Genomic DNA, 226,383 nt, shown 5'->3' with positions numbered 1-226,383 from the left:
TCTCGCCCTCGCCGGAGGTGATGAACACGGCCTCGATGTGGTTGGCGTACCAGAAGTCGTTCACCGTGCCCGCGTACAGCGTCGTCTCGTGCACCGAGAAGCCGACGCCCTCCTTCGCGAGGATGATGCGCTTGCTTCGCCAGTTCGGGGTCTTGATGTCAGCGTCGGTGTCGGTGATCTCGTCGAGCGTGCGGACCAGCAAGTGAAAGGCTCCTTCTTGTTCTTCGGGGTGGTTACTTGAGGACGGCGGCGACGGACTCGGTGATGATCGCGAGGCCTTCGCTCAGCTCCTCGTCGGTGAGGGTAAGCGGCGGCAGCAGTTTCATCACTTCGCCGTCCGGACCGGAAGTCTCCATCAGCAGGCCGCGTTCGAACGCCGCCTTGCAGACCGCGCCCGCGAGCTCGCCGTTCGCGAATTCGAGACCGCGCGCCAGACCGCGGCCCTTCGCGACGAGGTTCGCCTCCGGGTAGCTCTCCACCAGGTCCTTGAAGGTGCTCGCGATGCGCTCGCCCTTGGCCTTGGTCGACTTCTCCAGCTCGTCGTCGCTCCAGTAGACGCGCAGCGCCTCGGTCGCGGTGACGAACGCCGGGCTGATGCCGCGGAATGTGCCGTTGTGCTCGCCCGGCTCCCAGACGTCCAGCTCCGGCTTGATCAGCGTGAGCGCCATCGGGAGGCCGTAGCCGCCGATCGACTTCGACAGGCACACGATGTCCGGCGAGATGCCGGCGTCCTCGAAGCTGAAGAACGGGCCGGTGCGGCCGCAGCCCATCTGCACGTCGTCGAGGATCAGCAGGATGTTGTGCCGCTTGCACAGGTCGTCGAGGCCCTTGAGCCATTCCAGGCGCGCGGCGTTGATGCCGCCCTCGCCCTGCACGCCCTCCACGATCACCGCGGCGGGCTCGTTCAGGCCGCTGCCGGAGTCTTCGAGCAGCTTCTCGAAGTACATGAAGTCCGGCATCGCGCCGTCGAAGTACTTGTCGTACGGCATCGGCGTGGCGTGCACCAGCGGGATGCCCGCGGCGCCGCGCTTCATCGAGTTGCCGGTGACCGACAGCGCGCCGAGCGTCATGCCGTGGAACGCGTTGGTGAAGTTGATGACCGATTCCTTGCCGGTCACCTTGCGCGCGAGCTTCAGCGCGGCCTCCACGGCGTTCGCGCCGCCGGGGCCGGGGAAGACGATCTTGTAGTCCAGCTCGCGCGGCGCGAGGATCTTCTCCCGGAAGGTCTCCAGGAAGTCCCGCTTCGCGACGGTGTACATGTCGAGCGCGTGCGTGACGCCGTCGCGCTGGATGTAGTCGATCAGCGCCTTTTTCAGGTGCGGGTTGTTGTGCCCGTAGTTCAGCGCGCCGGCGCCGGCGAAGAAGTCGAGGTAGGCCTTGCCGTCCTCGCTGTAGAGCCTGCTGCCCTGCGCCCGGTCGAAGACGACCGGCCACCCCCGGCTGTAACTGCGGACTTCTGATTCGAGCTCTTCGAAGATGCTCATAACGATTTCTTTCGCTCCTACTCGGCGAAATTGACGGGTTATTAGCGGCGCAACGGCCCGATGCGGTAAAGATCCTCGGGTTCGTGCGCCTCCCCCTGCGGAAAATCAGCGACTTCGAACAACCGGCGGTGTTCCAGATCCGCGTTCCAACGCTTCGCGAACGACTCGAAGAGACGGATCGACGCCGCGTTGTCCGGGGTGATCGTGGTTTCCAGGTACCGCACGCCCTCGCCGACCAGACGCGTGTACAGGCTGTCCAGCAACTGCCCGGCCAGGCCTTTTCCGCGTTGCGACGCGTCGACGGCGACCTGCCACACGAGCGCGGCGTCCGGTGCGGACGGCCTTCGGTAAGCGATCACGAATCCGACTGGCTCACCGTCGACGCGGGCGACGACCGAGGTCTCCGCGAAATCCTTGCACCACAACAGGTACGCATACGGCGAGTTGAGATCAAGCTTCTGCGAATCGCGTGCGATTCGCCAGAGAGCGGCACCATCGGCCTTGGTCGGGGATTCGATCAAGTGCTTTCCGGACATACTTTGGAAACGTAACAGAGAATTTTCGCGCCGCCAGCGATCCATGCCACGTCCACCGCCCTCACCAGGGACGACAGGGATACCCCGGTGAGGAGGACCACAAACATGTTTAGCGGGGGAAAGTTCTGGGCATGCGTGCGCCTGGGCCGCACGCCATCGGTATGCGACCTGTGACCCCAGACCATGGGCCTTCCGCGGCGCTACCGCAACTCCAGCGCCGGAAAATCGTGGTCTACCTGGGGTTCAGCGTGGACTGTCCGGACGCGACCGCCGCCGCTTCTTCCGCCCGAGCCCGGACAGCGGCGTCCAGACCGCCGGGAGCAGGAGCAGCGCGGTCACGGCGAGCCACCACAGCGGAGCCTGCCCGCGCCGCCAACCGTCCACAACGGTGCCGAGCCAGCCGAACAACGGCTGTGCGATGGGCGGCAGGAAAGCCGCGAACAGCAACGCGGCTATCACCAGCACACCCAGCACGGTGAGCACCATTCGCCACGTGCGCCTCAAGGTCAGCAGGCTCACCACGAGGAACACAAGTGCGCCGCCCGCCACCGGAAGGCCGAGCCATTGCAGGACGGATCCGCCCTCGCCGCTGAGCACGAACCCGGCGACCGCGGTGATGGCGGCGGCCAGCAGGTTCCATGGCCGGCCCAGCCGCGTCGCGCCTTGCGTGACCCACCACGAACTGCGGCTGCTGAGCTGCGCGAATTTCGCCAGCGGCTGGAGCGTTTTCGGAACCCGGGTGGCCGTGGAAGCGGCATTGAGCCCGGCCGCTCCGGCTTTGACAATCGTTTTGGTGAGCAGGGTACTGCCGAGTTCGCCCTCGAAACGTTCGGCGGAAACCTGACAGGCTTGGAAAGCGCGTTGCGCCGCGTCCTGCTGCCCGGAGTTTTCCGGCTGGGCAGCCGTTTCCCGTTCGAGCGGCCGGGCGGCCATCAGCTTCCGGAAACTCTCCGAAGCCTTTCCGTTGCCCTCCTTCGCATCCGCCTCGGCCTGGCTCGCGAGCACCGGCAGTTCCTCGCGCGCGATGGCCAGCTGCCGCGACTTCGCCAGCACCATCGACGTCACCGGAAGACTCGTCGGCACCTCCTTGCCGAAGTCGACCGGGGACAGATTCGCGTCCAGGCCGAGGAAAGCCAGTTCGTCGCCCAGTTGCGCGAGCAGCCCGGGCAGGTCCGAGGGCATCCCGTTGTCCGCGGGCGAGGGCGGCTCCCAGCCGATCTCGCGGAACGTCGTCCTTACCTGCTCCCGGAATTCCTCGGGGCCGACGATGTCGCGCAGCACCCGCAGGCGTTTCGGGTCGAGCAGGCACTGCATCAGCCAGCCCGCGCCGTCGATCCGGCCCCACATCCAGTCGTTCGCGCGCCAGGACGCCTTGTAGAACGCACCGAAGTTGTTCGCCTGAGTGCCGGTCAGCTTGTCCCGGCCGCGGGGGCGCGCCAGGTCCAGCAGCGTCCGGCTGTCCGCGCTCAGCTGCACCAGGTCGACGCGCTGGTCTACCGCCGGCGCTTCGGCAAGCAGCCCGCGCGTCGCCATGTGCAGCAGCAAAAACCGGGCCAGCACGAACCCGTCCGCGACGTCCGCGTTGTCCAAGCCGAACCAGTCCAGCAGCGCCGTCACCGTGTCGGCGGCATCCGCGGACCACTGATTTTCCTTGCCCGACAACGCTTGCAGCACCGGAGCGGCCGATCGCAGCGCGCCGGTCACCTCCGGCCACGCCTCGCGGACCGCGTCCGATGCCCCGAGATCCGCCCATTCGGCGGCGAGCTGACCGATCCAGTCCGGCATCGAGGTGCCGGACGGCGGCGGCTCGTGCCGGGCCACCCACGCGGACAGCCGCACGTCGCGAGCCGCACTCCGGCGGGCGGCGTGCATCTTCGCGCGGGCCTCGTTGAGCTGGGTCGCCTGATCGAGGTCCGGGCCCATCCGGAAGCCCGCGTTGATCAGCTGGATGCCGGTGGCGACCGCGTCTTCCAGCGTCGAGGTGCGGTAGCGGACCATCTCGCCGACCGTGACCGATTCGCCGGGCAGCGTGCTGGGAATCCCGCGGCGCAGTCCGTCGGCGGCGATGTCCTGCAGCAGCGCCGAATTCCCGGCTGCCCACCCACTGTCCTCATCGGACAGTTCGTAACGCCGGGTGACCGCGCGGACCAGGTCGGCCGCGACGAGCGCGACCCGGCGGTCGAGGTACGCCCGGTGCACCCGGTCGTCCACCAGCTGCCCGCCGCGCAGGCCGAGCGACGCGAGCGCGACCCGGGTGTCCCTGGCGCGCGTGACGGCGGAGTTGTGCCTGCTCAATTCCTCCAGCTCGACGCTGATGGTCTGGCTCATGATCGTGGAAGCGACCTTCGCCAGCGCGGTGCCGAGCATCGGCGGCTCAGCCGGGTCGCAGGTCATCGGCTTGGCTTCGCCGTCGACCGTCGGGACGACGTACAGCAGCAGCCGCCGCACATCCGTCGACGACGAGCGTTCGAAGATCTCCCGCAACGCGGGCCGCAGCGGTTTGTTCACCAGCACGCCGCCGTCGGCGAGCCAATGCGAACGCACCAGCTCCGTGTAGTCGGTCATGTCCGGATGCAGCCGGTCCGCCGCCTCGGGGCCGATCGGCATGCGCGACAGCTCGAACGCGCCGGGGAAGGACGCGCTCGACCGGGCGGCGAGCGCGAGCGGACCGTGCACCTGGTTGTTCCACAATGGACCGTCGAAGCGGAACAGCATCCGATGTTCGGTGTCCCGCACCCGGTTTCCGAGCGCGTCGTCGTACTGCGTGGTCTCGCCGTCGAGCATGGTTCCGGTGAGCAGCACGGTCACGTCCGGCGGCTCGGTGGGCACGACACCGGATCCGGTGATGTCGTGCATCGCCTGGACGAGGCCGCCGAGCAGCACCTTGTCGCCGTTCAGCACCGAACGCGGCCGCGTCTCGCCGGGGTCGCGGATCAGATTCTCCAGCGACCCGGCGGAGAACCAGGTGTCGCGCAAGATCGCGGGCGTCGACCGGTACGCCTCGGCCAATCCGAGACACGCGGCGTTGATGCCGCCCGCGCTCGTCCCGGTGAGCACGTCCAGGCGCACCGAAGCGTGCAAAAGGTCGAGCAGTTTCCGATAGCCGTTACCTTCGCTCGGCGTGCGCGAAGCGTGCAGCAACGCCGACGTCTCGGTAGCGACTCCCCCCATCCACACTGCCAGGCTGGATCCCCCCACCATGGCCATCGCGATCCGGATTTCCTGCGGCCACGGCACCGCCGTCTCACCCATGAGGGTCAGTCTCCCGGCCCGGCCCGCTCCTCCACAAGGGGGGCGGATTCAGGAGGCGAGGTGCTCCAGCACCAGAACCTGCGCCTCGCCGACCGCGAACCCGAGCACCGCGCCGGTCGCGATGAGAATCCATTCGTCCTGCTGGAAAGCCGGGCGCAGCAGCTGCTCGAACTCCTCGGGCGACAATTCCTTCATCTTGCCGACCAGGACGTTCCGGATGTCCATCGCGTCGGTGGCGTAATCCTCGATGTAGCGCATGGTGTCCGGCAGCCGGGTCATGATCTGCTCGGAGATGGCGAGCTTCATGTCCTGGTAGCGGCGGCTGCCGATGGCGAAGACCAGCAACGGTTTCGCGACGTTCGCCGCCCGGCCCAGCTCTCGGTCGAGCTGCCGCTGGATGAGCGCGAGCACGCGGTCGGAAAGCGGGCCCTGCAGCACCGCCTCGATGACGTTGTGCGGCGTGATGATTTCTTTCGCGATCAACTCGCCGTACGCCTCGGCGACCTCCGCGCGCCGCTTGAGGAACAGGCCCTGCCAGGTGACGCCGAAGTATTTCTTGGGCTCCAGCGGGTAGAAAATCATCCGCAGCGCGAGCCAGTCGGTGAACCAGCCGGTGAAGAGACCGAACAGCGGCATGATCGGCGGGAATTTGAACAGCACCCACGCGACCATCTGGATCACGCCGATCAGGCCGCCGAACACCAGCCCGGAACGCGCGATGAACTTGAACTCCTCCGCGCCCGCTTCCTGGAAGATCCGGTTGAGCAGCCGTTTGTCCTTGACGAGGCTGGTGACCACCATGCCCTTGAGGTCGAACACACTGTCCACATCGGACTGGATGAGTTCGAGCACCGCCTTGACCATGTGCGGCGATTCGGCCTGCACGCGCTGGATCACCAGCCGCTGCACGCCGACCGGCAGCGACTCCCACAGGCCCGGCTGGTAGTGCCCGGCCACCTCGCGCACGATGTCCTCGACCGCCGCGAGCAGCGGTTTCTCGATTTCCTTCGCGATCCGGTCCGCGTCGAGCCTGGCGACGACCTCGGCCGGTTTGATCAGCTGCTCGGTCATCGTGTCGCAGGCGATGCTCGCCATCCGCGCGGCCCGTTTGGGCACGATGCCCTGCCAGCCGAAGACCGGCTTGACGCCGATGAACTCGACCGGCTGGAACATCATCCGGATCGCGACCAGCTTCGTGCCGTACCCGATCAGCGCGGCGACGATCGGGATGGAGACATACAGCGGCCAGTGCCGGACGAAATCGTCGAGGAGCCTCGAGACGAACTCGCCCATCGGGGTCAGCCCAGGCTCGGGTCGCAGGCCTGCCAGAACTGCGCGCCGAGCCGCGAGACGTGGATGGTGCGGCGGATGATCTTGATCCGCTTCACCTGCTTCTCCACCTCGCGGACCGACTCGTCGGTCAGCAGGATCTCGTACTGCGTCTCGAGCGAGGGCACCTCCTCGTCCAGTTCGACCAGCCCGAGGCCGATCAGCCGGGTCACGTAGCCGGGCACCTGGTCCGGCAGCGACACCCCGGCCGCCTTGCCGACCGTCGAGGCGTTGCGCAGCACGATCCGGCCGGTGCCGCCGATGGCGCTGCGCTCGGCGACGTCGATCGCGGGGAACGGGGAGCCGTCCGACAGCGCGGAGAGGATGCGCGCCTCGTCGGGCGTGAGCTGGCGGAGAATGATCGCGTACAGGTATTCGCGGGCGCGCTCGCGGCCGAAGCCGATGGAGTGGTTGAGCAGTTCGGCCATCGCCGCGCGCAGCGGTTCGACGTGGTCGCGGGCGGGCACCAGCGTCACGGTCGTTTCGACGGCGCGGCTGCCGACGTCGGCCCGGTTCATCGCGGACGCCGCGGTCAGCGCCGCGTGATAGGGATCGTCGACCTCGTCGAGGCGGCGGCGCAGTTCGCTCAGCAGCCCGCGTTCGACCTGCTTGAGGCCGCGTTCGGCGGTGTCGATCCCGGGGAGTTTGCGGGTCAGGTCGAAGCCGGTGCGCGCCGCCCATCCGGCGAGCTGGCCTGCCCGGCGGGCCAGGTTGGCCACGTCCTCGGCGGTGCCCCGGCCGTTCGGTCGCTGGTAGTCCACGGGCTGCTCCCCTCACTGTTCGCGCTGATGCTACCTGCGAGTAGGCCGAATGGCCCTGTGATGCCTTGCCGGTGGGTGTTGGATGACGCGCATGACCGCGCCGTGGGGACCGCCGATCGACGTGCTGCCGCTGCTCGTGCGAGAGGAACAGGCGCTGATCGGGGTTCTCTCCGACCTCCGGACGCCCGAATGGGCCCTGCCCGCGCTCGGCGAGTGGACGGTGCACGACCTGACCGCGCACATCCTGGGGCTGAAGCTCAGGCGGCTCTCGCGGGATCGGGACGGCCACCTCGGCGAGGGGACGTCCTGGATCTCCGCCTGCCGGCAACTGTCGCCGGAGGTGCTGTTCGCGATGCTCGTGGACAGCACGACGCAGCTGACCGAACTGTGGAAGCACCGCGACCTGGACGAACCAGCCGCGATGCCGACGTGGCTGACGGTCGCTCGCGATTACGCGGAGCAGTGGGTGCTCCAGCAGCAGATCCGGGAGGCGGTGGCAGCTCCGCTGCTCGACGAGCCGGAGTTCCGGACGCCGGTGGTGGACACGTTGCTGCGTTCGCTGCCGCAGACATTGCGGGCGGTGCCCGCGCGGGCCGGACGTCAGGTGGCGTGTTCGGTGGAGGGGGCCGGGCGGTGGACGCTCCGCGCTACCGCGGTGGGCTGGACGATCGACCGCGGTGCGGCGACGTCACGGTCTCCGCTCGCGGCTTTGGCGACCGACGCGGACGCGTTCTGGCGGCTGTGCAGCGGGACGTTGCCCGCAGTGGAAGCGGACGCGCGAGTGCAGGTCAGCGGGGATCCCGCGGTGTGCGAGATCCTGCTGAGCCTGCGGGCTCGCGAGCCCTTCACCGCCGACGCCGCGCCTGCTTCCTGAGCTGCAGGATCCGCGCCCCGCCGATCAGCGCGACCAGCGCCGCGCCCGCGATCGCGGCGAACAGCATCGCCACCGCGAGCGGCATGCTGCCGGACGCGCCGAGGAAGTGGACGGTCGCCGTGTCCAGGTTCTGCAGGATGAACACCAGCAGGAACGCCAGCACGACGATCGCCACGATCACGGCGATCCAGGTGCCGCTGATCCGGGTGGATTTGACCTTGCCGCGGCGGCCCGCGGGTTTCGCGGCGGACGGCCGCGGTCCGGGTTCGGCTCCCGGTGCGGTGCCCGGGGCGGCGTGGTCGAGTGCGCCGGGCACCTCAGTGCCCGGCGCCTCGGGAATTTCCGATTTCGCGGCCTCGTCGGGACCGTCGTTTCGCGCGTGGGACATATCGTGATTGTCCGCCCACTCGCCGTGATGCGCTAATTCAGCGCTTGGCGTCGACCTCGCGCAGCACCCGCAGCGTGTTGCGGCCGGCGAGTTTCGCGCAGTCCTCGTCGCTCCAGCCGCGTTCCATCAGGGCGGCGATGAGCACCGGGTACTTCGACACGTCCTCGAGGCCTTCGGGCAGTTCGCCGACGCCGTCGTAGTCGCCGCCGAGCCCGATGTGGTCGATCCCGGCGACCTCGCGCGCGTGCTCGATGTGCACGACGACGTCCGCGATCGTCGACTTCGGCTTGGGCGGCGCGTCCCAGGTCTTGGCGAACCGGCCGCGCTGGCCGAGGTCGAGGAATTCCTGCCCGGCGGCGGTCATCGCGTCCCGGAGCTGGTTGTCCCACTCGGTGACCGCGGCGGAGATGAAGGCGGGCACGAAGGTGATCATCGCGACGCCGCCGTTGCCGGGCAGCTGGGCGAGGACGTCGTCGGGGATGTTGCGCGGATGGTCGTTGACCGCGCGGCACGACGAGTGGCTGAAGATCACCGGCGCGCTCGACACCTCGAGCGCGGCGCGCATGGTGCTCGGCGCGACGTGGGAAAGGTCGACCAGCATGCCGATCCGGTTCATCTCGCGTACGACCTCGCGGCCGAACTCGGTGAGCCCGTCGTGCTCGGGTTTGTCGGTTCCGGAGTCGGCCCAGGTGGTGTTGAAGTTGTGGGTCAGCGTCATGTAGCGGACGCCGAGCCGGCGCAGAATCCGCAGCACCCCGAGGGATTCGGCGATGCTGTGCCCGCCCTCGGCCCCGAGCAACGACGCGATCCGCCCGTCCGCGAACGCCGCCTCGGCCTCGTCGGCCGTGGTGACCAGCCGCAGCCGTTCGGGGTAGCGCTCGGCGAGCTGGTAAACCACCTCGATCTGTTCCAGCACCGCGGTGACCGCGCTGTCGCCTTTGAACTCGCACGGGACGTACACCGACCAGAATTGCAGGCCCAGCTTGCCTTCGGCGAGTTTGGGGAAGTCGGTGTGCAGCGTCGGCTGCGGCACCGTGAGATCCACGCCGGCCACCGCCTCGACCGGGTTCGGCCCGGCTTTGTCGCGGAGCGCCCATGGCAGGTCGTTGTGTCCGTCGGCGAGGATCGTGGAGGCGAGCAGGTCTTGCGCGCGGGTCAGCTCGGTCATGCCTCGACCCTAGCGAGCCAGGCCTTCGCCGCGCTTATTCCTTCGACGGTCACCTGATGCCCTCCCGGCCAGCGGTGCGTCGCCACGTCCGCATGCCGCTCGCGAAACTGGCGGACGAGTTCGTCGTTGGCGGGCAGCGGAGCCATCGGGTCGTGCTCGCCGTTGGAAAGGAATATGCGAGTTCCGGTGAGATCAAGGCTCGGCAATTCCGGCAATGGAGACATCGACGAGAACAGAATCGCTTCCCGGAGCACGTCCGGCCGGGTGAGCGCTACCGCCGCCGCGATATTCGCCCCATTCGAAAACCCGACCGCCACCGCCCGGCCGAACCCGTACTTTTCCCGGGCGTCGTTGAGGAAATCCGCCAGCTCGTCCGCCCGCGCCCGGACGTCCTCGTGATCGAACACGCCCTCCGACAGCCGCCGAAACCACCGCGCCGCCCCATTTTCCGAAACCGGCCCGGTCGGCGCGAGCGTTGCCGATTCCGGACTCAGTTCGTGCGCCACACTGAGCAAATCGTCTGGACCACCGCCGGTTCCGTGCAGGAGAACAAGCACCGGGAGATCCGGGTCGCCCTCGATGTACCGGTGCATCATCGTCGCTCCTCTGTGGACACCGCTTCCTTCATTGTCCAGGGTAACTTCTCGCGCGCAAGATGTATTCCGGGTAGACTCCGGCAGATGACCCCGGATCCGCAGACGGACGACGACGAGATCGTGACGTGGTGGGGCCTCGTGATCGAGGGCTATCTGGCCACACAGAACGCACTGATGGGGGAAATCGCCGACCGGTTCGGCCTGGCCCCCGCGTCGTTCGACATCCTGCTGCGCCTGGTGCGGTCGCCGGAACACCGCATGCCGATGACCCGCCTGGCCACCGAAGCCGCCCTGTCGAGCGGAGGCTTCACCAAGGTGGCGGACCGCCTGGTCGCCGCGGATTTGATCTGCCGCATCCCGAGCCCGGAAGACCGCCGGGTCACGTTCGCCTCCCTGACCGAGCACGGGTTGGAGGTAGCGCTCAAGGCACGAGCCGCGTGCGCGGAAATCTTGCGCCGGATCGTGCTGACGCCGCTGGGTCCGGATGCGGAGGGGTTGGCGGAGGCGATGCGGACACTTCGTTCGGTGAACGGGTGAGCCGGGTCATGGATAACTGAAGCCCTCGGCCTCCAGCCGACGGCGGAGGACCGTCAAGCAGCGGTGTCGGATTCGGCTCACGCTCGACGGCGAGATGCCCAGTTCGGCGGCCAGCTGGTCGTGCCGCAGCTCCGGGCAGTGCGCCAGCAGGAGCAGCATCCTCCGGTGGCGTTCCGGGAACTTCTCCACCGCTCGCCACAGCGCAGCCGCCAACTCTCCGGCCAAGGTCTTCGCCTCGGGTGACTCCGTCGGTTCGTGCGCGTCCAGGCACGCGTCGTCGACCAGTTGCACCCGCGCGCGATTTTCGGCAGCACGGAGCGCGTGCCGCCGCGCGACGGTCGTCAGCCAACCGGCCAGGCCGTTCGGATCCTGCAAGTCCGGCTGGCGGCTGAGCAATTCCAGCCAGGCCGTTTGGCAAGCGTCGTCCACCTCGGCGCGAAATCCCGGGTTCGCGCCGACGATCCGGTTCATTCTCGTCGACAGACGGCGTACTTCGTCCTCGTTCCGCATTCCTTGCACGGGAACGCTGACGGGCCGGGCGGCTCGGCGGATCCGTTTCAGCAGCGCGGATGCCGGATTGAGTGATCAACTTCGTCCGGATGTATCCAGGGGCGGGCACGCGTCTCGGGCTCACAGAGACACCCGCGGCAGGTCGACAAATCGATGCAAGGCAACGGCGCACATTGCCAGCCACGCCGAGCCAAAACCGCCCATCAAGCCAGTCGCATCAAGCCAGCGACGTCAAGCCCGCGCGACAGCCTCCGCATAAGCGGCCGCCAAGCGTTCCGTTGCTGTCGGTCCGTCGCCGTCCGGCCGAGGGACCCCAAGATGCCTCTCCCGCAACTCAGCCATGAACTCTTCCCACAGCGCCGGACCACCAGCCTCCAGCAGTTCCGCTCGCACGCGCAATTCCGGCGTCGTCGGCCGGTGCCGCAAACCCCAGCTTCCCAGCGCTACCAAAACCGGCACCAGCTGGATCGCCGCTTCGGTCAAGCTGTACGTCGCGCGCTGTCCGCGACCGGCCGAATCTCGGGTGAGCAAACCGGCTTCGGTGAGCGTGCGCAGGCGGTCGGCGAGGATATTCGACGCGATTCCTTCTTCCGACTGCGACTGCAATTGCCGGAAATGCCGCCGGTCGCCGAACATCACGTCGCGCAGGACCAGCAGGCTCCAGCGGTCGCCGACGACCTCGATCGCGGCGTTGATCGGGCACCCCGAGCGCGGGCCGTCCGGCATCGCATACCTCCTCCAAACCACTTGCACTTTACCATCGCCTCCGGCATAGTGCTTGCAAAAGACAAGCAGGGAGTATCGATGCTGGTACGCGTCCAGTGCTTCAACGTTTCCGCCGACGGCTACGGGGCCGGTCCGGATCAAACGCTCGAGCAGCCGTTCGGTCATCCGAACCCGGGACCGCTCTTCGCCTGGGCCGGGGCCACCGCCAGCTGGCCGATGCGCGGCGAACCCGGCGGCACTCGCGGGCTCGACGACTACTTCACCCGGGACATGCACCGCGGTGACGTCGGCGCGGAAATCATGGGACGCAACAAGTTCGGCCCCCACCGCGGCCCGTGGGAGAACCACGACTGGCAGGGCTGGTGGGGCGACGAGCCCCCGTTCCGCACGCCGGTCTTCGTCCTCACCCACCACGAACGCCCGTCGATCACCTTGGGCCAGACCACTTTCCACTTCCTCAATACAACCCCGGAGGAAGCACTCGCGCAGGCGAAGAAAGCCGCCGGCGACAAGGACGTGCGCATCGGCGGCGGCGTTAACACAGTGCGGGAATTCCTCGAAGCCGGTCTCATCGACACGCTGCACATCGCCGTCTCGCCGGTCGAACTCGGTTCCGGGGAACGACTTTGGACCAGCCCGGACGAGCTGACCGACCGCTACCACCTGGAGAAAATCCCCAGCCCCAGCGGAGTCGTGCACCACCTGTTCTGGCGCAAATAGACTCAGCGCAAGCCGGGCATCAGCCGTAACGCGTTGCCGGACAGCACCCCGTCCAGCACCTCCGCGGGCAACCCCAAATCGGCGACCGCGCGGACATTCACGGCGGTTCCCGGCACCCCCGGCCAGTCCGTGCCGAAGATCCATTTCCGGGCCAACCGCACGAGATCGAACCGCGCGTAATACTCCGGCAGTTTCTTCGGCGGCAGCCCGGCGAGGTCGAGCCACACGTTCGGCCTCGCCTGGGCCATGAACGCCGCCACGTCGTACCACCAGCCCCGGCCGCCGTGCGCGAACACGAAGTTCACCGACGGGAAGTCTTCGACCACATCGGACAGCAGCGAAGGATCCCCATAGCTGGCACGGGATCCGGGAAACACCGACAGTCCGGAGTGGAGGATCACCGGCACCCCGCGTTCGGCGCACAAGGCGTAAACCGGGTACAGCTCCTTGTCCGCCGGGGAAAACGCGCCGTGCACCGGGTGAATCTTCAACGCCACCGCACCCAGCGCGAGCTGCCGTTCCACCTCGTCGACCAGCGGATGGTGCAGATGCGGGTTCACGTTGGCCACCAACCGAAACCGCTCGGGGTTGTATGCGACCAACGGGAGATTGTCTTCAATCGCCTGGATACCAGTAGCCCGCGGACTGTATTCGCAAAACAGCAGCACGCGGTCGACGCCCTCCTGCGCCATGAGGTCGTCCATCGCCGCGGGGATCACCGCGCCGTCCGCGTCGTACACCGTGCGCCACGGGTACTCGCCGGCGAAGTCGCGCGCCCAGTCCAGCCACGCGGGTTTGAGCGTGGGCAGCCGCGGGGTGTGCACGTGGGCGTCCACCACGAAATGCTCGTCGATCATGCCGGCCAGTCGATCACAATTGCGGCTGCGGCACGAGCAGCGACTCGCGCACCATTTCGCGGATCACGTTCCGCCGGATCTTCCCGGTCGCGGTCTTCGGCAGTTCGGCCATCTCGACCACTCCGCGCGGCCGCTTGAACGCCGCCAAGCCCTCCCGGCAAAACTCGATCAGCTCCTCAGCATCCACAGTGGACGAGGGGGCGGCGACGACGCAGGCCACCGGTTTGTCCAATCCGTCCTCGTCCGGCGCGGCGACCACCGCTACCTCGGCAACCGCCGGATGTTGCAGCAGTCGTTCCTCCACTTCGGACGGAGAAACCCAAATCCCGCCCGCCTTCAGCATGTCCCCAAACCTGCCTAGACACGTATACGTGCCATCCGAGTTGCGCACGTAGCTGTCCCCGGTCCGCAGCCACGGGCCCTGGAAAACCTGTTTCGTAGTCTCGTATCGCGCCCAATACCCAGTCGCGATGGACGGACCGGACACGAACAGCTCACCCGGCCGTCCCGCTTCCGAAATCACCGCGCCTTGCTCGTCCCGGAGCTCGACGGAGTACCCCGGCACCGCCACCCCGGTGCTGCCCGGTCGCACCGCACCCGGCTGGTTGGACAGGAAAATGTGCAATGCCTCGGTCGACCCGATCCCGTCCAGAATCTCGACCCCGAACCGTTCGCGGAACCGCGTGAACAGCGCCGACGGCAACGGCTCCCCAGCCGAGACCGCGTACCGCACCGAGGAGAACGAGTCGTCCGGCACGTCGCTGGCCAACAGCGCCGCATAGAACGTCGGCACTCCGAAGAACAACGTCGGACGGTCCGCCCGCGCCCGCGCGGCGATGATCCCCGGCGTCGGACGGGCCGGTTCCAGCAGCGTCGTCCCTCCACAAGAGAGCGGGAAGAACGCCGAATTCCCGAGACCGTAAGCAAAGAATAACTTGGGCACCGACAGGAACCGGTCCGAAGAGGACACTCCCAGCACCTGCGCGGCGTAAGTCGAGCACACCGCGCGAATGCTCCCGTGCCGGTGCATCGCGCCCTTCGGCTTACCGGTCGTACCCGACGTGTACAGCCACAGCGCGGGCGAATCCTCCCAGGTCGGCGCGGCCACGACGTCGTCCGTCGGGGTCAGCGGCCACCGGTGCGTCCGCACCCCGGCGGGGAATTCCGCCGGGTCCGCCCGGTCGAGCACGACGTCGGTCACCTCGGGCGCCCCGGTCAGCGCGCCCGCCGCCTGCGCGGAAAACTCCCCGGACACGCACAGCACCCGCGCCCGCGAATCGGCGAGCACCTGGCCCAGTTCCAGCCCGGTGACCATAGTGGACACCGGCACCGCGACCGCGCCGACGAGCATCGCGCCGAGGATCCCGCTCAGCAGTTCGACGTCGTCGACCATGCAGAACATGACCCGCTCTTCCGGACGCACGCCGAGCGCGCGCAGTCCGGACGCGACCCGGTGGGTCTCGGCGGCGAGTTCGCCGTAGCTGAGCGTGCGCCGCGGCGAAACGACCGCGAGCGCGTCCGGACGGCCTTGGCCGAGCAGGTACTCCGCGGCGTTGAAGTTCGCGGGAACCGTCATCGGTGCCCCCTCAGGTGAGGTACACGTACTCGTAGTCGAAAGGTTTGCCGTTGATGCCCTGCCTCGGCGGCGCGACCCAGCTGGCGATCTTCCCGCGCTCGTACACCGGGTGCATGAGCGACCGGACGAACGTCAGGTCCTCGGCCGTCGGCAGCCACTTGTGCCGCGCTGCCTCCCACGTCGCCTCGTCGACGATGCTGCCGTCCGGAGTGACGTGGTGGCCGGAGTTTATGCCCACCTCGCGGTTGAAACCAGGGTGCGGCAACGCGAACCGGAAGTCGATGCCCGCGTCGCCGAGGATCTTGTTCCACCGGTTGACCCCGGTCTGGCAGTCCGCGGTGTACTCGCCGCGCAGGTCGAGATTGAGCAGCAGGATGGCCTGCAATTCCTCGGACGTCCAGGTCCCGTCGTCGCGCGGACGCTCCAGCAGGCGGCTGTCCTCGGTGAGTTTGTGGTCGTCCTTGCGCCGCGTCTCCTGCCAGCGGCCCTTGAGCCCCGCGGTGTAGTAGTTCGCCGCGTTGGTCGACGTTTCACTGCCGAACAGGTCGAGCGACACGGTGTAGTGGAAGTTCAGGTACCGCTGGATCACGTCCAGCGGGATCCCGCCGTGCGACGCGATGTCGTACGTGTCGTGCTCGCGGATGAGCTCGGCGCTGCGCTGCACCACCCGGTCGACGCCGGTGGTGCCCACCATCATGTGGTGCGCCTCCTCCTTGAGCATGAACTCGCAGGTGCGCGACAGCGGGTCGAACGAGCTTTCCTTCAACGTGCCGAGCTGGTATTTCCCATCGCGGTCGGTGAAGTACGTGAACATGTAGAACGCGAGCCAGTCGGCCGTTTCCTCGTTGAACGCGCCGAGGATGCGCGGCGCGTCCGGACTGCCGGAGTTGCGCAGCAGCAGCCCCTCCGCCTCGTCCCGGCCTTCGCGGCCGAAGTACGCGTGCAGCAGGTACACCATCGCCCACAGGTGCCGCCCCTCTTCCACATTCACCTGGAAGAGATTGCGCAGGTCGTACAGCGACGGCGCGGTGAGCCCGAGCAGGCGCTGTTGCTCGACCGACGCCGGTTCGGTGTCGCCCTGGATCACGATCAGCCGCTGCAGGTCGGCCCGGTATTCGCCGGGCACCTGCTGCCACACCGGTTCGCCGGCGTGCTCGCCGAACCCGATCCGCCGGTCCGGTTCCCGTTCGGCGAGGAAGATGCCCCAGCGGTAGTCCGGGACGTTGACGTGATCGAAATGCGCCCAGCCGTCGCGGCCGACGCTCACCGCGGTGCGCAGGTAGACGCCCTCGGTTTCCAGCGTGGGACCCATCTCGCCCCACCAGTTCATGAACTTCGGCTGCCAGCCCTCCAGCGCGCGCTGGAGCCTGCGGTCGTCGGCGAGCTGGACGTTGTTCGGGATTTTGGCGTCGTAGTCGATCTTTTCGGGCATCGGTTCAGACCCGCTTCCTGTCGAAGACCGCCTTCTGCCCGGTGCCGTACCGGCGCAGCGCGCCGTCGGGCCCGGAGGCGTTCGGTCGGGTGAAGATCCAGTTCTGCCAGGCGGTCAGCCGCCCGAAGATCTTGGTTTCGATCGTTTCCGGGCCGACGAACCGGTGGTTCGCCTCCATCCCGGTGAGCGCGTCGGGCGACAGCGAGGCGCGGCCTTCCAGCGCGATCCGGATCTCGTCCTCCCAGTCGAGGTCGTCCGGCGCGTCGGTGACCAGGCCGAGTTCGACGGCTTCGGCGGCGCTCAGCGCACGGTCGCGTTCGCGGGCCAGCCACGTCAGGTGGTCGTCGTCGCCGTAGAACCGCGACTGGAGCCGGGACAGTCCGTTGCCCATCGGGAACACGCCGAAGTTGGCTTCCGACAAGGTGATCGACGCGCGTTCCGGCGAGTCCTCGTCGTCGATCGGCGGCCCGTCCAGCAGGTACTGCCGGTCCGCCGCGAAGGCCAGTTCGAGCAGGCTGCCCGCGAAGCAGCTGCCCGGTTCGATCAACGCGATCAAGGTGCGGCTGGTGACGTCCAGCCGCTTCAGCGTGCGCTTGTAGTAGTGCAGGATTTCGTTGCTCAGCCAGTCTTTCCCGCTGAGCACGACCTCCTCGTGCGCGAGCACCTGCTCCGGGTCGCCTTCGGTGCGCAGCACCCAGGTGCCCAGTTCCGGGTCGTTCGTGCGCAGCCGCAGGATCGCGTCGTCCAGTTCGCGGGTCAGCCGCAACAGCCAGCCGTCGAGTGCCGGTTCCCCGTCCGGGCCGAGCACGGTGAGCGTGACCAGCGAGTTCGGCCGGTCGTACGCGATCCGGACGTGCCGGTACTCGATGCCGTCGTCGGTCACCGACGGCTCCAGCGGGGCCAGTTCGATCCCCTGCTCAGCGGGCAGCCGGTCGGATTCGGCGGCCAGTTCGTGCGCCCGCGACAGCACCTTCTCGCGGAACCCGACGCGCGGCACCAGCTCGTCCACTAGCCGCCAGTCGACCGCGGTCTTGCCCTTGACCCCGTCCGGCCGCGTCGCGAACACGTCCGCGAGATCCCGGCGGACGCGCCGTTTGTCGACCACGCGGGTGAGCCCGCCGGTGCCGGGCAGCACGCCGAGCAGCGGCACCTCGGGCAACGCGACGGTGGACGAGTTGTCGTCGACCAGCAGGATCTTTTCGCAGGCCAGCGCGATCTCGTAGCCGCCGCCGGCGCAGCTGCCGTTCACCGCCGCGACGTAGGTCTGGCCGGAGAACTCGGTGGCGTCCTCGATGCCGTTGCGGGTCTCGTTGGTGAACTTGCAGAAGTTCACCTTCCACTCGTGCGGCGACGCGGCGAGCATCCGGATATTGGCCCCGGCGCAGAACACCTTGTCCTTGGCGCTCGTCACGATCACTGCGCGCACCTGCGGATGTTCGAACCGCAGCCGCTGCGTCGCGTCGTAGAACTCGATGTCGACGCCGAGGTCGTACGAGTTGAGCTTCAGCTCGTATCCGGGCACGAGGCCGCCCTGTTCGTCGACGTCCATCTCCAGCCAGGCGACCTCGCCGTCGACGGTCAGCCGCCAGTGCCGGTAAGTGTCCGGATGCCGCTCGAACGTGACAGGTGTGGTGGTGGTCACGCCCTCGATTGTCTACATGGTTTCAACGAACGTCAATGTTGTGTAGACATTTGCCCGGCAACGCTCACCCGGTTGAGCCGCATGGCTGCCCAGCACACGAATACCCACAACGCGAACGCCGCGAACGTGTCGGTGAAGATCGTCGCGAACCAGAACGCCGGGACCTGCGGCACGCCGACGAGGAAATGCCCCGCGCTCGCCAGCCCGGACAGCGAGTAGACCAGCAGAAACGCCAGCGAACGCCAGTACCGGCCCTGCCGGTAGGCGCGATAGCCGAGCACGCCGAACGCGGTGAAGACCACCCAGCTGATCGCCACCACGATCTGCGTGACGGGCACGCTGATCCCCGGCACCTGCGGGTAGTCCGCCGCGCGCACGACGTTGTGGGTGTAGTGCAGGACCGTGCTGACCAGCGTGAACGCCAGGATCAGCCGCAGCGGGCCGAGCCCCCTTGCGCGCAGAACGTCCATACCGCTCGCCCCCTTGCGATTTGATAGATCGCTCTAGCGGGAGCGTACCCGGACGGCGGCGACCGGCCAAGCCGTGCGCGAAACTGGAGCCATGACCGAGCAGACCATCGAGGCCGACGGCATCACCCTGTGCCACGAATCCTTCGGCGATCCGGACGCGCCGCCGTTGCTGCTGGTGATGGGCCTCGCCGCGCCGATGATCTGGTGGGACGACGAGTTCTGCGCCCAGCTCGCCGAGGCCGGTTTCCACGTGCACCGGTTCGACAACCGCGACGTCGGACGTTCGCAGTGGTGGACCGGCCGGGCCAGCCTGCCGCTCGCGTACTTCCTGCGGTCCGCGCCGTACTCCCTCGGCGACCTGGCCGACGACGCGGGCAAACTGCTCGACGCACTGGGCATCGAGCGCGCGCACGTCGTCGGCACGTCGATGGGCGGGATGATCGCGCAGGAGTTCGCGATCCGGCATCCGCAGCGCGTCCGGACGCTGACCTCGATCATGTCGACCACCGGCGCACGGACCGTCGGCCTGCCCAGCCCGCGGGCCGCGCTCGCGATGCTGGCTCCGGGACCGCGCACGCGCGAGGACTACGTGATGCAACTGGTGCGCACGTCAAAGCTGATCGGCTCGCGCGAGTACCTGTTCGACGAGGAGCATTTCCGCCAGCGCGCGGAACGCACGTACGACCGCGGCCTCAACCCGGCGGGCGTGTTCCGGCAGCTCGCCGCGATCCTGTCCTCCCGCGACCGGACCGCCGATCTGCGCCGGCTTTCCGTGCCGTCCCTGGTGATTCACGGTACGGCCGATCCGCTCGTGCACGTGTCCGGCGGCCGCGCGACGGCCCGCGCGCTGGGTGCGGACCTCGACCTCATCCCGGGGATGGGACACGACCTGCCGCGCGAGGTGTGGCCGCGAGTGATCGCCGGGATCAAACGGCTCGCTACCCGCTGATCGTCACCGAGCCCAGGTTCGAGAAGTGCGCGGCGACGCGGGAGCCGGGGCGCAGTTCGACGGCGTCGGTCATCCCGCCGGTCAGCACGAGCCAGCCCGCCTCCAGCGCCAACCCGCGTGCGGCCAGCGAATTCGCCGCCAGCGCCAACGCCTCGGCCGGGTGCCCCTGCACGGCGGCACCGGTCGCGGTGTCGACGATCTGACCGTCCACTTCGAGCAGCGCGGCCTCCAGTGAAAGGTCCAAAGAGGACGGTGGACGGCCGACCGAGCCGAGCCCGAACAGCGCCGACGAACCGTTGTCCGCGACGACGTCCGGCAACGTGAAACGGTAGTCGCGGTAACGGCTGTCGATGATCTCGATTCCGCCGTACACCTGGGAAACCGCCGCGAGCGCGGTGGCCGCGGTGACGCCAGGACCGGCGAGCCGCTCGCCGAGCACGAACACCAGTTCCGGTTCCGCGCGCGGGTGGATGAGCTGCGGCGTCGGCGCGCCCGCGGGCAGCACCATCGCGTCGGTCAGCCACGCGAGCAGGGGTTCTTCGACGCCCATCCGCTGCTGCTTCGCGCGCGACGTGAGCCCGAGCTTCACCCCGATCAGCGTCTCGCCGCGTTCCTGACGCAGCCGCAGAGCCTCGTCCTGGATCGCGTACGCCGTGGCGAGGTCGAGGTCTGCCCACGTGTCGGTGAGCTGCGCGCCTTCGTCCGTCCGGTTGAGCAAATCCTGCGCGGCGGCAACGATTTCGGCGGTCACTTGTCCTCCTCCGGCGCGAACACCGCGGTCACACTGCCCAGTCCGGCCATGGTCGCCACGACAGTGTCGCCGGGGCGGACGGTCTGCGCGGCGGTCATCGAACCGGGCAGCACGACGTGGCCGGGCTCCAGCGTCACGCCGAGCGGGCCGACTGTGTTGGCCAGCCAGACCAAGGCGTTGATCGGCGAACCCAGCACCGCACCGCCCGCGCCGGTGGCCGCGAGCTGGCCGTTGACGTGCAGCGTGCAGCCGGCGAGCCGCAGGTCGACGTCGCGCAGATTGGTCGGGCTGCTGCCGAGGATGACGCCACCGGACGACGCGTTGTCCGCGACGGTGTCGAAGATCGAGATTTTCCAGTCGCGGACCCGCGAGTCGACGATCTCCAGCGACGGAAGCACGAAGTCGACCGCGCGGACGGCGTCGGCGACGGTCACGCCCGGACCGCGCAGCGGCGCGCCGAGCACGAACGCGATCTCCGGTTCGATGCGCGGCTGCAGGAACCGCGTCGTCGGGATCGGCTGGTGTTCGAGCAGGAACATCGAGCTGGTGAGGTGCCCGAAGTCGGGCTGGTTCACGCCCATCTGGCGCTGCATCGCCGCGGAGGCGAGGCCGACCTTGTGGCCGCGCACCACGTCGCCCGCCGCCACCCACGCGCGGACTTGCTCCTGTTGCACGCGGTAGGCGTCTTCGACGGTCGCGTCGGGGAAGGTCTTCACGAGCGGATCGATCGGCTCGCGTCGCTCGTACGCGCTTGTCAGCAGCGCGACGGCGTCCTGCAGCTCAGCGGGTTCCACGGGTCGGACTCTGCCTGACCGAGCCGCCCGCGCCAACCCGGTCGTTCCATTCACCGGTACGAGCTACTTATCTCGCTCGCTAATCTCTTGCGCGCGAGAGTTTGTCGGCGTACTGTACTTCGTGTTGGCTCCCAGAGAGGACGTGACCCGCGATGGCACCCACCGAGACCGAAGTCGCCCAGCTCGCGCAGACCCGCGACCGGCTGCGGGAGCAGCATTTGCACCCGGCGGAGGAACGTCCGGCGACCGTTGGCCGCGGCATCCACCACACCGCGCTGCTGTCCAGCGACGTCGAGCGGACGATCACCTTCTACCAGGACATTCTCGGCTTCCCGCTCACCGAGCTGATCGAAAACCGCGACTACCCGGGGTCGAGCCACTTCTTCTTCGACGTCGGCAACGGCAACGCGGTCGCGTTCTTCGACCTGCCCGGCCTCGACCTCGGCCCGTACGCGGAGGTGCTCGGCGGCCTGCACCACCTGGCCCTGTCGCTCACCCCGGAAGCGTGGGCGGGCGCGCGCTCCCGGCTCGACGCCGCCGGTGTGAAGTACCAGGAAGAAAGCGGCACGTCGATCTACTTCGCCGACCCGGACGGCGCCCGGATCGAGCTGATCGCGGACGACCTCGGCGAGATGTACGGGTCGAAGATCGGCTGAACCACTGGACGCGGTGCGCCGCCGGGTTCAGAGTGTGGGCCCATGGGCGACTGGGCGGCTTCGCGGCAGAAAGCACGGCTCGACCGGCGGGAAGCGATCGACGAGCTGATCGCGCGGGTCCGCTTCGAGGTGCGGCTGCACCTGGCGGAACCGACCGCGATCAGCCGGTACGACGAGCTCGCCGAGGTTTTCGCCCTCGGCCACGGCGAGTGTGCCGCGCTGCTGGCGCACCGGCGGTTGCTGCCGTGGTGGGAGCGACGGCTGCTCACGCGGTTCGCACGTCGGCTGCACGGCCGCGCGATCGTGGGCAGTGTCGCGGACGTGCCCGTGGGCGAGCCGGTCGCTGGTGCTTTTCGCGCGGAGATCAGCCGTCTCCTTCCGGACGCGGGTGACACCGGTGCCCGCTATGACCTGCAAGGACGCGGTCTGCTGACCGTCTTCCGGCTAGCGCTCGGCGCCCGCGGCGAAGTGTGGCCGGACCGGAACGAAGTCGCGTCCACCGTCGCGCGCAATGTTTTGGCGTGCAGCTCCGCGTTCCTGCGACGGTCGCCGTGGCACGTGCTGTGGCCGGTGTATCGCGTCCGCGGGCTGCGGCTGTGGCGGTTGTGACGCGGCGGAATCGTTCGCTGGGTCGGGATGTTGAGGAGAGTATGAAGCCTGAAGAGATCCTCGCTGGTGCGCGCACGATCGCTGTGGTCGGTTTGAGCCGTGACCCGGGCAAGGCCGCGCACGGCGTACCGGCTTCGCTGCAGGCGCACGGTTTCCGGATCATCCCGGTGCATCCGTCGGCGACTGAACTGCTCGGGGAGAAGGCTTACCGGTCGCTGGAGGAGATTCCGGAGCCGGTGGATCTGGTGGACGTCTTCCGCCCTGCTGAGGAAGCACCGGACATCGCCCGTTCCGCGGTGGCGATCGGGGCTAAGGCGTTGTGGCTGCAGCAGGGGATCGTGTCGGCGGAGGCGCGGAAGATCGCTTCGGAGGCCGGGCTGGAGTATGTCGAGGACCGGTGCACTGCCGTGGTGCGGGCGGTGGCGGGGATTTCACTGAATTAACCGGGTGAACGCTTGGGAACGCCCTGGTTTCGCGATGAAGTCCGCGATTGTTTGTGCGCATTCTTTTGGACTGTGCACTGACGTGTCGCATTCGAGGTCGTAACCGCCGTGCGCGTGCACGATCGGATACTGCCGCTCCGCCAGACCGGCGGGGCGGTCGCCTCGCGCCTGCTCGCGCCGTTTTAGCTCTGGCAGCGGGCAATGCACACCCACGAAGGTAACTTCCTGTTCCCGCAACACTTCCAGACAGTCAGCAAGCCAGTGCGGCCGGAGTACGTGGTCGGCGATCACGCCGTTACCCGCCTCCGCAAGCCCGGCCAGCATACGATGGTAGCCGCGCACTGTCCGTTCGAAAACCGCGTCGAACTCCGGCGTGCCGAATTCGGGGGTCCGCGACCGCGACCGCATGCTGTTGACCGCGTCTCGCGGCAGGTAGAAATAGGGGCCCGGCAGCAAATCCAGCAGTTCCGCCGCGATGCTCGACTTGCCGGAACTGGACGTGCCGTTGAGGAAAATGACGTGTCCGCTCATCCGACGAGCCGGTAGCCCACCCCGCGCACCGTCTCGATCGTCCGCGTCCCGAACGGCGCGTCGATCTTGCGCCGCAAATACCCCACATAAACCTCGACCACGTTCTCGTCCCCCTCGTAATGCGCGTCCCAAACGTGTCCGAGGATCTCGTTTTTCGTCAACGCCGCGCCCTGCCGCCGCAGCAAAAACTCCAGCAACCCGAACTCCCGCGCGGTCAACTCGATCCGCGTCTCTCCTCTGTGGACAGTGCGCGCAGCCGGGTCGAGCTGCAGATCACCAGCGGTCAACACCGCCGGGCGAGCCGGTGCGCCCCGGCGGAGCAACGCCCGGAGCCGAGCCAGCAAAACGACGAACGAGAACGGTTTCGAGAGGTAATCGTCCGCACCGAGGTCGAATGCGTCCGCCTCGTCGTACTCGCCGTCCTTCGCCGTGAGCATCAGCACCGGCGTCCAATTCTCCGCCGCCCGCAAGCGTTTCAGTACTTCATAGCCGGAAAGCTCGGGAAGCATGATGTCGAGCACCACGGCGTCGTAATCGTGCTCCATCGCCGACCAGAGCCCATCCCGGCCGGTGTGCGCCACGTTCACCGTGAACCCCTCGGCGACCAGGCCGCGGCGAAGGGTTTCGGCGAACTCCAGCTCGTCCTCCACGATCAGCAACCGCATGCTCAGTCCTCCTCGATCCGGGGCAGTTCGATGCTCGGCAGTTCGATCACGAAATGCGCGCCCGGGTAACTCGGGTCGGCCACGTCGACGTACCGCGCGCGGCCGCCGTGCCGGGCCGCGATGCCGGCCACGATCGACAGGCCCAGTCCGGTCCCGCCGCGCCGCCGCGAAGCGTCCAGCCGCACGAACCGCTCGAACACTCGCTCCCGGTCGCCCTCGGCGACGCCCGGGCCGTCGTCGCTCACCTCCACGACGACCATCTCATCTTGCACCGAACTCGCAATCCGGATCCGCTCGCGCGCGTGCCCGCATGCGTTGTCGACGAGGTTGCGTACGGCGCGACGCAGCTGCGCCTCACTGCCACGCACCTTCGCCGGTCCGGCGCGCACTTCGATTTCGACAGCCGCTTCGCCGCGTACGCGTTCAGCTTCCGCGCGAACGATGTCGTCCAGATCGACTTCGGTACGCGCGGGCCGGTCGGTGGCGTCGTCGGTGCGCGCGAGCATCAGGAGGTCGTCGACCAGCTCTCGCAGGCGCGCGGTCTCGCGGGTAATCACCGGCACCAATTCGTCGGTGGTCTCGGGGTGCTGGTTTGAAACGTCGAGCGCGGTGCTGATGGTCGACAGCGGCGAGCGCAGCTCGTGACTCGCGTCGGCGACGAAGCGGCGTTGCGCGGCCTGTGCGGACCCAAGCCGCTCAAGCATCTCGTTGAGCGTGACAGCGAGCCGGTGTACCTCGTCGCCGCCAGGCGGCAGCGGTACGCGCAACGCGAGGTCGCGCGTCGAAATCTCAGCGACAGTGCGCCGCATCCGCTCCACTGGGCGCAGCGCGGAGCCGACAGAGCGGTACACCGCGAAGCCAGCGATACCGAGCAGCGGCAGCGAGATCAGCCCTAGCAACAGCGTAAGCCGAGCAGAGGCTTCCGTGACCGGCTCAAGCGACCGTGCGGAGATGACGGTGAACGGTCCGCCCGGTCCGTTGACGCCTTCCGAAACCAAGCGGTAGTCGCTGCCGTCGCCGTCTAAGCCGAGCGGCAGCGTCTCGACGGTCTCCTGCCCCGGAGCCGGACGCGCGGCGGTGATGGCCGGGCGGCCGACGATCGCCGGGTCGCTCGCGATAGGGGTGCTTCGCGGCCCGAGGACCTGCGTCACGGCTTCAGTGTCCCCAGTGCTCGCGACGTCGCTCGGGGACAGGTCTCGCGCGCCCGCGCGCACGAGTTGGACAGCAACCTGCCGAGCGGTACTTCGCGCGCTCTCGGTGACGCTTCGGTCGAGGGACTGTTGCAGCAACAGCACCACGACGACGCACGCGGTCGCGATGGCCAACGCGAGCGCGAGCACGGCAACCCCGGTTGTCCGCATCCGGACACCTGCGGCAGCGAGAAGTCTCACGCACGCAGCGTAACGAGCGCGAAGGGACGTCATCGGGCGCGGCGTGCGGCCAGCCGTTCCGAGCGCAGCGTGTCCACCTCAGTCAGGTCCAACGGCTTCAGCGCATGGCCGAGCACCCACGACAACAGCAGGTCAGCCAGCTCGGGATTGCGCGCCAGCGCCGGGCCGTGGAGATAGGTGCCGAGCACGTGATCGGTGACCGCGCCCTCGGTGCCGTCGCCGTTGCCGGTGCCCCGGACGACCCGGCCCAGCGGTGTGCTGCCCGGGCCGAGCACACTCGCGCCCTGATGGTTCTCGAAGCCGGTCAACGGCGTCTCGAGCAGGTTCGGTTCGACGATCAGCTCAGCCACCGCACGCTGCTCCGCCGGCTCGGTGACGAGGTCGAGCAGCCCCAGCCCAGCGTGCTCGATGCCGTCGACGCCGCGGAAACGCTTGCCGAGAATCTGCAGACCCGCGCACACCCCGAACACCGGGCGTCCCGCGTTCGCCGCGCTGCGCAGCCCCGCCGAGTTGCGCAGGAAGTCCGCGGCCAGCACCTGCGCCATGTCCTCGCCGCCGCCGAGCAGGTAGAGGTCCAAAGTGGACGGTACCTCGGAGTCCAGCGAAACCGGCACCACCTCGGCGTCGTAACCGCGCCACTGCAAGCGTTTGCAGAGCACCTGTGCGTTGCCGGAATCGCCGTAGGTCCCCAGCACCTCGGGGAGCAACAAGCCGATGCCGACGGTCGAATCAGACATCGGGCAACCGGTCCACCAGGTCGCGGAAGGCGGTGTAGTTCGCGACGAGTTCGACCCCGCCCGGCGGCAGCGTGTCGATCGCGCTGACCGGATCCGGGGCCGACCAATGCGGCACCTCGGCGTAGCAAAGCCGCACCGCGAGGTCCGCCGACCGCTCGCCGGCCACGACGACCTGACGACCGCGCAGCCGCTCGAAGTGCACGTCCCAAAGCCACGACAGGTCGCGGCCGTCCGCCTCGTGTGCGTTGACCGCGACGACGACCGGAGTGTCCTCGTCGAGCACGCGCAACGTTTCGGCCCAGCCAGCCGGATTTTTCGCAAGCATGAGCCGAACCGAATGCCGGGTGCGGCGAATCGTGCGGTAGCGGCCACCGATGTCGGTGATTGTGCGCAGTCGCGCCGCAGCAGTGTGCGGCGGCACGCCTACGCAGTGCGCGGCGGCGAGCGCGAGAGCGGCGTTCGCCCGGTTGGCCTCGCCGGGCAGCCGCAGGTCGAGGTCGACTTGCCGCCCGCCGGGCGTGTGGACCAGGTCGCCGTCGAGGGTCCAGGTCGGCTCCGGGCGAGCGAAAGCGCACACCGCGCAACGCCATTCGCGATCGGTGTGCGTGATCGCGCCGCCGCAGCGCGGGCAGGAGACGGAATCGCCCGACCAGCGCCGTCCGGTACCGACCCACACCGGGCGCGCCGCCGCGGCGGCCGCCGACGTGACCAGCACGTCGTCGCAGTTCGCGACCACGACCGTGCGCGACAGACCAGCGAAGGCGGCGCGGAGGTCGCGCTCCATCATCCGGACCTCGCCGACACGGTCGAGCTGGTCACGGCTGAGATTGAGCAGCACGAGCGCCGCGGGCTGCACCTGCTCGGCCACCCACGGAACGTAGGTTTCGTCCACCTCCAGCACCGCGTACGGCGCGTCCGGACTGGCGGCGAGCGCGGCCACCAGACCGTCGGGCATGTTCGCGCCGTCGTCGTTGTGCGCGACTTCGGCGAGGGCTTCGAGCGCGCGGGTCAGCATCAGCGACGTGGTGGTTTTGCCGTTCGTGCCGGTGACGATCACGACCGTGCGGTCGCGGCCGAGCCTGCGCAACGCCTTGGGGTCGAGCCGCAGCGTGACGCGGCCGCCGATCACCCCGCCGCGGCCCAGCCGGGCGGTACGGGAAAACCACGCGGTCAGCCGCCCGGCGGCGACCGACGCCCGGGTGCGCAGACGTGTGGACATCACCCAAACCGTGCGGCACGGGCGCTGTGATTTTCCTGAGAGGGTGACTCCAGTCTCCGTTACCCTTTGTAAGCACTCTTACCGATCGGAGGTTGAACCATTCGGCGCAACCTTGACCTTGCACAATGACAGAGTTCGGTCAAGATCTTCCGTCCATACATCGGAGGTGTTAGCGTCCAACCCCGCTTGATGGCACCACGCACCGGTGACCGGGAACGCAGAGCGACAGGCGGAGGGCGAACGTGGACGCAGCAGCACGCGGGCTGGACCAAAGCGGCACCCTGGAGCGCGGGCTGGCGGTGCTCGAACACGTCGGGCAGCACCAGGAAATTTCCACGAACGCGCTCGCCCGGCAACTGGGTTTGTCCCGCAGCGCCGCCTACCGGATCGTCGGCACGCTGAAGCGGCTGGAGTACCTGGAGGCCGACACCGTCACCGGACGCGTGCGGCTCGGCACCCGGCTGGTCGAACTGGGCGCCCGCGCGATGGCGGCGACCGACCTGCACCGCTGCGCGCCGCGGTATCTCACCGCGCTGGCCGAGCGGTCCGGGGAGACGACGTACCTCGCGGTGCCGGACAACGACGCGATGGTCTACGTCGCGACCGAGCGCAGCGCCAGTGCGGTCACGCTGTCCTGCCGCCTCGGCACTCGACGGCCGCAGCACGCGACGTCGCTGGGCAAGGCCTGGCTGGCCGCGTTGCCGGAGGCCGACCGGGTGGAGCGCGTGCGCCGGATGAAGCTGGACAGCCTCACTCTCAAGACCATCAACGACCCGGTCCGGTTGCTGGACGAACTGGCGCGCACCCGGCGGCGCGGCTGGGCCGTCGACGACCTGGAGAACGAGCCGGACGTCGGCTGCGTCGCGGCGGCCGTACGGGACCACTCGGGCCGTCCGATCGCGGCGATCAGCGTCGCCGGGCCGGCTCCCCGGGTGATGCGCCGGGCGGACGAACTGGGCGCGACGGTCGCCGGGACCGCGGCCGCGTTGTCGATGCGGCTGGGGTACGTCCGAAACCGCTGAGGCCTTCGGTTTTAGCCGTGTGAACCGGCTAGTCGCGGATGCTCGCGGCGGCAGTACGAGTCGTCTCATTCCGTTGGAGCTGAGACGTCGGATGAGCGCCCCGGACGGCCGAGGCATGCCGCTTTCACCGGATCGGGTCGGGCGGCCGGTCTCCGTCTTCGCTACCTGCGGAAACAGGTTATCCACAGGGGTGTCGACTTGTGGACAACCCTGGGGATGGCTGGTGGCGACGGCGGGAATTGTCGGCGTGGTGGTGGACCGTTGCGGGCATGTCGATCACTGCCGCACCGCACGGTGCCCCGCTACCTCGTTCCCGCTTCCAGCTTGCTGCACGACTCGGCCCGCCCCAGCAGCAGCACGCGCTCCCGTTCGTTGCCGGTCATCTTCGCCGCGCGCTCGAACTCGGCGCGCGCTTCCTCCCGACGGCCCAGTTTGGACAGAAAATCGCCGCGCACGCTCGGCAGCAGGTGGTAGTTCTTCAGCGCGGGCTCAGTCAGCAATTTGTCCACCAGCGCGAGCCCGGCTTCCGGCCCCTCGGCCATCGAGACCGCGACGGCCCGGTTCAGCTCGATCACCGGAGACGGCGTGAGCTGCGCAAGGCCCGCGTACAGCGCCGCGATCCGCGCCCAGTCGGTCTCTTCCGGCGCGACCGCGACGGCGTGGCACGCGGCGATCGCGGCCTGCGCGGAATACGGCCCGTACGTGCCGTCCGCCAGTCGCTCGGACCGGGCCAGCGCGGTGAGGCCGCGCTGGATCAGCAGGCGGTCCCAGCGGCTGCGGTCCTGGTCCATCAGCAGCACCGGTTCGCCGTTCGGGCCGGTGCGCGCCGCCGAGCGCGACGCCTGGATCTCCATCAGCGCGACCAGTCCGTGCACTTCCGGTTCGCCGGGCATCAGTCCGGCCAGCACCCGGCCGAGCCGCAACGCGTCCTCGCACAGCGCGGGCCGCATCCAGTCGTCGCCGCGCGTGGCGGAGTAGCCCTCGTTGAAGATCAGGTAGATCACTTCGAGCACGGCCGGGACCCGCGCCACGCGTTCGTCGCCGACCGGCGTTTCGAACGGCACCTTGGCCTCGGCGAGCGTCTTCTTCGCCCGCACGATGCGTTGCGCGACAGTGGATTCCTTCACCAGGAACGCACGGGCGATCTCGTCGGTGCTGAGCCCGCCGAGCATGCGCAGCGTGAGCGCCACCCGCGCCTGGGTGGACAGCACCGGATGGCACGCGGTGAACACCAGCCGCAGCAGGTCGTCCTCGATCTGCTCGTCGTCGAGCACGACGTCGAAGTCCGGCAGCACGCCCTCGCCGAGCTGTTCGGCTTCCCGGCCGATCTCGTCCAGCTTGCGGCCGAGGGTTTCGTTCCGCCGGAACAGGTCGATGGCCCGCCGCTTCGCGATCGTCATCAGCCAGGCGCCCGGGTTGCGCGGCACCCCGGTCTCCGGCCACTGCTCGAGCGCGGCGACGAGCGCGTCCTGCGCCAGCTCCTCGGCGAGGCCCACGTCGCGGGTCATCCGCGCGAGACCGGCGATCACCCTCGCCGACTCGATCCGCCAAACGGCCTCTACCGCACTTCGCGTGTCCACCGGCCCATCAGACCGGCCCGGCCCGCCCGAGGCAACCCTCGGGCGGGCACGGCGTCACAGCTCGCCGGACATCGGGCGGATCTCGACGGTGCCTGCCTGCCGGTCCGGATTGGGCGCCCGCTTCATCAACTCGACGATTTCGGCGAGCGACTCCCCCTCCAGAATCCACACGCCCGCGACGAGTTCCTTGGTCTCGGCGAACGGGCCGTCGACCACGCTCGGCTCCGCCTCGCCGTCGAACCACAGCAGCCGGGCGCCTTCCGCGCTGGGCGTCAGCCCGGCCGCCTGCACGAGGTGACCGGATTCGGCGAGTTCCTCGTTGAACCGGCCCATCTGCTCGAGCAATTCGGCACTGGGCGCGGCTCCCGCTTCGGATTCCTCGCTGGCCTTCACCAGCACCATGAACCGCATCAGTTCTTCGCGGCCTGCTCGCGCAGCTTCTCCTCGGCCTCGCGCAGTTCCGGCGTGAGGTTGTCGCCGAAGTCCTCGGCGTCGAAGATCCGCCGGATCTCGATCTCGTGGTGCGCACCGTCGGTGTTGGGCACCCGCTTGATCCACTCCACGGCTTCCTCGAGCGAACGGACCTGGAGGATCCAGAACCCCGCGATCAGCTCCTTGGTCTCCGCGAACGGGCCGTCGACCACGCTGGGCTCGCTGTCCCCGGAGAACTTCACCCGGGCACCCTCGGAGCTCGGCGCCAGCCCCTCGCCCGCGAGCATCACGCCGGCCTTCACGAGTTCCTCGTTGAACTTGCCCATCTCGGCGAGCAGCTCGGTGCTGGGCATCTGGCCCGCTTCGCTCTCTTCGCTGGCCTTCATGATCACCATGAATCGCATCTTCGGTTCCCCTTCGCTCTCGGCTTGCTTCCACCACTGCGTCGAACGGGCCGCGTCCGGATCGACAAGGTCCGCGAACTTTTTTTCTGACCGCGAAACTAGCAGGTCAGGCGAACCTCGGGGGACAAATCGGGCGTGGGAGAATCGTTGTCCGTGGCAGTACTCCCCGAAGCTCTCCGCGCCGCGCTCGACGACGAGCTGGCCCGGTTCCCCGAATCCCGGCTCGCACAGGCCGTGGACCGGCTCAGCAAGCGTTATCGACAAGGTGACTCGGCGACCTCGCCGATCCTCTCTTCGGAGCTGGATGTCGCCGCGTACGCCGGGTACCGGATGCCGGCGACGTACGCGGCGGTCAGCGCGGTGCTGGGCGAGGTGGCTGCCGCCGCGCCCGGTTTCGTCCCGAAGACGCACGTCGACATCGGCGGCGGCACCGGAGCAGCGGTGTGGGCCGCGGCCGACGTCTGGCCGTCGCTGGAGAAGTGCACTGTCCTGGAGCAGGTGGCGGCCGCGCTGGCGCTGGGACGCAAGCTGGCGGCGAACGCCGACGAGCCGGCCGTCCGCGCCGCGGTCTGGCAGCGCGGGCTGGTCGATTCCGCGTCCGCGGCGCCGGAGGCCGATCTGGTCACGCTCTCGTACGTCCTCGGCGAGCTTCCCGAACGCGGCCGTGTCGACGTCGTCCAATGGCTCGCCGCGAAGGCCGGCACGGTCGTGCTCATCGAGCCCGGCACGCCAGCGGGGTTCGCGCGGATCCGCGAGGCTCGCGAAGTCCTGCGCGAGATGGGCCGCAACGTGGTGGCGCCGTGCCCGCACGATGACGCCTGCCCGATCAAACCGGGCGAGGACTGGTGCCATTTCTCCGCACGGCTTCCCCGAAGCGGGGTGCACCGGCGGATCAAATCCGGCACTCTGGGATTCGAGGACGAGAAGTTCTCGTACGTGGCGGCCACGTCGGCACCGGTCGACCGTCCGTCGGCCCGGATCATCCGGCATCCGCGCAAGCACAAGGGGTTCGTGCAACTCGACCTCTGCACCGCCGACGGGCTCGCGCCCGGCACCGTCGTGTCGAAGCGGCACGGCGTGCGGTACCGCGCCGCTCGCGACGCGGAATGGGGAGACGCCTGGAGCGTGGAATAACCCGGGTTCTCCCGCCGCGGTGTCCGGATGGCTGAGTCGGCTCCGACTGTCTGGTGTCAGCGGATCTGAACCGGAGAGGACACCACATGGACTTCCACGAGCGTTGCGCCGAGATCCTGCGGCAGACGGAACTGCTCGCCGCGGCCGTCGAAGGCGCGGACCGCACGGTGCGGGTCGCGGCGTGCCCGGAGTGGGATCTCGGACAGTTGCTCGATCACGTCAGCACCGGGCACCGGTGGGCGGAAGAGACCGTGCGGACGCGGGCCGACCATTGGCTGCCGGAGGACCGGCTCCAGAACCCGGTCAGCACCCCGAGACCGGCGTCGTGGCTCATGGACGGGGCGAAGGCGCTGGTGGCGACCCTGCGCGAAGCGGGGCCGGACGCGGAGGTGTTCACGCCGGTCCCGAATGGACCGCCGCGAGCGGCGTTCTACGCGCGCCGGTTCATGAACGAGACGCTGATCCACCGTGCCGACGCGACGCTGGCCGCGGGCGGGGAATTCACTGTCGCGCCGGAAGTCGCGCACGATGCGATGGAGGAATGGCTGGAGCTCGGGTCGCTGCCGCAATTGCTGGAGTACGTACCCCAACGCCGCGAGCTGCTCGGCCCGGACCGCACGATCCACCTCGCGCCGACCGACCACGCGGCGTCCTGGACAGTCGACCTCACCGGCGATCAGCTGGCCTGGCATCCGGGTCCGCCGGCGGACGCGGCGGCCACCGCGTCCGCACCGCTGGGCGACCTGCTGCTGATGGTCTACGGCAGGCTGTCGCCGGAGATCGCGCACCGCACCGGCGACACGGAGTACCTGGACCGCTGGCTTTCGCTCGTCGGGTTCGGCTGAGCCGGTCAGTCCCAGCGGATCGGGAGGCTCTTGATCCCGTTCTGGAAGTTCGACCGCAGCCGGCGGGGTTCGCCCGCGAGACGGACCTCGCCGAGCTGATCGAATACCGCCGCGAACAACGCGCGCATCTGCATCCGCGCGAGGTGCGAACCGAGGCAGAAATGCGGGCCGTGGCCGAACGTCAGGTGCTCGCTCGGCGCGCGCGTCACGTCGAACACGTCCGGATCGGGAAAGACTGTCTCGTCGCGGTTGGCCGAGGAGAACCACACCACGACCTTGTCCCCAGCCTTGATGTCCACATCGGACAGTCGAGTGTCCTGGGTCGCGGTGCGGCGGAAGTGCATCACCGGCGTGTGCCAGCGCAGCATCTCTTCGACCGCGCCGGGAAGCAGGCTGCGGTCGTCGAGAAGCTTGCGGTACTGCTCGGGATGCGCGAGCAACGCGGCCATCCCGCCGGGCAGGCCGTTGCGCAGGGTTTCGTTGCCCGCTACGGAAAACAGCCAGAAAAGGTTCTCGAACTCCTCGATCGACACGCGGCCGCCGTCGTCGTCCACGTAATGCATCAGGTTGCTCATCACGTCGTCGCCGGGGTGCTCGCGTTTGTGCTCGCCAAGCGCATGCGCGTAGGCGTAGAGGTCCGGCATTCCGGCGCGGCTGCGCGGATCCGGCATCTGGCCGTCCGGGCCGGGTTCCGGACGCACGGCCAGTGCGGCACGGGCGAGGTCGGTGACGTCGTCGGCGTTGACGGTCGCGCTCACCGCGTATTCGGCGTCCTGGAAGCCGATCACGCGGTTGCTCCAGTCGAACATCAGCCGGCGATCCTGTTCAGGCACGCCGAACACCTCGGCGAGCGTGAGCAACGGCAGATCGGCGGCGATGTCCTTGGCGAAATCGCATTCGCCGCGATCGGCCACCGCCGCGACGAGATCCTGTGCCCAGCCTTCGATCCGCTCCGTGATCCGGCCGACCGCGCGCGGGGTGAACGCCTTCGTGAGCAGCCCGCGCAGCCTGCCGTGCTCGGGCGGGTCCATGTTGAGCATCATCCGGCGCACGTACCGCAGATCCTCCGCGCTGGCCGGGTCGCGGATCTGCGTGCCGCCGAGCTGCGACGAAAACACCGCAGGGGTGCGGAGCACGTGCCGCACGTCGGCGTGGCGGAGCACCGCCCAGAAGTCGCCGATCCGCGTCACCGGCGTTTCCCGGCGCAGACGGGCAAGCAGGTCGTATGGCACGCCCGTGACGTAGGTGTCCGGGTCGGCGATGACAGCACTCGACACGTTCCGACCCTAGCCCCGAGACCGCCGCCTGCGGAAAGATCCGTCCGGTGGAAAAGCTGAAGCTGCGCGTCACCGGACAAGGCGAACCGCCGGTCCTGCTCCTGCACGGGCTCGGCGCCACCGGCGCGGTCTGGGACGGCCTCGCCGGCCTGCTCGACCAGCGGCTGCTCGCACCGGACCTGCCCGGCCACGGCGGCTCGCCGCGACTGCCCGAGTACACGTTCGAAGCGCTCGCGGCCGCGGTCGCCGACGCGCTGGACGAGCCCGGCCCGGTCGCCGTCCTCGGCCATTCGCTCGGCGGGGTCGTCGCGCTGGAGCTGGCGAGCGGCCGCTACGGGCTCGACGTCAGCAGCGTGCTGGCGGTGGGCATCAAGGTGGAGTGGAGCGAAGACGACCTGGCCCGTGCCGCCGCGATGGCAACCCGTCCGCCGCGGCTGTTCACCACCCGAGAGGAGGCCGAAACCGCCTACCTGAAGATCTCCGGGCTGACCGGCCTGGCCCCGGCAGATCCGGACGGCGTCACCGAGACTGCGGACGGCTGGCGGCTGGCCCTGGACTCGCCCGCCTTCGGCGTCGGCCGTCCGGACATGCCGAGGCTGCTGGCGGACGCGCGCTGCCCTGTGGCGCTCGCCACCGGGGAGAACGATCCGATGTGCCGTCCCGAGCAGCTGCGGGCCCTTGTTCCCGAGGCAGTGGTCCTGTCCGGGCTCGGGCACAACGCGCACGTCGAGGACCCGGCCGCGGTGGCGGCGCTGCTCACCCCGCGAAGCGACTGAGCAGGCGCTTAGACTGGCCGGGTGACGACGATCGATCCGACCCGGACCGGGCTAGACCAGCTGCTGAAGCTCGAACCGCTCGAGCTGAACCTGTTCCGCGGCTGGTGCCACCAGGGTTCGCCGCAGCGGGCGTTCGGCGGTCAGGTCGCGGCGCAGGCGCTCACCGCGGCCGGCGCGACCGTGCCCGCGGCGCGGCACGTGCACTCGCTGCACGGCTATTTCATCCGCGGCGGGCGCACCGACATGCCGATCATCTACGAGGTCGAGCGCACTCGTGACGGCGGTTCGTTCACCACGCGCCGGGTCGTCGCGATCCAGAACGGCGAGAGCATTTTCAGCCTGTCCGCGTCGTTCCAGACTGAGGCGGACAGCAGCGCGCACCAGGCGCGGATGCCGGACGTCCCTGCCCCGGACGAGGCGGGCGTCGTCGAGCAGGACCGCTCGCCGATCGTCCTGTCCGCCATCGAGGTCCGCTTCGTCAGCAGCCCGGAAACCGGGCTGCCCGACACCGGCCGCGGGCCGCGTCAGCAGATCTGGGTCCGGGCGAAAGACGCGCTGCCGGACGCCCCGCTGGCGCACGTCTGCGCGCTCACCTACATCTCCGACATCCGCCTGGCAGGCACCGCCCTGCTGCCCCACCGCGACGACCCGGGCGAGCCGCAGCTGACGTCGCTTGACCACGCGGTGTGGTTCCACCGCCCGTTCCGCGCGGACGAATGGCTGCTCTTCGACATGGAAAGCCCCAGCTACGCGAACACCCGAGGCCTGACCCACGGCGAGTTCTTCACCACCGACGGACGGCTCGTGGCCTCAGTGACCCAGGAAGTGCTGCTGCGCAGGCGCTGACTCAGTCCGATGTAGACAGTTCAGCCAAGCCGAACCCGCACCGGCCCGGCAGGCTCAGCTGCAACCTCGGCGACCGGCTCGCGCAGCACCTTCGACAACTGCCACGCTTCGAGGCCGGCGAGAACGGTGTTGGCGACAACAAGCACCAAGTACAACCCGGCCTGCACCGAAAGCCGGAACGGATGCTGGTCGGAAGCCCCGGCCAGCAACGAAATGTGGCACGCGACCACGACCACCATCGACGCCGCGGACAGCCCGCCCAGCACGATGAGCAACACCCGCAGCACCCGCGTGCGCCGCCAGTTCAGGTAGCCGGTCTGGACCAACCCCGGCGTGCTGACCATGACCAGCCCGCAGCCGTACCCGGAAAACCCGCCGACCACGCCGCCGCCCGCGACCAGCGCGGTAGTCAGGTGATACGAAACCGGAACCCGGTAGGCGGCGAGGATCGCGGCCACGCAGACCAGCAGCCCCAACGGCAGGTGCGGCCAGCCGTACCAGGGAAGCCGCCGCTCCATCCGGAGAATCGTCGGCAGATCGATGTCGCGGTACGCCTCGGGGTCGCGCAAAGCCATTCGCACCGTTCCTCTCGTCCCGGAAACCCCCGGTGTGTGCGCGGTGACCGGCGAAGCCTAGGGCAGGCCGCCCGACCGTGCAAAATCCACCCGAACCCGCCGCAGAGCGGGACCAGGTCACCGGCCCTTACTTTCGCACCCGGCCCCCAACCCACCCACCCGACTGGGCAGACCGCGTGACCCACGCCACCCGTCGGCCCGCGCGCATCCTCCCGACCAGCAGGAATTATCCCGGAATCCGCATTCACTTCTTGCGCTTCCTCCAGGGTTGTCCCGGGATGTCCGGTAGAGCGATTTTCTGTCGGTGGTGCAAGTTAGGCTGCAGGCATGAACACCGACGAACCCACCGTCGCCGCCGAAGATCTCGCCCAAGGCCAGTGGTTCTGGCACGAACCCGCTCCCGGCCTGCGTTCCTGGCCGCTGCAGGTGGCCACGGCCGAGATCCTGGAAGACGCAGTCCGCATCATCACCACCGACGAGGTCCGGGAACTGGTCTCGTACGCTCGCGACCGCCGGGTCCGCCTGGCCGTCGCCTCCTGAGCCACAACACCAACAGCATCACCACTGGGGAATCTGGGGGACCGGGCCGGCCGCATCCGCGAGCGGCCCGTCCAATATGGACATCACGTCCGACGCTCCGGCTTTCGGCCGGATCTCACGCTGAATTTCCTGAACTTTTCGGCAGAGCTTGCTGCTGTGCTCACGTCGTGCTGTCCACGGCACGACGTGCTCCGCTCACGCCGCGTATTTGCTGCACGCATATCCGCCGTGCCACATTCGCGGCGATCGCTGCCTGGGCGCTGCACCGCGCCTGCCGCAGCTCAACAACCACGCCGCGATCGGTGCCGCAGCGCGGGAACCCGTTGCCTTGCAAGCAGAACCCACCCGCGTCGCTCGCCGATTATGCGTGAAAAGCAAGCACCACCGCGTTGCCCGGCCAACCGGAAAGCCGCCCGCCGACCTCCGCTCGGCGCGATCAGCGCGGCCAGGGTCAGCGGGAAAGAACTCCTTGCAGCAGGACATCCAGGAGATGCCGAGCGCGGGAATCCCACTCGTCCTCGTCCAGGCGCGTCAGATAGCCAGACAAGATGAACAGGTCCCGGGCGTCGATGTCGGGGCGGATGGATCCTTCGGCTTTTCCGGCGTCGAGCAGGAGGGTGATGGCGTCGCCGAGCGGGCCGTGGCTTTCTTCGGACAGGCCTTTCCACACCGCGGTTTCCAGTGCCGCGAAGACGCCGCGTTTGACTCGTGCGTATTCGGCGATCCGGTCGAACCAGCGGGACAGCGCCTCGACCGGTTCACACGCGGCCAGCAGTTCCGGCGCCAGCGCGACCAGGTCCTCCACTTCCTGCCGGTACACCTCGGCGAGCAGGTCCTCGCGTGTGGGGAAGTGCCGGTAGAGCGTTCCCTGCCCGACTCCGGCCGACTTGGCGACCGCGTTCAGGCGCAACTCTCCCGTGGAGGCGATAGCTTCGCGCGCGATCTCGACGATCCGCTCCCGGTTCTCCCGGGCGTCGGCCCGCTGAGCCGCGCTCATCGCCTGTGACCGGTACCTGTGGAAACGCACATACCGCAACGTTATCGCGGACCCCGCGAGCGCTGCATAATCTGCGGACCAAACGCTCCGTGGGGAAGGCCAGCGCCCCCATCGGTCGATCGCCGAGCGCGCCCAGGGAACACCAGCCATCCGCCCGCCGAAGACCGACGTTGACCCGGGGAACGCCAGCGAGCTCAGCCGCCAATGACTGAGAGCACCTCGGGAACACCAGCGCTCCCAAGGACCGCGAGCAGCACCCGCAAGGAAGCAGCCCCGCCCAGCAACAACGAAGAACCCCCGGCCTAGCCATCCCAGCGCGCCACTCCGAACAGGACACCCGCCCGCCCGAGACGTTGTCCGCCAACCCATTGATAACCCCCACCACCGGGTTGAAACACGCCACGCATAACTCACCGATTCGATTGACAACCCTTCCGACCCCGGCAGAGGCTGGTCACAAGCTGCCAATGCCCGGTGCGGTCCGGTTACCCTGTCAACGAGCCGAAAACCGCACCGAAAGGCCAACCCCGGCACGAAGCGCCAACCGGTCAACGACTTCCTAGTGAGGAAAACGATGTCTCTCGAGCACTCCGCACTGTCCGACGCCAGCCAGGACCGGCGGGTGGCCGCGTTGGAGGAGACTGTCGCGGGGCTGGTTCGGCGGGTCGGGGTGCTTGAGGCCGAGGCGGAGATCCGCCGGGTGCAGGCGCGCTACATGTTCCTCTGCGACACGCCTTGCCCCGAGTTCGGCGTCGGCGGCGACGACGAGCGGATCGATCTCATCATGGAGCTCTACACCGAGGACGCGGTCTGGGAGGGCGTCGGCGAGTACTACGACGGGCAGTTCGGGCGGGCCGAGGGCGCCGCGGCTATCCGGGCGCATTTCCAGCGGTTCTGGGGCGAGAAGAAAGACCCCGAACTTCTCCTGAACGCCCATTATCTCACTTCCGAGCAGATCCATGTGGACGGCGACGAGGCCACGGGACAATGGATCCACATGCAACCGTGGCTGTTCTCCGACGGGAAAGCGCTCCTGCGGTCCAGCCGGTTGAACAACGCGTTCCGGCGGGTAGGCGAGACCTGGCGGATCACCCGCACGCGCACCGAAAACGTCTTCATCGCCCCGCTGCCGGAAGGCTGGGCCAGCGACTATCCCTCGGCCTCGGTGCTGATGAAGCCATGAGCGACGACCCGGTCGTGCACGTGGTGGACGACGACGAGGACCTCCGGCAGTCCCTGGTGTTCCTGCTGGAGAGCGTCGGCGTGCAGGCGTTGACCTATCCGGACGCCCAGACCTTCCTCGACGAATTCGACCCGGCCGAGCCCGCGGTCGTGATCGTCGACGTGCGCATGCCCGCGATCAGCGGTTTTCAGCTGCAGGAAAAGCTCGCGGAAATCGACTGTCCGGCTCCGCTGATCTTCTGTTCCGCGCACGGCGACATTCCGATGTCGGTCCGTGCGCTCACCGCGGGGGCGGTCGATTTCCTCGAGAAGCCCTACCAGGCCCAGCGCATGGTCGAGGTGGTTCAGACCCAGCTCATCGAGGCGCGCCGCCGGTTCGCGGAGCACGCGGAGCGGCAGGCGGTCCGGGCCCGGCTCGACACGCTGACTCAGCGCGAGCGCGAGGTGCTGCGGCTGGTGGTCGACGGGATGCCCAGCCAGGCGATCGCGCACCGGCTGGGCACCAGCGTCAAAACCGTCGACGTGCATCGGGCGCGGATCAAGGCGAAGACGTCAGCGGACAGCCTCGGGACGCTGGTCCGCGACATCCTCACCCATCGCGTCACCGTTTGAGCGCGGTCTCCGCCCAGCAGCCCGTACCCAGCAGCGCGGCCTCGCCGGAAGCACTGCCGATCAGCTGCAATCCCAGCGGCAAACCGGCCTCGTCGCGCAGGCCCGGGACGGCGATGACCGGCACGCCCAGCGCCTGCCACGGGCGGCTGAGCACGGGGTCGCCGGTCGCCTCCAGGCCCGCGGGGGCCGAGCCGAGCGCGGCTGGGGTGAGGACGGCGTCGTAGCCGGCCACGAGCTCGGCCAGCCGGGCAGCGCCGGAAGCGACGACGTCCAGCGCGGCCTCGTACTCCGCGCGCGGCATCTCCGCGCCGGTACGCAGCAGTTGCGCGAGAGGGGCGCTGAGGCGGTCCGCAGCGGCGAGCTCAACAGAGCGTTCCCGCGCGGCTTCGTAGGCCATCACCACGGGGTGTGCGGCAGTCAAGCCAAGCACCAGAGCGGGGTCCGGGAATTCATCGACCACGGCACCGGCAGCTCGCAGCAGAGAGACCGCAGTGCCAAGCGCGGTTTGCATTGCTGGGCTCGCGTCAGTCGGGGACCACACCAGCAATCGCGGTGCCGAAGAAGCAGCGGCCTCCGGCTCCCCCGACAGCGCTGACCAGGCCAAGGCCAGATCGGAAACCGTCGCGGTGAACATCCCGTGGCTGTCCAGGCTCGGGCTCAGACCGGTGACGCCGTCGACCGGGAACCGGCCCCGGGTCATGACCAGCGACGCGACTCCGCAAAACGCGGCCGGTCGCGTAACCGAGCCAGCGGTCTGCGAGCCCAAAGCCAGCGGGACGTGCCCAGCGGCGACGGCAGCGGCGGAACCGCTCGAGGAACCGCCAGGGGTGTGGCCGGGTGCCGCGGGATTATCCGTGGGACCGGGTGCGAAGAAAGCGAACTCCGTGGTGACCGTCTTGCCGATCGGCACCGCTCCGGCCCGACGCCATTCGCTGACGATCGAAGCGTCCACAGTGGCCGGTGGAGCCTCCGCGCGCAGTACGGAGCCGCAGCGGGTCGGAAGTCCGGCCAGGTCGATGATGTCCTTGACGCCCAACGGAACTCCGCCCAGCGGACCTGTCGAAGCAGGCAGGTAAGCCGACGAAACCCAAGCGTCGTAGGAAGCTGCCGCGATCCGCGAACGGGCCTCCGCCATGGCGGCTTCCGGTGTCGTCCGGCCAGCGGTCAGATCGGCGACCAGCGCGCGCAGCGACCACGGGCCGGTCACGGCTGGGTCCAGGCGGCGTCGGCGGTCCAGTAGTCCATGCCGCTCGCGCTGACCGCGTGCCGCCAGTCGGACGTCCGGCGCAGCAGCGGTTCGACGCGGGCGGTGGCCTCGTCGGCGGCGTCCGGGCCGTCGGCCGGGACCTGCCAGTGCACCCAGTCCAGCTCGCGGCCGTGCTCGTCGTGCACGAAGAGGTCGACGTGCCGCCAGCCGTAGCCGTGCGTGTCGTTGTAGCAGGTCAGGGTCATCCGGTCCACGGGTTCTCCTCGATCAGGCGCTGAGTGCGGCAAGCCGGTGGAAGCGGCGCTGGAAGTACACCAAAGCACCGCTGTCCGGCGCGGTCAGCACCTTCTCGATCTCGACGAACAGCACCGAATGCGATCCGTGCTCCTGTTCGCCGACGATCCGGCCGACCAGCGAGGCCGCCGCGCCGCGCAGGACCGGGGCGTCCTCGCTGTCGAGGTCCCAGCAGTCCTGGTCGAAGCGTTCGGAGGTCGGCACCTTGGTCGCGCCGGCGAAGTGCATGGCCAGGTCTTCCTGGCCGGGGCCGAGGACGTTGACGCAGACCTGGCCGTTGCCGACCAGGATCGCGTGCGACCGGCTCGACCGGTTCACGCAGACGAGCACGGTCGGCGGGCTGTCGGTGACCGAGCAGGCCGCGCTCACCGTCATCCCGGCGAGGCCGTGCGGGCCGGCGGTGGTCACGACGTTGACGGCCGCGGAGAGGTTGGCCATCGCGGTGCGGAATTCGCGCTGGGTCCGGGTCAGCTCGGACACGGTGCCTCCTAGGACTGGGGCCGGGACTTCTCTGACCGTACAAAGCCGCACCGGTCCCGGGATATCGAGAACTTCCCCGGCGTAGCTGAAGAATTCCTAACCCGGGCCGGTCGCGGGCAGTGCGAAGCCGAAGCGCGAACCGCCGCCCGCGCGGTGTTCGGCCCAGATCGTCCCGTGCTGGCGGGTGATGATGCGGTGGCTCAGCGCCAGTCCGATGCCGCTGCCGCGCTCCTTCGCGGTGAACGACTCGTCGAACGGGTTGCGCGGGAAGCCGCGGCCGCGGTCGTCCACGGTGACCACGCCGGTGTCGCCGTCGCGGCGCGTGGTGAGCACCAGGCTGCGCCGCTGCGCCGGGCACTGGGCCATTTCCTCGATCGCGTTGAAGCACAGATTCAGCACGACCTGGCCGGTCAGCACGCGTTCGCAGTGCACGGGCACCGCTTCGGCCGACCGGTCGAAGGTCACCTCGATCGCGGCCGGTTCGGCTCGCAACCGCACGAAGTACAGGCATTCCTCGACGATCTCGTTGAGGTCGGCGACCTGCTCCACGTGCTCCAGATGCCCGACGAACGCGCGCACGGACGACACGATCTGGCTCGCCCGCTCGATCTGCCGGACCGCGCTGTCGATGCCGTACACGACCGGCGCGGCATCGAGCGTCCGCGACCGGACACCGGCCAGGAAGTTGCCCGCGGCGGCGAGCGGCTGGCTCAGCTCGTGCGCGATCGCCATCGCCATGTCGCCCATCGCGGTGTAGCGCGCGAGGTAGTTCTCCCGGTGCAGGTCACGCTCGCGCTGAACCTCGCCGCGGATGCGTTCGGACACGTCGTGGAGCAGCAGTAGAAACGCGTCTCCACCAGGCTCGCGAAGCCGTTCGACGCTGCCCTCCAGCCACACGCGACCCTGAATTTCCAGCCGAACTTGAGTGGCTGGCACGGCGCGCTCGCGGACCTCGTCCCAAGTGGCCGGACGGTCGTCGAGACGCAGAGCGGCGTAGTCGGTCAACCGGCCCAGCGGCTCATCCGGCGTCGCGCCGAACAGCGCGACCGCGGAATCCGTGGCGAACCGCAGCTCGCCCGACCCGTCGAGCATCAGCGCGACCGCCGACGTCTGCCGGGCCAGCGCGTCCACCCAGGACGTGGTCAACCGCAGCTCGCGCTCGATTTCCTGCTCGCGTTCGATGTCGCGGAACTGCACCATCACCGCCGGCCCCTGGGCCAGCTCGACCCGTGTGGCCACCGCGTCCGTCGGGATCACCCGGCCGGATTTCGTGCGGTAGTGCCATTCGATCCGGCTGACGCCCTTCTCGACCGCCTCCTGCAGCCACGCCCGCCCGATCACCCGGTCGTATTGCTGCGCGGAGCTGCTCATGTGGTTCGCCTTCAGCGGCCGCAGCTCGGTGACGCTCCATTCGAGCATCTCGCAGGCAGCCGGATTGGCCCACAGGATGTTCTTCGTCGCGCCGTCGTGCACGAGCACGCACGTGCGGCTGGCGTTGAGCATCGCGACGAAATCGTGCGTCGTCAGCTCGGGCGCGCGCGGGTCCGCTTCCATCGGCTCAGGGTAAAGCCCCTGGCTGGCGGCTCGCACTGAAGAAATCCCCTACGCCCGCTCAGGCACTACCAATTCCCGCGCGGCGGCGTCCTTCGTACCGTCGGACCGACCGCACCGGCATTCTGAGGAGCAGCGATGAGCGAAGTCACCATGGAGGAGGTGCTCGCCGAGCTCGCCACGCGCAAGGACGAGTTCCAGCAGCAGCGCTACGTGTCGCGCGACTTCATCGACCGGCTCAAGCAGGTCGGCGTCTACCGGGCCAGCACGCCCGCGAAGTTCGGCGGCAACCCGCTCCCGCCCGCCGAATTCCTCCGCCTGATCGAGCGGATTTCCACAGTGGACGGTTCGACCGGCTGGGTCGCCAGCTTCGGCTCGTCGCTGATCTACCTCGCCGCGCTCCCGCTCGACACCCAGGCCGAGCTGTACAAGAACGGTCCGGACGTCGCGTTCGCCGGCGGGCTCTTCCCGGTCCAGCCCGCCCCGGCGACCGAAACCGGCTTCCGCGTCGACGGCCGGTGGAAGTTCGCCAGCGGCTGCATGGGCGCGGACATCCTCGGCGTCGGCATCCCCGGCGACGAATCGACCGGCGGGAAACCGCGCACCGCGCTGCTGCGGCCCGACCAGGTCGAGATCGTGCAGGAATGGGACGTCGTCGGCATGCGCGGCACCGGTTCGTTCGACCTGGTCGTGCGCGACGTCGAGGTCCCGCGCGAGTGGACGTTCATCCGCGGCGGCGCGCCCACCGTGGACGAGCCGCTCTACCGCTATCCCACAATCGCTTACGCCGCGCAGGTTCTCGCCATCGTCGGCGCGGGCGTCGCACGGGCCGCGCTGGACCACGCCCGTGAGGTCGGCGCTGGCTACACCGGCGTCACTGGTGCGCCGAAGCTCGCCGACCGCGGCTACTACCGCACCGGGTACGCCGACGCCGAGGCCGCGCTGCGGTCCGCCCGCGCCTGGTTCTACGAGGTCAGCCACGAGGTATGGGACACCGTCGTTTCCGGCGACGAGGCCACCGACGAGCAGAACGCCCAGCTGCGGCTTTCGTCCGCGCACCTGGCGAAGACGGCGTCCGAGGTGGTGTCGAAGCTCGTCGAGATTTCCGGCACCGCCCCGATCTACTCAACGCACCCGCTGCGTGGACTTCAGGGCGACGCACTGGTACCCAAGCAGCATGCGTTCCTGGGCCCGGCCATCCACGACGCCGCCGGCGCGGTTCTCATGGGACAGCCGCCGACCAGCCCCGGATTCCGCTGACCAGCCACCACCACGACGAGGAGTCTCCGACTGTGAGCACGCAGCCCCTGCGGGTGCTTTTCTGCATCGGCATCAACCAGAACTTCTTCGACCTGCCCGCCGACGGCATCACCATCGGCGACGTCTGGCAGTCCTTCGTGTCCATGATGGACCAGCTGAAAGCGTTGCCGGGCATCACGTTCATCGGCGACATCGACGACGACGCGCACATGGTCGGCCCGTCTGACGGCTGGCCGTGGACCTGCTACATCCTCGCCGACGCCGACAGCCAGGAAACCGTCAAGGCCGGCTGCAACCTGCTGCGCACCACGGAGGTCGGCAGCAATGGCGTCAAGCTGTGGCGCTTCGCCAAGATCGAAGCCCGGATCGGCCGTCCGCTGACCGTCCGCGAAGACGTCGACCTGCCCGACTGAAATCGGAGACCTCATGACTGAGAACACCGTTGTTCCCGCCGATTTCGCGGAGAGCGACCGCGTAGCCGCCCGGCTTTACACGGACCCGGAAATCTTCGAACGCGAGATGACGCAGATCTTCGAGCGTTCGTGGGTGTGGGTCGCGCACGAAAGCGAATTAGCGCAGCCGGGCAACTTCAAATCCACTTACGTCGGCCGACAGCCGGTCATCGTGACGCGGGACCGCAAGGGCACACTGCACACGATGCTCAACCGCTGCCGCCACCGCGGCGCGAGCCTGTGCGAGAAGCCGAGCGGCAAGGCCAACGGCTTCACCTGCCCGTACCACGCCTGGAGCTACGGCCTCGACGGCAAGCTGCGCGGCATCCCGTACCCGGACGGCTACGAAGGCGTGCTGGAAAAGGGCGAACTGTCGCTGAAGAGACTGCGCACCGAATCCTACGGCGGCATGGTTTTCGCGACCTTCGCCGAGGACGGCGAGTCCCTTGAGGACTTCCTGGGCGACGCGAAACTGTGGATCGACCGGTTCATGAAGCAGGGCGGCGGCTACCCGATCAAGGTGCTGGGCAAGCACCAGTTCAAGTTCCGCGGCAACTGGAAGATCCAGCTGGAAAACACCACCGACGGTTACCACTTCCCGATCGTGCACCGGTCGTGGATGGCTTCGGTGGACGCGGAAACCGCCGACATGATGTCGTTCATGACCGATCCGTCGGCGATCACGCATTCGCTCGGCAACGGCCACAGCGTCATGCAGATGGTGCCGGAGCACTCCGATCTGGACGTCGACGACGGCACCGAGCCGCTGCAGGGCCGGTTCGACCACGTCGTGGCCGAACTGTCGAAGACGCTGGACGAGGCGCAGGTGCGCAAGGTGGTCCGGGCCATGCACGGCACCGGGTTCAACCTCAACCTGTTCCCGAACGTCTCGATGTCCGCGGCGTTTTTCCGCGTGCTGCGGCCGATTTCGGTCAACGAGACGCTGATCGAGCACGTCGCGATCGGTCCCGACGGACCGCCGGAACTGGACGTGGTCAACCGCGAACGGCTGCGCATCCACGAACACTTCCAGGGCCCGTTCGGGTTCGGCACGCCCGACGACGCCGAGGGCTGGGACCGCGTGCAGCGCGGGGCGCACGGCGGCCCGGACCTGCCGATCCTGGTCAACCGCGGGCTCGCGCGGGAAAAGGCGAGCCCCGAAGGCTGGCCGACCTCGCACGTCACCGACGAAACCGGCATGCGCGCCGCGTACGCCCAGTGGAAGGAGATGATGGGCGATGACTGAGACCATCCCCACCACCGACACGCGGGTCGCGCGCGCCGTCGAGCTGGTCAACCGCGAAGCGGAACTGCTGGACCGAACCGAATACCACGAGTGGGAAAAGCTGTTCACCGAAGACGGGATTTACGTCATCCCGATCGACCGGGAAACCGATGATTTCGCCGGTTCGCTGAACATGGTCTACGACGACGCGCGGATGCGGCAGATGCGCGTCGCGCGGATGACCGAGGGCTACGCGCTCGCCGCCGTCGACTCCGCCCGCACCGTGCGCACTGTGTCGCGCTTCGTGCCGGAATCCGTTTCCGACGAAGAAGTCGTGCTGCGTTCGGCCCAGATCCTGGTCGCCTACAAACGCGGCAACCACGACCTGTGGGCGGCTGATCTGGTGCACCGCATCCGGTTCTCGCCGGACGGTCCCGAAGGCGACCGGATCGCGTTGAAGGTCGTCCGGCTGGTCAATAGCGACGAAGCCGTTCCGGCCGCGGGATTCCTGCTGTGAGCGCGCAGACGGAGCCGCACGTCGCCGTAGTCACGGGTGGCGCGAACGGCCTCGGCGAAGCGATCGTGCGGCAACTGCACGCCGAGGGCTACCGCGTCGCGATCGTGGACATCAACGGTGAAGCGGCCGAAAAGCTGGCCGCATCCCTTGGCAACTGCCGCGGCTACGAGGTCGACGTACGGGACCGGGCGGCGCTCGCGCAGCTGAAGGACGACGTCGTCCGCGATTTCGGCAGCGTGCAGGTGCTGGTCAACAACGCGGCCCGCACCCAGGCGGCCCCGCTGATGGAGATCACGCCGGAAGACCTCGACGCGGTCCTCGCGGTCAACTTCACCGGCACGTTCACCGCCTGCCAGATCTTCGGCGCGTACTTCGCCGAGCAGGGTTACGGGCGGATCGTGAACATGGCGTCGCTGGCAGGCCAGAACGGCGGCACCGCGACCGGCGGGCACTACGCGTCGTCCAAGGGCGCGATCATGTCCGCGACGAAGGTGTTCGCGCGCGAACTCGCCTCGCGCGGGGTCACCGTGAACTCGGTGTCCCCCGGGCCGCTGGACAGCCCGATGGTGCATTCGATCGTCGGCGAGGACAACCTCGAGGCCTTCACGAAGAACATCCCCGTCGGACGGCTCGGCGACCCGGCGTTCATCGCACGGATGGTGTCGCTGCTCGCCTCGCCCGGCGCGGCCTCGGTCACCGGGGCCTGCTGGGACGCCAACGGCGGCCTTTACCTGCGCTGAACCGCTTGAAACGGAGAGCCGATGCCGAACACCGTGGTCCGCGTGGCCGAGGTCGTCGAGGAAGCGCCTGGAATCCGGGCGCTCCGCCTCGTGCGCGCCGACGGTCTGCCGTTCGACCCGCATCCCGCCGGTGCGCACGTCGACGTCACCGGTCCGACCGGGATCCTGCGCCAGTATTCGCTGTGCGGGCGGCCGGACGACACGTCCTCGCTGCTGATCGCGGTGAAGCGGGAGCCGGATTCGCGCGGTGGTTCCGAGGCGCTGCACACCGTCGCGGAGAACGACAAGCTCGAGATCGGCGAAACCCGGAACCTGCTCTCGCTGGCTCCGGACGCCGAGCGGCACGTGCTGATCGCGGGCGGCATCGGCATCACTCCGTTGCTGAGCCTGGCTTATCAGCTGCACGCGGACGGTGCGGAATTCGAACTGCACTACTTCGCGCGCAGCCGGGAGTCCGCGGCTTTTGTTTCCCTGCTTGAAGAACAGGCTGAATTCCGGGACCGAGTGCTGCTGTATTTCGGGGTACCGCGCGACGAACAGCCCGCGGTGCTTACCGAAGTTGCCTCCGGTGTCGGTTCCGCTGGGCACGTCTACACCTGCGGCCCGGAAGGGTTCATGGAGCAGGTCACCGGCGTGTTCGCGCCCGTGGTCGGCGAAACGCAGGTGCACGTCGAACATTTCACCGCGGCCGAGGTCGACACGAGCGGCGACCAGCCGTTCACCGTCGAACTCGACACCGGCGAGGTATTCGAGATCCCAGCCGACCGGTCGATCCTGTCGGTGCTGACCGACAACGGGATCGAGGTGTTCAAATCGTGCGAGGAAGGCATCTGCGGTTCGTGCGTTTCCGGGGTGCTGGAAGGCACGCCGGAGCACCGCGACCAGTGTCTTTCGGCCAGCGACAAGGCTTCCGGCGACCAGATGGCGCTGTGCGTGTCGCGGGCGCGCTCCGAAAAACTGGTGATCGAACTGTACTGAGCCGAGCGGCCGGAATCCTCGCGATTCCGGCCGTCTTGTCTATTAATTGATCGATTTTATTTATCAATCCGCCGCAAATCGGACTTTGCCTCCTTCGTCACGCTTTCCCTAAGCTGTGTCCACCGTTTCCCCACCACCGGACACTCCGCGCATTCCGCGCGAGACGACGAAAGGCCTGCTATGGCCAAGCGCGACGAAGCGCACTCTCCCGGCGTGCTGCGGCTCGGATTCGCCGCCGGCGTCGGCACTTCCCTGGAAATGTACGACTTCTCGATCTACGGCACCGCGGCGGCACTGGTGTTCGGGTCGGTGTTCTTCAAAACCGGCAACGCCTGGTTCGGCACCTTCATGAGCCTCGCGACCTTCGCCATCGGTTTCGTGATGGCCCCGCTCGGCGCGGCGCTTTTCGGCTGGATCGGCGACCGGCGAGGCCGCCGCACCGCGCTGTACGCCGCGTTTCTGCTGATGGGTATCGCGACGCTGGGCATGGGCGTTCTCCCGCCGTACGCGGTGATCGGCATCGCCGCACCGCTGCTGCTCGTCGGACTGCGCCTGTTGCACGGCGCCGCCCGCGGCGGGGAAAGCGCCGGCGCGGCTGTATTCGCCGTTGAGCACGCACCCGAAAAACGGCGCGGCCTCTACGGTTCCTTCGTCGCACTGGGCTCACCGATCGGTGTCGTGCTGGCGAACCTGGCGTTCGCGCTGGTTCTCCTGCTGCCCAACGACGACGTCCTGAGCTGGGGCTGGCGTCTCCCGTTCCTCGCCGGCGGCATCGTGCTGGCGATTGGCATCTGGGTCCGCCGTGGCGTTTCGGAAAGCCCGGAATTCGAGAAAATGGCTGCCGCGGAAACGCGTGCGAAAAAGCCGCTCGCCGACGTCCTCCGCTCGAATTGGCGGCGACTGCTGCTGATCGCCGGCGCGAACCTCGGCCTCACCGCCTGCACTTTCGCGCTCGTCACGTTCATGCTGTCTTACGCGACCGCCGCCGCCCCGGAAGGTCTCGGCCTCCCGCGCGCGCCGATCGTCACTATCTCGACGATCACGCTGCTGTGCCACGCCGCCGCGAACGTCGGATCCGCCTGGCTGTCCGACCGGATCGGCCGCAAACCGGTGATGGTGACCGGCGCGGTCCTGTCGATCATCGCCGCTCTCGTGATGTTCCCGATCGCGTCGGCGGGCACCATCAGTTCGGTATTCGTCGCGCTGCTCTTGGGTTTCGCCGCCACCGGAATCCTTTTCGGACCGATGTACACCTGGTTCGCCGAACTGTTCCCGCGCGAGCAGCGCCAGTCCGGCCTCGGCGTGGGCTACCACGTCGGCGCGGTGCTCGGCGGCGGTCTCTCCCCGATGATCGCCAACCGGATCGTCGCGGCGACCGGCGACGCCCTCGCGGTCGGCTACTACCTGGCCGCACTGCTGGTGCTGAGCCTGGTCTGCCTGCTGATCCTCCCGGAAACCGCCCCCGCGCGACGTGCCGCGAAACCGGCTCCCGAATTGGTCGGCTGACCTGAACGCGCCCCAGTCTCGCCGCTTCCGCGAGACTGGGGTCATGCGTGAGATCGACGAAGTCCTAGACGCGGTCGGCCCCCGGTTGCGCACCCTGCGCACGCGGCGCGGCATCACCCTGGCCGACCTGTCAGCGGAGACCGGCATCTCGGAAAGCACCCTGTCCCGTCTGGAAAACGGCCAACGCCGGGCGAACCTGGAACTGCTGCTGCCGCTCTCGCGCGCCTACGACGTGCCCATCGACGACCTGGTGGGCGCGCCCCGCGCCGGCGACCCGCGCGTCCACCTGCGCCCGATCCACCAGCACGGGATGACCTACGTACCGCTGACCCGGCGACCGGGCGGCGTGCACGCGTACAAAATGCTCATCCCCGGCCGCTCCGCCGAACCCGCGCTGAAAACGCACAGCGGTTACGAATGGCTGTACGTCCTCAACGGGCATCTCCGCCTGATCGTGGGCGCGAAGGACCTGACCGTCCCGCCCGGCGAGGCAGCGGAGTTCGACACGACGGAACCCCATTGGCTCGGCTCCGCCGACGGAGGCGCGGTCGAGCTGCTGATCCTCTTCGGACTCCAAGGCGAGCGAGTGCATGTGGAGCCGCGCACGAATTGATACCAGACATCACGTAACACTCGGGGCGATCAGTGCGACCTGGTTGTGCACGTTCGATCACGAAAGGCTCTCATGTCCGCCCCTGATTATCCTCCGCCGCCCGCTCCCTACCCGGCCCCGCCCGCCCAGCCGAAGAACGGGCTCGGCACCGCCGGGTTCGTGCTCGGACTGATCGGCCTGATCTTCTCGTTCGTCCCGGTCGTCGGGCTCGTGGCGTGGCCGCTGGTGATCCTCGGGATCATTTTCTCGGCGCTCGGCTTCGTCCGGACGCGGTCTGGAAAGGCCACGAACAAGGGCCTCTCGATCGCCGGTCTCGTGCTGTCGGTGATCGGCCTGGCGATCTGCATCGTGTGGACCGTGACGGCCGCCAAGGTGGTCAACGAGGTCAACAACGAAGCGAACCGCGTCGTGACGATCCACTACGAGGTCACCGGCACCGCGAAGGAAGCATCGATCACCTACACCACCATCGGCGACGGCAACGCGTCCTCCAACCAGGACCAGCCGCAGACCCTGCCGTGGTCGAAAGACATCACCACGAAGGGCCTGTTCAAGGGCGGCAGCCTGTCGGTGACCACCGGCGCCGAGGGCGGAGAGGTGGCCTGCAAGGTCGTCGTGGACGGCAAGGAAGCCAAGACGGCAAAGGCATCGGGCAACTTCGCGACCGCCACCTGCGACGGCTTCTGATCGGCGCGGAGAAGGGCTCGTCGGGCCCTTCTCCGCACCAGCAGCTATCGACGACGCAACAGGCGAACCACAATCGCCACAGCCACGAGCGCCGCGGCTGGCAAGGCGGCTTTCTTCAGCAGCACCGGCACGACCGCGGCCCCGAGGTCGACGGCTTCCGGTTCGTCCGGGGAGGAACCCGGGTCGGCCAAAGCTTCCGCGAGCCGGGCGGTGAACTGCTGGACGATCCGGTCGCTCACCTCGGCGAGGATCCCGCGGCCGAACTGCGCGGGACGGCCGGTGAGCGCTAGGTCGGTGCGCACCCGCACCAGGGTCCCGGCCGGATCCGCGGCCAGCACGGCCGTGACCGTCGCGGCGGCGGTGCCGGTGCCCCGGCTTTCGCGGCCCTCGAGGTCGAGCACCACGGTCCGGGCGGCTTCGTCGCGGCTGACGGTGCCCGAACCCTGATAGCTCATCTGGACCGCACCGACCTTGACCTTGACCCGTCCGGAGAACGACTCCCCGTCCAGCCGGTCTAGGACCGCGCCGGGCAGGCACGGCGCGACCCGCTCGAGGTCGAGGAACAGTTCCCACGCCGCGTCCGGGGCAGCGGGAACGGTGAAGGAGTGGTCGAGGCGCATCGCGTTCTTTCCGTTTCGTGAGTGCGGGTTCAGACGGACCGCAGCAGGTCGCGGACCCGGCTCGGCGAGAGCGGGCCGCGGCGGACCACCACGCCGTGCGGGCGCAGGGCGTCCTCGATCGCGTTCGCGAGAACCGCTTGCGGCGCGATCGCACCGCCCTCGCCCAGTCCTTTGACGCCGAGGTCGTTCATCGGGCTCGGGGTGTGCAGTTCGTCGAGGTCGAGATCCGGGATCTCGGACGACGTCGGAACGAGGTAGTCCAGGTACGTGGCGGTGCGCGGCTGGCCGTCCGGCCCGTAGATCATCTCCTCGTAGAGCGCGCCCGCGATGCCCTGCGCGATCCCGCCGGTCACCTGGCCCTCGGCGATCAGCGGGTTCACGATGACACCGGCGTCGTGCACGACGACGTACTTCCGGATCTCCACCACGCCGGTGCGCTCGTCGACCTCGACGACGGCCGCGTGCGCCCCGCTGGACACGGCGAATCCCGGCGGGCGGAAGTGCACGGTTTCGGACAGCTCGGCACCGGGGCCGTCGTCGGACAGCGGGGCGCCCGAGACCAGTTCGGCGAGCGTCAGCGACGGTCCGGAGGGGGTCCCCCGCACGGTGAACACGCCGTCTGCCAGGTCGAGATCAGCCGCGTCGACCTCCAGTCTGCGGGCCGCGGCGGCGAGCGCCTTCCCCCGCACGAGCAGTCCGGCACGGTGCGTGGCGTTGCCCGCGTTGACCAGCGCACGGCTGGCGATAGTGCCGACCCCGAACGCCGTAGCGGCGGTGTCGCCGCCGACGACGTCGACCTGCCGCGGCGAGACTCCGAGCGCGTCCGCGGCGATCTGCGCCATGGCCGTGCGGTGCCCCTGACCCTGCGACGGGGTGCCGATCGCCAGCTTCACCCGGCCGCTGGGCGCGAGGTCGATCCGGGCGGTCTCGAACGGGCCGAGGCCGGTGGCCTCGATGTAGAGCGCGACCCCGACGCCGACGCGTTTCCCTTCCACCGCACCCGATTCCTGCCGGGCCCGGATCGCGGGCAGATCGACCCTCGCCACCGCGCGGCGAAGCAGCTCGGGGAAGTCCCCGGAGTCGTAGACCTGCGGCTGGCCGGACCGGTCGACCAGCCCGGTCCGATACGGCATTTCGCCGGGCCGCACCAGGTTCCGCGCGCGCAGCTCAGCGGGTTCGAGTCCGAGCGCGGCGGCGAGCCGGTCCATCGCGCGCTCCATCGCGAACACCGCTTCGGGTCTCCCGGCCCCGCGGTACGGCGTCGAGAACGTCGTGTTCGTGAGCACCCCGGTCAGGTCGATCGCGACGTTCGGCACGCGGTACGGGCCGAGCAGGTGGCACAGCGAGTTGTACGGCACCACAAGGCCGGTCATGTTGTAAGCGCCGAAATTGACCGTGATCCGGTCGCGCACGCCGAGGAGCCGTCCGTCCGCGTCGGCCGCCAGTTCGATGCGATGGATCTGCTCGCGGGCGTGCGACGACGCGACGAGGTTCTCCGTGCGGTCCTCGCGCCAGCGCACCGGCCTGCCGAGGCATCGCGCGGCGTGCGGGACGATCAGCTCTTCGACATACAGGATTCCTTTCTGCCCGAACCCGCCGCCGACGTCGACGGCGAGCACCCGGACGGCTTCGGCGTCGAGCCCGAGCGTGCGCGCGATCGAATCGCGAAGCCGGTGCGGCGTCTGGGTTCCGGACCAGACGGTCAGCTCACCGCGATACGGGTCCACGTGCGCGGCGACGGCACGGGTCTCGATCGGAGAGGCAACGTACCGGTGTGCGTGGAATTCCTCGCTGATCACGGTGTGAGCGTCGCGAAACACGGCGTCCGGTTCGCCGACGCGGGCCGTCACCGCGACCGCGATGTTGTCCTGGAGGTCTTCGTGGATCAACGGCGCCTCTGGTTTCAACGCCTCTTCCGGATCGACTACCACCGGCAGCGATGCGTATCGCACGTCGATCAACTCGAGCGCGTCCTCTGCCAGGTAACGGTTTTCGGCGAAGACGACGGCGACCGGCTGACCTGCGTAAGCGACCTTCTCGCGGGCGAGCAGCGGCATCGGCGTTATCCGCACTGTCGGATCGACGGTCTCCGCGAGACCGGCCGGGATGCGCAATTCTTCGCGGTTGAGCAAGGGGGCGAGGTCCGCCAGGTCTTCTCCGGTCCAGACGGCGGTGACGCCCGGTGCCGCGAGCGCGGCCGACACATCCACGGAAACCAGGCGCGCGTGCGCTTCGGAGCTGCGGAGGAACGCCGCCTCCAACGCGTGCGGCAGGGCGAGATCGTCGACGTATCGGCCTTGCCCGCGCAGCAGCCGGTCGTCCTCGACGCGAGCCATCGGGCGGCCGATCCAGCCGGATTTTCCCGTCATCAGGCGGATTCCTCTCCGAATTGCGCGTCGAGAGCCTGCGCCACGGCACGACGGATGTTGCGGTAGCCGGTGCATCGGCACAGATGCCCGCTGAGCGCGTCGGCGACCTCGGCTTCGGAGGGCCGATGCTCGGCCGACGCGAGCGCGGTCGTGGTCATGAGGAGCCCGGAAGTGCAGTAACCGCACTGCATTCCGTGGCATTCGTGATAGGCGCGCTGCACGGCCGTGAGCGGCGCGTCGCCCGGCGCGAGACTTTCGACAGTCCGGATCTCCGCGCCTTCGCACTGCACGGCGAACGTCAGGCACGCGCGCACTGGTGCTCCGTCGACGAGGACAGTGCACGAGCCGCAGACCCCGTGTTCGCAGCCGGCGTGGGTCCCGGTCAGGCGCAGCCGATCGCGCAAGAAGTCGGACAGCAGCAGCCTGGATTCCACTTGCACGGCAACGGCTTCCCCATTCACGGTCAGGCGGACGGCGTGCCATGCGGACGGTTCGGTCAGCGGCGGGTTGGCAGGTGTGTTCATCGGGTGCGCTCCCAAGCGATGGTGATGGCGCGGGTCAGCAAGTGGGCGGCGGCTTCGCGGCGGTACTCGGCGCTCGCGTGCACATCTCCGGCCGGTTCCAGCTGGCTGTGGACGACACGCGCGGCCGCTGCCAGGTCGTCGGCGTCGAGCGCAGTTCCGGTGAAGGCGGCTTCGGCGGGCAGCAGCCGGACCGGCACCGGTCCCGCACCACAAAACACAACCCGTGCGCCGGCGACAGAATCGGCGGTGCAATCGAGCACGACACCGACACCGATGGTGGCGAAATCACCGTGCCGCCGCGCCAGTTCCTCGAACGCCCAGCCTCGTCCGGGAGGCTGCGCGGGGAAAACGACCTCGGTGAGCAATTCGTCGTCGGCGAGCGCGGTCTGAAACGTGGCGACGAAAAACTCGGCCGCGGGCACCGTGCGGGTCCCGGATGGCCCGGCGAGCACGAACGACGCGTCCAGCGCGATCGCGACGGCCGGGAGTTCCGCGGCCGGATCGTGGTGGGCCAGGCTGCCGCACACCGTCCCGCGCTGACGGATCTGCGGATGCCCGATGCGGTCGATCGCGGCTGCGAGCAACGGCCAGCCGCGCCGGACGACCGGGTCGGCCGCGACCGCCGACTGCCGGGCCGCGGCACCGATCCGCAGCTCCCCTTCGCCGCCGACCGCGCACCGGGCGAGACCGGCGATCCGGGTGATGTCCACCAGCACCTCGGGCCGGGCCAGCCGCATGGACAACATGGGCACGAGCGATTGGCCCCCGGCGAGCACCTTGGCCTCGCGGTCCCCGTCGGCCAGCAGCGCGACGGCCTCCGCGACGGTGGCAGGAGCGGCGTAATCGAAGGGGCTCGGTTTCATGCTGACCCTCTCCGGTCAAGTTCGTTGAGCTCTAAGATAGTTACACCAAAGATTTACTACCGCAAGGATCATCCGCAGATTTCCTTGCCTCAGCCGCCGTGTCAGATCTCTGCAGCCCTCCGCAATATCCGTCCTCACCTGCCATTTAGCGGCCCTGACCGCCACCCGAACACCCTCCCCGTGATCATGAACGACCGTTCAAACTCCACCGATTAAGATGGCCGCATGAGCGCCGACGACGCCCCGCCGCCCCAGGGCGAGACCGCGGGCCGCCGCGGTCGCCCCCAAGATCCGGAGGGCAACCGGCGCGCGGTGCTGGACGCCGCGCGCAGGCTGTTCGCCGCACGCGGCTACGAGGGAACGTCGATCCGAGAGGTCGCGGCCGAAGCCGGGGTGACAGCGGGCTCGGTGATGGCGTACTTCGGCTCGAAGGACGGCTTGTTCCGCGAAATCGTCGGCCGGAGCACGGGCATCACCGTCGACATCGTCGCGGCGGCCGCGGACGGCCCGGCCCGGCTGTCGCACGCGCTGGCCAACGCCTACCTCGAACGCTGGGACCGCACGCCGGCCGAACACCCCTGGGCCGCGCTGATCCGCTCGGCAGTCACCCACGAAGCGAGCGCTGAGCAATTGCGCGCGATCCTCGACGAACAAGTCACCGAACCGCTCGCCGAACTGCTGGCCGACGCGCCGGACGCACGAGAGCGAATCGCGCTTGTCCGCAGCGTGCTGTTCGGCGTGGTCATGGAGCGATACCTGTTCGCACACGAGCCAGCCCACTCGGTGCCGAGCGCGACGTTCGCGCCCTACTTCGCCGAAGCGATGTCCGCGGCCCTGGACAGCGCGCACCCGCCGGCCGCAGACACCGTCGACCGCGTCCCGGACGAATGGCGGACCGAAACCCCCGGACTGGACGTGTCCGCGTTCGCCGTTTTCGGCAGGCTGCACCGGTGTTCAGCGCTGTACCGGGCTTCGGTGAGCCGGATCGCGGAGGAACACGGGATCACCATGGCGGCGTTCGACGTCCTGACCGCACTGCGACGGGCAGGCGCGCCGTATCGCCGCACCGTGGGCGAGATCGCGGAATCGGCGCTCGTGAGTCCGAGCGGCGTGACCCTGCGCGCAGACAAGCTGGAGGAGGCAGGCCTGGTAGTCCGCGAACGAGACGGCAAGGACCGCCGGGTCGTCCACCTCCGCCTGACCGAATCCGGCCGGGCACTGATCGACCGCGTGGCGCGCGAGCATTTCCCGCGGGAGAACGAACTTCTCGGCCAAGTGGGCAGCGCGGAACGGACTGCGTTGTCGAGACTGCTGGGACTCTTGGAAGAATCCCTCTCCTCGGCGGATCCGGCCTGATCCAGGATCTGGTACCGCGAAACAGGCTCGAAACTGGCTCTGGCTGGCACCAGATGGATCTCGCACAGTGGGAGGAAGCAGTAAGCGAACCCACCCCAGCGAGGCAGTCATGTCGGCCCAGATCCTCCCGCTGAACCACCGCGAGCGAGCCACTCTCACCGCCGTCGGCCTCGGCCGCGCCGAAATGACCTGCAGCTGCGAACCCGACCTCTACATCGACGGCGTCCCCTGCTGCGACCAGTTCACCGCCCACCGCCTCGCCCGGTTCGCCTTGGTGGTCCCACTGCGCGCCGGCCGCCGCGGCGAGCGCGTTCCGGCACTCCTCACCGAGGCCGGTCGAGCCGCGATCGATTTGCCTGCCACGGACATCCCGCGATCCGCTGCCTGAACCACTTCGTCGACGCGAATGGGTCTCCGCGAACCTGGGGCCGGGTGAAGGAAACCGGCTCAACCAAGGCGCGATGCCTGATTCCGGTCGTCGGCAAGACTGCCGCACCGGCGGCCATTCCGGCCCGCCCGAGACGGACGGCGCGAATCGCTTCGTCGCGCCCGCTCGGGCTTGCCTCAGCGCGTTAAGATCAACTCGAGCGGCCCGAAGGCTGCTTTCCTGGAGCCGGCAAGGGGGTTCGAACCCCTGACCTTCTGTTTACAAGACAGATGCTCTACCAACTGAGCTATACCGGCACGCACCCGGCGACGGGCGCGCCAAAAGTATATCGGGCCGCTTCCGCCGCAGCCGGACAACCCGCCCTAACTCCCAGGTCAGCACCGGAAATCGGCAAGATCCAACCCCATGCGGCACGATCGGTGGCAGGTGTGTCGGACACCACTGCAACAGCTGGGGCGGTACGGCCGATGGTCCCCGGGAACGAACGAGGAGGTGGGGATCGATCATGAAGATCAACGAGCGTGCCGGCCAGGGGGCTGCGCGCAGACGGTGGCCGATTCTCGAGCCTCCGCACCCGCGCTCCAGCCAGCGGCATCGGCCAAATCTGCTGCGCCGGCGCGCTTGGCACATTCTCGAGGCTCCGACCGCCGAACAGCCCGCGGTCGAGTCCGAGGAGGCGATCGGTCCCAAGCCGCCGGACGACGCGACCGTCAACTTCGTCCTGGATCTCACGCTGCGGATCGGCGAAGTGCAGATGGCCAGCGGCGCCGGGGCTTCCGACGTCACCGCGACCATTCTCGCGCTCACCTCCGCGCTCGGGCTGCCGCACTGCGAGGTCGACGTCATCTTCACGTCGATCACCGTCACCTGTCACCGGGGGACCGACCTCGCGCCGGTGACCGCGTTGCGAGTGGTTCGTTCGCGCAGTCTCGACTACACCCGGCTGACCGAGACCGAGGCGCTCGTGCGCCAGATCGTCCGCGGCAACACCGGGGCGGAGGAAGCGGTCACCGAACTGGACCGGATCACCTCCGCGCCGCACCCGTACGCGCGCTGGACCGCGACCGCCGCCTGGGGCGGGCTGGCCGGGTTCATCACGCTGCTGCTCGGCGGAGGCCTCGACATCGCGCTCGTCGCGATGGTCATCTCCGCCGCGGTCGACCGGATCGGCAGGCTGCTCAACAAGGTCAACCTGCCGTTCTTCTTCCAGCAGGTGGTCGGCGGGCTGTTCGCGACGCTGTCGGCGATGGTCATAGTCAGCAGCAACATCCTGACCACCGACCGGCCGACGCTGGTGGTCGCGGCGGCGGTCACCGTGCTGCTGTCCGGGCTCTCCACGGTTTCCGCGGTGCAGGACGGGATCACCGGCTATTACGTCACCGCGTCCGGCCGCACGATGGAAACCGCGTTGATGAGTGCCGGGCTGATCGCGGGCGTCGTGCTCGCGCTGCGGCTCGCGGTGATGCTCGAACTGCCGCGCACGCCGTTGCCCGACGTCCCGGCCTCGACCGCGCAGCACTTGCCGATCATCGTCGTCGGCGGGGCCGGCGCGGCCGCCTGCTTCGCGCTCGCCTCGTACTCGAAGCTGCGCGCGATGCTCGTCGCCGCCGCGGCGGGCGCGATCGGTGCGCTCGTGTACGGCGCGTTGATCATCGCGACGCTCGACGCGGTGAGCGCTTCGGCGGTCGCGGCGACGCTCGTCGGGTTCTGCGGCGGCGTGATGGCGCGGCGGCTGAAAGTTACTCCGCTCGTGGTCGCCGTGTCCGGGATCACTCCGCTGCTCCCCGGTCTCTCCACCTATCGTGGTCTATACCAATTAGCGGTTTCGCCAGGCGGGAACATCTCGACCCTGATGACCGCGGTCGCCATCGGGCTCGCCCTCGCGGCGGGCGTTGTACTGGGCGAATACCTCGCCCAGCCGGTCCGCACCGGCCTCGGCAGGCTCGAGCGGAAGCTCTCCGGACCCCGGCTCGCCGGGCCGATGGAACCGACCGAACGGCGTTTGGAGTAACCAGTTGGTCACCGGCCGGTCACTTCTCGCGCGCTAGGGTTTCTCTTGGGGCCGCGACCCGCCGAGGACGAGGGAGCAGCTGGAGTGACTGACGCGATTGCCGACCGGAACAGCGGACCGTCCGCGGATTTCGTCGTGGTGGCCAACCGGCTGCCCGTCGATCTCGAACGGACCGCGGACGGGGAACAACGCTGGACCGCCAGCCCGGGCGGACTCGTTTCGGCACTCGAACCGTTCCTTCGCTCCCGCAAGGGCGCGTGGGTCGGCTGGCCGGGCGTGCCGGACGTCGACGTGGACGAGTTCGACGACGACGGGCTCGTCCTGCACCCGGTGTCGCTCAGCTCGGCCGAGGTCCGCGACTACTACGAGGGCTTCTCCAACGCCACGCTCTGGCCGCTGTACCACGACGTCGTCGAACGGCCGGTCTTCGACCGGTCGTGGTGGGACAGCTACGTGAAGGTCAACCGCCGATTCGCCGAGGCCAGCGCCGCCGTCGCCGCGCAGGGGGCGACCGTGTGGATCCAGGACTACCAGCTGCAACTGGTGCCCCGGATGCTCCGCGAACTGCGGCCCGACCTGCGCATCGGCTTCTTCCTGCACATCCCGTTCCCGCCGGTCGAGCTGTTCATGCAGCTCCCGTGGCGCGCGGAGATCGTGCGCGGCCTGATCGGCGCGGACCTGATCGGCTTCCACCGGCCCGGCGGCGCACAGAACTTCCTGTGGCTGGCCCGGCAGCTGGTCGGCCTCGAACCGACCCGCGGCGCGGTCGGCGTCCGGTCCCGGCCGGGCATGGTGCAGGTCGGCGACCGCACGGTGCGCGTCGGCGCGTTCCCGATCTCCATCGACGCGGCGGGCCTCGACTCGCTCGCCCGCAGCAAGGGCGTCGTCGAGCGGACCAAGCAGATCCGCCGCGACCTCGGCAACCCGAAGACGGTGCTGCTCGGCGTCGACCGGCTCGACTACACCAAGGGCATCGACCTGCGGCTGCAGGCCCTGCACGAACTGCTGCACGAGGGCCGTCTCGAACCCGGCGACGTCACGTTCGTGCAGCTGGCCACCCCGAGCCGCGAACGGGTCGAGCACTACCAGCGGATGCGCGGCGAGATCGAGCAGATGGTCGGCCGGATCAACGGCGAGTTCGCCCGCGTCGGCCACCCAGTCGTGCACTATTTGCACCAATCCGTGAACCGCACCGAACTGGCCGCCTTCTTCTCCGCGGCCGACGTCATGGTGGTGACTCCGCTGCGCGACGGGATGAATCTCGTCTGCAAGGAGTACGTCGCGTGCCGCCCCGACCTCGGCGGCGCGCTGGTGCTCAGCGAGTTCGCCGGCGCCGCGGCCGAACTGACCAGCGCTTTCCTCGTCAACCCGCACGATCTGGACGGGGTGAAGAACGCGTTGGAGGCTGCCATTACGCTCGACCCCGCCGAGGGCCGACGCAGGATGCGCGCCATGCGTCGCCAGGTCCTCACCCACGACGTCGACCGGTGGGCGCGTTCGTTCCTCCAGGCGCTGGGTGCCGAACCGGCCGACTGACCCCCTCCCCCGTACCGCGCTGGACCTCCTGAGGAGGAGTGTTGACCGCCGAGGCGTTGCCCGCGGAGCTACGGCGCGCGATCGTGCAGATCGCCCGTACCCCGCGCCTGCTGGTCGCCTGCGACTACGACGGCACGTTGGCCCCCATCACCGCGAACCCGGACGAGGCGCGGCCGCTGCCCGAGTCCGTCGGCGCGTTGAGATCGCTCGCCGGCCTGCACGAAACGACCACCGCCGTGATCTCCGGCCGGGCTCTTCGGGATCTCGCGACGCTGTCGCGGCTGCCGTCCGAGGTCAACCTGGTCGGCAGCCACGGGTCCGAGTTCGACATCGGCTTCATCCACGCGCTCGACGAGGACGCGAAGGCGTTGCACCGGCGGCTCGAACACGAGCTGGAACAGCTGGTGCTCGACGTGCCCGGGGTGTCGCTCGAGGTCAAGCCGGCGAGCATCGCGGTGCACGTGCGCCGCGCCGAGCACAACGCGGGCCGGCGCGTCCTCTCGGCCGTGCACGAAGGCCCGTCGAAGTGGGAAGGCGTCACGACCACCGACGGCAAGGAAGTCGTCGAGCTGGCGGTCGTGAAGACCGACAAGGGCAACGCGCTGGACACCCTGCGCCACCAGGTCGGGGCCACCGCGGCGGTGTTCCTCGGCGACGACGTCACCGACGAGAAGGCGTTCGCCCGGCTGGCCGGTCCGGACCTCGGCATCAAGGTCGGCGACGGCGAATCGCTCGCCGAGTACCACGTGCCCGACACCGTCGACGTCGCGATGGTGCTCGCGTTCCTCCTGGAAGAGCGGCGCAACTGGCTCTACGGCGAGTCCGCGCCGCCGATCGAGCGGCTGTCGCTGCTCGCCAACGAGCGCTCGGTCGCGCTGGTGACGCCGGACGCGAAACTGACCTGGCTGTGCCACCCCGGCCCGGACGCCCCCGCGGTGTTCGCCGACCTGCTCGGCGGTCCCGGCGCCGGGCACTTCTCGATCAAACCGCACCGCAACGGGCTCCCGCTCGGCCAGCGGTACCTGCCGAACACGATGACGGTCGAGACGCGCTGGTCGCGGCTGCTCGTCACGGACTATCTCGAGCCGGAAAGCCCTGGGCACCGCACCGACCTCGTGCGCGTGATCTCCGGCGAGGCGGTGGCTCAGGTCGTGTTCGCGCCGCGGCCGGAATTCGGCGGCGTGCCGGTGCGGCTGGTCGCCGAGGCCGAGGGCCTGCGCGTGCTGGGCACGTCGGAGCCGTTCGTGCTGCGCTCGCCGGGCGTCGAATGGTCGATCGCCTCCGACGGGCTGCAGGACACCGCGACCGCGCTCGTCCAGCCGACGCCGGAGCAGCCGGTGGTGCTCGAATTGCGCTGCGGCACCACGGATCTCGCCGCGCACGAACTGTCCGAAGTGGACCGCCGGGACCGGGCGGGCCGGTACTGGAGCGACTGGGCGGCGAAGCTCAAGCTGCCGACCGTGCAGACCGAACTGGTGCGCCGCTCCGCGCTGACCCTGCGCGGTCTGGTCAACACCGACACTGGCGGCGTGCTGGCCGCCGCGACGTCGTCGCTGCCGGAGGAGATCGGCGGGGTCCGCAACTGGGACTACCGCTACTGCTGGATCCGCGACGCCGCGATGACCGTCCGCGAACTGGTGCACCTCGGTTCGCACGAGGAGGCCGAGGGCTACCTGAAGTGGCTGCACGGCGTGCTCGCCACGCTGGCCGGCCCGGAGCGGCTGCACCCGCTGTACACGCTGGCCGGAAGCGTCATCGGCGCGGAGGCGGTCATCGAATCGCTGCCCGGGTACGCCGGTTCGCGGCCGGTACGCGTCGGCAACCTCGCCAACCACCAGGTGCAGCTCGACGTGTTCGGCCCGGTCGTGGAACTGGTCGCGACGCTGGCGGAGGTGCGCGGCGAACTGCGCGACGAGGACTGGCAGATGGTGCGCGCGATGGCCGAGGCCGTCACGCGGCGCTGGAACGAGCCGGACCACGGGATCTGGGAAGAGCGGCACGTGCCGCGGCACCGGGTGTACTCGCGGGTGATGTGCTGGGTGACCATCGATCGCGCGGTGCGGCTCGGCGACGAGTACGGCCGCGACGTCCCCGGCGCCTGGCCGACGCTGCGCGACCAGATCAAGGCCGACGTGCTCGAGCACGGCTGGAACGAAGAGGTGCAGGCGTTCACGACCGCCTACGACGGCACCGACCTCGACGCGGCGTCCCTGTTCGTGGGCCTCACCGGGCTCATCGACCCGGCGGACGACCGGTTCCAGAAGACCGTGACGGCGATCGAAGCCGAACTGCGCAGCGGTTCCACGGTGTACCGCTACCGGCGCGACGACGGCCTTCCCGGCGGCGAGGGCGGCTTCCACATCTGCGCGGCCTGGCTGATCGAGGCGTACCTGTGCACCGGGCGGCGCAACGAGGCCGAGGAGCTGTTCGCGCAGATCGTCGACGCGGCGGGCCCGACCGGGCTGCTGCCCGAGCAGTTCGACCCGGTCGCGGAGCGCTCGCTCGGCAACCACCCGCAGGCGTACTCGCACATCGGCCTCATCCGGTGCGCGAATCTCCTTGCCGAGAAGGCTTGATCAGGCAAGCCCGTTAGCACGCCTCGGTGACAAGTGCCGTGAAGGCCGCCTTGCCGGAATCGCATTCCGTTAAGGTGGTCTTCACGAGCATTTGCACGTTCGTTCGGGTTGCCGGCGCGGAGGTGATGCGGTGAAGCAGTACTACGGGCAGCAGTCCGCGGAGTACGCCCCGCTGCCGCCGTTGTTCGCCGCCCGGGTGCGCGTCGCGTCCGTGGTCATCGGGGTTTCGCTGGCGATCGGCACGCTGCTCGTTTTCGGCATCACCGCGCTCGTGAACCGTCCGCTGCACGGGCACAGCCTGCCGCGCGGACTGCTCGGTCTCGCCGCGCTGCTGCTGCCGATGCTGTCCGTGCTCGCCATCGCCGCGGTCGTCCTGTCCGCACGCCGCTGCCTGCAAGGCGACTACCTGGTGACCGCCAGGGCCCGGGGCACGCGCGCGACGCTGACCGCCTGTTTCACCGTGCTGTCGATCAGCTGCCTGATCGCGCTCGGGGTGTCCGCGCTGGTGGATCTCTGGGGCAACCACGGCAAGCTCGGCCTGCCCGAACTGCTCGCGACCTTCGCGAATTTCGCCATCGGCCTGATCGGCTACAGCGCGGGACTCTGGTTCGTCCGGCCGTCGGTGAGCACGCTGGAGAAGTTCAGCGACCATCCCATCTGGTGAGGCCGTGAACGCTCGCCCGCGCCGCGGGCAAGAGTGGGTATGCAGGTGACCCACGACGGTCCCGAGCCGGTGTCGACCGGCCCGCAGGACCGCCCCGACCTGGGCGGACCCGATCCCGCCCCGGCCTTCGGGCGGCTGTTCGACGCGCACGCGGCGACCATGCACCGCTACCTCGCGCGCCGCGTCGGCCCGGATGCCGCGCACGATCTCGTCGCCGAGACGTTCCTCGTCGCGCTGCGCCGCCGGGAGTCGTACCAGCCGGAGCTGGGCACCGCGCGCTCGTGGCTGTACGGGATCGCGACGAACCTGCTGCGCCACCACGTCCGCAGCGAAACCCGGGCACTGCGAGCCACCGCGCGGCTCGCGAATTCCGGCGACCGCGGCCACGGCGGACACGACACCAGGGTCGCCGAGCAGGTGGACGCACAGGCCCGCGCGGCACAGCTGGCGGGCGCGCTCGCGAAGCTGAGCGTCGCCGACCGCGACACGCTGCTGCTGGTCTCGTGGGCCGGGCTGGAACCGGTCGAAGTCGCCGAGGCGCTCGGCATTCCGCCGGGCACCGTCCGTTCGAGGCTGCACCGGATCCGCAGATGGCTGCGCACCAACGCAGGCGCGTCGACCCGCGAGGAGGCGAAAGACCAGTGAACGACGACACCGTGCGGCATCTGTGGTCCGATGCCGAACTCGACGAGGCCCTCGCCGCGCTGCACCCGCACGAGACGGCCACCGACCGCGCCGAACTCGACCGGGCCCGCGCGAGCATGATGCGGGCCGCCGCGGCAGTGAGCGAATCGGCCGAACCGGTTGTCCCGCAACGGAAAAAGCGCTCCGGCGCGTGGCGGTGGATCGCCGTGGCCGCGGCGGTCGCACTCGTCACCGGCGGCGTGGTCGTGGTCCGGGAACTCGCCACCGCGCCGACGACGCTGGCGCCCGCCGGCCCGGCCGCCCCGGCGGACCGTCGCGAAGCGGGCGCGCCGTTCACCCACGTCGTGACCAAGTACAGCCGCACCGTGCTGGTGAGCGGGAGCAGTGTGTTCAGGGTCCCGGAACAGGTGGACCTGTGGATCCCGGCCGATCCGTCCGGAGTCTGGAAACGACGCTGGACCCGCGCCGAACCGCCGACGCTGCTCGGCGGGGATCCCCGGGACAGCGCGAAACTGCCCGGACCGTCCCAGGCCGAGGAGTCCGCGCCCGGCGGGCGGTTCACGCGCGACGCCCGCTTCCCCGGAGACGCGGCCGCCAGCACTCAGCTGGGCTGGTCCCAGCCGACCCCGGACTTCGTCGCGGGCCTGCCGACCGACCCGAACCAGCTGACCAACCGCCTCCTGAAGGACCGCATCCCTCCGGAGTTGTCGCCGGCGGGCGACGGGCCGCTGCCGCAGCCGTTGAACTACGGCGCTCCGAAGGACCCCAGCCCCATCACCTATCCGTCGGCGACCGGGATGGTCCTGAACGTCCTCGCTTCCGGGTACGCGTCGCGCGAGCTGCGAGGCGCCTTCGTGAAAGCCATGGACAACCCGGTGCTCGGATTCCAGTTGGTGCAGGACGCTCCGGACTTCGTGCAATACGCGGTGCTCGCCGGCCCGTACCGAGTGCTCGTCTCGCTCAACCGGACCCGGCTACAGCTGACCGACCTCCAGGTGCTCTCCGCGAGCTCCGTCACCAGGTTCGCGCCCGGCACTCTGGTCAGCTCCGCGCAGTTCTCCTCCGAGACCACCGAGCGGGCGGGGGACTGATCATTTCGCGTGGTTCGCCGCGTTGAGCGCGCTCGCCACGTCGGGCACCTCCAGCACCCGGATGCCGTCCGGGAGCTTGCCGGAATCCGGCGGCACCAACGCGTGCGTGAAGCCGAGCCGGGCCGCCTCGGCCAGCCGCCGCCCGACGTTCGGCACCCGCCGGATCTCGCCCGCCAGCCCGACCTCGCCCACCGCGACCAGCCGGGGCGACAGGGCCACGTCGTGCAGCGACGAGGTCAGCGCGAGCACCAGCGCCAGGTCGATGGCGGGCTCGGTGATCTTCATGCCGCCGACCGTCGCGACGTAGACGTCCTTGTCGCCCAGCTTCAGCCGGCCGCGCTTCTCCATCACGGCGAGCACCATGGCGACCCGCGCCGAGTCGAGGCCGCTCACGGCACGCCTCGGCTGCGGCATGCCGCTGCTCGACACCAGCGCCTGCACCTCGCCCAGCAGCGGCCGTTTCCCCTCGACCGCGACCGTGACCGCGGTGCCCGGCACCGCTTCCGCGGTCCGGCTCAGGAACAGACCGGACGGGTCCGGCACCCCGACGATGCCGCCCTCGGTGAGCTCGAAACAGCCGATCTCGTCCGCCGCCCCGAACCGGTTCTTGATGCCGCGCACCATCCGCAGCGTGGAGTGCTTGTCGCCCTCGAACTGCAGCACTACGTCCACCAGGTGCTCCAGCACGCGCGGACCGGCGACCGAACCGTCCTTCGTGACATGTCCCACGAGCAGGACCGGCAGCCCGCGTTCCTTGGCCAGCGCGACGAGCCCGGAGGTGACCGCGCGGACCTGCGTCACCCCGCCCGGCGAGCCCTCGACCTGCGGCGATGCCATGGTCTGGACCGAATCGACGATCAGCACGCCCGGCTTCACCGCGTCGACGTGCCCGAGGATCGCGGACAGGTCGCTCTCCGCCGCGAGGAACATCTCACCGTGCACGTTGCCGGTGCGCTCGGCGCGCAGCCGGACCTGTCCCGCGGATTCCTCGCCGGTGACGTACAGCGAACGCCCCGCCGTGACCGCCCATTGATACGCGACTTCGAGCAGCAGCGTGGATTTGCCGACCCCGGGTTCACCGGCCAGCAGCGCGACCGCGCCGGGCACGAGCCCGCCGCCGAGCACCCGGTCCAGCTCCGGCACGCCGGTGGCCTTCGCCCTGGCCGCCTCGACGTCGACCTCGGCGATCGGCCTCGCGGGCGCGCTCGGCGCCCCGGCGGCCACCCGCGCGATCGCCGGTTTCGCGGAGCCGCGCTCCTCGAGCGTGCCCCACGCCTGGCATTCCGGGCAGCGACCGACCCACTTCGCCGTTTCGTACCCGCATTCCGCGCACCGGTGGACGGTGCTGGTCTTCTTCACCACTCCGCGAGGCTATCGGCGGACACCGACAAAACTCGCGGCGACGCGGTCAGGAACCCGCGTGCGCAGGTGCCGCGACCGGCAGCTCGACCACGATCGGGCCGGCGTTCTGGAAGGTGAAGGTGACCTTGATCGTCGCGCCCGGCCACAGCGGCTGCTTGAGGCCCGGCAGCACGACCTTGCCGGAGCCGAGCTGGCTCGCCGCGCCGCCGCTCTCGCCCGTCTGCGGCGCGTTGGACGCCGAGTTGGGAGCCGAGCTGCTCGGGGCGGAGCTGGGCGCGCCGCTGGCGGGCTGGTTCAGCTCGGAGGCGGGCGTGCTGTTCGCCGACTCCGACTGCGGCGGGGCGCCCTGCTCGACCGCGTCGGCCGGGCCGATCACGAGCGAGTGGCCGGCGACGATCGCCGTGTCCCCGGAGATCTGCGCGGGGCCGGAAGCGCCCTCGGAGGTCACCGAGACGAGCTTGTCGTCCTTCTGGCCCTGGTTGATCACGGTGAGCGTGAGCGGGGCGGGCGAACCGGCCGCGTAGCCGGGGCCCTGCGCCGGGTACTGCACCGCGGCGTTGCGCAGCACGATCGTCTTCACCTGGGCGTAGGTGCCGTTGACGGCGGGCTGCTGGGTGTCGGTCTGAGTGATCTGACCGGCTCCGCAACCGGCGAGCACGAGTGCGGCGCCGAGCGCCGACACGCCTGCGCCGAGCACGCGGCGATTCTGCAGCCTCACGTCAGAGTCCTTCCCTTTCACGGCCTCGTCCTTCCCGAAGACTAGCCGGGCGGTTCTCCGCGCGCGGAACCGGTGTGCGTTCCCGGCCGATCGACTGTCCACAAAGGATCCCACAGCGCCGGTCGGGGCGCTGTCGGCTCACCTGCATGAGCACGGCGAAAACCGGTTTGTCAAGCCCTGCTCAGGCCGCTGACCTGCGACGACGATCCCGGGCCGCTAGGTGGCCGCCGACGGGCCGTGATAGGATGGAGTCAGCGAAAGGGGCAGAGGACACATGGTTTTCAAGGTCGGAGAGACCGTCGTCTACCCGCACCACGGTGCCGCACTCATCGAAGCGATCGAGACCCGCGTGATCAAGGGCGAGGAAAAGAAGTACCTCGTCCTCAAAGTCGCGCAAGGGGATCTTACGGTTCGCGTGCCCGCGGACAACGCCGAGATCGTCGGCGTGCGCGATGTCGTCGGGCAAGAAGGACTGGACAAGGTCTTCGATGTTCTGCGTGCTCCGCACACCGAAGAGCCCACGAACTGGTCTCGTCGGTACAAGGCCAACCTGGAGAAGCTCGCCTCCGGCGATGTGAACAAGGTGGCCGAAGTGGTGCGCGACCTCTGGCGGCGAGAAAAGGACCGCGGACTTTCAGCCGGCGAGAAACGCATGCTGGCGAAAGCACGGCAAATCCTGGTCAGCGAGCTCGCGCTCGCGGAGGGCACCGACGAGGGCAAGGCGGAAACGCTCCTCGACGAGGTGCTAGAGACCGCGACGGTCTGACCCCGGGTCCTCCGGTTCGCCGCCGAGGCAACCGGTTCCCTACGATCACGACCTGATGAACCCACAGGTGCACAGCGTCGCGTTCGTGACTGTCGCGCACCGTCCGGCCGATCCTGAGCTCGCGCTCGCGGCGGTCGGCGGTGCAGCACTACTCACGCACACCGTGCGGGGGCTGCTCGGCACACCGGAAATCGATCTGGTGGTCGCCGCAGCCCCCGAGCGGTGTGCGAAGTCGTTTTCCGAGGCATTGCGCGGCCTCGAATGCCGGGTCGTTCCCGGCTCCTCGCTCCGGCAGGCGTTCGCCGCCGTCGAGCCGCTGCTTTCCTCCGGCGCCGTCGTGCTGGTGCACGACGCGCTGCGGGCGTTCACTCCACAACGGACGGTCCAGCGCGTGCTGGCCGCGGTCCGGGACGGCGCGCCCGTCGCGGTTCCGGTGCTGCCGATGTCCGACACGGTGAAAACCACCGACGAATCCGGAATTGTCACCGCTACCGTCGATCGCGACGGTCTTCGCAGTGCGCAAACCCCGGTTGGTTTTTCCCTTTCCGCTTTCCGTTCCGCACTCGCCGATTCCGCTGACCCCGGTCTCGCCGACACCGCGGGCGCGGCCACCGTCCCCGGCGATCCGGACGCGATGCGCGTCGCGAGCGCCTTCGAACTCACCCTCGCCGAGGCGCTCGTCGCCGGCGGGGACCGGGAGGATCCCCTGTGACCGATCTGCGGGTAGGCAACGGCGTCGACGTCCATCCGGTCGAGCCGGGCCGCGAATGCTGGATGGCCGGTCTGCGGTGGCCGGGCGTCGACGGCTGTGCTGGCCACTCGGACGGCGACGTCGCGGCACATGCGCTGTGCGACGCCCTGCTGTCCGCGGCTGGCCTCGGCGATCTCGGGGCGGTCTTCGGCACCGGCGATCCGCGGATGGACGGCGCGCACGGCATCGACATGCTCGTCGAGGTGCGTGCCCTGCTGCAGGCGGAAGGCTGGCAGGTCTCCAACGCGACCGTGCAGGTCATCGGCAACCACCCGCGGATCGGGAAGCGGCGCGACGAGGCGCAGCAGGTGCTGAGCGACGCCGTCGGCGGACCGGTGAGCGTTTCCGGGACCACGTCGGACGGGCTCGGGCTCACCGGACGCGGCGAGGGCATCGCGGCGGTCGCGACCGCGCTGCTGATCCGCGGCTGAGTTAAATTCGCTCACCCGGAATCGTAATATTCCATTCTTCGCGATACCTGACCAGCGCTAACCACCCGGTCATCGGAAAACGATCTTCGCCGATCTCCGCTAACTTCTGCGCGGGTACCCGCGGCTCATTATAGTTATTCCGCGACGTTTGCGGCGGCAGGGAGCGGGGCCGCCCGGCCAAAGGGGGACGATGCCCGTCGATGCGCATCGATTGTCCGGAGTACGTTCGATCACCGGGAGGCTGGTCGAGGAACTGCTGTCCCGTCCGGGAGGGCAGAGCAGACCGCTGCCGATCGCGGTCGCGCTCGGCGTGCGCGGCGCGGGGAAGTCGGCGCTGCTGGAGGAATTGCGCATCCGGTGCGAGGACATCCCGCACGCGCTCGTCGATTTCGAGCGGCGCGACTGGGAGCAGATCCAGCCGCGGGAACTGCTGGGCCACTTGGCGTTTGATCTCGGTCGGCAGTGGCGGCAATTCGGCCGTATCGCGTTTCCCCGGCTGTGGCTGTGCATGCTCGTGCTCAGCGCTCCGGTCGAACTCGGCGACCGCCGGGCCGCACTGCGCAAACTCCGGGATCTGATCGCGAAAAACCAGCCGCTGGAACGCAATCGCGACGCGATCGTGGACGTCGTGAAGCTCGTCGGCGGCGTCACGTCGGGCAACAGCCTTCCCGGCTGGAACGAGGCGACCGAACTCCTGCTGCGCGGGCTCAGCTGGTACGACCGGCGACGGCTGATGGGCAAGGTCAAAGCCATGCCGACCGGGCACGGCAACCACCAGGACTTCCTGATCGAAATCGCCAAGCACGCGCACGGCGACGACGAGGACCGAGCTGCGGTCGACGCGATCATCTGCGACGCGTTCCTCGCCGACCTGCGCCGCGCCTACTCCGGCATCTCCGGCACCCGCCGGACGATGAATTGCCTGGTATTGCTGGACAACGCGCACACGAAGGGCGGACAGGACTTCCTGCGCGCGCTCGCCGAGGCGCGCAGGCACACGCCGGACGAGGCCGATCCGCTGGTGGTGATCGCGACGAGCCGGACGTGGAATCCGGACTGGAGCGAAAGCTGGTCGATGGTCACCGCGCATCCGGGAAGCGACCGGGAGATCCGGCGCAACCCGGAGCACCGGACCAGCGGGCTCGACTGGCCGGTGCCGCGGCTGCCCGCGCACGTGGAAACCGATTGGATTCCCGGCCAGCCGGACAACCGCTGGTCCCCTTGGTACCTGCTGGAACTCGGCACGCTTTCCAGCGGGGACGTCGTCGATGTCGCCGCCGCGCACGACGTGCACCCGACGTCGCGGCTGCCGCGGTTCCTGTCCCGGCTCACCGACGGACACCCCGGCGCGGTGCGCGAGGTGCTGCAGACGCTCGCCGCGCGCTACGAGCCGGGCAACCCGAACACGTTGCGGGAATCCTTGTACACCAAGGTAACCCTGGACGACGGCAGCGAGTCCACTTTGCTCGCGCAGATGTGCGACTACCTGCTGCAGGACTTTTCCACCGCGAGCCGCCAGGAACTCGTCACCGCGAGCGCCGCGGTCGACGTGGAAATGCTGTTCCACAAGGAAATTCTCGATCTGCGCAATCCGATGGGCGAGGGACCGCTGTTCAAGCAGCTCGCCGATCAGCTGTGGCTGCGCGCGGATCCGGACGACCCGTCGCGCTACGTCCTGCACCCGTGGCTGCGCCGGTTGCTGCTGCGGAAGCTGGCGACGCGCGCCGACGATCACCCGTTGAGCTGGGAAAAGGTGCACACGCGCTGCCGCGATTTCTACGAGAAGAACGGCCGCGTCGCCGCCGCTCGCTACCACGACCTGGCGCTCGAGAACGTCGACGCGGTGGTGACGCACCTGTGCAAACCGCTCAGCGCGCCGCACGCCGAGTTCGACGTGCCGACCGCCGAAGCGTGGCTGGCCGAACTGGACACGATCACCGCCGCGCCCAACCGGCTGGTGGAGAACGCGGATCCCTACACCCAGGTACAGCAGCGCGTCGGCGAGTGGGAAGGCGAACTGGAGACGACCGTGGCGTGGCTGGTCGTTTCGCTGTGGCTGGCGCGCGATCCGCTCGGCGACCCGGGCGGCACCCTCAACGCCACCATCGAGAGCGGATTCCACCATCTGGCCCAAGGCCGGGGACGAGGATCGATGCTGTTGCACGAGCGAGCGGAGCGCTACCGATGACGCAACGGATCAAACCGCCGCGGCCGGCGTGGGCGAAGTGGCTCTGGGGCGGCGGCGCGGTGCTGCTGGTCGTGGTCATCGTCGTCGCCGCGTTCGTCGTCGTCCCGGCGATCAGCGAGGCCAACCGCACGTGCGGCGCCGGCGTCGAGGAACGCGGTGAGAATTCCGAATGCATCGGCACGACTGACGGCGAATTCGTGTTCTCTCCCGACCTCGCCGATGTGGAAAACAGAATTCATCAGGAAAATACCGAAACCGTCGGTTCCGGGAAGCCGTACGTGACCATCGCGGTGCTCCTGCCGATGACGCTCACCGACCACGACATTCTTTCCCGCGAATGGGTGCGCCACCAGCTCGAAGGGGCGTATGTCGCCCAGCACCGGGCCAACAAAACGCAGTCGTGGGGCAGCGTGCCGCTCATCCGGCTGCTGCTGGCCAACCCCGGCAGCCAGCTCAAACAGTGGGAGCCGGTGGTCGACGACCTGATCGGCCGGACCGGAGCCGACCGGATCGTGGGCGTGACCGGCATCGGGCTGAGCCTCGACACCGCGCGCAGCGCCATCCAGAAGCTGTCCGACCACCGCGTCCCGGTCGTCGCCTCGCACCTGGCCGCTGATGAGTTTTCGCAGATCCCGGGCTTCCTGCGGGTGTCCCCGACCAGCTCGACCTACGGCAGTTCGATGGCGGGCTACGTGAAGCCGACCGCACACACCGCGACCGTCGTGCAGGACCAGAACCCCGGCGACCTGTACCCGAAGACGCTGGCCACGGCGTTCACCAAGACGTTCGCCGACGCCACGCACCGGATCGTCGGGCGCACCGAGTCCTACGACTCCAGCCTGCCCGGGATCGAGAACACCTTCCTGCAGATGATGCCGAACATCTGCGGCGACAACCCGGACGTCGTGTACTTCGCCGGCCGCGAGGACCACCTGAAGTCGTTCGTCGCGCAGCTCGCCCAGCGGCCCTGCCTCGAGAAACACCTCACCGTGCTGACCGGCGACCTCGCCCAGGTCGGCCCGCCCGGTCCGGAGATGCGCCGCGGCCTCCAGGCGAACGTCACCGTGCTCGCGCCGGGGCTCGCGCATCCGCAGGCCTGGCGCGACCATCCGGAGTCGTTCAACAAGGCCGCCGTCGCGAGCTTCGAGGAGCCCGGATGCTCCGGCTGCTTCACCGCGGTCTTCCCCCGGGAACGGCTGGACGACGGCATCGCGATCCTGGCGCACGACGCGGTGCTGACCGTGATCTGGGCCATCCGCGGCATCCCGCGGGTGTCTCCGGAGCAGGTCACCGCGCAGGACGTGCTGCAGGCGAGGAACCGGCTGCACGGACAGTCCGCGGTCCCGGGAGCGAGCGGCATGATCTCGTTCGACGACCGCGGCGACCCGGTGAACAAGGCGGTGCCGATCCTGCGCGTCCGGCTCGACGCGACGCCGGAGTTCGTGGAGCTTTACGTCCCGGCGGCGTGAGCCGGGCACCACAAACGGGCGGCGTCGCACCCGGGTCGCCCGATAGGGTTGGTGCGTGGCCATCAACGCGGTGTTGTTCGACTTCTCCGGCACTCTTTTCCGGCTTGAGCAGCAGGACGGCTGGCTCGAGGACGTGCGCGACGACGACGGCGAGGCGCTCGACGTCGAAGCGCAGACCGAGCTGATGCGGCGGATGACCGCGCCGGTCGAGCAGTCCGTCGAACTCGACGAGGAGCACCTGTACGCCTGGCACAACCGCGACCGCGACCCGGAGCTGCACCGGAAGGTGTACCTCGAGGTGCTGCGGCTGTCCGGCGTGCCCCGGCGCGACCAGGCCGAGGCGCTGTACGCCCAGCTCATCGCCCCGGACCAGTGGACGCCCTACCCGGACACCGAGGCCGCGCTCAAGGCGGTCGCGAGCAGCGGGCGCAAGGCGGGCGTGCTGAGCAACATCGCGTTCGACATCCGGCCCGCGTTCGGCCAGCGCGGCTGGGACGCGCACGTCGCCGAATTCACCCTGTCCTTCGAGGTCGGAGCGGTGAAGCCGGAGCCGGAGATCTTCCAGTCGGCGATCGAGCGGCTCGGCGTGCGCGCCGAGGAGACGCTGATGGTCGGCGACAGCGAGGAGGCCGACGGCGGCGCCCGTGCGCTGGGCTGCCGGTTCGCCCTGGTCGACCCGCTGCCCACGGCGCAGCGGCCGGACGCGCTGCTGGGCGTGCTGCGGGAGCACGGCGTGCTCTGACGTCCTGCGACGTCTCCCACAGTGCCCCCGGTACCCTTTACCTCGTGGCTTTGCACCTGTACGACACCGCGACCCGTGCCCCCCGGGAGTTCTCTCCCGTCCGCAGCGGAACGGCGTCGATCTACGTGTGTGGGGCCACCGTGCAGGGAGTACCGCATATCGGGCACGTCCGCGGCATGCTGAACTACGACGTGCTCCGCCGCTGGCTGCTCCACAGTGGACTGGACGTGCTGCTGGTCCGCAACGTCACCGACATCGACGACAAGATCCTCGCCAAGGCCGCCGACGCCGGTCGTCCCTGGTGGGAATGGGCGGCGACGCACGAGCGGGCGTTCGAGAAGGCGTACGAGGATCTCGGCTGCCTCCCGCCGTCGGTCACGCCGCGCGCGACCGGGCACGTCACGCAGATGGTCCAGCTGATGGAGCGGCTGATCGAAGCCGGGCACGCGTACGCCGTCGACGGCGACGTGTACTTCTCGGTGAAGTCGTTCCCGGAGTACGGCACGCTGTCGGGACAGCAGCTCGACGAGGTCCAGCAGGGCGAGACGCCGACCCGCGGCAAGCGTGATTCGCGCGACTTCACGCTGTGGAAGAGCGCGAAGCCGGGCGAGCCGTCGTGGCCGACGCCGTGGGGCGAGGGGCGTCCCGGCTGGCACCTGGAGTGCTCGGCGATGGCGACCAACTACCTCGGCGCCGAGTTCGACATCCACGGCGGCGGCGTCGACCTGGTGTTCCCGCACCACGAGAACGAACGCGCGCAGTCGAACGCGGCGGGCGACGGGTTCGCCCGCTACTGGCTGCACAACGCGTGGGTGACCATGTCCGGCGAGAAGATGTCGAAGTCGCTGGGCAACACGGTCGCGATCCCGGCGATGCTGGAGCGCTACCGCGCGCCCGAACTGCGCTACTACCTGGTGCAGCCGCACTACCGGTCCACCGTCGAGTACTCCGAAGGCGCGGTGACCGAAGCCGCGCAGGGCTACCGGCGGATCGAAGCGTTCCTGCGCCGGGCGGAGTCGGCCGGTTCGGTGGACGTCGGCCCGGTCTCCCCGGAATTCGCCGCGGCGATGGACGACGACCTGGCGACGCCCGCCGCGTTCGCCGTGGTGCACAACACGGTCCGTGACGGTAACGCCGCCCTCGACGGAGGCGACACCACGAAGGCACTCGAATTGGCGGGCACGGTCCGCGGGATGACCGCCGTGCTCGGCATCGACCCGCTGTCGCCGGACTGGGCGGACGGCGGCTCGGACACTCCCGTCCGCGACGCGCTGGACACGCTCGTGGAAGCCCTGCTGGCCGAACGCCAGGAGGCCCGTGCGGCGAAGGACTTCGCCCGCGCGGACGCCGCCCGCGACCGTCTCGTGGCGGCGGGGATCGCGGTGGAAGACACCCCGAACGGTCCGCAATGGACGGTCAGGAACTCCTGACCTCCTCGCGGCAGCAGAGATTGAGGATTCATGGCAGGCAACTCACAGCGCAAAGGTGCCATCCGCAAGACCGGCACCAAGAAGGGCGCCGTCGTCGGTTCGGGCGGCCAGCGGCGCAAGGCGCTCGAGGGCAAGGGCCCGACGCCGAGGGCTGAGGACCGGCCCGGGCACAAGGCGTACCGCGCTGCCAACGCCGCCAACAAGCGCGACCAGGCCCGGCAGAAGAAGGCCGACCGCCCGGAGCTGATCGCCGGCCGCAACCCGGTCGTCGAGGCGCTGCGCGCGGACGTGCCGGGCACGGCGCTGTACGTCGCGCTCAACATCGACATCGACGACCGGGTCAACGAGGCCGTCCGGCTGGCCGGCGACAAGGGCATCTCCATTCTGGAGATCCCGCGCGAGGAGCTGGACCGCAAGACCAACCGGGCCATGCACCAGGGCCTCGGCCTGCAGGTGCCGCCCTTCGAGTACGCGCACCCGGACGACCTCATGGAGGCCGCGCGCGACTCGGGCAACACCCCGCTGTTCGTCGCGCTCGACGGCGTCACCGACCCGCGCAACCTCGGCGCGGTGATCCGGTCCGCCGCGGCGTTCGGCGCGCAGGGTGTGCTGCTGCCGGAACGCCGCAGCGCCGGAATGACCGCGGTCGCGTGGCGCACGAGTGCTGGTACCGCGGCGAAGCTGCCGATCGCGGTCGCCACGAACCTCACTCGCCAGCTGCGTGCGTGGGCTTCGAAGGGTCTGATGATCGTCGGCCTCGACGCCGACGGCACGGTCGACATCGATGCCCTCGAACTGGCCGCGGACCCGCTGGTCGTCGTCCTGGGCTCGGAAGGCCGCGGCCTGTCCCGGCTGGTCCGCGAAACCTGCGACGCGACCGTCTCGATCCCGATGGCGGCCGGCGTGGAATCGCTGAACGCCTCGGTCGCCGCCGGGGTACTGCTGGCCGAGGTCGCCCGCCGTCGCCGGATCGCCGGACGCGTCTGAGGTTTTCGCTGGAATCAACGGGCTGTTATCGTTGATAACATGCCCGAAGACGCGCGCGCCCGCATCATCACGGCCGCACTGGACCTGCTGACCAGCGACGGCCCGGACGCGGTGTCGACCCGTGCCGTGAGCTCGGCGGCAGGCGTCCAGCCTCCGACGATTTATCGACTGTTCGGAGACAAGGACGGCCTGCTCGACGCCATCACCGTCCAGGGCTACGAGGATTACCTTGAGGCGAAAACCGCCGAGCCGCCCGCCGAGGACCCACTGGACGACCTGCGGCGGGGCTGGGATCAGCACCTGGAGTTCGGCCTGGCCAACCCCGCGCTGTACCGGCTGATGACCACCCGGCCCGGCCGTTCGCCCGCGCTGGAGAAGTCCCTGGCGATCCTCGCAACGCGCGTCAGCCGCATCGCTGCAGCCGGACGACTCCGGGTGCCAGAGCCGCTTGCGGCGGCCTTGATCCACGCCGCCGGCTCGGGGGCGACGTTGAGCCTGATCTCGACGCCTGCGGATTCTCGCGACCTCGCGGTCTCGGCCGCGGCCCGGGAAGCGGTGATCGCAGCGATCACCACGGACCGGCCGGTGTTTCGCGCACCTGGCCCGGCTGCCGCGGCTACGGCTTTGCGGGCGGTGTTGCCGCAGGTGTCGGGGTTGAGTGCGGCGGAGAAGGCTCTGATGGGTGAGTGGTTGGACCGGATCACCGACTGAGCCTGGACGCTTCGTTTGCGAGGCTCTCTCGGGCTGCTTCCGCTGGTGGTCGCGCATCTTCACGGCCAGCGCTCTTCCTCTCCGGGGCCCCGGCTGCCGTCGCGCTGCCGTGTCGTGGGTCCATCACCTTCGCGCTCCGCCGCCCCAACCGCCGCTCGCGCACTGCCATCGCGCGCCCATCAACATCCCGCTCCGCCGCCCCCACATCGCACGCTCACCACTCTCGCGACCGCGCACCAATCACCGCCCCGCGCACTGCCCGCGCGCCCACGGCCCCGCGTTACCCCGTCGCACCCCCACCGCTCTCCCGCACCAACCCCACCCCGCCCTGCCCTCTCGCGCACCCACCGCCCTTCCACCCAGCCGCCCCCGGCCTACCGCCCGCCCCATGACACTCCCGCCCCAGCCGCGACGCAGCTCCACCACCCGCCCACTTCCCCGTCGCGAAGGGCGAAATCCCCCCAAATCCGTCACCCTCGGTGATTCGTGCTGTGATCCGTCGGGCATCGCCCCGCGAAGCCACCCGCTCGGGCTAAGGTCTCCTCCGGAACCGAGGGGGTCCGTCACCGATGTCGTTCGTTTCGCCGCTGTTCTTGTGGTACTTCATGCCCGCGGTGCTGATCGCGGTCCTGGTGTGCCCGCGCAGTTGGCGCAACGGCATCGTCGCGGTCGCGAGCCTGCTGTTCTACACGATCGGCGCCGGCCCGTACCTGTTCCTGCTGCTGCTCTGCATGGCCGTGAACTTCCTGGCCGGACCCGCGCTGGAGCCGAGCCCGTGGGACGTCCGCGGCACGCGCCGGAAGCGGATCCTGATCGGCGTCATCACGCTCGACGTCCTCGTGCTCGTCATCTGGAAGTACGCCGGTTTCGCGACGCAGCAGATCGCCGCCGTCGCGCACTGGTTCGGCGGCGACCTGGGCGTCGCGAACATCGTGGTGCCGATCGGCATTTCCTTCTACACCTTCCACCACATCTCGTACGTGGTGGACATCTACCGCGGCGAGCGGCACGCGCTGCGCAACCCGGTGTCGTTCGCCGCGTACATCGCGATGTTCCCGCAGTTGGTGGCGGGTCCCATCGTGCGCTACCGGGAGATCGCCGACCAGCTTCCGCAACGGCGTTCGCACCGGCTGGACGACATCGCCGCGGGCTTCCCGAGGTTCGCGCTGGGCCTGTGCAAGAAGTCGATCATCGCCGACTCGCTCAGCCCGATGGTCGAAGCCTGCTTCTCGACCCCCGCGAACCAGATGACCTTCACGACGGCCTGGCTCGGCGCGATCGGCTACACCCTGCAGCTGTTCTTCGACTTCTCGGGTTACTCGGACATGGCGATCGGCCTCGGCCGCATGCTCGGCTTCCGGCTGCCGGAGAACTTCGCGCGCCCGTACTCGTCGGTGACGATCACGGAGTTCTGGCGCCGCTGGCACATGTCGCTGTCCCGCTGGTTCCGCGACTACGTCTACATCCCGCTGGGCGGCAACCGTTCGGGCGCCGGAAAGACGTACCGGAACCTGTCGATCGTCTTCGTGCTGACCGGTTTCTGGCACGGCGCGCAATGGACGTTCCTGATCTGGGGCTGCTACCACGGCGCACTTCTGGTCATCGAACGCCGCTTCCACCTCGGCGACGCTCCCGCCAGCCCGGTCGCCCGCATCGCCCGCCGAGTGCTGACCCTGATCCTGGTCGTGTTCGGCTGGGTCTTCTTCCGCTCAGCCGATCTGGGCCACGCGCTGTCGATGATCGGCCACATGCTGATCCCGGATTTCGGCGGCCTCGGCGACGTCGTGGAAAGCGCGCTGACGAACCAGCGGCTGGTGATCCTGCTGCTGGCACTGATCGTGTTCATCCTCCCGGCGCATCCGGTGACCGGCCCGCTGCTGGAATCGTCCCGAAGCCGCGGAGCGACCGCACTGCGCATCGGGGTCATGACGGTGGGCCTGGTTTACGCGGCGATCTTGGTGGCTACGGGGACGTTCAGCCCGTTCCTGTACTACCAGTTCTGATCGCGGAGCCGCTTTATTCCGGTTGACGTCCCGGACAGGTGAACGTCAGGCTTCCCGCATGAGGTCGGCAGCCAGCAACGGCGGGGAGCGGTTTCGCGACCAACAGCTGTGGATAGGGGATTTCACCGCTGACGAGGTGCTGGTTCGTTGCCCCCGTTGTGAGCGCTGCGCGAAAGTCGTCGTGGTACCAGGCGCGCCGCCGACTGAGAGGATCCTGTTCGCCCCGAGACGGCTAGTGTGCGGCCGTTGCGGTCACACTCAGGACGCGCGAAACTCCGTTCAGCTCGCGCCGGCTCCGCTGGGGAACGCGCGCGATCCTTTCCTGCAGCACCCGTTGTGGCTGCAAGCCGACTTCGACGGACATGTGCTGTGGGCCTACAACGAACGACACCTGGACTACCTCGAAGCCTATGTCGCCGCTCGGATTCGGGAGCAGCAGTTGCCCGCGGACGGCGGGGGTCTACGCCTCATGACGATGCTCGCCGCGCTTCCGACCTGGCTGAAAGCCGCGAAGAACCGCGAACGGATCCTGCGCCGAATCGGCCGGATGCGCGCGACTCTCCGGCCTTCGGCACCCGACGACCGATCCGTCGAGGGTAAGCTTCGCTCATCGCCCTGACGGAAGGCCCGGACCGATGACTGACCCGACCGAGCCGCCAGACCTGTCGTCCACCCCGAATGTCATCCCGTACGTCGACCCGCACGACGGTCCGCGGCGATTGCTCATGATCGACATTTCCACGCACATCTTCCACGCCGGTGCGTACATCCCGATCGCGGGAATCGACGGCCGCCAGTACGTCGTTTCCTGGGGCACCGTGTCGTTCGAGATTCCCGCTGACCGCAACGTCCACGTCAGCGTGCACCTGCAGAGCAACGGCGGGGCCGGGTACACGCCGTCGCCGTTCGCGTCGATTATTTTGTACCCGAATCCGTTGCCGCAACGCCTGTCGACCCAGTTCGTACGGGCAGGCATGGGAGCGCTCGTACCGCTGCCGTAAGTCGCGCCCGCGCCCTAGCCGGTCATCGCTGGCCGTATCCCTTCAGTTTCTCCACCACGTGCTCGATTTCCGCTGGCGGCAACAGAGCCGGAGTACCGGCGGATCGAGCCGTCAGCCATACCTGGCAAACCCATTCCAGTTGCTGCGCCCGGCTGTACGCACTCCCCAGCGAGTCGCCATAGGTGATCGTGCCGTGGTTGGCCAGTAAGCAGCCTCGGCGGTCAGCCAGGGCTTGCAGCATCGCATCGGCAAGTTCGGTGGTGCCGTAGGTCGCGTACGGCGCTACTCGAGCCGTCGGACCGATTGCCGCGAGCATGTAGTGGATCGGCGGAACTTCGGTGACCAAAGTGGACACTGCGGTGGCGTGCACCGAATGCGTGTGCACGACCGCGTTCACCGGGGCGGATTCCGGGTCGGTGGCGCGGGTGTACACGGCCAGGTGCATCGGGAGTTCGCTCGTCGGCTTCAGCGCACCGTCGGCGATCTTGCCGTCGAGGTCCACCACGGGAATGTCGGCGGGAGTGAGGGCGGCGTAGTCAACGCCGGTCGGGGTTACCGCGACCAGGTCGCCCGCCCGCGCCGACACGTTGCCTGAGGTGCCGACGACCAAGCCGTCCGCAGTCAGGCGGCGGGCGTACTCGCAGACCGCGGCACGCTCGTTCTCCAGGATCATTCACAGCCTCCACAGTCCGCGCGCGGCAGACAGGGAAGCCTGGTAGTCGGCGTAACCGCGCTCGTAGTCAGCCACATTCTCGGGCCGGGCCTCGACCGTTCGCGCGTGCGCGGCCCAGCGATCCCGATCGTACGGCGTTCCGAGCGCGTCCGCGGCGGTGAGCACGGCACCGCGCGCGCCGACGCCGGGATCGCTCGGGATCACGACCGGACGGCCGAGTACATCAGCGAAGATCTGCAGCCATTCGGGCGAACGGACTCCTCCGCCGCAGGCGTAGAGCTGTCCCGACAGCCCGGCGGCGTCGAAGCAATGCCTTGCGGCGTAAGCGATCGACTCGCACAGCGCCCGGACCAGGTCGGCCCGGCCGGTTTCGAGGCTCAGCCCGGAGAACTGTGCGCGTGCTCCGGCGTCGACGAACGGCGCGCGTTCCCCCGATACCGAAAGGAACGGCAATGCGCGCACCCCGCGAGCGCCCGGCTTGCTGTTCGCCAGCAACGGGTCGATTTCCTCGACGCTGATGCCCAGCAACTGGCAAGCCCAATCGATGCCTGCCGTGCCGACCATCGCGGGCATTGCGTGCAGGTACTCGTGCTCGTCCGGCGTGCACAGGAACATGCCCGCGGGTTCCGCTTCGGGATCGAACGTCGGGTCGGAGGTGAGTACCTGACAGGCGAGCGTGGTCCCGGCGGTGAGGATGCCGTCGCCCGGCTTCCGTACGCCAGCACCGATCGCGCTGGCTGGCAGATCGAACGGCCCTGCGGTGACTGGCAATCCGACCGGCAACCCGAGCAGTTCCGCACCGCGCCGGTCGAGCCGGAACACCGACTTCGCCGGAGCTGGTTTCGCGAACAACGACCGGCGATGTCCCAGCCCGCAGGCCTCGATCGCACCGTCGTCGTAGCTGCGGGTGGCCGGGTTCAGGAACGGCAGCGACGCGTCCGAAACGTCGACTGTGATCTCGCCGGTGAGCCGCTGCAACACCGCGTCCACGCAGTATCCGGCCACGGCGGCACGGTCGAGCACCTCGGGTTCATGGGTGTCCAAATAGGACATGATGGCCGCGGTGCAGCCGGGGAACATGCCGGAACCGGTGCGCCGGAAGACTTCCGCGGTCACGCCGTCGGCCTGCCATTTCGCGAGCACCGTGTTCGCCCGGCCGTCGAGCCACGAGATGGCCGGGTGCACCGCGGCGCCTGCTTCGTCGCGGAGCCAGAGCCCGTCGCCCTGTCCGGTCAAGGCCAGCGCGGACACCGGCTCGGGCAGCGCGGCCGCGACCTCGCGCACCACCTTCGCGACCGTGCCGACGACCTGGTCGAGATCCTGCTCGACCCGGCCGCCCGGCAGGTGGTGCACTTCGGACGGCGTGCACGCGCTCGCGATGGAGCTGCCGTCCTCGTCGAACACCACGGCTTTGGTGAGCGACGTCCCGATGTCGACCCCGACAATCACGGCCGCCGCTCCAGTACCTCGGGATTCGCGAGGTTGGCCAGCTGCTCGCCGCGGGCGTACCGGCCGACTTCCGCGGCGACGATCGCTGCCGCTCGCTCGGCGGTCTGCCTGCTCGCGCCGGCGAGATGCGGGGTCGCGATGACGTTGGGCGCGTCGCGCAGCGCCCAGTCCGCCGGCGGCGGTTCGACGTCGTAAACGTCGAGGGCGAGCGCTCCGAGCCGTCCGGAACGCAGGGCGTCGGGCAGCGGCGCGTAGTCGAGCAGGCCACCGCGAGCGGTGTTCACGAGGACCGCGCCCTCCGGCAGGAGAGCGAGTTTGCTCGCGTCGATCAGGTGCCGGGTTTCCTCGGTGAGCCGCGCGTGCAGGCTCACGACTCGGCTCTGCCGGAGCAGTTCGTCAAGCTCGACGAGCTGCGCGCCGTCGGCTGCTACCGCGGCACGGTCGGCATAGGGGTCGGCTACCAGGACGTTCGCCCCGAACGCGACGAGCACCTTCGTGACCCGCGACCCGATCGCGCCGTACCCGACGAGCCCGACCGTGGTGCCGCCCAGCTCGAGTCCGGCCTGGTCGTAGGCGTAGTAGTCGCCGCGCCAGGTGCCGGCGAGCAGTTCGGCCGACGAGGTCGAGATCCGCCGCATCGCGGCTAGGATCATGCCGACCGCGAACTCGGCCGCCGCGCCCGCGTTGCGTCCCGGCGCGTACGTGACGGCGACTCCGGCCTCGGTGGCGGCGACGAGGTCGACGTTCACCGGCCCACCGCGGCACACCGACACGAGCTTGAGCTCCGGCGCGGCGGCGAAGACCTTCTTGGTGAACGGGGCCATCTGCGTGACGACGGCCTCGGCACCGGCGAGTGCCTCGATCACCTGCTCTTCGGTACCGCTCGCTTCCAGCACGTTGCCGACCGGCCCGAACGGCTCGACCGGCCACGGCAGCGTCAGCTCGGCGACCTCGTGGCCGCCGCCGAGTTCCGCGCGGACGGCTCCGGCCAGCAGGCCGGGGCTGACGAAGTGGTCTCCCGCAGCGAGAATGTGCAACTCTGCTCCCTCACTCGCTCTGTGCCGATTGTGCGCCACGACGGACGCCTTGGTCAGTGGGCGTTCTCGTATTCGGTGATGTGCGCGACCTTGGTCGCGCTGGCCGACGCGGGATCGAAGCGGTACCCGACCCATTCGGCCACGATCTTCTTCGCCACCTCAGGGCCGATCGCGCGCGCTCCGAAGGTGATCACCTGGCAGTCGTTCGATTTGATCGACCGCTCGGCGGAGTACGAATCGTGCGCGACCGTCGCCCGCACGCCGGGCACCTTGTTCGCCGAGATCGCCATGCCGATGCCGGTGCCGCACACCAGGACGCCGCGGTCCGCTTCGCCGCGAGCGATGGCTTCCGCCGCGGCCAGTCCCAGCAACGGGTACGCCCGGTCGTCCGCCGCGTCGGGCACGCCGAGGTCGGTCACCTCGGCGACTCGCGCGTCGGCCTGCAGCAGGTCGCGCAGCTGATTCTTCAGTTCGACCCCGGCGTTGTCCGCCGCCACCACGATGCGCATCAGTCCGCGCTCCTTTCCAGCTCCTCGCCGACTGCCGTGACCAGCAGCGAGAACGACACCGCACCCGGGTCCGAATGACCCTCGCTCCGTTGCGCCAGCCGCGCCGCGCGTCCCTTCGCCGGACGCAAGTGCGCGGTCTCCTGCGCGGCTACGACCGCGGCTCCAGCGGCTTTCCGCCAGGCTTGCACTACTTCCGAGCCCGACTGCTCCCGCAGCGTCGCCCGGAACGGCTCGATCGCGTCGAGCATTGTCTTGTCGCCCAGTTCGGCCTTGCCCAGCTCGCAGAACGCGCGCACCGCACCCTCGACCGCGTCGGCGAGCATTGTCGTGGTGATGTCCCCGGCATCGACACCGCGCAGACCGGCACCGGTCTCCGCCAGCAGCACGCCGTACAACGCGCCCGAGGCACCGCCAGCCGCATCGGCGAACGCTGTACCGGCAGCCAGCAGCGCACCGGAAACCGTGTCCGGCTCGCGCCGCGCGGCAGCGACGGCGGCGCGCATCCCGCGGGTCATGCCGAGCCCGTGGTCTCCGTCCGCGGCCACCGCGTCGAGCCTGCCCAGTTCCGCTTCGTTTTCCTCGATGCTGCGCAACGCCGCGGTGAGAACCCGGTCGACCACGCTGGTCCCCGGAGCCTCCTCGGTCAGCAATTCGTCCACTGTGGACTCAAGATCGACCGCGGTCAGCTCGGCACCGCTGGTGCGGTAGCCCGGGGTATCGCACGGCGCGGCGTACAACTCGGCCAATTCGTCGTCCAGCACCAGGATCGACAGCGAAACCCCGGCCATGTCGAGCGAGGTGACGAACTCCCCGACCTCGGAATGCACCGGGCTGAGCCCGGCTTGGGCGAGCCGTTCGTGCACACGGGTGTAGGTGACGAACATTTCCTCGTATTTGGTGCGGCCGAGCCCGTTCACCAGCACGACCACGCGGCCATCCCCTTCCGGCAGCTCCGGCAGGAGACCGTCGACCAATTCGTCGGCCAGTTCAGCCGCGGACAACCGGCCCACCGTGCGCACGCCCGGTTCGCCGTGAATTCCGAGGCCCAGCTCCATTTCCTGGTCCGCGACCGTGAACAGGGGCGCGTCCGCGCCGGGCAGCGTGCAACCGCCGAACGCGACGCCGAAGGTCCGCGTGCGAGCATTCGCCTTCGCCGCGACCTCGTACACCGCGTCGAGGCTGTAGCCGCGTTCCGCCGCCGCCCCGGCGATCTTGAAAACGAGGAAATCGCCCGCCACGCCGCGCCGTCGCTCCGGTTCGGTCGCCGGCCCGCTCGCGATGTCGTCGGTGACCAGGATGGTGCGGCTCGGGATGCCCTCCGCCGCCAGCCTGCGAGCGGCGAGTCCGAAGTGGAGCACGTCGCCTTGGTAGTTGCCGAAACCGAAGAGCACGCCGGCGCCGTTGTCCGCCGCCCGAGCCGTGCGGTAGACCTGCTCGGCACTCGGGCTCGTGAACACGTCGCCGACGACCGCGCCGTCGGCCAGCCCAGGGCCGACGAGACCGGCGAAGGCCGGGTAGTGCCCGCATCCGCCGCCGATCACGACCGCGACCTTCGAGCTCGCCGGGGCCTCGCGGCGGACGACGCCGTAGGCGTCCGGAACCTTCTGGACCGTGCGGCCGTACGCGGTGACGAACCCGTCGAGCCACTGCCGCTTGAACGTGTCCGGGGAACCCAAGGTGGTCATGGTTCAGTCCCTCGCAGCCACCGGCTCGCCGGCCAGGTAGGCCAGGAGCTTCAGTCGGACGTCGTCATTGCTCTCGGCCACCGCGCTGGCCAGCTCCAGCGCGTCCGGCTTCGGCGGGTACGTCGGGTTGGGCAGCGCGATCACGGTGAGCCCGGCCGCGGCCGCCGCCCGGATGCCGTTGCTGGAGTCCTCGACCCCGAGGCATTCGCTGCCCGATTTGCCAAGCCGGGCCGCCGCCTCCAGGTACACGTCCGGATTCGGCTTGCCCCGCGCTACCTCGGCGCTGGACACCGTGGCGGTGAACTCGCCGGTGAGCTGATGCTTTTCGAGCACCGCGTCGATCACCCGGCGGGCCGCCGACGACGCGAGCGCGACCGGGACCCGTTCGCTGACCTCGCGCACCATCGCACCCGCACCGGGAAGCAGCGGCGCTTCGCCCGCGTCGATCGAGGCGATCATGCCGTCGACCACCGCGCGTTCCACCTCGTCCGCCTGGTCCGGCACCCCGCACCGCCGGGCGAGATAGCCGGCCCATTCGGGCGCGCTCATGCCTTGCACCGAGGCCGTGTCCTCCGCCGTCCACTCGACCTGGTGACGAGCTGCGAAAGCGACCCAGTTCTCCTCCCAGAGGTGTTCACTTTCCACCAGGACACCGTCGAGGTCGAACACCACCGCGTCGAGAGTCATCCACCAGATCCCTTCAGAGAGCGAGCCCGCTTCACACGAGCAATGTTAAGTTAACAGCGACGATGAGAAGTTCGCAAGAGTGTTCACACAAGGAGGGCACGAGTGGGTGCACGGCTGCTGCTCGCCAGGCACGGGCAGACCGAATGGCACGCGGAGAACCGCTACGCGGGCACCAGCGAGGTAGCGCTGACCGAGGAGGGGATCCGCCAGGCGGACGCGCTGGCTGCGTACGCCCGCCGGGTGAAACCGGACGCGCTGTTCTGTTCGCCGCAACGACGTGCCCGGCACACGATCGAACCGGCGGCCGAGGCACTCAACCTGGTCCCGGAAATCGTCCCCGACCTGCGGGAGACCTATTTCGGCATCGCCGAGGGCCGCACCCGCGACGAGGTGCGCGAGACCGATCCCGACGCGGTCGAACGCTTCCTCGCCGATCCGATCGCCGGCGCGTTCCCCGACGCCGACGATCCGGCCGCAGCGGCCAGGCGCGGGGCCCGCGCGCTCCGGTCGATTGCCGCCGCGACCAGCGGAACCGCACTGGTCGTCGCGCACAACACGCTGTTGCGGCTCACCCTCTGCGAGCTGCTCGGCATCCCGCTGTCCCGCTACCGCAGCGTGTTTCCGCGCCTGGACAACGCGGCCGTCACCGAACTGGAGGTGAGTGGTGACCGAACTGCCCTGGTGCGCTTCAACCTCCCAGTGGAACCGCGATAATCACGGCATGTCGAGCGAAAAGCCTGCCGCCCATCCCCGCGAGAACCGTCAGCAGAAGCTGACCGAACACGTGTTCCGGCAGGGTTCGGCGACCATCGGCGAGCTCGTCGACCTGCTCGGCGTCAGCATGATGACGGTGCACCGGGACATCGACGAACTGTCCCGGCGCGGCCTGGTCCGCAAGTACCGCGGCGGGGTCTCGGCGATGCCGTCGACGGTGTTCGAGAGCAACGCCGAATACCGGATGAACGCGCACGTCGACGCCAAACGGGTGATCGCGATGCACGCGGTGGAGCAGGTCGAGCCGGGCATGTCGGTGCTGCTCGACGATTCCACCAGCGCGCTCGCGCTGGCCAGGCTCCTGGTCGAAGTGACGCCGCTGACCGTGGCCACGAACTACCTCGCCGCGATCGACGTGCTCAAGAACGTGCACGAACTGCGGCTGATCTGCATCGGCGGCGACTACTCGCCCACCCACGATTCGTTCCTCGGCATGCAGAGCATCGAGTCGATCGAACGGCTCTCGGTGGACATCGCGTTCGTGTCCACCTCGGCGATGAGCACGTCGATGAGCTTCCACCAGGAGCCTGAGATCGTGATGATCAAGCGGGCCATGCTCGCCGCCGCGCGGCACAAGGTGCTGCTGATGGACCACAGCAAGATGAAGCGCACGGCGCTGCACCGGCTCGCGCCGCTGGACGACTACGACCTGCTGATCGTGGACGAGGGAGCCGATCCGCACTACGTCGACGAGATGCGCAGCCGGGTCGAGGTGCAGGTCGCCGAAGACCCTGAGAACTGATCGACTTCATAACACTCTTGCGTGCGAAGTTCACACAGTCCATGATACGTTGGATCTCGACGTCATGGAGGCGTGTATGAACGAGTCGGCAACAGCGGAGTTGCCCAAGTCGGGCTTCGGGCGCTTGCTCACGAAATGGGGGCTGCCCGCACCCCTGTTCCTCGGGTATGTCGGACTGCTCCTGTTCATGATCGGCGACGGAGTGGAATCCGGTTTCATCGCGCCGTACATGGCGGACAACGGCGCGGGCACGGAAATCAAGGCGTCGTACGTGATCACCGTGTACGGCGTCGCGGTGATGCTCGCGTCGTGGCTGTCGGGCGCGCTGTCCGAACTGTGGGGCCCTCGGCGGGTCATGATCATCGGCCTGGTCATCTGGCTGGTGTTCGACGCGCTGTTCCTGACGATCGGCCTCGCCGGCGGGAATTACGCGGCGATGCTGATCTGCTACGGCATCCGCGGATTCGGCTATCCGATGTTCGCGTTCGGGTTCCTGGTGTGGATCACCGCGGTGGCCCCGGTCGCCCGGCTCGGCGCGGCGGTCGGCTGGTTCTACTTCGCCTTCACCGGCGGACTGCCCACGCTCGGCGCGCTCGTCGCCAGCTTCACCAATCCGCTGTTCGGCCACTACGGCACGCTGTGGGTGGCGGTCGTGCTGCTCGGCGTCGGCGGGCTCGTGGCGGTGTTCGGCGTCCGGCAGCGCACGGGGTACCGCAGGCTCGCGCCGCCGGACGTGAAACCGGTGCAGAGCCTGGTTTCCAGCGTCTCGATCGCGTGGAAGAAGCCGCGGGTCGGCGTCGGCATGATCGTGCGGGTCATCAACACCGCGCCCGAGTTCGGCATGCTTGTGTTCTTCCCGACGATCTTCATCTCCCAGATCGGATTCGGGGAAAGCCGGTGGCTGCTGCTCGTTTCGGTGATCTACGGGACGAACATCTTCTTCAACCTGATCTTCGGCGTGCTGAGCGACCGGATCGGCTGGCGCACCACGATTTTCTGGTTCGGCGCGATCGGCTGTGCGATCTCCATCCTGCTGCTGTACTTCGTGCCGGTCGCGATGGGCTCGCAGTACTACTGGCTCGCGCTGATCGTCGGCGCGCTCTACGGTGCGACGCTCGCCGGGTTCGTGCCGATCTCCGCGTTGTTGCCGTCGCTGGCCCCGGAGCACAAGGGCGGCGCAATGGCTCTGCTGAATCTCGGTGCGGGCGCGGCGGCGTTCGTCGGACCGGCGATCGTGTCGCTGTTCCTCGGACCGGCCGGTGCCGCCGGAGTCGTCATCATCTTCGCCGCGCTGTATCTGGTGGCCGCGGTGCTGGTGCGATTCCTGAAGCTGCCTGAGGAAACCGAGAAGGCACTCGCGAGCGACGGCAGCTTGCAAGATGTCGAAGAAAGGGTCAGCACGGCGTGAACGAGCAGGTCTCGGTCGGCATCGACGTCGCCACCGCGGGGGTTCGCGCCTTCGCGGTGCGCGACGGCTCGGTCCTCGCCACCGCATCGGCGTCGCTGCCGGCGCCGGTGCGCGCGGGCGGTGGCCGCAGCGAACAGGATCCGTCGGCGTGGTGGCCCGCGGTCGGTTCGGTGCTGAACGAGGTCACGGCCGCGCTGCCCGGCCGCGGCGCGGAAGTCGCGGCGGTGGCGATCGCGGCGACGTCCGGAACGATCGTCGGAGTCGACGCCGCGGGCGAACCGGTGACGCCCGCGTTGATGTACGACGACCGGCGCGGAGCGGACTACAACGCGAAAGCCGTCGAACTCGGCGCCGGACGGTGGCAGAAACTGGGTTCGAGCGTCTCGCCGACCGCGGCACTCGGCCGGATCGCCTGGCTAGCCGAGCACACCGAGGCGGTCGCCGTCCGGCACACGCCGGAGATGATCGCGGCGAAACTGACCGGACATCCGGTCGCAGCGGATTGGTCGCACGCACTCAAAAGCGGTTACGACCCGTTGGCTGGGGAATGGCCGTCCGAAGTATTCGCCGGTCTGGGCGTGCCGGAGGGGATGCTGCCGCCGGTAGTCGCGCCGACGAGCGTGCTCGGCGAGATCTCGGTGCCGGTCGCCGGGTTGCCTGCCGGATGTCTCGTGGTGGCAGGCATGACAGACGGATGCGCGGGACAACTCGCCGCAGGCGCGGTCGAACCAGGGCGATTTGTGGGAATCCTCGGAACCACCTATGTGCTGAAGGGTGTTACGGAATCGCTCGTGCCGGATCCCACCGGAGTCATGTACAGCCACCGCCATCCAGACGGCTGGTGGCTGCCAGGCGGTGCGTCGAACACTGGCGGCGAGTCCGTTGCGGACAGTCCGCGGCTAGCCGAGTTGGATGCCGCCGCCACTGCGCGCGGTCCGGCCGAGGTTGTGGCTTTCCCGTTGCGGCGCAAGGGAGAACGTTTTCCCTTCGCCCATGGTGACGCCGAGGGTTTCGTTCTCGGCACGCCAGCCGACGACGTCGAGCTGCATCGGGCGCGATTGGAAGGGGTCGCCTTCCTGGAACGACTCGCCCTGGACCATTTGCGGCGTCTGGGCGTCCCGGTCCGTGAACCGCTCCTGGCGGCGGGCGGTGGCAGCAAGAGTCCTTTGTGGACGCAGATCCGGGCCACGGTGAGCGGGCTTGGGTTGCAAGTCGCACCGCAAGCAGAAACAGGCTACGGCGCAGCACTCCTCGCGGCGGTGGGGTGCACGTCGGGTGGGCTGAGTGCGGTGTGCAAGGGAATGCCGGTGGGGTCATTGATTGAGCCTGTGCCGGGTGAGTCGGCGGCGATGTCGGCTTCGTACCAACGGTTTTGCCGCGAACTGCGGGATCGTGGCTGGATTGATGACGAGCTGTTCACGGTGGCGGCGGGGTGATGCTGCTGGGGATTTTGCGCGGCTGACTGGGACTTGGACCCGATCGTGGGCGCTGCCGGTCGGTTGAGACGAGACAGGTCGAGTGTTTGGAAGGCGTGGGCGGGGTTGGAAGGCGCGGGGCCGGTCTGGCAGCCCGGCCAGCAAACTGGCGATTCTCGTCGCCGACGAGCTCGCCCAACCGCCAGCGAGAGCAGCGAGCTCGGAGTCTTGCGCCACCGGCAACTGAACGAGCAATCAGAGCGGCGAAGTCAACAGGTCTGCAGGCCGAGGCCGAGCTAGAACGGCGAAGCCAGCGGATTCGCAGCCGGGGCCGAGCCAACCCGGCCACGCCAGCAGGCCCGCACGTCGAAGCCGAACCAGCCCGGCGAGGTCAGCAGATTCGCACGCCGAAGCCGTGCCAGCCCATCACACCAGCAGACCCGCACGCCGAAGCCGAACCAGCGCGGCCAAGCCAGCAAACTCGCACGCCGAAGCCGAAGCCGACGCCGAGCCAACCCGACCACGCCAGCAAACTCGCACGCCGACGCCGACGCCGACGCCGAACCAACCCGACCACGCCAGCAAACTGGCGGGCCAGAGCCAAGGGCAAGGGCGCGGGCGAGTCAGCCCGGTCGCTCGCGAGCTGGGCTAGTCGATACGGCTGGGCTGGCTCGGACGGTGCGGTCGAGGCGGTTAGCTGCGACCTGCGCGCGGGCGGCCAGGGCGACGGCCGTTGCCATTGCTGCGCGGGGTCGGCGGTTCGGAGGACTTTGCCGCTTGTTGCGGCCCCGCGGTCGACTGGGTGTCTGAGCGCGGGGTCGGCTGGGGCAAAGCCGGTGCGGACGAGCCGGTTGCTGATGGGGCGTCGGTCGCTGACGTGGTTGATGGCTGGGAAGGTGCGTCAGCCGATGAAGATGTCGAGGTCTGCCTCGGAGCGGCAGTTCCTGAGGGAGCATCCGTCGGCGACGAGGCGGAACCTTGCGGAGGAGCGGAAGCGGCGTCCTCTTCCTGCGAGCCGAGGAAGCGCAACGCCTCCTGGACGGCTTCGTTGGTCGCAGCGATCCGGTCCGCGACCTTGGTGCGCAAGTCCAGGGCCAGGGTGCGCGATTCGGTGGCTTCGGTTTGCTTTTGGAGAGCGTCGGCGAGGGCAGTCTCTGCCTGTGCCTTCTTGATGGCGATCTCTTCCGACGCTCGACGGTCGGCCTCGGCTCGGGCTTGGGCGGCGGCTGCTTCGGCAGCGGCGTCGGCTTCGGCGCGGCGTCGGGCGGATTCCTCGTCGGCGGCTTGGCGGGCGGCTTCGGCTGCGGCGTCTGCCTCGGCGCGGGCCTGGGCGGCGGCTTCGTCGGCTTCGGTGCGGATGCGGAGGGCTTCGGCGTCCTTCTCGTCGCGGATGCGGCGGGCTTCGGCGTCGGCGGCTAGGCGGGCGTGCTGGGCTTCCGCATCCGCCTTGGCACGGGCTTCGGCGGCCGCCTCGTCGGCTTGGGTGCGGGCAGTCAGAGCTGCCTGATCGGCTTCGGCGCGGGCTGCTGCGGAAGCCTGGTCTGCCTCGGCACGGGCGCGGTCGGCGGCTTCGGTGCGGGACGCGATTTCGGCGTCGGCCGCAGCCGTTCGGGTGGTGATGTCTTCATTGGCCGCTGCGGTGCGGGTGGCGATATCCGCGTCGGCGGCGGCGGTGCGCGTCGCGATGTCTTCTTCTGCGGCGGCCAGGCGGGTCGCGATCTCTGAATCAGCCGCGGCGGTCCGAGTGGCGATGTCCTCGTTCGCCGCGGCGGTGCGCGTGGAAATGTCCTCATCGGCTGCCGCGGTGCGGGTCGCGATATCCGAATCGGCAGCCGCAGTCCGCGTCGCGATGTCTTCGTTGCCTGCCTTGAGTCGCGCTTCCAAGTCTGCCAGGCGGGTCGCGATCTCCTCGTCCGCTGCGGCCGTCCGGCTCGCGATGTCCGCTTCCGCGGCGGCGATCCGGGATTCCAGATCCGCTTGTCGCGCAGCCAGGTCCTGCTCCGCAGCCGCGACGCGGGCGTCGAGGGCCTCCGAGCGCGCGGCCAAATCGGCGTGGGTCTCCGTTAGCAAACGCTGGCGTTCCGCTTCCGCTTCTTTGGCCGCTTTGTCCGCTGCCCGTTGGGTTTCGTGGGCGTAGCGGTCCGCTTCAGTACGCGTCGAGGACGCGTCCGCTTCCGCGGAGCGGCGCAGGTCGGCGATTTCCTCCTCGGCCAGCTGCACCATCATCCGCACGCGCTCGGAGATCGCACCGGCACCGGCCGGGCTCGAGGTGACTCGGACCAGTGCGGCCTTCGCCTCGGACAGCTCCGACTGGGCTGTCGTCAGGGCCTTCGTGAGCTCGCCAGCGGTGGCCACCGCCTCGTCGCGGCCGTGGGAGGTCGTCTTGAGTTCGCTGGTCAGCTGGGCGATGCGGGCGTCGACCTGGTGCGGGTCGTATCCCTTCCGGGTAATAGCAAAGGCGGGGTGCTGCGGCTTCTCGGGCGCGACCATCGGGCCACCTTAGTGATCCGGGCACCTGCGGCACGTACCGCCAAACGGCTGTATTACGAAGCGCGAAACCCGACGTCACGCATGGCATCCTGTCCCCCGACGTACCGCGCGGGCGAACGGGGCAGACGCATGGACCTTCCAGCCATCGCCGCCGACCTGGCCGCGCACTGGCACGTGTACGCGACCATGCCGTTCATCGCGGCGCTCATCGGGTACCTGACCAAACGCGTCGCGATCGAGATGATGTTCCGGCCGCTCGAGTTCCGCGGCATCCGACCCTTCCTCGGCTGGCAGGGCGTCATCCCGGCCAACTCCCGGCGGATGGCGACCACCGCGGTCGACCTGCTCACCAAGAACCTCCTCGACCCACGCGAGGTCTTTGCCCGGCTCGATCCGGAGGAAATGGTCGCGCAGCTGGAAGAACCGCTGCTGAAGGCGGTCGACGAGGTCACCCGCGAGGTGTTCGAGACCTACCAGCCGCGGTTGTGGGAAATGCTGCCCGCTCGCGCGCAGCAACTGCTGGTGGACCGCGTCCGCGCGCAGGCGCCCGTCGTCGTGAAGCGGCTGATGCGGGAAGTGGCGTCGAATGTGGACGAAGTTCTCGACGTCAACGACATGCTGATCAACGCCATGGTCCGGGACAAATCGCTCACCTGCCGGCTGATCCGCGAGGTCGCCGCGCCCGAGTTCCGGTTCATCGCGCGCAGCGGAATCGGCTTCGGATTCGTCATCGGGCTCGTCCAGCTCATCGCGTGGGCGCTCACGAAACAACCGGTGATCATGCCGATCTTCGGTTTCGTCACGGGCTTCGTCACGGACTGGCTCGCGCTCAAAATGATCTTCTACCCTCGCCAGCCGCGCCGGTTCTTGTTCTTCACCTGGCAGGGCATGTTCCAGAAACGCCGCGCGCAGGTCGCCGCGGACTACGGCGCGTTGATCGCGGAGGAAGTCCTCACCGCGGGGAACGTGCTGGAAGCCGTCCTCACCGGACCGCGTGCGGACAAGCTGTTCGCGCTTGTCACGCGGGAGGTCCAGCGGACCGTCGACGCGCAGGCGGGCCTGGCGAAACCGCTGGTCGCCCTGGCTGTCGGCGGGCGCGAGTATCAGCAGATGAAGCAGGCCGCGGCGGAGAAGGCCATCGCGTATCTGCCGGAGACCGTGAAGCACGTCGAGAGTTATGCGACCGACGCGCTCGACGTCCGCAACACCATCGTCGAGAAGATGCAGCAGCTGACGCCCCTGGAGTTCGAGGGCATTCTCCGGCCGGCGTTCAAACAGGACGAATGGAAACTGATCGCGGTCGGCGCGGTCATCGGCGGCCTCGTCGGCGAACTGCAGGTGCTGCTCTTGCTCCACTAGTGCGCGGGTTACCGTTCCGTAGGCAACACGGAGGGGACGCGCGTGCACACATTCGCCGAGCACTGGCCGGTGTACGTCTCCATGCCGTTCATCGCGGCGCTGATCGGCTACGTCACCAAGCGCGTCGCCATCGAGATGATGTTCCGGCCGCTCGAATTCGTCGGACTGCGGCCCTTCCTCGGCTGGCAGGGCGTGCTGCCCGCGAACGCCGAGCGGATGGCGACGACCGCGACCGAAATGCTCACCACCAACCTCGTCGACCCGAAGGAGATCTTCGCCCGGCTCGACCCGGAGCAGGTCGCGAGGGAGATCGAACAGCCGCTGCTGCGCGTGGTCGAGGACGTCACCCGCGAGGTGATGGAGACCTACCAGCCGCGGCTGTGGGAAATGCTGCCGTCCGGCGCGCAGCAACTGCTGCTGAAACGCGTGCAGGCCGAGGCTCCGCGCGCGATCACGAAGATCATGCGCGAGATTTCCCAGAACATCGAGGACGTGCTCGACCTCAAGCACATGGTCGTCACGAACCTGGTGCGCGACAAGGCTTTGCTGAACCGGCTGATCCGCGACATCTCGCGGCCGGAAATGCGGTTCATCGCGCGTTCCGGCCTCTGGTTCGGGTTCATTCTCGGCTGTGTGCAGCTGCTGGTGTGGTCGCTGACGAAGTCGCCGATCGTGCTGCCGCTGTTCGGGCTCGGGATCGGCTGGCTGACCGACTGGCTCGCGCTCAAAATGATCTTCCTGCCGCGCGAGCCGAAACGGTTCTTCGGCTTCTACAACTGGCAGGGCGTGTTCCAGAAGCGCCGCGACGAGGTGGCCGCCGATTACGGCGACATGATCGCGCGCGAGATCATCACCGTGCCGAATCTGCTGGAAGCCGTGCTGCGCGGGCCGAAATCGGACCGGCTGTTCTCGCTGATCAGCCGCGAGGTGCAGAAGACGATCGACGCGCAGGCCAGCGTCGTGAAGCCGTTCGTCGCGATCGCGGTCGGCACGAAGCGGTTCCAGGAAATGAAGCAGGTCGCCGCCGCGAAGGCCGCCGAGCGGGTGCCGGACACGATCCGGCACGCGGAGACGTACGCGATCAACGCGCTCGACGTCCGCAACACGATCGTGGACCGGATGCGCCGGCTCAGCCCGCTCGAGTTCGAGCAGCTGCTGCGGCCCGCGTTCCGGCAGGATGAATGGAAGCTGATCGCGGTCGGCGCGGTGATCGGCGGGCTCGTCGGCGAACTGCAGGCGTTGCTGCTCCTCGGTTAGCCCGCGCACGCGATACGGTTTCCTTCCGGAACGGGGGAGGGAGACCCGGTGAACGCGGTGCTGGACGACCTCGCACGGCACTGGCCGGTGTACGTCTCGATGCCGTTCGTCGCCGCGCTGATCGGCTACGTCACCAAACGCGTCGCGATCGAGATGATGTTCCGTCCGCTCGAATTCGTCGGCATCCGGCCGTTCCTCGGCTGGCAGGGCGTGGTGCCGAAGCACGGCGGCCGGATGGCCGCGATCGCGACCGACCTGCTCACCGCGAACCTGCTCGACATCGAGGAGGTCTTCGCCCGCGTCGACCCGGTGATCATCACCCGCGAACTCGAGCAGCCGCTGCTGCGGGCGGTCGACGGGATCGCCCGCGACGTGCTCGAACAGCATCATCCGCGGCTGTGGGAGGTCATGCCCACGCTCGCCCAGGAACTGCTGATCAAGCAGGTGCAGGCCAGCACGCCGCAGTTGGTGCGGGAGTTCCTGGACGAGGTCCGCGACAATCTGGACGAGGTCCTCGACGTCCGGCACATGACCGTCGAACGGCTCACCCGCGACCGGGCGCTGCTGGTCCGGCTGATCCGCGAGACGTCCCGGCCGGAGATGACGTTCATCGCGCGCGCCGGGATCGTCTTCGGCTTCGTGCTCGGCCTGGTCCAGGCCCTGGTGTGGGCGTTCACCCGGCAGCCGCTGGTGCTGCCGATCTTCGGCGGTGCGATCGGGCTGTTCACCGACTGGCTGGCGATCAAGATGATCTTCCTGCCGCGCGAGCCGGTGCGGCTGGGCCGGGTCATCCTGCAAGGCAAGTTCCAGCGGCGGCGCGCCGAGGTCGCCCGGCAGTACGGCGAGCTGGTCGCCAACGAGGTGCTGACCGTCCCGAATCTGCTCGATGCCTTGCTGCGCGGCCCGAAGTCGGACCGGCTCGTGGCGATGGTCGAACGCGCTGTCGGGCACGCGGTGGACGCGCAGGTCAGCGCCGCGAAACCGGTGGTCGCGCTCGCCGTCGGGGCGCAGCGGCTGCAGGAGATGAAGCACGCCGCGGCGCAGCGGGCGCTGGCCGAGATGCCGTTGACCGCCCGGTACGCCGAGGGGTACCTGACCGAGGCGATGGACGTGGCGAAGATGGTGGAGCAGCGGATGCTCGCGCTGACGCCGCTGGAGTTCGAGGGCTTGCTGCGGCCGGCGTTCCGGCAGGACGAGTGGAAGCTGATCGCGGTCGGCGGCGTGATCGGGTTCCTCGTCGGCGAGTTGCAAGTCCTCCTCATGCTCGGCTGACTTTTCGGCGGTTGTTCGCGCCGGGCTCACTCGAACTGGCTAACCTCAGTGACGTGTCCGAGCCACCGCAGCTGCCCGCAGTCCACGAGGCCTACCTGCCCCGCGAGCACGCGCTGCATCGCCCGCGGCACGGCAAACGGCAGCTGACCGCGCTGGTCAGCGCCCTGTTGTTCTTCGTGACGCCGACCCTGCTGTGGGTCGTCGGGGTCCGGCCGAGCGAGATCGAAAACCACAAGCTCGCCGGGTTCCCCAGCCTTGGCGAAGGCTTCAAGTTCTTCACCAACCTCCCCAAATGGGCGACCGACCAGCTGTCGTTCCGGGCCGGCGCGATCAACGCGGCGAACGGGATCAGCGAGGGTGTCTTCGGCGAAGCAGCACCGCTCGACCAGGGTTCCGCGTCGAACTCCGGCCCGATCCCGGCCCCGCCGCTGCAGCAGCCGGGCGCGCCGAACACCGGCCCGTCGACGCCGAGCGGACCGGGTTCCAGCCAGGCCGGATACCGCAAGGTCGTGCAGGGCACCGACGGCTGGCTGTACTACGGCTACGACTCCGAAGCGAAGTGCACGCCGACCCAGGACATCGACACCACGATGAAGCGGATCGACGAACTGCGCGCGGCGGTCGAGGCATCGGGCCGGAAGTTCGTGTTCGTGGTGACGCCGGACAAGACGACGATGGTGCCGCAGTTCCTGCCCGCGAGTTACCCGGGCAAGGAATGTTCGCAGGCCGCCTCGCCGAACGACTGGTACAAGATCACCACCGAAGGCCACTCGCTCGACCTGCGCCCGCAACTGGCCGCCGAAGCGGCCAGGGTCGGCCACCCGATCTACGCCCCCAACGACACCCACTGGCGCGACGAAGGCGGCCTCGTCCTCACGCGCGCACTCGCCGACACGATCAAGCCGGGCGCGACGAACAGCTGGCTGAGCGCCCCGGACGGCCAGTACGACGCGGTCGCGGACCTGCCGCTGCTGCTCGGCCAAACCGGCGTCAAGACGAACACCCGCTACAACCTGCGCCCGGACGGCGTCACCGACCGCGCGGGGGAATTCATCGGCAGCATCGACCAGCCGGTGCACCGCTCGGCCCCGCCGATCGTCGGCACGATCGACCAGCCGACCCTGGTTTACGGGGACTCGTTCAGCCTCGCGTCGTCGCGGTATCTGGAGGCGGCGTTCACAAACCTCACGTATTTGGCGTATTCGACGGACAAGACGCCGCAGTCGCAGGCGGTGGACCAGTTCGTGAACTCGCACGTGGTGGTGCTGCAGGCGGTGGAGCGGAATGTGGCTGGCGGGTTGGTGCCGTTCACGGATGAGGGGTTTATTTCCGCGGTGAAGGCGGCGTTGGCGCAGCATCCGATCCGGTAGCGGATTCGGTGATGGCGGCACACCAAGGAGCTCGTCGGAGACGTGGGGCGTAAGCGTTTCTTCAAGTCCGGGTACGGCTACGGCTACGGCTAACCGACCGGAACCGGGGCCGCTTCCACTGGACTAGTCCGCACTCCGCGTCGGCGGTCGCGGACCCACGCGATCACTCGGCACACCAGATAAATCAAGAACGAAATCGAAGTCACGAACGCACTCACCGGCAGCCCCGGGGCGAGCGACAACACGATTCCGCCCAGTGCGGCGACCTCCGCGAACACCACCGACAGCACCGTGGCGCGCAAGGGGCTGGCCGTCACCCGGGCGGCGGCCGCGGCGGGGGTCACCATCAGGGCGACCACCAGGAGCGACCCGACCACCTGCACGCTCAGCGCCGTCGCGACACCGACCAGCAGGGAAAACAGCACCGTCAGCGTCTTGACCGGGACCCCGCGCGCCTCGGCCACCGAGCGGTCGACGCTGGCGAACAGGAGCGGGCGGTAGATCATCGCCAGCACCGCCAGCACCGCCGCGGCGGAGATCACCAAGGCGGTCAGGTTCGTGCTGTCCACGGTGATGATCTGGCCGGTGAGAATGCCGAACTTGTTCGCTGACCGTCCTTTGTAGAACGACAGCAGCAGGACGCCCATGCCCAAGCCGAAGGACAGGATCACGCCGATCACCGAATCGCGGTCGGCGTCGCGGATTCCCAGGATTCCCAGCAACAGTGCGGCGGCGACGGCACCGGCCAGTGCGCCGTATTCCACTCCGACGCCCAGCAACAGGGCACCGGCCGCGCCGGTGAAGGCCAGTTCGGACGTTCCGTGCACCGCGAAGGACATGCGGCGCATCACGATCAGCGGGCCGAGCACCCCGGCCAGCAAGCCGAGCACCGCGGCCGCGATCAGGGCGATGCGGACGCTGTCCAGTTCCGAGATCAGCTCCCACGTCTTGGCGAAGTCGAACATGCCGTCCAAGGCTCAGCCCACTGCTTCCTGCTCGTGGTGATGCGGTTCGTCCTCGCACAGCGCGCTCTGCGCACCGGCGATGTGAATCTGCCCGCCGACGCGCAGCACCTCGATCTTCGTTCCGTACAGATCCGACAGCGTCTCCGAGGTCATCACCTCGTCCGGCTTGCCGATCCGGAACTGGCCGTTCACCAGGTACAGCACGCGGTCGACGAACTGCAGGACCGGGTTGATCTCGTGGGTCACGAACAGCACCGCGGACCCGGCCTCGCGCCGACGCGCGTCGATCAGTTCGCTCACCGCACGCTGGTGTGCCAGGTCGAGCGACAGCAGCGGTTCGTCGCACAGCAGCACCGTCGGGTCACCGACCAATGCCTGTGCCACCCGCAGTCGTTGCTGCTCGCCGCCGGACAAGCGGCCGACCGGCTGTTTCGCGTAGCGCGTGCCGCCGACGGATTCGATTACCGACGCCACGCGGCGTTTCCGGGCGCGCATTCCGGCCAGGCCTGGACCCCAGCGGTGCCCATCGAGTCCCAAGCCGACCAGGTCGACGCCGCGCAGCGTGAGCGAATCGTCGATCGCGCGCTGCTGCGGGATGTAGCCGACCTTGCGGTTCGCCCCTCCCGGACGCCCGCCCGCGATTTCCACCGTGCCCGCCGACAGCGACTGCATCCCTAGCAGCGCCTTGAGGAAGCTGCTCTTGCCGGAACCGTTCGGACCGAGGACGGCCAGGAATTCGCCCGGCTCGACATCGAGGTCCAAACCGGACCAGAGGGTGCGGTCGCCGAAGGCGAGCCCGGCCCCGCGCACGCGGACCGCGGGGCCGGCTTCCGGAAGCTGGACGGACATCAGCTGTTCAGAGCCCCCGACAGCGAGTCCACATCCTTGGTCATCCAGTCAATGTAGCCCGTGACGTTCGCCGGGAGCGTCTCGGATACGTCGACCACCGCGACCCCGGACGCCTTCGCGTCGGCGACCGCCTGCTTGGTCAGCGGGGTGACCGTCTGCACGTTGTTGACCAGCGCCTTCACCTGCTTCTCCTTGATCAGCTTGGTGAACTCGGAGACCGCCGCGGCGGGCACGTCGGTCTCGTTCTCGATCGCGTCGGAGAACGCCTTCGGGGTGGCGTCGGCGATGTTCGCGGTCTTCAGCAGGTAGTGCGCGACCGGTTCGGTGACGACAACCTTCGTGTCCGGGTGCGCGGTGCCCAGCGCGGACGCCTTCTTGATCAAGCCGTCGAGCTGGCCCTTGAAGGTCTTGGCGTTCTCGTCGAACTTCTGCTTCGACGCGGGCTGGATCTCGCCGAGCGCGGCCGCGACCTGGTCGGCGACCTTCGCGACGCCCGGCAGGTCGTACCAGACGTGCTCGTTCTCCTCGCCCGGCTTGGCGATGTCGTAGGCGACCAGTTTCTTCGCCGAGGCCGCCTCGCCGGAGAGCTTGGTGAAGAACTCGTCGTACCCGCCGCCGTTCGCCAGCGTCAGCTGCGCCTTCTTGGCGGCGAGCGCGTCGTCGGCGGTCGATTCGTACGAGTGCGGGTCAGCCGATGGATCGTGAATGATCGACGTGACCTGCACTTTGTCGCCTCCGACGGCGGACGCGACACTGCCCCAGACATCGGTGGAGGCGACGACCTTCACCTGGTCGCCCGTGCCCCCTCCCGCCCCGGAACCGGACGAGGACGACGTGCTGGAGCACGCGCCGAGCGCGAACACAGCCAGAGCCGACGCGGCGGCGAGGACGCTCGTGGTGCGGCGGGAAGTCATCGGGCACTCCTGGGTCGAACTGCTAATGGAAACCGTTGTCAGATTCACTTTACCCCATCCGAACGGCGAGCCTCACTCCACCGGGTGGCCGCACGCGCTCTTGATCACCGAGCGGATCGAGACGCTCACCACAGGGGTGTCGCTTCTGGAAAACGATCTGAACCGTTACGGTTTGCGGATGGGCCGTCCTATTCGCACCCGGAGGCAGGCGACATTGGCGTCGCTCGCGGCGGAACTCGGGGTGTCCAGGACCACCGTGTCCAACGCCTACAACCGCCCGGATCAGCTCTCCCCCGAACTGCGCCGCAGGGTGCTCGAGACCGCGCGCCGGCTCGGCTACCCCGGCCCGGACCCGGTCGCGCGCTCGCTGCGCACCCGCAAGGCGGGCGCGGTCGGGCTGCTGCTGACCGAGAACCTCTCCTACGCCTTCCGCGACCCGGCCGCCGTCGGCGTGCTCGAAGGACTCGCGCTGGCCTGCGAGGACGCGGGCGTCGGCCTGCATCTCGTGCCGGCCAGCCCCGGTCGCGAGGACCTCGCCGCGGTGCACCGCGCGGGCGTGGACGGGTTTGTCGTGTACTCCGTGCCGGACGACGACCCGCATCTCGCGGCCGTCCTGGAACGGCCGGTGCCGACGGTGATCATCGACCAGCCCCGGATCGAGGGCGTGGACCGCGTCGGCCCGGACGACGCGGCCGCCGTCACCCAGCTCGCCGACCATCTGGTGGCGCTCGGCCACCGGCAGATCGGCGTTCTCTGCATGCGGCTCGGCCGCGAGCGCAACGACGATTTCGTGACTTCCGAACGGCAGAGCGGCGCGCATTTCCACGTGCAGCGCACCCGGCTGGAGGCGCTGGCGACGGCGTTTTCCTCGGCGGGCGTCGACTGGGCGACCGTCCCGGTGGTCGAACGCTTCGACCACACGGTGGACGACGGCGCCTCTGCCGCACGTCAGCTCCTGGACGCGTATCCGCAGGTCACCGCACTGGTGTGCACCTCGGACATCCTCGCGCTCGGCGCGCTGGCCGAGGCCGCGCGACGTGGGCTGCGAGTGCCGCTCGACCTCACGGTGACCGGGTTCGACGGCATCGCCGAGGCGGAACGCTCCGGCCTCACGACGGTGCATCAGCCGGTGCTGGAGAAGGGCAAGGTGGCCGGACGGCTGCTGCTCAGCTCCGCCGAGCGCGTCGGGCCGAAGGTGATCACGCTGCCGACCGAACTGCGGGTCGGGAGGACGTCGGCGCCACCGCGGACGGTCGAGGAGCCCTGGTTCGGCGGCTGAGCGGTTCACCCCAGCCTTTGCCGTGATTTCCGGCCCACCGCATTGTGTACGCGGGTCCGGGCCGGTTCCATAGTGGGAACCGCCCGCGCAGGCCGAAAGGTGCCCCATGACCTCCATCGACGTGCTGCTCAAGCGTAATCAGGAGATCGGGAACATCGTTCCCGGCGACCGGTCCTCCCCCAAGCCGTCGCTGCAGGTGTCGATCCTCACCTGCATGGACGCCCGGATCCGGGTGTTCGAGATCTTCGGCCTGCTGCAGGGTGAGGCGCACGTGCTGCGCAACGCGGGCGGGGTGGTCACCGACGACATGATCCGGTCGCTCGCGCTCAGCCAGCGCAAGCTCGGCACCCGCGAGGTGCTGATCGTCCAGCACACCGACTGCGGCCTCTCCACGGTCACCGAGGACGAGTTCAAGGACGAACTGGAGACCGCGACCGGGCTGCGGCCGACCTGGGCGGTCGAGGCGTTCCGCAAGGTCGAGGACAGCGTGCGCACGTCGATGGAGCGCGCCCGGCGCAGCGACTTCCTCCTGCACAACGACAACGTGCGCGGATTCGTCTACGACGTGAAGGCCGGGAGCCTGACCGAGGTCAAGTAAGGGCCGTCGTATTCAATGGCGGGGTGGCAGTAGACACCGATGTTCTGATCGAGTGGTTCGCCGACGTCGGCCGGGACCTGCCCTGGCGGGAGCCGGACTGCTCGGCGTGGGGCGTGCTGGTCAGCGAAATCATGCTGCAGCAGACGCCGGTCTCGCGCGTCCAGCCGATCTGGCTGGAGTGGATGGCTCGCTGGCCGGTTCCCTCGGCGCTGGCCGCGGAGACCACCGGCGAGGTCGTGCGCGCGTGGGGCAAGCTCGGCTACCCGCGTCGCGCGCTTCGGCTGCACGCCGCCGCCACCGTCATTGCCCAGGAGCACGGCGATGTCGTGCCGTCCGATGTAGACACGCTGCTCGCGTTGCCCGGCATCGGCGCGTACACGGCGCGCGCGGTCGCGGCGTTCGCGTACGGCAAGCGCGCACCCGTGGTCGACACCAACGTCCGACGCGTGGTCGCGCGTGCCGTTCATGGCGCGGGCGACGCGGGCCCGGCGTCGAATACTCGCGACATGGCGGACGTCGAGGCGTTGCTGCCCGTCGAGGACGCTCCTGCGGCGAAGCTGTCCGCGGCGTTGATGGAGCTGGGCGCGCTGATCTGCACCGCCCGGTCGCCGAAGTGCGCGGACTGCCCGATTTACGCCGAATGCAAGTGGCAGCACAACGGCCGTCCCGAATACGCCGGTCCCGCCAAGCCGGTGCAGAAGTTCGCCGGCACCGACCGGCAGGTGCGCGGGCTGCTGCTGGACGTTCTGCGCGGTGCCGAGGGGCCGGTCGAGAAGGCTCGGCTGGACCTCGTGTGGCACGAATCGGGCCAGCGCGACCGGTGCCTGGATTCGCTGCTCGTGGACGGTCTGCTGGAGCAAACCCGCGACGGGCTGTTCGCGCTTCCCGGGGAACACTGACGCACTACGACGAAAGTCGGCAAAAAGTTGTCACCCCCGGGGTGCCGGGTTAGCTTTCCCCCGTCGCACTTCCGGGCTGAGGAGTTCCGCATGGGGGAAGCATCGCGTCGTGCCGTCTTGAAGGGCGGCCTCACTGTCACTGCCGTAGGTGCGTTGGGCTTCGCCACGGCGAAATCCGCGGCGGCGGTCACCGCTCCGGTCATCCATTCGACAGCCGAGTGGAACGCCCGGCCCGCGTCGGGCGCGATCGTGGTGGAGAACCACAAGCCGACGTACATCGTGGTGCACCACACCGTCGATCCAGGCAACAACACCGACTACTCGCTGGCGCACGCGCTGCAGATCTCGCGGGACATCCAGAACTTCCACATGGACACCCGCGGCTGGATCGACACCGGCCAGCAGTTCACGAACAGCCGCGGCGGCTTCGTCACCGAGGGGCGGCACCGCAGCCTCGAAATCCTGCGCGGCGGGACGCAGCACGTGCAGGGCGCGAACGTCGCGAACCACAACAGCGAATGCCTCGGCATCGAGAACGAGGGCCTCTACAGCACGGTCGACGTGCCGGTCGCGCTGTGGGATTCGCTCGTGCAGCTGATCGCCTACATCGCGCACCAATACGGCATCACTCCCGAGTTCATCAAGGGCCACCGCGATTTCAACTCGACCGAGTGCTGCGGCCAGGTGCTCTACGACCGGCTCCCGGAGCTGCGCAAAGCGGTCGGCCAGCAGCTCGGCCTGTCTGTCGCGCGCCTTGACGCACCGGAGTGGCCGCTGCTCAAACCGGGTGACACCGGGCCGCGGGTGATGACCGCGCAACGATTCCTGCGCGCCGCCGGGTTCGCCGTGCCCACCGACGGCGTGTTCGGCAAGGCGACCGCGGCCGCCGTGTCCGCGCTGGCCGCTGAGCACGGGCTTTCCCGCGACAGCTGCACCGCGGCTCGCGCCAGCGACGAGTCCGCCTACCTGGGCTCGGACGTCTGGCCGCTGATCGTGCCGGCAGACCGCTCGACCGCCGCGTGGCGCACCGAGCTGGCCCGCTGACCGGGGACGCCTCACGTGTGCCAGCGAGGGCGGCACGCGTGGGGCGTCACAGGCCGGACAGGAACGCCTCCACCGCGCCGCGATAGGTCTCCGGCGCCTCGGCGTGCGGCAGATGCGCCGAACCGGGCACGACCAGGTGCTTCGCGCCCGGTACTCGTGCCGCCACCTCGGCTTGCTGGCCAAGCGGCATCGCGGTGTGCTCGCCCTCGACCAGCAGCAGCGGGCAGCGGATACCGTCCACAATGGACCAATAGTCCCGGCGGCCCCATTCCGCGGCGATCTCGTACAGGTTCTCCAGGTCGGCGATCAGGTGATAGCCGTCGTCGCGTTCCTCGACGCATTCGGTGAAGTAGTCGCCCGCGGCTCCGAAGAACTCGCGCACGTGGGCCAGCGATTCGAACGGCACCGGCCAGCTCTCGAAGTAGCCGCGCCAGGCCTCGACGGTGCGTCCGCGCTGGTCCGGGGCGAAATCCTCGCTGACCACCGCGCGCACCAGCTCCGGGTGCTTCGCCGCGGCGGCCCACGCGTGCAGCCCGCCCATCGAATGCCCGATCAGCACGGACGGACCAACGTCGGCCAGCACGTCCGCGACGTCCTCGGCGAACTGCTCGGTGGTCCACGGACCGGTGTGCGGCGCGCGGCCGTGCCCGCGGGCGTCGAGGGCACGCACGCGGCCGTACCGCTTGAGCCATTGCGCGACCGGCCACCACGTGCGAGCGCGGCCCATCAGCCCGTGCAACAGCAAGATCGACACGCCAGGGCGTTCGTCGCCGCCGAAGTCGATCAGGCCTGGTCGCATTAATCCTCCCGGGTTTTCCCGGCTACCTCATCACAAATCTGCCCCTAGGGTGAAGGAATGCGCAGCCGTCAGCCCGCCGTCCTCGCCCTCTTCGGCGTGCTTGCGCTGTCCGCGTGCAGCCCTGCCGAACCCGCCGCTCCACTGCCGCCGATGCATCCCGCACCCGGCGCGAACAGCGCGGGCGACCCGTATTTCCCCGACGACGGCAACGGCGGGTACGACGCTCTGGACTACCACGTCGACGTCAGCTACGACCCGCCGAGCGGCCGCCTCGACGGCGACACCACGGTCGCCGCGAAAGCCACCCAAGACCTCAGCCGCTTCGACTTCGACCTGCGCGGACTGGACGTCGCCTCGGTAGAGATCGACGGGAAACCGGCGAAGTACAGCCGGGAGAAGAACAAACTCGTCGTGACTCCGGCCGAACCGCTGCGGTCGGGCTCGACGTTCCGGACGCGCGTGCGCTATTCGGGTGTTCCGGCGAAAACCCCGCACGACGGCGGTTCGGAGAACGGCTGGGCCCGCTCCGAGGACGGCGGCGCGTACCTGGTCGGCGAGCCGCATTCGGCGTCGTTCTGGTATCCGGTCAATGAAACCCCGCGCGACAAGGCGACCTTCACGCTGACCGCGCACGTGCCCACCGGCTGGACGGTGCTGTCCAACGGCCGGGAAAAGGGCACCAGCGCCAAGGACGGCAAAACCACCACGACGTGGGCCGATCCGAATCCGGTGGCCAGCTACCTGACCACGATCGCGATCGACAAATTCACCGTCCAGCGGTCCACGCTCCCGGACGGCACGCCGATCGTCTCCGGCTACGCCCCTGGCGCCGAGGCCCGCGAGGCCACCGGCGACCGGCTGCCGGAGGTGATCTCGTTCTTGGAGAGCAAGTTCGGCAAGTACCCGCAGAGCGCGGCCGGCGGGATCTACCTCGACGAGGACATCCATTTTTCCCTGGAAACGCAAACCCGTCCCACTTATGCGAAATGGGCGGAAATCCTGACCCTGGTGCACGAGAACGCGCATCAGTGGTTCGGCGACTCGGTGTCGCTCAACTCGTGGGCGGACATCTGCCTGAACGAGTGCTTCGCGTCGTACGCGCAGTGGATGTGGGGCGAGCGCGAGGGCCAGAACCTGGACGACCGCTACCGCGCGGCCGTCGAGATCACCAAGGGCAGCACGGATTTCTGGGGCCAGAAGCTCGTCGACATGGGGCCGGAGCACCTGTTCGAAGGCGCGTACGACAAGGGCATCCTGGCGGTCCACGCGCTGCGCCGGGAACTGGGCGAGCCGGGATTCGAGAAGGTGCTGCACGAGTGGGTGGGCGAGCACCGCAACAGCAACGCTACGTGGGCGGACTTCGAGAAGCTCGTGTCGAAGGTCGCCGGACGCGACTTGAGCGGGTTTCTCAACGACTGGTTCCACGGGTCGAAACTGCCGTCGGACGCCGATCTCTATCCGGGCGGGTTGCGGCCCTGACTGCCGAGCAACGACCTGGTCAGACTGCTGCGGGAGTCGCGACCGTGCCGACCAGCCCGAGCTGGACGACGTCCGCCGCCTCGTCCGGGCCGACGGCGACCGCCACCGCGCCCAGCTCGTGCTGTTTGGCCGTGACCAGCATGCCGACCAGGTCTTCATGGCCGCGGGCGAGGCCGAACCAGCCGGTGGCTACTTGACCCCGACGCGGGATCGCTCGCCGACGAAGTCGGTGCCATAAACTCGAGCCATGGCAGTGGTCAAGATCAACGCAATCGAGGTCCCCGAAGGCGCCGGCCCGGAGTTGGAGAAGCGGTTCGCCGCGCGGCTGCACTCCGTCGACAACCAGGAGGGCTTCCTCGGCTTCGAGCTGCTTCGCCCGGTCGCGGGCGAGACGCGCTACTTCGTCTACACGAAGTGGGAGACCGAGGAGCACTACCAGGCCTGGGCGGGCGGTCCGGCGCGCGAGGCGCACGCGGGCGAGCGCAAGAACCCGGTGTCGACCGGTGCGAACCTGCTGGAGTTCGAGGTCGTGCAGGCATCGAAGCCGGGTGAATGACGAACTCGCCCGCGCCGCTGAGCTGATCTCGGGTGCCGGCGCGCTGCTCGTGTGCGCCGGCGCCGGGATGGGCGTCGATTCTGGTCTGCCCGATTTCCGTGGCGGGGAAGGGTTTTGGCGGGCTTATCCGCCGTACGCCGGGCTTGGGCTGCGGTTCGAGGAGCTGGCCGACCCGCAGCATTTCGCTTCGGACCCGGAGCTGGCCTGGGGTTTCTACGGGCACCGGCTCGACCTGTACCGGAGGACGGTGCCGCACCGCGGGTTCGGTCTGCTGCTCGAACGCGGGCTCGCGAAGCCTGGCGGCGTCCGGGTCTTCACGTCCAATGTGGACGGACAGTTCCAGGCGGCTGGCTTCCCGCACGTCGCCGAGGCGCACGGGTCGATCCACCATCTGCAGTGCCTGGCCGGATGTTCGCGGGAGATCTGGTCGGCCGCGGACGTCGCGGTCGATCTGGACGAGGCGACCATGCGCGCCCGGCCGCCGTTGCCGTCGTGTCCGCGTTGCGGCAGCCTCGCCCGGCCCAACATCCTGATGTTCGGGGATTTCGACTGGGTTCCGGACCGCAGTCAGGAACAGCTCGACGAACTGGCGGCGTGGCGGCGCGCGCACCGTGACGCGGTGGTGGTCGAAATCGGTGCCGGACAAGCGGTTCCGACCGTGCGCCGGTATTCCGAACTCGCCAGCGCGGCCACGGGTGCGCTGATCCGGATCAATCCGCGCGAACCGCAGATCCGCCACGGGCGCGGGATTTCGATCCCCGCCGGCGCGCTGGAGACGCTGGTCAAGCTCGTTTGAGCTCCAGCAACGGGAACGGGCGGCCGTCCGGATCGGTCTCCTGCCTGCCGACTACCTCGAACCCGTGGTGCAGATAGAAGCCGACCGCCTGCGGGTTCTGCTCGTTCACGTCCAGCGTGAGGCCCGGGAAACGGTCCAACGCCGCCCGCAGCAACGCCGACCCGACCCCGCGACCGCGGAAATCGTCGTGCACGAACAGCATTTCCAGCTTTCCCTCGGCGATCCCGGAGAAACCGGCCGCGATTCCGTCGACCTCCGCCACGGTCAGGTCGACTTCCGGGAAGTAGACCGGGACACGCGTCGCGTAGTACTCGACGTCCGACGGCGCCAGGAAATGGTGCGTCGCCTCGACCGCACTGCGCCAGATTTCCAGCAGCCGCGGGTATTCGGCTTCCCCGCTGCTCGGCCGCAAGGTCGTCATGGCAGCTGCACCTCCGCGTAAACCGCCCGGTGATCGCTTCCGGGCACATCGAACACTTGGTAATCCCGGATCGCGACCCGGCGGTCCACCAGCACGTGATCCAGCGGCACGAGCGGGACCGCCGACGTCGACCAGGTCGGGATCAGGCCGTCGCCGCGCGCCTCCGCCGCGTCGACGTACCCGCGCGACAGCACCGTCCGCAGCGCGGCGTGGTCGAGGGTGGCGTTGAAATCGCCTGCCACGACACGCAGGCCGTGCTCGCCGATGGCGCGCGACAGGTCCCGCATCTGCTGCTCCCACTGGTAATACCCGGAATCCGGCGAACACGGATGCGCCGCCACGATCTCCAACGTCGTTCCGCCGCCGAGATCCGCCGCCGCGCCGGGCTGATTCTGAACCGAATCACCAGTGTAATCCTGCTCGGCAAGCGGATATCGCGAAACGATGCCCGAACCGTCCACACCGGACGCCGGATGGAGCACGCGGTACGGCAGCGTCTGGAAGAGCCCGGCCTTCTCCAGTCCGGACATCGCGGCGGGCGTCATCTCCAGCAGGTTCAGCACGTCGACCCGCTGCTCCCGGACCAGCCGCACGAGCGCCGCGGGATCGGCCTGGCCGAGGTAGAGGTTGGCCGCCAACACGCGCACCGTCTTCCCCTGCGCCGCGGGCTGGTCGTCGGGCATCACCCGCGGCGCGACGAACACCGCCAGCAGCGCGGACAACGCCAGCGCGACGCCGCCGACCCACCAGCGCCGCAGCACCAGCGCGAGCGCGGCGAGCAGCACGCCGTAGATGACGACGTACGGGGTCAGCGCCAACAGCGCGGTCAGGTACCAGCTGCTGCCGTCCCAGCCGATCGTGCGCAGCAAGGCCACTGTGAACAGCGGCAGTCCGACCAGCACGAGCAGGCCCGTGACCAGCCGGGTTCGCGTCCGCGCCTCCATCACCATGATCCAGAGTATGCCGGGCAGGCGCTGACAGGTCCGTGTCAGCGCCGTGTGCGCGGCTTGCCAGCGCCTCCGTCCACTGTGTGCTTGAGCGACACAGGAGGAGGCGTCATGTCGCACGCGATCCAGGCCGAGGGCCTGGTCAAGCATTTCGGGGAGACGAAGGCGCTGGACGGGGTGGACCTCGAGGTCCCGTTCGGCAAGGTGGTCGGGGTGCTCGGGCCGAACGGCGCGGGCAAGACAACCGCGGTCCGCATCCTGGCGACCCTGCTGAGACCCGACGCGGGCCGGGCCACGGTCGGGGGTTACGACGTGGTCCGCGACCCGGTCCGGGTGCGCGGGCTGATCGGGCTCACCGGGCAGTACGCGTCGGTGGACGAGGACCTGAGCGGCACCGAGAACCTGGTGCTGATCGGGAAGCTGCTGAACCTGTCCCGGGCCGACGCGCGGGCGCGGGCGGCCGAACTGCTGGAGCGGTTCGAGCTGACCGACGCGGCCAAGCGGCCGATCCGGACGTACTCCGGCGGCATGCGGCGCAGGCTCGACCTGGCGGCGAGCCTCGTCGGCCGCCCCGCCGTGCTGTATCTGGACGAGCCGACCACCGGACTCGACCCGCACACACGCAACGAGGTGTGGGCGGTGGTCCGCAGCCTCGTCGCCGACGGCGCGACGGTGCTGCTCACCACGCAGTACCTGGAGGAGGCCGACCAGCTGGCCGACCGGATCACCGTGTTCGACCACGGCCACGTGGTCGCCGACGGCCGCGCCGACGAGCTGAAGCGGCGGGTCGGCGGGCAGACGCTGCAGGTGCGGCCGACGTCGCTGAGCGACCTCGACGAGGTCGACCGCATCCTGGCCGAGCTCACCGGAGCCCGCCCGGTCCGCGACGACGCCACCGGACTGCTGACCGCGCCGGTGTCTGACCCGGTGCTGCTGTCCACGCTGGTGCGCCGGCTCGACTCGGCGGGCATCACCTCCGACGAACTGGCGCTGCGGCTGCCCAGCCTCGACGAGGTGTTCCTCGCCCTGACCGGACACGCCGCCGAAGAGCCGAAGCCCGAACGCGAACTCGAAGGGAGCCGGTCGTGACCACCGCGACCGCCGTGGCGGCCCCGCCCCGGCACATCAGCCCGGTCCAGGGCGCGAAGCACGCGTTTTCGCTTGCCTGGCGGGGAATCCTGAAGATCCGCAAGAACCCGGAACAGCTGGCCGACGTCACGCTGATGCCGATCATCTTCCTGCTGATGTTCACCTACCTGTTCGGCAACGCGCTGGGCGGTTCGATCGAGAACTACCTGCAGTCGTTCGTGCCCGGCCTGATCGTGATGAACGTGCTGCAGGCCTCGCTGACGGTCGGCACCCAGCTCAACACCGACATCACCAAGGGCGTCTTCGACCGCTTCCGCTCCATGCCGATCGCCCGCTCGGCGCCATTGGTGGGCGCGGTGCTGGCGGACCTCGTGCGGTACGTGGTGTGCCTGACGGTGCTGCTGACCGTGGCGACCGTGATGGGCTTCCGCGTGCAGACCGGTCCCGGGGAGTTCGTCCTCGCGATCCTGCTGGCGATCGCGTTCGGCCTGTGCTTCTGCTGGGGTTCGGTGTTCGTCGGGATGCTGATGAAATCCCCTGGCGCGGCGCAGGGCGTGATGTTCGTCTTCATCATGCCGCTGACCTTCGGCAGCAACGTGTTCCTCCCGACGGCCACGATGCCGGGCTGGCTCAAGGCATGGGCGGACATCAGCCCGGTGAGCCTGATGTCCGACGTGATGCGCGGCCTGCTCAACGGCGGCGCCGCGTACGGCGGCTCCCTGCTGGGCGCGCTGGCGTGGATGGCCGGTGCGGTCGTGGTGTTCTTCCCGCTCGCGACGTGGGCCTACCGCAAGCGGGTCTGAGGGCGTCCCGCACGGGGGTGTGGACGCTGTGGGTGAGTGTCTGTGTCCGGGTTCCACAGCCGGACACAGACACTCACTTTTTTGTGGCGAGCAGCCGGCGCAGTGCGGTCGGGGTGTGTCCGAGGTGCGCGCGCACCGTTCGGCACAGATGGGCCTGATCCGCGAACCCGAGGTCGGCGGCGAGGGCGGCCAAGCTGGGTTCGCCCGCCTCCAGCCGGTCCAGCGCGCGGGTCACGCGCACGCGATTGCGGTACCGGGTCAGCGACACTCCCAGTTCGCGGGTGAAGGCCCGGCTGAGCCGGTAAGGCGAGACGCCCAGCAGGGCCGCCAGCGGAATCAGGCCGTCCGCCGCGGGATGATCGTCGCCGATCGCGCGGCGGGCTTGAGCTGCTAGCGCACGGTCGCCTGCCCGGCCGCCGTCCGGAGCGACTGTGGCCACGACCTGCCGGACCACCGCGGCTATCAGGCCGAGCAGTCCTTCGGTCGCTGCGTACTCGGTATCGGCGGCGCGGGTGGCGGCGAGCAGCCGACGGTGGGCAAGGTCGAGTGTGCCGTCCACGTACAGCGTTGAACGCTCCAGCAGCGGTGCGTCGCCGGCCAGGGTGCGCCAGAACGCGGGCGTCAGGGTGATCGAGGTGCACTTGTCACCGCCGACGGGATGGGCGAAGTGCTCCTCCTCGCCGGGCATCCCGAGGTATCCGACGGTGTGGTCGAGGTCCGCGCAGACCCCGCGGACCCGGCGGCGGAACCCGCCGCGGCGCACGAGCACGAGCCGCACGTCCTCGCGCGGCCGCTCGGCCGACCAGCCGCGGTGATCGTCCCGGCAGTCCGCCGTGCCGACGGCGAACTCCGGGCGCGTGGCGAGATCGACGAAGGAGAGCACGCCCGGAGGCTACGGCGAGGGTCTGACAATTCCGCAAAAATCTTCAAGACGCGAGCGGCTGGGACCGGGCAGGCTGGCACATCCATTGCCACCGCACGAAAAAGGGAGCAGGAGACATGGCGTCCATCCGCGAAGAAGCAGTGATCGAGTCCAGCGCCGACGACGTGTGGGAGGTGATCGGCGACTTCGCCGCGGGTCCCCGGCGGATGGCGCCGGGGTTCGTGCTGGACAGCCGGGCCGAGGAGGACTGCCGGGTCGTCACCTTCGCCGCCGGCACGGTCGTCCGGGAACGGCGGATCGGCGTTGACCACGACATCCGCCGGATCGTCTACTCAGTCGTCGGCGGCGACGTCCAGCCCGAACACGACAACGCCTCTATGCAGGTACTCGAAGATGGCGAACAGCGGTGCCGGCTGGTGTGGATCCGCGACGTGCTGCCCGACGAACTGGCCGCGCCGATGAGCAAAACGATGTCGGCCGGTCTGGAGGTGATCAAGCGGACTCTCGGTCGCCCAGGCTCACCCGAGTGAAGCCCCCGAGAGGTGGCCGGTCAGCCGCTCCCAGTTCCCGGAGCCAATGGCCGCCTTCTCTTCCTCGCTGAACGGTGCCTTCTCCAAGAACGACCGCGCGACGCCGCCGCTCGTGTCCAGGTAAGGAAATCCGCCCGGCCGGGTGCCGAAGGTGTACGGATAGTCGGTCGAATAGAGCATCCGCTCCGTCCCCACTACTTCCGCCGCCCAGCGCAGGTAGCGTTCGCTGACCGTTCCGCTCCCCGCGATCCAGAAGTTCTGGCGGAAGTAGTCGGCCAGTGGCTGCCGCAGCCCGGCCATTTCCCGCAGGAAGCCGACGTGGTCCAGGTAGAACAAGACCACCTCGCCCCAGTGTCCGGCGATCACCTGCAACTCGGGGTGCCGGTCGAAGACGCCGGAAAAGATCATCCGCAGGTACTGCACGCCCAAGTCGTAGTACCAGCCGAGTCCGGCGGTCGCCAATGCCGCGCCGACGCCGTTGGGCAGGTCCGAGTAATACGCCTCTTGTACCGCCTGCACCGGCACTTGGGGATGGAAGTGCAGCGGGACGCGAAGTCGTGCGGCGGTTCCGTAGAGGTCGTCGAATTCCGGGGCGTCGGCCAGTTTGTCGCCGGTGCGGCCGTAAAGCATCGCGCCGCGGAAACCCAGGCTGACCGCGCGTTCCAACTCCTCAGCGGCGGCTTCGGGCGAGGACGTCGGGAGCGTGGCGAAGGCCTGGAATCGCGTCGGATTGGCGGCGACGATCTCGGCGAGTGCGTCGTTGGCCTCCCGCGCGACGGGCACGGCGTCGGCGGCCGGAAGGTTCTGCACGCCGGGCGTCGACAGGGACAGCACTGCGACGTCGATGCCCTGGTCGTCCATGTCGGAGAGACGTCCCTCGCCGACGTCGTGCAGGCGGCGCGTGACCGGATGGTCGTCGGGATAGCCGTGCGGCTTGAGGCCCGCCTTCGCCCACGCGTCGTGCAGGACAGGCAGGACCACGTGTTCTTCCAGGGCGACGATGCGCATGACAGCTCCTCTGCGTTTCCGGTGATACCCAACAGAGCGTATCACCGGAAACATCAGTGGAAGCAAATTTTAGTTATCGTCGATAACAGGCGAGCGCTCCGCCCGGACCGCCTCGATCGCCTCCGCCCGGTCCAGCTGCGAGGTCTCGGCCACGAGCGCCTCGTATCGCTCCTCGCCCAGCTCCCGGGTTAGGTTCTCGATCAGCTCCCGGACCTCCGGGCTTCCCAGGTCAAACCGGCCGCGCACCACCGCGCTCAGCGCCAGCAGCCGGGCCGACGACTCCAGCCGCCCCTGCTGGTACCGGATCCGCGCCGGCAGTTCGACCATGGCAGCCAGGTCCGGCATGTCGAAGCGCCTCGCCGCCTGCTCGACCACGCCGAACACCGCTGGCTCCGCTTCGTCCGGGCGGCCTTCGGCGAGCAGCAAACCGGCCTCGATGGTGCCGAGCCATTCCGCCTCGAAACCCTCCGGAGTCGGCCAATCCGCACGCGCCGCCTTCATTTCCCGGAACACCTCGCGCGCCTCGGCGACATTGCGCTCACGGATCAGCAATTCGGCACGGCCGAGCAAGACGATCAGGCGCAAGCCGTTGTTGACGCCGGCAGCCGCGTAGCGTTCGGCGGCTTCCATGTCCCGCCACGCGCCTTCCTGATCTCCGGAGCGCGAACGCTCCACCGCCAGCCGCCACCACTGCTGCACGATGTCGTCCCTTGACCGCAGCTCCATCACCAGCCGCAATCCCTCGGTGTACCCGGCGATCGCGCCCTCGTGGTCGCCTGCCTGCGACCGCGCCGCGGCCCGGAACCCGTGCGTCATCCCGAGTCCCCAGCGGTCGCCGACTTCGGCGAAGCCCTGGTGGGCAAGCTCTCGCGCCCGGTCCGCGCTCCCGAGATCGCCGGTGTCACCGAGGACGAAGCTCTCCGCCCAGTGCCCGGCGGCGCGGCTCCAGACGTCGTCCCGCGCGACGGCCCTGCGGATCTCGCGCAGCGCCAGGTCCCGCTCGCCGTTGAGGTACGCCACGATCGGCAACCCCACCCACAGCCACGGATTCCGGTCCGCGGCGCCGGTCCGCACGCATTCCTCGATCAGGTCGGGGACGTCCACCTTCTCTTGCGGCCCGGCCATGACCCGCATCAGCACCTGGATCAACCGCAGGCTCGCCGCCACGTCCGGCGGCAGCTCGCCGCTCAGTTCGAGCACCTCGTCCACGAACAGCGCGCCCCGCTCGTTCTGGCCGACGATGTTGAGATACCAGAACAATCCGAACAGCAGCCGGGCCGCCGCTGCCGCGGAATCGGACTCGATCGCCGCTCGCAGCGCGGCGTTGAAGTTATCGCTTTCGTGCTCGTACACGTCGATCGCCTGGAGCTGGTCCCGTCCGCGCAGCAACGGTTCGTTGCGGTCGGCCAATTCCGCGTAGTAGGCGACCATCGCCTCCCGCATCCGCTCCCGTTCGCCGGATTCGGCGAGCCGCTCGGTCGCGTAGGCGCGCAGGGTTTCCAGCAGGCGGTAGCGCATGCCCACCACGTCCACAATGGACTTCTCCACCAGCGAACCCAGCACGTACACGATGTCTTCCGCGGGCAGTTCCTCGTCCGCGCAGACGTTTTCCACCGCCTCCTCGGAAAAACTCGCCGCGAACACCGCGAGCCTGCGCGCGAGCCGGACCTCCGCGTCGCTCAGCAGGTCCCAGCTCCACTCCACCACCGCGCGCAGCGTGCGCTGGCGCGGCAACGCCGTGCGGCTGCCGGAGGTGAGCAAGCGGAACCGGTCGTCGAGCCGTTCGGCGATCTGTTCGGCGGTCATCGACCGCAACCGCGCGGCGGCAAGTTCGAGCGCCAGCGGCATTCCGTCGAGCCGGCAGCAGATCTGCCGTACCGCGTCCACTGTGGACTCGTCGAGCCGGAACCCCGGCCGTACCGCCATCGCGCGGTCGAGGAACAGCCGGACGGAATCGAGCGTGCCGACGTCCGAGGGCGGCGCGGCCTCGTCCGGCACCGGCAGCGGACCGAGCGGGCACAACGCTTCCCCGGTGATCGCCAGCGGCTCCCGGCTCGTGGCGAGCACCCGCAACGCCGGCAGCCGGCGCAGCAAATTCTCGGCCAGTTCCGCAGCGGTGTCCACGAGGTGTTCGCAGTTGTCCAGCACCAGCAACGCTTCCGCGCCGCCGAGCGTCTCCACCGCGTGCTCGAACGGATCGACCTGCCGGCGCCGCGCGTCGGTCTCCGTCGTCCGGATGTCGCGGACCTCCAACGCGTTGAGCAGCGCGGTCAGCACGTCTTCCGCGTCCCGCACACCGGCCAGCGGCACGAACCACACCAACCCGCGCGAGTGCGCCGGATGCCGCGAAGCCGCCTCCGTCGCGAGCCGGGTCTTGCCTGCGCCGCCTGGGCCGACAAGCGTGACCAGCCGGGATCCTTCGAGCAGCTCGGCCAGCAGCTTCAGCTCGTCGGTGCGGCCGATGAAGCTGGTCAGCCGCTGCGGCAACCGGTCGACCACCGCGGCGACCGGCGTGTACTCGCCGCGCAGCGCACGCAGATGCACTTCCTGCAGTTCCGCCGACGGGTCGACGCCCAGTTCGTCGGCCAGCGTCGTCCGGATCGCGGAATACGCGGCGAGCGCGTCGGCCTGCCGTCCGGCCGCGGAAAGCGCACGGATTCGCAGCCCGGCCAACCGTTCCCGCAGCGGATGCGCTTGCGCGGCGGCGGTGAGTTCCGCGAGCACGTCCGCGTGCCGTCCCAGCCGCAGCTCGGCTTCGAACCAGTCCTCGGAGGTCTCCGTGCGCCGCTCTTCCAGCAGCGTCGCGGGCGCGGCGGCGAACGGCGCGTCCAGCACGTCCGCGAGCGCCGGTCCGCGCCACAACGCGAGCGCGGCGGCGAGCGATTCGGCGGCGGTGCCGTCCCGGCCAGCGGCAAGTTCCCGGCGCCCCTCGGCGGACAACTGCTCGAACCGGTGAAGATCCACCGCTTCCGGCGGCACCGCGAGCCGATAACCGCCGTTGACCGACTCCAGCTCCGCCCCCGCGGGCCGCAGCACTCGACGCAGCCGCGAGACCAGCGACTGGAGCGCATTGGCCGCGTCCGCCGGGGGGTCCGCGCCCCACAGACCGTCGATCAGCGCCTCGGCGGGAACCGCGCGGCCGGCGTCAAGCGCGAGCCGGGAAAGGAGCATGCGAAGGCGGGCTCCGCCGATGTCGATCGGCGTGCCGTCCTCCCCCTCCGCTCGCAGCGGGCCCAGCAGCGCGACGCGCATGAGGTCCACCTTTCCAGACAACGCCCTCGCCGTGTCGGGGCCCGACGTAAGTGTGGACTTTCGGGACAAACTGCGGCCAAAGCGGTTACTGCCCGGCTTCCCGGCGCTACGTTGCGGAGGATTCACCCGCAGACACAGGAGCGCCCATGAGAGCACTGCACCGCTGGCATCGCCCGGCAGTGACCGTCGCAGCCACCCTCACCGCTTTGACGCTCGGCACTGGGATCGCGTCGGCCGGACCGGCTGGCTGGGACAAGCCCACGCCCGGTTCGGACGGCGCGGGGGACAGCTACTACCCGCAAGACGGCAACGGCGGGTACGAGGTCTCCGACTACGACCTCAGGGTCAACTACGCTCCCGACACCCACCAGCTCGCCGGTGTCCAGACGGTCCACGCGAAGGCGACCCAGTCGCTCAGCTCGTTCGACCTCGACCTGCGGGGCCTCACCGTCGACGCGGTCCGGGTCAACGGCATTCCCGCGAAGTTCACCCGCACCGGCGACCACGAACTGGTGATCACGCCGAGGCTGCCGCTGTGGAAGGGCCTTCCGTTCACCACGGAGGTCGCCTACCACGGCGTCCCGGTCGCGATCGACGACCCGAACCTCGGCAAGAACGGCTGGCAGTTCACCAAGTCCGGCGGCGCGTTCGCGGCGGGCGAGCCGAAGTCGGCCACCACCTGGTACCCGGTCAACGACACCCCGCGCGACAAGGCGAAGTTCCGGCTGTCGATCACCGTCCCGAACGAGTGGGGCGTGATCGCCAACGGCCGCGAGGTCGGCAAGTACCGGACGCGCGCGGGCACCACGCACGTCTGGGCGGAGGACACCCCGACCGCGCCGTACATGACCACGGTCGCGATCGACAAGTGGACCTTCAACCAGCGCAAGCGCACGGACGGCACCCCGATCGTCAGCGCGTACGCGCCGGGCACCACCGACGCTACGAAGCAGGCCGACGCGCAGCTGCCCGAGGTTCTCGACTTCCTCGAATCGAAGTTCGGCAAGTACCCGGTGGACGCCGCGGGCGGCATCTACCTGACCGAGCCGATCGGGTTCTCCCTCGAGACGATGAGCAGGCCGATCTACTCCGGCCGCGCGGGCAACATCGGCACGATCGTGCACGAGAACGCGCACCAGTGGTGGGGCGACACGGTCGCCGTCGACCACTGGAAGGACGTCTGCCTCAACGAATGCTTCGCCTCCTACGCGACCTGGCTGTGGGCGCAGAAGAACGGCACCGACCTCGACGCCAGGTACCTCGACCAGGTCGCGTCGGCCAGCGATTCGTTCTGGGCGGGCAAGCTGTACGACATGGGTCCCGGCCACGAGTTCACCTACGTGTACTCCAAGGGCCCGGTCATGCTGCACGCGCTCAGCAAGTACATGGGACAGGACGCGTTCGACCAGGTGCTGAAGACCTGGAACCGCCTGCACCACGACGGAAACGCGAGCATGCAGGACTTCCAGAAGTACTGTGAAAAGGTGTCCGGCATGGACCTGCAGGGCTTCTTCGACGCGTGGATCTACGGCAACGGCAAGCCGTCCGACGAGTACCTCTACCCGGGCGACCTGAAGCCGGCCGCCAAGTGACGGTTCTGCTGACCGGGTTCGCGCCGTTCGACGGAGCGGCGACGAACCCTTCTTGGCAGGCGGCTTCGCTGGCAGCGACGCGGCGGACGGACACGGTGGCGGTAGAGCTGCCGTGCGAGTTCGACGCGTCGCTGCCGGCGCTGCGGGCCGCGATCCTGGCGCACCGGCCGAACCTGGTCGTGTGCGCCGGGCTGGCCGGCGGCCGCCAGCACGTCACGCCGGAACGGGTGGCGATCAACCTGATCGACGCCCGGATCCCGGACAACGCGGGCGCGCAACCGGTCGACGTCCCTGTGGTCGAGGGCGGGCCGTCCGCGTACTTCACCACGCTGCCGGTGAAAGCGGCGGTCGCGGCGATCGAGTCGGCGGGGCTGCCCGCGGCCGTGTCGTACACCGCCGGGACGTACGTGTGCAATCAAGTCTTCTACGGCCTGATGCACCTGATCGCGACGGAGTTTCCCGGACTGCGCGGCGGTTTCGTGCACGTGCCGGAGGAAGCGCGGATGCCGCTGGACTCGATCGCGCGAGCGCTCGAGATCGTGGCGGACACCGCGCTGACCGTGCACGAGGACGTGGCCACGTCGGCAGGCACCCTGCACTGAGCCTTATTCGCCAGGTTGGACGGTCTTCTCGAAGAACTGCACCAGGTCCTGTGGCCGGCGGCTGGTGTGCGACGGGCTGGTGTCCATCACCGTGCCGACGACCGGAATGCCGTCGGCCTGGTAGATCAGCAGCCCGAGCTTCGGCCCGACTCCCGCGACGTAACGGCCGCTCAGCCCGGTGCGAGTGCGCCAGGTGTCGGTCTCGATGCGGCCTGCCATGTCCTTGCGCGCGCTCGGCTCGACCTGGGCGAGGGTGAGCCCTTCGTGGAACGCGACGGTGGTCTTGTCCGGGAAGCGGCACAGCGCGCTGCGTGCCGCGCCTAGGGCTTTCGCCAGTTCCGGGTCGTCGGAACAGGTGGCGCGGGTTTGGATGGTCGGACCGGCCAGGCGGCGGATGCACTTCGTGAGGCCGTTTTCGCCGGGGAGCGCTGGTTGTGAACCGGCGCAGGTCGTGGTGTTTGGCGGGACGACTGGTTGGTTCGCGGCGGGTTTGTCGTCGCCGCGGGTGGCGAGGACAGCGGTCACGATCCCGGCGACGACGAGCACGGTCAGGGCGATCGCGCCGATGACCAGCGGTTTGCGGGACTTCTTCTGGTGCGGCTGTTGCCATCCCGGCGGGGGCGGCATGGGTGCCGGAGGCCGCTGGTTCAGTTGCTGAGCAGGCTGTTGCTGCATGGGCTGTTGCTGCACGGGCGGCCAAGATGCCGGCGCAGGCGCGGGCATGGCCGCTGCCGGACGCACGTCCACGTGATGCAAGCCGAACGCGACCGCCGTCTCCGGCTGGTCCTCGGTAGTCGGCACCACGCCCAGCGTCGACCCGACCAGCGAAGCCAGCAACGGCATCCGGCTGGGCCCGCCGACGAGATAAACGCCCCCGAGCCGATCCGGCGTAAGCCCGGCCCGCGCGATCGTAGCCGCGAGCATTTCCGCACTGCGCAACAGATTCGGCCGAACCAACGCTTCCAATTCGGCGCGGGTGACGAGGACGTCGCCGAACGGATCCGGCATCGGCACCTCAGTGTGCGCGTGCCGGGAAAGACTTTCCTTGGCGTCGCGGACGTCTTGGAGCAACACCCGCCGCAACCGCCGGTCACTGGTCGTCTGCGGACGAAGAAGCCGTTGCCACTGTGCCGGATCCGCGTGCGACACTGACCGTCCAATGTGGACCAGCAGGGCTTGGTCGATGTCGAGACTGCCGAGATCCGGCAACCCGTCCTCCGCCAGAACCGCGGTACCCGCGCCGACGACCGCACAGTCGAACGTGCCCGCGCCGAGGTCGTACACCGCGATCGGCCCGCTAGGCGCACCTGTTTCGCGGAGAGTCGCGTAATGCGCCGCCGCCGCGACCGGCTCCGGCACCAACCGCGCCTGAACGAACCCGGCTTTCCCCGCCGCCGCCCGGAGCGTCTGCTGCCGCTGCGCACCCCACCCGGCCGGATGCGACAACCGCACCTCATCCGGAACCCCGGAAAGCTGCCGCTCGGCTTCCTCGCCCATCCGCCGCAACACGGCAGCGAACGCATCGACGACCGGCACCGGCCTATCGCCGAGCAGCAGCTCACCGTCGTCGATCCGCCGCTTGGGATTAGGCTCGAACCGGCTGGGATCCAGCCGAGCCCGCCGCTCCGCGTCCTGCCCGACGACGAGCCGCCCGTCCTCCTCCGCGTACACCGCGGAAGACATGGTGACCGACCCGTCAACCTCAATAGCCCGCGGCCCGCGCCCGAAGGCCGCCAAGACGCCGACCGTGCTGGAAGTACCGAAGTCGATCGACAGGACGTCCACGCAGTTCCCCTCCCCAAAACCCCACCGCATCGTCTCATGAGCGGTACCAGGGCGCGGAAAAGACCACGCGTTGAACGCACTGAACGTGATCGAAAACCAACTCGGCCTGAGCGCCTACCCCTCGAAAACCTCCGCCGGAAAAGGCGTCTCCCGGTCCTCCAGCAACCGCACGTAAAAGGCGTTCATCTCCACCGCCACCGCGGCATGGCGAGCCACCACTTCAGCGACCGGCGAGGGCAACGAAAGCTCCCCGGCAGCCGCGCGGCGGACCGCGGTCAGGCGGCTCTCTCGGTCCCACGTCCCGCACACCTCGGTCACCAGCCAGTTCACCAGATACATCGACCCATAAGCCCGGTCATGCCCCGCATTCAGCTCCGCGAACGCCATCTCCTCCGCGGTCAGATCGAACCGGCGCGCGAAGGACAAGCCGAAATCGGTCAGGACGAACCGCTCGCCGTCGGTTAGGAAGTTCTCGAAGTGGTTGTCGAAGTGCAGAACTCCCTGTGCACGAAGGAACGAGAGCGTCTCGGCGACCTGCCCGGCAAGGCGCTCGACCTGATCCAGATGGCCAGGCAGCCACCGATGCACATCGGTCGGGAAATACTCGCAGAACAAAACAACACTCGACGAAGCATCCCGCAATTCCGTGAGTCGCTTACGGACCGCCTTGGAGCCGCCCCAGTACTCGACATCTTCTTCCAACGGACGGTCTGGCACCCGGCCCGAGGGGACTGGCAGGATCCGCCAATGGTGCAGCAGTGGGAAGTTCTCGCACGCACCACTGAGGACCCAGCCGTTCGCCATGGTGTGCAGCGCCAGTTCTCGCCACGCCGAGCCCTCCGGCGAACCTAGGCCGTAATGGCAAAAGGCAGGCAGGCCATAGAGATTGGCCGTCGAATGCGGATGCTGCCGCTCCAGTGCGGTGAGCGGAACCCGCTTCGCGAAGACCGGGACTCCGTCGACATCCAGCCGGGCACCGGTGCCGCCGATTCCTTCCGACAGCACCTCGGCGGATTCCAGCCGTTCGGTGAGCTGCCGGTCGCTCAGCAGCGAAAGACCGGTGCTCGCCGTGGCGTGCCGCGAGATTCTCGAAGAAGACCCCATAACCCGACGATAGAGAAAAGGGCGGCCCCCAAACCTGGGAGCCGCCCTTTTTCCTTGCTTAACTCACTCGTTCTCGGCTTCGCCGTTCTCGGCGGCGCCGATGCTCACCGGCGGAGCGTCGGGAACCGAGGACGGACGCTTCTCCCCGCGGAAGGTGAAGTGCGCCTCGTCGTCGCGGTCCTCCGGGTTGCCGCTCCAGCCCTCGACGTCGACCACGATGATCTGACCCGCTTCGACCTCGCCGAAGAGGATCTTCTCCGACAGCTGGTCCTCGATCTCGCGCTGGATCGTGCGACGCAGCGGCCGGGCGCCGAGCACCGGGTCGAAGCCGCGCTTGGCCAGCAGCGCCTTCGCCTTTTCGGTGAGCTCGATCTCCATGTCCTTGGCCTTGAGCTGCGTCTCGACCCGGCCGATCATCAGATCCACCATCTGGATGATCTGTTCCTGGTTGAGCTGGTGGAAGACGATGATGTCGTCGATCCGGTTCAGGAACTCCGGGCGGAAATGCTTCTTCATTTCCTCGTTGACCTTCTGCTTCATCTTCTCGTAGCGGTCGGTCGCGCCCGACCCGGAAGAGAAGCCGAGGCTCACGGACTTCGAGATGTCCGAGGTGCCCAGGTTCGAGGTGAAGATCAGCACGGTGTTCTTGAAGTCGACCGTGCGGCCCTGACCGTCGGTGAGGCGGCCGTCTTCGAGCACCTGCAGGAGGGTGTTGTAGATCTCCTGGTGCGCCTTTTCGATCTCGTCGAAAAGCACCACCGAGAACGGCTTGCGCCGCACCTTCTCGGTCAGCTGCCCGCCCTCTTCGTAGCCGACGTAGCCCGGAGGGGCGCCGAAGAGCCGCGAAGCGGTGTAGCGGTCGTGGAACTCGCCCATGTCGATCTGGATGAGCGCGTCGTCCTCGCCGAACAGGAAGGACGCCAGCGCCTTCGACAGCTCGGTCTTACCGACACCGGACGGGCCGGCGAAGATGAACGAACCGGACGGGCGCTTCGGGTCCTTCAGACCCGCACGCGTACGGCGGATCGCCTGGGAGACGGCCTTGACCGCGTCCTCCTGGCCGATGATGCGCTTGTGGAGCTCGTCCTCCATGCGCAGCAGCCGGGTGGTCTCCTCCTCGGTGAGCTTGAACACCGGGATGCCGGTCCAGTTGGCCAGCACCTCCGCGATCTGCTCGTCGTCCACCTCGGCGACGACGTCGAGGTCGCCGTCCTTCCACTGCTTCTCCCGCTCGCCCTTCTGGCCGAGGAGCTGCTTCTCCTCGTCGCGAAGGCGCGCGGCCCGCTCGAAGTCCTGCGCGTCGATCGCGGACTCCTTGTCCCGGCGCACGTCGGCGATCTTCTCGTCGAACTCGCGCAGGTCCGGCGGAGCGGTCATCCGGCGGATGCGCATCCGGGCCCCGGCCTCGTCGATCAGGTCGATCGCCTTGTCCGGCAGGAACCGGTCGTTGATGTAGCGGTCGGCCAGCGTCGCGGCCGCGACCAGCGCCGAGTCGGTGATCGAGACGCGGTGGTGCGCCTCGTACCGGTCGCGCAGGCCCTTCAGGATCTCGATCGTGTGCTCGAGCGACGGCTCGCCCACCTGGATCGGCTGGAAGCGGCGCTCCAGCGCGGCGTCCTTCTCGATGTACTTGCGGTACTCCTCGAGCGTGGTCGCACCGATCGTCTGCAGCTCGCCGCGGGCCAGCATCGGCTTCAGGATCGACGCCGCGTCGATCGCGCCCTCGGCGGCGCCCGCGCCGACGAGCGTGTGCAGCTCGTCGATGAACAGGATGATGTCGCCGCGGGTCTTGATCTCCTTGAGCACCTTCTTCAGGCGCTCTTCGAAGTCACCGCGGTACCGGGAACCGGCGACCAGCGAGCCGAGGTCGAGGGTGTAGAGCTGCTTGTCCTTGAGCGTCTCGGGCACCTCGCCCTTGACGATGCTCTGCGCGAGCCCCTCGACGACGGCGGTCTTGCCGACGCCGGGCTCGCCGATGAGCACCGGGTTGTTCTTGGTCCGGCGGGACAGCACCTGCATGACCCGCTCGATCTCCTTGCCGCGCCCGATGACCGGGTCGAGCTTGCCCTCGCGGGCGAGCACGGTCATGTTGCGGCCGAACTGGTCGAGCACCAGCGAGGAGGACGGGGTGCCCTCGCCGCGGCCGGAACCGCTCTCGGCGGACTTCTCGCCGGTCTGGTAGCCCGACAGGAGCTGCAGCACCTGCTGGCGGACCCGGTTGAGGTCCGCGCCCAGCTTCACGAGCACCTGGGCGGCGACGCCCTCGCCCTCGCGGATCAGGCCGAGCAGGATGTGCTCCGTGCCGATGTAGTTGTGGCCGAGCTGCAGCGCCTCGCGCAGCGACAGCTCCAGCACCTTCTTCGCCCGCGGCGTGAACGGGATGTGCCCGCTCGGCGCCTGCTGGCCCTGGCCGATGATCTCCTCGACCTGCTGGCGCACGCCCTCGAGGGCGATGCCCAGCGACTCCAGCGCCTTGGCGGCGACACCCTCACCCTCGTGGATCAGACCCAGGAGGATGTGCTCGGTGCCGATGTAGTTGTGGTTGAGCATCCGGGCCTCTTCTTGGGCCAGGACGACCACCCGCCTCGCGCGGTCGGTGAACCTCTCAAACATGCGCACTCCCTCGACTGCTGCGTCGGCGGCCCGTAACCTCCGCGGATCGCGTCCGCGGCGGACAGCACCGTGAGACCACTCTAGTAGCCAAGCGGTCGCGCTTGCGTACCACTACGGCTTCCGGCGGCCCCTTCGCACCCGGACGGCGACCCGGTCGGTCACCGCTGCTCATCCGGTTGCGCTGCACCTTTACTCCCTCTCGAACGTACGGGACCGGATCAGGATTCCGCCCCGGCGCCCCTGTCCGCTCAGCGCGAACACCCCCGCGCGTCCGGGTGGTCTCACCCCTTGGCCACCCGATTGGCGCAATGCCGCGCCGTATGTAAGGTTAGGCACACCTAATGCAGGCTGTGCCCAGAACAGGGGGTGGACCGGTGAACCCGCAGCGCTCGCGCGACGACGCCCGCGAGATCGGCGACGGTCTCGCGTCCTCCCTGCTGCGCACCAGCGCCCGGTACGAACTGCGCCGCGACGTCCCCGAGGGCTGGTTCCGCTGCGCTGACCTCCTGGAACAGCCCGAGCTGTTCGCCGAGTGGCGGTCCCGGCTGACCGACTGGCTCCTCGACCAGCACGGCGCGGCACCCGCGCGCACGGCGGCCAGCTACGTGATGTCTTGGTACCTGTACGTCCCCGCGTACGTGGGCGCGCTGCTGCTGCACCACGAGCGCCGGGTGCCGTCGCTGAAGCCGGAGCAGCTCGCGTTCGGCCTCGGCCCCGATCGACCGCATCCCGAGGGCATGGCCGTGCTCAGCGACGCCTTCTATTGCCTGCCCACCGACCCGGGCAGCGTCCGCCCCGAGGCGACCGTCGTCCGCGACGAGCGCGCGCTGGCCGCGGTGCTGCGCGCGCAGTTCGTCGGCCACGCTGCCCGCTTCGTCCGCGCCTACGCCCCTGGCACCCGGCTCGGCCGCCGCATGCTCTGGGCGGCCGCCACAGACGCGCTGGACGGCGCGCTGTGGCGGGTTGGCCGGCAAGGCGGGACAGCCGAGTCCGAAGGCGCTGGCGTCGCGGATGCCGCGCTGGTGCTCGACGCGCAGTACCGCCCGCTGACCTCGGCGTCCACCTTGCGAATGGCGGTCAACGACGACGGACACCGGGTTTGGGAACGCCGCCGGGAGAGCTGTTGCTTCTCCTATCTCCTACCCGGCGAGGCGGAATGCGACAGCTGTCCGCGCACCTGTCCCCGATGATCTCCATCGAGTGATCTTTCAGGCGTACGGGTCCCGGCCCGTCGCGCCCAGCGCCCGATGCAGCACCGGCGCGGTTTCCGGCACCGCGACTTCCGGGCCGAAGACGCCGCCCTTGCGGGCCTGCTCGCCCATCCCCGCCGCGAACGCGAGAACAACCTCGGCAGTTTCGTCCGGACAGTTCAGCTCCGTGCCGCTCGCCCGCGTCAGGTCCCAGGCATGCAGGACGAGCTCGCCGAGCACCATGTCTCCGACGACCGCGGCGGGCAGCTCGGAACCGCCGAAGGTGATGGTGCCGGTCCACGCCTCTGCCGGGGCGAGTGCGGCGAGCACGTTGTCGGTCATCGCTTCCAACGCCTTCGGCCAGTCGTCGCCGACGAGGGACGCCTCGGCTTCGGTCGGCGCGGGCGGTTCGTAAGGCTCGTGCCGGATCGCGGCGGCGAGCCACGGGCCCCAGTAGAGAAGGTGGTTGAGGAGGCCGCGAACGTCGTAGTCGGCGCACGCGGTGGGCGCGGTCAGCGACGGAGCGGCCGCCGCGACACGCCGCAGTTCGGCGGCGGCCGGGGCGAGCAGTCCGGAGTGATTCGACATGCTCCCGAGCCAACCACCCGGGTTCGGCGGCCGTCTTGAAATTACGCGACGCACTACTGTTTTCAGCCATGCGGCGGATCCCGAGCGGCATCCTGAACGAGCGGACGGCTCGCACCAAGTTCACGCTGACCCGGCATCCGCCCGCCCCGGAACTGCGCGAATTCGTGGAACACCACTGGATCCTGCGCTGGGACCTGACCGAACCCCACGACCAGCACGTGCTGCCGAATCTGTCGGTGCACGTGACGTTCTTTCCCGGCGCGTGCGGGGTTTACGGTCCGGCGCACCAGCTTTTCACGCACCGGCTCACCGGACGCGTACACGGGATCGGGGCGAGGATCCGGCCCGGCTGTTTCCGCCCGTTCCTCGACGCCCCGGTGCGCACCCTCGCCGATCGCGCGGCGGACGTGGCCGAGGTCTTCGGGCCGGACGCCGCGCTCGCGGAAAAATCCATCCGGAATGCGCGGACCGACGCGGAAATGATCAATGCAATCGACAACTTGCTGATCGCACGCCGCCGTCCCATTCCGCGAGCGACCCGGGCGGCTGCCGACGCGGTGGAAACAATCGCCGCGGATCCGGGGATCACCAAGGTCGCGGAACTGGCGGCGGCACTCGGACTGTCCGTCCGGGCGGTGCAGCGGTTGTTCGCCGAGCACGTCGGAACAACGCCGAAGTGGGCGATCCGGATTTACCGCCTCAACGAAGCCGCGCGGTTGCTCGCCGCACCGATCCCGCCGGATTACGCAGATCTGGCGACTCGGCTGGGCTATAGCAACCAACCTCACTTCATCCGCGATTTCCGCGCGGTGACCGGAGCGCCTCCCGCGGAGTACGCGCGCTCCGCTCGCCGGCTGATGTCGGGCGCGCCGGACGGCGCAAAGCCGGGAAACTAATCCGGAACGCCAAACGGCCGCCGGGAATGTTCCCGACGGCCGTTTGGCAGGCAGTCCGCGAAGGGGGTCTCCGGTTCGCTAACCGGAGGACCGCATCCACGAGTTCCGGAAATGCCCGGTCAGTTCTTCTTGTGGTAAGCCTCGACGACCTCCGACGGGATGCGCCCGCGGTCGGAAACCTGGAAACCGTTCTTGCGGGCCCACGCGCGAATCGCCTGGTTCTGCTCGCGGTCGACCGCGGCCGGGCGGGCCGGGGACTTGCCGCCGGCGACCGGACGCAGCGGCGCGCGCTTGCGGCCGCCGGCGCGGCGCGCGTGCTCGACATACTGCGCCAGCGCGTCCCGCAGTTCCTCGGCGTTTTCGCTCGACAGGTCGATCTGGTAGCTCACACCGTCCAAACCGAACTCAACGGTCTCTTCCGCCTCACTGCCGTCGAGGTCGTCGACCAGAGAGACCAGCACCTTCTGTGCCATCTGATTCCTCCTGCGGGGCTTGCCCGAATGATCTGGCTACATGATCTGGTTTCGGGGCAAGCCCCGAGCTACAGAAGTCTTTGACACCCATATTAATACCCGCTTGCCCCGCCGTAGGCAAATCCGCATTGAGAAAATCCGACCGCGCGACGGGGCCGCGACCTATTCAGGACGTACGAGCGGGAAGAGGATCGTCTCCCGGATACCGAGCCCGGTCAGTGCCATGAGCAGCCGGTCGATCCCCATTCCGACCCCGCCGCTCGGCGGCATTCCGTACTCGAGCGCGCGGAGGAAATCCTCGTCGAGACGCATGGCCTCGCTATCCCCGGCAGCGGCGAGCCGCGCCTGTTCGGTGAGCCGCTGCCGTTCCACGACCGGATCCACCAGCTCGGAGTATCCGGTGGCGAGTTCGAATCCGCGCACGTACAGGTCCCACTTCTCGGCCACGCCCGCGCGGGTGCGGTGCTGCCGGGTGAGCGGAGACGTCTCGAGCGGGAAATCGCGGACAAATGTGGGGGCGTGCAGTCCGTCGCCGACGAGATGTTCCCACAGTTCCTCAACGAGTTTGCCGTGCGCTAGCTTGGGATCCACCTCGATCTCGCGCGCCGCGGCGATCTTGTGCAGTGCTTCGGCGGGAGTATCCGGCGTCACTTCCTCGCCGAGCGCTTCCGAGAGCGACTCGTACATGCCGAGTGTCGTCCATTCGCCGGAAAGGTCGTACTCGGTTCCGTCGGCGAGAGTGACGACCTGGGTGCCGAGCACGTTCTCCGCGGCCTCCTGGATGAGTTCGCGCGTCATCACGGCATTCGTGTCGTAAGTGGCGTACGCCTCGTAGTACTCCAGCATCGCGAACTCCGGCGAGTGCGAGGAGTCGCTGCCCTCGTTGCGGAAGTTCCGGTTGATCTCGAAAACCTTCTCGATGCCGCCGACCACACAGCGCTTGAGGTACAGCTCCGGCGCGATGCGCAGGAACAGCTCGAGGTCGAAGGCATTGGAATGCGTGACGAACGGCCGGGCCGCGGCTCCGCCGTGCAGCGTCTGCAGCATCGGCGTCTCGACCTCGGTGAATCCCCGGCGGTGGAACGACTCCCGCAGCGAACGCATCACGCCGGAGCGTGTGCGCACCACGTCGCGCGCCTTCGGCCGCATAATCAGATCGACATAACGCTGCCGGATTCGCGTTTCCTCGGCCAGCTCCTTGAACGCCACCGGCAGCGGGCGCAGCGACTTCGCCGCGATCTGCCAGCTGTCGGCCAGCACGGAAAGCTCGCCGCGCTTCGAGGTGATCACCTCGCCGTGCACGAATACGTGGTCGCCGAGATCGACAGTGGACTTCCACGAGGCGAGCGACTCGGCGCCGACCTGCGCGAGACTCAGCATCGCCTGCAGTTCCGTGCCGTCGCCCTCACGAAGAGTGGCGAAACACAGTTTGCCCGTATTGCGGAGAAACATGACGCGACCGGTGACGCCGACCGACTGACCGGTGCTGGTGTCGGCTTCGAGACCGGAATGTTCGGCACGGATCTGCGCGAGAGTGTGCGTACGCGGAACCTCTACCGGGTAAGGATCGGCGCCCTCCGCGATTATCCGGTCGCGCTTGTCCCGGCGCACCCGCATCTGTTCGGGCAGGTCGTCATCGGGCAGTGCGTCGGACGCGGGGAATTCGGTCATGGCCATAGCGTACGAAGCCGCTGGTGAACCGCGTCAACCGGATTCCCCTACCGGGGCACTCACGGTATTAGGGTGGTTACTCGTGAGCGATCCCGGCACTGATGCGGAACTGCACGCCCGGCGGGCTTCTTCGTTCGGCGACCAGGCAGGCGCCTACGCCCGGCACCGGCCGGACTATCCCCTGGCCGCACTCGAATGGGGGATGTCCGGAGCAAACCGACCGGTACGCGAGGTGCTGGACCTCGCGGCGGGCACCGGAAAACTCACCGCGGGGCTGGCCGGCCTCGGCCGCTCGGTGACCGCGGTGGAACCCGATGCGGACATGCTCGCCGAACTGTCCCGGCGACTGCCGGACGTTCCCGCACTGCTCGGCAAGGCCGAGGACATTCCGCTTCCGGACGCGTCGGTGGACGCGGTGTTCATCGGACAGGCCCTGCACTGGTTCGATTTGGCGCCGGCGTTCGCGCAGATCCGCCGGGTGCTGCGGCCGGGAGGGGCCGTCGTGGCGCTGTGGAATCACGACGACGAATCAGTGCCGTGGGTGCTCGAATTCGCCCGGCTGGTCCGCACGGGCATCAGCCGCGGGTTCGCCGATTCGGCGCAACCGCTGCGCGCGGACGGCTTCGGCCCGTTCGAACAGGACCGGTTCGCCCACACGCACCGGCGCTCGATCGATTCGCTGCTGGCGACCGTGGCCACGCATTCGCATCTGCTCGTCGCTTCGGAGCCGGACCGCGACCGGACGCTCGCGCGAGCCAGGGAGTACCTGGAATCCGTTCCGGAGACGGGAACAGGCGAATTCGACTATCCACTGGTCACGACGGTGATGCGGGCTCGCCGGGGCTGAGCGGCGACCGAAATCACCACCTTGCCGCGGGCCGGGAGTGCTAATTTCGGAAGCGGCGGTGCTCCCGCCCCGGACGAGCGCGTCGTACCCGGTGACGACAAGACGGCGCAGTGAACGCATCCGTCACTGCGAAAGGTTCTCGATCATGGCCTGGCTCGTTCTTGTTGTTTCCGGATTTCTCGAAACCGTGTGGGCCGCGGCGCTCGGCGCCTCGAAAGGCTTCAGCAGGCTCTGGCCGAGCGTGCTGTTCGGCGGCGCGCTGCTGCTCAGCATGTCCGGCCTCGCGTATTCATTGCGCGAAATTCCGCTCGGCACCGGATACGCGGTGTGGGTCGGCATCGGCGCGGTGGGGACCGCGGTGTACGGGATCGTCGCGATGAACGATCCGCTCACCGTCGGCCGGATCACCTGTCTCGTGCTGATTGTCGCCGGGGTCGTCGGGCTGAAACTGTTCCACTGAGCTTCATCCGAGCGCGATCTCCAGCCCGCGCAGCCGCTCCGGCGCGGAAATCACGTCGATCCCGGCAATCAAGTCGCCGTCGAAAACGAACTTGAGAACCACGGCCAGCCTGCCGCGCGGGGCGAGCACCAATCCGGGAACGCCGTCGACCACCGCGACCTGCGTGCTGCGCGCCATTTCCGAAGCGAGCAGCGCGCCCTTGCTGACCGCTCGGACACCGCGCAGCACCACCGGGGCCGCGCCGGTGTCCGAGTGCAGCACGACGTCTGGGTCGAGCACCTTCAACAGTCCCGCGAAGTCTCCCTCGCGAGCCGCGGCCAGATACGCCTCGACGACCCCGCGCCGCTTGCTCGCATCGGCCGGTCCGGCTTCTCCGCCACGCACCCGGCGGCGGGCTCGGCTGGCCAGCTGCCGGACCGCCGCCGGATTGCGGTCCAGGATCTGCGCGATGTCCTCGAAGGGCACGGCGAACATGTCGTGCAGCACGAACGCGATCCGCTCGGCCGGACCGAGGACGTCGAGCACTACCAGCATCGCCAGGCCGACGGAATCGGCCAGCTGGGCTTCTTCGGCGAGGTCCGCGCCGTCGTCGCCGCGGTCGAGCGGGAACGCGTCCAGCGAATCCTCCCGACGGCGTTCGCGCGTGCGCAACAGGTTCAGGCACACCCGCGCGACCACAGTCGTGAGCCAGGCAGGCAAATTCTGCACTGCGGAAAGGTCCGCGCTGTCGACGCGCAGCCAGGCTTCCTGCACCGCGTCGTCGGCCTCGCTCAACGACCCGAGCATCCGGTACGCGACTCCGCGCAACCGTGGACGTTGCTCCTCGAATTGAGCCGCGAGCAGGTCTCTGCCGTCCACGTGTCACATCTCCTTCACGGCCGGGTTCATCCCAGTAGGACACCCCCAGTGCCCAAGCCCAGCGGCACTGTACCCGGAAGGAATTGTCATGACGACGATCTTGGTCACCGGCGGCACCGGAACCCTCGGCACACTGGTCGTTCCCGCGCTCGGCGACGCGAAGGTGCGCGTCCTCAGCCGCACCGCGAACGGCCCCGACCGGTTCGCCTGCGACCTGATGACCGGCGAAGGACTGGCTCCCGCGATCGACGGCGCCGACATCGTCGTGCACCTGGCGGGCGGTCCGAAGGGCGACGACGTCGCGACGGGGAATCTGGTCCGCGCGGCCGAACGCGCCGGAGTCGGCCATCTGGTTTTCATTTCGGTGATCGCCGCGGACGTGGTGCCGCTGGGTTATTTCCGCCGCAAGCACGAGGCCGAAAAGCTCGTCGCCGCGTCGGGCGTGCCCTCGACCATCCTCCGCGCCGCCCAGTTCCACGGTTTCTGTCTCAATGCCGTGCAGGCGGTGGCGAAACTGCCGGTCGTGCCGGTTCCCGCGATCAATTTCCAGCCGGTCGACGTCCGGGAGGTGGCCGAGCGGATCGCGCAGCTGGCGCTCGGCGACCCGGCCGGGCGGGTACGGGATCTGGCCGGGCCCAAGGTGTACGGCATGGGCGAGCTGGTCGACAAGTTTTTGCGGGCTCGCGGACGACGGCGGCTGAAAATGCCGGTGCGCATTCCCGGCGCGGCCGGAAAGGTCTATCGCGCGGACGGCAACCTCAACCTCGACGCGGACACCGGCGCCCGCACTTTCGAGGATTACCTCGCCGAGCAGATCGGCTAACGCACATTCCGTTCGTACACCAGCCGCAGGCCGAGCAGCGTCAGGTCCGGCACGTGTTCCTTGATCGTCTCGGATTCGCCCAGCACCAACGGGGCGAGCCCGCCGGTGGCGATCACCGTGACCGGTTCTGCGCTGTCGTGCTGCAATTCGCGCACAATCCGTCGCACGAGCCCGTCGACCTGGCCGGCGAACCCGTACAGAATGCCGGACTGCAGGCATTCCACGGTGTTCTTGCCGATCACCGAACGGGGCGGGACGAGTTCCACCTTGCGCAGCGCGGCCGCGCGGGCGGCGAGCGCGTCCACCGAGATCTCGATGCCCGGGGCGAACGCCCCGCCGAGGAATTCGCCCCGGGCCGAGATCGCGTCGACGTTCGTGGAGGTGCCGAAATCGACCACCACGCACGCGGTGGCGTGCAAATGGTGCGCGGCGAGGGTGTTCACGAGCCGGTCCGCGCCGACTTCCTTCGGATTGTCCACCAGCAGCGCGACGCCGGTGCGCACGCCGGGCTCGACGACGATCTTCGGCACCCGCGCGTAATAGCGGCCGAGCATCACCCGCAATTCCCGCAGCACCGCGGGAACCGTGGACAGCGCGCTGATCCCGGTGACCGCGTCGGCGTGCGGGCCGAGCAGGCCCCGCATGGTCAGCGCGAGTTCGTCCGCGGTCATCTGCGCGTCGGTGCGCATCCGCCAGTCGCCGAGGAGCTCGGTTCCCTGGTAGAGACCGAGATTGATGTTGGTGTTCCCGACGTCGACAGTGAGCAGCAACGAGGTCTTTCCTTACCGCGGCCCGCGAATCGTCCGCCGTCGATCGGTCAGTTTTCGGCGTGCAGCAACGCGTCGAGCCGGCGCGCGTCCGCGGTTTCGGCCACCGGGAACGTCATCGTGTCCTCTTCGGGCAGCGTGACCGTGCCGCTCAGCAGGCCCGATCCGTCCGGGGCGTGCGCCGGGTCGTCCCCGCGCTCGACGATCCGGTTGTAATCGTCCACAAAGATCACTCGCGGCCGGTACGCGCGCGCCTCCGCGTCGTCCATCTGCCCGTAGGCGATCAGGATGACGAGGTCGCCCGGGTGCACCAGGTGCGCGGCGGCTCCGTTGATGCCGAGCACGCCGCTGCCGCGCTCGCCGGTGATGACATAGGTTTCCAGCCGGGCGCCGTTCGTGACGTCCACAATGGACACCTGCTCGCCCTCGAGCAGATCGGCGGCCTCCATCAGGTCCTCGTCGACCGTGACCGAGCCCACGTAGTGCAGGTCGGCCTGGGTCACCGTGGCCCGGTGGATCTTCGATTTCAGCATCGTGCGATACATCGTGGACTCTCCCTATTCCCCTGCGTCCGGATCCCCGCTCGGATGTTCCACGGCTTTTCCGAGCAGCACTCCCGCGTTGTCGATCAGCCGGGTACTCCCCACCCGGGCCGCGACCAGCAACCGCGCCTCACCGTCGACGGGCGCCGGCCCCAAATCGGTTCCCCTCAATTCCAGGTAATCCACTTCCACCTGGGGTCGGGCCGCGAGCGTCTTGCGCGCCATGTCCAGCACGGCCTCCGCCCCGTCCCGTCCGACGTGCGCCCCGGCCGACAGAGCGGCCGACAGCACCACGGCGTCTTCCCGTTGTTCCGGCGTCAGGTAGACATTGCGCGAGGACAGCGCGAGACCGTCCCGTTCCCGGACCGTCGGCACCCCGATGACGCGGGTGTCGATGTTCAGGTCCGCCACCATCCGCTTGATCAGCACCAGCTGCTGGTAGTCCTTCTCCCCGAAGAACGCGTAATCCGGGCGCAGCAGGTTGAACAGCTTCGCGACGACCGTCAGCACCCCGGAGAAATGCCCGGGCCGCACAGCTCCCTCGAGCTCGTCGCCGAGCGGGCCCGGATTCACGGTGACCATCGCGTTGTCCGCATACAGGTCCGAAGCCTTGGGTGTGAAGGCCAGTTCGACGCCCGCTTCGGACAATGTCGCCAAGTCGGCTTCGAGCTGGCGCGGGTACGCCTCGAAGTCCTCGCCCTCGCCGAACTGCAACGGGTTCACGAAGATCGACGCGGCGACGACGGTGTTCGGCAGCCGCTTCGCGCGGCGCAGCAGCTCGCGGTGGCCGTCGTGCAGCGCGCCCATGGTGGGCACGAGCGCGACCTTCCGGCCGACGCTGCGCAGGCCCCAGCTCACCTTGCTGATGTGCTCGGGCGGCTGGAACGTGTTGAGCGTTCCGCGCTGGAATTTCGGTGTCGTCACGGGGTCTGTCCTTCAGCGGGGTCGGCGAGAAGATCGGTCAGTTCGCCCGCGGCCGCGGGATCGAGCAGGCCCGCCGCGCGGGACCGTTCGGCCGTGCGCCGGGCCAGCGCCCGGTAGGCCGGGGCGATCTGCGGCGCCCGGTCCGTGAGCACGTCGAGGTGCTTGCGGACGGTGCCGAGATCACCACGCGGGACCGGTCCGGTGAGGGCGCGGTCCCCGTGGCGAAGGACATTGTCCAATGCCGCCGAAAGCAGCGGTGCGACGAGTCGTTCCGGATGCCCGATTCCGGCGCCGCGCAGGGTTTCGGTGCAGTCGGCGACGAGCGTCATCAGGTGATTCGCGCCGTGCGCCAGCGCCGCGTGGTACAGCGCCCGCGCGGATTCGGGAACCCGCACCGGTTCGGCGCCCATCTCGACGGCGAGCGCCTCGCCGACGTTCCACGCCGCGTCGTCGTCCGGTGCCGCGGTGACGCCGATGCTTGCCGCGACAAGGCGTTCCAGGTCTTCCTCGCGTCCGGTGAAGGTGAGCACCGGGTGCAGCGCGAGCGGCAGCGCACCGGCTTCCGCGACCGGGGCCAGCACGTCGATGCCGTGCGCACCCGAGGTGTGCACCACGATCTGGCCCGCGCGTACCGAATTCGTAGCGACCAGACCACGGACGGTGCCGGCGAGCGCGTCGTCGGGCAACGCGAGCAAGACGAGATCCGCTCTCCGCACGACCTCGTCGGGCGGCAGCAAGGGGACATCCGGCAGCAGCCGTTCCGCGCGGTTCAGCGAAGCCGCGGACAGCCCCGAAGCGGCGACTACGGTGTGGCCTGCCCTGGCCAATGCCGCACCGAGGACACTGCCCACGCGGCCGGCGGAAACGACGCCCACGGCAAGGCGGGCCGGTCGGTTCATGGCGTGCGCCTGTGGACGCTCATGGCTCGAAACTCCTCATGTTCGTTCCAGTCCCGCTCTTTCGTCGCGGGTACCAGACGACGGCGCGAGAGTAGCCCCGACCCGGCTGGCTCGAGGTGCCCGGGTGACCAGCTTCACCCGGGGCGTCCAATCGCGCCCGTACCCTATTGGCGTTCGGCTTCCCGCGGTCGCCGTGCCCTCGAATCCCCCGGTGGAGCGCCACTTTTGGCACGGTCGAGCTACCCCGGACGGGGAATGTTCACCGACTGTCGCGATTGTTCGCCAATCGCACCGCATCCGCCCGCGCGTCCCGCAGTGCCTGCAACAACTCTTCCTGCCGCTGCCGGTCCTGCTCGGTGCGCAGCCGAGTACGACGAAGGAATGCGAGCTCGGTCACGCTCGCCTGATACCGGCCCACCGCCCGCGCCGCCGCCCGCCCGGACTGCTTGCGCGCCTGCTTCCGCCATTGCCGCCGCCCAGGAAGACTGGCGAGCAACTCGATCTCCGACGGCGCGATCCACCGCGCAGCCGCCATCTTCGGCAACGCGGCGGCGACAATCCGCTGTTCTCGCCTCCGCTGCAACACGATCACGTAGATCGCGGCGATCAGCAGCGGCAAAATCACGAGGAAGTACAAGGTGAGAAAGGACTTCCCGCCGTTGAGCGTGGCCGCCGCGTTCCAGAGCGCGTGCAGGAAGACCCCGGCGAGATACCCGGCGAGCGGCGCGAGAATCCGAACCCACCGCTGCGCGTACCGCGCCGCGATCCCGAACCCGATGCCGGTCATAGCGGTGAACAGCGGATGCGTGAACGGCGAAAGCACCCCCCGCACGAGGAAAGCGGCAAGCACGCCGGAGCTGGTCCCGTTGCCGAAGCCGTGGTCAGCGAAGGCGCGGCCGAAGTAATAGATGTTCTCGGTGAAGGCGAACCCGGCGGCCGCGAACCCCGCGTAGACGACGCCGTCGACGATCCCGTCGAATTCCTCGTTGCGCCGCCAGAAGATCAACAGGACAAAAACGCCCTTCGCGGCTTCCTCGACCAGCGGCGCGGAGACGAGCGCACTCACCTTGCTGCCGTTGCCACCCCCGAGAAGCAGGTCACCGAACGCCTCGGCCCCGGTATTGATCAGCAGCGCGGTAACCGTGGCAATGCAAGCGCCCCAAGCGAAAGCAATCAGCAGCAACTTCGCCGGCTCCGGTTCCCAACGATCAACCCAGAGCAACCCGGCAACCACCACGCCGACCGGCACCAACGCAGCAACCACCCCGATCGCGACCGCCAGCCACCCGACGCGCGCAGTCGCGAGCCCGAAGAGAAAAAGCCCGCACAACGCCACGACGATCAACCCGAGCACCGGAAGGAGCACGGTGATATGCCGCGAACGAGAGCCCGTGGACGCAGACCCAGGCGGCGTGGCAGAAAGGGTGCCGTTCACGAGCGGTCACCATACGCAGGCCCCCCAAGGGATGCCGGTTGGGCGCACCGGGTTCAGCCCTCCGCGCGATGCCTCGTGACCCTCATCTCGCGCCCCCCAGAAGTTCGTGAGGGCCACCCTGACGGAATCTGATTCCCCCAGGGTTCCCCTCACTCACCGCGGCCGGTCTGTGAGGGGCTCCTTCACGGACCTGGATTCCCTGAAGGAGCCCTTCACGGCTTTTTGGCGTACGTGAGGGCCACCCTGAGGGAATCTGATTCCGTGAGGGTTCCCCTCACGACCCTCGCGCGCCCCGCCCGCCCCACGCCTGCTCGGGAAGCGCCCCAATGCGGCATTGGGTGCGTCCCACGCACCGAACGCCACATTGGGTGCGTGGCATGCACCCAACGCCACATTGGGGCGCAACCCCCACCACGAACGAAACCACCACCGATGCACCCAACTCGAAGTGCACCCACACCACCCCCGCACCCCGATACGAAGCTCCCCTGCGGTCTGGGGTGGCTTGTCAAGGCATCTTTCCCGCCTTGACAAGCCACCCCAGACCGTCAGCACAATCAAGCTTCGGGGTGCCCACCGCAACAATGGGCGCAATGTCGCCGCCAGGCGACGAGCCGACAGAGCCGACGAAGAACGATCAATCCTCAGCCCGACGCCGACGCCGAGGACTCCCCTCCGTCTTCCCATTAGCCGCAAGCAATTCAGTCACCGACCGCCCCGAAGCGTGATGCCCAGCCGAGGCAGCCTCCTCAGCAGGAGCCTCCCAAGCAGGCGGCTCCCCCTCCGGCCGCCTCCGACGCCCCCCAGACGAAGCCGAAACAGCCTCCCCCTCAGGCCGCCTCCGACGCCCCCCAGTCCCATTACTCACCGAACTGCGAACCGACTCAGGCAACGTCGGATTAACCGCATCCGCCCCAGGAGCCCCATGCCGCCCAGTAGGCGTGTCCTCCGCCAACGGCGACAAATCCGACCGAGAGAACTGCTCCAACCGAGACGGAGCCCGCGTCTGCGACTCCACCGCGGTTTCCTTCTCCGGCACCGCTTTCTCCGCCTTCGGAGCAGGTTCAGCATGCCGAGCAGGCTCAGCAGGCCGGGAAATAGCAGTCTGCTCAGCAGCTTCCGGCCGCTCCTCCCGCTGCGGCGCAGGCCGTGCCGCCAACCGAGGCACCGGCCGCTCCTCCTTGGCCGGCTCCGGCTTGCTCACCGGCGCCACAGTCCGGGTCGGCTGCGCTTCAGGCCGCCGAGGTGCCTCCGCAGCTTCCTTCTGGGGCCGAGGCCGCGGACCACGCGGCTCCCGAACCCGCTCAGCCTCACGCGGCAACGGCTCAGTCACATTGCGCGCCCCAGCACCGTCCTGCTCGAACGGCTCCGGAATGACGTGCGACCCAGACTCACCCGCCGAACGACGCTCAGCTTCATACGGCTCCGGCGCACGATCAGCGCGCGGCTTCGGCGCACCGCCCCGAGGCCCACGCTCGACCTGCGGCTCCGGCGCACCACCACGAGCGGGCCGTCCGGCATCCGGCGCTCCATTCCGCGGCTCACGCGCAGCGAAGGCATCCGCCACGCTGGCCCGCCCCTCGTGCGGACCCGAGTCGCCGCGGGGCACGAACGCCTCCGCCAGGTTGGCCCGAGGATCGCGACCACCGCGCGGAGCGGGACTCTCCGCTTCGACGTCGTCCTCGAACGGCTCCGGCTCGGCAGGCGGCTCCGGACGCTTCGGCTTGAGCCGCGGCATCTGCTGGGTACGCAACTGAGTCGAACGGTCGCCATTCGGCCCGGAACCATTCGGTCCGGAACCGTTCAGCCCAGCGCTGATCGAGCCGTTCGCACCGGAAGTCCCCTTGGCGCCATTGGTCTTCGCCGTCCCGTTCGCAGGAGTCCGGCGACGCTCCGCGGGAGCCGAGTCGAGCACCCGGTCCATGAATTCGGTCGGCCGCTCCGGAACATCGACCACCGGCTTCTTCGGAGCGAGCAGCTGAGCCGGTTTCTTGCCATTGCCGTTCTTGGTTTCCGAACCGGCCGAAACGAGCCGCTGCTCGTCGTTCAGCGAGCGCATCCGGGTCGCCTGCGCGGTGAGCGCGACGCGTTCGAGCAGCACCTCGCCGCCGAACAGCGATTGCAAGCTTTCGCGGAGCGCAGCCACTTCGGCACGCAGCGCATCCAATTCTTCCCGCGATTGTGCCTGCGCGGCCTCGCGCGTTTCCGTTTCGAGCTCGAGTTCGTACTCCCGCCGGGCCGCGATCTCGCGTTCCAGCTCGAGTTCGTATACCGCCTGCGCCTCGGCGACCGCGTCCTCGCTGTGCGCCGCGTTCTTGCGGGCCCGGACAGCCAGGAAGGCGCCGATCAGGGCAGCCCAGAGCGCCGCGACGATCCCGAGCCGGAGGTACCGGAGGTCGTCGCTGAGCACCAACGCGAGGGTGGCGCCGACGGCGAGGAGCAATCCGACGACAAGCCACGGCCTGCCAGGGCGGCGGCCGTGCGAGTCGTCACCCACGCCAGTCATGCCTGACACCGTACCTTCCGGTGATCCGAATGAGACCTAGTCGGTACTTCGAGCGGCGCCATCGAAGCGTTAACCGGTCGTTCCCTTACGGTCCTCCGGTGGCGTCCGGCAGCAGTGCTCGAGCCACAAACCGGCAGCTACGAGCAGCGCCGACGACACCACCCCGACGACCGCCGACTTGCTGTCGGAGACCGCGGCGACGAGTTCGTCACGTCGCGGGAAAACGTAGATGAACGCGGCCAGCCAACCACCGCCGAGGAACGCCCCGGCCAGCGAAGACGCCTTAGCCAGCGCCACCGCCCGCGCGATCCCGACCGCGTTGCCGTGCACCCGTCCGGACTTGATCCGCGAGCGGATCGACAGGGCCAACCCCGCCTCCGCGATCGCGAGCACCGCGAAAGTCACCCCGGCGAGCAACGGCAGCTGCGGCAGATCGCCGTAAGCGGCCTGGAACAGCACATAGACCACGGCGAGGCCGAGGACCGCGGCCACGACCAGGTCCCGGGACCGCGTGAAGTGCATGACTCCACCGTACCGAGCCCGCTCTGGCAGGCTTGACTCTCCAGCGACTGGAGACTCCACGATGCCTGACATGCCTGCCACCACGGTCTTCACGATCGGCGAGCTGTCCCGGCGCACCGGGCTGCCGGTGAAGACCATCCGGTTCTACTCCGACGAGGGCCTGCTCCCGCCCACGCAGCGGACCGGAGCCGGCTACCGGCTGTACGACGCGCACGCGCTCGCCCGGCTGGAGCTGGTTCGGACGCTGCGCGAGCTGGGCATCGGCCTGCCCGACGTGTCCCGCGCACTGGCGCGCGAGACGACGGTGCGCGACCTGGCGACGAGCCACGTCGACGCGCTCGACGAGCAGATCCGGCGGTTGCGGCTGCGCCGCGCGGTATTGCGCGCGGTGCTGAAACGGGATTCCGAGCTGGAGGAAGTGAAACTGATGAATCGCATCGCCCAAATGCCGGACGAGGAACGCCGCCGTTTGGTGGACGAGTTCTGGGCCGAAATGATGGAAGGGCTCGAGGTCGATCCCGAGTTCTACGCGCGAATGCAGTCGGCGAAACCGGATCTTCCGGATGATCCGACGCCGGAACAGCTGGAAGCCTGGATCGAGTTCGCCGAACTCGTGCGGGACCCGGGATTCCGGCAGTCCATCCGCACGATGAGCGAGCGGCATTCGTCCGCGCGGGAAGCGGGCGAGTACGAGCAGCCGACCAAGGCTCAGCAGGAAAACTGGGCCGCCTGGATGACCGACGCCCGGTCCGCGCTCGACGCGGGCCACGCGCCGGACTCCCCGGCCGGACGGGCGCTGGCGGACGCGATCGCGACCGCCTCGGCCCGGCCGGACCAGGACCCGGCCGACCCGGCGGTCCGCAACCGGATGGCCGACGGGATCGCCGTCGGGGCGGATCCGCGCGCCGAGCGGTACTGGCAGTTGCTCGCGACGATCAACGGCTGGCCCGCCATCCCGAGCCGCCAGGAGGAAGTGCAATTCCTGCTGGCGGCGCTGCGGGCCTCGTGAGCGTTCAAGCCGGTTAGAACCGGCCTAGGCACTCACGACAGGGTCAGGTCGGGCCGCAGGACGACGCCCGCCCGGTCGGCTTCCGGCAGCCGGGCGAGCAGGTCGGCGGCCCGGCCGTGGCCGGGAACCTCGGCGTCCGGGTCGATCTCGAGCCACGGGATCAGCACGCTCGCCCGGTCCGGGGTCCCGGGATGCGGCAGCAGCAGCTCCGGATCGTCGGACGTCACGCCCTGCACTGTCACTATGTCGACATCCAGCGTGCGCGGGCCCCAGCGCAGTTCGCGCACCCGGCCCGCCGCCTGTTCGGCCGCCTGCCCGGCGCGCAGCCACGCCCAGTGGTCGCGCGCCGGGTCGTCGACGATGCACAGCGCGTTCAGGAAATCCGGCTGGTCCTCGACGCCCCAGGCTTTCGTCTCGTACACGCCGGACACCGCGACGAGCGCCGGGCGCACCGCGTCGACCGCGCTGCGCAGATAGCCGAGCCGGTCGCCGAGGTTGGAGCCCAGCGACAGGACCGCGCGGCTCACCGCTCCCGCCGGACGGTGACCGCGACGTCGTCGAAGGTCAGCGGAATCGGCGCGGACGGCTTGTGCACGGTGACCTCGACGGCGGTCAGCCGATCGTCGCGCATGACCTCGTCGGCGATCTTCCCGGCGACACTCTCGATCAGGTCGTACGGCTCCCCGGCGACGATCCCTGCCGCCAGTTCGGCCAGTTCGCCGTAGTGCAGCGTCTTGGTCAGGTCGTCCGACGCGGCGGCGGGCCCGAGGTCGAGCCACGCGACGATGTCGATGCCGAATTCCTGTCCGTCGCGCTTCTCGTGGTCGAAGACCCCATGTCGGCCGAACACGCGCAGTCCCGTGAGCGTGATGCGGTCAGCCATCGGCCCGTCCTTGCTGCCAGGCCGCGGCCACCGCCACGGCGTCCAGTGAAGCCCCCACCTCGTGCACCCGCACACCCCAAGCTCCCGCCGCCGCGGCCAGCGCCGAGATCGACGCGGTGGCGACCTCGCGACCGTCCGGCGGCCTCGGCACCCCGTCCTTTCCGGACAGCAGACGGCCGAGGAAACGTTTGCGCGAAGCACCCACCAAAACCGGGAAACCCAAGTCCAGCAACGCATCCAGCCCGTGAAGCAGAGCCCAGTCGTGCTCGGCGTGCTTCGCGAACCCGAGACCCGGGTCGAGCACGATCTCGCTCTCGGCAACCCCGGCCGCGATCGCCTCGTCGACCCGCTGCAGCAACTCGCCGCGCACCTCGGCGACGACGTCGGTGTACGTGGCCAGCGCGTTCATGTCCTTGCTGTGCCCTCGCCAGTGCATCAGCACCCACGGCGCCTTGGTTTCCGCCGCGACCCGCCCCATCGCCGGATCGGCAAGCCCGCCGGACACGTCGTTGATCACCTTCGCACCGGCCGCCACCGCGGCTTCCGCGACCGCGGCGCGCGTGGTGTCGACCGACAGCACGACGCCCTCGGAAGCCAGCTGCCGGATCACCGGCAAGATGCGCGCGGCCTCGGTCTCCGCGTCGACCCGCGAAGCACCCGGCCGCGTCGATTCGCCGCCGACGTCGATCAGGTCCGCGCCACGCGCCCACATCTCGCGCGCGTGCTCCAGCGCCTGGTCGAGATCGAGGTAGCGGCCGCCGTCGGAGAACGAATCCGGCGTCACGTTCAGCACGCCCATCACGGCGCACCGCCCCGGCCGGGGGATCACCGGCGCCCCCGGATCAACTCGATCGCCTCGGCCCGCGACGTCGCCGACGACCGCAGCATCCCGCGCACCGCCGACGTGGTGGTCCGCGAACCCGGCTTGCGGATCCCGCGCACCGACATGCACAAATGCTCGGCCTCGACGACCACGATCACGCCGCGCGGCTCCAGCCGCCGCACGAGCGCGTCGGCGATCTGCGAGGTGAGCCGCTCCTGCACCTGCGGGCGGCGAGCGTAGAGATCGACCAGCCGGGCGAGCTTCGACAGCCCGGTGACCTTGCCGTCGCCGTTCGGGATGTAGCCGACGTGGGCCACGCCGTGGAAGGGCAGCAAGTGGTGTTCACAGTTGGAATACATCGGGATGTCCGTGACGAGCACGAGCTCCTCGTGCGATTCGTCGAACGTCCGCGCCAGCACCTCGTCCGGATCGGTGTAGAGGCCGGCGAACATTTCCTGATAAGCGCGAGCGACCCGGGCCGGGGTGTCCTGGAGACCGTCCCGATCCGGGTCTTCGCCGCAGGCGAGCAGCAGCTCGCGGACGGCGCGCTCCGCCCGGTCCTGATCGAAGACCGGGCGGATGCCGTCTTTACTGCTTGTCTGATCCGTCGACGTCACGCCGATGCTGCCCCTCGTCCGGCTGCTGGCCGTTCGCGCCGTCGGCGAACCAGCCCTGCTCACGCGGACGGTCTTCGGCGGGGCGCCACGGCTGCTGGCCGCCCGGGGACGTCGCCGGGGTCCAGCCCGGAGGCGCCCCGTAGTTCGGCGGTCCGCTCTGCGCACCGCCCGGGCCACCGGGCTGGTAGCCGCCGCCTGCCGGACCGCCCGGCTGCTGCTGACCACCATACGGCTGGCCCCAGCGGCCTGCGCCGTTCGGCCCGCCCGGACGACCGCCGTTCGCCGGCGGGGCGTACGGGTTCGCGTTCGGGTCCGGAGCCTGGTACGGCGGACCGCCGGGCAGCTCGCCGGCGCCAGGAGCCGTGCCGACCGGGGTCGGAGCGGGCTGCAGGGCGGGCTTTTCCTTCTCCGGAGCGGGCGGCGGCCACGGCTCGCCGCGCTCCATCGCCAGCTCGCCCGGGGTCTTGATCGGCGGCTTGTCCGACGGCGTGCGCTCGCCGAACTCGTTGAAGACGGTGATGTGCGGGCGCTTCTCGACCGTCGCGAAGATCCGCTCGAGGTCCTTGCGCTGCAGCGTTTCCTTCTCCAGCAGCTCCATGACCAGGTTGTCGAGCACGTCGCGGTAGGTGTTCAGCACGTGCCACGCCTCGGTGTGCGCGGTCTCGATGAGCTTGCGCACCTCCTCGTCGATCTCGTGCGCCACCTCGAGCGAGTAGTCGGCCTGCCGTCCCGCGGACCGGCCGAGGAACGGGTCGCCCTGCTCCTGGCCGTACTTCACCGCGCCCAGCCGCGCGCTCATGCCGTATTCGGTGACCATCGCGCGGGCGATCTTCGTCGCCTGCTCGATGTCCGAGGACGCACCGGTGGTGGGCTCGTGGAAGACGAGCTCCTCGGCCGTGCGGCCGCCCATCGCGAAGACCAGCCTGCCGATCATCTCCGACCGGGTCATCAGCTGCTTGTCGTCCTCCGGCACCAGCAGCGCGTGCCCGCCGGTACGGCCGCGCGGCAGGATCGTCAGCTTGTACACCGGCTCGATGTCCGGCATCGCCCACGCGGCGAGCGCGTGCCCGCCCTCGTGGTAGGCGGTGATCTTCTTTTCCTTCTCGGAAATGATCCGGCTCTTGCGCGCGGGACCGCCGACCACGCGGTCGACCGATTCCTCGAGCGCGACGTCGGTGATCACGTGCCCGTTCTCGCGGGCGGTGAGCAGCGCGGCCTCGTTCAGCACGTTGGCCAGGTCCGCACCGGACATGCCGACCGTGCGCTTGGCCAGCCCGGTCAGGTCGGTGCCCTGCGCGATCGGCTTGCCCTTCGCGTGCACCTCGAGGATCGCCTTGCGGCCGAGCAGGTCCGGCGCGGACACCGGGATCTGCCGGTCGAACCGGCCGGGGCGCAGCAGCGCCGGGTCGAGGATGTCCGGCCGGTTGGTGGCCGCGATCAGGATGATGCCGCCGCGGGCGTCGAAGCCGTCCATCTCGACCAGCAGCTGGTTCAGCGTCTGCTCGCGCTCGTCGTGTCCGCCGCCGAGGCCGGCGCCGCGCTGGCGGCCGACCGCGTCGATCTCGTCCACGAAGATGATGCACGGCGCGTTCTGCTTCGCCTGCTCGAACAGGTCGCGCACTCGCGAAGCACCGACACCGACGAACATCTCGACGAAGTCCGAACCGGAGATCGTGTAGAACGGCACGCCCGCTTCGCCCGCGACAGCACGCGCGAGCAGCGTCTTGCCGGTGCCGGGCGGCCCGTAGAGCAGCACGCCCTTCGGGATCTTCGCGCCGAGCGCCTGGTAGCGCGCCGGGTTCTGCAGGAAGTCCTTGATCTCGTACAGCTCTTCGACCGCTTCGTCAGCACCCGCGACGTCGCCGAAGGTCGTCTTCGGCATGTCCTTGTTGAGCTGCTTCGCCTTCGACTTGCCGAAGTTCAGGACGCGGTTCCCGCCGCCCTGCGCGTTGTTCATCATCCACATCAGCAGGCCGAGCACCAGCGCCAGCGGGATCGCGAAGATCAGGATCTGGGTCAGCAGGCTCTGCTGGGTGACCTTGGTGGTGAACTTGATCGGATGGTTCGCCTGGTTGCCGACGTTCGCGCCGAGGAGATCTTTGTAGATGTCATCGGTCGCACCGCCGGGGAACTGCGCGACGACCTTGTCGGCCTGCTGGCCGTCGATGTCGATCGGCTGCGTGAGCAGCAGTTTGAGCTGCTGCTCCTTGTCCTCGAGGCTCGCTTCCTTGACATGTCCAGCTTTGACCTGCTGCATCGCCGTGGAGATAGGAGCCTGGGTGTAGCCACGATCGCTGTCGAAGATCGTGTTGTAGGCGAACAACGCCAGCAACCCCGCGACGATCCACAGCAGTGGGTTCCTGAGCACGCTCTTCCGGTTCATACGACTCGGCCCTTGCGGCCTCGACCCTCCCTGGTTGGGCGGCTCCTGTGATACCCGCCATCGCGATCTTGACAACCCGTGGGTGCCGCAAGGCACCCGTCCCACCAGGGTACCGTCCGGGCGGGCGGGGAAGCCTGGCGAGCCTCTCGCAGGTCAACGGCCAATCCCGCGCGAGGGTTCCCGTTCCGGGAGGAGACGTCACCCGGCTACCGGGTGTCAACCGCCACCGAAGCCACCATTTCACCCAGCCTGCTCCGCAGCGTGGCCGGGTCCGCCGGGGCGACGGTGACCCATTCCCGGCCGTCCGAACCCGCCCTCGACAAGCTCAAATACCGTCCGGTGGCGGTGTCGAACCAGCCGAGCACGCGCGACCGCTGCCGGCTCCCCAGCTGGGACCGGCTGTTCGCTGCGAGCTGACCGCCGCGCTGCCGCGGCTGGCCCGCGATGAGCGCGTAGGTCTCGCGCGGATCGACCGTGGCGCGCTCGCTGAGCGACTGGCGCTTCGCCCGCCGCCCGCCCTTTTCCTCGGACTGCCCGCCGCCCGCGGCGACCGGAACCCGGATCGGCTGGGTGTGCAGCGCCTCGTCCAGCGGAAGCGTGACCGACGCCTCACTGCCGCGCGGACCGCCGGGCAGCAGTTCGACGATCGTGGACACCAGCCCGTCCGCCGGGATCGCGCGCAGCCAGATGCCGTCGGCGTCCTGGATCGCGACCACGCCGGTGCGCTCGTCGCCCGCGGCGAGCAACGCGACCGGATGCGCCTCGAACTGCGGGATGTGCAGCGCGTCGATGGAATGCGGGGCCCGCGCGAGCAGCGTCAGCCACTCTTCGACGTCGGGCTCGACCCGGCCGCGCGAGTCGCGGATGCCGCGCGCCTTCAGCTCGGTGTCGACCCGGTGCCGCAGCGACACGCGCTCGTCCTCGGTCGCGCCGTGCGAGCGCACGCGCAGCGGGTAGGGCAGCTCGCCCAGCTCCATCGACTCCCACAGGAAGTCGAATGCCAGCGGCGAGAAGAACTCTTGGTGCATCCGGTGCTGCTCACCCTCCGGTCAACGATTTCCGGCCCAGCGTAGCGCCGGATCGGCAGTCTTCAAGCGCCTCGATGCCACTTTGGGTGCATCCCGCGCCCCCAATGCGGCATTGGGTGCGTTCCATGCACCCAATGTGGCGTTCGGTGCATCCTGCGCACCCGATGCCGCGTTCGGTGCACCCTGCGCACCCAAAGTGGCGTTCGGTGCGTCGCATGCACCCAATGTGGCATTCGGTGCACCCCGCGCACCCAAAGTGGCGTTCGGTGCGTCGCATGCACCCAATGTGGCATTCGGTGCACCCCGCGCACCCAAAGTGGCGTTCGGTGCGTCGCATGCACCCAATGTGGCGTTCGGTGCATCCTGCGCACCCAATGTGGCGTTCGGTGCGTCAGACGCACCCAATGCCGCATTGGGGCGGTTTCAGCCGAGCGGGGAGCCGAGGCTGGTCAGCGCAGCTCAGTCAACGCGGGTCAGAACGCGCCCGCGCTGGCCTGGTCGGCCACCCCGGCGAGCATTTCGCCTAGCCGGTGCCGCAGGGTCGCCGGGTCGGCGGGCGCGATGGTGATCCAGTCGCGGCCGTCGTGGCCCTGGCTCGCCTGCGTGAAGTACCGGCCGGTTTCGGTGTCGAACCAGCTCAGCACCGTCGACCGGCTGCGGCCGCCGAGGCGGTTGCGGGCGTTCGCGCCGATCTGGCCGCCGCGCAGGCGCTGCTGGGCGTGCAGCCGGGCGAGTGCCTTGCGGTCCTCGTCCACGCTCGCGCGGCCGGAGGCGTCGACCTGGTTGCCGCGCCGCTGCATGAAGTCGACGCCGGAAGCGCCGACCAGCTGCTCCAGCGGCACGGTGATCGACTTCTCGGTACCACGCGGGGCGCCCGGCAGGAGCGAGATGATCGCCGTGGCCAGGCCGTCCGGCGCGCACGGGTGCAGGTGCAGTCCGCGCTGGTCCTGCACGGCGAACAGACCGTCGCCGTTCGCGCTGCCCGCGACCGCGAGCAGCGGTTCGCCGTTCGGGTCGAGCAACTGGACGGTGTCGAGGCTGACGTCCGGCGACGCGAGGATGCCGAAGTAGTCCTCGACGTGCGGAGCGGGCCTGCCGCGGTCGTCCGCGAGCCCTCGGTCAGCCAGTGCGCCGAGCGTGCGCGTGCGCAGCGCCGAGCGCTCGTCCATCGTCGCGCCGTGCGAACGGATCCGCAGCGGATACGGCAGCTCGCCCATACCGGCCGACTCCCACAGGAAGTCCACCTCGATCGGCGCGAGCAGCTCCGCGTTCGGCATCGACCAACCCCCTACCCCACGTGTTTGCGAACGCTCGCGGGCGCGTGACCGGTCCGGTCACGCGCCCGCGAGCACTGCGTCAGTTGTCGTCGTCCGACCACGCGCCGATGACCGGCGGCGGGGTGGCCTGGTTGGCCCCGAACGCGTCGTCCGGGTCCGGTTCGATGAGGAACGAAGCGTGCGTGTGCTCCTCGTCCCCTTCGCCCGCGCCGTGCGCGCCCGCTCCGCCCATGCCGCCCATCGGGCTCATGCCGCCCTGCGACTGGCCGATGGTGCCGCCCGCCGGGACGACGCCCTGCTGCTGCGGAGCCGCCGACGCGGCGCTCTGGCCGCTCTGGTGCTCGGACGCCGCGGAGGTCTTGCCTTCCTCCTCCTTGCGCGAACCGCTGCGGTTGCCCTCGCCCAGTTTGCCGCCGGCGAGCCCGGCGCCCGCGCCGATCGCGCCGAGGCCGAGCGCGGAACCGAGGCCGCTGCCGCCCGTGGACGCGGGTGCGGGCGCGGCGGCGACCGGAGCCGCACCGACGCCGGAAGCGGCGCCAACGCCCACCCCGGTGCCGCCGGCGAGCGCGCCGCCCTCGAGACCGGAGGTGCCGTACTTGCCCGAGTCGGCCGAGATGTGCGCCGGGGCGCCGTGTCCGGCGACCGCCGCGCCGCCGGCCGCGCCGTGCGCGCCCACCGTGCCGAAGCTGGCCGGGGAACCGAGCGCGCCGGGTCCGTCGGTGTGGCCGAGGTTGTTGACGTTGTTGAACGAGTTGCCGTTGAAGTGCGACGCGGTCGGCTTCATGCCGAGCGAGTCAGGGCCGAAGCTCGGGGTGGAGCTGTCGACCTCGCTCATCGCCTGGGTGTAGGCGTTGAAGAACGCGACCTGCTGCGCCTTGACGTCGTTCGCGGCGTCCGCCTGCGCCTTCTGGTCCGCGGCCAGCGCGGCCGGACCGCCCGCGAGCGCGGCCGTCATGGCCTGCTTCGGGTCGTAGTCGCGCGGGGCCGGCATCTTCTTGACCTCGGCGGCCGCGGCGGCCTGGCGGGCGAGCCGGTCCGACATCGTGTGCGCGGCGTCGGAGGCCTGCGTGCCCGAGTTGGCGATCGCCACGAGCGCGCCCTGCGCGCTGGCGGCGCCGTGGCCGACCCAGACGTTGCCCAGTTCGGTGATCGCGTTGTACAGGTCGTCGGACGCCTGCTTCAGCTCGGTGCCGTGCTTGGCCCAGTGCTGCCCGGTGGCCTCGGCGGTGCCCGGGTCGTTGTCCGTGGTCGCGCCGATGTAGAGCTGGTGGCTTTCCTGCGCCTGCCAGTTCGGCGGGTTGCCGATGGCGCGGTCGCCGCCCATCTCGAAGCCGCCGGAGCTGCTGCGCGCGGAGGCGACGATGTCGTTGGTCGCCGCGTTCGAGCCCATCGCGACGGCGGAGCCGGGCGCCGGGACCGAGGACGAGGTGCCGTAGCCGGAGGTGTTGTAGCCCGACCCGTCCGGGACGGAGCCGTCCGGGGCCGAGGTGGTGGTGTTCGGTGCCATGACTGCGTGATCCCCCTAGGACGTCAGGCCTTGTTGCGGAACGGGTCGGCGGCGGACTGGTCGATCTCGTGGTAGCGCGCCATCGCCGCGACGATGCCTTCCTCCGCGGCCTGGTACTGGCTGAGCAGGTTCTGCAGCGCGGACGAGTAGGAGTCGCCGCCGCCGTCGGCGCGCTGCACGAACTTGGTCGCCATCGCCTTGCCGACCGGGTTCGCGCCGAGCTTCGGCGGCTGCGCGAGCGTGCCCGCGCTGTGCAGGAGAGCTTCGACCGCGTCGCGCCCGGTCCGGATCTTCTTCAGCACGGTCTGCGCGGCATCCGGGTCGATCCCGACCTGGCCGTTGACAGCGGCGTTCTTGAACGCCGCGGCATCCGCCGAGCTGTTGTTGCCCATCTGCCCTCTCTCCGTTCCCCCGCGCGAGGACCAGCCCGTCGGCTGGTGTCACTCGTCCGCATGGCAATAGGTCTTCGCATAGGTTAACGCACCTGGTCGAGCCCTATGACGCGATTTCGGGCTTCCGGGTTCCGCGGCCGGAAGGATTATCGCGAACCGGACTAACCGGACGTGTAGACGTGCGGATCGAGCGTGCCGATGTAGGGCAGGTCGCGGTAGCGCTCGGCGTAGTCGAGGCCGTAGCCCACGACGAACTCGTTGGGGATGTCGAAGCCGATGTACTTGACCGGCACCTCGACCTTCACGGCTTCCGGCTTGCGCAGCAGCGAGACGACCTCGAGCGAGGCCGGGTTCCGGCTCGCCAGGTTCTTCAGCAGCCAGGACAGGGTGAGCCCGGAGTCGACGATGTCCTCGACGATGAGCACGTCGCGCCCGGCGATGTCGCGGTCGAGGTCCTTCAAGATCCGCACCACCCCCGACGACGAGGTCGAAGACCCGTAGGACGACACGGCCATGAACTCCAGCTGCGTCGGCACCGGAAGCGCCCGCGCGAAGTCGGTCATGAACATGACGGCGCCCTTGAGGACGCCGACCAGGAGGAGGTCGCCCTGGCCGTTTTCCGGGTGGTCCGCGGCGATTTTCGCCGCCAGCTCCGCGATCTTGTCTTTGATCTGCTGCTCGGTGATGAGCACGGAGGCGATCTCGCCCTCGTACACGGGTCATTCCCCTCGGGTGGTGGGTTCGGGTCCGGCAAGCGAGAGCCTGCCACGCCGCCGTCGAGCCTCCAAGTTGCCCGGCAGCCACACCCCGCCCTGACCCCGCCAGCGGGCCACGAGCGCGTCGACCGAACGCAGGTGCGCGTCGGTCAGTTCGCGGACCCCGGAGTCCAGCAGCCACCTGCGGAGAACCCGTCTGCGCAGCGCAGCGGGCTCGGCCGCCAGCACGGCTACATCGAGGTCGTCTTCGCGGGCCGCGCGCTCGTGAACGCGCGCGGCGAGTGTGTCCAACGCCTCGGTGTCCTCGCGCAGCTGTGCGGCCGTACGGGCTAAAGCTGGAGCGACTCCACCCGACAGCACGTCCTCCAGGAGCGGCAGTGCTTCCGTACGCAGCCGTACGCGAGTGAAGCGGGGATCGGCGTTGTGCGGGTCTTGCCACGGCGCTAGACCGAGTTCTGTACACGCCGCGACGGTTTGCGCGCGCGTGATGCCGAGCAGCGGGCGGCCCCACGGCGGATCGTGCGGACGCATGCCCGCCAACGACCGTGGCCCGGAACCGCGTCCTAGGCCGAGCAACACCGTCTCGGCTTGGTCGTCTTGGGTGTGGCCGAGCAGTACGAGCCCTTCGCCGTTTGGCAACGCTTCGCGCAGCGCGTGGTACCTCGCGGCGCGCGCGGCTGCTTCAGGACCGCCTTTGCCCACGACGTGTACGGCATGCACTTCGACGACGTCGATGCCAAGACCCTTCACGACCGTCGCCGCTTCGGCGGCAACAACCGCTGAGTCGGCCTGAAGGCCATGGTCGACGACGAGCGCCCGCGTACGGACGTCTCGATGCCGAAGGACGTACGCCGTCGCTTCAGCGAGCGCTAGGGAGTCCGCGCCGCCTGACACCGCGACGCACACTTCGCCGGGAACAGCGACTGTCGCAAGGAAATCGCGGACCGCTGTCCGGACCGCGGCGAGCGCGCTCACCCGTGCAGGCGCCGCACCCAGGCCGCGGGGTCGGCGATCTCGGCGCGGGTCGGCAACGTGTTCGGCGAACGCCAAACCTTGTTGAACCCGTCCATCCCGACCGCGTCGACCACGTGCCGCGTGAACTTCGCGCCTTCCTCGTACTGGCGGATCTTCGCGTCGAGACCGAGCACCGCGCGCAGCAGCCGGTCGAAAAGCCCGCCGCCTTGCCGCCGCGCGGTGAACCGCTCCCGGATCTGCTCGACGCTCGGCACGACCTGCGGGCCGACCGCGTCCATCACGTAGTCGGCGTGGCCCTCCAGCAGCGTCGACAACGCCAGCAGCCGGTCGAAAACCGAACGCTCCTTCGGCGACTGCAGCAGCTCCGCGATACCGCCGCCCTTGCCGCGGTTGCGCAGCGCGTCGGGCAGCCTGCCGACCAGTTCGGCCAGCCCCTCGGTGGAGCTCTCCGCGAGCCCGGACACCAGCCGTTCGACCTCGTCGGCGAAGTAGTCGCGCAGCCACGGCACCGCGGTGAACTGCAGCCGGTGCGTGCACTCGTGCAGGCAGACCCACAGCCGGAAATCGTGTGCGGGAACCTTCAGCGCGCGTTCGGCGGCCACCACGTTCGGCGCGACGAGCAGCAGCTCGCCCTTGTTCTCCGGGCCGCCGAACGGGTCGTACTGACCCAGCACGCGAGACGCCAGGAACGCGAGCAGCAGCCCGGTCTGCACGCCGGCGCCGGACGCCAGGATCGGGCCGAGCGGACCGCCCTGCGCCGCGGGCAGCGCGCGCCCGGTGAGCTCGCCGAGACCGGACGCCGCGGACCGGACCCAGCCCGGCCGGTCGACCACGGTGCCGGGCAGCAGCGGCAGGTCCTGGCCGAGGCCGGTCAGCTCGCGGACGTGCCCCTCCGCCTCGGCGGTCAGCTCCCGCAGGTCGACCACCGCGCGGTCCGCTTCGCCGCGCGCGACCTGCGGGCCGCCGCGCACGAGCAGCGCGCCGGTGGCGGCTGCCCGGTCCCAGTCGACCATGGGCCGCCGTCGGGTCTCGGTTTCCTGGCTCACGCCTCCGACGCTACCTTCCGGTACGCGTTTGTGGGCAGCTCAGCCGAACCGGTTCAGCGAGTCGGCTCAGTGCGGGCTACTTGCAGCCGCAGCCCCGCAAGGCCGTCGCCAGCACGTCGAGCGCCGCCTGCCCGGAATTCTTCTCCGAACCGTTGGACATGAACGCGAAGGCGAGCACGCGGTTGTCGCTGTCGAGCACATACCCCGCGAGGGTGTTGACGCCGGTGAGCGTGCCGGTCTTGGCCCGCACCCAGCCCTTGCCCCCTTGGGTTTCGCCCGAGTGGTAGCGGCCGTGCAGGGTGCCCTCCGGACTGCCCGCGACCGGAAGGCCGGCCAGCAGCGGACGCAGCTTCGGCGTGTTCGGGTCCTTGCCGTCCGGACCGGCCGCCGCGGCGAGCACCTGTGCCAGCAGCCTGGCCGGCACCTTGTTCTGATTGGACAGTCCGCTCGTGTCGAACAGCTGCAGGCCGTTGACGTCGAATCCGTGGTCTGCCAACACCTTCTTCACCGCGGCCGAGGCGCCGGCGAACGACGCTTCCCCGCCGGTGGCCATGGCGACCTGGCGGCCGAGCGAGTCGGCGAGCACGTTGTCGGAGATCTGCAGCAGCGCGTACGCGAGGTCCGGCAGCGGAGCCGACTGGACTTCGCCGAGCACCTTCGCCCCTTCCGGAGCCTTGGCGGGACCGGCCGGGCTCGCGCCGAGCTTGTCCGCGACGAGCTGGGTGAGCGCGGTCCCCGGGTTGCCCGAGCGCATGGTCTCGTCGACCTTCGGGTTGCCGCGGCCGCCGTCGGTCATGGCCGGGACGATCGGGGCGCCGTACAGCGACGGCGCGTCGCCCGGCTCCCAGCCCGGCGCGGTGTTCGGACCGCTGAAGGCACTCGCGTCGAGCTGGACCTTCTTGACGTCGCCGCCGGCCTTCTTGACCTGGTTGACGAGGTCGTCGACGTGCGCCGCGCCCGGGTAGAGCGGCGAATCGGTGCCGACCGGCAGCGCGGTCAGCGACGGGTCGCCGCCGCCGACGATGACCACCGTGCCCGGCTGCGCGCCCTGGACGATCTTGGTGGAGATCCGCTTCGTCGGCTCCATCGCGAGCAGCGCCGCGGCGACGGTGAGGATCTTCGTGGTCGACGCCGGGGTCAGCGGGGTGTTCGACGCGTGATCCCACAGCACGGTGCCGTTCGCCGGGTCGATCACACTGCCGCTGAGCTGCGACAACGCGGCCGCCCCGGCGGGACCGGAGAGCTTCGCGGCAACACCGTTCGCGGACGGTCCCTGACCGGACGTGTCCGGGCCGTGCAGCGCGAGGCTGGCGTCGGCGGGGTCGGGCGCACTGCCCTTCGGCGCGTTCGGCGCCCACGGCAACCCAAGCCGGTTGGACACGGCGGGCACAGCCGACGCCCCACCCGCGGCGGCGAGCAGAAGCAGCACGACGAGCGCCAGGATCAGCGCCTTCCGGCGAGGCTTCTTGCCCTCCGGCCGAGGCGCGTCACCCTGCGGCGGAATCGGCCCGGCACCGGACGGCGGTTCCGGAGGCTGCTCGGCAGCGCGCGGCGGAATCTGCTCCGGACCTGGGCGCTCGGCGAAGCCTTCCGCAGGACGAGGAATGCCGACGGTCGCTTCGGACGGGCCCTGCTGCGCTTCGCCGGGGAAACCTTCGGGCGGACGCGGGATGCCGACGGTCGCCTCCGCCGGGAACTGGCCCCCGGTCGGGTCGATGCGCATCGGCCGCACCTGACCGCCGCCCGCCGGTGGGACGGTGCCGGGTGCTGGTTCGGGCAGAGCAGGACGGACCGGGATTTCGATCTGCTGCGACCACGACTCGGCTTCGGATTCGTTCCGGCTCGCCTGCGACTCGTCTCCCGGACGGCCGGGTTGAGCGGCGTTGGAGCGACCCCGGTTCTCCTGCGACTCGTCCCCGGGACGACTGGCTTGAGCGGCGCTCGCGCGGCCCCAGTTCTCCTGCGACTCATCCCCCGGACGACCGGACTGAGCGGCGCTGGAACGCCCCCAGTTCTCCTGCGACTCGTCTCCCGGACGACCGGACTGAGCGGCGCTCGAACGATCCCAGTTCTCCCGCGACTCATCCCCGGGACGGCCCTGCCCCGCGCCGGGACGGCCCCAGTTCTCCTGCGAATCGTTCCCCTGACGACCGGGCTGACCCGGGTTGAGCCGTGCGGCGGCGGAGCCGGGAGCCGGTTCGCCTCGGAAGCCCGTCCGGTTCTCCTGCGGTTCCTCCCCGGCGCGGCCGGATTGAGCCTGCCCATCGGAACGCGCGCCCCGGAACTCAGGTGCTCCTTCTCCGCCGCGGCCCGACTGGTCCTGGCCCGCGGCGGGAGCGGAGTCGTCGCGGAAGGCGGTCCAGCCCTCCTTGGGCGGCTCCTGCCCCTGCTCGTCCCGCGCGACGACCGGCCGGAACGCCGCCCAGCCCTGGCTGTTCTCGCCCGTTCCCGGCGTTTCGTCCCGGAACGCGGCGAACTGCCCCGGCTTCCCGGCGGGCTCAGCAGGCTCGGCGGCCTGACCGGACTGGAACGGGTTCCACCCCTGCCCCTCGTCCGAAGACCCCGCGCCGGACCCAGCGGGCTCGAACAGCGAGTTCCCCGGCTTCCGCGCGGCCTGCCACGCGGGCGACGACTGCTGCTGCCCACCCTGACCAGGCGAAACATTCGGCTGCGCGCGGACCGTCTGCTCCGCGGACCCCTCCGCGGACGGCCGCGGCGGCTGCTGCGACGCCTGCACCGTCGCCTCGGCATCCGGACGGCCCGCGTTGTCGCCCGGCCTCGGCACCCCGGCCGTGAACCGGGTCGGCCCCTCCACCGGGACCCACGGCGCCTGCGGTTTCGGCTCCTCGGGCCGGGCGGGCATCGACGCACCGCTCATCCGGTCCGCGAGGTTCGACCGGGGCGGTTCCGGCGGCGTGACGGGAGCGTCCGAGGGCGCGTTGAGCCCGGGGACTTCCTCCGGTTCGACTTTGGGCCGGAACCACGATCCCGGCCCGTCGCCCGGTGTGACGTTCGGCACGGAAAGCTGCGCGGTGGCTCCCGCGTCGCGCTTGGGCAGGGGGAGGCGGGAGGTCGCCCGGTCCGCCTGGGACGAGGTGTCCTCGTCGCCCGTGGGCCACCTCGGCTGGTCGTTTTCCGGCACCCACCACTCCTTCTCACCCGCCCCCGGAGGGGCCAAGGTCACATGCCGTCTGGCCTACATCGGCGCGACCGGCCGACGGGGCGTAGTCCACACTAGTGACGTCAACGAGGTCATTAGGTTGCCGCCCACGAGCGCGTGGGACACCGAGATTCGAGAAGCAGCGAGGACGGCCGTGGAATTCGACGTCACGATCGAAATCCCCAAGGGGGAGCGCAACAAGTACGAGGTCGACCACAAGACCGGTCGGATCAAGCTCGACCGGACCCTGTTCACCGCGACCCAGTACCCGGCCGACTACGGGTTCATCGACGACACGCTCGGCCAGGACGGCGACCCGCTCGACGTGCTCGTGCTCGTCCAGGAGCCCACGTTCCCCGGCTGCCTGATCCGCTGCCGCGCGATCGGCATGTTCCGGATGACCGACGAGAAGGGCCCGGACGACAAGGTCCTCGCCGTCCCGACGAACGACCCGCGTCTCGAGCACCTGCGGGACATCCACCACCTGAACGAGTTCCACAAGCTCGAGATCCAGCACTTCTTCGAGGTCTACAAGGACCTCGAGCCGGGCAAGAGCGTCGAGGGCTCGTCCTGGGTGAGCCGCGCCGACGCCGAGTCGGAGATCGCCCGTTCGTACGAGCGCGAGAAGGACCGCCTCGCCAAGGAAGAGATCAACGGCGAAGAGCACCACTGAGGCAACCGAAAAGGGGCCGTCCACCTGCCTGGTGGACGGCCCCTTTTTACTGCTCGCTCAGCCCGCGAGGGCCAGTTCGCCCGCTTCCTGCTCGGCGCGCTGCTCCATGGCCGACTTGTCCGAGAGCGGCTTCTCCCGCAGCAGCCAGACCAGCGCGAACCCGACGGTCAGCACCGCGCCGCCGATCAGGAACACCGTGCTCATCGAGCTGGAGAACCCTTCGAGGATCGGCCGGGCGAGCACCGGGTCGAGGGTCGACAGGAACGAGGTGTCGTTCACGTCGAGCCCGCCGCCCGCCAGCTGCCGGGCGAACTCCGGGTGCTGCGCCAGCGCCGCGGTGTAGGCCGGGGAGGCCATCGCCGAGCGGACCGCCGCCGCGATCCGGTCGCCGACCGTGCTGAACAGGATCGACAGGAACACCGCGGTGCCCGCCGTGCCGCCGATCTGCCGGAAGAAGGTCACCGACGAGGTCGCGACGCCGATGTCGCGGGGCGTGACGTCGTTCGTGGCGGCCAGGGTCAGCGTCTGCATGGTCGAGCCGAGGCCCAGTCCGAGCACGAACGCGATGGCCATGACCACGCCGAGCGCGGTGTCCACTCCGATCATCGAGAACGAGAAGACCGCCGCGGCCATCAGGCCGAGTCCGGCGACCGCGAAGCCCTTGTACCGGCCGGTCCGGGTGATGATCCGGCCGCTGCCGAGGCTCGCGACCATGATCCCGAGGGTGAGCGGCAGCATCTGCAGCCCGGCCTGGGTCGGCGTCGCGCCCTTGACGATCTGCAGGTAGAGCGGCAGCGACATCATCGCGCCGAACATCCCGATGCCCTGGATCACGGTGACCATCGTCGAGACCCGGAACACCCCGCTGCGGAACAGCCGCAGCGGCAGCAGGGCGGCGTCGCCCATCCGGCGTTCCTGGAGGATGAACAGGACCACGCCGAGCGCGCCGACCAGGTACATCGCCAGCGACGCGGGCGAACCCCAGCCCCATTCGCGACCCTGCTCGGCGACGAGCAGCAGCGGCACGAGGCCGACCGTCAGCGCGCCCGCTCCGAGGAAGTCGACCTTCTGGTCGACCCGGGTGTGCGGGAGGTTCAGCACCTTGGTCACCACGACCAGCGCGGCGAGCGCGATCGGGACGTTCACCATGAACACCCAGCGCCAGCCGGTGAGGCCGGCGAACGAGTCGAGTCCGGCGAAGAACCCGCCGACGACCGGGCCGGCGACGCTCGAGACGCCGAACACGGCCATGAAGTAGCCCTGGTAGCGGCTGCGTTCCCGCGGCGAGGTGATGTCGGTGATGATCGCCAGCGCGAGCGACATCAGGCCGCCGGCGCCGAGACCCTGGAACGCGCGGAACGCGGCCAGTTCGTACATCGATCCGGCCATCGCGCTCGCCAGCGAACCGGCGAGGAACAGCGAGATCGCGGTCAGGTACATCGGCTTGCGACCGAAGAGGTCGGACAGCTTCCCGTACAGCGGCGTGGAAAGCGTCGCGGTGATCAGGTAGGCGGTGGTGGCCCAGGCCTGGAGGCTCTGTCCGTGCAGTTCGTCGGCGATGGTCTTCATCGCCGAGGACACGATGGTCTGGTCGAGGGCCGCCAGGAACATGCCGAGCATCAGTCCGGACAGAACCGTGAGGATCTGCCGGTGTGAAAGCCGTCCGTTCGTGGTGGCGCCCCCTTCCGCAGTGGCGGTGTCGCTCATGGTGGTCTCCCTCAGTGCCGTACTAGTTGCTTGTATCTCTCAACTACTTGCTCGCCACAACTGTTCCCGAAAAGCTTGCATTCATCAACCAAATATCGTGTGACGCTAATCTCTCGCCGGGCGATGTCGAGAACGGGCGGACGGCTCCGTCCCTGGCGCGAACGTGGCCGGCAAGGAGCCGCCACCAGCACGGAGGAGAACCACGATGGCCAAGTACCTGCTGCTCAAGCACTACCGCGGCGCGCCGGCTTCGGTGAACAACATCCCGATGGACCAGTGGACGCCCGAGGAGGTCACCGCCCACATCCAGTACATGCGCGACTTCGCCGACCGGCTCGTGGAGACCGGCGAGTTCGTCAGCGAGCAGGCGCTGTCGCCGGAAGGCACGTGGGTCCGCTTCGACGGCGAGGGCCGCCCGCCGGTCACCGACGGCCCGTTCGCCGAGACCAAGGACGTCATCGCGGGCTGGATGATCATCGACGTCGACAGCTACGACCGTGCGATCGAACTGGCCGGAGAGCTCTCCGCGGCTCCCGGAGCGGGCGGCAAGCCGATCCACGAATGGCTCGAACTGCGCCCGTTCTACGGCGTCACGCCTTCGGTGACCGAGTGAACGAGGAGCTGCTGCGGGAACTCGTGCCCGCGGTGATCGGCGTCCTCGTCCGGCGCGGAGCGGATTTCGCGTCGGCCGAGGATGCCGTGCAGGAAGCGCTGATCCGCGCGTTGGACGCATGGCGGGACGATCCGCCGCGCGACCCGAAGGCGTGGCTCATCTCCGCCGCGTGGCGCCGGTTCCTCGACGCCACGCGGTCGGAGTCCTCGCGCCGGGGCCGGGAAGTGGCGATGGACGCCGAGCCGCGGCCCGGTCCGGCGTCCGCGGTGGACGATTCGCTCCAGCTCTACTTCCTGTGCGCGCATCCGTCTTTGACCCCGTCGTCGGCCGTCGCGCTCACGCTGCGCGCGGTCGGCGGGTTGACCACGAAGCAGATCGCGCAGGCGTATCTGGTGCCGGAAGCGACGATGGCGCAACGGATCAGCCGGGCGAAGAAGACGGTCTCAAGCGTGCGGCTCGACGCGCCCGGCGACGTCGCGACCGTGCTGCGGGTGCTGTACCTGGTGTTCAACGAGGGTTACTCCGGCGAGCTCGACCTCGCCGCCGAAGCCATCCGGCTGACCCGGCAGCTCGCGACGGGATTCGACCATCCGGAAGTGGCCGGTCTGCTCGCGTTGATGCTGCTGCACCACGCCCGCCGGGCCGCGCGGACGAAACCCGACGGCAGCCTCGTGCCGCTCGCCGAACAGGACCGCGGGACCTGGGACACCCGGCTGATCGCCGAGGGCGTCGACATCCTCCAGGCGGCGCTGGCCCGCGACCAGCTCGGCGAGTACCAGGCCCAAGCCGCGATCGCCGCGCTGCACGCCGACGCTCTCGCCGCGGAGGAAACCGACTGGGTGCAGATCGTCGAGTGGTACGACGAGCTGCTCGCGCTGACCGACAGCCCGATCGTCCGGCTCAACCGGACGGTCGCGGTCGGCGAGGCGGACGGGCCGCGAGCCGGGTTGAAAGCGCTGGCGGAGCTGGACGACAAGCTGCCGCGATATCGCGCCGTGGCGGCTTACCTGCACGAACGGGACGGAGATCTGGCGACCGCCGCACGGCTGTACAGCGAAGCGGCGGAGAAAGCACCCAACATGGCCGAGCGCGCTCACTTGATCAGGCAGGCGGCGCGGCTCAACAACTCGTGAGCGGCGAAGCCGGTTAGAACCGGCTTCGCCACTCACGACGTCACTCGGCGTAGCCCGGGATCGGGAACGGCTGCAGGAACTCGCGGATCTCGGCGGCGATCGCGTCCAGCGCGCCGTCCTGCTGCGCGGCCGCGGCCGTCACGGTCCGGTCGATCCAGTCCGCGACCTGCACCTGGTGCTCCGGCTTGAGCCCGCGCGTCGTGATCGCCGACGTGCCCAGCCGGATGCCGGACGGGTCGAACGGCTTGCGCGGGTCGAACGGCACGGTGTTGTAGTTCAGCTCGATGCCCGCGCGGTCCAGCGCCTGCGCGGCGGGCTTGCCGGGCACCGCCTTGTTGGTCAGGTCGATCAGGAGCAGGTGGTTGTCCGTGCCGCCGGAGACGAGGTCGTACCCGCGCTCGACCAGCGCTTCGGCCAGCGCCTTGGCGTTCGCGACGATCGTGTGCGCGTACTCGGAGAACGACGGCTGCTGCGCCTCCCCCAGCGCGACCGCGATGGCGGCCGTCGTGTGGTTGTGCGGACCGCCCTGCAGACCGGGGAACACCGCCTTGTCGACAGCCTTGGCGTGCTCGGCGTCGGAGAGGATCATCGCGCCGCGCGGACCGCGCAGCGTCTTGTGCGTGGTCGTGGTGATGACCTGCGCGTGGCCGACCGGCGACGGGTGCGCGCCGCCCGCGATGAGGCCGGCGATGTGCGCGATGTCGGCCACCAGCACGGCGTCGACCTCGCGGGCGATCTCCGCGAACGCCGGGAAGTCGATGGTGCGCGGAATGGCCGTGCCGCCCGCGAAGATCAGCTTCGGCCGGTGCTGGCGGGCGAGGTCGCGGACCTGGTCGAGGTCGACGCGGCCGGTTTCCTTCCGGACGCCGTAGCGGACCGGCGTGAACCACTTGCCGGTCGCGGACACGCTCCAGCCGTGCGTGAGGTGGCCGCCGTCGGGCAGCGCCATGCCGAGCACGGTGTCGCCCGGCTTCGCGAACGCCAGGTACACCGCGAGGTTGGCCGGGGAGCCGGAGTACGGCTGGACGTTCGCGTGGTCGGTGCCGAAGACAGCCTTCGCGCGCTCGATCGCCACCTGCTCGACCTGGTCGATGAACTGCTGGCCCTCGTAGTAGCGCTTGCCCGCGTAGCCCTCGGAGTACTTGTTGGTGAGCACGCTTCCGGTGGCTTCGAGCACCGCCTGCGAAACGTAGTTCTCGGACGCGATCAGGCGGATCTTGTCGTGCTGGCGTTTCGCCTCGTCCTCGACGAGCCCGGCGATCCGCGGATCCGCCGCGGCCAGTGCGGACAGGGCGGGCTGGTGTGTCATGGCGTACTCCGGCTCTGCAGTGGCCCTCACCCAGGCGCGCGGTGCCGGCCTCGTCGTCGCTCCCCGGTGGTGCTCCACCTCTTGAATGGCGCCAGTCGCTGCTGCAGGACGAAGTTTAGTGCACCGCGCCAGGGCCGTCCGGGCAGCGGGAACGGACGGGAGACGGCTCAGACCTGCTCGAGTCCGCCGCGATGGCGCCGGGCGAGTTCCTGGTAGACCGCCGCGTTGTGGTCGACCCACAGCCGCGCGGAATCGGTGAGCTCCACGAACTTCTTCGCCGGGCTGCCCATCGCGATCGTCTCCGGCGGGACCTCGGTGCCGGGCGTGACCGTCGACCCCGCCGCGACGAACGCGCGCGCTCCGATCACCGCGCGGTCGAGCACGGTGGAACCGTTGCCGATCAACGCCTGTTCGCCGACTGTGCAGTCGTGCACGAGGCACTGGTGCCCGACGGTGACGTTGCGGCCGACCTCGGTCATCTCGGGTCCGGAGTGGATCACCGAGTTGTCCTGGATGTTCGCGCCCTCGCGGATGACGATCGGGCCGAAGTCCGCGCGGATCACCGCGCCGTACCAGACCGAAGCGTCCTTCTCGACGGTCACGTTGCCGATCAGGGTGGCGGTGGGGGCGATCCAGGCGTCCGGGTGGACCTGCGGGCTGACGCCGTCCAAGGAGAACAAAGGCATGCCGGGAGCCTAAGCGGCGTCAGCGGTATCCGGCGAAGCAGAGCGCCTCGATGTCGCCGCGGAGGCTCGCGGACGACCGCGGCCGGACGCGTTGCTGCACCACCGCGCCGAGCAGATAGCTCAGCAGCGCGCGGGCACGGGCGCGCGGATCGTCGACGTCGAGCGGGGCGAGGAGTTCGGCGAACAGTTCGGTGATCGAGGTGAGCATCGCGTCGATCGCCTGCGGATGCTGCGCGCGGCCCGCCGCGATCCAGTACTCGAACCAGAGGAACGCGCCGCGCGGACGGTCGGCGAATTCGGCGAGGTAGGCCTCGGTCACCGCGAAAAGCCGTTTGCGCGGGTCGGAGTGCTTGTCCGCGACCTTGCGCAGCCCAGCGGCGAAAGTGTTGATGTGCGCGGCCATCGCCCGGTCGATGAGCACGTCGATGTCGGCGAAGTAGTAGTGGATCGCGCTCTTGGTGAGCGGCCCGGCTTCGGCGATCGCGCGTACCGTGCAGCCGGCGAGCCCTTCGCGGGCGAGGACCTTGCGAGCGGCTTCGACGATCAGTTCCTGTTTCTGCAACTGGTTGGGCGACAGCTGGGTGCTGCGACCGGGTACGGCGCTCACGGTGATCCTCGTTACGTTTGTCAGGACGGCAGCCCTGAATCCTAGGCCAGTCGTCCCAACGTCTTCCGGCGGGTGAAAAACCGGATTGGCCACCCCGGTCCGCGCAGCGGACAATGCCCGGCATGGTGATCTCAGGGGACAAGGGGCTCAGCGAGGCGGCGCGCCGTCAGCTGGAGAAGGAAATCGCGGATCTGCGCGCGCAACGCGAGGCGCTATCGCCGCAGCCCGGCGAGCAGGAACGCACGGGGGACGCCGCCGACCAGGCGGACGTGATCGACCGCGCCGAGGCAGCGGCGCGACTGGACCGGCAGATCGCCGACGTCACCGCGAAGCTGGAGCACGGCGCGTACGACAGCTCGCTGCTTCCCGACGGCACGCGGGTTTCGCTGCGTTTTTCCGACGGTGACGAGGAAGAGTTCACCGTGGTGACCCTTCCCGGCGAGGACGCGGACGCGATCACCTCGGACAGCCCGCTGGGCCTCGCGCTGGCCAACGCGAAGGCAGGCGAGGAAATCAGCTACCGCACCCCGCGCGGGCAAGCCACCGCGACGGTGCTGAAGCTGACCCCGCCCGCCAACTGACCACAGAGGACAGACAGTGGCCGCCCCGGTTTCCGGGGCGGCCGCTGTTATTTGTCGGCGTTGGCCACCGTTTCGGCCTGATAGGCGAACACGCCGTCGGTCTCGACCGCGACGTGCCAGCCGCCGCAGTCCGTGTCCATCCGCTTGTGCTCGCCCGCCGGCCACCAGTCCGCGGTGAGCGTCGGCGCTTTCGCCTCGGCCTTTCCCGGCTTGCACAGCGCAGGCAGGCCGGAGGGACCTGGTTGGTAGCGCAGAATCCGTTCCGAACCGGTGGTGCGGATCAGCTCGGTGACCGACTTCGCGTCGTCGGGCACCCATGACGGGAGCCGGGCGTCCGCGTTGGCTTTGCCCTGCTTTCCGGTGTCGTAGGAAACCGCCTTCACGTGGCCGTTCGACTTCTCCTCGACCGAGGCGCCGAGCCCGCACGACGCGACCGTGGCCAGAGCCGCGATCCCGGTCGCGGCCAGTATCGCCTTGTTCCGCACGCTGTTCATGGCTTCCAGTCAACCGAGACCGGCGCGCCCCGCCCTCGTTCTTCCGGCCCTTTGCCGCTGGCCAGTCGGCCGACTCCGTCCCTCACATGAGTGAAATCGCGGGTCATTCTTCCCCGTCGAGATGAGCCCGCAGCGCTGCGAGCGGACCGTCCCAGTCCCGCGCGAGCGCCGCGAGGAACTGCTGCGCGACCCGCATCGGCGCGGAATCGAGCCGGTACCGCACGCGGCGGCGCTCACCGGGTTCAGCGGCGACCAGCCCGGCGTCGGACAGCAGGCCGAGGTGCTTGGCGATTGCCTGCCGCGTGATCGGAAGCCGCGCCGCCAGGTCCGTCGCGGTCGCCGGACCGCGTGCGGCCAGCTCGGCGAGGATCGCGCGCCGGGTCGGATCGGCGAGCGCGGCGAATACCTGCTCGGCGACCGCTTCGGAGTCAGCTGCCATCGAGACTGGCCGCCAGCTCGTCCAGTTCGCGCGCCCAGCCTTCGACGTGCGAACGGTAGGTCGCCGGGTACTGGCCGTCCGGCAGTTGCGCGAACCCGGATTCGACCACGGTGAGCCGGGTCCCGCCGCCGTCCGCCCGCAGCGTGAACTCGACGTACGTGCGCCGCGGGTCGTCCTCCGGCATCCCGTCGACCTGCCAGGTGAAACCGAACACCGCGGGCTCCTCGACGCGCTCGACCCGGATCTCGGCAGCGCGGTCGCCGATCCACGCGACCCGTCCGAGCCCGCCCGGACGCAGGTCGATCTCGGCCTCGTCGCCGAACCAGGCGCTCAGGCCGTCCGCGGTGGTCAGCGCCGTCCACACCCTCGCGGGCGGCTGCGCCAGCTCGACCGTCCGCTCGATGCGGTCGGGAAACCCCATGTCGTGCTCCTTCCGGACCGAGCCTAGGCAACCACACCCCATTGACGCAACCGAATGGTTGCCATAGTGTTGCAACCGTTCAGTTGCACTACTTGGCGAAAGGAAGACCGATGAACTCCTTCACCACCGAGCTGACCGTCGACCGCACCCCCGAAGAGGTCTTCGCCGCGGTCACCGACGTCCGAGCCTGGTTCAGCAAGACGATCACCGGCACGGCGACCGCCGTCGGCGACGCGTTTTCCTTTGTGGACAAGGGAATCCCGTCGACCCGGATCCGTGTCACGGAGCTCGTGCCCGGCCGCCGCGTCGCTTGGCACGTCGAGGACGCGTACGTCGCCTTCACCGACCAGCCGGACGAATGGACCGACACCCGGATGAGCTTCGACATCTCGCCAGGCCCGAAGGGGACGACGTTGCGCTTCACGCACCACGGCCTCACTCCGGACCAGGCTTGCTACCGCGAGTGCTCGCGCGGCTGGACGAGCTGCGTCAACACGAGCCTGCACGCGCTGCTGACGACTGGCGTCGGCGAGCCGATCCCGGAATCCGCTGCCCCGCAACGCAGCTAGGGAAGCTGAAGGTCGGAGGCGTCACGCTTGGCGTGCATCTCCCACAGTGTCTCCGCGATGTCGGCCGGGTCGATCTCCGGAAACTCAGTGTTGGGTTCGAGGGCACCGGACAGCAGGGCGGAATGGACGGCGCTGCCCCTGATCATGGCTCCGATCTGGAGTGTCGCCGCATGCACGCCGTGCGGCGAGATTTCCGCTGACAGGCTCTGGATGTAGTTGCGGGTCGCCGCCATCGCCGGCCCGATGCCGCTCAGGACAGGCGCGGGCTGCGTCGCCGAGACACTCTGGCTGATCAGGATGCTGCCTTCGCCGCGGTCGCGCAGCTCCCCCAAAACCGCCTGGACCAGAGCGATCGGGGTCAAGAAATACAGCTCGAGAAGCTGCTGCATGACTGCCGGGGTCAAGTCGGCGGCGGGAGTGAAACCGTTCAGGTCCAACGGCGAGTACGCCACCGCGTCGATCCGCTCGAAGCGGCCGCGGATCTCGTCGACCAACGCGGGAATCTCCGCCGGACGCGCCAGATCCGCCGGGAACGCCGCGGCTTCGATGCCCTCCGCGGCCAGTTGATCAGCCAAGGCCGCGAGCCGTTCGCGGTTGCGCGCGACGAGGGCGATCCGGAAGCCCTCGCCGCCGAAGCGCCGGGCGATCGCGGGACCAAGGCCGGTGCCAGCACCGAGCAGGACCAGGGTTTTCGACACGGAACCTCCATAAGTTGATGGCGGTCTCAACTTTGGCGCCAAGTTGAGACCGTTGTCAACTTTCTCGTCCGCACCTACGATGACCTGGTGAAAACGGAGGGGAAGCCCACGCTGCGCCGAGACGCCCGCCGCAACCAGGAACGGCTTCTCGCCGCGGCGGCGGACGCCTTCCGGGAGAGGGGCCTGACGGTGCCGCTGGAGGAGATCGCGCAGCGGGCGGGCGTCAGCGCCGGGACTCTGTACAACCGCTTCGGCGGACGGGAAGCGCTGATCGACGCGGTGATGCCGGAACTGGCCGCCGAGCGGATGGACGAGGCGATGCGCCGGGCGGAGGCGGTCGACGACCCGTGGGAATCGTTCGTCACCTACGTGACCGTGCTGTGCGAACAGCAAGCCGACGACCCCGCGTTCCGCGACGCGATCAGCAGGCAACTCCAGGACGCGCCTGAACTGACCGCGCGCTGCACGGCCGAACTCGCAAAGTCGGTCCGGCTGCTCGAACGCGCGCAACGGTCCGGGACGCTGCGCGCGGATGTCACGTCCGACGATCTGATGCTGCTGATCTTCACGAATGCGCTGATCGTGCGCGAGACCGTTGAGGCAACCCCGGACGCGTGGCGGCGCATGCTCTCGTTCAGCCTCGCCGGACTGCGCGCCGATTGTGGTAGCCAGGAAGCATGCGAAGATCTTTTTCCCTCAGGGGAATCTCATGAACGATGACGTTTCCCAGAACCTCGTCGTCTTCCGGATCAAAGGCCTCCCCGAACCGGTGCTGGCCAGCGCGCCCACCCAGGCCGAGGACGCGGTCGAGCAAGCGTGGGCGAGCATCCGGCAGCAGCACAAGGTGCGCGGGTCCGCGGTTTTGGCCGTGTACAGCGAATGGCAGCCCTCCGCGGCCGATCAGAAATTCATGGCCAAGAATTTCCGGAAGGCCGAGTGCACCTACAGTTTCTCCCGGCCGGGTCCCGGTGAATGGGACCGCGCCTTCGCCGAAGCCCGCGCCGTAATGGCCGAAACCGAGCAGCGGAAAAGCGCCGAGGAGATCCTGCCGATCCTCTGGAGCGCGTCCTCGCCGCGCGCCGAACTGCTCGAGGCACTGCCGCACCGCCCGCTCGTGCCCGGCAAGGTGTCGGTCGCGCTGGCGGTGGTGTCGCGGACCCCGGAGGGCAAGATCGGGATGCAGCACATCACCCGGCACGAGCAGGAGCAGATGGGCGCGCCGCTCGAGAAACTGTTCGACGTCGGGTTCGGCGCCCTGGTCCGCGGGCTGAAGTTCGAGGTCCGCAGTTCGGGCGAGGACGTGCTGGTCTCGCTGGCCAGGGAGAACCAGCTGGCGGCGTCCGCGCTCGCGCTGCCCGATCTGCATGCCCAGCTGTCGCCGCACCTCGGGACCGGAAACCTGATCGTCGGCCTGCCGTGCCCGGACGAGATGTACGTCGCCAGGGAGGGCTCCGACATGGCGGACACCGTCCGGAAGCAGGTGCTCGCTTCGCCGTACGAGACGACGGAACTGGTCCCGTCCGTCCTGCGGCTCGGGTCCGGCGGGCTGGAGCTGCTCGCCGAACGGAGCTAACTCCCCTAACGGGTGAATCTCGGGATTGCCTGCCGAACGAATCAGGCCCCGTCCGAGGTGTCTCGGACGGGGCCTGATTCGTGGAGCCGCCTGGGGGAATCGAACCCCCGACCTATTCATTACGAGTGAATCGCTCTGGCCGACTGAGCTAAGGCGGCATGCCGCTGTGCGACGGTCATCAGTGTAGCGGAGGCGTGGTGCGTCACCTTGCGGGGGCCGCGTCGTTAGGCTCCTATGACTTCGGTCTCACCCCCCGACCCGGCGATCCACTGGAGGACCCGGCACATGCAGCGAAGACTGCCCCGTGCGCTGGCGGTACCCGCAACTGCCGCGTTGCTGCTGCTCCTGGCCGCGCCGGCCGGTGCGCAGGAGATTCCCACGACGCCGATTCCGCAGCCGAACAACCCCTCGCAGCCGCCCGCGTCGGCGCCCATCGGGCCGCAGCCGCTCGGGCACGCGGTGGGCGACGCGGGCACCGCGCTCGGCGTCCTGCGGCTGCTGCCGAACTCGGTCACCACGAGCACGATCCTTCCGGGCTTCGGCCAGACGCTGCCGAAGCAGTCCGCGCTCGAGGCCGGCATGGGCCTGTCCAGCGCGTCGGCGAACTCGGAGGCCTACCTGGCCTACGAGAAGTCGATCGCGCAGTCGTCTCCGTTCGGGCTGGCCGTCGGGGGCCAGGCTCCGCAGACGCCGGGCAGCCTCGTGCAGACCGCGCTTCCGGACAACCCGAAGGAGATCAGCGGGGGCCTGAACGCGCCGCCGAACCCGCTGCTCAACGTCGGGCTGCTGAACGGCACCGCGCACGCCCGCTGGAGTGAATCGCTCGGCCCGTGCGTGGACACGATCGCCGACGCCAGCACGTCCGTCGCGAGCCTGTCGCTGCTGAACGTCATCCCGACGCTGCCGCAGGTCCCGCTGCTCGGCAGCGGCGGACTGAAGCTGCCGGACGGCACCCAGCTCGCGCAGGGCTTCGACCCGAAGAGCGGGCTGCAGAGCCTCGGCGGCCTGCTGCCCGGCAGCGGCCAGACTCCCGCGACGGGCACCGGTTCGCTGCTGAGCCTGCCGAACACGCTGTCGTCGCGGTCGCAGGTCAAGCTCGTCGACATCCCCGGTTCGAAGAACAAGGCGGTGCAGTCGAGGTCCACGCTGCAGGCGGCGGACATCAACATTCTCAAGGGCACCCCGCTCGAGCTGAACCTCAAGGTGGCCAGCCAGCCGACGCTCACCGTCACCTCCACCGGCGACGCGAAGACGTCCAAGGTCGACTACCAGGCTCCGGTGATCACCATCGCCGCCGGCGGCAAGACGCTGTACACGCTCGACGCGGCGCACCCGACCAAGGACATCCCGATCGGCCTGCCGCTCGCACCGCTGAGCCAGCAGTTCGGCGCGCTGGACAACGTGCCGGTGGTCGGCGGCCTCGTCGCCACCGCGACGAAGGGCTTGCAGCAGCTCGGCGACACCACCGGGAAGGTGCTCGACCTCGGCGTGCTGCGGCTGAGCATCGCGAACCTGGACCAGAAGCAGTCCGAGGCGACCACGCCGTTCAAGGGCTACCAGATCGGCGCGGCCGCGCGGCTGCTCGACCTCCAGGTGCTACCGACGCAGAAGCTCAAGGAGCTGCTGCCGACGCAGGCAGGCGACAACCTGCCGTCGTCGCTCGCGCAGCTGTCGCTCGGCGAGCAGATCGCCCGCGCGTACGCCCCGACCGGCGGCGTCGTGTGCGGTTCGACGACGACTCCGCCCGCCCCGCCGCAGGGCGGTGCCGCACCGGCCGGTCCGGTGAAGCACCTGGCCTACACGAACGGCGCGTACGACACGGTGCCGCTGTTCTGGGCGGGTACGGCGATGCTGCTGCTCGGCGTCGTGATGGTGGCGGCGTTCCCGAACCGGCGGCGTCCCGCGCTGGTCCTGAAGCGGCCGACCGGCGGTCCGGACACGCCGTTCAAGCCGTCGCCGCATCCGCGCGACTGACGCGCTAGGCAAATGAGAACGGCCCCCTCGCTGCTGGCGAGGGGGCCGTTTTCGTTAACGGGTCTGGGTCAGCCTTGGCGAAGCGTGGTGACCATGGCTTCGACCGCGATCCGCGGCTTCACGTTCAGCCCGATCGCCTCGCGGCATTCCAGGACGGCTTCCAGGCGGCGCATCGTCGATTCCAGCGACCAAGCCGCCGCGGCCGAGTTGATCTGCTCGGCGTGGTCAGGATGCGTCAGCGTCGCACCGGAACGCGAGGTCGTCACGAGCACGTCGCGGTAGAACCCGGCCAGATCCACCAGGGCGATGTCGAGCGTGTCGCGCTGGGTTCGCGTCGCGCGGGACTTCTGGCGCTTCTCCAGCTGCTTCACCGCGGCCTCTGCGGCACGCTTCGCTCCGGCGACGCCCTTTCCGGTGCCGTCGCCGCCCATCGCGGTGCGCAGTTCGGAGCGTTCCTGCTCGTCGCGGCCCTTGCTTTCCTCGCCCGCGTCCGCTTCCGCCGCGCTGATCAGCTGGTCGGCGCTGGTGAAAACGTCGTCCGGACGGCGCAGTCCGAGCGGAATCCGCAGCACGGTGGCGCGACGCTGGCGAGCGGCTTCATCAGTGGCGAGGCGGCGCGCGCGGCCGACGTGGCCGTTGCACACCGCTGCGGCCCAGTTGGCACGCTCGGGCTCGACGCCGTCCCGGGAGATCAGCACCTGCGCGATCGCCTCGGCGGGCGGGGTGCGCAGCGGGACCAACCGGCACCGCGAACGGATGGTGACCGAGACGTCCTCCGGGTGATCCGAGGGCGCGCACAGCAGGAAAACGGTGCGGGCGGGCGGTTCTTCCACGGCCTTGAGCAGCGCGTTCGAAGCGCCCTCGGTGAGCCGGTCGGCGTCCTCGATGATCACGACCTGCCACTCGCCGGTCGTCGGCCGGCGCGCCGCCGCCTGCACGAGCGCGCGCATCTCGGCGACCGAAATGGACAGTCCTTCCGGGACGACGAGCCGCACGTCCGCGTGGGTGCCGGCCATCGTCGTCCGGCAGCCGGGGCAAGCGCCGCAACCGGTTCCGGTGCTGCACTGCAGGGCCGCGGCGAACGTGCGCGCGGCGACCGAACGGCCGGAGCCGGGCGGTCCGGTCAGCAGCCAGGCGTGCGTCATCGCCGCTGGCGCAACGGGTTCCCCGGCCACGATCTTGGCCGCCGCGGCCGCCGCGGTGGACAGCGTTTCCACGGCAGGCTCCTGGCCGACAAGCTCAGTCCAGACGCCGATCGGGGTCGTCACCGATCCTCCACTTTGGACACTACGGGCAGTGCGTCCGCGCCGTTCTGCGTCGCTTCCGCTTCGGCGGCCGCCGCCTCGGCGACGTCCGCGACAGCCGCGTCCTCGGGCTCCTCCTCCGGCGGTTCCGCGGGGGCGAGCCCGGCGAGCGAGCCGACGAAGACCGACTGGACGGCACCGCGGACGCGACCCGCGACGTCGCCGTCGGAGCCCTCGGCGTCGACCACCACGTACCGGTCCGGGTCGGCGGCGGCCATCTCGGCGAGCAGCTTCTGCACCCACAGCCGGTCCTTCAGCGGCGGCTGCGGGTCGTCCGGGTGCTCGGAGTCGAGAAGCACGGTGAGGTCGGGGCGGAGCCGTCCGGTGGCCCAGTCGACCAGGCCTTCCAGCTCGTCGCGGTCCAGCTCGCCCGCCGCGGACAGCGACGCGAGCGGGGAGTCGACGAAGCGTTCCATGACGACGACGGACCCGGCGTCGAGCGCGGGCTGGATCTGGCGTTCCACCAGTTCGGCGCGCACGGCCGCGGCGACGAGCGCCTGCGCCCGCACCCCGGTGAGGGCAGCGTCCGAGACGAGGGTGCGGAAGCGCTGTTCGCCGAGGGCCGGGTCGGAGGTGAGGACGACCGGCCGGGTGCCGGTGCCGAGCCAGCGCGCGAGGCGAGCGGCCTGCTCGGCGGTGTTGACCGCGGTGGTGCCCTCGATGGCGATCAGGAAGCCGTTGACGCGGCGCGGGTTGCGACGCAGCGCGTTGCGCAGGTCGCTGAAGATTTTCTCGGTGCGCCGCTCGTCCATCTGCCGGTACGCGATGATCCCGAGCAGCACCGCGAGCAGGCCGCCGCCGAGGATGACCGGACGGGTGCCGTCGACGATGATCGGCGTGCCGAACAGGTTGACGTTGCGCTGCCGGACCAGGCCGATCAGCACCGGCGTGACCACCGTCGCGCCGAACAGCACGATCTTGAGCATCGCCTGGTAGATCGCGTTGATCCGGCCGCGGATCGCGTCCTCGACGCGGGAGCCGATGATCGTGACGCCGGTGAGGAAGGCGGTGCCGGCGCAGATGCCGACGAAGGCGACCGCGCCGACCGAGATCGCCAGGTGCGGCGACAACGCGACGACGCCGAGCGCGAGCCCGGCGAGGACGATCGAGATGCCGAACAGCCGGTCGTGCGGGAGCCGGTGCGCGAGCTTCGGAGCCAGGGCCATGCCGAGAGCCAGGCCGATGAAGACGGCCAGCATCAGCAGGTTGAACGCCGCGTCGCCGCCGAGCAGCGACGACGAGTACGGCTTGGCCGCGCCGATGACCGCGCCACCGGCCGCGAACGCGCCGAAGGCACCGATCAGCAGGCCGCGGACGATCGGCGTGCTGCGGACGAACTTCAGCCCGTCGCGCATCATCGCGCCGAAGCCGAACTTCTCCTCGTCGGCCCGCTTGACCTTCTGCTGCGGCAGCGAGTGGACGTCGCGCAGGGACAGCTCGGGGATGCGGGTGGCGACGAGAATGCCGCTGATCAGGTACAGCAGGCCGGTGATGACGACGACGACCTTGGCGATGTACAGGTCGACGCCGGGGCCCTGGAACAGGTGGAACGTGGAGTTCGCGCCCTGGATCAGCGCGTTCGCCCCGGCGGCGGTGATGACGGCGAGGCCGTAGGTCATCACCATGCCGAGCTGGTTGGCGGTCTCGACCTGCTCGGGGCGGCGCAGCAGGTTCGGCACCGCCGCGTCCTTGGACGGGATCCACATGATCGAACAGCAGCCGACCAGGAAGTTCGCCACGAACAGCCACCACGGCGCCCCGACGACGGCGATCGAGAGCAGGAACCCGCAGCGCAGCAGGTCGCAGACGACCATGATCTTGCGCCGGTCGAACCGGTCCGCGAGCAGGCCGCCGACCGGCGCGAAGAGCAGGCCGGGCAGCAGCGCGGTGACGATGACGCCGACGAACGCGTAGTTCTGCGCGGAGTAGTTGTCGAGGAGTTTGGTGCTCAGGCTGGTGAGGTTCAGCAGGTTCAGCCAGTCGGCGACACTGCACAGATACGTGACGCCCCACAGCCGACGGAACGGTTTGATCGCCAGCACCCGGCGGGCCCGATGGATCGTGGACGTCCCGCCCGATCCGCCCGGGCCGGTGCCAGGCACCGACCGTACGCCCTCGCTGATACGCCCACCCCACTTGTCACGGCGGAGTCAGGCGACCCCGGCGGATCCCCCGACCGTGTAGCAGCCAGGGTAGTCCCGCCGCGCACGGGAGGAGGGCACGCCCCGTGATATCCGAGGTCAGCGAGTGTCAGCCGAACAGCCCCTTCACACTGCTCACCAGGCTAGCGATGAGCTCGATCGCCACGATTCCGAACACGATGAGCAACACCACAGCGAGCACCACGCCCGCCGTGCTGCTGGACGGACGCCCGAAGCTGGGCATGCTGAGCGAGGGCATCCCACGCCGGCTCTGCCGCTCGGCGAGCTCTTCCTCGATGTCGTCGTCAGCGATCTCGGTAACCCGCTTCGGCCGAGGCCGGGGCACCTTTTTCAGCAGCTGAGGAGCCTTGGTCGGCCAGGTCCGCTGCCGCGGCAGCAACCCGAGCGGAACCAGATCCGGCCGGTCGGAAGGCGGAATCGGATTCGGCGTCTTGACGACTTCTTTTTTCTTGGCTTCCTCTTTGAGCGCGGCCTCGACCATCCGCTTGACCTCTTCGGGGTCATGCTGAACCGGCTTAGCGGTCGGCAGCGGCCGGGGCGCGCGGTTGGACGCCATCTCGAACCCGGACAACGGATCGGAGAACCGCTCGCCCCCGACCTCGCCGACGTCACCGGCCAACGTCCCGTCCCGGTCAGGCCCGGAGGCGGGAAAAAACGGAGTCCCGTCGCTCGTGCTCATGGTGACCACCTCACTACGGAATGTCCGCCGAGTCCAGTGTCGGCGAGAGTACCGGTCCCCGCATCCACCCAATGGCCGCAGAACCACTACTGCCCGCGCCCGGGGGAAGGCGCGCCACCCGGACCAGTGACCGCCTGCGGACGGGCTCGGGAGGGGTTTTGGCGGCGGAAACTGTGGCCTCCGGCGGTGGTGGAGCGGGGTTGATTTTAGGGGGGCAAGGCTGACTGGCTGTAGGGGCTGAATGGCCGGTGGGCAGGCAGGGGCGTGCGGTCCGCGGCCGAACCGGTTGGCCTGGCCGACCTGGTAGCCAAGCCGACAGGGCCGCCCGAGCACGACCGGACCGCCCACGCCCAGCCGGGCCACGCCGAGCTGACCCGCGCCCGGGCCCTCCCGAACACGACCGACCGCGCCGAGCCCAGCTACCGCATCGGACTCAGCCGGACTCACCCGCCCAAGACCAGCCCAGCCCCCTCACACCCGGTCAAGCATGGCTGCGCACCGCCTCCACGATCCAAGCCTCCGCGGTCCCCCGGGTAGCCGGAGACCACGTCACCACCCATCCGCCTCTGCCTCCTCCTCGCGGGGCGGCTCGGAACTGGTACCTCCCTTGATCGTTGTCCACCAATCCGAACGCGCCGTGCGGATACTCCGCCAGCACCGCGTCCCGCACCGCCAGGTCCACCAGCACCGTTCCCTGCCGGGGCCGGGCCACGGCTTGCCGGATGACGTCCAGGTCTCCCCACGCCTCCCGTGGGATCAGGCCGCTGTCGTCCGTTTCGATGCGCACGGCGGGGCCGGGGCCGGGCGGGCGCTCGGGCAGGCCGTCGAACACCCATCCCGGCAGTGCGCTGAGCATTCCGGACCGCAGCCGCGCCCGGCGGCCCAGTTTGCTCATCACCGTGGTGAAGTCCTCGTCTCCGAAGAACCGCACCTCCCACGGCTCCTCGCTCGCCGGGAACACCCCGGTGACCACTCCCCGGATGAACCCGCCGCGCAGCACTCGATACAGCTCGACCGCCTCGGCGGTCACCTCCCCGTCCGCGGCGAGGCCGAGCGCGGCCATCCCGGCGACGAAGCGCGTGTACTGCTCCACCTCTTCGGCCAAGCCTGCGCCGAGCATCGGCCCGAACGACCGCCGGACCTCCTCGGCGAGGCTCAGTCCCGAAGCCGCTCCGGCGGGCTCCTCCTCGGCCAGCACGGGCGGCACCTCGAAATGCGGGTCGTAGAACTCCATCACCGAAGGCCGCTGCGGCATCTCGGCCCGCAGCGGTCCGATGACCTCGTCGATGACGTCGAAGACGACGGGTGCTGAACTGCTCACCCCGTCATTGAACACCCTGGTACCGACAATTTCTCGAACTTTTGTTCGAGTCAACCCATCCGTGCGCCGAGCGGTCGGTCAGCGCCGCGACACCGGCTCGCTGACACGCATCGTGGGCGCGAGAAAACCGACCGTGACCACGAGGGCGCCGACCACGGCGAGCGTCCAGTGCAGGCCGATCCCGCCGCTCAGGCCGCTGACCAGCACCGGACCGGCGAGGAACCCGAGGTACCCGCACGCCGCGACGGCCGCGATCGCCCGGCCCGGCGCTTCCGGCTGCTTGCGTCCGGCCGCGCTCCACGCGAGCGGCACCATCCCGGACACGCCGAGCCCGACCACGGCGAACCCCACCACCGCGACCACCGGCACCGGAACCGCGACCACCAGCAGGAACCCGGCGACCGTCACCGCCGTAGCGACCCGCATGAACAACACCGCACCAACGCGCTCGACGACCCGGTCGGCCACCGTGCGCACCGCGATCATGGTGATCGAGAACGCGAAGTAGCCCAGCGACGCGACAGCCGCGCTCGCCGTGGTGACCTCCCGGAGGTAGACCGCACTCCAGTCGTTCACCGTGCCTTCCGCGACGAACCCGCAGAACGCGATCACGCCCAACGGGATCAATGCCTTGCTGGGCAAGGCAAACGCCGCCTCGCCCTGTCCGCGATCAGCACCCGGCAAGAACTGCGTAGCGGCGAAGATCCCGAGCACCAGCAGCACGGCACCAGCACCGGTGAAATGCGCTTCGACCGGCACCCGCCAGACTTCCATCAGCGCCGCGAGACCCGAGCCCGCCAGTCCGCCGATGTTCCAGAACGCGTGGAACCCAGCGAAAATTGGCCGTCCGTAAGCCTCTTCGACGCGCGCGGCGTGCGCGTTCATCGAGACGTCCAGCAGGCTGTTGCCCACTCCGAGCACGACGAGCGCGGCGACGAACAGCGGCGCGTCCGGCGCGAAGGCGACGAGCGGCAAACCGCCGCACAAGACCGTGGCCCCGAAGAGAACCCCGCGCCGACTGCCGATCTTCGTGATCAACGGTCCCGCCGCCAGCAAGGCGACGACCGAACCGGCGGCGAGCCCGAAAAGGCCGATTCCGAGCTCGCCGGCGCTGAGGCCGAGTTTTCCTTGTACCGCAGGAATTCGAGCCGCCCACGAAGCGAACGCCGCACCGCACACCGCGAATACCACGGAAACCGCGGCACGCGCGCGCTGTGTCTCCCCCATCCATCCCCCTGACACGAGAAAGGGCCACCCGGAGTTTTCCAGGTGGCCCTTCAGATCCTCGTTACTTCGACTTCGTCGCGGTGCTGCTCCGCTTCGCCGGCGCCTTCTTCGCAGTAGTCGACTTCGCAGTGGTCGACTTCGCCGCCGCCGACTTGGTCGTAGTCGACTTCGTCGCGGTGGACTTCGCCGGCGCCTTGCGCGTCGTCCGCTTCTTCGGCGCCGGGCCCTTCGCGCGCTTCTCCGCCAACAGCTCGGCGGCGCGCTCCGCGGTGAGTTCCTCGATGCTGTCGGACTTCCGCAGCGTCGCGTTGTACTCGCCGTCGGTCACGTACGGGCCGAAGCGGCCGTCCTTGACCACCATCGGCTTGCCCGACACCGGGTCGTCGCCGAGTTCCTTCAGCGGCGGACGCGCGGTGGCCGACCGGCCGCGCTGCTTCGGCTCCGAATAGATCTTCAGCGCCTCTTCCAGCGTGATCGAGAACAGCTGGTCCTCGGTCTGGATCGACCGCGAGTCCGTGCCCTTCTTCAGGTACGGCCCGTAGCGCCCGTTCTGCGCGGTGATCTCGTCGCCCGACTCCGGGTCCTTGCCCACGACGCGCGGCAGCGAAAGCAGCTTCAGCGCGTCGTCGAGCGTGATCGTCTCGATCGACATCGACTTGAACAGCGAGCCCGTACGCGGCTTCGGCAGCTTCGCCTTCGCGGCCTTCTTCTGCGCCGCCGTCGCGTCCTCGGGCAGCTCCGGCTCAGGCAGCAGCTCCGTGACGTACGGGCCGAAGCGGCCTTCCTTCGCCACGATCTCGTGCCCGCTGACCGGGTCGGTGCCCAGCACGCGACCTTCCTGCGGCGTCGCGAAGAGCTTCTCCGCGATCTCCGCCGTCAGCTCGTCCGGCGGCAGGTCTTCGGGCAGGTTCGCGCGCTGCGACTCGCCGTTGACCTCGCGCTCCAGGTACGGCCCGTAGCGGCCGACGCGCACCACGACCTGGTGCCCTTCGGCGTCGCTGAACATCGGGATCGAGTTGATCTCGCGCGCGTCGATGCCCTCGACGCTGCCGTCGACCAGCTTCTTCAGCCCGCCGAGCCGGCCGACCGAACCCTCGACGCCGAAGTCACCGCCGAAGTAGAACTTCGACAGCCATTCGACGCGGTGCTCGTCACCGCTGGCGATGCGGTCCAGCTCGTCCTCGAGACCGGCGGTGAAGTTGTAGTCCACCAGCCGTTCGAAGTGCCGCTCCAGCAAGCCGATCACCGCGAACGCGACCCACGACGGAACGAGGGCGGAACCCTTCTTCCAGACGTAGCCGCGGTCTTGGATGGTCTTGATGATCGACGCGTACGTCGACGGGCGGCCGATGCCCAGCTCTTCCAGCTTGCTGACCAGGCTCGGCTCGGAGTAGCGCGCCGGCGGCGACGTGGAGTGGCCGTCCGCGGACAGCTCGGGCGCAGTCAGGCCCTGGTCCTTGACCAGCACCGGAAGCCGGCTCTGCTTGTCGTCGGCCTCGCCGCCTGCTTCGGAGTCGACTGCCTCGACGTATGCCTTCAGGAAGCCGGCGAAGGTGATCGTGCGGCCCGAAGCGGCGAAGGTGCACTCCTCGCCGGTCGTGGCGGTGCCGATGATGCGCACCGACATCGTGGTGCCCTTCGCGTCCGCCATCTGCGACGCGATCGTGCGCTGCCAGATCATCTCGTAGAGCCGGAACTCGTCGGTGTCCAGCTCTTTCGCGACCTGGCCCGGCGTACGGAAGACCTCGCCCGACGGACGGATCGCCTCGTGCGCTTCCTGCGCGTTCTTCACCTTGCGCGTGTACTGGCGCGGCGACGGCGAGACGTACTCCTTGCCGTACAGCTGCGTTGCCTGGCTTCGCGCGGCCGTGATCGCCGACTCCGACAGCGTCGTGGAGTCGGTACGCATATAAGTGATGTAACCGTTCTCGTACAGCTTCTGCGCGACCCGCATCGTGCGCTCGGAGGTGAAGCGCAGCTTGCGGCCCGCCTCCTGCTGCAGCGTCGACGTCATGAACGGCGCGTACGGCTTCCGCGTGTACGGCTTCTCTTCGACGCTCGCGACCTTGAAGTCGCGGTTCTGCAGCCCCTGGGCCAGCGCCCGGGCGTCGGACTCGCCGAGCACGCGGATGTCCGCGGTGTTGCCCTTGAGCTGACCGTTGGAGTCGAAGTCCCGACCCGTCGCGAGGCGCGCACCGTCGACCGCGATGAGCCGCGAGGGGAACGTACGCGGCGAAGCGTCTTCGCCAGCGTCCATGGTCGCCGAGATGTCCCAGTACGACGCCGAGGTGAAGCGCATCCGCTCGCGCTCGCGCTCCACGACGATCCGCGTCGCCACGGACTGCACGCGGCCCGCCGAGAGCTTCGGCATGACCTTCTTCCACAGCACCGGCGAGACCTCGTAGCCGTAAAGCCGGTCGAGGATGCGGCGGGTTTCCTGCGCGTCGACGAGGTCGGCGTCCAGCTCGCGGGTGGCCGCGGCGGCGGCCTGGATGGCCTGCTCGGTGACCTCGTGGAAGACCATCCGGCGCACCGGGACCTTGGGCTTCAAGGTCTCCAGCAGGTGCCAGGCGATGGCCTCGCCCTCGCGGTCGGGGTCCGTCGCGAGGTAGAGCTCGTCGACGTCCTTCAGCAGCCCCTTCAGCTCGGTGACCTTGGACTTCTTGTCCGGGGTCACGATGTAGAGCGGCTTGAAGTCGTTGTCGATGTCGACGCCGAGCCGGGCCCACGATTCGCCCTTGTACTGCGCGGGGACGTCAGCGGCGCCGCGGGGCAGGTCCCGGATGTGCCCGACGGAGGACTCGACGACGTAGTTGCCGCCGAGATAAGGGGCGATCTTGCGGGCCTTGGTAGGCGACTCGACGATCACCAGCCGCCGTCGATCGGCACCGTTGCCCCCGGCGCCGCTCTTCTTGGTCCGTGTTCCTGCCACGCTGCCCTGCTCTCCACTCATCTCCGCGCCGCCGCAGCGGCGCTCTCACCCCTGCACCAGAGGGGTACTGCGCCCGCGTCTCGACCTGTCAGTGTGCACGTCCCCAGTGTCCGCGCAGCGCCGAGGTGCCCTGACGAGCCGCCGGGCCCTTGCCCGTCGGATCGCCGCTGACCTCGGCGATGTTTCCTTTCCACACCTAGCACGTGATATCGGACACGTGCCGTGCAGGGTAACCGGTCATACCACCGATACCCTCCGTTAGACGGTGGCGGGTCCAAGGACGTCGACGGTTCACTTATTCCTCCCCCCAGCCGAAAGGAACCCACCATGATCCGCCGACTGGTTGGCACCGCGATCGCCATCACGGCGACGTTCGCGCTGGTCACCGCCCCCGAAGCGAGCGCGGCGACCACCACGTTCACCGGTGCCGTGGCGCTGTCCAACTGCTCTGGTTCGGTCGTGAAACCGGCCGCCACGCCGATGGACGCGCCCGCGATGGTGCTCTCGAACGGGCACTGTCTCGAAGACGGCATGCCCGATCCGGGGCAGGTGATCGTCGGGCAGCCTTCGAACCGCTCGTTCGACCTGCTGTCGCCGGACGGCCAGAGCTCGGTGGGCACCGTGACCGCGACCAAGGTCGTCTACGCGACGATGACCGACACTGACATCTCGCTGTACCAGCTGAGCGACACCTACGCCGACATCGAGCAGAAGTACAGCGTGCCGCCGCTCGAACTGGTCAACACCCATCCGCAGGCGGGCACGCCGATCGACGTGGTGTCCGGGTACTGGAAGCAGATCTACTCCTGCTCGATCGACGGTTTCGTGCACGAACTGCACGAGAACAACTGGGTCTGGAAGGACTCGATCCGGTACGTGCCGGGCTGCGCGACCATCGGCGGCACGTCCGGTTCGCCGGTCGTCGACCGCAACACCGGCAAGGTCATCGGCGTGAACAACACGTCCAACGACGACGGCCAGCGCTGCACGCTGAACAACCCGTGCGAGGTCGACGAAGCGGGCAACGTGACCGTGCGGCCGAACTACAAGTACGGCCAGGAGACCTACGGAATCCCGGCCTGCCTGACCCCGGCCAACGAGATCGACCTCAACCAGCAGGGCTGCACCCTGCCGAAACCGTAAGACACGTCCTCGGAAAGGTCCCTCGTCGCTCCGCTGAGCGATGGGGGACCTTTTTTCTGCGCGGCTCTACCCCACAGCCTCTAGTAAATACTGTGTAGGGCTCTCCGCCGGAGCGCCTCGGCGCGGCTCCCCCGCCGTCCGTTCGCGGCGTTCCCCGGCCGGCGGCAGCTCCGGCCACGCCGCCTCCGCTCCCGCCGGAGGTTCGCCGATCAGCTCCAGCAGACCGGCCAGCTTCCGCCGCCCGCTGACGCGCACCGCGGGCTGCTCCGCCTTCGGACCGAGCAGCCGCGCATGGACGCCGAGCGGCGCGAGCACGGCCAGCAGCTCCTCGTGCATTCCTGGGGCCAGCGGATCGACTCCTAGCAAGTAGCCACCAGGTTCGGGACGACCTGCCGCGAGCGCCCACATCCGGAGCATCGCACCGCTCAGCCGGAAGCCGCCGGGCACCGCCTTGCCCGAATCGTCCTCCGCCGGACCGGTGTGCCCCGGCCGCAGCCACTGTTCGGCGAGCCCGAGCAGATCGACCCGGAACGACGTGCGCACCTGCGGACTGCCGCAGTCGGCCACCGCGACCTGCGCGTCCGCACCCCGGCTCCGGCATTCGCGCGCCAGCACCCGAGCCCGCCACGACTCCTCGACCAGCACCGACAGCCGCGCCGCCGTGCGGCCGAACCCGGTGATCTGCCCTTGACAGCACAACAGCCCGGCCAGGTCTGGCAGGCCCGGGCCGGTCGCCTCCGCCGAGAACAGCGAGATCGTCCGATCCACGCCGCGATGATAGAACACAAGTTCGATTGAAGGCGAGCGTCACGCCGAGGTTTTTCCCGGGCACACAGTGTTGCCGGTATAGTAATACCGGCATTGGGGGTTCCGTTGTTCGAAGTCGCCGAACGCGTCCGGGTGCGTGCCGAGCTGATCGCCGCGGCCCGCCACGACGCGGACATCGCAGGTGCCGCGCTGGTCGGATCGGCCGCTCGCGGGACCGAGGACCGCTGGTCGGACATCGACCTCGTCCTTCAGCTCGCGGAGAACGCGGACGAACTCGCAGTCGTCGCACGCTGGACTCAGTCGCTCGACGAGAAGTTCGGCGTCGCCGACACCCTCGACGTGACCTCGCGCGAAGGAGTTCGCTACCGGGTCTTTCTCCTCGACTCCTCGCTCCAGGTCGACTTGTCCTTCTGGCCCCACGAGCTGTTCCGGGCCACCGAGGACGGCTTCCAGCTCGTTTTCGGCCAGGCCAACGAGCCGACCCGCGCCGCGGAACCGGGCAGCGAGCAGGTGATCGGCATGGCCTGGCTGTACGCGGTGCACGCCCGCTCCGCTATTGCCCGCGGACGGACGTGGCAAGCCGTCCTGATGCTCGACGACCTGCGCGATCAGATCATCGCGCTGGAATGCCTGCGGCACGGCTTGAATCCTTGGCACGGGCGCGAAGTCGACCGGCTGCCCGAACCGGTGCTGGCGACGCTGCGAGACGGCCGGGCGGCGTCGGTCAGCTCGGCCGAACTCGAACGGTCTCGGCAGGCGCTGCTTCAGCACTACCTGTCCACCGTCGCGCACCATGACGCGGAGCGCGCCGCCGCGCTTCGGCGGGCGCTCGATCCTGCTCAGCGTGGCGCGGGCGGGACGACCAACTGCTGACAGCCCGCCGCGCGCTTGCCCGCCGCGGACAGGGCTGGCGTCGCGTCCAAGCCCTTGAGGACGTCGAGCCGAGAAATCTGGTCGATAGCCGATTTGGCGTCGTCCAGCGCCGCATTCACCGCGGCCGGATTGTCGGCCGCGTCTAGTTTGCCGCGCACCTCGTCCGCCTGCTGCCGCACCGAAGCGAACTGGCCGAGCAAAGCCGTGCGCGCCGGTTCGCCGCCGGGCAGCGGCGCGGGACCGACCCGGTGCAACCCGGACACGGTCTGGTCGATGCCGCGGGCGACCGACGCCAGAAGATCGCTCGACGTGCGAGTGGCCTGCGCTGACGAACTCGGATCGATCGAAGGCAGATTCGCCAGCGCACGAACCAGGTGCGTGACCGCCCCGCAGTATCCGTCGGCCCATTTCGCGGCCGGATCGGATTGGCCCGCGGTTTCCGAGTGCCCGCCGGACACGACCTGCTCGGTCGGCGGCGGCGGTTGCCCGCAGCCCGTGAGCCCTATCCCGATTCCTGTTGCCAGCGCGGCTAAACCGGTCCACCGCGGCCGCACCCGCACCACTCCTGTCCGTCGAGATCCGTGTCCTCCGCACGGTACCGACCCGCCAGTAGTCCGCAACTCGCCCCGGGTAGCGGACGCGAACGGGCCCGGCACGCACGAGGCGTACCGGGCCCGAATGGAGCAATGCGTCAGGCTTTCGCCTCCGCCGGAGTCTCCGACATGACGCTGCCGCGCCGCTTGGACACGACGATCGCCGCGACGATCACCGCGACCGCGACGACCGCGATCACGATCCGCCACGTGGTGTCCGCGCCGCCGCCGAGCGTCAGCGTGACCACCGCGGGCGCGATCAGCACCGAGACCAGGTTCATGACCTTGATCAGCGGGTTGATCGCGGGACCGGCGGTGTCCTTGAACGGGTCGCCGACGGTGTCGCCGATGATCGTCGCCTCGTGCGCGTCGGAACCCTTGCCGCCGTGGTTGCCGTCCTCGACGAGCTTCTTGGCGTTGTCCCAGGCGCCACCGGAGTTGGCGAGGAAGATCGCCATCAGCGTGCCGGTCGCGATCGCGCCTGCCAGGTACCCGGCGAGCGCACCGGTGCCGAGACCGAAACCGACCGCGATCGGCGCGAAGACGGCCAGCAGACCCGGCGTCGCCAGCTCCCGCAGCGAATCGCGGGTGACGATGTCGACGACCCGGCCGTACTCGGGCCGCGTGGTGCCCTCCATGATCCCGGGGATGTCGCGGAACTGGCGGCGCACCTCGTACACCACCGCGCCGGCGGCACGCGAAACCGCGTTGACCGCGAGGCCGGAGAAGAGGAACACGACCGCCGCGCCGACGATCACGCCGACCAGTGTGTTCGGGCTGACCACCTGGTTGACGAACGAGGACACCGCGGTGACCGCGCCCTCGCCGCGTTCGGCCACGGTTTTCGCGATCGCGTCCGAATAGGACCCGAACAGCGCAGTCGCCGCCAGCACCGCGGTGGCGATCGCGATGCCCTTGGTGATGGCCTTGGTGGTGTTGCCGACCGCGTCCAGCTCGGTGAGGATCTGCGCGGCCTTCTCGTCGACGTCGCCGGACATCTCGGCGATGCCCTGCGCGTTGTCCGAGACCGGGCCGAAGGTGTCCATCGCGACGATGACGCCGACGGTGGTCAGCAGGCCGGTGCCGGCCAGCGCCACCGCGAACAGCGCGACGCCGCCGCCGAGCAGGTAAGCGCCGAACACGGCCGCGCCGATCACCAGCGCGGTGTACACGGCGGACTCGAACCCGACCGAGATGCCGGACAGGATCACCGTCGCCGCACCGGTTTCCGACGTCTTGCCGACGTCCTGCACCGGCTTGTGCTCGGTGCCGGTGTAGTAGCCGGTGATGCGCAGGATCAGCGCGGCGAGCACGATGCCGATGATCACCGAGACCGTCGCGATCACCGCGGGGTTGCCGGTGTTGTGCGCGTAGCCCTCGCCGAATTCGGCGAAGCTGTTCGGCAGGTACACGAACGCGGCGATCGCCGACAGCACCGCGGAAATGACCGCGGAGATGTAGAACGAGCGGTTGATCGTGACCAGGCCGCCCTCGCCCGCGCGCGCCTTCGTGATGTAGACGCCGATCACCGCGGTGATCACGCCGATGGCGGGCACGATCAGCGGGAAGATCAGGCCGGACGCGCCGAACGCGGAGCTGCCGAGGATCAGCGCGGCGACGAGCATCACCGCGTAGGACTCGAAGAGGTCCGCGGCCATGCCCGCGCAGTCGCCGACGTTGTCGCCCACGTTGTCGGCGATCGTCGCGGCGTTGCGCGGGTCGTCCTCGGGGATACCCTGCTCGACCTTGCCGACCAGGTCGGCGCCGACGTCGGCGGCCTTGGTGAAGATGCCGCCGCCGACCCGCATGAACATGGCGATCAGCGCCGCGCCGAAACCGAAGCCCTCCAACACCTTCGGTGCCTGGCCGGTGTAGACGAGCACCACGACGGCCGCGCCGAAGAGGCCGAGCCCGACGGTGATCATGCCGACCACGCCGCCGGTGCGGAACGCCACGCGCATCGCCTTCTCGCGCCCGCCCTCCTCGCGCGACGCGGCGGCCACGCGCAGGTTCGCCTGCGTGGCCAGCCACATGCCGAGGTAGCCGATGGTGAACGAGAACGCCGCCCCGACGAGGAAGAAGATCGACCGGCCGATCCGTTCGCTCCAGTCGTCCGCGGGAAGCGCGAACAGGAGCAGGAACACGATCACGCCGAAGATGGCGAGGGTGTTGCGCTGCCGCTTCAGGTATGCGGCCGCACCTTCCTGCACTGCCTTGGCGATGTCCTGCATCTTGGCGGTGCCCTGGCCCGCGGCCAGCACCTCCTTGAGCAGTACGTAACCGATGGCCAGTGCGACAAGGGCGACCACGGCGACCACACCGACGATGGTGTAGCCACCCCCGGAGAGCGTGATACCGCCCTCCGCGAGGAACTGCCGGGACATTCGTCCTCCTGGGAACGCCGTTTGGCCAGCGCGGGCCCGTCGTACCCGGCGCGCCTGCGCTGGCGTGGATCTGTGCCGAAGGACACGCTAGCCGTGCAAGCAATGCACGTCTCACATGACGCTCGCCACAGTGGGTGTGGATCGAGGGAGTGTATTGGTAGTGATCTGCGCGTCCGCAATGCGTCCCGGCGACAGCACGTTCGGTAACCTTGTGTGATTGGTCACTGGATCGATCTCGGCCCGGTTTTGTCGGTGCCCTGTGCGAAGCTTCGGCACGTGGTGGGAGAGCGAGGACGGAGGCTGCTGGACCGGGTCACGGCAGGGATCCCGGCGCACGAGAATCCGGTGACGCACGTGTCCCGGCTGCCGGAACGCGCAGCCCGGCACGAGCCGTGGCCGGAGTGGGCGGAGCCGTCGGCGGTGGCCGCGTTCCGCGCGGCCGGAGTCGAAAAACCGTGGCGGCACCAGGTCGAGGCCGCTTCGCTGGCGCATGCTGGCACGCACGTCGTGGTGTCGACTGGAACCGCGTCGGGGAAGTCGCTGGCGTATCAGCTGCCGGTGCTCAGCGCATTGGCCACGGACGCGCGGGCGACGGCGCTGTACCTCTCGCCGACGAAGGCCCTCGGCGCTGATCAGCTGCGCGCGGTGTCCTCTTTGGACGTCGCGGGCGTACGCGCGGCGGCGTTCGACGGGGACACCCCGATGACAGAGCGCGACTGGGTCCGCGCACACGCGAACTGGGTGTTCAGCAACCCCGACATGCTGCACCGCGGCATCCTTTCGGCGCACTCCCGATGGACGCAGTTCTTCCGCCGGTTGCGGTACGTCGTGGTCGACGAATGCCACAGTTATCGCGGCGTCTTCGGCTCGCACGTCGCGCTGTTGCTGCGCCGCCTGCGCCGGGTGGCGGAGCACTACGGCGCTTCCCCGGTGTTCGTGCTGGCTTCGGCGACCACTGCTTCGCCAGCCTCCTTCGCCACTCGGCTCACCGGCGTGGAGTGCGCCGCGGTCACCGATGACGCGTCGCCGCGTGGTGCGCGGACGGTCGCGTTGTGGGAGCCGCCGCTGCTCGACGAGCTGACTGGAGAGAACGGCGCACCCGTCCGCCGTCCGGCTGGCGTCGAGACCGCGCGGATTCTCACCGAACTGGTCGTCGAAGGCGCTCGGTCGCTGGCGTTCGTCCGCTCCCGCCGCGGTGCTGAACTGACCGCGCTGGGCGCACGCCGTCTTCTGTCCGAAGTGGACCCTCGGTTGGCGGATACCGTTGCCGCGTACCGATCCGGCTATCTTCCTGAAGAGCGGCGCGCCCTGGAGCAAGCCCTGCTTTCGGGTCGGCTGCTGGGTGTCGCGACCACGAACGCTTTGGAGCTGGGCGTCGACATCGCCGGCCTGGACGCCGTGGTTCTGGCTGGCTATCCCGGCACTCTCGCGTCGTTCTGGCAGCAATCCGGCCGCGCCGGACGTTCGGGCGACGAAGCGCTCGTGGTGTTCGTCGCCCGAGACGATCCGCTCGACACCTACCTGGTGCACCACCCGGCCGCGTTGCTGGAACGCCCGGTGGAAACCGCGGTCCTGGACCCGACGAACCCTTATGTATTGGGCCCGCAACTCGCGTGCGCCGTCGCGGAGCTGCCGCTCACCGAACCGGAACTGGAAACCTTCGGCGGCGAGGCCGCCCGCGCGGTGCTGGCGGATCTGGCCGAGGAGAAACTGCTGCGCCGCCGTTCCAGCGGCTGGTACTGGACTTCCCGCGACCGCCCGCACGGGGAAGTCGGCATCCGCGGCTCAGGCGGCGACCAGATCGCAGTGGTGGAAGCGGACTCCGGCCGAATGCTGGGCACTGTCGATCCGGGGTCGGCTTGCTACTCCGTTCATCCCGGGGCGGTGTATCTGCATCAGGGGTCGTCGTATGTGGTCGATGAGCTGGACCTGGAGACGGGTCTGGCGCTGGTGCACGCGGAGGACCCGGACTGGACGACTTCGCCGCGCGAGATCGTGGACATCTCGGTGCTGTCGACCGAAGAACAATGCCGCCACGGCGGAGTGACGGTGTGCCTGGGCGAGGTGGCGGTGACGTCGCAGGTGGTGGGGTATCTGCGGAGGCGGCCGTCGGGTGAGGTGCTGGACCACACGCCGCTCGACCTGCCGGAACAGAGCCTCCACACGAGAGCGGTTTGGTACACGGTTTCTGGTGAGCTGCTGGAGTCTCCGGGTGGGGGCGGTGGTGGCGAAACCGCTGCTGGGTCGACAGGGGTCGACGGCACGTCGCCAACTGCCGGGCATTCCGGCGGCATGGATGCGCTGTCGGTGAGCGGCCAGGCGACGGGGGCGGGGAGTGCGTCGCCAGCCGCCGAGGGAACCGGTCGGACGGCGGGCGCAGCGGCTGGTCATCCGGCCGAAGAACCAGCGGGGACCGCATCGCCAGCCGACGGGGAATCCAGCGGGACGGCTGCGTCCAGTCATGCTGCCGGAGAACCGGTGGGGACCGAGAGTGCGTCGCCCGCCACTGGGGAGATCGGCGAGATCGCTGCGGGGTCCGCGTCCAGTCAGGTGGGTGGGGAACCGGCGGGGGCCGGGAATGTGTCGCCAACCGACGGAGCAATCGACGAAGCCGCTGCGGCGTCCGCGTCCAGTCACGTGGGCGGGGAACCGGCGGGGACCGGGAATGCGTCGCCAGCCGCCGGGGGAATTGGCGGGGGCGCTGCGGGGGCAGCGGACCGTCGTGCGGCTGGGAAACCGGTGGGGACCGGGGGTGCCTCGTCGGTTGTCGGGGTAACCGGCGAAGTTTCGGGCGATCCGGCGGATGGGCGGGGGCCCGGTGCCGGGGTCGAGATCGGTGGTGTGGTGGGACCGGCGGGGACCGGGGGTGCTGGCAGAGCACCGGGGGGCGCCGGGTTGATTCCGGCGCGCGTCCCCGGTGCCCTGCATGCCGCCGAGCACGCGGCGATCGGCCTGCTACCGCTGTTCGCTACGTGCGACCGCTGGGACATCGGCGGGGTGTCTACCGCGTGGCACGAGGACACCGGGGAGGCGACGGTGTTCGTGCACGATGGGCATCCCGGGGGTGCGGGGTTTGCCGACCGCGGTTATGCCGCGATTGTCCCGTGGCTGGCCGCTACGCGGGAGGCGATCGTCTCCTGCGAGTGCCCGACGGGCTGCCCGTCCTGCGTCCAGTCGCCGAAGTGCGGGAACGGCAACGATCCGCTGGACAAGGCAGGGGCGGTGGCCGTACTGGGAGCCGTGCTCGGGGCGTTGCGTCAGCACGGGGAACAGTGCGGCCACGGTGGAGCGTGAAGACTTTCTTCGGTTGTCGCGTGCTGCCTGCCGGGGTGGAACCGGAAATCAGGCGGCGGTGCTCTCGACCAGCATCGAGGCGTGCTCGTCGGCGAGGGCGCGGACCAGCACGTCCTGCACCTCGGCGGCGGGCGGCAGCTGCCAGCCGCACACCTCGGGCTTCACGCGCCAGTGCACGACGCCGTGCTGGAACGGCGACGGCGGCAGCGGGATGTAGCTGTCCTTGCCGTGCCACTGCACGGCAATCTCCTCGGCGAGTTCGGCGGGCAGATGCTCGGAGGGCTGGGTGAGGAACAGCCACCGGCCGTTCGGCATCGCGACGATGGGGGCCGGGTGCCCGATGGAACGCAGCAGCCGGGCGGCGCGCTTGCCCAGTTCCTGGTCCACCTCGACCGCGTCGAGCACGGTGCCGGTCGCCACGAGCAGGCTGTGCGTGCGGTCGCTGAACCAGCTGGCGACCTCGTGGGCGTGCGAACCGACCAGCTCACGCCAGTCGTCGCGCACCGGCACCGGCCGGCGCCAGGTCAGGTCGTCCCCCTCCGCGGTGATCGGCTCCGGGGTCGCCCCCGGAAGCACCGGCCAGCCGCGCCAAGCGAGGCCGATCGCCTCCGCACGCAATTCGATGCGGAAGGCGTTCCGCCAGCTGTCCGGCCAATTCGCGTCCAACATTGCTTTCCTGCCTTCGAGGTCCGGTTTTCGCGCCGTGCGGGTCGGGGCCGTGGTGGCGCACGTCTCACTAAACGGCAAGTTGCACATTGCGGGGAAGACTCCGCGCGACAACCGGCCGTTACCGAGCGATGAACGCCCAGTAGCCCACTGTCCGGCCGATAACAAGGTGCCGATCACCGGCCGCTGACCCCGCCGTCCGGCCCGCGAGAACGGGCCCACCACGGGATTCGACACTTTCCCGCCTTTTCGCACGCATACTGAGGCATACCCTTGGACCACCCGCTGACCTGCGGGTTTGACCGTTCGGCGTGCGCCAGCGACCGCTGCTCGTGTTCTTCGCCACTCGTCGCCGGCGCCGGAAAGGTCCGGACGAACCGGGGGTTCCGGCGACTGGTCACCGGTCCGGCTCGTCGCCGATGAACGGTTCCGGCGCGCCGCGGAGGACAGTGCGTGATGACGGGGCTGACGGGGTGAGCGGAGGCGGGTGGCAGGTTGCAACTCCCTTCGGTGGGGTCGGGCGAGGTCGGCCTCGGTGGCAAACCACGCGTTGGACTGCTTCGGGCGAACTGGGGGGGTGATCGCTGAGGCAGTCCTCGGCCCGAGCAATCGGGGACAGCGCGGGTGGTCGCGCAGCAGCTCCGGCGAGCGCGACCAGCCAGAGGCCCGTCGCGGAGCACGAACGCCGGACCGGGCCGCGCGTCGCTGCCTCCCAGCACCGCCACCGGGCCAGCACCGGTGGCGCGCAAGCGTCGCTGCCTCTCAGCTCCGCCACCGGTGCTGGCACTGGTACCGCGCAAGCAGCGGGCACGGTTACTCGACCAGCCCGCACGTCGCTCCCGCTGAACACGGCTGCCGGGCCAGCGCCGGTGTCCGCACGCGTAGCTCCGTTGCGGAGCACGGCTGCCGACCGGGCCGGAGATCGCTGCCGACGCGGCTGCCGGGGACGGTGCCGGTCGGGGTGTCCCGGTTAGGGAGGCAGGTCGACCGGACCGGCGCGGGATTTTGCGGTGGGGGGTGGTAGGCCGGGGATGGGGGTGGTCATCGAGCGGACTTCGATGAAGGCGTCGCGGTTGTGCCAGCGGCAGCTGGTCAGTACTGCGCGTTCGTGGTCGGCTACCTCCTTGGCTCGGGCGCAGGCGACGGTCGGGCCGGCGGCGGCGTGGGCTGCTGCGGCTAGTGCGCCGAGGTCGGCGGCGGCTTCGGTGCGGTGGCGGGCGGTGATGGCTGCGGCCAGCCACCACACCAGGACTGTCACGGCGATCAGGGTGGCGGCGGCCAGGGCTGTCCAGATCGTGGCTACGCCTGCGTCCGCTGGTTGTTTTTGGGTCATGAGGCCGAGGTCGGTTCGATGATGGCGTAGGCGGTTGCGCTCAGGTGGAGAGCGGACAGGGCGTCGGTGGTTACTTCGGCGGTGAGGCCGTCGCCGGTGCGGTGGATGGTGAGGTGTGCGCCGTGCGGGGCAATGGTTTGGACCACTGCGTCGGCGGCTCCTGGCTGTCCGGCCGCGGTCAGGCGGGCGGCTTCGCGGGCGGCGTCCAGGCATCGGAGGTGTCCGGCGATCGCGCTGGTGCCCGCTAGCAGGATCGCCAGCACGGCGGTCAGCGCGCCCAGGGACAGGGCGGCTTCCACCGTGACGAATCCGCCGTCCCGGCGACGGCTGGCCATCAGGTGGCCACCGTCAGGGCTTTGTGCACCAGGCCGGCCAACGTCGCGGAGACGGAGTCTCCGCTGAGCAGCACGTAGAGCGCCACGGCGAACGCTGCCGCGGCTACCGTGCCGATGGCGTATTCGGCGGTGGTGGTGCCCTCGTCTCCGGGCAAGAACCACATGGTCGGATTCCCTTTCTGTCGTGGACGGGTTCACAGCAGGCCGCCGATTCGCCCGGCAAGGCCGAGCACTACCGGCAGCACGCCGAGGGCGAAGAACGCGGGCAGGAAGCACAACCCGACCGGCAGGGCCAGGGCGACTCCGGCGCGTTCGGCGCGTTCTTCGGCCTCGACGCCCAGTCCGTCGCGGATGCGGCGGGCCAAGTCGTCCGCGGTCGAGGCGAGGGCTGCCCCGGACCGCGCGGTTCGGGTGGCTGCGACTGCCAGCTCGGCGAAGTCCGTCCGGGCTCGGAGCGGGGCCCAGGCTGGGGTCGGGTCTGCGCCAAGGGCTAGCAGGTTTGCTGTTGCGTGCAGGGCGGTTTCGGTGGCCGGTGGTGCGCCGGGTGCTACGGCTTCGAGGGCGGTCGGGACCGGCATTCCGGCGCGCAGGCAGGCGGCGAGCATGTCCAGGACTGACGCGGAGCGGAGCCGTTCCGAGACGTCGTCTGGGTTCTTGGGGTGGCGGGATCGGCGCAGGAGCCACCATGAGCCTGCACCGGCGGCTAGTCCTACCGGGAATCCGGTGAGGACGGCTGCGGACACACCGCAGACGATTGCGGCGGCGGGGTGCCAGACCTCTGGTCGCGGGGTGCGGTGTGGACGGTTGGGCCGGGCTAGGTGTCGGGGCTGGGCGACGCTTGGCCAGAGCAGCAATGCGGTGGCGGCGAGGGCGAGGCTCAGGGCGGTCATGGGGCGGACCTGCGGTTGGTGAGGGCTCTGGACCAGGCGGTTCCTGCCCAGAGCAGGGCTGCGCCTGCGACCAGGAACGCTTGCCCGATAAGGGTTTCCGTGAGGACTGCGAGCGGGTTGGCACCGATGAGCTGGCCCATTGCCAGGCAGCCGACGGGTAGCGCGGTCAGGACTATCGCGCTCATGCGTGGCCCGGCCATCTTTGCGCGCAGGCGGCGGGCGAAGGCGACTTCTGCGTCGACGTCTCGGCGGGCGGCGTCGAGGGCGTCGGCGATGGGCAGGCCGTGGCGGCGGGCGAGGTTCCAGGATTGGGCGACGGCGGGGAGAGCGGGCGATTCCAACGCTCCGTCTAGGCGGGCGGCGGTGGCGAGGTTGTGGAGTTCTCCGGCTAGTTCCGGGACTGCGTCCGCCGCTGCTTCGGCGGCCGTTACCGGGTGGGCGCCGGCGCGGAGTTCGGAGACCATCGTGCGGAGGACTGTCGCGGTGCGTTCGGCGCGGGTCAGGGTGTCGGTGGTTTCCCTTCTGCTGTGCCATTCCTGGCGGACGGCGAGGGTGAGCAGGGCGGTGGCGATCGCGGCGCCGATTCCGCCCAGCGGCAGGGCTACGACGGCGGGGGCCAGCCAGAGTGCCTGGCGCGGCGGGATGGGAAGGCGGAGGTGGCGGCGGGGTGTCGGGAGAAGGCGGTTGGGCGTGGTTGGCCAGCACAGGATTCCGGTGCCTACGCAGAGGAACGGCCATGCGGAGATCAACGGGGGTAACCTCGATGCTGGAGCGAATGAGCTAGTCGCGGGCGGATTCGGGAGTGGTCAGGGCGGTGAAGAGGGAGCGACGGTTCGTCCACTGGCCGTCGCGCCAGACGGGGTGGGTTCTTACTTCTCCGTGGTAGCGCTGGAGTACTGCGACTTCCGTCAGGCGGCGGCCGGTGGTTGTTCGGCGCATGTGGAGGATGACGCGGACCGCTGCGGCTAGTTGGCTGTGCAGCGCGTCTCTCGGCAGACCGCCTAGGGCGGCCAGGGCTTCCAGGCGTGCCGGGGCTTCTGCGGGGGAGTTCGCGTGCAAGGTGCAGGCACCGCCGTCGTGGCCGGTGTTCATGGCGTTCAGCAGGGAGCACACTTCTGCTCCGCGAACCTCGCCGACGATCAGTCGGTCTGGGCGCATGCGCAGGGCTTGGCGGACCAACTCTGGGAGTTCGACCGCGCCGGCACCTTCTACGTTCGCGGGTCTGGCGACGAGGCTTACGAACTGTGGGTGGGTCGGGCGTAATTCGCCAGCGTCTTCTACGCAGACGATTCGTTCTGTGGGAGCGACCGCGCTCAGCAAGGCGCTCAGGAGCGTCGTCTTTCCGGCGCCGGTGCCGCCGGTGACGAGGAAGGCTAGGCGGTGGTTGAGGATCGCTTCGAGGATCTTCCGGGCGGTTGGGTCGATGGAGCCGTGGGCTTCGAGCGCGGCTAGGTCGTGGGTCACCGGGCGTAGGACGCGCAGGGACAGGCAGGTGCCGTTCGCCGCGATGGGCGGCAGGACGGCGTGGACGCGGATTCGGCCTTGGCGGACGGGGAGCCAGCCGTCGACGTATGGCTGGGCGTCGTCCAGGCGGCGGCCTGCGGCTAGGGCCAGGCGCTGCGCTAGGCGGCGGACGGCGTCCTCGTTGGGGAAGCGGATGGATGTGCGGGCGAGTCCTGCGGGACCGTCGGTCCAGACCTGGTCGGGGGCGGTGACCAGGACGTCGGTGACCGTGTCGTCCTCCAGCAACGGGGCTAGCGGGCCCGCGCCTACGAACTCGTCTCGGGCTTGGCGGACGGCGGCCAGCACTGCGTCGTGGCTCAGGGCGCCGCCGGCTTCGGCGCGGACGGCTTCGGCTAGGGCGATCGGGTCGGTGCCGCGGCTTTCGCCGGCCAGGCGATGGCGGACTCGTTCTACTAGGTCGGTGGTCATTTACGCGGCCTGTGCGGTGGTGAGGGGACGCAGGTTCGCCAGCACGGCACGAGCCGCGGTGGCCAACGCGCCCTTCGGGGGCAGGTCGAACTCGCCGGATTCCAGGGTGGCGGCTACTCGACGTTCTGGGGCCACGTCAGCGATCAAAGGCGGGCCGAGCATTCCCGCGGTTTGCGAAGCCGGGACGCCGTCGATGCGGTGTCCACTTGCGACGACTGCGAAACGCTCGGTGTGCGGGCGGAGGCGAGTCAGAACTTGTTTCGCTGCCATACAGGCACGGAACTCGACGGGAACGACTAGCACGAGCAGATCTGCGGCTGAGGCGACGGCGAGCGTGCCCTCGTCGAAATGGCGGGGTAAATCGCAGACGACGGTTCGGCCGGCCCGGCTGCCCGCGGCGACTACCGCGGACAAAGCGCGAGGGCTCGGACCCTCGCCGGAACGGCCGCAGGACAACACGGGGAGCTTGCCGCGGCTGGGCAGTGAGGCGATCAGGGACGGGACAGACACCCGGCCGGACAACCGAACTTCGGGCCAGCGCAGGCCTTTCGTGTGTTCCAGGCCCAGCGGGAGATCCAATCCGCCGCCTAACGGATCGCAGTCGACTAAGAGCGCGGAGTCGGTACGGGCGGCTTCGACGGCGACCGCTGCGGCCAGCACAGAAGTGCCGGAACCGCCTCGGCCGCCGACGAAAGCGATTACTGGGCCTGGTGATTCGGCTGGTGCGTCGGTGACGTCGGCGAACGCACCGGTCAAGCCCGCTTCGTCGTCAGGCAGGCTGAAAACTCGGCGGGCGCCGAGGGCGGCTGCGCGTCGCCAGGTATCGAGACCGGGTGCGCCTTTGCAGACAAGCACGACGCTGTCGCGTGCTGGCATGGGCGGGCTGTCAACCGAAATGTCCTCGTCCAGCACCACGAGCGGAGCTCGCGTCCATCGTCCGCGTGCGGCGGCCAGATCTGGCGCGTGATCGAACTCGCAGCCGACTACCGCGGCGACGCGGCGGATCTCTTCGAACACGGTGCCTTCGCCGGAGACGACGAGCGGTTGTGCGGTGGCCATGTGCCCCTCCCCTGGGTTTCGCGGGCCGGACTTCCACCGTCGCTCCCCGCCCGCCGACACGGCAACGCCCGTTTTTCCGTCATGTGGATAACCCGGGGGTTGTGGACAACTCGGGGTGCGAAATCGATCCAGCACCGCGGAGTGTCCGCCCGCACCGGACAATGCACGGCTCCGCGCATTCGGCCGAGAAAACGATTGCCGCGAAGAACCTCCGGAAAATCGAGAGCAAAGAAGTAAATTTGCCGCACCGGCACGAGTAAGGAGCGCCGCGGCCGGAGAAAACACCGGAAAGGTAAGCGCGCGGTTAATTGATCTTGCCCGTAAGGCGCGCCGTGAACGACCGAGACAGCCCAGGTCAGGGCCGCAAACATGGTCCGGACAACGATATCGGGGCAGAAGTGAAAATTGTTCGCCGACGGGAAAACGGGGGAGAATAGAAGGCGGCCCTCGCCAGGGGGGAGGGACGAGGGCCGCCAGGGGGTTCAGCCCCGGGGGGTCGGACTGAACCAGCCCGGTTCAAGACCGGGTCCGTTCACTGTAACTCCGTTAGCTATGAGTTGGCTGTGTGAGTGACACATACGATTCGATAACGGCACCCGAGGCCGTAAGCGAGCCGATGTCATCGATTTTCCGGCCGTCGCCACGACCGGTGTGCTGCCAACAACACGGCGCGGTACGCCTATCCTGATCACGTGGCCGAACCCCGCAGCGAAGAAGCACCCCGGCGCGTAGCCGCCTTCTTCGACCTCGACAAGACGATCATCGCGTCGTCCAGCGCGCTCGCGTTCAGCAAGCCGTTGCTCCGCGAAGGACTGATCAACCGCCGTGCGGCGCTGCGAAGTGCTTACGCGCAACTGGTTTTCTCGCTCGCCGGCGCGGACGCGGACAAGACCGAACGGATGCGCGCCGAGGTTTCCGCGTTGTGTGCGGGCTGGGATGTCGCACAGGTTTCCGCGATCGTGCGCGAAACCTTGCACGACGTAGTCGATCCGCTCGTCTACGTGGAGGCGACCGACCTCATCGCACAGCACCTCGACGACGGGCACGACGTGATCGTGCTGTCCGCGACCGGCGAGGAGGTCGCCGCCCCGGTCGCGGAGATGCTCGGCGCGACCCGCTGCGTCGCCACTCGCATGGAGATCGTCGACGGCCGCTACTCCGGCGAGGTCGATTTCTATTGCTACGGCGAGAACAAAGCCGTCGCCGCGAAGCAGCAGGCCGCCACGCACGGCTACGACCTCGCGGACTGCTTCGCCTACACCGACTCCAGCACCGACATCCCCCTGCTGGAGGTGGTGGGTCACCCGCACGCGGTGAACCCGGACAAGCTGCTGCGCCGGACCGCGGACGAGCACGGCTGGCCGGTCCTCGCGTTCGAGCGGCCGATGTCGCTGCGGACGCGGATCCCGGCGAAGTCCGCGGGCATGGTGGCGCTCGGCGTGGGGGCCGTCGCGGCGGGCGCGACCTGGTACAGCCTGAGCCGGCGCCGCCGGTCTCGGGGTGCCGACAACTGAGCACCCGCGTGGCGGTACCAAAACGCCGGTTTCCGCAGCTAGGTCCGTTGCTGTGGGTGGTGTTGTCACCGGATCGAGCCTCTGTACCGGTGCACCCGTACGCGCACTTGAAGTGACCGCGCTCACGGCGTAGAAAGTAGGTGCGGACGTTGATTCGGCCAGGACAGAGGTAGAAGAGAAGCCTCTGTCACCCCGGGCAACCTCCGTGCGCGGACTCCGGGTACCCACGCGCAGCACGCCGCGGGAGGCTCGTCGTCTAGGGACTGCGTACCGGGACGCCGGACGCCGAGTCCATGAAGGTACGACCAGAGTTGCACGCTTGGTCGCCCGAGATGTTCGCGCTGACTGGCGGCGCCCGTTGGCCTCGGCTGACGGGCGCCGCCAGTGTTATGTCGGCACCCCCTTGCGCAGCGGACCGAGCCCGGCTCGAAGAAATCCGCGCGCGGCCTGACGTCCTCCCAGGTGAACCCTCTCGTTCCTGCGCTCGGCCGATGGACAACCCCGTATCGCGGTGAGTAGCTTCCCGATACCGGTGCTGCCCGGTGGACGCTTCACGACTCGCGTCCGCACCCGCGGCGGCACGCGACACTGGGAGGCAATTCGTGACGAACCGACTCGCGCGCACGCGGAGGATGCAGGTGTTCGCCGTTCCCCTTGCGGGGGTGCTCGCCGTCGGGGGGTTGAGTTCCTCGGCGTTCGCGGCGCCGAAACAGCCGCAGCAGACACCCCAGCAGACGGCCGCGCAGCTCGACGCCGCGGCCGCACGGGCTCTGCGCGGCATGAGCCTGGAAGAAAAAGTGGGGCAGCTGTTCGTCACGTGGGTGAACGGCAAGTCCGCGGACGAGGTCAACCCGAAGAACCAGACCGACTTCGGCGTCGACACCGCCGCCCAAGCCGTGCAGAAGTACCACCTCGGCGGCGTCATCTACTTCAACAACTCCAGCCGCGACAACTTCGACGACCCCACGCAGGTCGCGAAGCTGTCCAACGGCCTGCAGCGCGCGGCGATCTCCAGCGGCGCGCACATCCCGCTGCAGATCGGCGCCGACCAGGAGGGCGGCACGGTCACGCGGATGGGCGCGCCGGCCACCGAGTTCCCCAACTCGATGGCGATCGCCGCCGGCCGGGACACCGGCAGCGCGACCAAGGCCGCCACGATCCTCGGCCACGAGCTGCGCGCGGTCGGCATCAACCAGGACTACGCGCCGGACGCGGACGTCAACTCCAACCCGGCCAACCCGGTCATCGGCGTCCGGTCGTTCTCCGGACGACCCGACCTGGCCAGCAGTTTCGTGACCGCGGAGGTCAAGGGCTACCAGGACTCCGGGCCGGCCAGCCAGACCGTCTCGTCCACCGCGAAGCACTTCCCCGGCCACGGCGACGCGGCCACCGACAGTCACACCGGGCTGCCGAAGATCGACCGCTCCGAGGCGGACTGGCGCAAGATCGACGTGCCGCCGTTCAAGGCCGCGATCGCCGCCGGCATCGACTCGATCATGAGCGCGCACATCCAGTTCCCGAGCCTCGACCCGTCCGGTGAGCCCGCGACGCTGTCGAAGCCGATCATCACCGGCAAGCTGCGCGGCGAACTCGGCTACAACGGCGTCGTGATCACCGACTCGCTCGAGATGCAGGGCGTGCGGGAGCTGCACAGCGACGCCGAAATCCCGGTCCTCGCCTTGAAAGCGGGCGTGGACCAGCTGCTCATGCCGGTGCACCTGGACGTCGCGATCAACGCGGTGATCGCCGCGGTGAAGTCCGGCGACCTGCCGATGCAGCGGATCGACCAGAGCGTGCTGCGGGTGCTGAAGCTCAAGCTGAAGCGCGGAATCCTGTACTCGCCGTTCGATAACCCGTCGCAGGTCATGAAGAAGGTCGGCACGCCGGAGCACCTGGCTACCGCACAGAGCATCGCCGACCGGTCGATCACCGCGATCGCCAATGACGCCGGGGTGCTGCCGCTCAAGCAGAAGCCGTCGAGCGTGCTGGTCACCGGCTGGGGCGCGACCACGACGCAAACGCTTGCCGACCGCTTCACCGCGCACGGCACCAAGGCGACCGCGCTCGCCACCGGGCAAACCCCGACCGACGCGCAGATCGCCGAGGCCGCGGCGGCCGCGAAGCAGAACGACGTCGTCGTGGTGCTCACGAACAACCTCGGCGGTTTCCCCTTGCAGGGCAAGCTTCTTCAGGCACTCATGGATACCGGCAAGCCGGTGGTCGCGGTCGCCGCGCAGATTCCGTACGACGCCGGTTACGCGAACCCGGTGCCGACCTGGCTCGCCACCTACGGGTACATCACGCCGTCGCTCGAAGCGCTGGCGAAGGTCGTGCTCGGCGAGACGAAGCCCAGCGGGAAGCTGCCGGTCGACGTCCCGGCCGGGGCGGACGTGCACACCGTCAAATACCCCTTCGGACACGGGCTGACCTGGTGACTCTCAACCGCAGGAATTTCCTGGCCGTTCCGGCGCTCGCCGTGCCAGTGCTGGCGAGCAGCTCGACAGCGGCACAGGCAGCACAAGCGACACCCGAAGCACCGCAAGCCGAGTTGGCACGCCGGGTGCTCACCGGTGCCGAACAGCTCGCAGCGCAGGGCTGGCGTCCGCTCGCCGGACGCAAGCTCGGCGTGTTGTCCAACCCGACGGGCGTGCTCGCCAACGGCGACCACATCGTCGACTCGATGGTCGCGGCGGGTGTACGTCCCGTCGCGGCCTTCGGGCCCGAGCACGGCTTTCGCGGCAGCGCGCAAGCCGGTGGCTCCGAAGGCGATTACACCGACCCGCGCACCGGCATCCCCGTGTACGACGCGTACGGCGCGAACGCGACGAAGCTCGCTTCGCTGTTTCAGAAGGCCGGACTGGACACTGTCGTCTTCGACATCGCTGACGTCGGCGCGCGCTTCTACACGTACATCTGGTCGCTGTACACGGCGATGGTCGCCGCAGCGAAGGTCAACGCGGCCTTCGTCGTCCTAGACCGGCCGAACCCCATCGGCGGACGACTGTCCGGCCCAGTGCTCGACCCGAAGTTCTCGTCCGGCGTCGGGCTGAAGCCGATCGCGCAGCAGCACGGCATGACGGTCGGCGAACTCGCGCAGTTCTTCGCCGCCGAATTCCTGCCCGGCGAAGGCGTGAAGCTGGCGAAGCTCGAAGTCGTCGAGGTACGCGGCTGGCGACGCGACAGCTTCTTCGCCAACACCGGTCTCCGTTGGGTCCTGCCGAGCCCGAACATGCCGACGCCGGACACAGCGCTCGTGTACCCGGGCACAGGCATGTTCGAGGGCACCGTGTTCTCCGAAGGACGCGGCACCACAAGGCCGTTCGAGATCATCGGCGCGCCCGGCCTCGACTGGCGTTGGCGCGAAGAGCTCGAGAAGCTCCACCTGCCGGGCGCGGCGTTCCGCGAGATCTACTTCGTGCCCACCTTCGGCAAATTCGTGAACGAGCCCTGCGGCGGCGTACAGGTCACCGTCACCGATCCGCGGGCCTTCGACGCCATCAGCACCACCGTCTCGATGTTCGTGACGGCCAAGCGCGTCGCGCCCGACAAATTCGGCTGGCGGCCGGACCACATGATCGACAAGCTGTCCGGATCCGCGCGGCTGCGCACCATGGTCGACGCCGGCGCCGGGGTAGACGAGATCACCGGCGCGTGGCGCGCCGAGCTCGCCGACTTCGCCCGCAGACGCCGCCCCCACCTGATCTATCGCTGAGGAGAGCGGTCATGCGTGCTAGGAAAGTGCTCGTCGCGACGTTGGCCGTACTGGTCGCGGCCACGACGACCGCGGGAGCAGCCACGATCGACAACCGACACGGCGGCTTCGCCGGGCGTTTCGACCGTCCGCAGCACGGGTTCGCCCCGGCGAGCACGACGCTGCGCGACGGCAGCCCGGGCGAGGTCAACCTCGATCCGCAGCCGATCCGCGACGCCGAACAGTTCCTGAAGAGCTGGACGCAGCCGGACGCCAGCGGGCATCCGCACTTCTCCGGCGCGGTCGGCCTGCTCGTGCACGACGGCGTGGTCGTGGACCGTTACGCCGTCGGCGGCGCGCTCCGGTACGCCGACGCCAAGGGCACCGAACTGCCGCCGGACCAGCAGGTCCCGATGCGCAACGACACCATTTTCGACATGGCGTCGATCTCGAAGCTCTTCACCTCGATCGCCGCGCTGCAGCTGACCGAGCAGGGCAAGCTGGACGTCAACGCGCCGGTCGTGCGCTATCTGCCGGAGTTCGGCGTCAACGGCAAGCAGGACGTCACCGTGCTGCAGCTGCTCACCCACACCTCGGGCTTCGACGCCGACCCGTCACCGTCGCTCTGGGCTGGCTATCCCGACATCCCGTCGCGGCGCAAGGCCATCCTCGACAGCCCGCTCAAGAACGCGCCGGGCAGCACGTACCTGTACTCCGACCTCAACATGCTCACGCTGGGCCTGCTGATCGAGAAGCTGTCCGGCAAGCCGCTGGACCAGGTGGTGCACGACCGCATCACCGCGCCGCTCGGCATGGTTGACACCGGCTACAACCCGCCCGCGTCGAAGCTCGACCGCATCGCCGCGACCGAGTACGAGACGACGCCGCCGCGCGGGCTCGTGCGCGGACAGGTGCACGACGAGAACGCCTGGTCGCTCGGCGGCGTCGCCGGGCACGCCGGCGTCTTCTCCACGGCGAACGACATGGCCGTGCTCTCCCAGGCCATCCTCAACGGCGGCAGCTACCGCGGGCACCGGATCCTGCGGCCGGACACCGTCACGAAGATGCTGACGAACTACAACCAGCGCTTCCCCGGCGACGAGCACGGGCTCGGCTTCGAACTGGACCAGCCCTGGTACATGGGCGCGCTGGCGTCGCCGATCAGCGCGGGCCACACCGGCTTCACCGGCACCACGCTGGTCATCGATCCCGAGTCGCGGTCGTTCGCGTTGCTGCTCACCAACCGCGTGCACCCCACGCGCACCTGGGGTTCCATCAACACCGCCCGCCAGGTCTGGGCGACCTCGCTCGCGAAGGCGATGGCCGTGCGGCCGGTCCAGGGCCCCGACGCCTGGTACGCGAGCCTGGGAAACAACGGCGTCGCTACGCTCAGTACCCAACCGCTTCCAGCAGGTGCACCACTGCGCGTGTCCTTCGCCGCTTTCGTCGACACAGAGGGCCCGAGCGACCCGCTGCGGCTCGAATCGAGCACCGACGGGGTTAATTGGCAACCTGTTCCGCTCCAGGCCCGTGGCCCGGGCGCACCCGGCGACGAGACGTCCGCGCTCGGCGGACACGGGCACCGCTCCTGGTGGCGGGTGTCCGCGGAGGTGCCCGCCGCCGCGGCTACCTCGCTCCGGTGGCGTTACAGCACCGATCCGAATTACACGGGACGGGGAGTTTCCCTCGATAGTGTGAAAGTCACCCAACGCGGCCACGTCGTTCTCGATGGTGAGCGAAACCCCGCGGAGCTGGCCTCTTCGGGTTGGAATTTGAGCGCTCGGTAGGCACCCCGCCGCGCATTGCCACCTTCGTGTCCCCACTCAGTGGAACAAGACTCCTTCGCTAGACACACTTAGTTGCCAAGTCGTTAGCTTGAGGTCGTTAACACCGTGGACTCGGTTGGCGACTTTCTTGACAACGATTAATCGCAAACCGAAGTCCGCAGACACGGACGGGTTGTGGTTCTGCCGAAGGATGTGGGTAGCCTTGTCGCAAATGCCAACGGTTAGTAACTTTCCGACGGCGGATGATGCGGGATCCGTAATCAGCAGCGCACCCTCCGAGCACCTCGCAGGTCAGGCGACGGCGCGCGACGCGGATGCGAGCCCCCTGGTCCGCATTCGCTCGCTGCTGCCCGGACTCGCCCGGGCCGAGCAGAGGGTCGCGAAGGTTGTCCTGGAAGACCCGGCCGCCGTCGCGCGCCGCAGCATCACCGAGGTCGCGCTCGCCGCGAACACCTCCGAGACCACTGTGACGCGCTTCTGCAAGGCCGTCGGCGTCGGCGGCTACCCGCAGCTGCGCATCGCGCTCGCCGCGGACACCGCCCGCACCGAGGCGCGCACCTCGCGCAACCTCGGCGGCGAGATCGGCCCCGGCGACGACCTGGCGTCCGTCATCGGCAAGGTCAGCTTCGCCGACGCGCGCGCCGTCGAAGAGACCGCCGACCAGCTCGACGTCGCCGCGCTGCAGAGCGTGATCGACCTCGTCGCCGAAGCCGGCCGGGTCGACGTGTACGGCGTGGGCGCAAGCGCTTTCGTCGCCGCTGACCTGCAGCAGAAGCTGCACCGGATCGGCCGCGTCAGCTTCTCCTGGTCGGACACGCACATCATGCTGACCTCGGCCGCCGTGCTGAAGCCGGGCGACGTCGCGGTCGGCATCTCGCACACCGGCGCGACCACGGACACCGTCGAGGCGCTGCGGGTCGCACGCGAGCACGGCGCGGTGACCGTCGCGGTCACGAACTTCCCGCGCTCGCCGATCACCGAGGTCGCCGACCACGTGCTCACCACGGCGGCCCGCGAAACCACCTTCCGGTCCGGGGCCACCGCCAGCCGGATCGCCCAGCTGACCGTCATCGACTGCCTCTTCATCGGCGTCGCGCAGCGGCACATGGAGGCGTCGGTCAGCGCCTTGGACGCCACGAGGGACGCGGTCGGCTCGCACCGGCTCGGGGTCAGACCCGACGGTCGTCGTCGTCCGCGGGAAACCGGCAAATGAACCAAGAAGCGAGGATCTGATGTCCGTCCCTTGCCAGACGGTGCACGTCGATTCGCCCACCGAACAACGAAACCCGCGCACGGTGGACATCGATCTGATGTCCACCATGGGGATCCTCGGCGCGATCAACGCCGAGGACCGCCGGGTGCCGGACGCGGTGGCCGCGGTGCTGCCGCAGCTGGCCCGCGCGGTCGACTACGCCGTCGAGGCGCTGCGCGGCGGGGGGCGCGTGCATTACGTCGGCGCGGGCACCTCGGGCCGCCTCGCGACGCTGGACGCGGCTGAGCTCGTGCCGACGTTCAACGTGCCCGGCGACTGGTTCATCGCCCACCACGCGGGCGGTGAGAAGGCGCTGCGGCAGGCCGTCGAGAACGCCGAGGACGACGCGGACGCCGGCGCGGCGGAAATCGCCGGGTCGGTGCGGCCGGGCGATTTCGTGCTCGGTCTCGCGGCCTCCGGGCGCACTCCGTACGTGCTCGGCGCGCTCGCCGAAGCCAGCCGGATCGGCGCGCACACCGGGCTCGTCTCGGCGAACCCGCGCGCCGCGCAACCGGCTGGCGTGGACGTCCTGATCGCCGTCGCCACCGGTCCGGAGGCCATCGCGGGCTCGACCCGGATGAAGGCGGGCACGGCGCAGAAGCTGATCCTCACCGCGTTCTCCAGCGCGACGATGATCAAGCTGGGCAAGACGTACTCGAACCTGATGGTGAGCATGCGCGCGACGAACGCGAAGCTGCGCGGCCGCACCATCCGGATCCTGCAGGAAGCCACCGGCATGACCATGGCCGACTGCTCGGACGCGCTCACCGAAGCGGGCGGCGACCTCAAGGTCGCGCTCGTGCACCTGCTGTCCGGCTGCGACGTCACGCGTTCCGCCGAGGCGCTGTCCGCGGCGGGCGGGCACGTCCGCAAGGCGCTCGACTCGCTGCACCTGCGCGCCGGCTGAGCTTTACCCGATTGTCCGTGAAGGGCCCCTTGCGAGAATCTGATTCCCGCAAGGGGCCCTTCACGGCTTTCCGGCGAGCGAGAGGACGGCGATGACGCAGCGGCTCACTCGCGGCGACCGGTGGTCGATCGGCGGCATGGCGGCCGTGATCCTGCTGCTCAACCTCGTCGGCTGGGGGTTGCTGGTGCTGGTGGTCGCGCCTGAGCATTACGCGCTCGGTGCGGGCGGCACGTTCGGCATCGGCCTCGGGGTCACCGCGTTCACGCTCGGCATGCGGCACGCGTTCGACGCCGACCACATCGCCGCCATCGACAACACCACGCGCAAGCTGATGGCCGACGGGCAGCGTCCGCTGTCGGTCGGGTTCTGGTTCTCCCTCGGGCATTCGACGATCGTCTTCGCGCTGTGCCTGCTGCTGTCGACGGGCGTCCGCGCGATCGCCGGACAACTGGAGGACGACGGTTCCGCGCTGCACGAGACGACCGGCCTGATCGGCACGTCGGTGTCCGGGGTTTTCCTGTACCTGATCGCGATCATGAACCTGGTCGTGCTCGTCGGGATCGCGCGCGTGTTCGCCCGGATGCGCCGCGGCGAACTGGACGAGGCGGAACTGGAACGTCATCTCGACAACCGCGGCCTGATGAACCGGCTGTTGCGCGGAGCCACCAAAGCGGTGCGGAAGCCGTGGCACATCTATCCGGTGGGAGTCCTTTTCGGACTCGGTTTCGACACCGCGACGGAAATCGGATTGCTCGTCCTCGCCGCGGGCGCGGCCGCGTTCTCCTTGCCCTGGTACGCGATTCTCGTGCTGCCGATCTTGTTCGCCGCCGGAATGAGCCTGTTCGACGCCGCCGACGGCGTGCTCATGAACTACGCATACGGCTGGGCGTTTTCCCGTCCGATCCGGAAGATTTACTACAACCTCACGGTCACCGCGCTTTCCGTGGCGGTCGCGCTCGGCATCGGGACCATCGAACTGGTGACGCTGCTCGCCGAGAAGCTCGGCATCACGTCCGGCCCGCTCGCCGCGATCGCCTCGGTGGACCTCGACTACGTGGGCTTCGCGATCGTCGGGCTGTTCGTGATCACCTGGTCGGCCGCGTTCGCGATCTGGAAATTCGGGAGAATAGAGGAGAAGTGGGCCGCGCGGCTGGGTGCCGCCGACTGACACCGCAGGGGGCACTGTGAAGGGACAACTGCCGATACTGGCCAGAGCGCTGGCGCTCGTGTTCCGCCGCCAGACCGACGTGCCGCCGGACGGCGTCGCGATCCACTACAGCCGCGGCATCCGTCCGCTGTTCTGGGTGATGCTGGCGGTCAACCCGGTCGACATCGTGCTGGTCGAGGTCGTGGTGAAGTCGGTTCCGGTGCGGATCGTGTTGCTGGTGCTGGAAATCCTGGGCGCGCTCGCGTTCTTGGCACTCGTCGCGACGCTCTACAAGTACCCGCACGCAGTCAGCCGCGACGGGCTCCGCGTGCGGTATCTGTCCTTCTTCGACCATCGGATCCCGTTGGCCAGCATCGATTCGGTCCGGCAGGCGAGCCGGTCACTCAAGGAACGCGGCGGGGTCAGCGTGCCCGAAGACGGCGTGCTGGCCGTGGGAATCAGCCAGGCGACCAACATCTCGGTCACCCTGTGCGCACCGCGGCTGGTCGACCTCGGCCGCAAGGGCACCGTCGAGATCACTCGGCTCGACCTCTGGGCCGACGATCCGCGGGCCGCCGTCGCGGCGATCCGGGACCAGCTGCCCGCGAGCGTGTGAAGCTGCCGGGAGCGGCGGCGGATCCCCCTGCCGCCGCCCCGGCACCACCCCCAGTACCCCCAGCGCGCCTCAGAACGAGCCGACCGGCTGGCGGATCGCGGCGTTGAGCCGGTTCCACACGTTGATGCCGGCGATGGACAGCAGCAGCGACGAGAGCTCCTTCTCGTCGTAGATGTCCGCGGCGGCGTCCCAGACCTCGTCCGGCACCGGGTCCGACCGGTCGGCGAGCCGGGTCACGTGCTCGGCCAGGTCCAGCGCGGCACGCTCGGCGTCGGTGAAGTAGGGCGATTCGCGCCACGCGCCGACGCCCCAGATCCGCTCGTCCTTCTCGCCCGCTTCCTTCATCTCCCGCGAGTGCATGTCGACGCACATGCTGCAGCCGTTGATCTGGCTCACCCGCAGGTGGATCAGGTGGTGCGTGGTCGCGGGCACCGTGCTGTCGTTCGTGGCCTTGCTCAGCGCCATCAGCGCCTTCATGGCGTCCGGCTGAACCTGGATCGGGTGGGTCATCCGAGCCTGCATGGTGATCTCCTCCTGTCACGCCCGCCTCGTTCGGCGGGTCTTGCTGGTATGACCCGGCCCAAGGAGAAGATGTGACAGTGCGGGACGAAAAACAGGACGAGAATTTTTGGGCGGCTCAGTTCGAGGAGCATCGGCCCAGGTTGCGGGCGGTGGCGTACCGGATGCTCGGTTCGTTCGCCGAGGCCGACGACGCCATCCAGGAGACCTGGCTGCGGGTGACGCGGTCGTCGGGAGAGGACGTCCGCAACACCGGCAGCTGGCTGACGACGATCGTGTCGCGGCAGTGCCTCAACATGCTGCGCTCGCGCGCGAGCCGGCGCGAGGACCCGCTGGACATCCGGGTGCCGGACCCGGTCGTGGAGACCGGGGACGGCGTCGACCCGGCGGAACAGGAGGTCCTCGCGGACTCGGTGGGGCTCGCCCTGCTGGTGGTCCTGGAGGCGCTCGACCCGGCGGAACGGCTCGCGTTCGTCCTGCACGACATGTTCGCCGTGCCGTTCGACGAGATCGCGACGATGCTCGACAAGAACACCGCCGCGGTACGGCAGCTGGCGAGCCGGGCGCGCCGCCGCGTGCAGGGGGTGACCCCGGCCGGTCCGGCGGATCGAGCGCAGCAGCGCAAGATCGCGGACGCCTGGCTCACCGCCGCGCGCGGCGGCAACCTCGAGGGGCTCGTCGCCCTGCTGCACCCGGACGCCCTGCTGCGCGTCGACACCGGCGGACTCGGCTCGAAGGTCGTGCGCGGCGCGGCCGAGGTCGCGGGCAGCGCGTCGCAGTTCCGCCCGGACGGTCTGGTGTCGCAGTACGCGACCGTCAACGGCGGTCCTGGCTTCGTCGCCCGGCGCGACGGGAAGGCGGTTTCGGTGCTGTCGTTCACCGTGGCCGACGGGTTGATCACGGAGATCAACATCCTCGCCGACGTCGAGCGGATCGCGGCGCTGAACTTCTGAGGTCAGCCGAGCCGGTCCAGGGCGGCTACCGCTTCGGCGGGCAGCTGCACCTGGCCGGCCGCGAGGTTTTCGGCGAGATGCGCGGAGCTCGCCGTGCCCGCGATCAGGAGCGTGCCCGCGTAGCGTTGCAACAGCCAGGCCAGCGCGACCTGCGCCGGGGTGCAGCCGAGTTCGGCCGCGATCCCGGTCACGACCGGATTGCCGCGCACGTCCTGGCCCAGCTCGAACGCGGAGCCCAGCGGGAAGTACGGCACCCAGGCGATTTCGTGGTCCCGGCACAGCTCCAGCGCCGGTTCCGTGGCGCGGTAGAGCACGTTGTAGGAGTTCTGCACGCAGACGATCTCGGCTCCGAGCGCGTGCCGGAGCTGGTCGGCGGACACGTTGCTGAGCCCTAGCGAGCCGATCTTTCCCGCGTCGCGCAGGGAAATCAGCTCGGCGAGCTGGTCGTCGATGTCGACGAGCTGGTCGCCTTCCGCGATCAGGCCGGGTCCGGCGTCCGCGCGGCGCAGGTTGACCACGTCGAGCTGTTCGACGCCGAGCGCGGCGAGGTTGGCCTCGACCTGCGCCCGCAGCTGCTCGGGCTGTTGCGCGAGCCGGAGCCGTTGCGCTGATTCCTCGGCGCCGACCTTGGTCACCACGACCAGGTCGTCCGGATAGGGCGCAAAGGCTTCGCGGATCAGGTCGTTGCAGCGGCCGTCGCTGTAGAACTGGGCGGTGTCGAGGTGGTTCACACCCGCGTTGGCCGCCTCGCGCAGCAGTTTCACCTGGTCAGCGCGGTCGGTTCCGGGGCGGCCGAGTTGCATCACGCCGTAGCCGATTCGCGCGACCTCGCGGCCGGCGAGCTTCGCGGTGCCGCCTGGAGCAGTGGTTGCCGTCATGAGGAAAGACTCCTGCCGTGGCATAGTGAAAGATGATGCGGAGGCGCCTCCGTATTTCCACCGTAGCAGAATCGGAGGACCCTCCGCTTTGTCGAGCGCCAAGAAACCGCGCGCGGACGCCGAACGCAACCGGCTTCGCCTGCTCGCCGCTGCCCGCAAAGCGTTCGGCGAAGGCGACGAGCCAGTGACGTTGGAGCGCGTCGCGCGCGAAGCGGGTGTCGGCATCGGGACGCTCTACCGTCACTTCCCTACCCGCGAAGCACTGGTCGAAGCGCTGTACCGGGACGAGTTGGCTCAGGTCGTCGCGAGTGCGCCGAAGCTGCTTGAGAGCGAGAAGCCGCTTCGCGCGCTGCGCCGGTGGATGGACCGCTTCGCCGAGTACGCGAGTACGAAGTACGACATGGCCGACACGCTGCGCGCGATCATCGAGGCGGGCACGGTCGACATGACGCAAGTCCGCGCCGAACTGACCGAGGCCGTCCAGCTGATCATGGACGCTGGTGCGGCCGATGGCACGCTTCGAACGGACGTCCGGGCGCAGGACGTGGTCGTGACGGTGGTCGGTGCGTGCAGCATGCGGACGCTGCCGGACGGGCCGGAGCAACTGGACCGGATGCTCGATCTGATCCTCGCCGGGGTCCGTCAGCCGCCGAGTTGATGCACGCGCAGCGCGAGCTGGATCTCCAACGAGCGTTCCGGCTCGCGCCAATCCTCGCCCAGCAGCACCGCGAGGCGTTCCATCCGCTGCGCGACCGTGTTGACGTGGACGTGCAGGGTTTCCTTTGCCCGCGCCAAATTCCCGCCTGCCGCGTAGTACGCACGCAGCGTGCCGATAAGGTCGGTGCCGCGGCGGGCGTCGTAGTCGAGGACCGGTCCGAGTGTCGCGCGGACGTAGCCAGACAGGTCGGAATGCCTGCCGAGCAGGACGCCGAGGAACCCGAGGTCGGCCATCGCCGCGCCGTCGCCTTCGCGGCCGAGAGCGAGCAGGGTATTAACGCATCGAACAGCTTCAGTGTACGCCTGCGCCAACGCTTCCGGGCCACTCGCCGGACCAGCCGCGCCGACGGTCACCGGACAGTCCACAACGGACTTCAGCTCGGCCGCGATCCCTGCTGCCGCAGGCTGATCCGGAGCGAGTGCGACAACTTGCTCCGCGTGAACACCGACCAAATCCCCGTACCGTGCACAGGCTGCGGCGAGCCCGCGTCGAGAAATGCCGGACGCATGTGCGACCAAAACCGCGTGCGGTGCCGACAAATCGACCCCCAACCGGCGTGCGCGAGCGACCAACGAGCCCGGGTTACGAGTCGGCGCGGTAAGCAGGTCGGTCAGCAACTCGCCGCGTACTTGATCCTCGGCTTGCGCGACGGAACGACGCAGCAGCAACAGCAACGCCGTGACAACCGCAGCCCGTTCAAAGAGCCGACGATCGTCCCCGGCTAGCTCGGGCCGCCCGGAGAGCGTCAGGCTGCCGAGCAGTTCGCGGCCCGCCCGCACTGCGCAGACCCATGCGTCCTTTGTGGACACAGCGCGTCCATTGGCGTGCGATGAAGCAACCGCGGCAGCGTCAAAATCGACCGCAGTACCGGCCAGCAGGCCGCCTTCCTCGTCGTGCACAGCGATCGATCCGCGCAACACACCGGCCACTTCCGCCGCCACCGCAGGCAAATCCGCGCCGCCGAGCACGAGGTCCATCAACCGGTCGTGCGCGTCGTCGGCGCGGCGCATCGTCGCGTTGGCCGCGTTCAGTTCCGCGGCCGCGGATCGCGTTTCTTCCAGCAGATGCGCGGTGTCCAACGCGATCGCGGCGTGCGCGGCCAACGATGACAGCAGCGCGACTTCCGCCGTCGAGAATGCCCGCGACGACCGGTCGGACGCATACAGCACGCCCAACACCTTGCCGCCGATCGCCAGCGGCACGCCGAGGATCGCCTTCAACCCCTCCTCGCGGACACCCGCGTCGATCGGATTCGTGTGCCGGAACCGCTCGTCCTCGAAGTAGTCCGCGGTCGCGTAGGGACGCGCGGTTTGCGCTACGAGCCCGCCGAGCCCCTCGCCCATCCCCAGGACAATCTGCTGGAACAGCGCGGAAACCGACCCGTCGGTGACCCGGATGTACGTCTCGCCGTTCGCCTCGTCGTTGAGGCTGAGGTACGAAACGTCCACGCCCAGCAACGTCCGCGCGCGCCGGACAATCGACCGCAGCACCGCGTCCGGATCGCGCAACCGGGCGAGGTCGCTGGCGGTGTCGAACAACGCGGTCAGCTCGGCTTCCCGCCGCCGGTGCTCGCTGAGCGTCTCGCGGATCCGCAACGCCAGCTCGGTCGCCGAACCGATCGCGGCGGACTGTTCCGCGGACAACCCCCGGGCAGCGACGTGCGCCAGCTGCTCGCTGCTCGCTCCGGCGGCGAGCAGTTCGAGCAGCCGGCGATACGCCTCGGCAGTGGGGTCCACACCCGTCATGCTGTCATTGAAGCCTGCCGTTCGGCCGCCGTCTCGTGCAGCGACGCGCCGCGCGTCTCCCGGGCGGCGAGCAGCGCGACCAGCGACAACAGGCACATCGCGACCACGTAGACCGAAACCGGCACCGTCGAGTGGTACGCCTCGAACAGCGCCACCGCGATCAACGGCGCGACCGCACCGGCCGCGATGGATGACAGCTGGCCGCCGACCGAAAGCCCGGTATAGCGCACGCGCGTCGGGAATTGTTCCGCGAAGAACGCCGCCTGCGGCCCGTACATCGCACCGTGCACGACCAGCCCGATCACCGCCGCGCCGATCACCGAACCTGTCGTGCGCAAGTCGAGCAGCCAGAAGAAACCAAACGACCAAGCGGCCATCCCGACCACGCCGAACAGGTACACCGGCTTCCGGCCGATCTTGTCGGACAGCAAGCCCCACAAGGGAATCGTCACGAAGTGCACCGCCGACGCGACGAGCACCGCGGTCAGCCCGGTCGCCTTCGGCAGGCCGAGTCCGGTGGTCACGTACACGAGAATGAACGCGGTGATCACGTAGTAGGACACGTTTTCCGCGATGCGCGCGCCGAACGTCACTGCCAGCGCGCGGAAGTGCCCGCGGAAAACGTCGACAATCGGTGCCTGCTCACGCTCGTCCGCGGCAGCCTTCGCCGCGATGAACACCGGCGATTCCGAAACCGCCAGCCGGATCCAGAGACCGAGCACCACCAGCACGCCGGAAAGCAAGAACGGAACCCGCCAGCCCCAAGCCTGGAAGGTCGCGTCCGACTGTGCCGACGCCAGGATCGTGAGCACCGCCGTGGCCAGCAGGTTCCCGGCCGGAACGCCGGTCTGCGGCCACGACGCCCAGAACCCGCGCCGCCGGTCGTCGCCGTGCTCGGACACCAGCAGCACCGCGCCGCCCCACTCGCCGCCGAGCGCGAAGCCCTGGATCAGCCGCAGCAGCGTGAGCAGGACCGGCGCGAGCACGCCGACCGCGCTGTAGGTGGGCAGCAACCCCATCGCGAACGTCGAGCCGCCCATCATCAGGAGGCTCACGACCAGCAGTTTCTTGCGTCCGATCCGGTCGCCGAAGTGCCCGAACACGAGCCCGCCGATCGGCCGCGCGAGGAAGCCGACCGCGTAGGTGAGCAAGGCCAGCAGGGTGCCGGTGAGCGGGTCGGCGGTCGGGAAGAACAGCTTGTTGAAGACCAGCGCGGCGGCCGAGGTGTAGAGGAAGAAGTCGTACCACTCGATGGTGGTTCCGATCAGCCCGGCTCCGACGACGCGCAGCAGCTTTTTGTCCATAATGGACTCCACTCCGTTGTGGGGAAAGGGGGATTCAGCCAGCGGTCCAGCCGCCGTCAACGGGAAGCGACGCGCCGGTGACGTGCGCGGCGGACTCGCCGCACAGCCACACCACGAGATCGGCGACGTCCTCGGGTTCGATCAATCGCTTGATCGCGGCCCGGCGCAGCAAAACCTGTTCCAGCACTTCTTCCGGCGGCACCCCGTGCTCGGCCGCCTGCGCTTCGATCTGACCGGTGACGAGCGGCGTACGAACGTAGCCGGGGTTCACGCAGTTGCTAGTCACGCCGTGCTCGGCACCTTCGAGAGCGGCCACTTTGGACAGTCCCTCGAGCGCGTGTTTCGCCGTGACGTAAGCAGCTTTGTACGGACTCGCCCGCACACCGTGCACGCTGGACATGTTGACGATCCGTCCCCAGCCGCGCGCGTACATCGCGGGCAGGCACTGGCGGATCAACAGAAACGGCGCGGTCACCATCAACGACTGGATGAAAGCGAACCGCTCCGGCGGGAATTCCGGCAACGGGGCGACGTGCTGCACGCCCGCGTTGTTGACGAGCACGTCGACGTCCGCGGGCAACCTCGGCAGCGCCGCCGGGTCGGTCAGGTCCACCACGTGCGCCTGCCCGCCGACCTCAGCGGCAGCCGCCTCCGCCCCGGCGACGTCCACGACGTGCACCTTGGCCCCGGCCGCGCCGAACGCCCGCACACAGGCCAGCCCGATGCCGCTGCCGCCGCCGGTCACCAGCGCGGTGCGCCCGGCGAGGGAACTGTCACTGGTCATGGCCGGAAACAGTAAGTCGCTCCGACCTGGGCGACCATGGGTCAATCCACCACAGAACGCTGATTCTCTATGTGGTCAGCCCACGCTGGAAACTTAATCTTCGTCCATCACGATCAGCTCGAACCCGTGGCCGTTGCAGGTGGGACACACCGCGTCGAACACGGCACCACCGCCATGGCAGTCCGGGCAAAGGCCGTCGTGCCAACTGGTTCCCGAGACGTCGCAATGCGGCCGCGGGTAATGGGTATCCGGCAGGCAGCATTCCGCGCCGGTTTCGGCGTGTCGCCGACGGCAGAGGTCGCGTCCTCCAGGCTTGATCATGCCTTCAGCATCACACAGCTCGGCCCGGGTCAGCCAGCGGCCGACGAGATGCTCCGCGCCTCGCTCGCCCCGATTTCGAACGCCTCGCAGCAGAAGAGCAGCCACTCGCGCACGCCGTCGGCCGTGCCGCCAGCGAACCCTTGCGCCAGCTCGACATACCGTGGCACCCGCCGGAAATAGGCGACTTCCGGCACCGTCAACGCCTTCGGGTCAAGCCCGGTGGCCACCATCGACAGGCGAGCCGCCGCCCGGGCGACCACCCCGTCCGCCGAACCGAACGGCGACAGCGCCAGCAACTCGCCGTGCACCACCGCGGTGAGCACCGGGCCGGGCACCGAGGTCGCGCCGGTGACGAGCTGAGCCAGCATCTCCAGCCGCTCGCCGCCACGCTGCGGACGGCCGAGCTGATCCGGATCGGACACCACGTCCGACGCGGCCAGCAAGTGCAGCCGGGCGACCGTCTGCAGCGGAGCCCGCCGCCACGTCGGCAGCAACGACTCCAGCTTCTCCGCGACCCGCAGCGCCCCGGCGAGCAGCGGGTCGGTCACCGAACCGTCTTCCGGCAGTTCGGGATTGGCCCCGTCGTTCCCCGCCGAAGCCCGAGCTGCCCGAACCGAAGCCTCCGCCGCGGTCTCCGCGCCGCCCCGCAGGTTCGCGGGCAGCCGGTGCACGGCGAAGACGGCGTCCTGCGCGGCTTTGGCTGCCGCGGCGACGCCGTCCAGCTCCAGCAACGGCTTCAGGGGATCACTCATGCGTCGAGCACCTGCCCCGCGCGCTCCACCACCGGAGGCAGCACCGACCAGGTGAAGTTGATCCACCGGTCAGTCCGCTTCCACACGTATTCGCACTTCACCGTCGAGGCGGGCTTCTCATAGACCACGGCGCACCGCACGTCCGCGACGTGGTCGGCGCAGAAGTCGCGGACCAGCTTGAGCGTCGCGCCGGTGTCCGCGACGTCGTCGGTGACCAGCACCTTCTTGTGTGTGAGATCCACCACGTTGGGCACCGGCGGCAGCATGACCGGAAGGTCCAGCCGCTGGTCGACGCCGGTGTAGAACTCGACGTTCATCACGTGCAGGTTCTTCACGTCGAGCGCGTACCCGAGCGCGCCGGCGACGAACAGCCCGCCGCGCGCGATGGACAGGATGAGGTCGGGCGCGAACCCGTCCTCGGCCACCGCCTCCGCCAGCTCCCGGCTCGCCGAACCGAACAACTCCCAGGTGAGGTTTTCTCGCTCCTCGGCCATGCGCGCTCTCTTTCTCGGGTGGTCCGCCGAGCATAAGCGGCCGTAAAGTGGACTGCTGAAATGACTGGGAAATGGCACTTCGACACAGCCACTCGCCGTCGTAGCGTGAGTCCGTGACCTGGAGCGAGCACCCCATTCTGTCCGGCCGCCACGTACGGCTCGAACCCCTCGGCCTCGAGCACGCCGCCGGCCTGTTCGAAGCCGGAGCCGACCCGGGCATCTGGGCCTGGCTGAGCCTCCGCCAGCCCGCCGACCTCGGCGAAGCCGAGACGATGGTGAAGGACGCGCTCGCCGACCCGGACCGCCGCCCGTGGGCGCAGATCGACGTCGCGTCCGGCCGCGTCGCCGGAACCACTTCTTATTACCAGGTAGTAGCGAAGCACCGGATCCTCTCGATCGGGCACACCTGGATCGGCGCGGATTTCCAGCGCACCGCGCTCAACACCGAGTCCAAATTCCTCCTGCTGCGCAACGCCTTCGAGGACTGGGGCGCCCAGCGCGTCGCGTGGGAAACCGACAACCGCAACCTCCGGTCGCAACGCGCCATCGAACGACTCGGCGCGCTGCGCGAAGGGGTGCTGCGGGCGCACCGGATCCGTCCGGACGGCACGACCCGCGACACGGTGCTCTACTCGATGACGGACGCCGAGTGGCCGGGCGCCCGTGCCCGGCTGCTCGCCCGCCTCGGCTGAGCCTCGCCGCACTCCGCTTGGCGCTGTGCGCGCAACGTGGCTGCAACCTTGTCGTAGGCGGACTAACGTCGCTAGCGTTCCCTGAGCCGCGGGTTCGCACTACAGGAGGCTTTGCACCATGACCGAGCAGTCCCCAGCGTTGGACAACCTGCTCACGGAGAGCCGCACGTTTCCTCCCAGCGACGAGTTCGCTGGTCAGGCGAACGCGAAGGCCGATATGTATGCGACGGCGGACGCTGACCGGGAGCAGTTCTGGGCCGGGCAGGCGGAGCGGCTGTCGTGGGACACGAAGTGGTCCCAGGTATTGGACTGGACCAATGCTCCGTTCGCGAAGTGGTTCGTGGGCGGGAAACTGAACGTCGCGTACAACTGCGTGGACCGGCACGTCGAGTCCGGCCACGGGGACCAGGTCGCGATCCACTGGGTCGGCGAACCGGGCGACACGCGCGACATCACCTACGCGCAGCTGAAGGACGAGGTCTCGAAGGCCGCGAACGCGCTGTCGTCGCTGGGCGTCGTCGCCGGGGACGTCGTGGCGATCCAGCTGCAGATGGTGCCCGAGGCGATCTTCGCGATGCTGGCGTGCGCGCGCATCGGAGCCCTGCACAGCGTGGTGTTCGGCGGTTTCTCGCCGACGGCGCTGCGCGCGCGGGTGGACGACGCGGCGGCGAAGATCGTGATCACGTCGGACGGCCAGTACCGCCGCGGCAAGGCCGCGCCGATGAAGGCGAACGTCGACGAAGCCTTGCAGGGCGCGGAAACCGTGCAGAAGGTCATCGTCGTCCGGCGCACCGGCAGCGACCTCGAGGGCGAGACGCCGTGGACCGAGGGCCGCGACCTGTGGTGGCACGAACTGGTCGACGGGCAGTCCACCGAGCACAAGCCGGAAGCGTTCGATTCCGAGCACCCGCTGTTCATCCTCTACACCTCGGGCACCACCGGTAAGCCGAAGGGCATTCTGCACACTTCGGGCGGCTACCTGACCCAGACCGCGTACACCCACAATGTCGTGTTCGACCACAAGCCGGGCGAAGACGTCTATTGGTGCACCGCCGACATCGGCTGGATCACCGGACACTCCTACATCGTGTACGGGCCGCTGGCGAACCGCGTGACCCAGGTCGTCTACGAAGGCACGCCGAACACCCCGCACGAGGGCAGGCACTGGGAAATCATCCAGAAGTACAAGGTCTCGATCTACTACACCGCGCCGACGCTGATCCGCACCTTCATGAAGTGGGGCGAGGACATCCCGGCGAAGTACGACCTGTCCTCGCTGCGGGTCCTCGGCAGCGTGGGCGAGCCGATCAACCCCGAGGCCTGGATCTGGTACCGCGACAAGATCGGCGCGAACAAGACGCCGGTCGTCGACACGTGGTGGCAGACCGAAACCGGCGCGATCATGATCTCGCCGCTGCCCGGCGTCACTGCCGCCAAGCCGGGTTCCGCGCAGCGCGCGCTGCCGGGCATCTCGGCGAAGGTCGTGGACGACACCGGCACCGAGGTCCCGCACGGCGGCGGCGGATACCTGGTGCTGGACAAGCCGTGGCCGTCGATGCTGCGCGGCGTATGGGGCGACGACGAGCGCTTCCGCGACACCTACTGGTCCCGTTTCTCCGAGCAGGGCTACTACTTCGCGGGCGACGGCGCGAAGTACGACGAGGACGGCGACATCTGGCTGCTCGGCCGTGTGGACGACGTCATGAACGTGTCCGGGCACCGGATCTCCACCACCGAGGTCGAGTCCGCGCTCGTGTCGCACCCGACGGTCGCCGAGGCCGCCGTCGTCGGCGCGACCGACCCGACCACCGGACAGGGCATCGTCGCGTTCGTGATCCTGCGCGGCAACGCGGTCGACGGCGGGGATGACGCGGTGCAGGAGCTGCGCAACCACGTCGCGAAGGAGATCGGGCCGATCGCGAAGCCGCGGCAGATCATGGTCGTGGCCGAGCTGCCGAAGACCCGCTCCGGCAAGATCATGCGCCGGCTGCTGCGCGACGTCGCGGAGAACCGCCAGATCGGCGACGTCACCACGCTCGCCGACTCGTCGGTCATGGACCTCATCTCCTCCGGGCTGAACTCCGGCAAGGAGGAGTAAGTTCTTCACCGTCAGGAAGGGACCCTCCCGGCTGGGAGGGTCCCTTCCTGCATTGATCCCCTGAAAGTGCGGGCATCGAACGCATGTTCTAAGATGCCCGCGTACCCAACCCAGATCCGGGCAAGGAGACGACACGAATGTCCGTGGAAGCCTTGACGCACGACGAGGACACTGCGGCCGGGCCGGCGGCGGAGTCATCGCCGCAGGCCGCCGGCACCCCGGAGGCCCCGGAAGTCGCCGAGCCTACCGCCGCTCCCGAAGCTTCGAGCGCCCCGGCGGACGCCCCGAAGCCGGAGTCTTCGCAGGCTGAGGAGACCCCGGCGGTCGAATCGCCGAAGCCGAAGCGCGGCCGCCCGAAGGCCGCGGCGTCGACGGCGAAGAAGACCCGCACCGTGGAGCTCACGCTCACCGTCACCGGCACGGCGGACGGCGAGTGGCAAGCCGAGCTGAAGAACGGCGCCAAGTGGGTCGCGAAGGGCCTTGCCGTTCCGGCCGCGGCGGTTTCGCGCGCGGCGAAGGAACTGCACGACGACCTGTCCGGCCCGATCGACGAGGTCATCAACGCCGCCCGCGAGGCGCAGGCCGCGAAGGTCGCGCAGCTCGAGGCCGAGCTGGAAGCCGCGAAGGCGGCGCTGGCCGAGCTCGACAACTGAGTCAGACCCGGTTCGCCCGGGTCCGGTGTCCACTCGTGGCTCCGGACCCGGGCGTTCGTCGTTTCAGCCCACCGGCGGCCGCCCCGGCAGCGGGGCTTTGAACTCGATCCACCGGCTGTCGGTCAGCGCTTCGACGTGGTGGCGCACGCCGCGCGGATGCACCACGACGTCGCCCGGCCCGAGTTCGGACCACACGCCGTCGACCGTGCCGCACAGCCGCCCTTCCAGCACGTGCACGATGCTGTCGTGGTCGTGGCTGTGCTCGGCCGACGCGACGCCCGCCGGATAACGGATTTCGTACGCCAGACCGTGTTCCGCGCGCGCCCGCTCCCGGATCAGCCCGGTGCCGCCGCGCAACGCCACGCCCTCCACCACCGACAACGTCCGCCACTCCCGCTCCATCCCGGCAGCCTATTCGCCCGGTCAGGCAAGGCACAATTCATTGAGGATTGCCTTTCTTAACCGAATTCCTGCAATCCGGGAAAATGTCGCGCGGAAACAATTTCCGTGATTCACTGAAGCCGTGACCGAAACGATGGGCGACGCGGTGCACGCGCACGAACCGCACGAGGACCTCGGCGGCAAGCTGAACTGGCTGCGCGCCGGGGTTCTCGGCGCGAACGACGGGATCGTGTCCGTCGCGGGCATCGTCGTCGGCGTCGCGGGGGCCACCACCGACAGCACCACCATCCTCACCGCCGGAATTGCCGGGCTCGTCGCGGGCGCGTTTTCCATGGCGGGCGGGGAATACGTGAGCGTGAGCACCCAGCGCGACACCGAACGCGCGCTGCTGCGGCTCGAGAAGCACGAACTGAAAACGATGCCGGAGGCCGAGGAACGCGAACTCGCGCAGATCTACGAGGACAAGGGCCTCTCGCCGGAGCTGGCGAAGCAGGTCGCGCGCGAGCTGACCGACAAGGATCCGCTGCAGGCGCACGCGGAGGCCGAACTCGGCATCGACCCGGACAACCTCACCAGCCCGTGGCAGGCGGCGTGGGCATCGCTGCTGGCGTTCTCCGTCGGCGCGCTGCTGCCGTTGCTGGCGATCGCCTGGACGTCGGTCAGCGTCCGCGTCTGGGCGTGCGCGCTGGCGGTGGTCGTCGGCCTCACGCTCACCGGGTTCGTGAGCGCGAGGCTCGGCAACGCGCAGGCGGGGCGCGCGATCGTCCGCAACGTCGGCGTCGGCGCCCTCACCATGCTCGTCACTTACTTCGTCGGAGTGCTTTTCGGCACCACCGTGGGTTAGTGCCCGGACCCCGCCCCGCCACCACCCTCAACGGAGCGGCTGCGCCGCGCTAGTGCACACCCTTCATCAACTTGCGGATGAAGGGGATCAGCGCGAGCAACACCACGCCGACCACGATCGCGACGCCGCCGATGATGCTGAAGTACGGCACCTCGTCGTGCGGGTCGTAGGACTGCGCGAGCTTGCCCGACATCGCCGTGCCCAGCGAAACCGACAGGAAGTTCAGCGCCACCATCTGCGTCCGGAACGCCTCCGGCGCGAGCTTCGTCGACAGCGAAAGCCCGACCGGCGACAGCATCAGCTCGGCGATCGTGAACACCAGCAGGATGCCGGCCAGCGCGAGCAGCGGGCTGCCGTTCTGCCCGGTGTGCGCCATCGGCAGGAACAGCAGGAACGCCACGCCCATGAGCACCGTGCCGAGCACGAACTTCATCGGCGTCGACGGCTGCTTCGGGCCGAGCTTCGTCCAGACCGCCGCGATGATCGGGGCGAACACGATGATGAACACCGGGTTGATCGAGTTGACCCAGGACACCGGCATCGTCCAGCCGAACAGGTCGCGGTCGAGCCGCTGGTCGCTGTAGACCGAGACGACCGTCGACTGCTGCTGGTACAGCGAGAAGAACGCGGCGCTCGCGATGTACATCGGGATGAACGACAGCACCCGGCTGCGCTCGTCCGAGGTGATCTTCTTGCTGGACAGGATCGCGACGAAGTAGACCACCGAGATCGCGACGACCACGTAGACCACGACGTCGGCGAGGTTGTCCGGGGTGACCACGCCGGACATGATCAGCGCGACGACCGCGGCGACGATCACCACGGCCACGCCGATCACGAGCACGCGCTGCGAGGAAGGCAGCGGGTTGGGCACCTCGGACGCCTTCGCGCCGAGGTTCTTCCGCCCGATCGTGTACTGGATCAGCCCGAGCGCCATGCCGATCGCGGCGAGCCCGAAGCCGAGGTGGAAGCCGCCGTTCTGCTGGGCGAGCCCGGTCAGCAGCGGGCCGATGAACCCGCCGATGTTGACGCCCATGTAGAAGATCGTGAATCCGGCGTCGCGCCGCTCGTCGCCCTCGGCGTACAGCGTGCCGACCACCGAGGTCGCGTTGCCCTTGAGCCCGCCGGACCCGAGCGCGACGCACGCGAGACCGACGCCGACGCCGGTCAGGCCGGGCAGCACGGCCAGCGCGATGTGCCCGATCATCACCACGATGGCGCTGTAGAACAGCGTGCGTTCGGAGCCGAGCAGCCGGTCGGCGATCCACGCGCCGACGACCGTGGCGAGGTAGACCGTGCCGCCGTACGCGCCGACGATGCCGAGCGCGGCGCTCTGGTCGATCCCGAGGCCGCCCTTGTCGGCCTGGTAGTAGAGGTAGATGGCGAGGATGCCCTGCATCCCGTAGAAGGAGAAGCGCTCCCACATCTCCACGCCGAAGAGGTTCGCCAACCCCCTCGGGTGCCCGAAAAATCTGGTGTCGGCCTGGGCGTCGATAGGGGTGCTCACTACTGCCTCGTCCCTGTATTCAACATCGTTGTCGTTCTCTCCTGGCATGCTAGAAGGCGAACAGGTGAACGAAAAACCGGCGTCAGTATGGACTAGACAACTTGGCCGCGGCGACGGGCTGACCGGCGTTTGCGTACGGCTCGGCCAGATGCGAGCGTCATCGGGCAGTTCTGGGTTGCCGTTCGTCTCGGGCGGGCGGTAATCGGCGACTGCGGACGGTAAACTGGAGATCGGTGTGCCGGGAAGTCTGGTCGGCGGGAGAGCCGCCGTCCCCACAAGGAGTTTTTCGTGACCCCAGCCCGCGCCGTCGCCGAATTCGCCCGTTTCCTCCGCACGGAAACCACTGGCGGGCTGATCCTGCTCGCCGCCACCGCGGTCGCCCTAGTCTGGGCCAACTCGCCGCTCGCGCCCGCTTACGAGGCATTGCGCGACTTCCGGCTCGGCCCGGAGTTCCTGCACCTCAACCTCACCCTCGGCGACTGGGCGAAGGACGGCCTGCTCGCGCTGTTCTTCTTCGTCGCGGGGCTTGAGCTCAAACGAGAACTGGTGGTCGGCGAGCTGTCCCGGTGGCGGCAGGCGGTGCTGCCGGTGATCGCCGCGGTCGGCGGGATGGTCGTGCCCGCGGTGCTCGCGCTGTCGATCGCCTGGGGCACGCCCGGCGTCGACCGGGCGTGGGCGATCCCGGTGGCCACGGACATCGCGTTCGCGCTCGGCGTGCTCGCGCTGACCGCCTCGAACCTGCCGAGCAGCGCCCGGGTCTTCCTGCTTTCCCTTGCCGTGGTGGACGACCTCGGCGCGATTCTCGTCATCGCGATCCTCTTCACCAGCAGTTTCAACCTGATCGCGGCGGCGGTCGCGGTGGTCGCGCTCGGGCTTTACGCCTTCCTGCAGCACAAGCGCGTCCGGACGCCATGGCTGTACGTGCCGATCGCGCTGATCACCTGGGTCGCGGTGCATTCGGCGGGCATCCACGCGACGATCGCCGGCGTCGCGCTCGGGCTGCTCACTCGCGTCCGCGAGGACGAGGGCGAGGAGGAAGCACCCGCGGTCCGGCTCGAGCACCGCTTGCAGCCGTGGTCAGCGGCGGTGGCGGTGCCGGTGTTCGCCTTGTTCGCCGCGGGGATCTCGGTGAACGGCGACGCGCTGTCGACGGTTTTCACCACCGCGTTGCCGCTGGCTGTCCTCATCGGACTGGTCGTCGGGAAGTTCGTCGGCATCTTCGGGGCGAGCCTGCTGGCGGTGAAGCTGCACGTGGCGGAAAAGCCCAGCGGGATGAGCTGGCGAGACGTGGCCGCGCTGTCCGTGCTCGGCGGCGTCGGGTTCACCGTCAGCCTGCTGATCGCCGAACTCGCGCTGCCCGAGGACATGGCCGAAGTGGCCAAGGCGGCTGTCTTGATCGCCTCCGCGATCGCCTCGCTGACCGCCGCCGTGCTGCTCCTGCGGCGCAGCCGGGTACACGCGAAGGCGGGTTGATCCCGACACTCCCGCCGGTCCGTCGCGCCTCGCGTACGGCCACGTGGCACGATGACCCAGTGAGCAGCCCCAAACACGAGCGCACCAGCCCCGACGGCGTGGGGGCCGTGCCGTACCTGCCCCTGTCCAGCGACGAGGAAGCCGCGGCGAGCGAGCAGTCCATCGGCAAGCTCGTCGGCGACGCCACCCAGCACCTGTCGACGCTGGTCCGCGCCGAAATCGAGCTGGCGAAAGCCGAGCTGGCGCAGGAAGCGAAGAAGGCGCTCAAGGGGACGGTCTTCTTCCTGATCGCCCTCACCGTCTTTCTGTACAGCACCTTCTTCCTGTTCCTGCTGATCGCCGAGGGTCTGTCGGACTGGTGGGGCATCCGCTGGCCCGCGTTCGCGACGGTGTTCGGCCTGATGCTGATCACCGTGGGCGCGACCGCGTTCCTCGGCTGGCGCAAGGTGAAGAAGCTGCGCGCGCCGGAACGCACGATCAGCAGCGTCAAGGAGACGGCGGAGGCGTTCAAGCGCAAGCCGGTCGAAGACGACGACCTGCCCTCGACGCAGGGCTGACGCCAGCCCGCGCGCCGGTGGTGGAGCTGACGCCGGACCCGTCGAGCGTGCGGGTCGACGGGCCGTGGACGCATCGCGACGTCTCGGCCAACGGCATCCGCCTGCACGTAGCCGAATGCGGCGAGGGCCCGTTAGTGCTGCTCCTGCACGGGTTCGCGGGTTTCTGGTGGACCTGGCGACACCAGCTGCCCGCGCTGGCCGACGCCGGTTTCCGCGCGGTAGCGGTAGATCTGCGCGGCTACGGCGACTCGGACAAACCCCCGCGCGGCTATGACGCGTGGACCCTGGCAGGCGACGTAGGCGGCCTGATCAAGACCCTGGGCGCCCGCCGGGCACACCTGGTAGGCCACGCCTGGGGCGGCATGCTCGCCTGGACAGTCGCAGCACTGCACCCCCGCCTGGTGTCCTCGGTGACCGCCATCGGCGCCGCACACCCGCTAGCGTTCAAGTCGGCGGTGAAGCGCACCAGCAGCCAGATCCGCGCCGCAGGCCACCTTTTCCGCTTCCAGGTACCGATGGCCCCGGAAAAATGGCTGGTCCGCGACAACGCGGCGGCAGTAGAAGAACTGTTCGGCAAATGGTCCGGAGAGACCTGGCGCTCCTCCTCGGACTTCACCAAGACCGTGCCGCCGTTCCGCCAAGCCATGCTGGTCCCAGGCGTCGCCCACTCCGCACTGGAGTACTACCGCTGGGCCTTCCGCGCCCAGTTCCGAGGCGAAGGCCGACGCTTCACCGACGCAGTCAACGCCCGCATCACCGCCCCCGTACTGCAGTTGCACGGCGCGGACGACACCTGCATCCTCCCGGAAACCGCACTGGCGTCAGTCCACTGGGCAGGCCCGCACAGCGAACCAAAACTCTGGCCAGGCATCGGCCACTTCCCCCAGCTAGAAGACCCAGACCGAGTAACAAAGTCCGTTGTGGACTTCATCCGCTAACGACAACACAACCCGCAACAGACCCACCCAACGAGCGAGGCACCCAGCCCCTCCCCCGCACCCCGATACGAAGCTCATCTGCGGTCGGTGGGTGCTTGTCAAGGCATCTTTCCCGCCTTGACAAGCACCCACCGACCGTCAGCACAATCAAGCTTCGGGGTGCCCCACGCACGCCAGAGCGCAATGTCGCCGCCAGGCGACGAGCCGAGGCAGACTCAACTAGCGCAAGCCCCAGTCCCCACCCGAGCAGTCTGCGACGAAGCAGCATCAACCTCACTGCGCACCTGATCCGCGGTCAACGTAAACCCGGTATCCGGATCCTCCACCGCAGCCCCGAAAACCACCCCGATGACATCCCCATCAGGAGTAATCATCGGCCCCCCGGAATTCCCGCTCCGCACCGTCCCCCGAACCGTAAACACATCCCGCTGCACAGTACGAGAGTCATAAATATCCGGCCCCCGCAAATTAATCCGCCCCCGAACCCGAGCCGGAGTAGCCGTATAGGGCCCATCCAACGGATACCCCAACACCACCGCATTATCCCCAGCCCGAGCAGTCTGCGGCGCAAACGGCAACACCGGTGCCTTCAACCCCGGCACCGCCAACACCGCAATATCAACCTCCGGATTGAAGTAAACAACCCGAGCCCGGTAATCCCCCGAGGTCGACTCAATCCCGACCTCGTCAGTCCCCGCCACCACATGCGCATTGGTCATAACCCGCTGCGGCGCAACCACAAACCCACTGCCCTCAAGCGCCCGAGAACAAGAAGGCGCGTTCCCCCGAATCTTCACCACACTGGGATGCACCCGCTTAGCCACAGCGGACACATTGAGCGAAGTATCCGGCGGCGGCGTATCCGCCGAAGGCGCCTTCTCAAACGGCGACAACGCAGACGGAAACCCAGACGCGTCAAGCAACTTCCGCAGATCACTGGGAAGCCCCTGCGCCTCAGCAGGCATCAGGTCATTGACCTCACCCAGCACGACCGACGAGTTGATCGACTTAGCCAACCCAGGAATCGCCGACACCGTAGTCAACGGATTCGCGACCAGCCAAGCAACCACGAACACCGCAGCCGCCTGCAAGATCGCACCGAGCGTCTTGTCGATGCCGGAAAGCTTGTCGGGATTGATCTTCTGCCGCAGCTTCCGCCCGACCCACACGCCGAGCGTCTCGCCGAGCACGATCAGGAACACGACCACCGCGAACGCGAAAGCCACCTTGGCGACCGGACTGTCGAAAAGGCTGATCACGAACGGCGCCAGCTTCACCCCGGCCACCGCGCCGAGCGCGACGCCCACGAGCGCGGGCAGCGCGACGATCACGCCCTGGAACGCACCGGAAACCGCGGCCATGACCGCGAGCAGCAGGACGACGACATCGACCCAGTTCACCGCGCCGTCACTCCTCGATAGAACCGTCCCGGGCCGCCGACCGGCCCTGATGTTCGGCCCACGCTACGTCAAGCTCGCGCACATCGCCGGTGTCCCACTCCCGTTCCCAGCCGCCGAGCGAGAGCAGCACGGACAGCAGACCGGCGGTGAAACCCCAGACGAACAGGCCGTCGACGGTGAACGCCGGACCTCGCCACGACGCGTCGCCGCGGCGCACGGTGAACCGGTTGGCCGGGTCGGCGAGGTCGGCCAGCGACACCCGCGCGACCGCCGCCGTCTCGGCCGGATCGACCGCGCGCACCGGCGACGGGGTGTGCCAATGCGCCAGCACCGGCGTCACCGCGAACCTCGACACCGGCACGAAGAGCTCCGGCAGCACCGCGACCGGCAGGATTCCCGACGGGTCGACGCCGGTCTCCTCCTCGGCCTCGCGCAGCGCCGTGCCGACCGGGCCGTCGTCGCCGTCCTCCGCGCCGCCGCCGGGGAAGGAAACCTGCCCGGCGTGCGAGCCGAGCGTGTCCGCCCGCCGCTGCAACAGGACGTCCGGACCGTCTCCGCCGGGTCGTTCGCCGAACAGGATGAGCACCGCGGCGGCGCGGGTGAGCAGGTCTTCCGGCGGGCTGAACCGGGTGAACGTGCGGCTGTCGACCTCGCCGGACACCTTCACCAGCGGCCGCAGCCATTCCGGCACGGCTTCGGGTTCGACGAGCGGTCCGGTGGTCATGAGTAGTCCTTCACAGCAGCGCGCACCTGGTCAGTGTTGTCGAACACCCGCGGGTTCGCGATGAACCGGACCTGGCCGTCCGCGGTGACCAGGTACGACGCGGGCAGCGACGAGGGCACCTTGAGCGCGGTGCGGATGGGACCGGTCTGGCCGTCGCCGTCGTAGAGCGACGGCAGGTGCACGCCGAGTCGCTGGAACAGGCCGAGCCCGTCCGAAGCCGGGCTGGCGACCTGCACGCCGACCACGCGCACCGCTCCCGGCTCGGCGGCGTACCGCTGCAGCACCGGCAGTTCCGTGCGGCACGGCTGGCACCACGACGCCCACACGTTGACCAGCACCGGACCGCCGCCGAGGACCTTGCCGACGTCCACCCTGGACCCGTCGCCGAGGCAGTCCGCCTCGATCCCGGACAGCTGGCCGACCGCCTTCGCCGCGGCAGGCGGGCAAGCCTGGAGCTTCGCCGCCGCGCGCGCCGCGGTGAGGTCGCCGGACGCGGGCGGTGCGGCTGTCGAATCGCCGCCGCGCAACGTCAGGACGGCGACCAACGCGGCCACCGCCAGCACCGCGACCCCGAGCGCCCATTTGGTGACTGCAGTCACCCGCGCGCCGCCAGCTCGAGAATGTGGTCCTTCTCCGGGCCCTTGACCAGTTTC

Annotated in this window: 219 protein-coding genes, 2 tRNA genes, 1 pseudogene and 1 riboswitch (2 of these 223 cut by a window edge); of the genes and pseudogenes, 98 read left to right on the top strand and 124 right to left on the bottom strand. The window is 69.2% G+C overall.

Features of this window, described 5'->3' with window-relative positions; genetic code table 11:
- From DMP23_RS37795 to DMP23_RS37770, 6 genes are all read right to left on the bottom strand, one after another.
- On the bottom strand, positions 1-202 hold the 5' portion of the coding sequence (locus DMP23_RS37795; protein WP_037807993.1) for an ectoine synthase. The gene continues 191 nt to the left of window position 1, outside the view; only the first 202 of its 393 coding nucleotides appear in the window; it begins with the start codon at positions 200-202; the stop codon falls past the left edge of the window.
- A gap of 31 nt (positions 203-233) precedes the next feature.
- Positions 234-1,484: a diaminobutyrate--2-oxoglutarate transaminase gene (gene ectB, locus DMP23_RS37790; protein ID WP_134661918.1), complete on the bottom strand. Its 1,251-nt coding sequence runs from the start codon at positions 1,482-1,484 to the stop codon at positions 234-236.
- Between the two features lie 41 nt (positions 1,485-1,525).
- The gene (ectA, locus tag DMP23_RS37785) at positions 1,526-2,020 is read right to left on the bottom strand and encodes a diaminobutyrate acetyltransferase (protein ID WP_037808003.1); all 495 of its coding nucleotides are present in this window, start codon (positions 2,018-2,020) and stop codon (positions 1,526-1,528) included.
- A 243-nt stretch (positions 2,021-2,263) separates the two neighbouring features.
- Positions 2,264-5,272 (bottom strand): patatin-like protein, encoded by a 3,009-nt coding sequence (locus tag DMP23_RS37780; protein WP_337823866.1) that lies wholly within the window; start codon positions 5,270-5,272, stop codon positions 2,264-2,266.
- 48 nt (positions 5,273-5,320) lie between these two features.
- On the bottom strand, positions 5,321-6,565 hold the full coding sequence (locus tag DMP23_RS37775; protein WP_337823865.1) for a DUF445 domain-containing protein: 1,245 nt from the start codon (positions 6,563-6,565) through the stop codon (positions 5,321-5,323).
- A 5-nt stretch (positions 6,566-6,570) separates the two neighbouring features.
- Positions 6,571-7,362 carry an Abi-alpha family protein gene (locus tag DMP23_RS37770; RefSeq protein WP_037808011.1) on the bottom strand — a complete coding sequence of 264 codons (792 nt, stop codon included), beginning with the start codon at positions 7,360-7,362 and terminating at the stop codon, positions 6,571-6,573.
- A 91-nt stretch (positions 7,363-7,453) separates the two neighbouring features.
- Here DMP23_RS37770 and DMP23_RS37765 point away from each other — a divergent pair, with 91 nt between their 5' ends.
- The gene (locus tag DMP23_RS37765) at positions 7,454-8,236 is read left to right on the top strand and encodes a hypothetical protein (protein WP_443111312.1); all 783 of its coding nucleotides are present in this window, start codon (positions 7,454-7,456) and stop codon (positions 8,234-8,236) included.
- On the opposite strand, the gene DMP23_RS37760 is transcribed toward DMP23_RS37765, so the two are convergent.
- Genes DMP23_RS37760 through DMP23_RS37750 form a run of 3 tightly spaced genes read right to left on the bottom strand, consistent with a single transcriptional unit; the run spans position 8,208 to position 10,388 of the window.
- Positions 8,208-8,624: a LapA family protein gene (locus DMP23_RS37760; protein WP_037808018.1), complete on the bottom strand. Its 417-nt coding sequence runs from the start codon at positions 8,622-8,624 to the stop codon at positions 8,208-8,210. The two genes, DMP23_RS37765 and DMP23_RS37760, sit on opposite strands and share 29 nt — an antisense overlap.
- Positions 8,625-8,661: 37 nt before the next feature.
- Positions 8,662-9,792 carry a dipeptidase gene (locus tag DMP23_RS37755; protein WP_337823863.1) on the bottom strand — a complete coding sequence of 377 codons (1,131 nt, stop codon included), beginning with the start codon at positions 9,790-9,792 and terminating at the stop codon, positions 8,662-8,664.
- Complete coding sequence (locus tag DMP23_RS37750; protein ID WP_337823862.1) at positions 9,789-10,388, bottom strand: alpha/beta hydrolase; 600 nt, start codon at positions 10,386-10,388, stop codon at positions 9,789-9,791. The genes DMP23_RS37755 and DMP23_RS37750 overlap by 4 nt, the downstream gene beginning before the upstream one ends.
- Before the next feature lie 84 nt (positions 10,389-10,472).
- Between DMP23_RS37750 and DMP23_RS37745 the strand changes: the two genes are divergently transcribed.
- Positions 10,473-10,925, top strand: coding sequence for a MarR family winged helix-turn-helix transcriptional regulator (locus DMP23_RS37745; RefSeq protein WP_043827229.1), 453 nt, complete (start codon positions 10,473-10,475; stop codon positions 10,923-10,925).
- A gap of 6 nt (positions 10,926-10,931) precedes the next feature.
- On the opposite strand, the gene DMP23_RS37740 is transcribed toward DMP23_RS37745, so the two are convergent.
- Positions 10,932-11,435, bottom strand: a complete 504-nt coding sequence (locus DMP23_RS37740) for an RNA polymerase sigma factor (protein WP_134661923.1) — start codon at positions 11,433-11,435, stop codon at positions 10,932-10,934.
- A 231-nt stretch (positions 11,436-11,666) separates the two neighbouring features.
- The gene (locus DMP23_RS37735) at positions 11,667-12,161 is read right to left on the bottom strand and encodes a winged helix-turn-helix transcriptional regulator (RefSeq protein ID WP_337823861.1); all 495 of its coding nucleotides are present in this window, start codon (positions 12,159-12,161) and stop codon (positions 11,667-11,669) included.
- Between the two features lie 78 nt (positions 12,162-12,239).
- Between DMP23_RS37735 and DMP23_RS37730 the strand changes: the two genes are divergently transcribed.
- Complete coding sequence (locus DMP23_RS37730; protein WP_037808031.1) at positions 12,240-12,881, top strand: dihydrofolate reductase family protein; 642 nt, start codon at positions 12,240-12,242, stop codon at positions 12,879-12,881.
- 2 nt (positions 12,882-12,883) lie between these two features.
- On the opposite strand, the gene DMP23_RS37725 is transcribed toward DMP23_RS37730, so the two are convergent.
- The 5 genes from DMP23_RS37725 to DMP23_RS37705 are packed head-to-tail and all read right to left on the bottom strand — an operon-like array spanning position 12,884 to position 18,858.
- Positions 12,884-13,738, bottom strand: a complete 855-nt coding sequence (locus DMP23_RS37725; protein ID WP_037808033.1) for an amidohydrolase family protein — start codon at positions 13,736-13,738, stop codon at positions 12,884-12,886.
- Between the two features lie 13 nt (positions 13,739-13,751).
- On the bottom strand, positions 13,752-15,314 hold the full coding sequence (locus DMP23_RS37720) for a benzoate-CoA ligase family protein (RefSeq protein WP_337823860.1): 1,563 nt from the start codon (positions 15,312-15,314) through the stop codon (positions 13,752-13,754).
- A gap of 10 nt (positions 15,315-15,324) precedes the next feature.
- Entirely contained in the window at positions 15,325-16,746 is a 1,422-nt protein-coding gene (gene boxB, locus DMP23_RS37715; protein WP_037808036.1) for a benzoyl-CoA 2,3-epoxidase subunit BoxB, read from the bottom strand.
- Positions 16,747-16,750: 4 nt separating this feature from the next.
- Positions 16,751-18,388, bottom strand: a complete 1,638-nt coding sequence (gene boxC, locus DMP23_RS37710; protein ID WP_337823859.1) for a 2,3-epoxybenzoyl-CoA dihydrolase — start codon at positions 18,386-18,388, stop codon at positions 16,751-16,753.
- A gap of 32 nt (positions 18,389-18,420) precedes the next feature.
- On the bottom strand, positions 18,421-18,858 hold the full coding sequence (locus tag DMP23_RS37705) for a hypothetical protein (protein WP_134728427.1): 438 nt from the start codon (positions 18,856-18,858) through the stop codon (positions 18,421-18,423).
- A gap of 91 nt (positions 18,859-18,949) precedes the next feature.
- Between DMP23_RS37705 and DMP23_RS37700 the strand changes: the two genes are divergently transcribed.
- Positions 18,950-19,807, top strand: coding sequence for an alpha/beta fold hydrolase (locus tag DMP23_RS37700; protein WP_337823858.1), 858 nt, complete (start codon positions 18,950-18,952; stop codon positions 19,805-19,807).
- Here the strand turns inward: DMP23_RS37700 and DMP23_RS37695 are convergent.
- Positions 19,797-20,558 carry a 2-keto-4-pentenoate hydratase gene (locus tag DMP23_RS37695; RefSeq protein ID WP_051728617.1) on the bottom strand — a complete coding sequence of 254 codons (762 nt, stop codon included), beginning with the start codon at positions 20,556-20,558 and terminating at the stop codon, positions 19,797-19,799. The two genes, DMP23_RS37700 and DMP23_RS37695, sit on opposite strands and share 11 nt — an antisense overlap.
- Positions 20,555-21,352, bottom strand: coding sequence for a 2-keto-4-pentenoate hydratase (locus DMP23_RS37690; RefSeq protein WP_037808043.1), 798 nt, complete (start codon positions 21,350-21,352; stop codon positions 20,555-20,557). The genes DMP23_RS37695 and DMP23_RS37690 overlap by 4 nt, the downstream gene beginning before the upstream one ends.
- Positions 21,353-21,504: 152 nt before the next feature.
- Between DMP23_RS37690 and DMP23_RS37685 the strand changes: the two genes are divergently transcribed.
- From DMP23_RS37685 to DMP23_RS37675, 3 genes are read left to right on the top strand one after another with little or no spacing between them, the layout of a single operon-like run.
- Positions 21,505-22,008, top strand: a complete 504-nt coding sequence (locus DMP23_RS37685) for a VOC family protein (RefSeq protein WP_037808045.1) — start codon at positions 21,505-21,507, stop codon at positions 22,006-22,008.
- Between the two features lie 42 nt (positions 22,009-22,050).
- The gene (locus DMP23_RS37680; RefSeq protein ID WP_037808047.1) at positions 22,051-22,617 is read left to right on the top strand and encodes a hypothetical protein; all 567 of its coding nucleotides are present in this window, start codon (positions 22,051-22,053) and stop codon (positions 22,615-22,617) included.
- A gap of 41 nt (positions 22,618-22,658) precedes the next feature.
- Positions 22,659-23,060: a CoA-binding protein gene (locus DMP23_RS37675; protein WP_275293979.1), complete on the top strand. Its 402-nt coding sequence runs from the start codon at positions 22,659-22,661 to the stop codon at positions 23,058-23,060.
- On the opposite strand, the gene DMP23_RS37670 is transcribed toward DMP23_RS37675, so the two are convergent.
- Genes DMP23_RS37670 through DMP23_RS37650 form a run of 5 tightly spaced genes read right to left on the bottom strand, consistent with a single transcriptional unit; the run spans position 23,049 to position 27,603 of the window.
- Positions 23,049-23,591, bottom strand: coding sequence for a chloramphenicol phosphotransferase CPT family protein (locus tag DMP23_RS37670; protein WP_337823857.1), 543 nt, complete (start codon positions 23,589-23,591; stop codon positions 23,049-23,051). The genes DMP23_RS37675 and DMP23_RS37670 overlap by 12 nt on opposite strands.
- Positions 23,588-24,256, bottom strand: coding sequence for a response regulator transcription factor (locus tag DMP23_RS37665; protein ID WP_009084133.1), 669 nt, complete (start codon positions 24,254-24,256; stop codon positions 23,588-23,590). The genes DMP23_RS37670 and DMP23_RS37665 overlap by 4 nt, the downstream gene beginning before the upstream one ends.
- Positions 24,257-24,258: 2 nt before the next feature.
- A complete protein-coding gene (locus DMP23_RS37660; RefSeq protein ID WP_037808055.1) occupies positions 24,259-25,617 on the bottom strand; it encodes a HAMP domain-containing sensor histidine kinase in 1,359 nt (452 codons plus the stop codon).
- 59 nt (positions 25,618-25,676) lie between these two features.
- Entirely contained in the window at positions 25,677-26,384 is a 708-nt protein-coding gene (locus DMP23_RS37655) for a type 1 glutamine amidotransferase (protein WP_337823856.1), read from the bottom strand.
- Positions 26,377-27,603: a MurT ligase domain-containing protein gene (locus DMP23_RS37650; protein ID WP_337823855.1), complete on the bottom strand. Its 1,227-nt coding sequence runs from the start codon at positions 27,601-27,603 to the stop codon at positions 26,377-26,379. The genes DMP23_RS37655 and DMP23_RS37650 overlap by 8 nt, the downstream gene beginning before the upstream one ends.
- 242 nt (positions 27,604-27,845) lie before the next feature.
- Between DMP23_RS37650 and DMP23_RS37645 the strand changes: the two genes are divergently transcribed.
- Positions 27,846-28,625: an IclR family transcriptional regulator gene (locus DMP23_RS37645; RefSeq protein WP_081684630.1), complete on the top strand. Its 780-nt coding sequence runs from the start codon at positions 27,846-27,848 to the stop codon at positions 28,623-28,625.
- A 302-nt stretch (positions 28,626-28,927) separates the two neighbouring features.
- Here DMP23_RS37645 and DMP23_RS37640 read toward each other — a convergent pair whose 3' ends face one another.
- The 3 genes from DMP23_RS37640 to DMP23_RS37630 are packed head-to-tail and all read right to left on the bottom strand — an operon-like array spanning position 28,928 to position 31,041.
- The gene (locus DMP23_RS37640; RefSeq protein WP_337823854.1) at positions 28,928-30,205 is read right to left on the bottom strand and encodes an RNA polymerase sigma factor; all 1,278 of its coding nucleotides are present in this window, start codon (positions 30,203-30,205) and stop codon (positions 28,928-28,930) included.
- A gap of 54 nt (positions 30,206-30,259) precedes the next feature.
- Complete coding sequence (locus tag DMP23_RS37635; protein WP_134728432.1) at positions 30,260-30,616, bottom strand: YciI family protein; 357 nt, start codon at positions 30,614-30,616, stop codon at positions 30,260-30,262.
- Positions 30,616-31,041: a YciI family protein gene (locus tag DMP23_RS37630; protein ID WP_037808070.1), complete on the bottom strand. Its 426-nt coding sequence runs from the start codon at positions 31,039-31,041 to the stop codon at positions 30,616-30,618. Before DMP23_RS37630 ends, DMP23_RS37635 begins: the two co-directional genes overlap by 1 nt.
- A 153-nt stretch (positions 31,042-31,194) precedes the next feature.
- On the opposite strand from DMP23_RS37630, the gene DMP23_RS37625 reads away from it, so the two are divergent.
- Positions 31,195-32,175: a small ribosomal subunit Rsm22 family protein gene (locus tag DMP23_RS37625; protein ID WP_337823853.1), complete on the top strand. Its 981-nt coding sequence runs from the start codon at positions 31,195-31,197 to the stop codon at positions 32,173-32,175.
- A gap of 86 nt (positions 32,176-32,261) precedes the next feature.
- Entirely contained in the window at positions 32,262-33,020 is a 759-nt protein-coding gene (locus DMP23_RS37620) for a maleylpyruvate isomerase family mycothiol-dependent enzyme (RefSeq protein ID WP_337823852.1), read from the top strand.
- A 5-nt stretch (positions 33,021-33,025) separates the two neighbouring features.
- Here DMP23_RS37620 and DMP23_RS37615 read toward each other — a convergent pair whose 3' ends face one another.
- Positions 33,026-34,297, bottom strand: a complete 1,272-nt coding sequence (locus tag DMP23_RS37615; protein ID WP_043827212.1) for a cytochrome P450 — start codon at positions 34,295-34,297, stop codon at positions 33,026-33,028.
- Between the two features lie 47 nt (positions 34,298-34,344).
- Here DMP23_RS37615 and DMP23_RS37610 point away from each other — a divergent pair, with 47 nt between their 5' ends.
- Complete coding sequence (locus DMP23_RS37610; protein WP_337823851.1) at positions 34,345-35,073, top strand: alpha/beta fold hydrolase; 729 nt, start codon at positions 34,345-34,347, stop codon at positions 35,071-35,073.
- 21 nt (positions 35,074-35,094) lie between these two features.
- Positions 35,095-35,919 carry an acyl-CoA thioesterase gene (locus DMP23_RS37605; RefSeq protein WP_043827210.1) on the top strand — a complete coding sequence of 275 codons (825 nt, stop codon included), beginning with the start codon at positions 35,095-35,097 and terminating at the stop codon, positions 35,917-35,919.
- A gap of 20 nt (positions 35,920-35,939) precedes the next feature.
- Here the strand turns inward: DMP23_RS37605 and DMP23_RS37600 are convergent, their stop codons facing one another.
- The gene (locus DMP23_RS37600; RefSeq protein WP_037808082.1) at positions 35,940-36,494 is read right to left on the bottom strand and encodes a hypothetical protein; all 555 of its coding nucleotides are present in this window, start codon (positions 36,492-36,494) and stop codon (positions 35,940-35,942) included.
- Between the two features lie 327 nt (positions 36,495-36,821).
- Here DMP23_RS37600 and DMP23_RS37595 point away from each other — a divergent pair, with 327 nt between their 5' ends.
- A complete protein-coding gene (locus DMP23_RS37595; protein ID WP_037354589.1) occupies positions 36,822-37,034 on the top strand; it encodes a hypothetical protein in 213 nt (70 codons plus the stop codon).
- Between the two features lie 451 nt (positions 37,035-37,485).
- Here DMP23_RS37595 and DMP23_RS37590 read toward each other — a convergent pair whose 3' ends face one another.
- Entirely contained in the window at positions 37,486-38,031 is a 546-nt protein-coding gene (locus tag DMP23_RS37590) for a TetR/AcrR family transcriptional regulator (protein WP_238604005.1), read from the bottom strand.
- Positions 38,032-38,605: 574 nt separating this feature from the next.
- On the opposite strand from DMP23_RS37590, the gene DMP23_RS37585 reads away from it, so the two are divergent.
- Together DMP23_RS37585 and DMP23_RS37580 are read left to right on the top strand one after the other, a co-directional pair.
- Positions 38,606-39,214 carry a nuclear transport factor 2 family protein gene (locus tag DMP23_RS37585; RefSeq protein WP_238604004.1) on the top strand — a complete coding sequence of 203 codons (609 nt, stop codon included), beginning with the start codon at positions 38,606-38,608 and terminating at the stop codon, positions 39,212-39,214.
- Positions 39,211-39,825 carry a response regulator transcription factor gene (locus DMP23_RS37580; RefSeq protein WP_009084166.1) on the top strand — a complete coding sequence of 205 codons (615 nt, stop codon included), beginning with the start codon at positions 39,211-39,213 and terminating at the stop codon, positions 39,823-39,825. The genes DMP23_RS37585 and DMP23_RS37580 overlap by 4 nt, the downstream gene beginning before the upstream one ends.
- Here DMP23_RS37580 and DMP23_RS37575 read toward each other — a convergent pair.
- The 4 genes from DMP23_RS37575 to DMP23_RS37560 all read right to left on the bottom strand — a co-directional run bounded on the left by DMP23_RS37575 (position 39,815) and on the right by DMP23_RS37560 (position 43,360).
- Entirely contained in the window at positions 39,815-41,032 is a 1,218-nt protein-coding gene (locus DMP23_RS37575; RefSeq protein WP_337823850.1) for an amidase, read from the bottom strand. The genes DMP23_RS37580 and DMP23_RS37575 overlap by 11 nt on opposite strands.
- Positions 41,029-41,277, bottom strand: coding sequence for a hypothetical protein (locus tag DMP23_RS37570; protein ID WP_051171481.1), 249 nt, complete (start codon positions 41,275-41,277; stop codon positions 41,029-41,031). Before DMP23_RS37570 ends, DMP23_RS37575 begins: the two co-directional genes overlap by 4 nt.
- A gap of 22 nt (positions 41,278-41,299) precedes the next feature.
- Complete coding sequence (locus tag DMP23_RS37565; RefSeq protein WP_037808091.1) at positions 41,300-41,806, bottom strand: flavin reductase; 507 nt, start codon at positions 41,804-41,806, stop codon at positions 41,300-41,302.
- A 96-nt stretch (positions 41,807-41,902) separates the two neighbouring features.
- Positions 41,903-43,360, bottom strand: coding sequence for a PAS domain-containing sensor histidine kinase (locus DMP23_RS37560; protein WP_037808094.1), 1,458 nt, complete (start codon positions 43,358-43,360; stop codon positions 41,903-41,905).
- A gap of 135 nt (positions 43,361-43,495) precedes the next feature.
- On the opposite strand from DMP23_RS37560, the gene DMP23_RS37555 reads away from it, so the two are divergent.
- From DMP23_RS37555 to DMP23_RS37515, 9 genes are all read left to right on the top strand, one after another.
- Positions 43,496-44,617 carry an acyl-CoA dehydrogenase family protein gene (locus tag DMP23_RS37555; protein WP_037808095.1) on the top strand — a complete coding sequence of 374 codons (1,122 nt, stop codon included), beginning with the start codon at positions 43,496-43,498 and terminating at the stop codon, positions 44,615-44,617.
- A gap of 32 nt (positions 44,618-44,649) precedes the next feature.
- Complete coding sequence (locus DMP23_RS37550; RefSeq protein WP_037808097.1) at positions 44,650-45,030, top strand: hypothetical protein; 381 nt, start codon at positions 44,650-44,652, stop codon at positions 45,028-45,030.
- A 13-nt stretch (positions 45,031-45,043) separates the two neighbouring features.
- Complete coding sequence (locus tag DMP23_RS37545; RefSeq protein WP_337823849.1) at positions 45,044-46,315, top strand: aromatic ring-hydroxylating oxygenase subunit alpha; 1,272 nt, start codon at positions 45,044-45,046, stop codon at positions 46,313-46,315.
- The gene (locus tag DMP23_RS37540) at positions 46,308-46,811 is read left to right on the top strand and encodes an aromatic-ring-hydroxylating dioxygenase subunit beta (RefSeq protein WP_337823848.1); all 504 of its coding nucleotides are present in this window, start codon (positions 46,308-46,310) and stop codon (positions 46,809-46,811) included. The genes DMP23_RS37545 and DMP23_RS37540 overlap by 8 nt, the downstream gene beginning before the upstream one ends.
- Positions 46,808-47,551 carry an SDR family NAD(P)-dependent oxidoreductase gene (locus DMP23_RS37535; RefSeq protein ID WP_037808102.1) on the top strand — a complete coding sequence of 248 codons (744 nt, stop codon included), beginning with the start codon at positions 46,808-46,810 and terminating at the stop codon, positions 47,549-47,551. The genes DMP23_RS37540 and DMP23_RS37535 overlap by 4 nt, the downstream gene beginning before the upstream one ends.
- Before the next feature lie 21 nt (positions 47,552-47,572).
- A complete protein-coding gene (locus DMP23_RS37530; protein ID WP_238603999.1) occupies positions 47,573-48,529 on the top strand; it encodes a PDR/VanB family oxidoreductase in 957 nt (318 codons plus the stop codon).
- A 180-nt stretch (positions 48,530-48,709) separates the two neighbouring features.
- Positions 48,710-50,035: an MFS transporter gene (locus DMP23_RS37525; RefSeq protein ID WP_337823847.1), complete on the top strand. Its 1,326-nt coding sequence runs from the start codon at positions 48,710-48,712 to the stop codon at positions 50,033-50,035.
- Between the two features lie 43 nt (positions 50,036-50,078).
- Positions 50,079-50,648: a helix-turn-helix domain-containing protein gene (locus DMP23_RS37520; RefSeq protein ID WP_238603998.1), complete on the top strand. Its 570-nt coding sequence runs from the start codon at positions 50,079-50,081 to the stop codon at positions 50,646-50,648.
- Positions 50,649-50,720: 72 nt separating this feature from the next.
- Complete coding sequence (locus DMP23_RS37515; RefSeq protein WP_037808111.1) at positions 50,721-51,335, top strand: DUF4190 domain-containing protein; 615 nt, start codon at positions 50,721-50,723, stop codon at positions 51,333-51,335.
- A 44-nt stretch (positions 51,336-51,379) separates the two neighbouring features.
- On the opposite strand, the gene DMP23_RS37510 is transcribed toward DMP23_RS37515, so the two are convergent.
- Genes DMP23_RS37510 through DMP23_RS37495 form a run of 4 tightly spaced genes read right to left on the bottom strand, consistent with a single transcriptional unit; the run spans position 51,380 to position 55,711 of the window.
- Positions 51,380-51,955, bottom strand: coding sequence for an SRPBCC family protein (locus tag DMP23_RS37510; RefSeq protein ID WP_337823846.1), 576 nt, complete (start codon positions 51,953-51,955; stop codon positions 51,380-51,382).
- A gap of 29 nt (positions 51,956-51,984) precedes the next feature.
- Positions 51,985-54,324: a xanthine dehydrogenase family protein molybdopterin-binding subunit gene (locus tag DMP23_RS37505; RefSeq protein ID WP_337823845.1), complete on the bottom strand. Its 2,340-nt coding sequence runs from the start codon at positions 54,322-54,324 to the stop codon at positions 51,985-51,987.
- A complete protein-coding gene (locus DMP23_RS37500; RefSeq protein WP_238603995.1) occupies positions 54,324-54,848 on the bottom strand; it encodes a (2Fe-2S)-binding protein in 525 nt (174 codons plus the stop codon). Before DMP23_RS37500 ends, DMP23_RS37505 begins: the two co-directional genes overlap by 1 nt.
- On the bottom strand, positions 54,845-55,711 hold the full coding sequence (locus DMP23_RS37495; protein ID WP_238603994.1) for an FAD binding domain-containing protein: 867 nt from the start codon (positions 55,709-55,711) through the stop codon (positions 54,845-54,847). Before DMP23_RS37495 ends, DMP23_RS37500 begins: the two co-directional genes overlap by 4 nt.
- Before the next feature lie 225 nt (positions 55,712-55,936).
- Here DMP23_RS37495 and DMP23_RS37490 point away from each other — a divergent pair, with 225 nt between their 5' ends.
- On the top strand, positions 55,937-57,067 hold the full coding sequence (locus DMP23_RS37490) for a TetR/AcrR family transcriptional regulator (protein ID WP_238603993.1): 1,131 nt from the start codon (positions 55,937-55,939) through the stop codon (positions 57,065-57,067).
- A 109-nt stretch (positions 57,068-57,176) separates the two neighbouring features.
- Complete coding sequence (locus DMP23_RS37485) at positions 57,177-57,455, top strand: hypothetical protein (RefSeq protein ID WP_037808121.1); 279 nt, start codon at positions 57,177-57,179, stop codon at positions 57,453-57,455.
- 220 nt (positions 57,456-57,675) lie between these two features.
- Here the strand turns inward: DMP23_RS37485 and DMP23_RS37480 are convergent.
- Positions 57,676-57,751, bottom strand: a tRNA-Thr gene (locus tag DMP23_RS37480).
- 209 nt (positions 57,752-57,960) lie between these two features.
- On the opposite strand from DMP23_RS37480, the gene DMP23_RS37475 reads away from it, so the two are divergent.
- From DMP23_RS37475 to DMP23_RS37450, 6 genes are all read left to right on the top strand, one after another.
- Positions 57,961-59,466 (top strand): threonine/serine ThrE exporter family protein, encoded by a 1,506-nt coding sequence (locus tag DMP23_RS37475; RefSeq protein WP_134661950.1) that lies wholly within the window; start codon positions 57,961-57,963, stop codon positions 59,464-59,466.
- An 84-nt stretch (positions 59,467-59,550) separates the two neighbouring features.
- On the top strand, positions 59,551-61,002 hold the full coding sequence (locus DMP23_RS37470) for an alpha,alpha-trehalose-phosphate synthase (UDP-forming) (RefSeq protein ID WP_037808125.1): 1,452 nt from the start codon (positions 59,551-59,553) through the stop codon (positions 61,000-61,002).
- A 41-nt stretch (positions 61,003-61,043) separates the two neighbouring features.
- Positions 61,044-63,578, top strand: coding sequence for a trehalose-phosphatase (otsB, locus tag DMP23_RS37465; protein WP_275293967.1), 2,535 nt, complete (start codon positions 61,044-61,046; stop codon positions 63,576-63,578).
- A 130-nt stretch (positions 63,579-63,708) separates the two neighbouring features.
- The gene (locus DMP23_RS37460; protein WP_337823844.1) at positions 63,709-64,242 is read left to right on the top strand and encodes a hypothetical protein; all 534 of its coding nucleotides are present in this window, start codon (positions 63,709-63,711) and stop codon (positions 64,240-64,242) included.
- A gap of 39 nt (positions 64,243-64,281) precedes the next feature.
- Complete coding sequence (locus DMP23_RS37455; protein ID WP_043827190.1) at positions 64,282-64,887, top strand: RNA polymerase sigma factor; 606 nt, start codon at positions 64,282-64,284, stop codon at positions 64,885-64,887.
- Complete coding sequence (locus DMP23_RS37450) at positions 64,884-65,978, top strand: hypothetical protein (protein WP_337823843.1); 1,095 nt, start codon at positions 64,884-64,886, stop codon at positions 65,976-65,978. The genes DMP23_RS37455 and DMP23_RS37450 overlap by 4 nt, the downstream gene beginning before the upstream one ends.
- Here the strand turns inward: DMP23_RS37450 and radA are convergent, their stop codons facing one another.
- Together radA and DMP23_RS37440 are read right to left on the bottom strand one after the other, a co-directional pair.
- Positions 65,979-67,340 carry a DNA repair protein RadA gene (radA, locus tag DMP23_RS37445; RefSeq protein WP_037808135.1) on the bottom strand — a complete coding sequence of 454 codons (1,362 nt, stop codon included), beginning with the start codon at positions 67,338-67,340 and terminating at the stop codon, positions 65,979-65,981.
- A 46-nt stretch (positions 67,341-67,386) separates the two neighbouring features.
- A complete protein-coding gene (locus DMP23_RS37440; RefSeq protein WP_037808136.1) occupies positions 67,387-68,058 on the bottom strand; it encodes a hypothetical protein in 672 nt (223 codons plus the stop codon).
- 274 nt (positions 68,059-68,332) lie between these two features.
- Between DMP23_RS37440 and DMP23_RS37435 the strand changes: the two genes are divergently transcribed.
- From DMP23_RS37435 to DMP23_RS37380, 12 genes are all read left to right on the top strand, one after another.
- Positions 68,333-68,824, top strand: coding sequence for a CarD family transcriptional regulator (locus DMP23_RS37435; protein WP_009084200.1), 492 nt, complete (start codon positions 68,333-68,335; stop codon positions 68,822-68,824).
- Between the two features lie 67 nt (positions 68,825-68,891).
- On the top strand, positions 68,892-69,536 hold the full coding sequence (locus tag DMP23_RS37430; RefSeq protein WP_037808139.1) for an IspD/TarI family cytidylyltransferase: 645 nt from the start codon (positions 68,892-68,894) through the stop codon (positions 69,534-69,536).
- Positions 69,537-69,541: 5 nt separating this feature from the next.
- Positions 69,542-70,006, top strand: coding sequence for a 2-C-methyl-D-erythritol 2,4-cyclodiphosphate synthase (ispF, locus tag DMP23_RS37425; RefSeq protein WP_337824483.1), 465 nt, complete (start codon positions 69,542-69,544; stop codon positions 70,004-70,006).
- Positions 70,007-70,196: 190 nt separating this feature from the next.
- Entirely contained in the window at positions 70,197-72,194 is a 1,998-nt protein-coding gene (locus tag DMP23_RS37420) for a hypothetical protein (RefSeq protein WP_337823842.1), read from the top strand.
- On the top strand, positions 72,191-73,663 hold the full coding sequence (locus DMP23_RS37415) for a hypothetical protein (protein WP_238603989.1): 1,473 nt from the start codon (positions 72,191-72,193) through the stop codon (positions 73,661-73,663). The genes DMP23_RS37420 and DMP23_RS37415 overlap by 4 nt, the downstream gene beginning before the upstream one ends.
- A 55-nt stretch (positions 73,664-73,718) precedes the next feature.
- Complete coding sequence (locus DMP23_RS37410) at positions 73,719-74,405, top strand: HAD family hydrolase (protein WP_043827186.1); 687 nt, start codon at positions 73,719-73,721, stop codon at positions 74,403-74,405.
- A 44-nt stretch (positions 74,406-74,449) separates the two neighbouring features.
- Complete coding sequence (cysS, locus tag DMP23_RS37405; RefSeq protein ID WP_337823841.1) at positions 74,450-75,835, top strand: cysteine--tRNA ligase; 1,386 nt, start codon at positions 74,450-74,452, stop codon at positions 75,833-75,835.
- Positions 75,836-75,865: 30 nt separating this feature from the next.
- A complete protein-coding gene (gene rlmB, locus DMP23_RS37400; RefSeq protein WP_037808150.1) occupies positions 75,866-76,822 on the top strand; it encodes a 23S rRNA (guanosine(2251)-2'-O)-methyltransferase RlmB in 957 nt (318 codons plus the stop codon).
- Between the two features lie 39 nt (positions 76,823-76,861).
- The gene (locus tag DMP23_RS37395; RefSeq protein ID WP_337823840.1) at positions 76,862-77,533 is read left to right on the top strand and encodes a TetR/AcrR family transcriptional regulator; all 672 of its coding nucleotides are present in this window, start codon (positions 76,862-76,864) and stop codon (positions 77,531-77,533) included.
- A 569-nt stretch (positions 77,534-78,102) separates the two neighbouring features.
- On the top strand, positions 78,103-79,536 hold the full coding sequence (locus tag DMP23_RS37390) for an MBOAT family O-acyltransferase (RefSeq protein ID WP_037808156.1): 1,434 nt from the start codon (positions 78,103-78,105) through the stop codon (positions 79,534-79,536).
- A gap of 58 nt (positions 79,537-79,594) precedes the next feature.
- A complete protein-coding gene (locus DMP23_RS37385; RefSeq protein WP_336156677.1) occupies positions 79,595-80,155 on the top strand; it encodes a TFIIB-type zinc ribbon-containing protein in 561 nt (186 codons plus the stop codon).
- A gap of 16 nt (positions 80,156-80,171) precedes the next feature.
- The gene (locus DMP23_RS37380) at positions 80,172-80,537 is read left to right on the top strand and encodes a hypothetical protein (RefSeq protein ID WP_037808158.1); all 366 of its coding nucleotides are present in this window, start codon (positions 80,172-80,174) and stop codon (positions 80,535-80,537) included.
- 22 nt (positions 80,538-80,559) lie between these two features.
- Here DMP23_RS37380 and DMP23_RS37375 read toward each other — a convergent pair whose 3' ends face one another.
- From DMP23_RS37375 to DMP23_RS37350, 6 genes are read right to left on the bottom strand one after another with little or no spacing between them, the layout of a single operon-like run.
- Complete coding sequence (locus tag DMP23_RS37375; RefSeq protein WP_337823839.1) at positions 80,560-81,210, bottom strand: class II aldolase/adducin family protein; 651 nt, start codon at positions 81,208-81,210, stop codon at positions 80,560-80,562.
- Positions 81,211-82,659 carry an FGGY-family carbohydrate kinase gene (locus tag DMP23_RS37370; protein ID WP_337823838.1) on the bottom strand — a complete coding sequence of 483 codons (1,449 nt, stop codon included), beginning with the start codon at positions 82,657-82,659 and terminating at the stop codon, positions 81,211-81,213.
- Complete coding sequence (locus DMP23_RS37365; RefSeq protein ID WP_337823837.1) at positions 82,656-83,696, bottom strand: 2-hydroxyacid dehydrogenase; 1,041 nt, start codon at positions 83,694-83,696, stop codon at positions 82,656-82,658. The genes DMP23_RS37370 and DMP23_RS37365 overlap by 4 nt, the downstream gene beginning before the upstream one ends.
- A gap of 53 nt (positions 83,697-83,749) precedes the next feature.
- Positions 83,750-84,205 (bottom strand): ribose-5-phosphate isomerase, encoded by a 456-nt coding sequence (locus DMP23_RS37360; protein WP_337823836.1) that lies wholly within the window; start codon positions 84,203-84,205, stop codon positions 83,750-83,752.
- A complete protein-coding gene (locus DMP23_RS37355; protein WP_337823835.1) occupies positions 84,205-85,890 on the bottom strand; it encodes a dihydroxyacetone kinase family protein in 1,686 nt (561 codons plus the stop codon). Before DMP23_RS37355 ends, DMP23_RS37360 begins: the two co-directional genes overlap by 1 nt.
- 3 nt (positions 85,891-85,893) lie before the next feature.
- Positions 85,894-86,577 (bottom strand): HAD family hydrolase, encoded by a 684-nt coding sequence (locus DMP23_RS37350; protein WP_037808172.1) that lies wholly within the window; start codon positions 86,575-86,577, stop codon positions 85,894-85,896.
- 102 nt (positions 86,578-86,679) lie between these two features.
- On the opposite strand from DMP23_RS37350, the gene DMP23_RS37345 reads away from it, so the two are divergent.
- The 4 genes from DMP23_RS37345 (at position 86,680) to DMP23_RS37330 (ending at position 90,937) form a co-directional block, all read left to right on the top strand.
- Complete coding sequence (locus DMP23_RS37345) at positions 86,680-87,291, top strand: histidine phosphatase family protein (RefSeq protein WP_337823834.1); 612 nt, start codon at positions 86,680-86,682, stop codon at positions 87,289-87,291.
- Between the two features lie 7 nt (positions 87,292-87,298).
- Positions 87,299-88,093 (top strand): DeoR/GlpR family DNA-binding transcription regulator, encoded by a 795-nt coding sequence (locus DMP23_RS37340; RefSeq protein WP_037808176.1) that lies wholly within the window; start codon positions 87,299-87,301, stop codon positions 88,091-88,093.
- A gap of 76 nt (positions 88,094-88,169) precedes the next feature.
- Complete coding sequence (locus tag DMP23_RS37335; protein ID WP_167756340.1) at positions 88,170-89,501, top strand: MFS transporter; 1,332 nt, start codon at positions 88,170-88,172, stop codon at positions 89,499-89,501.
- Complete coding sequence (locus tag DMP23_RS37330) at positions 89,498-90,937, top strand: FGGY-family carbohydrate kinase (RefSeq protein ID WP_337823833.1); 1,440 nt, start codon at positions 89,498-89,500, stop codon at positions 90,935-90,937. The genes DMP23_RS37335 and DMP23_RS37330 overlap by 4 nt, the downstream gene beginning before the upstream one ends.
- A gap of 672 nt (positions 90,938-91,609) precedes the next feature.
- Here the strand turns inward: DMP23_RS37330 and DMP23_RS37325 are convergent.
- Positions 91,610-93,406 carry a hypothetical protein gene (locus tag DMP23_RS37325; protein WP_337823832.1) on the bottom strand — a complete coding sequence of 599 codons (1,797 nt, stop codon included), beginning with the start codon at positions 93,404-93,406 and terminating at the stop codon, positions 91,610-91,612.
- Between the two features lie 129 nt (positions 93,407-93,535).
- Here DMP23_RS37325 and DMP23_RS37320 point away from each other — a divergent pair, with 129 nt between their 5' ends.
- From DMP23_RS37320 to DMP23_RS37305, 4 genes are all read left to right on the top strand, one after another.
- Entirely contained in the window at positions 93,536-94,765 is a 1,230-nt protein-coding gene (locus tag DMP23_RS37320; RefSeq protein WP_337823831.1) for a DUF445 family protein, read from the top strand.
- A gap of 81 nt (positions 94,766-94,846) precedes the next feature.
- Positions 94,847-96,022 (top strand): DUF445 family protein, encoded by a 1,176-nt coding sequence (locus DMP23_RS37315; protein WP_336157176.1) that lies wholly within the window; start codon positions 94,847-94,849, stop codon positions 96,020-96,022.
- A gap of 48 nt (positions 96,023-96,070) precedes the next feature.
- Positions 96,071-97,294, top strand: a complete 1,224-nt coding sequence (locus DMP23_RS37310; RefSeq protein ID WP_037808190.1) for a DUF445 domain-containing protein — start codon at positions 96,071-96,073, stop codon at positions 97,292-97,294.
- A gap of 53 nt (positions 97,295-97,347) precedes the next feature.
- Entirely contained in the window at positions 97,348-98,664 is a 1,317-nt protein-coding gene (locus DMP23_RS37305; protein ID WP_337823830.1) for an alginate O-acetyltransferase AlgX-related protein, read from the top strand.
- Positions 98,665-98,753: 89 nt separating this feature from the next.
- Here DMP23_RS37305 and DMP23_RS37300 read toward each other — a convergent pair whose 3' ends face one another.
- From DMP23_RS37300 to DMP23_RS37290, 3 genes are read right to left on the bottom strand one after another with little or no spacing between them, the layout of a single operon-like run.
- Complete coding sequence (locus DMP23_RS37300; RefSeq protein WP_037808196.1) at positions 98,754-99,638, bottom strand: metal ABC transporter permease; 885 nt, start codon at positions 99,636-99,638, stop codon at positions 98,754-98,756.
- A gap of 3 nt (positions 99,639-99,641) precedes the next feature.
- Positions 99,642-100,478 (bottom strand): metal ABC transporter ATP-binding protein, encoded by an 837-nt coding sequence (locus DMP23_RS37295; RefSeq protein WP_037808198.1) that lies wholly within the window; start codon positions 100,476-100,478, stop codon positions 99,642-99,644.
- Positions 100,478-101,392, bottom strand: a complete 915-nt coding sequence (locus tag DMP23_RS37290) for a metal ABC transporter solute-binding protein, Zn/Mn family (protein ID WP_043827170.1) — start codon at positions 101,390-101,392, stop codon at positions 100,478-100,480. Before DMP23_RS37290 ends, DMP23_RS37295 begins: the two co-directional genes overlap by 1 nt.
- A gap of 178 nt (positions 101,393-101,570) precedes the next feature.
- Here DMP23_RS37290 and DMP23_RS37285 point away from each other — a divergent pair, with 178 nt between their 5' ends.
- From DMP23_RS37285 to DMP23_RS37270, 4 genes are all read left to right on the top strand, one after another.
- Complete coding sequence (locus tag DMP23_RS37285; RefSeq protein WP_037809317.1) at positions 101,571-102,671, top strand: LacI family DNA-binding transcriptional regulator; 1,101 nt, start codon at positions 101,571-101,573, stop codon at positions 102,669-102,671.
- Positions 102,672-102,777: 106 nt separating this feature from the next.
- Entirely contained in the window at positions 102,778-103,269 is a 492-nt protein-coding gene (locus DMP23_RS37280; RefSeq protein ID WP_037808204.1) for a beta-class carbonic anhydrase, read from the top strand.
- Positions 103,270-103,292: 23 nt separating this feature from the next.
- Positions 103,293-104,168: an A/G-specific adenine glycosylase gene (locus DMP23_RS37275; RefSeq protein ID WP_336156685.1), complete on the top strand. Its 876-nt coding sequence runs from the start codon at positions 103,293-103,295 to the stop codon at positions 104,166-104,168.
- Positions 104,169-104,258: 90 nt separating this feature from the next.
- Entirely contained in the window at positions 104,259-105,212 is a 954-nt protein-coding gene (locus DMP23_RS37270) for a peptidoglycan recognition protein family protein (protein ID WP_336156686.1), read from the top strand.
- Positions 105,213-105,258: 46 nt separating this feature from the next.
- On the opposite strand, the gene DMP23_RS37265 is transcribed toward DMP23_RS37270, so the two are convergent.
- The gene (locus tag DMP23_RS37265) at positions 105,259-106,011 is read right to left on the bottom strand and encodes an alpha/beta fold hydrolase (RefSeq protein WP_337823829.1); all 753 of its coding nucleotides are present in this window, start codon (positions 106,009-106,011) and stop codon (positions 105,259-105,261) included.
- Positions 106,012-106,068: 57 nt separating this feature from the next.
- Between DMP23_RS37265 and DMP23_RS37260 the strand changes: the two genes are divergently transcribed.
- A complete protein-coding gene (locus DMP23_RS37260; RefSeq protein WP_337823828.1) occupies positions 106,069-107,490 on the top strand; it encodes a M1 family metallopeptidase in 1,422 nt (473 codons plus the stop codon).
- Between the two features lie 19 nt (positions 107,491-107,509).
- Here the strand turns inward: DMP23_RS37260 and DMP23_RS37255 are convergent, their stop codons facing one another.
- Positions 107,510-107,632 (bottom strand): hypothetical protein, encoded by a 123-nt coding sequence (locus tag DMP23_RS37255; RefSeq protein WP_337823827.1) that lies wholly within the window; start codon positions 107,630-107,632, stop codon positions 107,510-107,512.
- A gap of 105 nt (positions 107,633-107,737) precedes the next feature.
- Between DMP23_RS37255 and DMP23_RS37250 the strand changes: the two genes are divergently transcribed.
- Positions 107,738-108,046 (top strand): antibiotic biosynthesis monooxygenase family protein, encoded by a 309-nt coding sequence (locus tag DMP23_RS37250; protein WP_037808215.1) that lies wholly within the window; start codon positions 107,738-107,740, stop codon positions 108,044-108,046.
- The gene (locus DMP23_RS37245; RefSeq protein WP_337823826.1) at positions 108,039-108,842 is read left to right on the top strand and encodes an SIR2 family NAD-dependent protein deacylase; all 804 of its coding nucleotides are present in this window, start codon (positions 108,039-108,041) and stop codon (positions 108,840-108,842) included. Before DMP23_RS37250 ends, DMP23_RS37245 begins: the two co-directional genes overlap by 8 nt.
- On the opposite strand, the gene DMP23_RS37240 is transcribed toward DMP23_RS37245, so the two are convergent.
- Together DMP23_RS37240 and DMP23_RS37235 are read right to left on the bottom strand one after the other, a co-directional pair.
- Positions 108,829-109,263: an acetyltransferase gene (locus DMP23_RS37240; RefSeq protein ID WP_134728463.1), complete on the bottom strand. Its 435-nt coding sequence runs from the start codon at positions 109,261-109,263 to the stop codon at positions 108,829-108,831. The genes DMP23_RS37245 and DMP23_RS37240 overlap by 14 nt on opposite strands.
- Positions 109,260-110,213 (bottom strand): endonuclease/exonuclease/phosphatase family protein, encoded by a 954-nt coding sequence (locus DMP23_RS37235; RefSeq protein ID WP_337823825.1) that lies wholly within the window; start codon positions 110,211-110,213, stop codon positions 109,260-109,262. Before DMP23_RS37235 ends, DMP23_RS37240 begins: the two co-directional genes overlap by 4 nt.
- A gap of 108 nt (positions 110,214-110,321) precedes the next feature.
- Between DMP23_RS37235 and DMP23_RS37230 the strand changes: the two genes are divergently transcribed.
- Both DMP23_RS37230 and DMP23_RS37225 read left to right on the top strand, forming a co-directional pair.
- Positions 110,322-111,299 (top strand): ATP-binding cassette domain-containing protein, encoded by a 978-nt coding sequence (locus DMP23_RS37230; RefSeq protein ID WP_337823824.1) that lies wholly within the window; start codon positions 110,322-110,324, stop codon positions 111,297-111,299.
- On the top strand, positions 111,296-112,102 hold the full coding sequence (locus tag DMP23_RS37225; protein ID WP_037808218.1) for an ABC transporter permease: 807 nt from the start codon (positions 111,296-111,298) through the stop codon (positions 112,100-112,102). The genes DMP23_RS37230 and DMP23_RS37225 overlap by 4 nt, the downstream gene beginning before the upstream one ends.
- 73 nt (positions 112,103-112,175) lie before the next feature.
- Here the strand turns inward: DMP23_RS37225 and DMP23_RS37220 are convergent, their stop codons facing one another.
- Positions 112,176-112,985 carry a helix-turn-helix domain-containing protein gene (locus tag DMP23_RS37220; RefSeq protein ID WP_337823823.1) on the bottom strand — a complete coding sequence of 270 codons (810 nt, stop codon included), beginning with the start codon at positions 112,983-112,985 and terminating at the stop codon, positions 112,176-112,178.
- A 116-nt stretch (positions 112,986-113,101) separates the two neighbouring features.
- On the opposite strand from DMP23_RS37220, the gene DMP23_RS37215 reads away from it, so the two are divergent.
- On the top strand, positions 113,102-113,515 hold the full coding sequence (locus DMP23_RS37215) for an SRPBCC family protein (protein ID WP_337823822.1): 414 nt from the start codon (positions 113,102-113,104) through the stop codon (positions 113,513-113,515).
- On the opposite strand, the gene DMP23_RS37210 is transcribed toward DMP23_RS37215, so the two are convergent.
- Together DMP23_RS37210 and DMP23_RS37205 are read right to left on the bottom strand one after the other, a co-directional pair.
- Entirely contained in the window at positions 113,504-114,523 is a 1,020-nt protein-coding gene (locus DMP23_RS37210) for an amidohydrolase family protein (RefSeq protein WP_337823821.1), read from the bottom strand. The two genes, DMP23_RS37215 and DMP23_RS37210, sit on opposite strands and share 12 nt — an antisense overlap.
- Positions 114,524-114,592: 69 nt before the next feature.
- The gene (locus DMP23_RS37205) at positions 114,593-117,775 is read right to left on the bottom strand and encodes a BTAD domain-containing putative transcriptional regulator (RefSeq protein ID WP_337823820.1); all 3,183 of its coding nucleotides are present in this window, start codon (positions 117,773-117,775) and stop codon (positions 114,593-114,595) included.
- A gap of 146 nt (positions 117,776-117,921) precedes the next feature.
- Here DMP23_RS37205 and DMP23_RS37200 point away from each other — a divergent pair, with 146 nt between their 5' ends.
- Together DMP23_RS37200 and pcp are read left to right on the top strand one after the other, a co-directional pair.
- Entirely contained in the window at positions 117,922-119,367 is a 1,446-nt protein-coding gene (locus tag DMP23_RS37200; RefSeq protein ID WP_337823819.1) for a M1 family metallopeptidase, read from the top strand.
- The gene (gene pcp / locus DMP23_RS37195) at positions 119,364-119,969 is read left to right on the top strand and encodes a pyroglutamyl-peptidase I (RefSeq protein WP_337823818.1); all 606 of its coding nucleotides are present in this window, start codon (positions 119,364-119,366) and stop codon (positions 119,967-119,969) included. Before DMP23_RS37200 ends, pcp begins: the two co-directional genes overlap by 4 nt.
- A gap of 3 nt (positions 119,970-119,972) precedes the next feature.
- On the opposite strand, the gene DMP23_RS37190 is transcribed toward pcp, so the two are convergent.
- The 3 genes from DMP23_RS37190 to DMP23_RS37180 all read right to left on the bottom strand — a co-directional run bounded on the left by DMP23_RS37190 (position 119,973) and on the right by DMP23_RS37180 (position 125,471).
- Positions 119,973-121,754 carry an Hsp70 family protein gene (locus DMP23_RS37190; RefSeq protein WP_337823817.1) on the bottom strand — a complete coding sequence of 594 codons (1,782 nt, stop codon included), beginning with the start codon at positions 121,752-121,754 and terminating at the stop codon, positions 119,973-119,975.
- A 114-nt stretch (positions 121,755-121,868) separates the two neighbouring features.
- Positions 121,869-122,858, bottom strand: coding sequence for a hypothetical protein (locus DMP23_RS37185; RefSeq protein WP_337823816.1), 990 nt, complete (start codon positions 122,856-122,858; stop codon positions 121,869-121,871).
- Between the two features lie 63 nt (positions 122,859-122,921).
- A complete protein-coding gene (locus DMP23_RS37180; protein WP_337823815.1) occupies positions 122,922-125,471 on the bottom strand; it encodes an ATP-dependent Clp protease ATP-binding subunit in 2,550 nt (849 codons plus the stop codon).
- Positions 125,472-125,845: 374 nt separating this feature from the next.
- Between DMP23_RS37180 and DMP23_RS37175 the strand changes: the two genes are divergently transcribed.
- Positions 125,846-126,661: a (2Fe-2S)-binding protein gene (locus tag DMP23_RS37175; protein ID WP_336156697.1), complete on the top strand. Its 816-nt coding sequence runs from the start codon at positions 125,846-125,848 to the stop codon at positions 126,659-126,661.
- Positions 126,662-126,679: 18 nt separating this feature from the next.
- Here DMP23_RS37175 and DMP23_RS37170 read toward each other — a convergent pair whose 3' ends face one another.
- Complete coding sequence (locus tag DMP23_RS37170) at positions 126,680-127,249, bottom strand: TIGR03086 family metal-binding protein (protein WP_037808245.1); 570 nt, start codon at positions 127,247-127,249, stop codon at positions 126,680-126,682.
- Between the two features lie 68 nt (positions 127,250-127,317).
- Here DMP23_RS37170 and DMP23_RS37165 point away from each other — a divergent pair, with 68 nt between their 5' ends.
- Positions 127,318-128,145: an AraC family transcriptional regulator gene (locus DMP23_RS37165; protein WP_337823814.1), complete on the top strand. Its 828-nt coding sequence runs from the start codon at positions 127,318-127,320 to the stop codon at positions 128,143-128,145.
- Between the two features lie 119 nt (positions 128,146-128,264).
- On the opposite strand, the gene DMP23_RS37160 is transcribed toward DMP23_RS37165, so the two are convergent.
- On the bottom strand, positions 128,265-128,618 hold the full coding sequence (locus DMP23_RS37160) for a histone-like nucleoid-structuring protein Lsr2 (RefSeq protein WP_037354752.1): 354 nt from the start codon (positions 128,616-128,618) through the stop codon (positions 128,265-128,267).
- Positions 128,619-128,780: 162 nt separating this feature from the next.
- Entirely contained in the window at positions 128,781-130,289 is a 1,509-nt protein-coding gene (gene lysS, locus DMP23_RS37155; protein WP_134728478.1) for a lysine--tRNA ligase, read from the bottom strand.
- A gap of 82 nt (positions 130,290-130,371) precedes the next feature.
- Here lysS and DMP23_RS37150 point away from each other — a divergent pair, with 82 nt between their 5' ends.
- Positions 130,372-131,136, top strand: a complete 765-nt coding sequence (locus tag DMP23_RS37150) for a class I SAM-dependent methyltransferase (RefSeq protein ID WP_337823813.1) — start codon at positions 130,372-130,374, stop codon at positions 131,134-131,136.
- A 49-nt stretch (positions 131,137-131,185) separates the two neighbouring features.
- Positions 131,186-131,248, top strand: a riboswitch (guanidine-III (ykkC-III) riboswitch).
- Between the two features lie 33 nt (positions 131,249-131,281).
- Positions 131,282-131,596 (top strand): DMT family transporter, encoded by a 315-nt coding sequence (locus DMP23_RS37145; RefSeq protein ID WP_037808251.1) that lies wholly within the window; start codon positions 131,282-131,284, stop codon positions 131,594-131,596.
- Positions 131,597-131,599: 3 nt separating this feature from the next.
- Here the strand turns inward: DMP23_RS37145 and DMP23_RS37140 are convergent, their stop codons facing one another.
- On the bottom strand, positions 131,600-132,454 hold the full coding sequence (locus DMP23_RS37140) for a sigma-70 family RNA polymerase sigma factor (protein WP_337823812.1): 855 nt from the start codon (positions 132,452-132,454) through the stop codon (positions 131,600-131,602).
- An 88-nt stretch (positions 132,455-132,542) separates the two neighbouring features.
- Between DMP23_RS37140 and DMP23_RS37135 the strand changes: the two genes are divergently transcribed.
- Positions 132,543-133,277, top strand: a complete 735-nt coding sequence (locus tag DMP23_RS37135) for an SDR family oxidoreductase (RefSeq protein ID WP_337823811.1) — start codon at positions 132,543-132,545, stop codon at positions 133,275-133,277.
- Here DMP23_RS37135 and DMP23_RS37130 read toward each other — a convergent pair.
- From DMP23_RS37130 to DMP23_RS37100, 7 genes and pseudogenes are all read right to left on the bottom strand, one after another.
- Entirely contained in the window at positions 133,274-134,047 is a 774-nt protein-coding gene (locus DMP23_RS37130) for a type III pantothenate kinase (protein ID WP_037808260.1), read from the bottom strand. The genes DMP23_RS37135 and DMP23_RS37130 overlap by 4 nt on opposite strands.
- A gap of 47 nt (positions 134,048-134,094) precedes the next feature.
- Positions 134,095-134,589, bottom strand: coding sequence for an aspartate 1-decarboxylase (panD, locus tag DMP23_RS37125; RefSeq protein WP_043827144.1), 495 nt, complete (start codon positions 134,587-134,589; stop codon positions 134,095-134,097).
- Between the two features lie 12 nt (positions 134,590-134,601).
- A complete protein-coding gene (gene panC / locus DMP23_RS37120; protein WP_037808266.1) occupies positions 134,602-135,510 on the bottom strand; it encodes a pantoate--beta-alanine ligase in 909 nt (302 codons plus the stop codon).
- A pseudogene (locus tag DMP23_RS37115) lies at positions 135,507-136,421 on the bottom strand (Rossmann-like and DUF2520 domain-containing protein); the annotation flags it as partial. The gene panC and the pseudogene DMP23_RS37115, both read right to left, overlap by 4 nt.
- A gap of 247 nt (positions 136,422-136,668) precedes the next feature.
- Complete coding sequence (locus DMP23_RS37110; RefSeq protein ID WP_037808268.1) at positions 136,669-137,775, bottom strand: PrsW family intramembrane metalloprotease; 1,107 nt, start codon at positions 137,773-137,775, stop codon at positions 136,669-136,671.
- A 706-nt stretch (positions 137,776-138,481) separates the two neighbouring features.
- A complete protein-coding gene (locus tag DMP23_RS37105; RefSeq protein WP_337823810.1) occupies positions 138,482-140,350 on the bottom strand; it encodes a DUF6779 domain-containing protein in 1,869 nt (622 codons plus the stop codon).
- Positions 140,351-140,419: 69 nt separating this feature from the next.
- Complete coding sequence (locus DMP23_RS37100) at positions 140,420-140,872, bottom strand: DUF3180 domain-containing protein (RefSeq protein ID WP_037808270.1); 453 nt, start codon at positions 140,870-140,872, stop codon at positions 140,420-140,422.
- 70 nt (positions 140,873-140,942) lie between these two features.
- Between DMP23_RS37100 and DMP23_RS37095 the strand changes: the two genes are divergently transcribed.
- Complete coding sequence (locus DMP23_RS37095; RefSeq protein WP_337823809.1) at positions 140,943-141,881, top strand: helix-turn-helix domain-containing protein; 939 nt, start codon at positions 140,943-140,945, stop codon at positions 141,879-141,881.
- Between the two features lie 32 nt (positions 141,882-141,913).
- Here the strand turns inward: DMP23_RS37095 and folK are convergent, their stop codons facing one another.
- The 13 genes from folK to dacB all read right to left on the bottom strand — a co-directional run bounded on the left by folK (position 141,914) and on the right by dacB (position 156,670).
- Positions 141,914-142,408 (bottom strand): 2-amino-4-hydroxy-6-hydroxymethyldihydropteridine diphosphokinase, encoded by a 495-nt coding sequence (folK, locus tag DMP23_RS37090; RefSeq protein WP_134728484.1) that lies wholly within the window; start codon positions 142,406-142,408, stop codon positions 141,914-141,916.
- Positions 142,405-142,764 (bottom strand): dihydroneopterin aldolase, encoded by a 360-nt coding sequence (gene folB, locus DMP23_RS37085; protein ID WP_037808275.1) that lies wholly within the window; start codon positions 142,762-142,764, stop codon positions 142,405-142,407. The genes folK and folB overlap by 4 nt, the downstream gene beginning before the upstream one ends.
- Complete coding sequence (folP, locus tag DMP23_RS37080) at positions 142,757-143,563, bottom strand: dihydropteroate synthase (protein ID WP_134728485.1); 807 nt, start codon at positions 143,561-143,563, stop codon at positions 142,757-142,759. Before folP ends, folB begins: the two co-directional genes overlap by 8 nt.
- Before the next feature lie 26 nt (positions 143,564-143,589).
- Entirely contained in the window at positions 143,590-144,204 is a 615-nt protein-coding gene (folE, locus tag DMP23_RS37075; protein WP_037808279.1) for a GTP cyclohydrolase I FolE, read from the bottom strand.
- Positions 144,176-146,587, bottom strand: coding sequence for an ATP-dependent zinc metalloprotease FtsH (gene ftsH / locus DMP23_RS37070; RefSeq protein ID WP_037808281.1), 2,412 nt, complete (start codon positions 146,585-146,587; stop codon positions 144,176-144,178). The genes folE and ftsH overlap by 29 nt, the downstream gene beginning before the upstream one ends.
- A 206-nt stretch (positions 146,588-146,793) precedes the next feature.
- A complete protein-coding gene (locus DMP23_RS37065; protein WP_134661998.1) occupies positions 146,794-147,615 on the bottom strand; it encodes an ESX secretion-associated protein EspG in 822 nt (273 codons plus the stop codon).
- Between the two features lie 473 nt (positions 147,616-148,088).
- Positions 148,089-148,892, bottom strand: coding sequence for an ESX secretion-associated protein EspG (locus DMP23_RS37060; RefSeq protein WP_043827135.1), 804 nt, complete (start codon positions 148,890-148,892; stop codon positions 148,089-148,091).
- Between the two features lie 79 nt (positions 148,893-148,971).
- Positions 148,972-150,282: a hypothetical protein gene (locus DMP23_RS37055; protein ID WP_051728667.1), complete on the bottom strand. Its 1,311-nt coding sequence runs from the start codon at positions 150,280-150,282 to the stop codon at positions 148,972-148,974.
- 140 nt (positions 150,283-150,422) lie between these two features.
- Positions 150,423-150,791 carry a hypothetical protein gene (locus DMP23_RS37050; RefSeq protein ID WP_043827134.1) on the bottom strand — a complete coding sequence of 123 codons (369 nt, stop codon included), beginning with the start codon at positions 150,789-150,791 and terminating at the stop codon, positions 150,423-150,425.
- Positions 150,792-150,952: 161 nt separating this feature from the next.
- Positions 150,953-151,507 (bottom strand): hypoxanthine phosphoribosyltransferase, encoded by a 555-nt coding sequence (hpt, locus tag DMP23_RS37045; protein ID WP_037369179.1) that lies wholly within the window; start codon positions 151,505-151,507, stop codon positions 150,953-150,955.
- Positions 151,508-151,510: 3 nt separating this feature from the next.
- Positions 151,511-152,482, bottom strand: coding sequence for a tRNA lysidine(34) synthetase TilS (gene tilS / locus DMP23_RS37040; protein WP_037808286.1), 972 nt, complete (start codon positions 152,480-152,482; stop codon positions 151,511-151,513).
- Complete coding sequence (locus tag DMP23_RS37035; protein WP_238608226.1) at positions 152,479-153,495, bottom strand: zinc-dependent metalloprotease; 1,017 nt, start codon at positions 153,493-153,495, stop codon at positions 152,479-152,481. Before DMP23_RS37035 ends, tilS begins: the two co-directional genes overlap by 4 nt.
- 109 nt (positions 153,496-153,604) lie before the next feature.
- The gene (gene dacB, locus DMP23_RS37030) at positions 153,605-156,670 is read right to left on the bottom strand and encodes a D-alanyl-D-alanine carboxypeptidase/D-alanyl-D-alanine endopeptidase (RefSeq protein WP_337823808.1); all 3,066 of its coding nucleotides are present in this window, start codon (positions 156,668-156,670) and stop codon (positions 153,605-153,607) included.
- 172 nt (positions 156,671-156,842) lie between these two features.
- On the opposite strand from dacB, the gene DMP23_RS37025 reads away from it, so the two are divergent.
- Positions 156,843-157,361, top strand: coding sequence for an inorganic diphosphatase (locus tag DMP23_RS37025; protein WP_037369183.1), 519 nt, complete (start codon positions 156,843-156,845; stop codon positions 157,359-157,361).
- Between the two features lie 57 nt (positions 157,362-157,418).
- Here DMP23_RS37025 and DMP23_RS37020 read toward each other — a convergent pair whose 3' ends face one another.
- Positions 157,419-159,068: an MDR family MFS transporter gene (locus DMP23_RS37020; protein ID WP_037808290.1), complete on the bottom strand. Its 1,650-nt coding sequence runs from the start codon at positions 159,066-159,068 to the stop codon at positions 157,419-157,421.
- 205 nt (positions 159,069-159,273) lie between these two features.
- On the opposite strand from DMP23_RS37020, the gene DMP23_RS37015 reads away from it, so the two are divergent.
- Positions 159,274-159,681 (top strand): YciI family protein, encoded by a 408-nt coding sequence (locus DMP23_RS37015; RefSeq protein WP_134662001.1) that lies wholly within the window; start codon positions 159,274-159,276, stop codon positions 159,679-159,681.
- Complete coding sequence (locus tag DMP23_RS37010; protein ID WP_337823807.1) at positions 159,678-160,814, top strand: RNA polymerase sigma factor; 1,137 nt, start codon at positions 159,678-159,680, stop codon at positions 160,812-160,814. The genes DMP23_RS37015 and DMP23_RS37010 overlap by 4 nt, the downstream gene beginning before the upstream one ends.
- A 40-nt stretch (positions 160,815-160,854) precedes the next feature.
- On the opposite strand, the gene glyA is transcribed toward DMP23_RS37010, so the two are convergent.
- The 3 genes from glyA to DMP23_RS36995 form a co-directional block, all read right to left on the bottom strand.
- Positions 160,855-162,123, bottom strand: a complete 1,269-nt coding sequence (gene glyA, locus DMP23_RS37005) for a serine hydroxymethyltransferase (protein ID WP_337823806.1) — start codon at positions 162,121-162,123, stop codon at positions 160,855-160,857.
- 167 nt (positions 162,124-162,290) lie between these two features.
- A complete protein-coding gene (locus DMP23_RS37000; RefSeq protein WP_337823805.1) occupies positions 162,291-162,809 on the bottom strand; it encodes a gamma carbonic anhydrase family protein in 519 nt (172 codons plus the stop codon).
- A 19-nt stretch (positions 162,810-162,828) separates the two neighbouring features.
- The gene (locus tag DMP23_RS36995) at positions 162,829-163,416 is read right to left on the bottom strand and encodes a TetR/AcrR family transcriptional regulator (RefSeq protein WP_037808304.1); all 588 of its coding nucleotides are present in this window, start codon (positions 163,414-163,416) and stop codon (positions 162,829-162,831) included.
- A gap of 122 nt (positions 163,417-163,538) precedes the next feature.
- Here DMP23_RS36995 and DMP23_RS36990 point away from each other — a divergent pair, with 122 nt between their 5' ends.
- Positions 163,539-163,997 (top strand): GreA/GreB family elongation factor, encoded by a 459-nt coding sequence (locus DMP23_RS36990; RefSeq protein WP_037808306.1) that lies wholly within the window; start codon positions 163,539-163,541, stop codon positions 163,995-163,997.
- Positions 163,998-164,044: 47 nt separating this feature from the next.
- Here the strand turns inward: DMP23_RS36990 and DMP23_RS36985 are convergent, their stop codons facing one another.
- From DMP23_RS36985 to DMP23_RS36975, 3 genes are all read right to left on the bottom strand, one after another.
- Positions 164,045-164,491 carry a hypothetical protein gene (locus DMP23_RS36985; protein ID WP_337823804.1) on the bottom strand — a complete coding sequence of 149 codons (447 nt, stop codon included), beginning with the start codon at positions 164,489-164,491 and terminating at the stop codon, positions 164,045-164,047.
- Positions 164,492-164,594: 103 nt separating this feature from the next.
- Positions 164,595-164,930 (bottom strand): ArsR/SmtB family transcription factor, encoded by a 336-nt coding sequence (locus DMP23_RS36980; protein ID WP_134728489.1) that lies wholly within the window; start codon positions 164,928-164,930, stop codon positions 164,595-164,597.
- On the bottom strand, positions 164,920-165,351 hold the full coding sequence (locus DMP23_RS36975) for an SRPBCC domain-containing protein (RefSeq protein ID WP_337823803.1): 432 nt from the start codon (positions 165,349-165,351) through the stop codon (positions 164,920-164,922). Before DMP23_RS36975 ends, DMP23_RS36980 begins: the two co-directional genes overlap by 11 nt.
- Before the next feature lie 110 nt (positions 165,352-165,461).
- On the opposite strand from DMP23_RS36975, the gene DMP23_RS36970 reads away from it, so the two are divergent.
- Positions 165,462-165,920, top strand: a complete 459-nt coding sequence (locus DMP23_RS36970) for an SRPBCC family protein (protein WP_337823802.1) — start codon at positions 165,462-165,464, stop codon at positions 165,918-165,920.
- Here the strand turns inward: DMP23_RS36970 and DMP23_RS36965 are convergent.
- A complete protein-coding gene (locus DMP23_RS36965) occupies positions 165,917-166,618 on the bottom strand; it encodes an SDR family NAD(P)-dependent oxidoreductase (protein WP_337823801.1) in 702 nt (233 codons plus the stop codon). The genes DMP23_RS36970 and DMP23_RS36965 overlap by 4 nt on opposite strands.
- An 87-nt stretch (positions 166,619-166,705) precedes the next feature.
- Here DMP23_RS36965 and DMP23_RS36960 point away from each other — a divergent pair, with 87 nt between their 5' ends.
- Entirely contained in the window at positions 166,706-167,338 is a 633-nt protein-coding gene (locus DMP23_RS36960) for a TetR/AcrR family transcriptional regulator (RefSeq protein ID WP_337823800.1), read from the top strand.
- The gene (locus tag DMP23_RS36955; RefSeq protein ID WP_337823799.1) at positions 167,328-168,191 is read left to right on the top strand and encodes a hypothetical protein; all 864 of its coding nucleotides are present in this window, start codon (positions 167,328-167,330) and stop codon (positions 168,189-168,191) included. The genes DMP23_RS36960 and DMP23_RS36955 overlap by 11 nt, the downstream gene beginning before the upstream one ends.
- Before the next feature lie 81 nt (positions 168,192-168,272).
- Here DMP23_RS36955 and DMP23_RS36950 read toward each other — a convergent pair.
- Positions 168,273-168,349 (bottom strand) — tRNA-Thr (locus tag DMP23_RS36950).
- Positions 168,350-168,476: 127 nt separating this feature from the next.
- On the opposite strand from DMP23_RS36950, the gene DMP23_RS36945 reads away from it, so the two are divergent.
- The gene (locus DMP23_RS36945; RefSeq protein ID WP_337823798.1) at positions 168,477-170,165 is read left to right on the top strand and encodes a hypothetical protein; all 1,689 of its coding nucleotides are present in this window, start codon (positions 168,477-168,479) and stop codon (positions 170,163-170,165) included.
- Between the two features lie 68 nt (positions 170,166-170,233).
- Here the strand turns inward: DMP23_RS36945 and DMP23_RS36940 are convergent, their stop codons facing one another.
- From DMP23_RS36940 to topA, 6 genes are all read right to left on the bottom strand, one after another.
- Positions 170,234-171,433 (bottom strand): DNA polymerase III subunit delta', encoded by a 1,200-nt coding sequence (locus tag DMP23_RS36940; protein ID WP_043827121.1) that lies wholly within the window; start codon positions 171,431-171,433, stop codon positions 170,234-170,236.
- Positions 171,430-173,571 (bottom strand): bifunctional MFS transporter/dTMP kinase, encoded by a 2,142-nt coding sequence (locus tag DMP23_RS36935; RefSeq protein ID WP_337823797.1) that lies wholly within the window; start codon positions 173,569-173,571, stop codon positions 171,430-171,432. Before DMP23_RS36935 ends, DMP23_RS36940 begins: the two co-directional genes overlap by 4 nt.
- Positions 173,572-173,719: 148 nt before the next feature.
- Positions 173,720-174,310: a hypothetical protein gene (locus DMP23_RS36930; RefSeq protein WP_238603950.1), complete on the bottom strand. Its 591-nt coding sequence runs from the start codon at positions 174,308-174,310 to the stop codon at positions 173,720-173,722.
- Between the two features lie 481 nt (positions 174,311-174,791).
- On the bottom strand, positions 174,792-175,646 hold the full coding sequence (locus DMP23_RS36925; RefSeq protein ID WP_337823796.1) for an ESX secretion-associated protein EspG: 855 nt from the start codon (positions 175,644-175,646) through the stop codon (positions 174,792-174,794).
- Positions 175,647-175,709: 63 nt separating this feature from the next.
- On the bottom strand, positions 175,710-176,858 hold the full coding sequence (locus DMP23_RS36920; protein ID WP_337823795.1) for an MFS transporter: 1,149 nt from the start codon (positions 176,856-176,858) through the stop codon (positions 175,710-175,712).
- Between the two features lie 61 nt (positions 176,859-176,919).
- Complete coding sequence (topA, locus tag DMP23_RS36915) at positions 176,920-179,811, bottom strand: type I DNA topoisomerase (RefSeq protein ID WP_337823794.1); 2,892 nt, start codon at positions 179,809-179,811, stop codon at positions 176,920-176,922.
- A gap of 306 nt (positions 179,812-180,117) precedes the next feature.
- Between topA and DMP23_RS36910 the strand changes: the two genes are divergently transcribed.
- Positions 180,118-180,933 carry a S1 family peptidase gene (locus DMP23_RS36910; protein ID WP_037808335.1) on the top strand — a complete coding sequence of 272 codons (816 nt, stop codon included), beginning with the start codon at positions 180,118-180,120 and terminating at the stop codon, positions 180,931-180,933.
- 66 nt (positions 180,934-180,999) lie between these two features.
- On the opposite strand, the gene DMP23_RS36905 is transcribed toward DMP23_RS36910, so the two are convergent.
- The gene (locus DMP23_RS36905) at positions 181,000-181,701 is read right to left on the bottom strand and encodes a hypothetical protein (RefSeq protein ID WP_337823793.1); all 702 of its coding nucleotides are present in this window, start codon (positions 181,699-181,701) and stop codon (positions 181,000-181,002) included.
- A 93-nt stretch (positions 181,702-181,794) separates the two neighbouring features.
- Between DMP23_RS36905 and DMP23_RS36900 the strand changes: the two genes are divergently transcribed.
- Complete coding sequence (locus DMP23_RS36900) at positions 181,795-182,574, top strand: nucleotidyltransferase domain-containing protein (protein WP_337823792.1); 780 nt, start codon at positions 181,795-181,797, stop codon at positions 182,572-182,574.
- On the opposite strand, the gene DMP23_RS36895 is transcribed toward DMP23_RS36900, so the two are convergent.
- Positions 182,541-183,128, bottom strand: a complete 588-nt coding sequence (locus DMP23_RS36895) for a hypothetical protein (protein ID WP_337823791.1) — start codon at positions 183,126-183,128, stop codon at positions 182,541-182,543. The genes DMP23_RS36900 and DMP23_RS36895 overlap by 34 nt on opposite strands.
- Positions 183,129-183,265: 137 nt before the next feature.
- Positions 183,266-185,551, bottom strand: coding sequence for a sodium-translocating pyrophosphatase (locus DMP23_RS36890; protein ID WP_037808341.1), 2,286 nt, complete (start codon positions 185,549-185,551; stop codon positions 183,266-183,268).
- A 276-nt stretch (positions 185,552-185,827) separates the two neighbouring features.
- Here DMP23_RS36890 and DMP23_RS36885 point away from each other — a divergent pair, with 276 nt between their 5' ends.
- Positions 185,828-188,845 (top strand): DEAD/DEAH box helicase, encoded by a 3,018-nt coding sequence (locus DMP23_RS36885; RefSeq protein ID WP_337823790.1) that lies wholly within the window; start codon positions 185,828-185,830, stop codon positions 188,843-188,845.
- 48 nt (positions 188,846-188,893) lie between these two features.
- Here the strand turns inward: DMP23_RS36885 and DMP23_RS36880 are convergent, their stop codons facing one another.
- The 8 genes from DMP23_RS36880 to ssd all read right to left on the bottom strand — a co-directional run bounded on the left by DMP23_RS36880 (position 188,894) and on the right by ssd (position 195,060).
- Positions 188,894-189,514, bottom strand: coding sequence for a bifunctional DNA primase/polymerase (locus tag DMP23_RS36880; protein WP_337823789.1), 621 nt, complete (start codon positions 189,512-189,514; stop codon positions 188,894-188,896).
- Positions 189,515-190,481: 967 nt separating this feature from the next.
- On the bottom strand, positions 190,482-190,844 hold the full coding sequence (locus DMP23_RS36875; RefSeq protein WP_337823788.1) for an Rv3654c family TadE-like protein: 363 nt from the start codon (positions 190,842-190,844) through the stop codon (positions 190,482-190,484).
- Positions 190,841-191,179, bottom strand: a complete 339-nt coding sequence (locus DMP23_RS36870) for a TadE family type IV pilus minor pilin (protein ID WP_134662025.1) — start codon at positions 191,177-191,179, stop codon at positions 190,841-190,843. Before DMP23_RS36870 ends, DMP23_RS36875 begins: the two co-directional genes overlap by 4 nt.
- Positions 191,179-191,343, bottom strand: a complete 165-nt coding sequence (locus DMP23_RS36865) for a DUF4244 domain-containing protein (RefSeq protein WP_078561018.1) — start codon at positions 191,341-191,343, stop codon at positions 191,179-191,181. Before DMP23_RS36865 ends, DMP23_RS36870 begins: the two co-directional genes overlap by 1 nt.
- Before the next feature lie 30 nt (positions 191,344-191,373).
- Complete coding sequence (locus tag DMP23_RS36860) at positions 191,374-192,069, bottom strand: type II secretion system F family protein (protein WP_337823787.1); 696 nt, start codon at positions 192,067-192,069, stop codon at positions 191,374-191,376.
- The gene (locus DMP23_RS36855; RefSeq protein WP_337823786.1) at positions 192,066-192,818 is read right to left on the bottom strand and encodes a type II secretion system F family protein; all 753 of its coding nucleotides are present in this window, start codon (positions 192,816-192,818) and stop codon (positions 192,066-192,068) included. Before DMP23_RS36855 ends, DMP23_RS36860 begins: the two co-directional genes overlap by 4 nt.
- 31 nt (positions 192,819-192,849) lie before the next feature.
- On the bottom strand, positions 192,850-194,001 hold the full coding sequence (locus DMP23_RS36850) for a TadA family conjugal transfer-associated ATPase (protein WP_337823785.1): 1,152 nt from the start codon (positions 193,999-194,001) through the stop codon (positions 192,850-192,852).
- The gene (gene ssd, locus DMP23_RS36845) at positions 194,002-195,060 is read right to left on the bottom strand and encodes a septum site-determining protein Ssd (RefSeq protein WP_337823784.1); all 1,059 of its coding nucleotides are present in this window, start codon (positions 195,058-195,060) and stop codon (positions 194,002-194,004) included.
- A gap of 692 nt (positions 195,061-195,752) precedes the next feature.
- Here ssd and DMP23_RS36840 point away from each other — a divergent pair.
- From DMP23_RS36840 to DMP23_RS36805, 8 genes are all read left to right on the top strand, one after another.
- Positions 195,753-196,574 carry an HAD family hydrolase gene (locus DMP23_RS36840; protein ID WP_043827107.1) on the top strand — a complete coding sequence of 274 codons (822 nt, stop codon included), beginning with the start codon at positions 195,753-195,755 and terminating at the stop codon, positions 196,572-196,574.
- A gap of 632 nt (positions 196,575-197,206) precedes the next feature.
- On the top strand, positions 197,207-199,009 hold the full coding sequence (locus DMP23_RS36835) for a glycoside hydrolase family 3 protein (protein ID WP_337824482.1): 1,803 nt from the start codon (positions 197,207-197,209) through the stop codon (positions 199,007-199,009).
- Positions 199,006-200,286 carry an exo-beta-N-acetylmuramidase NamZ family protein gene (locus DMP23_RS36830; protein WP_337823783.1) on the top strand — a complete coding sequence of 427 codons (1,281 nt, stop codon included), beginning with the start codon at positions 199,006-199,008 and terminating at the stop codon, positions 200,284-200,286. The genes DMP23_RS36835 and DMP23_RS36830 overlap by 4 nt, the downstream gene beginning before the upstream one ends.
- Positions 200,287-200,297: 11 nt before the next feature.
- Positions 200,298-202,052: a serine hydrolase gene (locus DMP23_RS36825; protein ID WP_337823782.1), complete on the top strand. Its 1,755-nt coding sequence runs from the start codon at positions 200,298-200,300 to the stop codon at positions 202,050-202,052.
- Positions 202,053-202,263: 211 nt separating this feature from the next.
- Complete coding sequence (locus DMP23_RS36820; protein WP_037808359.1) at positions 202,264-203,265, top strand: MurR/RpiR family transcriptional regulator; 1,002 nt, start codon at positions 202,264-202,266, stop codon at positions 203,263-203,265.
- Positions 203,266-203,281: 16 nt separating this feature from the next.
- Positions 203,282-204,211 carry an N-acetylmuramic acid 6-phosphate etherase gene (locus DMP23_RS36815; protein WP_106961109.1) on the top strand — a complete coding sequence of 310 codons (930 nt, stop codon included), beginning with the start codon at positions 203,282-203,284 and terminating at the stop codon, positions 204,209-204,211.
- 91 nt (positions 204,212-204,302) lie between these two features.
- Positions 204,303-205,379 (top strand): HoxN/HupN/NixA family nickel/cobalt transporter, encoded by a 1,077-nt coding sequence (locus tag DMP23_RS36810; RefSeq protein ID WP_043827102.1) that lies wholly within the window; start codon positions 204,303-204,305, stop codon positions 205,377-205,379.
- A 16-nt stretch (positions 205,380-205,395) separates the two neighbouring features.
- Complete coding sequence (locus DMP23_RS36805) at positions 205,396-205,974, top strand: hypothetical protein (RefSeq protein ID WP_337823781.1); 579 nt, start codon at positions 205,396-205,398, stop codon at positions 205,972-205,974.
- A 69-nt stretch (positions 205,975-206,043) separates the two neighbouring features.
- On the opposite strand, the gene DMP23_RS36800 is transcribed toward DMP23_RS36805, so the two are convergent.
- The gene (locus DMP23_RS36800) at positions 206,044-206,484 is read right to left on the bottom strand and encodes a carboxymuconolactone decarboxylase family protein (protein ID WP_238603934.1); all 441 of its coding nucleotides are present in this window, start codon (positions 206,482-206,484) and stop codon (positions 206,044-206,046) included.
- 83 nt (positions 206,485-206,567) lie between these two features.
- Here DMP23_RS36800 and DMP23_RS36795 point away from each other — a divergent pair, with 83 nt between their 5' ends.
- Positions 206,568-207,446: a sigma-70 family RNA polymerase sigma factor gene (locus DMP23_RS36795; protein ID WP_134662034.1), complete on the top strand. Its 879-nt coding sequence runs from the start codon at positions 206,568-206,570 to the stop codon at positions 207,444-207,446.
- Positions 207,447-207,448: 2 nt separating this feature from the next.
- Here DMP23_RS36795 and DMP23_RS36790 read toward each other — a convergent pair whose 3' ends face one another.
- Complete coding sequence (locus DMP23_RS36790; RefSeq protein WP_337823780.1) at positions 207,449-208,324, bottom strand: aldo/keto reductase; 876 nt, start codon at positions 208,322-208,324, stop codon at positions 207,449-207,451.
- 88 nt (positions 208,325-208,412) lie between these two features.
- Here DMP23_RS36790 and DMP23_RS36785 point away from each other — a divergent pair, with 88 nt between their 5' ends.
- Positions 208,413-208,982 carry a TetR/AcrR family transcriptional regulator gene (locus tag DMP23_RS36785; protein ID WP_037808368.1) on the top strand — a complete coding sequence of 190 codons (570 nt, stop codon included), beginning with the start codon at positions 208,413-208,415 and terminating at the stop codon, positions 208,980-208,982.
- Here DMP23_RS36785 and DMP23_RS36780 read toward each other — a convergent pair.
- The 6 genes from DMP23_RS36780 to DMP23_RS36755 all read right to left on the bottom strand — a co-directional run bounded on the left by DMP23_RS36780 (position 208,967) and on the right by DMP23_RS36755 (position 214,442).
- Complete coding sequence (locus tag DMP23_RS36780) at positions 208,967-210,787, bottom strand: helix-turn-helix domain-containing protein (RefSeq protein ID WP_336156730.1); 1,821 nt, start codon at positions 210,785-210,787, stop codon at positions 208,967-208,969. The genes DMP23_RS36785 and DMP23_RS36780 overlap by 16 nt on opposite strands.
- Entirely contained in the window at positions 210,784-212,091 is a 1,308-nt protein-coding gene (locus tag DMP23_RS36775) for an MFS transporter (protein ID WP_337823779.1), read from the bottom strand. The genes DMP23_RS36780 and DMP23_RS36775 overlap by 4 nt, the downstream gene beginning before the upstream one ends.
- A 34-nt stretch (positions 212,092-212,125) precedes the next feature.
- Positions 212,126-212,875, bottom strand: a complete 750-nt coding sequence (locus DMP23_RS36770) for a 3-hydroxybutyrate dehydrogenase (protein ID WP_337823778.1) — start codon at positions 212,873-212,875, stop codon at positions 212,126-212,128.
- Between the two features lie 93 nt (positions 212,876-212,968).
- On the bottom strand, positions 212,969-213,196 hold the full coding sequence (locus DMP23_RS36765) for a hypothetical protein (RefSeq protein ID WP_134662040.1): 228 nt from the start codon (positions 213,194-213,196) through the stop codon (positions 212,969-212,971).
- A 29-nt stretch (positions 213,197-213,225) separates the two neighbouring features.
- Positions 213,226-213,948, bottom strand: coding sequence for an oxidoreductase (locus DMP23_RS36760; RefSeq protein WP_337823777.1), 723 nt, complete (start codon positions 213,946-213,948; stop codon positions 213,226-213,228).
- On the bottom strand, positions 213,945-214,442 hold the full coding sequence (locus DMP23_RS36755; protein WP_337823776.1) for a phosphoribosyltransferase: 498 nt from the start codon (positions 214,440-214,442) through the stop codon (positions 213,945-213,947). The genes DMP23_RS36760 and DMP23_RS36755 overlap by 4 nt, the downstream gene beginning before the upstream one ends.
- A 113-nt stretch (positions 214,443-214,555) precedes the next feature.
- Here DMP23_RS36755 and DMP23_RS36750 point away from each other — a divergent pair, with 113 nt between their 5' ends.
- The 3 genes from DMP23_RS36750 to DMP23_RS36740 all read left to right on the top strand — a co-directional run bounded on the left by DMP23_RS36750 (position 214,556) and on the right by DMP23_RS36740 (position 217,885).
- Positions 214,556-215,134, top strand: a complete 579-nt coding sequence (locus tag DMP23_RS36750; RefSeq protein WP_337823775.1) for a GNAT family N-acetyltransferase — start codon at positions 214,556-214,558, stop codon at positions 215,132-215,134.
- A gap of 118 nt (positions 215,135-215,252) precedes the next feature.
- On the top strand, positions 215,253-217,232 hold the full coding sequence (acs, locus tag DMP23_RS36745) for an acetate--CoA ligase (protein ID WP_037808375.1): 1,980 nt from the start codon (positions 215,253-215,255) through the stop codon (positions 217,230-217,232).
- Positions 217,233-217,369: 137 nt separating this feature from the next.
- Positions 217,370-217,885, top strand: coding sequence for a DUF6319 family protein (locus DMP23_RS36740; RefSeq protein WP_043827095.1), 516 nt, complete (start codon positions 217,370-217,372; stop codon positions 217,883-217,885).
- Positions 217,886-217,948: 63 nt separating this feature from the next.
- Here the strand turns inward: DMP23_RS36740 and DMP23_RS36735 are convergent, their stop codons facing one another.
- The gene (locus tag DMP23_RS36735; RefSeq protein WP_337823774.1) at positions 217,949-218,287 is read right to left on the bottom strand and encodes a cupin domain-containing protein; all 339 of its coding nucleotides are present in this window, start codon (positions 218,285-218,287) and stop codon (positions 217,949-217,951) included.
- Positions 218,288-218,408: 121 nt separating this feature from the next.
- Here DMP23_RS36735 and DMP23_RS36730 point away from each other — a divergent pair, with 121 nt between their 5' ends.
- Positions 218,409-219,131, top strand: coding sequence for a VIT1/CCC1 transporter family protein (locus DMP23_RS36730; protein ID WP_037808379.1), 723 nt, complete (start codon positions 218,409-218,411; stop codon positions 219,129-219,131).
- Between the two features lie 49 nt (positions 219,132-219,180).
- On the opposite strand, the gene DMP23_RS36725 is transcribed toward DMP23_RS36730, so the two are convergent.
- Positions 219,181-220,638, bottom strand: a complete 1,458-nt coding sequence (locus DMP23_RS36725; protein WP_134728514.1) for a peptide MFS transporter — start codon at positions 220,636-220,638, stop codon at positions 219,181-219,183.
- A 288-nt stretch (positions 220,639-220,926) separates the two neighbouring features.
- Here DMP23_RS36725 and nhaA point away from each other — a divergent pair, with 288 nt between their 5' ends.
- Genes nhaA through DMP23_RS36710 form a run of 3 tightly spaced genes read left to right on the top strand, consistent with a single transcriptional unit; the run spans position 220,927 to position 223,606 of the window.
- Entirely contained in the window at positions 220,927-222,111 is a 1,185-nt protein-coding gene (gene nhaA / locus DMP23_RS36720; RefSeq protein WP_134728515.1) for a Na+/H+ antiporter NhaA, read from the top strand.
- Between the two features lie 59 nt (positions 222,112-222,170).
- Positions 222,171-222,668, top strand: a complete 498-nt coding sequence (locus tag DMP23_RS36715; RefSeq protein ID WP_134728516.1) for a phage holin family protein — start codon at positions 222,171-222,173, stop codon at positions 222,666-222,668.
- A 20-nt stretch (positions 222,669-222,688) separates the two neighbouring features.
- A complete protein-coding gene (locus DMP23_RS36710; RefSeq protein ID WP_337824481.1) occupies positions 222,689-223,606 on the top strand; it encodes an alpha/beta fold hydrolase in 918 nt (305 codons plus the stop codon).
- A 215-nt stretch (positions 223,607-223,821) separates the two neighbouring features.
- Here DMP23_RS36710 and DMP23_RS36705 read toward each other — a convergent pair whose 3' ends face one another.
- The 4 genes in view from DMP23_RS36705 to nth are tightly spaced (at most 7 nt apart) and all read right to left on the bottom strand, a layout consistent with a single transcriptional unit that may run on beyond the window.
- Entirely contained in the window at positions 223,822-225,006 is a 1,185-nt protein-coding gene (locus DMP23_RS36705; protein WP_037808384.1) for a MarP family serine protease, read from the bottom strand.
- A gap of 7 nt (positions 225,007-225,013) precedes the next feature.
- Positions 225,014-225,730 carry an NUDIX hydrolase gene (locus DMP23_RS36700; RefSeq protein WP_037808385.1) on the bottom strand — a complete coding sequence of 239 codons (717 nt, stop codon included), beginning with the start codon at positions 225,728-225,730 and terminating at the stop codon, positions 225,014-225,016.
- A complete protein-coding gene (locus DMP23_RS36695; protein ID WP_037808386.1) occupies positions 225,727-226,329 on the bottom strand; it encodes a TlpA family protein disulfide reductase in 603 nt (200 codons plus the stop codon). Before DMP23_RS36695 ends, DMP23_RS36700 begins: the two co-directional genes overlap by 4 nt.
- Positions 226,326-226,383 carry the end of an endonuclease III gene (gene nth, locus DMP23_RS36690; protein WP_037808387.1) on the bottom strand. Its footprint extends 626 nt past the window's final position, so 58 of the gene's 684 nt are visible here — the last part of the coding sequence; its start codon lies beyond the right edge, outside the window — the gene reads right to left on this strand; it ends in the stop codon at positions 226,326-226,328. The genes DMP23_RS36695 and nth overlap by 4 nt, the downstream gene beginning before the upstream one ends.

This window comes from Amycolatopsis sp. A1MSW2902, from assembly GCF_017312175.1.
Classification (GTDB): Bacteria; Actinomycetota; Actinomycetes; order Mycobacteriales; family Pseudonocardiaceae; genus Amycolatopsis; species Amycolatopsis nivea.
This window is presented reverse-complemented; position numbering and strand designations above follow the sequence as displayed.

Bases quoted from the DNA above. Each gene is read 5' to 3' on its own strand.
- DMP23_RS36820 (WP_037808359.1), top strand. From the start codon at position 202,264: ATGCCAACGGTTAGTAACTTTCCGACGGCGGATGATGCGGGATCCGTA.
- DMP23_RS37485 (WP_037808121.1), top strand. From the start codon at position 57,177: ATGTCGGCCCAGATCCTCCCGCTGAACCACCGCGAGCGAGCCACTCTC.
- DMP23_RS37775 (WP_337823865.1), bottom strand. From the start codon at position 6,565: ATGGGCGAGTTCGTCTCGAGGCTCCTCGACGATTTCGTCCGGCACTGG.
- DMP23_RS37320 (WP_337823831.1), top strand. From the start codon at position 93,536: ATGGACCTTCCAGCCATCGCCGCCGACCTGGCCGCGCACTGGCACGTG.
- DMP23_RS37350 (WP_037808172.1), bottom strand. From the start codon at position 86,577: ATGACTCTCGACGCGGTGGTGTTCGACCTCGACGGTGTCCTGGTGGAA.
- DMP23_RS37555 (WP_037808095.1), top strand. From the start codon at position 43,496: ATGAGCGAAGTCACCATGGAGGAGGTGCTCGCCGAGCTCGCCACGCGC.
- DMP23_RS37570 (WP_051171481.1), bottom strand. From the start codon at position 41,277: ATGACCCTGACCTGCTACAACGACACGCACGGCTACGGCTGGCGGCAC.
- panD (WP_043827144.1), bottom strand. From the start codon at position 134,589: ATGTATCGCACGATGCTGAAATCGAAGATCCACCGGGCCACGGTGACC.
- DMP23_RS37325 (WP_337823832.1), bottom strand. From the start codon at position 93,406: ATGGTCGCGCCCGAGAAGCCGCAGCACCCCGCCTTTGCTATTACCCGG.
- DMP23_RS37315 (WP_336157176.1), top strand. From the start codon at position 94,847: ATGCCGTTCATCGCGGCGCTGATCGGCTACGTCACCAAGCGCGTCGCC.
- DMP23_RS37505 (WP_337823845.1), bottom strand. From the start codon at position 54,324: ATGACGGGAAAATCCGGCTGGATCGGCCGCCCGATGGCTCGCGTCGAG.
- DMP23_RS36890 (WP_037808341.1), bottom strand. From the start codon at position 185,551: ATGTCCCGGCAGTTCCTCGCGGAGGGCGGTATCACGCTCTCCGGGGGT.
- DMP23_RS37060 (WP_043827135.1), bottom strand. From the start codon at position 148,892: ATGCCGAACGCGGAGCTGCTCGCGCCGATCGAGGTGGACTTCCTGTGG.
- ectB (WP_134661918.1), bottom strand. From the start codon at position 1,484: ATGAGCATCTTCGAAGAGCTCGAATCAGAAGTCCGCAGTTACAGCCGG.
- DMP23_RS37260 (WP_337823828.1), top strand. From the start codon at position 106,069: ATGCGCAGCCGTCAGCCCGCCGTCCTCGCCCTCTTCGGCGTGCTTGCG.
- DMP23_RS37280 (WP_037808204.1), top strand. From the start codon at position 102,778: ATGACCTCCATCGACGTGCTGCTCAAGCGTAATCAGGAGATCGGGAAC.
- DMP23_RS36975 (WP_337823803.1), bottom strand. From the start codon at position 165,351: ATGGGGTTTCCCGACCGCATCGAGCGGACGGTCGAGCTGGCGCAGCCG.
- DMP23_RS37490 (WP_238603993.1), top strand. From the start codon at position 55,937: ATGAGCGCCGACGACGCCCCGCCGCCCCAGGGCGAGACCGCGGGCCGC.
- DMP23_RS37055 (WP_051728667.1), bottom strand. From the start codon at position 150,282: ATGGGCTCGAACGCGGCGACCAACGACATCGTCGCCTCCGCGCGCAGC.
- DMP23_RS36760 (WP_337823777.1), bottom strand. From the start codon at position 213,948: ATGAGTGATCCCCTGAAGCCGTTGCTGGAGCTGGACGGCGTCGCCGCG.
- lysS (WP_134728478.1), bottom strand. From the start codon at position 130,289: ATGACCGAATTCCCCGCGTCCGACGCACTGCCCGATGACGACCTGCCC.
- DMP23_RS37620 (WP_337823852.1), top strand. From the start codon at position 32,262: ATGGACTTCCACGAGCGTTGCGCCGAGATCCTGCGGCAGACGGAACTG.
- DMP23_RS36765 (WP_134662040.1), bottom strand. From the start codon at position 213,196: ATGATCAAGCCTGGAGGACGCGACCTCTGCCGTCGGCGACACGCCGAA.
- DMP23_RS36955 (WP_337823799.1), top strand. From the start codon at position 167,328: ATGAACGATGACGTTTCCCAGAACCTCGTCGTCTTCCGGATCAAAGGC.
- DMP23_RS37455 (WP_043827190.1), top strand. From the start codon at position 64,282: ATGCAGGTGACCCACGACGGTCCCGAGCCGGTGTCGACCGGCCCGCAG.
- DMP23_RS36860 (WP_337823787.1), bottom strand. From the start codon at position 192,069: ATGACCGCCCTGAGCCTCGCCCTCGCCGCCACCGCATTGCTGCTCTGG.
- DMP23_RS37595 (WP_037354589.1), top strand. From the start codon at position 36,822: ATGAACACCGACGAACCCACCGTCGCCGCCGAAGATCTCGCCCAAGGC.
- DMP23_RS37240 (WP_134728463.1), bottom strand. From the start codon at position 109,263: ATGACGACCTTGCGGCCGAGCAGCGGGGAAGCCGAATACCCGCGGCTG.
- DMP23_RS36770 (WP_337823778.1), bottom strand. From the start codon at position 212,875: ATGACCAGTGACAGTTCCCTCGCCGGGCGCACCGCGCTGGTGACCGGC.
- DMP23_RS37395 (WP_337823840.1), top strand. From the start codon at position 76,862: ATGCCCGAAGACGCGCGCGCCCGCATCATCACGGCCGCACTGGACCTG.
- DMP23_RS37650 (WP_337823855.1), bottom strand. From the start codon at position 27,603: ATGTCCACACGTCTGCGCACCCGGGCGTCGGTCGCCGCCGGGCGGCTG.
- DMP23_RS37700 (WP_337823858.1), top strand. From the start codon at position 18,950: ATGACCGAGCAGACCATCGAGGCCGACGGCATCACCCTGTGCCACGAA.
- DMP23_RS37385 (WP_336156677.1), top strand. From the start codon at position 79,595: ATGAGGTCGGCAGCCAGCAACGGCGGGGAGCGGTTTCGCGACCAACAG.
- DMP23_RS37250 (WP_037808215.1), top strand. From the start codon at position 107,738: ATGGCAGTGGTCAAGATCAACGCAATCGAGGTCCCCGAAGGCGCCGGC.
- DMP23_RS36985 (WP_337823804.1), bottom strand. From the start codon at position 164,491: ATGAACAGCGTGCGGAACAAGGCGATACTGGCCGCGACCGGGATCGCG.
- DMP23_RS37375 (WP_337823839.1), bottom strand. From the start codon at position 81,210: ATGATCCTGGAGAACGAGCGTGCCGCGGTCTGCGAGTACGCCCGCCGC.
- DMP23_RS37135 (WP_337823811.1), top strand. From the start codon at position 132,543: ATGACGACGATCTTGGTCACCGGCGGCACCGGAACCCTCGGCACACTG.
- DMP23_RS37160 (WP_037354752.1), bottom strand. From the start codon at position 128,618: ATGGCACAGAAGGTGCTGGTCTCTCTGGTCGACGACCTCGACGGCAGT.
- DMP23_RS37435 (WP_009084200.1), top strand. From the start codon at position 68,333: ATGGTTTTCAAGGTCGGAGAGACCGTCGTCTACCCGCACCACGGTGCC.
- ssd (WP_337823784.1), bottom strand. From the start codon at position 195,060: ATGGCCACCGCACAACCGCTCGTCGTCTCCGGCGAAGGCACCGTGTTC.
- topA (WP_337823794.1), bottom strand. From the start codon at position 179,811: ATGAGTGGAGAGCAGGGCAGCGTGGCAGGAACACGGACCAAGAAGAGC.
- DMP23_RS37540 (WP_337823848.1), top strand. From the start codon at position 46,308: ATGACTGAGACCATCCCCACCACCGACACGCGGGTCGCGCGCGCCGTC.
- DMP23_RS36980 (WP_134728489.1), bottom strand. From the start codon at position 164,930: ATGGCAGCTGACTCCGAAGCGGTCGCCGAGCAGGTATTCGCCGCGCTC.
- DMP23_RS37180 (WP_337823815.1), bottom strand. From the start codon at position 125,471: ATGTTTGAGAGGTTCACCGACCGCGCGAGGCGGGTGGTCGTCCTGGCC.
- DMP23_RS37660 (WP_037808055.1), bottom strand. From the start codon at position 25,617: ATGCGGACAACCGGGGTTGCCGTGCTCGCGCTCGCGTTGGCCATCGCG.
- DMP23_RS37020 (WP_037808290.1), bottom strand. From the start codon at position 159,068: ATGAGCGACACCGCCACTGCGGAAGGGGGCGCCACCACGAACGGACGG.
- folP (WP_134728485.1), bottom strand. From the start codon at position 143,563: ATGGGCGTGCTGAACGTGACGCCGGATTCGTTCTCCGACGGCGGCCGC.
- acs (WP_037808375.1), top strand. From the start codon at position 215,253: ATGACCGAGCAGTCCCCAGCGTTGGACAACCTGCTCACGGAGAGCCGC.
- DMP23_RS36930 (WP_238603950.1), bottom strand. From the start codon at position 174,310: ATGAGCACGAGCGACGGGACTCCGTTTTTTCCCGCCTCCGGGCCTGAC.
- DMP23_RS37205 (WP_337823820.1), bottom strand. From the start codon at position 117,775: ATGCGCGTCGCGCTGCTGGGCCCGCTGCGAGCGGAGGGGGAGGACGGC.
- DMP23_RS37475 (WP_134661950.1), top strand. From the start codon at position 57,961: ATGAAGATCAACGAGCGTGCCGGCCAGGGGGCTGCGCGCAGACGGTGG.
- DMP23_RS37765 (WP_443111312.1), top strand. From the start codon at position 7,454: ATGACCGCGCCGTGGGGACCGCCGATCGACGTGCTGCCGCTGCTCGTG.
- DMP23_RS37780 (WP_337823866.1), bottom strand. From the start codon at position 5,272: ATGGGTGAGACGGCGGTGCCGTGGCCGCAGGAAATCCGGATCGCGATG.
- DMP23_RS37015 (WP_134662001.1), top strand. From the start codon at position 159,274: ATGGCCAAGTACCTGCTGCTCAAGCACTACCGCGGCGCGCCGGCTTCG.
- DMP23_RS37065 (WP_134661998.1), bottom strand. From the start codon at position 147,615: ATGCACCAAGAGTTCTTCTCGCCGCTGGCATTCGACTTCCTGTGGGAG.
- DMP23_RS37255 (WP_337823827.1), bottom strand. From the start codon at position 107,632: ATGCTGGTCACGGCCAAACAGCACGAGCTGGGCGCGGTGGCGGTCGCC.
- DMP23_RS37560 (WP_037808094.1), bottom strand. From the start codon at position 43,360: ATGGAAGCGGACCCGCGCGCGCCCGAGCTGACGACGCACGATTTCGTC.
- DMP23_RS37740 (WP_134661923.1), bottom strand. From the start codon at position 11,435: ATGCGGAACGAGGACGAAGTACGCCGTCTGTCGACGAGAATGAACCGG.
- DMP23_RS36865 (WP_078561018.1), bottom strand. From the start codon at position 191,343: ATGTGGTTCTTGCCCGGAGACGAGGGCACCACCACCGCCGAATACGCC.
- DMP23_RS36910 (WP_037808335.1), top strand. From the start codon at position 180,118: ATGATCCGCCGACTGGTTGGCACCGCGATCGCCATCACGGCGACGTTC.
- DMP23_RS37750 (WP_337823862.1), bottom strand. From the start codon at position 10,388: ATGATGCACCGGTACATCGAGGGCGACCCGGATCTCCCGGTGCTTGTT.
- DMP23_RS37600 (WP_037808082.1), bottom strand. From the start codon at position 36,494: ATGGCTTTGCGCGACCCCGAGGCGTACCGCGACATCGATCTGCCGACG.
- DMP23_RS37680 (WP_037808047.1), top strand. From the start codon at position 22,051: ATGGGCGACTGGGCGGCTTCGCGGCAGAAAGCACGGCTCGACCGGCGG.
- DMP23_RS36780 (WP_336156730.1), bottom strand. From the start codon at position 210,787: ATGACGGGTGTGGACCCCACTGCCGAGGCGTATCGCCGGCTGCTCGAA.
- DMP23_RS37580 (WP_009084166.1), top strand. From the start codon at position 39,211: ATGAGCGACGACCCGGTCGTGCACGTGGTGGACGACGACGAGGACCTC.
- DMP23_RS37050 (WP_043827134.1), bottom strand. From the start codon at position 150,791: ATGGGCAACAACAGCTCGGCGGATGCCGCGGCGTTCAAGAACGCCGCT.
- DMP23_RS36990 (WP_037808306.1), top strand. From the start codon at position 163,539: ATGGTGATCTCAGGGGACAAGGGGCTCAGCGAGGCGGCGCGCCGTCAG.
- DMP23_RS37215 (WP_337823822.1), top strand. From the start codon at position 113,102: ATGGCGTCCATCCGCGAAGAAGCAGTGATCGAGTCCAGCGCCGACGAC.
- DMP23_RS37095 (WP_337823809.1), top strand. From the start codon at position 140,943: ATGCCTGCCACCACGGTCTTCACGATCGGCGAGCTGTCCCGGCGCACC.
- ftsH (WP_037808281.1), bottom strand. From the start codon at position 146,587: ATGAACCGGAAGAGCGTGCTCAGGAACCCACTGCTGTGGATCGTCGCG.
- DMP23_RS37760 (WP_037808018.1), bottom strand. From the start codon at position 8,624: ATGTCCCACGCGCGAAACGACGGTCCCGACGAGGCCGCGAAATCGGAA.
- DMP23_RS37390 (WP_037808156.1), top strand. From the start codon at position 78,103: ATGTCGTTCGTTTCGCCGCTGTTCTTGTGGTACTTCATGCCCGCGGTG.
- DMP23_RS37230 (WP_337823824.1), top strand. From the start codon at position 110,322: ATGTCGCACGCGATCCAGGCCGAGGGCCTGGTCAAGCATTTCGGGGAG.
- rlmB (WP_037808150.1), top strand. From the start codon at position 75,866: ATGGCAGGCAACTCACAGCGCAAAGGTGCCATCCGCAAGACCGGCACC.
- DMP23_RS36880 (WP_337823789.1), bottom strand. From the start codon at position 189,514: ATGTTGGACGCGAATTGGCCGGACAGCTGGCGGAACGCCTTCCGCATC.
- DMP23_RS37515 (WP_037808111.1), top strand. From the start codon at position 50,721: ATGTCCGCCCCTGATTATCCTCCGCCGCCCGCTCCCTACCCGGCCCCG.
- DMP23_RS36735 (WP_337823774.1), bottom strand. From the start codon at position 218,287: ATGGAGCGGGAGTGGCGGACGTTGTCGGTGGTGGAGGGCGTGGCGTTG.
- DMP23_RS37340 (WP_037808176.1), top strand. From the start codon at position 87,299: ATGTCGAGCGAAAAGCCTGCCGCCCATCCCCGCGAGAACCGTCAGCAG.
- DMP23_RS36920 (WP_337823795.1), bottom strand. From the start codon at position 176,858: ATGGGGGAGACACAGCGCGCGCGTGCCGCGGTTTCCGTGGTATTCGCG.
- DMP23_RS37525 (WP_337823847.1), top strand. From the start codon at position 48,710: ATGGCCAAGCGCGACGAAGCGCACTCTCCCGGCGTGCTGCGGCTCGGA.
- DMP23_RS37200 (WP_337823819.1), top strand. From the start codon at position 117,922: ATGAGAGCACTGCACCGCTGGCATCGCCCGGCAGTGACCGTCGCAGCC.
- DMP23_RS37635 (WP_134728432.1), bottom strand. From the start codon at position 30,616: ATGCGGTTCATGGTGCTGGTGAAGGCCAGCGAGGAATCCGAAGCGGGA.
- DMP23_RS37355 (WP_337823835.1), bottom strand. From the start codon at position 85,890: ATGACCACCTTGGGTTCCCCGGACACGTTCAAGCGGCAGTGGCTCGAC.
- DMP23_RS37170 (WP_037808245.1), bottom strand. From the start codon at position 127,249: ATGTCGAATCACTCCGGACTGCTCGCCCCGGCCGCCGCCGAACTGCGG.
- DMP23_RS37415 (WP_238603989.1), top strand. From the start codon at position 72,191: ATGACGCAACGGATCAAACCGCCGCGGCCGGCGTGGGCGAAGTGGCTC.
- DMP23_RS37590 (WP_238604005.1), bottom strand. From the start codon at position 38,031: ATGAGCGCGGCTCAGCGGGCCGACGCCCGGGAGAACCGGGAGCGGATC.
- DMP23_RS37735 (WP_337823861.1), bottom strand. From the start codon at position 12,161: ATGCCGGACGGCCCGCGCTCGGGGTGCCCGATCAACGCCGCGATCGAG.
- DMP23_RS36775 (WP_337823779.1), bottom strand. From the start codon at position 212,091: ATGGACAAAAAGCTGCTGCGCGTCGTCGGAGCCGGGCTGATCGGAACC.
- DMP23_RS37675 (WP_275293979.1), top strand. From the start codon at position 22,659: ATGAAGCCTGAAGAGATCCTCGCTGGTGCGCGCACGATCGCTGTGGTC.
- folB (WP_037808275.1), bottom strand. From the start codon at position 142,764: ATGGCTGACCGCATCACGCTCACGGGACTGCGCGTGTTCGGCCGACAT.
- DMP23_RS37100 (WP_037808270.1), bottom strand. From the start codon at position 140,872: ATGCACTTCACGCGGTCCCGGGACCTGGTCGTGGCCGCGGTCCTCGGC.
- boxB (WP_037808036.1), bottom strand. From the start codon at position 16,746: ATGCCCGAAAAGATCGACTACGACGCCAAAATCCCGAACAACGTCCAG.
- glyA (WP_337823806.1), bottom strand. From the start codon at position 162,123: ATGACACACCAGCCCGCCCTGTCCGCACTGGCCGCGGCGGATCCGCGG.
- DMP23_RS36755 (WP_337823776.1), bottom strand. From the start codon at position 214,442: ATGGCCGAGGAGCGAGAAAACCTCACCTGGGAGTTGTTCGGTTCGGCG.
- DMP23_RS37145 (WP_037808251.1), top strand. From the start codon at position 131,282: ATGGCCTGGCTCGTTCTTGTTGTTTCCGGATTTCTCGAAACCGTGTGG.
- DMP23_RS37105 (WP_337823810.1), bottom strand. From the start codon at position 140,350: ATGACTGGCGTGGGTGACGACTCGCACGGCCGCCGCCCTGGCAGGCCG.
- DMP23_RS36945 (WP_337823798.1), top strand. From the start codon at position 168,477: ATGCAGCGAAGACTGCCCCGTGCGCTGGCGGTACCCGCAACTGCCGCG.
- DMP23_RS37295 (WP_037808198.1), bottom strand. From the start codon at position 100,478: ATGTCCGTCCAGCTTCCGGAAGCCGGCCCCGCGGTCCGCGTGCGCGGG.
- DMP23_RS36875 (WP_337823788.1), bottom strand. From the start codon at position 190,844: ATGACCCAAAAACAACCAGCGGACGCAGGCGTAGCCACGATCTGGACA.
- DMP23_RS37530 (WP_238603999.1), top strand. From the start codon at position 47,573: ATGCCGAACACCGTGGTCCGCGTGGCCGAGGTCGTCGAGGAAGCGCCT.
- DMP23_RS37185 (WP_337823816.1), bottom strand. From the start codon at position 122,858: ATGGGGTCTTCTTCGAGAATCTCGCGGCACGCCACGGCGAGCACCGGT.
- DMP23_RS36790 (WP_337823780.1), bottom strand. From the start codon at position 208,324: ATGACGGCAACCACTGCTCCAGGCGGCACCGCGAAGCTCGCCGGCCGC.
- DMP23_RS37000 (WP_337823805.1), bottom strand. From the start codon at position 162,809: ATGCCTTTGTTCTCCTTGGACGGCGTCAGCCCGCAGGTCCACCCGGAC.
- DMP23_RS37670 (WP_337823857.1), bottom strand. From the start codon at position 23,591: ATGAGCGGACACGTCATTTTCCTCAACGGCACGTCCAGTTCCGGCAAG.
- DMP23_RS36700 (WP_037808385.1), bottom strand. From the start codon at position 225,730: ATGACCACCGGACCGCTCGTCGAACCCGAAGCCGTGCCGGAATGGCTG.
- DMP23_RS36870 (WP_134662025.1), bottom strand. From the start codon at position 191,179: ATGGCCAGCCGTCGCCGGGACGGCGGATTCGTCACGGTGGAAGCCGCC.
- DMP23_RS37745 (WP_043827229.1), top strand. From the start codon at position 10,473: ATGACCCCGGATCCGCAGACGGACGACGACGAGATCGTGACGTGGTGG.
- DMP23_RS37165 (WP_337823814.1), top strand. From the start codon at position 127,318: ATGCGGCGGATCCCGAGCGGCATCCTGAACGAGCGGACGGCTCGCACC.
- DMP23_RS37730 (WP_037808031.1), top strand. From the start codon at position 12,240: ATGCTGGTACGCGTCCAGTGCTTCAACGTTTCCGCCGACGGCTACGGG.
- DMP23_RS36835 (WP_337824482.1), top strand. From the start codon at position 197,207: ATGCAGGTGTTCGCCGTTCCCCTTGCGGGGGTGCTCGCCGTCGGGGGG.
- DMP23_RS37335 (WP_167756340.1), top strand. From the start codon at position 88,170: ATGAACGAGTCGGCAACAGCGGAGTTGCCCAAGTCGGGCTTCGGGCGC.
- DMP23_RS37285 (WP_037809317.1), top strand. From the start codon at position 101,571: ATGGGCCGTCCTATTCGCACCCGGAGGCAGGCGACATTGGCGTCGCTC.
- DMP23_RS37705 (WP_134728427.1), bottom strand. From the start codon at position 18,858: ATGGACGTTCTGCGCGCAAGGGGGCTCGGCCCGCTGCGGCTGATCCTG.
- DMP23_RS37755 (WP_337823863.1), bottom strand. From the start codon at position 9,792: ATGACCGAGCTGACCCGCGCGCAAGACCTGCTCGCCTCCACGATCCTC.
- DMP23_RS36810 (WP_043827102.1), top strand. From the start codon at position 204,303: ATGACGCAGCGGCTCACTCGCGGCGACCGGTGGTCGATCGGCGGCATG.
- DMP23_RS37520 (WP_238603998.1), top strand. From the start codon at position 50,079: ATGCGTGAGATCGACGAAGTCCTAGACGCGGTCGGCCCCCGGTTGCGC.
- DMP23_RS37495 (WP_238603994.1), bottom strand. From the start codon at position 55,711: ATGAAACCGAGCCCCTTCGATTACGCCGCTCCTGCCACCGTCGCGGAG.
- DMP23_RS36825 (WP_337823782.1), top strand. From the start codon at position 200,298: ATGCGTGCTAGGAAAGTGCTCGTCGCGACGTTGGCCGTACTGGTCGCG.
- DMP23_RS37035 (WP_238608226.1), bottom strand. From the start codon at position 153,495: ATGGTCGACTGGGACCGGGCAGCCGCCACCGGCGCGCTGCTCGTGCGC.
- DMP23_RS37380 (WP_037808158.1), top strand. From the start codon at position 80,172: ATGACTGACCCGACCGAGCCGCCAGACCTGTCGTCCACCCCGAATGTC.
- DMP23_RS36970 (WP_337823802.1), top strand. From the start codon at position 165,462: ATGAACTCCTTCACCACCGAGCTGACCGTCGACCGCACCCCCGAAGAG.
- DMP23_RS36850 (WP_337823785.1), bottom strand. From the start codon at position 194,001: ATGACCACCGACCTAGTAGAACGAGTCCGCCATCGCCTGGCCGGCGAA.
- DMP23_RS37665 (WP_009084133.1), bottom strand. From the start codon at position 24,256: ATGCGGTTGCTGATCGTGGAGGACGAGCTGGAGTTCGCCGAAACCCTT.
- DMP23_RS37210 (WP_337823821.1), bottom strand. From the start codon at position 114,523: ATGCGCATCGTCGCCCTGGAAGAACACGTGGTCCTGCCTGTCCTGCAC.
- DMP23_RS37265 (WP_337823829.1), bottom strand. From the start codon at position 106,011: ATGCGACCAGGCCTGATCGACTTCGGCGGCGACGAACGCCCTGGCGTG.
- DMP23_RS37360 (WP_337823836.1), bottom strand. From the start codon at position 84,205: ATGCGCATCGTGGTGGCGGCGGACAACGCCGGGGTCGAACTGAAGAAT.
- DMP23_RS37630 (WP_037808070.1), bottom strand. From the start codon at position 31,041: ATGCGATTCATGGTGATCATGAAGGCCAGCGAAGAGAGCGAAGCGGGC.
- DMP23_RS37725 (WP_037808033.1), bottom strand. From the start codon at position 13,738: ATGATCGACGAGCATTTCGTGGTGGACGCCCACGTGCACACCCCGCGG.
- DMP23_RS36740 (WP_043827095.1), top strand. From the start codon at position 217,370: ATGTCCGTGGAAGCCTTGACGCACGACGAGGACACTGCGGCCGGGCCG.
- DMP23_RS37420 (WP_337823842.1), top strand. From the start codon at position 70,197: ATGCCCGTCGATGCGCATCGATTGTCCGGAGTACGTTCGATCACCGGG.
- DMP23_RS37290 (WP_043827170.1), bottom strand. From the start codon at position 101,392: ATGACTTCCCGCCGCACCACGAGCGTCCTCGCCGCCGCGTCGGCTCTG.
- DMP23_RS37585 (WP_238604004.1), top strand. From the start codon at position 38,606: ATGTCTCTCGAGCACTCCGCACTGTCCGACGCCAGCCAGGACCGGCGG.
- DMP23_RS36800 (WP_238603934.1), bottom strand. From the start codon at position 206,484: ATGACCCACCCGATCCAGGTTCAGCCGGACGCCATGAAGGCGCTGATG.
- ectA (WP_037808003.1), bottom strand. From the start codon at position 2,020: ATGTCCGGAAAGCACTTGATCGAATCCCCGACCAAGGCCGATGGTGCC.
- DMP23_RS37545 (WP_337823849.1), top strand. From the start codon at position 45,044: ATGACTGAGAACACCGTTGTTCCCGCCGATTTCGCGGAGAGCGACCGC.
- DMP23_RS37510 (WP_337823846.1), bottom strand. From the start codon at position 51,955: ATGCGCCTCGACCACTCCTTCACCGTTCCCGCTGCCCCGGACGCGGCG.
- DMP23_RS37235 (WP_337823825.1), bottom strand. From the start codon at position 110,213: ATGGTGATGGAGGCGCGGACGCGAACCCGGCTGGTCACGGGCCTGCTC.
- DMP23_RS37500 (WP_238603995.1), bottom strand. From the start codon at position 54,848: ATGAACACACCTGCCAACCCGCCGCTGACCGAACCGTCCGCATGGCAC.
- DMP23_RS37685 (WP_037808045.1), top strand. From the start codon at position 21,505: ATGGCACCCACCGAGACCGAAGTCGCCCAGCTCGCGCAGACCCGCGAC.
- DMP23_RS37270 (WP_336156686.1), top strand. From the start codon at position 104,259: ATGGGGGAAGCATCGCGTCGTGCCGTCTTGAAGGGCGGCCTCACTGTC.
- DMP23_RS37655 (WP_337823856.1), bottom strand. From the start codon at position 26,384: ATGTCTGATTCGACCGTCGGCATCGGCTTGTTGCTCCCCGAGGTGCTG.
- DMP23_RS37720 (WP_337823860.1), bottom strand. From the start codon at position 15,314: ATGACGGTTCCCGCGAACTTCAACGCCGCGGAGTACCTGCTCGGCCAA.